This window comes from Hymenobacter sp. HD11105 (assembly GCF_054051685.1).
In genome coordinates this window covers 1-230686 of record NZ_JBSWBR010000003.1, presented here as the reverse complement: position 1 = coordinate 230686, position 230686 = coordinate 1, and the positions used below count along the sequence as shown (strand labels likewise).

Annotated in this window: 180 protein-coding genes, 3 tRNA genes, 2 other RNA genes and 1 riboswitch (1 of these 186 cut by a window edge); of the genes, 88 read left to right on the top strand and 97 right to left on the bottom strand. The window is 53.1% G+C overall.

Going from position 1 to position 230686, the window contains the following annotated elements; all coding sequences use genetic code 11:
* The 9 genes from araA to dinB form a co-directional block, all read right to left on the bottom strand.
* A protein-coding gene (gene araA, locus ACW9KT_RS11685; protein WP_457080536.1) for an L-arabinose isomerase crosses the window boundary here: on the bottom strand, positions 1-22 show its 5' portion. It extends 1469 nt beyond the left edge of the window; 22 of the gene's 1491 nt are visible here — the first part of the coding sequence; it begins with the start codon at positions 20-22; the stop codon falls past the left edge of the window.
* 208 nt (positions 23-230) lie between these two features.
* Complete coding sequence (locus ACW9KT_RS11680) at positions 231-932, bottom strand: L-ribulose-5-phosphate 4-epimerase (RefSeq protein ID WP_457080534.1); 702 nt, start codon at positions 930-932, stop codon at positions 231-233.
* A complete protein-coding gene (locus ACW9KT_RS11675; protein ID WP_457080532.1) occupies positions 929-2680 on the bottom strand; it encodes a ribulokinase in 1752 nt (583 codons plus the stop codon). Before ACW9KT_RS11675 ends, ACW9KT_RS11680 begins: the two co-directional genes overlap by 4 nt.
* Before the next feature lie 105 nt (positions 2681-2785).
* Positions 2786-3988, bottom strand: a complete 1203-nt coding sequence (locus tag ACW9KT_RS11670) for an aldose epimerase family protein (protein ID WP_457080530.1) — start codon at positions 3986-3988, stop codon at positions 2786-2788.
* A gap of 273 nt (positions 3989-4261) precedes the next feature.
* Positions 4262-5983 carry a family 43 glycosylhydrolase gene (locus ACW9KT_RS11665; RefSeq protein ID WP_457080528.1) on the bottom strand — a complete coding sequence of 574 codons (1722 nt, stop codon included), beginning with the start codon at positions 5981-5983 and terminating at the stop codon, positions 4262-4264.
* A 27-nt stretch (positions 5984-6010) separates the two neighbouring features.
* On the bottom strand, positions 6011-7114 hold the full coding sequence (locus ACW9KT_RS11660; protein ID WP_457080526.1) for a glycoside hydrolase family 43 protein: 1104 nt from the start codon (positions 7112-7114) through the stop codon (positions 6011-6013).
* An 87-nt stretch (positions 7115-7201) separates the two neighbouring features.
* A complete protein-coding gene (locus ACW9KT_RS11655; protein WP_457080524.1) occupies positions 7202-8740 on the bottom strand; it encodes a RagB/SusD family nutrient uptake outer membrane protein in 1539 nt (512 codons plus the stop codon).
* A 62-nt stretch (positions 8741-8802) separates the two neighbouring features.
* Positions 8803-11979 carry a SusC/RagA family TonB-linked outer membrane protein gene (locus ACW9KT_RS11650; protein ID WP_457080522.1) on the bottom strand — a complete coding sequence of 1059 codons (3177 nt, stop codon included), beginning with the start codon at positions 11977-11979 and terminating at the stop codon, positions 8803-8805.
* Between the two features lie 387 nt (positions 11980-12366).
* The gene (gene dinB, locus ACW9KT_RS11645; RefSeq protein WP_457080520.1) at positions 12367-13446 is read right to left on the bottom strand and encodes a DNA polymerase IV; all 1080 of its coding nucleotides are present in this window, start codon (positions 13444-13446) and stop codon (positions 12367-12369) included.
* Between the two features lie 154 nt (positions 13447-13600).
* Here dinB and ACW9KT_RS11640 point away from each other — a divergent pair, with 154 nt between their 5' ends.
* From ACW9KT_RS11640 to ACW9KT_RS11620, 5 genes are all read left to right on the top strand, one after another.
* On the top strand, positions 13601-13825 hold the full coding sequence (locus ACW9KT_RS11640; protein WP_457080518.1) for a Kazal-type serine protease inhibitor family protein: 225 nt from the start codon (positions 13601-13603) through the stop codon (positions 13823-13825).
* 479 nt (positions 13826-14304) lie between these two features.
* Positions 14305-15498, top strand: coding sequence for an XdhC family protein (locus tag ACW9KT_RS11635; RefSeq protein WP_457080516.1), 1194 nt, complete (start codon positions 14305-14307; stop codon positions 15496-15498).
* Positions 15483-16139, top strand: a complete 657-nt coding sequence (locus ACW9KT_RS11630) for a nucleotidyltransferase family protein (protein WP_457080514.1) — start codon at positions 15483-15485, stop codon at positions 16137-16139. The genes ACW9KT_RS11635 and ACW9KT_RS11630 overlap by 16 nt, the downstream gene beginning before the upstream one ends.
* Before the next feature lie 90 nt (positions 16140-16229).
* Positions 16230-17621: an MFS transporter gene (locus ACW9KT_RS11625; protein WP_457080512.1), complete on the top strand. Its 1392-nt coding sequence runs from the start codon at positions 16230-16232 to the stop codon at positions 17619-17621.
* 120 nt (positions 17622-17741) lie between these two features.
* Positions 17742-18260 carry a DinB family protein gene (locus ACW9KT_RS11620; RefSeq protein WP_457080511.1) on the top strand — a complete coding sequence of 173 codons (519 nt, stop codon included), beginning with the start codon at positions 17742-17744 and terminating at the stop codon, positions 18258-18260.
* A 108-nt stretch (positions 18261-18368) separates the two neighbouring features.
* Here the strand turns inward: ACW9KT_RS11620 and ACW9KT_RS11615 are convergent, their stop codons facing one another.
* Both ACW9KT_RS11615 and ACW9KT_RS11610 read right to left on the bottom strand, forming a co-directional pair.
* A complete protein-coding gene (locus ACW9KT_RS11615) occupies positions 18369-20033 on the bottom strand; it encodes an amidohydrolase (RefSeq protein ID WP_457080509.1) in 1665 nt (554 codons plus the stop codon).
* 226 nt (positions 20034-20259) lie between these two features.
* Positions 20260-21033, bottom strand: a complete 774-nt coding sequence (locus tag ACW9KT_RS11610; protein WP_457080507.1) for an AMP nucleosidase — start codon at positions 21031-21033, stop codon at positions 20260-20262.
* 191 nt (positions 21034-21224) lie between these two features.
* On the opposite strand from ACW9KT_RS11610, the gene ACW9KT_RS11605 reads away from it, so the two are divergent.
* On the top strand, positions 21225-21689 hold the full coding sequence (locus ACW9KT_RS11605) for a type I restriction enzyme HsdR N-terminal domain-containing protein (protein WP_457080506.1): 465 nt from the start codon (positions 21225-21227) through the stop codon (positions 21687-21689).
* Between the two features lie 202 nt (positions 21690-21891).
* On the opposite strand, the gene ACW9KT_RS11600 is transcribed toward ACW9KT_RS11605, so the two are convergent.
* The 4 genes from ACW9KT_RS11600 to ACW9KT_RS11585 form a co-directional block, all read right to left on the bottom strand.
* Positions 21892-23802, bottom strand: coding sequence for an LTA synthase family protein (locus ACW9KT_RS11600; protein WP_457080504.1), 1911 nt, complete (start codon positions 23800-23802; stop codon positions 21892-21894).
* A gap of 10 nt (positions 23803-23812) precedes the next feature.
* Entirely contained in the window at positions 23813-24415 is a 603-nt protein-coding gene (locus tag ACW9KT_RS11595) for an SMI1/KNR4 family protein (protein WP_457080502.1), read from the bottom strand.
* 113 nt (positions 24416-24528) lie between these two features.
* Positions 24529-25656: an alanine dehydrogenase gene (ald, locus tag ACW9KT_RS11590; RefSeq protein WP_457080500.1), complete on the bottom strand. Its 1128-nt coding sequence runs from the start codon at positions 25654-25656 to the stop codon at positions 24529-24531.
* 120 nt (positions 25657-25776) lie between these two features.
* Positions 25777-26559: a DUF1573 domain-containing protein gene (locus ACW9KT_RS11585; RefSeq protein ID WP_457080499.1), complete on the bottom strand. Its 783-nt coding sequence runs from the start codon at positions 26557-26559 to the stop codon at positions 25777-25779.
* Positions 26560-26795: 236 nt separating this feature from the next.
* Here ACW9KT_RS11585 and ACW9KT_RS11580 point away from each other — a divergent pair, with 236 nt between their 5' ends.
* The gene (locus ACW9KT_RS11580) at positions 26796-29216 is read left to right on the top strand and encodes an alpha-ketoacid dehydrogenase subunit alpha/beta (protein WP_457080497.1); all 2421 of its coding nucleotides are present in this window, start codon (positions 26796-26798) and stop codon (positions 29214-29216) included.
* A gap of 84 nt (positions 29217-29300) precedes the next feature.
* Here ACW9KT_RS11580 and ACW9KT_RS11575 read toward each other — a convergent pair whose 3' ends face one another.
* Positions 29301-29861 (bottom strand): hypothetical protein, encoded by a 561-nt coding sequence (locus ACW9KT_RS11575; RefSeq protein ID WP_457080495.1) that lies wholly within the window; start codon positions 29859-29861, stop codon positions 29301-29303.
* Between the two features lie 114 nt (positions 29862-29975).
* Between ACW9KT_RS11575 and ACW9KT_RS11570 the strand changes: the two genes are divergently transcribed.
* Positions 29976-30977, top strand: coding sequence for an acyl transferase (locus ACW9KT_RS11570; RefSeq protein WP_457080493.1), 1002 nt, complete (start codon positions 29976-29978; stop codon positions 30975-30977).
* A 72-nt stretch (positions 30978-31049) separates the two neighbouring features.
* Here the strand turns inward: ACW9KT_RS11570 and ACW9KT_RS11565 are convergent, their stop codons facing one another.
* Together ACW9KT_RS11565 and rnpB are read right to left on the bottom strand one after the other, a co-directional pair.
* Positions 31050-32207 carry a sigma-54-dependent transcriptional regulator gene (locus ACW9KT_RS11565; RefSeq protein ID WP_457080491.1) on the bottom strand — a complete coding sequence of 386 codons (1158 nt, stop codon included), beginning with the start codon at positions 32205-32207 and terminating at the stop codon, positions 31050-31052.
* 241 nt (positions 32208-32448) lie between these two features.
* Positions 32449-32846: RNase P RNA component class A (rnpB, locus tag ACW9KT_RS11560), an RNA gene on the bottom strand.
* A 587-nt stretch (positions 32847-33433) separates the two neighbouring features.
* Here rnpB and ACW9KT_RS11555 point away from each other — a divergent pair.
* Positions 33434-34627 carry a S8 family serine peptidase gene (locus ACW9KT_RS11555; protein WP_457080489.1) on the top strand — a complete coding sequence of 398 codons (1194 nt, stop codon included), beginning with the start codon at positions 33434-33436 and terminating at the stop codon, positions 34625-34627.
* A 76-nt stretch (positions 34628-34703) separates the two neighbouring features.
* Here ACW9KT_RS11555 and ACW9KT_RS11550 read toward each other — a convergent pair whose 3' ends face one another.
* From ACW9KT_RS11550 to ACW9KT_RS11515, 8 genes are all read right to left on the bottom strand, one after another.
* On the bottom strand, positions 34704-35633 hold the full coding sequence (locus ACW9KT_RS11550; RefSeq protein WP_457080487.1) for a metallophosphoesterase: 930 nt from the start codon (positions 35631-35633) through the stop codon (positions 34704-34706).
* Positions 35634-35847: 214 nt separating this feature from the next.
* On the bottom strand, positions 35848-36948 hold the full coding sequence (locus ACW9KT_RS11545; RefSeq protein ID WP_457080485.1) for a Smr/MutS family protein: 1101 nt from the start codon (positions 36946-36948) through the stop codon (positions 35848-35850).
* Between the two features lie 231 nt (positions 36949-37179).
* Positions 37180-38556, bottom strand: coding sequence for a SusD/RagB family nutrient-binding outer membrane lipoprotein (locus ACW9KT_RS11540; RefSeq protein WP_457080483.1), 1377 nt, complete (start codon positions 38554-38556; stop codon positions 37180-37182).
* A 129-nt stretch (positions 38557-38685) separates the two neighbouring features.
* A complete protein-coding gene (locus tag ACW9KT_RS11535; protein ID WP_457080481.1) occupies positions 38686-42057 on the bottom strand; it encodes a SusC/RagA family TonB-linked outer membrane protein in 3372 nt (1123 codons plus the stop codon).
* Positions 42058-42615: 558 nt separating this feature from the next.
* On the bottom strand, positions 42616-43869 hold the full coding sequence (locus ACW9KT_RS11530) for an efflux RND transporter periplasmic adaptor subunit (protein WP_457080479.1): 1254 nt from the start codon (positions 43867-43869) through the stop codon (positions 42616-42618).
* Between the two features lie 26 nt (positions 43870-43895).
* A complete protein-coding gene (locus tag ACW9KT_RS11525) occupies positions 43896-48308 on the bottom strand; it encodes a CusA/CzcA family heavy metal efflux RND transporter (RefSeq protein ID WP_457080477.1) in 4413 nt (1470 codons plus the stop codon).
* A 254-nt stretch (positions 48309-48562) separates the two neighbouring features.
* The gene (locus tag ACW9KT_RS11520; RefSeq protein WP_457080476.1) at positions 48563-48964 is read right to left on the bottom strand and encodes a hypothetical protein; all 402 of its coding nucleotides are present in this window, start codon (positions 48962-48964) and stop codon (positions 48563-48565) included.
* A gap of 242 nt (positions 48965-49206) precedes the next feature.
* Positions 49207-49818 (bottom strand): TetR/AcrR family transcriptional regulator, encoded by a 612-nt coding sequence (locus ACW9KT_RS11515; protein ID WP_457080474.1) that lies wholly within the window; start codon positions 49816-49818, stop codon positions 49207-49209.
* Positions 49819-49899: 81 nt separating this feature from the next.
* On the opposite strand from ACW9KT_RS11515, the gene ACW9KT_RS11510 reads away from it, so the two are divergent.
* The 3 genes from ACW9KT_RS11510 to ACW9KT_RS11500 all read left to right on the top strand — a co-directional run bounded on the left by ACW9KT_RS11510 (position 49900) and on the right by ACW9KT_RS11500 (position 53344).
* On the top strand, positions 49900-50331 hold the full coding sequence (locus ACW9KT_RS11510) for a cupin domain-containing protein (protein ID WP_457080472.1): 432 nt from the start codon (positions 49900-49902) through the stop codon (positions 50329-50331).
* 410 nt (positions 50332-50741) lie between these two features.
* Positions 50742-51146, top strand: coding sequence for an ester cyclase (locus ACW9KT_RS11505; RefSeq protein ID WP_457080471.1), 405 nt, complete (start codon positions 50742-50744; stop codon positions 51144-51146).
* A gap of 140 nt (positions 51147-51286) precedes the next feature.
* Positions 51287-53344: an ATP-binding protein gene (locus ACW9KT_RS11500; RefSeq protein WP_457080469.1), complete on the top strand. Its 2058-nt coding sequence runs from the start codon at positions 51287-51289 to the stop codon at positions 53342-53344.
* Positions 53345-53641: 297 nt separating this feature from the next.
* Here ACW9KT_RS11500 and ACW9KT_RS11495 read toward each other — a convergent pair whose 3' ends face one another.
* Positions 53642-54616, bottom strand: coding sequence for a DUF2279 domain-containing protein (locus tag ACW9KT_RS11495; protein ID WP_457080467.1), 975 nt, complete (start codon positions 54614-54616; stop codon positions 53642-53644).
* A gap of 183 nt (positions 54617-54799) precedes the next feature.
* Between ACW9KT_RS11495 and ACW9KT_RS11490 the strand changes: the two genes are divergently transcribed.
* A complete protein-coding gene (locus ACW9KT_RS11490) occupies positions 54800-57664 on the top strand; it encodes a DUF4961 domain-containing protein (RefSeq protein ID WP_457080465.1) in 2865 nt (954 codons plus the stop codon).
* A 72-nt stretch (positions 57665-57736) separates the two neighbouring features.
* Here the strand turns inward: ACW9KT_RS11490 and ACW9KT_RS11485 are convergent, their stop codons facing one another.
* The 6 genes from ACW9KT_RS11485 to ACW9KT_RS11460 form a co-directional block, all read right to left on the bottom strand.
* Positions 57737-58585, bottom strand: a complete 849-nt coding sequence (locus ACW9KT_RS11485) for an N-acetylglucosamine kinase (RefSeq protein WP_457080463.1) — start codon at positions 58583-58585, stop codon at positions 57737-57739.
* Positions 58586-58826: 241 nt separating this feature from the next.
* A complete protein-coding gene (locus ACW9KT_RS11480) occupies positions 58827-59942 on the bottom strand; it encodes a SusE domain-containing protein (RefSeq protein WP_457080461.1) in 1116 nt (371 codons plus the stop codon).
* Positions 59943-60063: 121 nt separating this feature from the next.
* Positions 60064-61668, bottom strand: a complete 1605-nt coding sequence (locus tag ACW9KT_RS11475) for a RagB/SusD family nutrient uptake outer membrane protein (RefSeq protein WP_457080459.1) — start codon at positions 61666-61668, stop codon at positions 60064-60066.
* Between the two features lie 21 nt (positions 61669-61689).
* Positions 61690-64710 (bottom strand): SusC/RagA family TonB-linked outer membrane protein, encoded by a 3021-nt coding sequence (locus ACW9KT_RS11470; RefSeq protein ID WP_457080457.1) that lies wholly within the window; start codon positions 64708-64710, stop codon positions 61690-61692.
* Between the two features lie 597 nt (positions 64711-65307).
* Positions 65308-67737 carry a glycoside hydrolase family 2 protein gene (locus tag ACW9KT_RS11465; protein ID WP_457080455.1) on the bottom strand — a complete coding sequence of 810 codons (2430 nt, stop codon included), beginning with the start codon at positions 67735-67737 and terminating at the stop codon, positions 65308-65310.
* 5 nt (positions 67738-67742) lie between these two features.
* On the bottom strand, positions 67743-70331 hold the full coding sequence (locus ACW9KT_RS11460; RefSeq protein ID WP_457080453.1) for a cellulase family glycosylhydrolase: 2589 nt from the start codon (positions 70329-70331) through the stop codon (positions 67743-67745).
* Positions 70332-70548: 217 nt separating this feature from the next.
* Here ACW9KT_RS11460 and ACW9KT_RS11455 point away from each other — a divergent pair, with 217 nt between their 5' ends.
* The 12 genes from ACW9KT_RS11455 (at position 70549) to ACW9KT_RS11400 (ending at position 83648) form a co-directional block, all read left to right on the top strand.
* Entirely contained in the window at positions 70549-71745 is a 1197-nt protein-coding gene (locus tag ACW9KT_RS11455; RefSeq protein WP_457080451.1) for an alpha/beta hydrolase, read from the top strand.
* A 281-nt stretch (positions 71746-72026) separates the two neighbouring features.
* Complete coding sequence (locus ACW9KT_RS11450) at positions 72027-73499, top strand: anthranilate synthase component I family protein (RefSeq protein ID WP_457080449.1); 1473 nt, start codon at positions 72027-72029, stop codon at positions 73497-73499.
* 28 nt (positions 73500-73527) lie between these two features.
* Positions 73528-74100 carry an anthranilate synthase component II gene (locus tag ACW9KT_RS11445; protein ID WP_457080447.1) on the top strand — a complete coding sequence of 191 codons (573 nt, stop codon included), beginning with the start codon at positions 73528-73530 and terminating at the stop codon, positions 74098-74100.
* 179 nt (positions 74101-74279) lie between these two features.
* A complete protein-coding gene (gene trpD, locus ACW9KT_RS11440) occupies positions 74280-75269 on the top strand; it encodes an anthranilate phosphoribosyltransferase (protein ID WP_457080445.1) in 990 nt (329 codons plus the stop codon).
* A 182-nt stretch (positions 75270-75451) separates the two neighbouring features.
* Positions 75452-76264, top strand: coding sequence for an indole-3-glycerol phosphate synthase TrpC (gene trpC, locus ACW9KT_RS11435; RefSeq protein ID WP_457080443.1), 813 nt, complete (start codon positions 75452-75454; stop codon positions 76262-76264).
* 22 nt (positions 76265-76286) lie between these two features.
* Positions 76287-76988: a phosphoribosylanthranilate isomerase gene (locus tag ACW9KT_RS11430; protein WP_457080442.1), complete on the top strand. Its 702-nt coding sequence runs from the start codon at positions 76287-76289 to the stop codon at positions 76986-76988.
* A gap of 96 nt (positions 76989-77084) precedes the next feature.
* Complete coding sequence (gene trpB, locus ACW9KT_RS11425) at positions 77085-78284, top strand: tryptophan synthase subunit beta (RefSeq protein WP_457080440.1); 1200 nt, start codon at positions 77085-77087, stop codon at positions 78282-78284.
* Between the two features lies 1 nt (position 78285).
* On the top strand, positions 78286-79110 hold the full coding sequence (gene trpA, locus ACW9KT_RS11420; RefSeq protein ID WP_457080438.1) for a tryptophan synthase subunit alpha: 825 nt from the start codon (positions 78286-78288) through the stop codon (positions 79108-79110).
* A gap of 158 nt (positions 79111-79268) precedes the next feature.
* Positions 79269-80282, top strand: a complete 1014-nt coding sequence (locus ACW9KT_RS11415; protein ID WP_457080436.1) for a bifunctional 3-deoxy-7-phosphoheptulonate synthase/chorismate mutase — start codon at positions 79269-79271, stop codon at positions 80280-80282.
* A gap of 33 nt (positions 80283-80315) precedes the next feature.
* Positions 80316-81629 (top strand): helix-turn-helix domain-containing protein, encoded by a 1314-nt coding sequence (locus tag ACW9KT_RS11410; protein WP_457080434.1) that lies wholly within the window; start codon positions 80316-80318, stop codon positions 81627-81629.
* Positions 81630-81715: 86 nt separating this feature from the next.
* On the top strand, positions 81716-82582 hold the full coding sequence (locus ACW9KT_RS11405) for a DoxX family protein (protein WP_457080433.1): 867 nt from the start codon (positions 81716-81718) through the stop codon (positions 82580-82582).
* A 334-nt stretch (positions 82583-82916) separates the two neighbouring features.
* The gene (locus ACW9KT_RS11400) at positions 82917-83648 is read left to right on the top strand and encodes a phenylalanine-4-hydroxylase (RefSeq protein ID WP_457080431.1); all 732 of its coding nucleotides are present in this window, start codon (positions 82917-82919) and stop codon (positions 83646-83648) included.
* A gap of 115 nt (positions 83649-83763) precedes the next feature.
* Here ACW9KT_RS11400 and ACW9KT_RS11395 read toward each other — a convergent pair whose 3' ends face one another.
* From ACW9KT_RS11395 to ACW9KT_RS11370, 6 genes are all read right to left on the bottom strand, one after another.
* The gene (locus tag ACW9KT_RS11395; RefSeq protein WP_457080429.1) at positions 83764-84624 is read right to left on the bottom strand and encodes a dienelactone hydrolase family protein; all 861 of its coding nucleotides are present in this window, start codon (positions 84622-84624) and stop codon (positions 83764-83766) included.
* 179 nt (positions 84625-84803) lie between these two features.
* The gene (locus ACW9KT_RS11390; RefSeq protein WP_457080426.1) at positions 84804-86165 is read right to left on the bottom strand and encodes an ABC1 kinase family protein; all 1362 of its coding nucleotides are present in this window, start codon (positions 86163-86165) and stop codon (positions 84804-84806) included.
* Complete coding sequence (locus ACW9KT_RS11385; protein ID WP_457080425.1) at positions 86165-86809, bottom strand: TetR family transcriptional regulator C-terminal domain-containing protein; 645 nt, start codon at positions 86807-86809, stop codon at positions 86165-86167. Before ACW9KT_RS11385 ends, ACW9KT_RS11390 begins: the two co-directional genes overlap by 1 nt.
* A gap of 67 nt (positions 86810-86876) precedes the next feature.
* Positions 86877-88196 (bottom strand): cryptochrome/photolyase family protein, encoded by a 1320-nt coding sequence (locus tag ACW9KT_RS11380; RefSeq protein WP_457080423.1) that lies wholly within the window; start codon positions 88194-88196, stop codon positions 86877-86879.
* Positions 88197-88332: 136 nt separating this feature from the next.
* Positions 88333-89049 (bottom strand): SDR family NAD(P)-dependent oxidoreductase, encoded by a 717-nt coding sequence (locus ACW9KT_RS11375; protein WP_457080421.1) that lies wholly within the window; start codon positions 89047-89049, stop codon positions 88333-88335.
* A 300-nt stretch (positions 89050-89349) separates the two neighbouring features.
* On the bottom strand, positions 89350-89796 hold the full coding sequence (locus ACW9KT_RS11370) for an META domain-containing protein (protein WP_457080419.1): 447 nt from the start codon (positions 89794-89796) through the stop codon (positions 89350-89352).
* 225 nt (positions 89797-90021) lie between these two features.
* Here ACW9KT_RS11370 and ACW9KT_RS11365 point away from each other — a divergent pair, with 225 nt between their 5' ends.
* The 3 genes from ACW9KT_RS11365 to ACW9KT_RS11355 all read left to right on the top strand — a co-directional run bounded on the left by ACW9KT_RS11365 (position 90022) and on the right by ACW9KT_RS11355 (position 95267).
* Entirely contained in the window at positions 90022-90744 is a 723-nt protein-coding gene (locus ACW9KT_RS11365) for a head GIN domain-containing protein (protein WP_457080417.1), read from the top strand.
* Positions 90745-91005: 261 nt separating this feature from the next.
* Entirely contained in the window at positions 91006-94452 is a 3447-nt protein-coding gene (locus tag ACW9KT_RS11360; protein WP_457080416.1) for a pyruvate carboxylase, read from the top strand.
* A gap of 65 nt (positions 94453-94517) precedes the next feature.
* Positions 94518-95267 (top strand): hypothetical protein, encoded by a 750-nt coding sequence (locus ACW9KT_RS11355; RefSeq protein WP_457080414.1) that lies wholly within the window; start codon positions 94518-94520, stop codon positions 95265-95267.
* A gap of 81 nt (positions 95268-95348) precedes the next feature.
* On the opposite strand, the gene ACW9KT_RS11350 is transcribed toward ACW9KT_RS11355, so the two are convergent.
* A complete protein-coding gene (locus ACW9KT_RS11350; protein ID WP_457080412.1) occupies positions 95349-95783 on the bottom strand; it encodes an META domain-containing protein in 435 nt (144 codons plus the stop codon).
* 70 nt (positions 95784-95853) lie between these two features.
* On the opposite strand from ACW9KT_RS11350, the gene ACW9KT_RS11345 reads away from it, so the two are divergent.
* Positions 95854-97188, top strand: coding sequence for a M20/M25/M40 family metallo-hydrolase (locus tag ACW9KT_RS11345; RefSeq protein ID WP_457080410.1), 1335 nt, complete (start codon positions 95854-95856; stop codon positions 97186-97188).
* Positions 97189-97306: 118 nt separating this feature from the next.
* Here the strand turns inward: ACW9KT_RS11345 and ACW9KT_RS11340 are convergent, their stop codons facing one another.
* Positions 97307-98185 carry a transporter gene (locus ACW9KT_RS11340; RefSeq protein ID WP_457080408.1) on the bottom strand — a complete coding sequence of 293 codons (879 nt, stop codon included), beginning with the start codon at positions 98183-98185 and terminating at the stop codon, positions 97307-97309.
* 580 nt (positions 98186-98765) lie between these two features.
* Between ACW9KT_RS11340 and ACW9KT_RS11335 the strand changes: the two genes are divergently transcribed.
* Positions 98766-99653 carry a cobalamin B12-binding domain-containing protein gene (locus ACW9KT_RS11335; protein ID WP_457080406.1) on the top strand — a complete coding sequence of 296 codons (888 nt, stop codon included), beginning with the start codon at positions 98766-98768 and terminating at the stop codon, positions 99651-99653.
* A 16-nt stretch (positions 99654-99669) separates the two neighbouring features.
* Here the strand turns inward: ACW9KT_RS11335 and ACW9KT_RS11330 are convergent, their stop codons facing one another.
* Positions 99670-100008 carry a tetratricopeptide repeat protein gene (locus ACW9KT_RS11330; protein WP_457080404.1) on the bottom strand — a complete coding sequence of 113 codons (339 nt, stop codon included), beginning with the start codon at positions 100006-100008 and terminating at the stop codon, positions 99670-99672.
* Between the two features lie 75 nt (positions 100009-100083).
* Here ACW9KT_RS11330 and ACW9KT_RS11325 point away from each other — a divergent pair, with 75 nt between their 5' ends.
* From ACW9KT_RS11325 to ACW9KT_RS11310, 4 genes are all read left to right on the top strand, one after another.
* Positions 100084-100821, top strand: coding sequence for an electron transfer flavoprotein subunit beta/FixA family protein (locus tag ACW9KT_RS11325; RefSeq protein WP_457080402.1), 738 nt, complete (start codon positions 100084-100086; stop codon positions 100819-100821).
* A 122-nt stretch (positions 100822-100943) separates the two neighbouring features.
* Positions 100944-101921: an electron transfer flavoprotein subunit alpha/FixB family protein gene (locus ACW9KT_RS11320; protein WP_457080400.1), complete on the top strand. Its 978-nt coding sequence runs from the start codon at positions 100944-100946 to the stop codon at positions 101919-101921.
* A 120-nt stretch (positions 101922-102041) separates the two neighbouring features.
* The gene (locus tag ACW9KT_RS11315) at positions 102042-102668 is read left to right on the top strand and encodes a bifunctional nuclease domain-containing protein (protein ID WP_457080398.1); all 627 of its coding nucleotides are present in this window, start codon (positions 102042-102044) and stop codon (positions 102666-102668) included.
* An 84-nt stretch (positions 102669-102752) separates the two neighbouring features.
* A complete protein-coding gene (locus ACW9KT_RS11310; RefSeq protein WP_457080396.1) occupies positions 102753-103289 on the top strand; it encodes a YfiT family bacillithiol transferase in 537 nt (178 codons plus the stop codon).
* A gap of 60 nt (positions 103290-103349) precedes the next feature.
* Here ACW9KT_RS11310 and ACW9KT_RS11305 read toward each other — a convergent pair whose 3' ends face one another.
* Positions 103350-104168, bottom strand: a complete 819-nt coding sequence (locus ACW9KT_RS11305) for an ABC transporter ATP-binding protein (RefSeq protein ID WP_457080394.1) — start codon at positions 104166-104168, stop codon at positions 103350-103352.
* 113 nt (positions 104169-104281) lie between these two features.
* The gene (locus tag ACW9KT_RS11300; protein ID WP_457080392.1) at positions 104282-105013 is read right to left on the bottom strand and encodes an MlaE family ABC transporter permease; all 732 of its coding nucleotides are present in this window, start codon (positions 105011-105013) and stop codon (positions 104282-104284) included.
* Positions 105014-105128: 115 nt separating this feature from the next.
* Here ACW9KT_RS11300 and ACW9KT_RS11295 point away from each other — a divergent pair, with 115 nt between their 5' ends.
* A complete protein-coding gene (locus ACW9KT_RS11295) occupies positions 105129-105842 on the top strand; it encodes an SDR family oxidoreductase (protein ID WP_457080390.1) in 714 nt (237 codons plus the stop codon).
* A gap of 21 nt (positions 105843-105863) precedes the next feature.
* Here ACW9KT_RS11295 and ACW9KT_RS11290 read toward each other — a convergent pair whose 3' ends face one another.
* Positions 105864-106604 carry a GIN domain-containing protein gene (locus ACW9KT_RS11290; RefSeq protein WP_457080388.1) on the bottom strand — a complete coding sequence of 247 codons (741 nt, stop codon included), beginning with the start codon at positions 106602-106604 and terminating at the stop codon, positions 105864-105866.
* Between the two features lie 57 nt (positions 106605-106661).
* On the opposite strand from ACW9KT_RS11290, the gene ACW9KT_RS11285 reads away from it, so the two are divergent.
* The 4 genes from ACW9KT_RS11285 to gldG all read left to right on the top strand — a co-directional run bounded on the left by ACW9KT_RS11285 (position 106662) and on the right by gldG (position 110959).
* Complete coding sequence (locus ACW9KT_RS11285) at positions 106662-107357, top strand: SDR family oxidoreductase (RefSeq protein WP_457080386.1); 696 nt, start codon at positions 106662-106664, stop codon at positions 107355-107357.
* 63 nt (positions 107358-107420) lie between these two features.
* Positions 107421-108329: a gliding motility-associated ABC transporter ATP-binding subunit GldA gene (gldA, locus tag ACW9KT_RS11280; RefSeq protein WP_457080385.1), complete on the top strand. Its 909-nt coding sequence runs from the start codon at positions 107421-107423 to the stop codon at positions 108327-108329.
* Between the two features lie 145 nt (positions 108330-108474).
* On the top strand, positions 108475-109200 hold the full coding sequence (gldF, locus tag ACW9KT_RS11275; protein WP_457080383.1) for a gliding motility-associated ABC transporter permease subunit GldF: 726 nt from the start codon (positions 108475-108477) through the stop codon (positions 109198-109200).
* A 52-nt stretch (positions 109201-109252) separates the two neighbouring features.
* Positions 109253-110959: a gliding motility-associated ABC transporter substrate-binding protein GldG gene (gene gldG, locus ACW9KT_RS11270; RefSeq protein ID WP_457080381.1), complete on the top strand. Its 1707-nt coding sequence runs from the start codon at positions 109253-109255 to the stop codon at positions 110957-110959.
* A gap of 121 nt (positions 110960-111080) precedes the next feature.
* Here the strand turns inward: gldG and ACW9KT_RS11265 are convergent, their stop codons facing one another.
* Positions 111081-111524, bottom strand: a complete 444-nt coding sequence (locus ACW9KT_RS11265; RefSeq protein WP_457080379.1) for a BLUF domain-containing protein — start codon at positions 111522-111524, stop codon at positions 111081-111083.
* A 297-nt stretch (positions 111525-111821) separates the two neighbouring features.
* Here ACW9KT_RS11265 and dnaN point away from each other — a divergent pair, with 297 nt between their 5' ends.
* Both dnaN and gldC read left to right on the top strand, forming a co-directional pair.
* Positions 111822-112946 (top strand): DNA polymerase III subunit beta, encoded by a 1125-nt coding sequence (dnaN, locus tag ACW9KT_RS11260; protein WP_457080377.1) that lies wholly within the window; start codon positions 111822-111824, stop codon positions 112944-112946.
* 109 nt (positions 112947-113055) lie between these two features.
* On the top strand, positions 113056-113394 hold the full coding sequence (gene gldC, locus ACW9KT_RS11255) for a gliding motility protein GldC (RefSeq protein WP_457080375.1): 339 nt from the start codon (positions 113056-113058) through the stop codon (positions 113392-113394).
* A gap of 88 nt (positions 113395-113482) precedes the next feature.
* On the opposite strand, the gene ACW9KT_RS11250 is transcribed toward gldC, so the two are convergent.
* The 6 genes from ACW9KT_RS11250 to ACW9KT_RS11225 all read right to left on the bottom strand — a co-directional run bounded on the left by ACW9KT_RS11250 (position 113483) and on the right by ACW9KT_RS11225 (position 120046).
* Positions 113483-114016 carry a hypothetical protein gene (locus tag ACW9KT_RS11250; protein ID WP_457080373.1) on the bottom strand — a complete coding sequence of 178 codons (534 nt, stop codon included), beginning with the start codon at positions 114014-114016 and terminating at the stop codon, positions 113483-113485.
* Positions 114017-114217: 201 nt separating this feature from the next.
* Positions 114218-114754, bottom strand: coding sequence for a dCTP deaminase (gene dcd, locus ACW9KT_RS11245; protein WP_457080371.1), 537 nt, complete (start codon positions 114752-114754; stop codon positions 114218-114220).
* 96 nt (positions 114755-114850) lie between these two features.
* On the bottom strand, positions 114851-115702 hold the full coding sequence (locus ACW9KT_RS11240) for a hypothetical protein (protein ID WP_457080369.1): 852 nt from the start codon (positions 115700-115702) through the stop codon (positions 114851-114853).
* 260 nt (positions 115703-115962) lie between these two features.
* Entirely contained in the window at positions 115963-116574 is a 612-nt protein-coding gene (locus ACW9KT_RS11235) for a hypothetical protein (RefSeq protein ID WP_457080367.1), read from the bottom strand.
* A gap of 311 nt (positions 116575-116885) precedes the next feature.
* Positions 116886-118214, bottom strand: coding sequence for a glutamate-1-semialdehyde 2,1-aminomutase (gene hemL / locus ACW9KT_RS11230; protein ID WP_457080365.1), 1329 nt, complete (start codon positions 118212-118214; stop codon positions 116886-116888).
* Between the two features lie 53 nt (positions 118215-118267).
* Complete coding sequence (locus tag ACW9KT_RS11225; RefSeq protein WP_457080363.1) at positions 118268-120046, bottom strand: ABC transporter substrate-binding protein; 1779 nt, start codon at positions 120044-120046, stop codon at positions 118268-118270.
* A 423-nt stretch (positions 120047-120469) separates the two neighbouring features.
* Here ACW9KT_RS11225 and ACW9KT_RS11220 point away from each other — a divergent pair, with 423 nt between their 5' ends.
* From ACW9KT_RS11220 to ACW9KT_RS11190, 7 genes are all read left to right on the top strand, one after another.
* Positions 120470-121174 (top strand): DUF1361 domain-containing protein, encoded by a 705-nt coding sequence (locus ACW9KT_RS11220; protein WP_457080361.1) that lies wholly within the window; start codon positions 120470-120472, stop codon positions 121172-121174.
* Positions 121175-121424: 250 nt separating this feature from the next.
* Complete coding sequence (locus tag ACW9KT_RS11215; protein WP_457080359.1) at positions 121425-123911, top strand: TonB-dependent siderophore receptor; 2487 nt, start codon at positions 121425-121427, stop codon at positions 123909-123911.
* A 67-nt stretch (positions 123912-123978) separates the two neighbouring features.
* Complete coding sequence (locus ACW9KT_RS11210; protein WP_457080357.1) at positions 123979-125172, top strand: PepSY-associated TM helix domain-containing protein; 1194 nt, start codon at positions 123979-123981, stop codon at positions 125170-125172.
* Positions 125153-125341, top strand: a complete 189-nt coding sequence (locus tag ACW9KT_RS11205) for a hypothetical protein (protein WP_457080355.1) — start codon at positions 125153-125155, stop codon at positions 125339-125341. The genes ACW9KT_RS11210 and ACW9KT_RS11205 overlap by 20 nt, the downstream gene beginning before the upstream one ends.
* 17 nt (positions 125342-125358) lie before the next feature.
* Positions 125359-125670, top strand: a complete 312-nt coding sequence (locus tag ACW9KT_RS11200) for a hypothetical protein (RefSeq protein ID WP_457080353.1) — start codon at positions 125359-125361, stop codon at positions 125668-125670.
* A 74-nt stretch (positions 125671-125744) separates the two neighbouring features.
* Positions 125745-126062, top strand: coding sequence for a DUF6686 family protein (locus ACW9KT_RS11195; RefSeq protein ID WP_457080351.1), 318 nt, complete (start codon positions 125745-125747; stop codon positions 126060-126062).
* A gap of 122 nt (positions 126063-126184) precedes the next feature.
* Entirely contained in the window at positions 126185-128062 is a 1878-nt protein-coding gene (locus tag ACW9KT_RS11190) for a DUF4153 domain-containing protein (protein ID WP_457080349.1), read from the top strand.
* A 69-nt stretch (positions 128063-128131) separates the two neighbouring features.
* Here ACW9KT_RS11190 and guaA read toward each other — a convergent pair whose 3' ends face one another.
* Entirely contained in the window at positions 128132-129664 is a 1533-nt protein-coding gene (gene guaA / locus ACW9KT_RS11185) for a glutamine-hydrolyzing GMP synthase (protein ID WP_457080347.1), read from the bottom strand.
* 324 nt (positions 129665-129988) lie between these two features.
* On the opposite strand from guaA, the gene ACW9KT_RS11180 reads away from it, so the two are divergent.
* The 6 genes from ACW9KT_RS11180 to ACW9KT_RS11155 all read left to right on the top strand — a co-directional run bounded on the left by ACW9KT_RS11180 (position 129989) and on the right by ACW9KT_RS11155 (position 133373).
* Positions 129989-130321: a carboxypeptidase-like regulatory domain-containing protein gene (locus tag ACW9KT_RS11180; protein ID WP_457080345.1), complete on the top strand. Its 333-nt coding sequence runs from the start codon at positions 129989-129991 to the stop codon at positions 130319-130321.
* Between the two features lie 145 nt (positions 130322-130466).
* Positions 130467-130563, top strand: an RNA gene (ffs, locus tag ACW9KT_RS11175) — signal recognition particle sRNA small type.
* An 84-nt stretch (positions 130564-130647) separates the two neighbouring features.
* Positions 130648-131304 carry a fructose-6-phosphate aldolase gene (fsa, locus tag ACW9KT_RS11170; RefSeq protein ID WP_457080343.1) on the top strand — a complete coding sequence of 219 codons (657 nt, stop codon included), beginning with the start codon at positions 130648-130650 and terminating at the stop codon, positions 131302-131304.
* A gap of 77 nt (positions 131305-131381) precedes the next feature.
* A complete protein-coding gene (locus tag ACW9KT_RS11165; protein ID WP_133273275.1) occupies positions 131382-131585 on the top strand; it encodes a fructose-6-phosphate aldolase in 204 nt (67 codons plus the stop codon).
* Between the two features lie 138 nt (positions 131586-131723).
* Positions 131724-132428, top strand: coding sequence for a cell division ATP-binding protein FtsE (locus ACW9KT_RS11160; protein WP_457080341.1), 705 nt, complete (start codon positions 131724-131726; stop codon positions 132426-132428).
* A gap of 45 nt (positions 132429-132473) precedes the next feature.
* Positions 132474-133373, top strand: a complete 900-nt coding sequence (locus ACW9KT_RS11155; RefSeq protein ID WP_457080339.1) for a glycosyltransferase family 2 protein — start codon at positions 132474-132476, stop codon at positions 133371-133373.
* A 73-nt stretch (positions 133374-133446) separates the two neighbouring features.
* Here the strand turns inward: ACW9KT_RS11155 and ACW9KT_RS11150 are convergent, their stop codons facing one another.
* On the bottom strand, positions 133447-134382 hold the full coding sequence (locus tag ACW9KT_RS11150; RefSeq protein ID WP_457080337.1) for a hypothetical protein: 936 nt from the start codon (positions 134380-134382) through the stop codon (positions 133447-133449).
* A 163-nt stretch (positions 134383-134545) separates the two neighbouring features.
* On the opposite strand from ACW9KT_RS11150, the gene ACW9KT_RS11145 reads away from it, so the two are divergent.
* From ACW9KT_RS11145 to ACW9KT_RS11130, 4 genes are all read left to right on the top strand, one after another.
* Complete coding sequence (locus tag ACW9KT_RS11145) at positions 134546-135697, top strand: DegT/DnrJ/EryC1/StrS family aminotransferase (protein WP_457080335.1); 1152 nt, start codon at positions 134546-134548, stop codon at positions 135695-135697.
* Complete coding sequence (locus ACW9KT_RS11140) at positions 135694-136737, top strand: Gfo/Idh/MocA family protein (RefSeq protein ID WP_457080333.1); 1044 nt, start codon at positions 135694-135696, stop codon at positions 136735-136737. Before ACW9KT_RS11145 ends, ACW9KT_RS11140 begins: the two co-directional genes overlap by 4 nt.
* Positions 136738-136788: 51 nt before the next feature.
* Positions 136789-137538, top strand: coding sequence for an EcsC family protein (locus ACW9KT_RS11135; RefSeq protein ID WP_457080331.1), 750 nt, complete (start codon positions 136789-136791; stop codon positions 137536-137538).
* Positions 137539-137632: 94 nt separating this feature from the next.
* A riboswitch (SAM riboswitch) is annotated at positions 137633-137743 on the top strand.
* A gap of 355 nt (positions 137744-138098) precedes the next feature.
* Positions 138099-139559 carry an amino acid permease gene (locus ACW9KT_RS11130; RefSeq protein WP_457080329.1) on the top strand — a complete coding sequence of 487 codons (1461 nt, stop codon included), beginning with the start codon at positions 138099-138101 and terminating at the stop codon, positions 139557-139559.
* A 56-nt stretch (positions 139560-139615) separates the two neighbouring features.
* Here ACW9KT_RS11130 and ACW9KT_RS11125 read toward each other — a convergent pair whose 3' ends face one another.
* The 9 genes from ACW9KT_RS11125 to pseB all read right to left on the bottom strand — a co-directional run bounded on the left by ACW9KT_RS11125 (position 139616) and on the right by pseB (position 151571).
* Entirely contained in the window at positions 139616-141097 is a 1482-nt protein-coding gene (locus ACW9KT_RS11125; protein WP_457080327.1) for a lipopolysaccharide biosynthesis protein, read from the bottom strand.
* A 117-nt stretch (positions 141098-141214) separates the two neighbouring features.
* Positions 141215-142591, bottom strand: coding sequence for a DUF7033 domain-containing protein (locus ACW9KT_RS11120; protein ID WP_457080325.1), 1377 nt, complete (start codon positions 142589-142591; stop codon positions 141215-141217).
* 51 nt (positions 142592-142642) lie between these two features.
* Positions 142643-144478 (bottom strand): LamG-like jellyroll fold domain-containing protein, encoded by a 1836-nt coding sequence (locus ACW9KT_RS11115; protein WP_457080323.1) that lies wholly within the window; start codon positions 144476-144478, stop codon positions 142643-142645.
* Between the two features lie 37 nt (positions 144479-144515).
* On the bottom strand, positions 144516-145799 hold the full coding sequence (locus ACW9KT_RS11110; protein WP_457080321.1) for a hypothetical protein: 1284 nt from the start codon (positions 145797-145799) through the stop codon (positions 144516-144518).
* Between the two features lie 7 nt (positions 145800-145806).
* Positions 145807-146841 (bottom strand): pseudaminic acid synthase, encoded by a 1035-nt coding sequence (gene pseI / locus ACW9KT_RS11105; protein WP_457080319.1) that lies wholly within the window; start codon positions 146839-146841, stop codon positions 145807-145809.
* 108 nt (positions 146842-146949) lie between these two features.
* Entirely contained in the window at positions 146950-148401 is a 1452-nt protein-coding gene (pseG, locus tag ACW9KT_RS11100) for a UDP-2,4-diacetamido-2,4,6-trideoxy-beta-L-altropyranose hydrolase (protein ID WP_457080317.1), read from the bottom strand.
* A 29-nt stretch (positions 148402-148430) separates the two neighbouring features.
* A complete protein-coding gene (locus ACW9KT_RS11095; RefSeq protein ID WP_457080315.1) occupies positions 148431-149168 on the bottom strand; it encodes a cytidylyltransferase domain-containing protein in 738 nt (245 codons plus the stop codon).
* Positions 149169-149236: 68 nt separating this feature from the next.
* Positions 149237-150418: a UDP-4-amino-4,6-dideoxy-N-acetyl-beta-L-altrosamine transaminase gene (gene pseC, locus ACW9KT_RS11090; protein ID WP_457080313.1), complete on the bottom strand. Its 1182-nt coding sequence runs from the start codon at positions 150416-150418 to the stop codon at positions 149237-149239.
* A gap of 133 nt (positions 150419-150551) precedes the next feature.
* The gene (gene pseB, locus ACW9KT_RS11085; protein WP_457080311.1) at positions 150552-151571 is read right to left on the bottom strand and encodes a UDP-N-acetylglucosamine 4,6-dehydratase (inverting); all 1020 of its coding nucleotides are present in this window, start codon (positions 151569-151571) and stop codon (positions 150552-150554) included.
* A 221-nt stretch (positions 151572-151792) separates the two neighbouring features.
* On the opposite strand from pseB, the gene ACW9KT_RS11080 reads away from it, so the two are divergent.
* Complete coding sequence (locus ACW9KT_RS11080) at positions 151793-153670, top strand: hypothetical protein (protein WP_457080309.1); 1878 nt, start codon at positions 151793-151795, stop codon at positions 153668-153670.
* A 2-nt stretch (positions 153671-153672) separates the two neighbouring features.
* On the opposite strand, the gene ACW9KT_RS11075 is transcribed toward ACW9KT_RS11080, so the two are convergent.
* A complete protein-coding gene (locus ACW9KT_RS11075; RefSeq protein WP_457080307.1) occupies positions 153673-154980 on the bottom strand; it encodes a glycosyltransferase family 4 protein in 1308 nt (435 codons plus the stop codon).
* Positions 154981-155145: 165 nt separating this feature from the next.
* Here ACW9KT_RS11075 and ffh point away from each other — a divergent pair, with 165 nt between their 5' ends.
* Positions 155146-156495, top strand: coding sequence for a signal recognition particle protein (gene ffh, locus ACW9KT_RS11070; protein WP_457080305.1), 1350 nt, complete (start codon positions 155146-155148; stop codon positions 156493-156495).
* Positions 156496-156555: 60 nt separating this feature from the next.
* Here ffh and ACW9KT_RS11065 read toward each other — a convergent pair whose 3' ends face one another.
* The 3 genes from ACW9KT_RS11065 to ACW9KT_RS11055 all read right to left on the bottom strand — a co-directional run bounded on the left by ACW9KT_RS11065 (position 156556) and on the right by ACW9KT_RS11055 (position 162353).
* The gene (locus ACW9KT_RS11065; RefSeq protein WP_457080303.1) at positions 156556-157032 is read right to left on the bottom strand and encodes a nucleoside deaminase; all 477 of its coding nucleotides are present in this window, start codon (positions 157030-157032) and stop codon (positions 156556-156558) included.
* Between the two features lie 242 nt (positions 157033-157274).
* Positions 157275-161429 carry an Ig-like domain-containing protein gene (locus tag ACW9KT_RS11060; protein ID WP_457080301.1) on the bottom strand — a complete coding sequence of 1385 codons (4155 nt, stop codon included), beginning with the start codon at positions 161427-161429 and terminating at the stop codon, positions 157275-157277.
* Between the two features lie 537 nt (positions 161430-161966).
* Positions 161967-162353: a hypothetical protein gene (locus tag ACW9KT_RS11055; RefSeq protein ID WP_457080299.1), complete on the bottom strand. Its 387-nt coding sequence runs from the start codon at positions 162351-162353 to the stop codon at positions 161967-161969.
* A gap of 233 nt (positions 162354-162586) precedes the next feature.
* Between ACW9KT_RS11055 and ACW9KT_RS11050 the strand changes: the two genes are divergently transcribed.
* Both ACW9KT_RS11050 and ACW9KT_RS11045 read left to right on the top strand, forming a co-directional pair.
* Positions 162587-162940 (top strand): hypothetical protein, encoded by a 354-nt coding sequence (locus ACW9KT_RS11050; protein WP_457080297.1) that lies wholly within the window; start codon positions 162587-162589, stop codon positions 162938-162940.
* A 327-nt stretch (positions 162941-163267) separates the two neighbouring features.
* Positions 163268-164017, top strand: a complete 750-nt coding sequence (locus ACW9KT_RS11045; RefSeq protein WP_457080295.1) for a class I SAM-dependent methyltransferase — start codon at positions 163268-163270, stop codon at positions 164015-164017.
* Between the two features lie 17 nt (positions 164018-164034).
* Here ACW9KT_RS11045 and ACW9KT_RS11040 read toward each other — a convergent pair whose 3' ends face one another.
* Positions 164035-165240, bottom strand: coding sequence for an anhydro-N-acetylmuramic acid kinase (locus ACW9KT_RS11040; RefSeq protein WP_457080293.1), 1206 nt, complete (start codon positions 165238-165240; stop codon positions 164035-164037).
* 189 nt (positions 165241-165429) lie between these two features.
* Between ACW9KT_RS11040 and ACW9KT_RS11035 the strand changes: the two genes are divergently transcribed.
* From ACW9KT_RS11035 to ACW9KT_RS11025, 3 genes are all read left to right on the top strand, one after another.
* The gene (locus ACW9KT_RS11035; protein ID WP_457080291.1) at positions 165430-168492 is read left to right on the top strand and encodes a SusC/RagA family TonB-linked outer membrane protein; all 3063 of its coding nucleotides are present in this window, start codon (positions 165430-165432) and stop codon (positions 168490-168492) included.
* Between the two features lie 41 nt (positions 168493-168533).
* Positions 168534-169877, top strand: a complete 1344-nt coding sequence (locus ACW9KT_RS11030; protein WP_457080289.1) for a RagB/SusD family nutrient uptake outer membrane protein — start codon at positions 168534-168536, stop codon at positions 169875-169877.
* A 195-nt stretch (positions 169878-170072) separates the two neighbouring features.
* Positions 170073-170525 (top strand): acyl-CoA thioesterase, encoded by a 453-nt coding sequence (locus ACW9KT_RS11025; protein WP_457080287.1) that lies wholly within the window; start codon positions 170073-170075, stop codon positions 170523-170525.
* A 1-nt stretch (position 170526) separates the two neighbouring features.
* On the opposite strand, the gene ACW9KT_RS11020 is transcribed toward ACW9KT_RS11025, so the two are convergent.
* Positions 170527-171108 carry a DinB family protein gene (locus tag ACW9KT_RS11020; protein ID WP_457080285.1) on the bottom strand — a complete coding sequence of 194 codons (582 nt, stop codon included), beginning with the start codon at positions 171106-171108 and terminating at the stop codon, positions 170527-170529.
* A 162-nt stretch (positions 171109-171270) separates the two neighbouring features.
* Here ACW9KT_RS11020 and ACW9KT_RS11015 point away from each other — a divergent pair, with 162 nt between their 5' ends.
* Positions 171271-172662, top strand: coding sequence for a hypothetical protein (locus ACW9KT_RS11015; RefSeq protein WP_457080283.1), 1392 nt, complete (start codon positions 171271-171273; stop codon positions 172660-172662).
* A gap of 91 nt (positions 172663-172753) precedes the next feature.
* On the opposite strand, the gene ACW9KT_RS11010 is transcribed toward ACW9KT_RS11015, so the two are convergent.
* Positions 172754-173737, bottom strand: coding sequence for a pyruvate dehydrogenase complex E1 component subunit beta (locus ACW9KT_RS11010; RefSeq protein WP_457080281.1), 984 nt, complete (start codon positions 173735-173737; stop codon positions 172754-172756).
* A gap of 157 nt (positions 173738-173894) precedes the next feature.
* Positions 173895-175622 carry a tetratricopeptide repeat protein gene (locus ACW9KT_RS11005; protein WP_457080279.1) on the bottom strand — a complete coding sequence of 576 codons (1728 nt, stop codon included), beginning with the start codon at positions 175620-175622 and terminating at the stop codon, positions 173895-173897.
* A gap of 251 nt (positions 175623-175873) precedes the next feature.
* On the opposite strand from ACW9KT_RS11005, the gene ACW9KT_RS11000 reads away from it, so the two are divergent.
* On the top strand, positions 175874-176092 hold the full coding sequence (locus ACW9KT_RS11000; protein WP_187311270.1) for a PspC domain-containing protein: 219 nt from the start codon (positions 175874-175876) through the stop codon (positions 176090-176092).
* On the opposite strand, the gene ACW9KT_RS10995 is transcribed toward ACW9KT_RS11000, so the two are convergent.
* Positions 176015-177097: a glycosyltransferase family 2 protein gene (locus ACW9KT_RS10995; protein WP_457080277.1), complete on the bottom strand. Its 1083-nt coding sequence runs from the start codon at positions 177095-177097 to the stop codon at positions 176015-176017. The two genes, ACW9KT_RS11000 and ACW9KT_RS10995, sit on opposite strands and share 78 nt — an antisense overlap.
* A gap of 22 nt (positions 177098-177119) precedes the next feature.
* On the bottom strand, positions 177120-177455 hold the full coding sequence (locus ACW9KT_RS10990) for a YbaB/EbfC family nucleoid-associated protein (RefSeq protein WP_457080275.1): 336 nt from the start codon (positions 177453-177455) through the stop codon (positions 177120-177122).
* Between the two features lie 338 nt (positions 177456-177793).
* Here ACW9KT_RS10990 and ACW9KT_RS10985 point away from each other — a divergent pair, with 338 nt between their 5' ends.
* Both ACW9KT_RS10985 and chrA read left to right on the top strand, forming a co-directional pair.
* Positions 177794-178783, top strand: coding sequence for a DUF1259 domain-containing protein (locus ACW9KT_RS10985; protein WP_457080273.1), 990 nt, complete (start codon positions 177794-177796; stop codon positions 178781-178783).
* 53 nt (positions 178784-178836) lie between these two features.
* Complete coding sequence (gene chrA / locus ACW9KT_RS10980; RefSeq protein WP_457080271.1) at positions 178837-180120, top strand: chromate efflux transporter; 1284 nt, start codon at positions 178837-178839, stop codon at positions 180118-180120.
* Positions 180121-180126: 6 nt separating this feature from the next.
* Here chrA and ACW9KT_RS10975 read toward each other — a convergent pair whose 3' ends face one another.
* The 12 genes from ACW9KT_RS10975 to ACW9KT_RS10920 all read right to left on the bottom strand — a co-directional run bounded on the left by ACW9KT_RS10975 (position 180127) and on the right by ACW9KT_RS10920 (position 198270).
* Entirely contained in the window at positions 180127-182103 is a 1977-nt protein-coding gene (locus tag ACW9KT_RS10975) for a T9SS type B sorting domain-containing protein (protein WP_457080269.1), read from the bottom strand.
* 93 nt (positions 182104-182196) lie between these two features.
* Positions 182197-183684 carry a histidine ammonia-lyase gene (hutH, locus tag ACW9KT_RS10970; RefSeq protein WP_457080267.1) on the bottom strand — a complete coding sequence of 496 codons (1488 nt, stop codon included), beginning with the start codon at positions 183682-183684 and terminating at the stop codon, positions 182197-182199.
* An 83-nt stretch (positions 183685-183767) separates the two neighbouring features.
* Positions 183768-185171 (bottom strand): histidine--tRNA ligase, encoded by a 1404-nt coding sequence (gene hisS, locus ACW9KT_RS10965; protein WP_457080265.1) that lies wholly within the window; start codon positions 185169-185171, stop codon positions 183768-183770.
* Positions 185172-185341: 170 nt separating this feature from the next.
* Positions 185342-185680, bottom strand: coding sequence for a hypothetical protein (locus ACW9KT_RS10960; protein ID WP_457080263.1), 339 nt, complete (start codon positions 185678-185680; stop codon positions 185342-185344).
* Between the two features lie 309 nt (positions 185681-185989).
* Positions 185990-188485 (bottom strand): TonB-dependent receptor domain-containing protein, encoded by a 2496-nt coding sequence (locus ACW9KT_RS10955; protein ID WP_457080261.1) that lies wholly within the window; start codon positions 188483-188485, stop codon positions 185990-185992.
* 138 nt (positions 188486-188623) lie between these two features.
* Positions 188624-189304 (bottom strand): TIGR02117 family protein, encoded by a 681-nt coding sequence (locus ACW9KT_RS10950; protein WP_457080259.1) that lies wholly within the window; start codon positions 189302-189304, stop codon positions 188624-188626.
* Between the two features lie 182 nt (positions 189305-189486).
* Positions 189487-189948 carry a carboxypeptidase regulatory-like domain-containing protein gene (locus ACW9KT_RS10945; RefSeq protein ID WP_457080257.1) on the bottom strand — a complete coding sequence of 154 codons (462 nt, stop codon included), beginning with the start codon at positions 189946-189948 and terminating at the stop codon, positions 189487-189489.
* Between the two features lie 577 nt (positions 189949-190525).
* Positions 190526-192943: a TonB-dependent receptor domain-containing protein gene (locus ACW9KT_RS10940; RefSeq protein ID WP_457080255.1), complete on the bottom strand. Its 2418-nt coding sequence runs from the start codon at positions 192941-192943 to the stop codon at positions 190526-190528.
* Positions 192944-193445: 502 nt separating this feature from the next.
* Positions 193446-194846 carry a toxin-antitoxin system YwqK family antitoxin gene (locus tag ACW9KT_RS10935; RefSeq protein WP_457080253.1) on the bottom strand — a complete coding sequence of 467 codons (1401 nt, stop codon included), beginning with the start codon at positions 194844-194846 and terminating at the stop codon, positions 193446-193448.
* A gap of 148 nt (positions 194847-194994) precedes the next feature.
* On the bottom strand, positions 194995-196176 hold the full coding sequence (locus ACW9KT_RS10930) for an acetyl-CoA C-acyltransferase (protein ID WP_457080251.1): 1182 nt from the start codon (positions 196174-196176) through the stop codon (positions 194995-194997).
* Between the two features lie 124 nt (positions 196177-196300).
* Complete coding sequence (locus tag ACW9KT_RS10925) at positions 196301-197287, bottom strand: hypothetical protein (protein ID WP_457080249.1); 987 nt, start codon at positions 197285-197287, stop codon at positions 196301-196303.
* Positions 197288-197292: 5 nt separating this feature from the next.
* The gene (locus ACW9KT_RS10920; protein ID WP_457080247.1) at positions 197293-198270 is read right to left on the bottom strand and encodes a VWA domain-containing protein; all 978 of its coding nucleotides are present in this window, start codon (positions 198268-198270) and stop codon (positions 197293-197295) included.
* A 218-nt stretch (positions 198271-198488) separates the two neighbouring features.
* On the opposite strand from ACW9KT_RS10920, the gene ACW9KT_RS10915 reads away from it, so the two are divergent.
* The 3 genes from ACW9KT_RS10915 (at position 198489) to ACW9KT_RS10905 (ending at position 198904) form a co-directional block, all read left to right on the top strand.
* Positions 198489-198576 (top strand) — tRNA-Ser (locus tag ACW9KT_RS10915).
* Positions 198577-198667: 91 nt separating this feature from the next.
* Positions 198668-198741: transfer RNA gene (locus ACW9KT_RS10910), tRNA-Pro, on the top strand.
* Positions 198742-198830: 89 nt separating this feature from the next.
* Positions 198831-198904 (top strand) — tRNA-Arg (locus ACW9KT_RS10905).
* A gap of 471 nt (positions 198905-199375) precedes the next feature.
* On the opposite strand, the gene ACW9KT_RS10900 is transcribed toward ACW9KT_RS10905, so the two are convergent.
* Positions 199376-200497, bottom strand: coding sequence for an acyltransferase family protein (locus tag ACW9KT_RS10900; RefSeq protein ID WP_457080245.1), 1122 nt, complete (start codon positions 200495-200497; stop codon positions 199376-199378).
* 522 nt (positions 200498-201019) lie between these two features.
* On the opposite strand from ACW9KT_RS10900, the gene ACW9KT_RS10895 reads away from it, so the two are divergent.
* The 7 genes from ACW9KT_RS10895 (at position 201020) to ACW9KT_RS10865 (ending at position 206964) form a co-directional block, all read left to right on the top strand.
* Positions 201020-201241, top strand: coding sequence for a hypothetical protein (locus ACW9KT_RS10895; RefSeq protein ID WP_457080243.1), 222 nt, complete (start codon positions 201020-201022; stop codon positions 201239-201241).
* Between the two features lie 449 nt (positions 201242-201690).
* Positions 201691-202764: a DegT/DnrJ/EryC1/StrS family aminotransferase gene (locus ACW9KT_RS10890; RefSeq protein WP_457080241.1), complete on the top strand. Its 1074-nt coding sequence runs from the start codon at positions 201691-201693 to the stop codon at positions 202762-202764.
* Position 202765: 1 nt separating this feature from the next.
* Positions 202766-203464 carry a WbqC family protein gene (locus ACW9KT_RS10885; protein WP_457080239.1) on the top strand — a complete coding sequence of 233 codons (699 nt, stop codon included), beginning with the start codon at positions 202766-202768 and terminating at the stop codon, positions 203462-203464.
* Positions 203465-203475: 11 nt separating this feature from the next.
* Positions 203476-204483 (top strand): hypothetical protein, encoded by a 1008-nt coding sequence (locus ACW9KT_RS10880; protein ID WP_457080237.1) that lies wholly within the window; start codon positions 203476-203478, stop codon positions 204481-204483.
* Positions 204484-204592: 109 nt separating this feature from the next.
* Positions 204593-205246: a class I SAM-dependent methyltransferase gene (locus ACW9KT_RS10875; RefSeq protein ID WP_457080235.1), complete on the top strand. Its 654-nt coding sequence runs from the start codon at positions 204593-204595 to the stop codon at positions 205244-205246.
* Positions 205247-205351: 105 nt separating this feature from the next.
* Positions 205352-206050: a class I SAM-dependent DNA methyltransferase gene (locus ACW9KT_RS10870; RefSeq protein WP_457080233.1), complete on the top strand. Its 699-nt coding sequence runs from the start codon at positions 205352-205354 to the stop codon at positions 206048-206050.
* A gap of 62 nt (positions 206051-206112) precedes the next feature.
* On the top strand, positions 206113-206964 hold the full coding sequence (locus ACW9KT_RS10865; RefSeq protein ID WP_457080231.1) for a glycosyltransferase family 2 protein: 852 nt from the start codon (positions 206113-206115) through the stop codon (positions 206962-206964).
* 28 nt (positions 206965-206992) lie between these two features.
* Here the strand turns inward: ACW9KT_RS10865 and ACW9KT_RS10860 are convergent, their stop codons facing one another.
* Positions 206993-208285 carry an ABC transporter ATP-binding protein gene (locus ACW9KT_RS10860; protein ID WP_457080229.1) on the bottom strand — a complete coding sequence of 431 codons (1293 nt, stop codon included), beginning with the start codon at positions 208283-208285 and terminating at the stop codon, positions 206993-206995.
* A gap of 1124 nt (positions 208286-209409) precedes the next feature.
* Here ACW9KT_RS10860 and ACW9KT_RS10855 point away from each other — a divergent pair.
* Complete coding sequence (locus tag ACW9KT_RS10855; RefSeq protein ID WP_457080227.1) at positions 209410-209823, top strand: acyltransferase family protein; 414 nt, start codon at positions 209410-209412, stop codon at positions 209821-209823.
* 924 nt (positions 209824-210747) lie between these two features.
* Here ACW9KT_RS10855 and ACW9KT_RS10850 read toward each other — a convergent pair.
* A complete protein-coding gene (locus tag ACW9KT_RS10850) occupies positions 210748-211200 on the bottom strand; it encodes a hypothetical protein (RefSeq protein WP_457080225.1) in 453 nt (150 codons plus the stop codon).
* Between the two features lie 480 nt (positions 211201-211680).
* On the opposite strand from ACW9KT_RS10850, the gene ACW9KT_RS10845 reads away from it, so the two are divergent.
* The 6 genes from ACW9KT_RS10845 to ACW9KT_RS10820 all read left to right on the top strand — a co-directional run bounded on the left by ACW9KT_RS10845 (position 211681) and on the right by ACW9KT_RS10820 (position 217992).
* A complete protein-coding gene (locus tag ACW9KT_RS10845) occupies positions 211681-213237 on the top strand; it encodes a hypothetical protein (protein ID WP_457080224.1) in 1557 nt (518 codons plus the stop codon).
* Between the two features lie 109 nt (positions 213238-213346).
* On the top strand, positions 213347-214402 hold the full coding sequence (locus ACW9KT_RS10840; protein WP_457080222.1) for a hypothetical protein: 1056 nt from the start codon (positions 213347-213349) through the stop codon (positions 214400-214402).
* A gap of 137 nt (positions 214403-214539) precedes the next feature.
* The gene (locus ACW9KT_RS10835; RefSeq protein ID WP_457080220.1) at positions 214540-215352 is read left to right on the top strand and encodes a hypothetical protein; all 813 of its coding nucleotides are present in this window, start codon (positions 214540-214542) and stop codon (positions 215350-215352) included.
* 2 nt (positions 215353-215354) lie between these two features.
* A complete protein-coding gene (locus tag ACW9KT_RS10830; protein WP_457080218.1) occupies positions 215355-215567 on the top strand; it encodes a hypothetical protein in 213 nt (70 codons plus the stop codon).
* A gap of 206 nt (positions 215568-215773) precedes the next feature.
* The gene (locus ACW9KT_RS10825; RefSeq protein WP_457080216.1) at positions 215774-217240 is read left to right on the top strand and encodes a T9SS type A sorting domain-containing protein; all 1467 of its coding nucleotides are present in this window, start codon (positions 215774-215776) and stop codon (positions 217238-217240) included.
* Between the two features lie 50 nt (positions 217241-217290).
* Positions 217291-217992 (top strand): hypothetical protein, encoded by a 702-nt coding sequence (locus tag ACW9KT_RS10820; protein WP_457080214.1) that lies wholly within the window; start codon positions 217291-217293, stop codon positions 217990-217992.
* Positions 217993-218056: 64 nt separating this feature from the next.
* On the opposite strand, the gene ACW9KT_RS10815 is transcribed toward ACW9KT_RS10820, so the two are convergent.
* The 8 genes from ACW9KT_RS10815 to ACW9KT_RS10780 form a co-directional block, all read right to left on the bottom strand.
* Entirely contained in the window at positions 218057-218518 is a 462-nt protein-coding gene (locus tag ACW9KT_RS10815) for a hypothetical protein (protein ID WP_457080212.1), read from the bottom strand.
* Positions 218499-218789, bottom strand: coding sequence for a hypothetical protein (locus tag ACW9KT_RS10810; RefSeq protein ID WP_457080211.1), 291 nt, complete (start codon positions 218787-218789; stop codon positions 218499-218501). Before ACW9KT_RS10810 ends, ACW9KT_RS10815 begins: the two co-directional genes overlap by 20 nt.
* A gap of 244 nt (positions 218790-219033) precedes the next feature.
* Positions 219034-219423, bottom strand: a complete 390-nt coding sequence (locus tag ACW9KT_RS10805) for a hypothetical protein (protein ID WP_457080209.1) — start codon at positions 219421-219423, stop codon at positions 219034-219036.
* 116 nt (positions 219424-219539) lie between these two features.
* The gene (locus tag ACW9KT_RS10800; RefSeq protein WP_457080207.1) at positions 219540-219980 is read right to left on the bottom strand and encodes an HNH endonuclease signature motif containing protein; all 441 of its coding nucleotides are present in this window, start codon (positions 219978-219980) and stop codon (positions 219540-219542) included.
* A gap of 485 nt (positions 219981-220465) precedes the next feature.
* Positions 220466-221593: an AAA family ATPase gene (locus tag ACW9KT_RS10795; RefSeq protein ID WP_457080205.1), complete on the bottom strand. Its 1128-nt coding sequence runs from the start codon at positions 221591-221593 to the stop codon at positions 220466-220468.
* On the bottom strand, positions 221583-221882 hold the full coding sequence (locus ACW9KT_RS10790) for a helix-turn-helix domain-containing protein (protein ID WP_457080203.1): 300 nt from the start codon (positions 221880-221882) through the stop codon (positions 221583-221585). Before ACW9KT_RS10790 ends, ACW9KT_RS10795 begins: the two co-directional genes overlap by 11 nt.
* Before the next feature lie 98 nt (positions 221883-221980).
* Positions 221981-223084: a hypothetical protein gene (locus ACW9KT_RS10785; RefSeq protein WP_457080201.1), complete on the bottom strand. Its 1104-nt coding sequence runs from the start codon at positions 223082-223084 to the stop codon at positions 221981-221983.
* A 39-nt stretch (positions 223085-223123) separates the two neighbouring features.
* Positions 223124-224437 (bottom strand): phage integrase SAM-like domain-containing protein, encoded by a 1314-nt coding sequence (locus ACW9KT_RS10780; protein ID WP_457080199.1) that lies wholly within the window; start codon positions 224435-224437, stop codon positions 223124-223126.
* Positions 224438-224747: 310 nt separating this feature from the next.
* On the opposite strand from ACW9KT_RS10780, the gene ACW9KT_RS10775 reads away from it, so the two are divergent.
* Together ACW9KT_RS10775 and ACW9KT_RS10770 are read left to right on the top strand one after the other, a co-directional pair.
* Positions 224748-226166, top strand: a complete 1419-nt coding sequence (locus tag ACW9KT_RS10775) for a hypothetical protein (RefSeq protein ID WP_457080197.1) — start codon at positions 224748-224750, stop codon at positions 226164-226166.
* Positions 226167-227037: 871 nt separating this feature from the next.
* Complete coding sequence (locus tag ACW9KT_RS10770) at positions 227038-228954, top strand: hypothetical protein (protein WP_457080195.1); 1917 nt, start codon at positions 227038-227040, stop codon at positions 228952-228954.
* On the opposite strand, the gene ACW9KT_RS10765 is transcribed toward ACW9KT_RS10770, so the two are convergent.
* On the bottom strand, positions 228944-230368 hold the full coding sequence (locus ACW9KT_RS10765; protein ID WP_457080193.1) for a glycoside hydrolase family 2 TIM barrel-domain containing protein: 1425 nt from the start codon (positions 230366-230368) through the stop codon (positions 228944-228946). The genes ACW9KT_RS10770 and ACW9KT_RS10765 overlap by 11 nt on opposite strands.
* Between the last annotated feature and the right edge of the window lie 318 nt (positions 230369-230686).

Here is a 230686-nt window from a genome sequence, read left to right as displayed (position 1 = left end):
CGTAGTGGGAAATGTCAATCATAATAAGGGAGAGAAATGGCAGAAGTTTCTTGTCAAGCAGAGGCGGAGCCGAAGCATTTTGCGTGGTGATGTTGTGGTGCTAATTATCAATTAGATAGGTGGACGCCAATTGAAGCCTGACCGCCTGTTTGAGTTGAATTACCCTGGCAACGACCGCACGCGAGATGCTTCGACAGGCTCAGCATGACGTTCTAATTTTTGTTGGGTGCTTAAGACTGTCCGTAGTATGAATTCACGCCGTGTTTGCGGTCGTAGTGTTTCTGAATCAAGGCGTCTTTCAGGCGCGGCACATCGGGGCGCAGGGTGCAGCTGAGGTAAGCCATGCGGGCTACCTCTTCCAGCACAGCGCTGTTGTAGACAGCTTTTTCCACGGTTTTGCCCCAAGTGAAGGGCGCGTGGTTGCTGAGCAGCACCATTTCCACTTCGGTAGGAGAGAGGCCGCGGCGCTGAAACTCGTTGAGAATCTGCCAGCCGGTTTGGTGTTCGTAGTCGCCGGCAATCATAGCGTCGTCCATAGGTGGCGCGCAGGGAATGTCGGCTGTGAGGTGGTCGGCGTGGGTGGTGCCCAGAATAGGAATATCGAGTTGGGCCTGCGCCCAAGAAGTAGCATAAGTAGAGTGTGTGTGCACAATGCCGCCGATGTGGTCCCAGTGGTTGAAAAGCACAGCATGTGTCTTAGTATCCGACGAGGGGCGCTTAGTGCCTTCTACTACTTTACCCGTCAGACTCATAATCACGATGTCTTCGGGGCGTAGCGTGTCGTAGGGCACGCCGCTGGGCTTGATGGCAAATACGCCCTGCTCCCGATCCACGACACTAGCGTTGCCGAAGGTGAAAAGCACCAGCCCGAGCTTAGGCAGCTGCATATTGGCCTCATAGCAGGCCTGTTTTAGATCCTGGTATTGGCTCATGCGTTGGCAGTGATAATATGTTCAGCGTCTCTGGATTCGGTGGGCTCGGGAGCGTCATCTTTGCCCCCCAGCGTCACGGACTCCACAAATTGACCGAAGGTTTTGTACTCGGCATAGCGGCGCTGATAATCAGCCACGCGCTCCGGATTGGGCTCGTAGGTTTCGGCAAAGCCACTGCCCATTACTCGCTGAGCAGTCAGTACATCGGGATGCACGCCGGCAGCTACGGCCGCATACATGGCCGAGCCCAGGGCTGGAGCCTGCTCGGAGGTAGCAATCTTAATGGGGCGGTCGAGCACGTCGGCTAGCGTTTGCATCACGAACTGCGACTTTTTGGCCACGCCTCCAATGCCAATTACCTGCTTAATCGGAATGCCTTCCTGCTCGAAGCGCTCCACGATTTGCTTGGAGCCGTAGCAAATAGCTTCTACCAGCGCCCGGAGTATCTGCGGCGCACTGGAGCCCATGGTCAGACCCATAATGGCGCCTTTCAGAGCCTGATTAGCATCGGGCGTGCGGCGGCCGTTTACCCAATCCAGAGCCAGCACTGCTGATTCGGTGGGGTCAACTTCGGCGGCGGCTTTCGTCAGCTCAACGAGTAGCTTGTCGCTCATTTCCTGACGCAGAGCTTCCTGCTGCTCGGTTGTCAGAACTGTAGAAGAGCTCAGCAGGGTTTGCATGGGCCACTCAATAATCTGCCGGAACCAAGCCAGCAAATCGCCAAAGGCCGATTGACCGGCTTCCAAGCCCAGCATACCCGGAATTACGGAGCCATCTACCTGTCCGCAAATACCTTGCACCAGCTTGTCGCCGACCTCGGCGGTTGGAGCTACCACAATGTCGCAGGTTGAAGTGCCCATGACTTTCACCATGGAATAGGCCTCAATTTCGCCGGCCACGGCGCCTGCGTGAGCATCAAATGAGCCCACCGCTACTACCGTATTCGTAGTCAAACCCAGGCGTTCGGCCCACTCAGCCGAGAGGTTGCCCGCTGCCTGATCGGCCGTGAACGTATCCTGATACAAGTGCCCACGCAGCAGGGTCAGCTTCGGCTCTAGGTGAATGATAAACTGTTCGAGCGGCAGCCCACCCCAGCTCTCGTGCCACAGGGCTTTATGGCCCGCGGCGCAGCGGCTGCGTTTAAAGTCCGACAAATTGCCCCCCGTGAGCAGGAGTGTCACCCAGTCGCAGTGCTCCATCCAGGAGTAAGCGGCTTTGGCTACGGCCTCGTCTTCACGCACCACATGCATGATCTTGGCCCAAAACCACTCCGAAGAATAAATGCCGCCTTCGTACTTGGTGTAGTCCTCGCCACCCCAGGTGCGGGCTTTGTGGTTAATTTCAGCGGCTTCGGCCAGGGCAGTGTGGTCTTTCCAGAGCACAAACATGGCATTCGGGTTTTCCTCGAAGCCAGGCGTCATAGCCAGGGCGGTGCCGTTCTCATCCACTGCGCAGGGCGTAGAGCCCGTGGTGTCCACGGCAATGCCCACGATCTGCTCGGCGGGCACTTTCTGGGCTACCTGCCGAATGGTAGCCTCCAGACCTTCAATATAATCCAGCGGGTGCTGGCGGAACTGGTTGCGGGCCGGCTTACAGTAGAGCAGCTTTTTCCAGCGGGCATAATAATGCACAGCCTGCGCCACTTCGGCGCCAGTGCGGGCATTTACCAGCAAGGCGCGCACAGAATCGGTGCCATAATCGACTCCGATAACGTAGGCCTCAGTCCCTGGTTCAACGGATATAGACATAATGGTAAATGAGGAATGAAGAATGAGGAGTGAAGAATTGGAGAGGAAGAAATTGGGTATTGTCCCCTAGTTCTTCCCCCCTTAATCTTCCTTGATAATTCAAGATTACTTGCGCACTCCAAACTGGTGCACCGTCGTGGAGCGCATGGTTTCGCCCGGCTTCAGGATAGTTGTCGGGAACTTAGGCTGGTTGGGCGAATCGGGGAAATGCTGAGTTTCCAGGCAGAAGCCGCCGTTTTTCACGTATTGCGTACCGCCCTTGCCCGTGAGCGTCCCATCGAGGAAGTTGCCGGTGTAAAACTGCACGCCGGGCTGGTCGGTGCTGATGGTCATGGTGCGGCCCGACGTCGGCTCGTACACTGTAGCGGCTTCGTGTAAGCCACCTGCATTTCCGGAAGTTTTGAGTACCCAGTTATGGTCGTAGCCACCTTCCACTTGCCCTATCCGCTCGCCAATAGTATGAGGCGTGGTGAAATCAAACGGGGTGCCTTTTACAGGACGCAGCTCACCGGTCGGAATCAGACCAGCGTCCACCACGGTGTAGCGGTCCGCATTCAGCGTTACCTGATGGTTCAGCACGTCCTTGGTGGTGCCGTGGTTGAGGTTGAAGTAGCTGTGGTTGGTCAGGTTGACGGGCGTCGCCTTGTCGGTGGTGGCAGTGTAGTCGATGCGGAGCGCGTCGTCGTTGGTGAGCGTGTACACTACCTGCACCTGCAGGTTGCCGGGGTAGCCTTCTTCACCGTCTTTGCTGGTGTAAGTCAGCGTCAGGTTTTGGCCGTCGGCCGAGGAGCCGGGCTGCGCCTGCCACACTACTTTATCGAAGCCTTTTACGCCCCCGTGCAGGTGGTTTGGGCCGTTGTTGGTGGCGAGCTTATACTCCTTGCCATCGAGGGTAAATTTGCCCCCCTTGATGCGGTTGCCGTAGCGTCCGATTAAAGCGCCGAAATAGGGGCCTGATTTCACATACTCAGGGCTTTGGTAGCCACTCACGTTGTCGAAACCCAGCACAATGTCGCCGAGCTTACCGCTCTTATCAGGCACTATGAGGCTGGTAACGGTACCGCCGTAGTTCGTGATTTTGGCTTGCAGGCCGTGGGAGTTGGTGAGCGTGTAAAGCAGCACCTCAGTGCCATCGGTAGTCTTACCGAAAGAAGTAGAAGCTGGAGTCATAGCGGCGGCTGTTTGGGTGGAATCGGTGGCAACCTCATTGCGGGTGGCCTCGCCAGTCGGCTGCTGGTTACAGGCAAATAGCAGGAGCAAACTGGCCAGGTTGCCGCTCAGGGCCAAGGCACGGGGAAAAGTTGTCATAACGAAGAATGGGCTGGTTGTGAAAACCGAAAAGATAAGGTGAAAGCAGGGAGTATCATGTAGGGAAGGGAAGCCAGAAAGGGCTAATGAAATAGTGCTTTTCGTTCTGCTTTCATTTATAATTTGTTAGAGACAAGACTCTTAGCTTCGTTATTGGGTCTGAAAAAGCTTCCTAGAAAGTAGGAGAATGGCCTGATTTGGTATGTAAAGTAGAAAGAGTTACTGAATTACACAATCGTTTGTGTCTTTTCTATAATATGCTTCAGCGCTACTTTACTCCATAGTTACTTTCTGGGTCAAGACTTTGCTGCCTTGCCGCACCTGCACTAGATAAACGCCCGCGGGCAGCGCAGTATGCAGTGCTAGTTTGCGCTGCTGGGGGGCAAATTCTTGCTGGTATACCAGCCGGCCTTGCAAGTTAAATACCTGCACCGTTCCGGCTCCCGCAGCATTCTGAGTTCCTAGTTCCACCGTAAAGCTGCCGCGCACGGCCGGGATAGGGTAGAGGCTCACCCCCGTCAGTAGATGGGAAGCAGTAGTTGGGGTAGGAGAACCCACCGCAGCCAGCGTCCAGCGCTGACAAGTGCAGCCGTTGTAATCCCACAGCCCCAACTGCGTGCCGGCCACCGTGGAGGCCACGGGCACCTCCACTACTCGATTGCCATTCACGGCGGCAAAAACGTAGGTGCCGTCGTTAGCTCTATCTAGCCGGAAGCGCTGGCAGGCTAAGCCATTGTCCGCAAATAGTTGAAGCTTGGCGCCGGCATCGGGAGAGCAGCCGGATACATCGGCCGCGAGGCCGCCCAGCGCATTCGTAATCTTGTACTCACCATTGCCTAGGGCCGTGAAGTTCCATTGCTGGCAAGCCAAGCCTGAGCGGGTGCCTTGGGCAATCATTTGGCCCGACACGCCAGTGCAGCCCCATGCATCCCACACGAGGCCGCTATTTTGGTTGATAATCTCGTAGCGGCCTGGCGTCACCCAGTCGCGACTGATGACGGGCCAGTCGGCGGCGTCCCAGGTTAGGTTGGCGAGGCTTAGCTTAGGGATGCCGTTATCGTCGCGGTCATAATAGTGGTGCGAAACGTAGCTCACGCCGCCCTCCTCAAACACGCTAATGTGCCCCGGCCCAATGTAGCGACCTGAGTTATTAAGCACGGTTGTACCACCACTATTATTTAAGTCTACTCCATTCTTATCAAGAAAAGGACCCGAGGGCGAGGCCGAACGACCCACCAGCGCAAAGTAGGTGCTATTAGCCCCCTGGCAGCAGGCACCGCGGTTGATGAACAGGTAATAGAAGTTGCCATGGCGCATAATGTGAGGTGCTTCCACGTCGCCGTTGGCAATGCTAAACTCGGGCGTGCCTAGCAACTTGCCCGTAGCTGGATTTAGCTGCGTCGTGCGCAGCCCCCCAAAAAAGGAGCCATAGCTAAGCCACACGTTATTATTAGCATCGCGAAAAACCGCCGGGTCGATGGCATTCACACTGCTATTAGCGTTGGTAGAAATCACCTCTCCCTGATCGGTCCAGCGGTAATTAGGGCTGGTGGGGTCCAGCGTGACGTTGGTGGCCAAACCAATTGCGGAAACCTTTGAGCCAAACGTAGAACAGGAGTAATAAAGGTGAAATTTGCCGTTCATGAAAAAGATCTCCGGAGCCCAGAAATGACCTTGGAAACCCGGTACTTTGGAGTTGATCCAACTTGGATAGGCATTGTTCACAAACACGGCCCGGGGGCCAGGTGTCCATGTAATTAAGTCCGTCGAGGACATGCTGTAAATGCCTTGCCCAGTAGCAAATATCCAGTACCGGTTGCCGTCTTTGATAATGGTAGATGGATCATGCACGCCGGTAAATCCCTGCAACGCATAGGACTTCGGACTGAACAATCCGGACAGTATTAATAGCACACAACAAAGCCATTGCCGAGAAATGAATAGCTGATTGACTGCTAAGCGAGGCTGGGGGGCAAATTGTAGAGATAAACGCATAATGGGCGGGATTAAAAAGGAAACGGCTTACTCACCACTCGGCTTCGTGATGGGGGTGTTGATAGGCACTGGAGTTCCGAAGTTGGGCGTGCCATCGGCGTTCCAAGTAAACTTCTGCATGCGAGGGTTTCGCTTCTCCACGCAGCCTTCGCCAGGGTTAGAGTTAGCGTGGTATATCAGCCAGTCTTCCTGCCCGTCCTTCGACTTGAAAAAGCCATTGTGGCCCGTGGCAAAAGCGCGGCTGGTGGGGCTTTGGGTGAAGACTGGTTTGCTGGACTTACTCCAGGATGCCGGCAGCATGGGGTCGGCGGTAGCGGCGGCCGTTAGCATGCCTAGCGCGTAGGAGTCGGTGCCGCAAAAGCTTGCCGAATACACCAAAAATGTCTTGTTGTTGTGCTTAAGAATTTCGGGCCCTTCATTCACGTAAGGCGGACCCACATTCTCCCACGCATACTCCGGGCTCGACAGCTCTACGCGGGGCCCCGTCAGCGTCCAGGGGTTGCTCATTTCAGAGATATAAATCCGCTGAATTCCATTCGAACCATCGTGCCCCGACCAGATAAAATAGCGCTTGTTGTTCTGCTCCAGTACAGTGCCGTCGATAGCCCAGAAGTCAGCAGATGCGTTAAAGATTCGGCCTTTATTAACCCAGGTACCGGTGGTCGGATCGGTAGCGCTATTCTCTAGTACCCACGTGCGCTGCAAGCTCAGGTTGCTACCCGCCGGACCCGCCGAGTAATATATATACCACTTCCCATCAAAGAAGTAAAGCTCTGGGGCCCACAAGTGACCACTGGCCGCGCCGCCAGCATCTGGCCGCCAAATAACGGTGCTGTTCGCTACCGATAGGTCCGACATCTTCGCTGTTTTCCAGATGCGCAGGTCACTGTAGGTAGTATTCAGATAATAGTAAAAACCATCCTTCTGCGCCACCCATGGATCGGCGCCTGAGGGCAATAGCGGGTTGGTAAAAGTGGTGTTATCGGCTGTGGGGGGCAAATTTGAAGTGGGCGGTTGCGGTGCGGCTTTTTCCTTGCCGCAGGCAACAGCGCCTACCAAGCCTAGTAGTGCCACCCAGCGGTATACCGAAAGCATGACTTGTAGTACAGGCTGGGGGGTAAAAATCGGCATAGCAGTTATCCTATTACATGCATTAAATAAAAACAGCCGCTCCAGCGGGGGCCGGAGCGGCTGTTTATTGTATGATTAATCAATCACTTAGTAGCCAGGATTCTGCTTGAGGTTGGGGTCAATGCCCAAGTCACGCCGTGGTATTGGCAGCAACTTCGATTTACCATTCGTTAAATCGAAGTTGCGGAAGTCAACATCGCGCGTTATCAACTCATTAATACCAGCCTGGTTGTCCATCAGGCCCCAGCGAAGAATATCGAACCAGCGGGTGCCTTCGCCGGCCAGTTCCTTTGCCCGTTCCATGTAGATGGCCTGTAGCATCGACTCACGTGTGAAGTTGCCTGTTAGCGGCCTCAGGTCTACACGGGCGCGCACTCTGTTAACCAAGGGCAGTGCCGCGCCTACTTGGTTGAGCTGGGCCAGTGCTTCCGCATGCATCAGGAGTACATCAGCGTAGCGAATAACGCGGTGGTTGATACCAGATGAAAAGTCTTCAGGAGTAGTTCTTGTGCGGTCGTTTAGGTACTTGCGCCAGTACTGCTGGTTGGGATTCCAGTTCCATTGTTGGAAGGTCCGGCCATAGAAAAGGTCTGGATTGCCCGCGTGGATGATGCTAATGTCGCGCCGAGGATCAATCATGCGCTTGGTTGTGCTACCTGGGGCAAACGATACCGTTGAGTCGGTGTAGGCGTCGAGCAGCCAGCGGCGAGGCTGTACGTCGGCAAACGTGGGGCCGGGAGGGCCGAAGAAGTTAGGACGGTCGTGGCTTTCTGAAGCCGAGCCGTTATCCTGACCTTGGCCTACTTCTAGCACGGCACTCGTAAACTGCACCTCAAACACTGACTCGCGGTTGTTCTCGTTCGTCGCGGTGAAGTTGTCAAGGTAGTTGGGTACCAGATCGTATTGGTTTGAGGCCGCGATCTGAGTGAATAAAGCCGAAGCCTCAGCCCACTTACGCTGCTGCATATACACTTTAGCGAGCAGTGCCTGCGCCGCACCTCTGGTAGCACGGCCCCTCTCAGAGTCGGGGTACGAAAGAGGTAGGTCTGGAATAGCAGATTGCAAGTCGGTAATCATCTGCGCCTCTGTTTCGGCCTGCGTAACCTGAGGTGCCCGATAATTTACATCATTGGGCTCTTCCAGAATCAGAGGCACATTACCGAAGAAATACGCCATATCGAAGTACGATAGGGCTCGTACAAACCTGGCTTCGGCAACCAATTGCTTCTTCAGCGTCTCGTTCATCGTAATGCCCGGCACCCGGCCAATTACCTGATTCGTACGATAAATCGTGCGATAGTAGTCGTTCCAAGCAAAGGACGAGATAAAGAAGTCCACATCGGGCTGAATGAAGCGCGTGAAGTTGGCTAACTCCACAAAGGGGCTGGCACTGAACGATTCGTCGGAGCGGTGCGCCATGAAATGCCAGCTGCGGTAGTACACAGCAAACTGCTGGAGACCTGAGTAAGCGGCATATACTCCTTTTACAGCATCACTCTCGTTTTGCCAGAAGTTATCCTTTGTGGGAGCATTCGGATTGCTCTGATCCAGCAAGTCCTTCTCGCAGGCTGTGGTCATCAAGAGACCACCCGCGAGCAGAAGAGTAAGTAGTTTATTGCTTTTCATCTAAGTAAAGAAAATGATTTGGGTGGGGCAGTGGGTACACGCATTCACTATCCCATCATGATTTAGAAGTTGACCTGTACTCCCCCGGTGAAGGTGCGCACGTTGGGGTAGGAGCTGATGTCGACGCCGCGGCTGTAGAAGCCCGTACCGGAAATCTCCGGATCAAAGCCTGTATAGTCGGTGATGGTGAATACATTGCGGCCAGTCACGTACACGCGCACGCTACCCAGGCTCGGTACTCTGCTCGTTAGTGAAGTAGGTAAGGTGTAGCCCAACTGAATGTTGCGCAACCGGATGTATGATCCATCTTCCAGCCAGCGCGTCGTGTTGAACAGGGAGTTTGAAGCAGCAGCCAAACCTAGGTTGCCACTGCCGCCGCCTTGCAGCAAGCGTGCTGTAGTAGTCGATGGGTTTTCGGGAGACCAGGGTTCTACGTCGGCGTTGTAGTTATTTGGACCAGCGTAGCTTTCCAAGTCTCTGCGGGCTTGGTTATAAATCTTGTTACCACTTACCGAGTTGAAGAACAACGACAGATCAAAGCCTTTGAAGCCAGCATTTAAGTTCAGGCCCATGAGCAAGTTAGGAAGCGACTTACCTGAATAAACCGCGTCGCCGTTGTTAATTACTCCGTCACCATTGGTGTCTCTGTAGCGTACGTCACCGGGCGAAGCATAAGGCTGGATAATGGTGCCAGCGGCATTTCTGTAGTTGGCCACTTCATCTGCCGACTGGAAGATGCCATCGAATGGAATCAGAAAAAACTCGCCAAGCGAACGACCTACCTGCGAACGGGTGAGGAGTTCAGTGCCTTCTAATACCTGGCCTACGACGGGCAGTGCTGTTACCTCGTTTTTAATGGTGGTCAGGGTGAAGTCAGCACCGTAGGTAAAGGCTCTTTTATTCTCGTGGTAGCCTAAAGCCAATTCAAAGCCACGGTTCTCAATATCGCCCGCATTTTGAAAGAGCGTAGCGCCGAAGTGACCCAGGTAGGTCAGTACCTGCACCGGCGCTAGTGCGTTGCGGGTTTTGGAGATATAATAATCGGTTGAGAGCGTGATACGGTCGTCAAATGCCCCCAGGTCTAAACCAATGTTTGACGTGTACCGCTCCTCCCAGCGAATGTCAGGGCTAGGCAGGGCTAACTGCGTCTGACCATTGACAATAGTTTGGCCGGTACCAATTACATAGTTAACATTTTGACCTACGATAGCCTGCGTAAGGTAGCTGCCACCAAAAGCGCCGGATACGGCGTCGTTGCCATTGGCACCATAGCTGGCGCGCAGCTTCAGGTTGCTTATTTGCGGCACGGCAGTCTTGAAGAATTCTTCTTCACTTAGGCGCCAGCCCACCGAGGCGGCACCAAAGTTACCCCAGCGGTTGGCTTCGGTAAAACGGGAAGAGCCATCGCGGCGGCCGCTGACAGACAACAAGTAACGGTTTTTGAAGTCGTAGGTAGCCTGGGCAAAGAAGGAGCGTTTCGTGTACTTATAGGATGAACCCTGCACAACGCCAACTCTGGGGGCGGCGCTCAGCTCAAAGAAATATTGCCCCCCAGCCTGAGTGTATCCTTGTCCGCCCGCCTGTACGTTGTGCGCCCGGAAGCTCTGCTCCGAAACCCCAACCAACGCGTTCACGGTGTGATCACCTAGGCGCTTGTTGAAGTTCAAGGTGTTCTCACCCAGCAGGAACAGATCGTAGCCCAAGAACTCGTTCAGCGACGAGGTGTTAATGCGGGTGTTCTGACGCAGAATGCCCGATTTTTGAGCATCGGCATTGCTGTACGTGTGCCCATCCGCCGCTACGTTCAGGCGGTACGTCAGGAAATCAAAGAAGGAGTACTCAGCGCTAATGTTACCGGCCAAGCGGTTGTCCGATTGCGTGCGCTGCAATAACTCTTGGGCGCCAATTGGGTTGGTGGCAAACGTATTGAGAATAGGAGAACCTGTGCCGTACCCGCCTTCATTGGCCGGGTCAAATACTGGAATGCTCGGCAGCATGGTCACCACGTCAATGAATGGGTTGCCGTTCAGCAGTGTCACATCGAGGTGGGTGAGCTGGAGATTCTCCTGTAAACGTAAGCGCCCCCGAGTGAAGCCCGAATTGAGGCGTAGGCTATAGCGCTGGAAGTCAGGGCCTTTTACGATGCCTTGCTGATGGAAATATTCACCCGAGATGAGGAAGTTGGTAGCGTTCTTTTCACTTGCCGAGCCGCCCGAAAAAGACAGGTTATAATCTTCGACCCGGCCGGTCTGGAAGAATTCTTTTTGCCAATCAGTATCAATATCTGGGTTGAATGCTCCACCTGGTCCTTTCACAGCACCGGCTAAGCTGTTTTGCCCGTTGTTCAACGGATCTATACCAGCATTCTGATAGGCAATAACAGCGCGGTCGGCCCACTCGCTGGCATTCGTTAGGTTGTACCGCTTGTACACGTTCTCGACGCCCGTGTAGCCATTAAAGCTAATAGACGGTGCGCCAGCCTTTCCTTTTTTGGTGGTAATCTGAACCACGCCGTTGGCACCCCGCGAGCCATATACTGCCGTTGACGAGGCGTCTTTCAGCACCGTCAGCGTCTCAATATCGTTTGGGTTCAGATCCCTAATATTGTCCGTCCATAATCCGTCGATTACGTACAGTGGGCCGCTACCGGCGTTACCAAGTGTACCGATACCGCGGATGTTCACAACAGGTGCGGCGCCCGGTCCGCCCGTGCCCGTTACCTGCACACCTGGCAGGCGACCTTGAAGCGCTTGCGTAGCGGTGGCTACAGGTGCTTTATTAGCTTCCCTTACATCCAGACTGCTCACGGAGCTACTCACGTTTTGGCGGTCTTCGGTCAGGTAGCCTACTACCACTACCTCACTCAATGCTTTCGCGTCGGGCTTCAACCCAACATTGATAGTAGTACGGCCTCCTATAGCTACTTCTTGCGACGTGTAGCCTACATAAGAAACGACAAGCGTCCCATTGTCGGGGGCCGTAAGGGTAAAGCTACCGTCAACACCCGTTTGGGCGCCGTTTGTAGTGCCTTTTACAACCACGTTTACACCAGGCAGTCCCTCGCCGTTTTCGTCAGTCACCCGACCAGTAATAGTGATGTCTGGGGTTTGAACAGCTAGTGGGCTACTAGCCAAAAAGTTAGCGTAAGATGCTGCCGCCGCTGTATACGGCTGGAAGGGCAAGCAGCAAAGCAAAGCCGGAATAGCTAACCGACTCATTTTGGGTACAGGCTTTTTCATGAAACAGTGATTGGTGGGGATGAGGAAAGAGGCACAATCGATTGTGTAGGGAATGATTCACAAACGATTGTGTAAAGTGATTAAAAAAAAAGGCTAGGGGACAAACAAGCATCAGCAACTAAACTGAACCTTACCAACTCGCGACATCTGAATGAGTGCTGCCATAAGTGATTAAGGAGAGATGAGGCTAGATGAAATTATTGTTAAGAGTACTATAAACTCCAACAATTTGCAAATAAAATTATGCAGTCAACGCAAACTTATGCAGTAAATATTGCCGATCTCAATCGGTTTAGATAGGTCGTTTATAGTCTAAACACCCCTGAAAAGCGTCATTTCAGTGAAATAAGCCTCCTATAGGTTCAGCTAAGAGTACTAGCTGAGGGTTTAAAAAATTAGGGTTAATTGTCGGCCAGCAACTTCCTCCGTCTCCAGATTCGATAAGGAAACCCCTAACAAACGGATACCCTGGGTAAGGGGTAGCAAGCCAGTCAGTAGTTCTAAGCAGATGGACTCCAGGGTTCTGGGATCTTCCACGGGGCTCAGAATGGTGCGGCTGCGCGTGATTTGCTGAAAGTCGGCAAACTTCACTTTCACTGTAATAGTGCGTCCTCGTGTTTCAGTGCGTTGGCAGTACGCCCACACCGACTCCAGACAAGGTGCTAAGCCGATTACGAGTTCTTCATACGTGGTAAGATCCTGCTCGAAGGTGGTTTCAGAGCCTACGGACTTGCGGATTCGGTCGGCTACCACGGGGCGGTGGTCTTCGGCTCGGGCAATGGCGTAGTAGTAGCTGCCCGCTTTGCCAAAGTTCTGACGCAGAAAAGCCTCGGATTGCTGACGCAAATCAAGGCCGGTAAAGATGCCTAGCTGATTCATACGGGCTGCTGTCACGGGCCCAATGCCGTGAAATTGACCTACGGCCAGCTCCCCCACCAAAGCTAAGCCCTGGTGGGGCCGGATAACAAACTGCCCGTTTGGCTTGCGGTAGTCGGAAGCCAGCTTAGCTAAAAACTTATTGTAGGAGATGCCCGCAGAAGCCGTGAGCTGGGTTTGGGCCAGGATATCGGCCCGGATTTGTTCGGCTACCTGGGTGGCAGAGGCCAACTGCTTCAAGTTTTGGGTTACATCCAGATAAGCCTCATCGAGCGAAACCGGCTCAATGAGGGGCGTGTACTCGGCGAAGATGACCCGAATCTGCCGCGATACAGCTTTGTACACCTCAAACCGGGGCTTCACGAATACCAGCTCCGGGCATTTACGCAACGCTACCGACGAGGCCATGGCCGAACGCACCCCAAATTGCCGCGCCTCATAGCTAGCTGCGGCCACTACGCCCCGTTGTCGCGAGCCACCCACCGCCACTGGGCGGCCGCGCAACGCAGGATTATCGCGCTGCTCCACAGATGCATAAAAGGCATCCATGTCGAGGTGAATGATTTTGCGATGTTCAGGCTGGGGCTCCACTGCTTCGTTTCTCTAGCTACTACGAAGATACAGCCTCCTCTCACGGTGCCCGCAAATACAGAGCAAACTTGCGACGGATTTTCCCAGCAGCTCATGCAACTTTTATAGTGCTTGAAGGCTCTAAGGAATGTCACCTCATTTAAAGGTAAGAATCATGAAAAAGATCCTCTCTTACACTCTGCTGGTCTTTTTGATGGCTTGCAACTCCGATTCTGACCCAGCGCCGAGTTGCATCGACAAAAGCAAAATCAGCTCCGGACCTTGCCCTGCAAACTTTGACCCCGTATGCGGGTGCGACGGCAAGACCTACGGCAACTCCTGCGAAGCAGGCAGAGCCGGTGTCACTTCTACTACTCCGGGGCCGTGTTCCGGAGGCTAGCGTAAGTCTTGATCCAGCCACAACAAAGCCTCATCAATCGGTGGGGCTTTGTTGTAGCTGGTCACTTGCGGGACACATCAAATAAGAAACTCAAAAAGCCCCCCAATAACTATAGAGTAGAAGCAAAACGCCGCCAAAAGCCTCATTTTCGTGACTATTGCAACTCCTGGCATTCTGAGGGCAGCAGACAATAGATTACCTAATCATTGATTAATTTATTTCTATGCCCAGGCATATCTCTAGTCGTCCCAAACCTCAGGCTGGTTTCTGCCGTTTTTAGCGCAGCAAAGCCGGCTTAGGGAGCAGCAAAGCAGGGGAGCAGCGTAGCATTTGGTAATAAGATAACCTCTATTTGCTGGTGTTTGCGTACAATGAAGTCCTACGGCCCAATGGGAAGGTGACGCAGGCCGCTGAGTGTCGAGCGGGACGTATTTGTAACAGGGACACAGACCCAGAAGTAGAAAGAATAATTATTGATTATGGGCGAAATTCGCCAATTGCTGGATGCCTATGATGCTCACCGGGCAGTGGGTAAGGCTTGCGCGCTGGCCACCGTTGTCCACGTCACGGGGTCCGCTTACCGGCGGCCGGGTGCTCGAATGCTGGTCACGGAAGATGGGCAGCTAACAGGCGCCATTAGCGGCGGCTGCCTGGAAGGTGACGCTCGGCGTCGGGCCCGCCAATCTATCATGCGTCATCAACCCGCCCTCGTCACCTACGACTCTATGGACGAGGATGAAGATGTGGAACACGGCTCGAGTTTGGGTTGCCAAGGCGTCATTCAAATCTTGCTCGAGCCCCTGGATTTCTTAGACCCAACCAATCCGGTGGAGCTGTTGCGCCTATGTATCCAGCAAGAGCAATTGGTAGTATTAGTAACAGCCTTCACCCTGACCACCGGCAATGACGTGCAGGTAGGGGAGCGGCTGCTTATGCTGCGCGATGGCAGTAGCCAAGGCATCCTAACGGTAGAAGCTGCCGTGGCAGCTCAATTGCACGAGCACGCTCAGCAAACCTTGCAAAGCGGTCATTCGGCCACCGCCGATTACGACACGCAGGCCGGTACCTTGCGCGTTTTCTTGGAAGTAATACCGCCACCCGTACACGTGACGGTGTTTGGGGGCGGCAACGACGTGCAGCCGCTGGTGCGCCTGGCCGCTAGCCTAGGCTGGCGGGTGCGCGTGGTAGATGGCCGGCCAGGGCAGGCAACTTCCACGCGCTTCCCCGATGCTGAAGAAGTGCGCGTCTTGAGCTTTAATCAACTGATGGATTTGGCCCCCAACCAGCAGTTTGCCTTGCTCATGACGCATAATTATCACTATGATCTGGCCGTGCTGCGCTACCTGCTGCCTACAGCTACGCCCTATATTGGCTTGCTAGGGCCGCGCAAAAAGGCTGATCGATTGCTGGCAGAGCTGAAAGCGGAAGGCTGGCAGCCCAACACCCAGCTTCTGCCGCGCTTGTACAGTCCGGTGGGCTTGAATATTGGGGCCGAGACGGCCGAGGAAATCGCGCTTTCTATCGTGGCCGAAATGCAGGCAGTATTACGGAGTCGGCCGGCTGGCTTTCTGCGCGATGTGAATGCGCCTATTCATGCTCAAACGCCCGTATTACATACCGCCCAGGGTCAGGGGGCAAATCCGACGGTGGCTGCATCATGTGCCCTGAGCTAAGCACTGCGACCGAACCACCCGCCGTCGGGGCGCTGGTGCTCCTTGCGGCTGGTGCCTCCTCACGCATGGGGCAGCCCAAGCAATTGCTTTACTACCAAGGCCAAACCCTATTGCGCCGCGCGGCCGAAACAGCTTTGGCCACTGGCTGCCACCCCGTAGTATTGGTAACGGGCGCCTTGCACGAGGCCTTAGCGCAGGAAGTAAAAGATTTGTCCTTGGTAGTCGTGCACAATCCCCATTGGGCTACCGGCATGGGCTCTTCTATTCGGGCGGGCCTCGCGGCAGCTCTGGAAAATGTCCCCCAGCCGCCACCCAGCGCCCTTATCATGCTCTGCGACCAGCCTTTAGTAACGCCGGCTTTATTGAGTCAACTACTAAAGCAGCAGCGCCTCACTCAAGCGCCCATTGTGGCAGCAGCTTATGGCGATACGCTGGGCGTGCCGGCCGTCTTTGCTTCCTCTACCTTTTCCGAACTGCTTCAACTGAGCGGCGCGGAGGGCGCCCGTAAGCTTATTAATTCTCATGGTAAGGCGGTGGGCAGTGTATCCTTCCCGGGGGGCATTTTTGATGTCGATACGACCGCCCAATACGCGGCTTTGCTGGCAGAATCCGAGAATACGGAGCAAAGAGAGGCTGAATAATTACGCTTGCGCGTTTTGCTTCACAGCTCCTTAACCTGGACTGCCCGAAAACCCATTATCTTGCTCCCTACACTTTCCCTTCGTGTTTGTATGCGCAATGCTACCGCCGCTGCCATGGCTGCTTCGGCCCCAGTTGAGAAGAATAATCCCCGCGTAACCACCGGCTGGGCCATGTACGACTGGGCCAACTCGGTGTATCCGCTGGTGATTACCAGTACCATCTTTCCCATCTATTATGGCTCGGTGGCCGTCAATGAGCGGGGGGAGGATATGATCAACTTCCTGGGCTTCAATCTGCCCGGCTCCTCGCTCTACACTTACGCCATTTCGGCGTCGTTTCTGATTATTGCGGCGCTCAGCCCCATTCTCACTGCCATTGCCGACTTCTCAGGCCGTAAGAAGCTGTTTCTACGTTTCTTCTGCTTCCTGGGGGCAGCCTCGTGCGCGGGCTTGTTCTTCTTCACTAAGGAAACCTTCGGGCTGTCGGTGCTACTGTTGATGTCGGCCACTATTGGCTGGGCGGGCAGTATTGTGTTTTACAACTCGTATCTGCCCCTTATTGCCACCGAGGACCAGTACGACCGACTCTCCGCCAAAGGATTCTCGCTCGGTTACGTTGGCAGCGTCATTCTCTTGGTGTTAAGCCTAGTCATTGTGCTCAAGCCCGACCTCGTCGGCATCGACCCCGCCAACAAAGCATTGCCGCCGCGTATCTCTTTCCTGTTTACGGGCCTGTGGTGGGCCATTTTCGGACAGTTCGCCCTCTCCCGCCTGCCCGCCGATACCGGCCGCCCCGACCATATGCCCGCCGCCCAAGGCAACTTTCTGCTCAATGGCTTTCACGAACTAAGTAATGTATGGCAGCAAATCAAGCAACTGCCTATGCTTAAGCGCTTTCTGCTGGCTTATTTCACCTACAACATGGGCGTCCAAACGGTAATGTACGTAGCCACAGTTTTCGGCGATAAAGTGCTCAAGCTAGAGTCGCAAGCGCTGATTATTACCATCTTGCTGTTGCAGGTAGTAGCTATTCTGGGGGCCTATTTGTTTGCCCGATTGTCGGAAGCAATTGGCAATACGCGCGCCTTGAGCTGGTCGGTGGTTATCTGGGCGCTCATCTGCGTAGCGGGCTACTTCGTGCAGGCCGGCTGGAGCTTTTATGCGCTGGCCTCCGTCATTGGCTTGACTATGGGCGGTATTCAGTCGCTGTCGCGCTCCACATACTCCAAAATCATTCCCGAGAACACACCCGATACGGCTTCCTACTTTAGCTTCTTCGACGTAACCGAGAAGCTCAGTATTGTGATTGGAACTGCCGTTTTTGGTATTATCTCCCAAATTACGGGCAACATGCGCAACAGCATTCTGGCCCTTATCGTGTTCTTTGTGCTGGGCTTGATTTTCCTGTTTAGAATGCGCGGCCAGAACCTGCGCCCCGATGCCGCTGCTGAGCCAACCGAGCTAAAACCAGCCGCGCTTTAAAGATACCTAGGTGTATCGGTTCTTAACGCTAGCAGCGCTGACCTCCAGTTCAACGGCACACGCGAGCAAGCGTCTCTGTCTGTTGTATTCAACTTTTATTTTTTGTCTTTAATCCGCCCAATGCACACTTCTTCTCTCCAGCAAAATATCCTCGCTGAGCTAGATCATGAACTGCTCACTACCCGCAAAATTCTTGAGCGCGTACCGTTCGACAAGGCTGATTACCAACCGCACCCGAAGAGTATGAAGCTGGTGCAGCTGGCATCGCACGTCGTGAACCTGCTAGCGTTCAAAACCCTTTTCGTAGAGCACGACTCGCGCGATTTCCTCAATAAAAATGCTCCCAAGCCGGGTCCAACGCCTACTTCCAAGGAGGAACTGCTCGCCCGCTTCGATGAGTACGCGGCCACCCTGCGCAAAGCCCTAAGTGAATCGGATGACGAAAAGCTCACGCATCCTTTCAAGCTGCACGCCGGCGAGCAGGTATTTATGGAGCGTCCCAAAGGTGCCGCGCTGCGCATCATGGGCCTGAACCACAGCATTCATCACCGCGGCCAGCTCAGCGTGTACCTGCGCCTGCTCGATATTCCAGTGCCCGCGATGTACGGCCCCAGCGCCGACGAGCAAGGCTGGGCATAAGTTGTAATCCATAAAAAAGCCCCCCAGAAGTAGTTCTGGGGGGCTTTTTTGCGCCAATATAATTCAGGCGGTGCGCGGCGATTCAAGCCGCTGACTGTGCTGTTCTGGTTATTTCTGGGCCGAGAACACCTGCTCGCCGGCTATCCAGGTTTGCTGCACCTGAGCGCCGCGCAGCTCGGGAGCCGGGGCAGTGAGCAGATCTTTGTTGAGCACCACAAAATCGGCGGCCATACCGGGCTGGATGCTGCCTTTTTGCTTTTCCTCGAAGGCAGCGTGAGCGGCCCAAGTAGTCATGCCACGCAGAGCGTCGGGGCGGGAGAGGGCGTTCTGCATCTGGAAACCGCCTTCAGGGAAGTTTTTGGCATCTTGGCGAGCCACGGCTGAGTGGAAACCAAACAGAGGATTGATGTCCTCCACGGGAAAGTCGCTGCCCAGCGCCACTTGCCCGTATTGCTTGCGCAATTCCTCAAAGGCGTAGGCAGTTTTGAGGCGCTCCGGACCCAGCCGCTCGCCAGCCCAATACATATCGGAGGTGGCGTGGGTGGGCTGCACCGAGGGCACAATGCCGAACTGTCCAAACTTGCCCATGTCGGCGGGCGTGACAACCTGGGCGTGCTCGATGCGCCAGCGCCGATCTTTCTGACCCTTCAGCGCTTCTCCGTAAATATTCAGGATGATGCGGTTGGCCGAGTCGCCGATGGCGTGGGTATTCATCTGGAACTTACTAGCCGCAATTTCTTTGGCCAGCGCCCGGTACTCTTTTTCAGTGGAAAGCAGGAAACCAGTTTCCTTGGGCCGGTCGTGGTAGGGCTCTACCAAGCAAGCGCCGCGTGAGCCCAGGGCACCGTCGGCGTACACTTTGAAGGAGCGCACCGTGAGGCGGTCGGTCTCTACGGGGCCATTTTTGAAGTAAAACGCTCGGTTGGCAGCTGTTGGGTTGAGCATCGCATAGAGGCGCAGCTTGAGCTTGCCCTGTTTCTGTAAGGCTGCTAGCTGATCAATGTTGGCCTTGTCCAGGCCCGCGTCGGCGAGGCTAGTGAGGCCCACTGCTACGCACAGTTGCTGAGCTTGCAGCAGCGCAGCGTTGGCTTCGGTGGCGGAGAGCTCGGGAATCTTTGCTGCAACCAGATCAACGGCATTATCTACCAGCAAACCAGTAAGCTGCCCCAATGCGTCACGGCCAATTACGCCGCCGCTAATGGGCGTGCTAGCCGTAACCCCGGCCAGGTCCAGCGCCTTTTGGTTAACCAAAGCTGCGTGCCCATCTACCCGCACAATGATTACGGGAACATTAGGAAAGAGCTTATCAAGAGTGTCTTTCGTCGGAAACTGCTTTACGGGCCAGTCGTTTTGGTCCCAGCCGCGCCCGGTAAGCCAAGCCGCCTGCGGATACTGTTGCCGTTGCTGTTGCAACGTGCTTACCACATCGGCCCACGAGTTGGTACCTACCAAGTCGGCATCGCGCAGGCCCAGGGCGTAGCGGTAGAAGTGACAGTGCGCATCGTAGAAGCCAGGGTAGATAAATTGCCCCCCAGCGTCTACTTCTTGCTTGCCCTTATACTTCTGCCGTATCTCATCCGCCGTCCCGACGGCCAGAAACTTACCATCCTGCACAGCAAACGCCTGTGCCTTGGAAAACGCCGAATCGACGGTGTACACGGTGGCATTGTACACTACTAGGTCGGCGGCTTGCTGCTGGGGGGCATTTTTGCAACTGCTAAAGCCAGCCAGCAGCGGCATTAGAAGAAAAAGAGAGCTGAAAAGTCGATTCATGCGAGCAAGTTAAGCCGCGCCGCAAAATGTAGCGCTACTTCTGATTGACCCTTGTGGATTATAAAGAAATAAGTAGCTGTAAAAAAGAACGTCATGCCGAGCAATGCGAAGCATCGCGCGCAGTCGTTGGATTTACCAATCTGACAACTGCGCGCGATGCTTCGCTTTGCTCGGCATGACGTTCTTATTGAAAGGCCAGCCGTTTAAAATGACAGCCTTTCAGCTTCTACTCAAAGCGCATGTGCTTCACCGATTCCCCGGAGTTCTTCAATTCAATCAGCGAGTCGATGCCAATCTGTAAGTGCGTATGCACGTAGCCTTGAGTCACTTTCGAGTCACTTTCGGCGGTTTTCACGCCTTCGGGCGTCATTGGGTTGTCGCTTACCAGCAGCAGAGCGCCGTGAGGAATTTCGTTGATAAACCCGACCACGAAAATGGTCGCTGTTTCCATATCCACGGCCATGGCCCGAATCTGACGCAGGTACTCCTTGAACGCGTCGTCGTGTTCCCACACGCGGCGGTTGGTAGTGTACACGGTGCCAGTCCAGTAGTCCTTTTCGTGCTTCTTAATCATAGACGACACGGCCCGCTGCAAACGGAAGGAGGGAAGCGCAGGGATTTCCGGAGGCAAATAGTCATCGGAAGTACCTTCACCGCGGATGGCGGCGATGGGCAGAATCAAGTCGCCGAGCTTGGTTTTGCTTTTCAAGCCGCCGCATTTGCCCAAGAATAGAGCAGCTTTTGGCTTGATGGCCGACAGCAGGTCCATGACCGTAGCAGCCATCGGCGAACCCATGCCGAAGTTGATAATCGTGATACCGTTGGCCGTGGCCGACTGCATGGGCTTGTCCATCCCGCGCACTTCCACGTCGAACTGTTCGGCAAACATATTCACGTAATTGATAAAGTTGGTCAGCAGAATATACTGCCCAAACTCCTTGAGCGGCACACCGGTGTAGCGCGGTAGCCAGTTCTCCACTATGGCGGATTTGTTCTTCATAGGGTGGGATTAAATGATTTAATGAGATGGTGATTTAGTAAGGTGCTGAGGTGACAAATGAAACCATGGTACTCATCATTTTGCTAAATCACTAAGTCACAAATTGATACAAAAAAACCGTCGCACTTTCGAACGACGGTACAGCGGATGAAAAGCGGAAGCAGTGATTCCGGGCCGTACCTTTGGAGGTGATGCAAGCCCTCGACCTGCCGCCTTTCGAATACAAAGTTACAAAATCGGGTGCAAACTATCTGATTTGGGACATATTGCGCCGCAAAAATATAGTGCTAACGCCCGAGGAGTGGGTACGCCAGCATGTAGTACACTACCTGATCAACGAGTTGAGCTATCCGCGCGGCTTACTCAACCTGGAGCGCGGCCACGCCTACAACCAGCGCCAGAAACGTACGGATATCTGCGCCTTCGACCCCAGCGGCGCCCCGCTTCTACTGGTTGAGTGTAAGGCAGCTACCGTGCCTATCACGGCTGCCGTAGCGCATCAGGTTACTACCTATAATCAGACAATTGGAGCACCGTTGTTATTGCTAACTAATGGGTTGCAACACTACTGCTGGCTCGTCGATTTCAAGCAAAAGAGTAATCAACGCTTAGCTGAAATTCCGGCTTACGAGCAGGCATTGGCTTTAATAGGTTGAGTCTAATCAAATACAAAAAAGGCGGTCATGCAGAGCACAGCAAAGCATCTCGCTCGCGGTAGTAAGATTAGTAACCTGACATCAGCACGCGAGATGCTTCGCTGTACTCTGCATGACCGCCTTTTTATGACATTACTACTTACACGTTAGCATACGAGCTGCTGCGCCGCGGCTAGACATTCTACTTGGCATAGTAGTAACCTTATTTGACAGAATCGGATTGCTTGTAAAGCGAGTTATCCAACAACCCATTGGTCAGAAACTGCACGCTAGCGCGTAGCTCCTGGCCGTACTGCTGGGCCTTTGCCGGGTTCTGGACTGGTGTAGGAGGTAAGTCGTGGCGGCGGTACGGGTAGAGGCGCACTTGGTCGTTGGCCGTTAGCTCCGTGACGTAATCCTTGTGGACGAGATAGTAGGAGCCGCCCGTAAGGAAAAGGGCGCGGCCGTTAGCCAGTGTATCGAACACGGAGTAGCCGAAAGGCAGCAGCTTGCCCTTAGGAGCCACGCCCAGATAGTCGAGCACGGTGGCGGGAATATCTGCTTGCTGGGTAATGCGGTCCGCATTGGTGGGGGGCAATTTTCGACCCGGATGGAAGAGCAGCAGGGGCGTTTTGTAGCTGCCTAGCGTATTCTGGTACTCGGGCGCAAGTGTTTGGGAAGTGTGGTCAGCCAGCAGGATAAACAGCGTATTCTGGTACCAAGGCTGCTGAGACGCGGCTTTGAAAAACTGCTGGAGCGCAAAATCGGTATAGCCGATGGAGGCGTGAATGGGCAGTTTGCCCGGTGTGAAACGCTGCTTATGCTGCTCTGGCACCGGAAATGGCTCATGGGATGTGAGCGTGAAAACGGTAGAGAAGAAGGGCTGTTTTTGCTGACTTAATTGCCTGGCAAAATACTGTAAATAAGGCTCGTCAAAAATGCCCCAGTGCCCATCAAAGTCCGGGCTTTTGGCGCCGCCGGGATATTCATTGAGCCCGAAATACTGCTGCACACCCACCATGCCGGCGAAGGTATTAAAGCCCATCGTTCCATTCTCCGCCCCATGAAACACGGACGTAGCGTAGCCCTGCCGCCCCAGTAACTCACCGAGGCCGTGCAATTCGTTGGTTTGAAAATTAGACGTGATAAATGGGCTTTCCATCAAAGCCGGCATACCAGCCAGCACGGCCGGCAGCGCCTCAATGGAGCGGCGCCCATTAGCGTAATGGTCGCGGAAAAAAAGTCCCCTAGTAGCCAAGGAATCAAAGAAAGGCGTGTAGCCGCGGCCGCCATTCTCAATGCCCGTGTACTCCGAAGCGAAGCTTTCCAGCAAGATAATAACTACGTTGTCACGCGGGGCGCTGGGGTTGGCCGCGGGCATACGCGGCACCAAAGCTTGTCGCAGTTGCGCCTCCGACTCAAAATACGTGCGCCGCTCCACCGCCTGATAACCCAGACTGCGCAGAAAAGTAAAGGTGCTGTTCAGCGCCAGATGCCCCAGCACAGGTGGCATCTGCACGAAAGCATGGCCTGTACGCAATGGCTTAAGCTGCAAGCCGCCCCGAATACCGATAACAGTAAGAGCCGCCACGAAAGCTACTTCCAGCAATGGCCGCACCAAGCGCCGTTGCAATGACGCTTTTACCGGACTGGGGGGCAAATTACTTGCCGTTGGCATGGGGTAGAAATACCACAGCAACCCGAACAAAAGCAGAAAAGGCGGCACCAGAAACCAGTAATGAAATGCTAGTTGTCCAGCCTGCCGCTCAATATCGCCGGTAATGGTAAATAACTCATCGGTCGTGCGGCGGCCGATAAATTTGAAATACTGGCTATCAATAATGTTGAGGGCCATGCCGGTGGCGTTGAGCGTGAGGTACACGCCCCGCACAAACCCCTGCCAGCCTTTAGTAAACCGTGGCACCAAAGACAGCAGCAGAAACGGAATGTTGAGCAGCAACAGGGCCGCTATATCAAACCGGAAGCCGTGCCAGAAAGCCCAGGCTATCTCAATGCTCGATGCCTCGTGAAATACTTCTTGATTAGCCCAATAAAAGCCTGCCCGCAGCAGCACATGGATACCAAGCAATAGAGCAAAACGACGGAGCAGTAAGCGCAACAGAGGAGACGGCATTCTTCGAAATCTATTCCTGAAGCGGCTTTATGGTCAGGGCTTGGCCATCAGGCAAGTGCTTGATTTGCCGGTATAAATCAGCGAGAAACGCTAGGCGCTTCGGCACCGCAACTGGAGCCACGGTGGCTTTGTCGGTGTTGGCGGCAATGCAAACTGGCGGGTACACATGCAGCAGCTGACCGGGTGCTAACGCGCCACCCTGTTGCTGCCAGCGCCGTAATGGTTCTAGCCCCAACGCATCCACCGGAAACTTGTCAGCACCAATCAAAAAGTGCTTGAAGTCAACCTCCAATGGTGCTATTTCGCCGGTTTCGGTGTCGAGAAAGACAACCTCGCCTTGGCGCAGCAAAAACTGGTTACCCACGCAGTCCTGGGCAAAGGGGATGTCATTCTTCAGGACCGTATCGTAGGTTTTCTGTAGAGCCTGTTCGCCTTGCCACGCTTCTCGCAGGGAATGCCACACTGGCTCGGAGCAGCAGCCCCGAACGTGCAAACCGCCGAAGTACGCTACCACTCCATTGTGCTGCCGCAGAAACGCCTGCAGTTCTTTGGGCAGCATGGCTAGTAACTTATGGTCGGTGATAGACTCACCGGTATAAATAATTCCTTTCATGTCGAAGAATAAGAGCGCACGGTAGCAATTTGTTGAGTTTTGCTACGCCACGCTATCAACTAAAAAGCCTTCCCGATAGTGTATCGGGAAGGCTTTTTAGCACAGATAAAACCTTAAGCGTGGGCGGGCTCTAATACGGAATCAACGCTCACTAGCGGTAGGTTCCAAGCTTCGGCTACGCCTTGGTACACTACTTCGCCATTCACCACGTTCAGGCCCAAGCGCAGGGCTGGGTCGCGGCGGCAAGCTTCCTGCCAGCCTAGGTTAGCCAAGCGCACAGCGTAGGGCAGCGTAGCGTTGGTCAAAGCTAAGGTAGAGGTATAAGGCACAGCGCCAGGCATGTTGGCCACGCAGTAATGCACGATATCGTCGATGATGAAGGTCGGGTCTTCGTGGGTGGTGGGCTTGCAAGTTTCGATGCAGCCGCCCTGGTCCACCGCCACGTCTACGAGCACAGTGCCGGGGCGCATGGTCTTGAGCATGTCCCGGGTGATGAGGTGAGGTGCTTTGGCACCCGGAATCAACACAGCACCTACTACGAGGTCAACAGTTTTGATGGCTTCGCGAATGTTGTACTCGTTGGAATACTGGGTTACCACGTTTTTCGGCATGAAGTCGTCGAGCTCACGCAGACGGTTCAGGCTAATATCCATGATCGTAACCTGAGCACCGAGGCCGGCAGCTACTTTCGCAGCCTGCGTACCTACAATGCCACCGCCAAGTACAAGCACGTTGGCAGGCTTTACACCGGGTACGCCACCTAGCAGAATACCACGACCTTTCAGTGGCTTCTCTAGGTACTTAGCGCCTTCCTGCGGTGCCATGCGGCCTGCTACTTCGCTCATCGGGATGAGCAGGGGCAGCGCACGATTGGGCAGTTCTACAGTCTCATAAGCCAAGCAAACGGCTTTGCGCTCAATCATGGCGTGAGTGAGCTCCTCGCCGCTGGCAAAGTGGAAGTAAGTGAACAGCAGTTGGCCTTCTTTGATCAGGCTATACTCCTCCTTAATAGGCTCCTTTACCTTCACAATCATCTCTGCCTGAGCATATACTTCCTCAATGGTGGCGAGGATTAGCGCTCCGGCTTCTTCGTATTCGGCATCCTGAAAACCGCTGCCCAAGCCGGCAGTAGCCTGCACGTACACGGTGTGGTTGTGCTTGCGCAACTCAGCAACGCCAGCGGGCGTCAGGCCCACACGGTTTTCGTTATTCTTGATTTCTTTTGGTACGCCGATGATCATGGCAGAGAAGTAAAGATTGGGTGGAAGACGATGGGTGAAAACGGCCGCAAAGATAGGTAATGCTATTGGCTCGTCTGGAGTGGTGCTACGACTTTTTCCATCAAAGCGCCACTCCGCACTTTATTTGAATGGTACGGCCGTAGCACTTTCTTTGACCATGCTGGCCGCATTTAAGTCGCGCACTACGTTGGCCTTTAGCGTCAGCTTAGTAGCACCTTCGATGTCATTCGAATTCAACGTAGCAACGTCCGCCATCTGGCCAAGCTGGCGCTGAGCGTACAGCAGTTCAATAACGGCGCTTTGGCCAGGCTTGATGGGCTGGGGGGCGTTTTTGTAGCCTACACAATTACAGGGCGAAGTAATCATACCCAGCACTAGATCTTGCTTACCCGTATTCTTTACCGTGAAGCGGGCTATGGGCTGTTGGCCGGCTTCCATTTTGCCAAAGTCGTGGGTGGTACGGTCAAGAACGAGGCGTGGGGCCTGGGCGCGTTGGGCGGGCGTGAGGCTAGCCTTCACTTCCTCCGGATTGAGCACTGTGCCCTTAATGGTAAGCGTGGTGTTGGGCGTGGCGGCGTTGCTGGTCACAGTCACGGTCTTGTTGAATACGCCGGGGCGGCCAGCGCTGCTGTATACGGCCTTCACTATACCCATTTTTCCGGGCAGCACGGGCGTCTTGGTCCAGTCGGGTGTGGTACAGCCGCAGGAGGCTTGCACATTGGCTATAATAATGGGCTGATTGCCAGTATTTTTGAACTTGAACTCGTGGGTAGCCATGGTACCCTCGGGCACGTTGCCAAAGTCATGCTGCTCTTTTTCGAAAGTCATAATGCCCTGTGCTTGGGCCGAAAAACAGAACAGCAGCAAGGCCAAAATAGACAGGAGAGAGGCGCGGTTTTTCATAAATTGATAGCGTTAAAAGAAGAAACTCAAGGCAGTACTTCCGGCTTTAACTAAGTGTATCAGAACGAAGCAGCACTGCATGCTACACCAAAGATAGACAAAAAGTGTCCGGCCTCGTAGGGGGCTCTAGGGGGCGTTTAATCAGCATCGCGCCCAAATCCGTACTTTTGCAGAACGGGCGGCCCCACCCCCAATTATGCCGACCCTTACCACCTGCCTTATTACCACTCTTCCTTATGTCCACTGCCGAATCCGCATTAGCCGTCACCCCGACCACTCTCAGCAAAGAAGACCTGCTCCATGACTACCGCTTGGGCTGGGAAAGTCGCCACGCCTCCTTAGCTGGTCGGAAGGAAGTGTTTATGGGCAAGGCCAAATTTGGCATCTTCGGCGACGGCAAAGAACTGCCCCAATTGGCCATGGCCCGCGTGTTTCAGCCCGGTGATTTTCGCTCGGGTTACTACCGCGACCAGACCTTTATGATGGCCGCCGGCGAACTGACCTTGCAGCAATATTTTGCTCAGCTTTATGCCCACCCCGATGTGGAAGCTGAGCCCGCCACAGGCGGACGAGCCATGAACGGCCACTTCGCCACCCGCCTGCTCGACGAGGATGGAAATTTCAAGAACCTTGCGCAGCTAAAAAACTCATCAGCCGACGTGTCGCCGACGGCCTCGCAGATGCCGCGCCTCGTAGGTTTAGCGTACGCCTCCAAGTTATATCGCCAGAACCCTGAACTGCATGAAATGACGCAGTTTAGTGTAAATGGCAATGAGGTAGCGTTTGGCACGATTGGCAATGCCAGCACTTCGGAAGGGATGTTTTTTGAAGCCCTGAATGCGGCCGGCGTATTGCAGATTCCGATGCTGATGTCGGTGTGGGATGACCATTACGGTATATCGGTACCGGCTGAATATCAGACTTGTAAGCAAAGCATCAGCGCCATTCTCAGCGGCTTGCAGCGCGAGGCTCCCGGCGAGCAAGGCTTCGAGATTTTTGTAGTGAAAGGCTGGGACTATCCGGCCTTGCTAGATACCTATCAGCGCGCCGCCGACGTTTGCCGCCGCGAGCATGTGCCGGTGCTCATTCACGTGACGGAAGTAACCCAGCCCCAAGGCCACAGCACCTCCGGCTCGCACGAGCGCTACAAAACCAAAGACCGTCTGACCTGGGAAGAAGCCCACGACTGTCTGCTCAAAATGCGCGAGTGGCTGCTCTCCGAAGAGTACGCAACCGCCGAGCAGTTGGATCAGATAGAGAATGAAGCTAAAAACACCGTGCGTGAAGCACGTACTGCCGCCTGGGGGGCGTTTTTCAACCCCATAAAGCAGGAGCGCGACGAAGTCGTGGCCTTATTGGAAAAGCTGGTTGAAGAAACTGGCCGCCAGAATGCTCTGCACGAAATGGTGGAGCATCTGCACCAAAACCCCGCGCCCATTCGCGCCGACCTAGTGCGTACCGTACGCAAAGCCCTGCGCTTCACCCGCGACCAGCAACATAGCGCCAGCCGCCGCGCTCTAAACCAATGGTTGGAGCAAGCCCTGGCCGAAAACGCTGATCGCTATAACTCTTACCTCTACAGCCAAAGCGAGCAGGCTGCCTTAAATATTGAAGTTGAGCCCGCTACGTTTGCCGAAAATGCCCCCCAGGTAGATGCACGCGAGGTATTGCAAGCCTGCTTCGATGCTAACTTCCGCCGCGACCCCACCATCTTCGCTATCGGTGAAGACGTAGGCCGCATCGGCGACGTAAACCAGGCGTTTGCCGGTTTGCAGGAGAAATTTGGTGAGTTACGAGTAACTGACACTGGTATCCGCGAGTGTACCATTGTGGGCCAAGGAATTGGCGCCGCTTTGCGAGGTTTGCGGCCAATTACCGAGATCCAATACCTAGATTATCTGCTCTATGCCATCCAAATTTTGTCGGATGACGTGGCTTGCTTACAGTACCGTACCAAGGGCGGCCAAAAAGCCCCCCTAATCGTGCGCACGCGTGGGCACCGGCTGGAGGGCATTTGGCACAGTGGTTCGCCTATCGGTATGATTCTGAGCAGCATTCGGGGTATGCACGTGTGTGTGCCGCGCAATATGACTCAAGCTGCCGGTTTCTATAACACCTTGTTACGCAGCGATGAGCCTGCTTTGGTAATTGAGCCTCTGAACGGCTACCGCTTGAAGGAGCGCATTCCGCAGAACGTGGGCGAGTTCACCTTGCCGCTGGGCGTGCCGGAGGTATTGCTGGCTGGCACCGATATAACGGTAGTGACTTATGGCTCGATGTGCCGGATCGTGCTAGATGCCGCCAAGCAATTGTCCGAAGTAGGCATTTCGGTGGAAGTAATCGACGTACAAACACTTCTGCCTTTCGACTTACAGCACGTTATTACGGATAGCATCCGCAAAACCAGCCGCGTGCTCTTCGCCGATGAAGACGTGCCCGGCGGCGGCACGGCTTATATGCTACAGCATGTGCTGGATGAACAGCAAGCTTACCGCTACCTCGATTCCCAGCCCCGCTGCCTTGCCGCCCAAGCGCACCGCCCGCCTTACGGCTCCGACGGCGACTACTTCAGCAAGCCCAATGCCGAAGATGTATTCGATACGGTGTACGAAATGCTGCAGGAGTTCGATCCAAAGCGCTTTCCAGCTATCTATTAGACGTCTGCAAGGAGCTTTTAAAACAAAAAACCAGCTGAATGTCATTCAGCTGGTTTTTATTGTCTGTAACACTTCCGAAACTATTCAGGGAATAGTTATCGGGTCGGTAGTAACCGTATTGCTTTGGTTCAAGGCGCGGTCGAGAATAGATACATCGAAGCGAACTACTTGGCCAGAGCGAAAGGGCGAGCCCACGTAGAAATTATAAGAGAAACTCAAATCGCCTCGCAAGGGAGCTTCCCGCCCGTCGGTAGCAAGCGGCGGATAAGTACTGTTGTAGTTGAAACTAGGGTCAGGCAATTCCAACTCGACGAACTCACCATTAGCAGTATTCCGAATGTAGGGCGTGAGATAATAGTTGTTGTAGTAAGGATTAAAGGAGCCATCAGGATTACGTTCGGCCCAGGGCGAACCCGGAACTTTGTCCTCATTGGTTAGGCCCAAGTCACCGTTGCCATCCCGAAAGCTGACGGTAATTGTCACCTGATCGTAAGTGCCGGTGTTATCGGTGATGCGCTTAGAGGTGATGCTCTGAAACCCGATGGTTGGCGTATCTGGGTAATCTGGCGGTTCGAGGCAGGAAGAAACTGTCAGGCCCGTGAGCAGGAGCAGGGCGCCCATCCGAAGAGTACGAAGTAGGTTCATAAGAAGAAAGAAGACAGGTCGAACACGGCTTTTTCAGCCAGAACGGAATATACAACTTCTCAACGAAGACGTGCTGCGTTTGTTATACCTAGCTGCTAACCCCACTGTTTTGTAATGAGTTTCCGCGCCGCGCACCTACATGCTTTGCCCACCGTATCGGCCGCCTCGTTCGAGGAAATGAGTCTGCAACTGTTTCGGTATCAGGCTGAAAATTGCCCCCCATACGCTGATTATCTAGCCGCCTTGGGGCGACATCCGAGCACAGTGCACACGCTGACTGATATTCCTTTTCTACCCATTGAGTTCTTTAAAACGCATGAGGTACGCACCGCGCCCGCTGACTGGACGCCCCAAGAAACTTTCCTGAGTAGCGGCACCACCCAGCAGCAACGCAGCCGCCACCTCCTGCGCGACCCTGCACTGTACCGCCAAAATGCCGCCCGAATTTTCGAACAAACCTACGGGCTGCTTTCCAACTGGATCTTTCTGGCCCTGTTGCCTTCATACTTGGAGCAAGGTCAATCTTCCTTAGTCGCTATGGTTGAGTACTTCGCTAAGGAATCCGGCCAAACTCAGGCCGCTTTCTTCCTCCACGACCACGCTGCCCTGCTGCAAGCCCTAGCCAGCGCCAAGCGCGATGGCACGCGGCGAGTCATGCTGCTAGGTGTTTCCTACGCATTGCTCGACTTAGCTAGTGCCTATGCGGGTACACCTGAATTGCAGGGACTTACGGTGCTCGAAACAGGTGGTATGAAAGGTCGGCGCCGCGAGATGATACGGGAGGAGCTGCACGCCGAGCTGCAAGTCGCTTTTGGCCCCCAGGGCATACACTCAGAATACGGAATGACGGAGCTGTTGTCGCAGGCATACAGCACCGGAGAGGGACGCTTTTTTTGCCCCCCAGGCTTACGTATTTTGCTCCGCGAGCCTTCCGACCCATTCTCCATTGATGCTGCGCGCCCGGCCGGGGCCATCAACGTCATCGACTTGGCTAACATTGATTCCTGCGCTTTTATCGAAACCAAAGACCTCGCCCGCCAACACGCTGATGGCTCATTTGAGGTGCTGGGCCGGCTAGATAACTCGGATGTGCGCGGCTGCAACCAGATGGTGTAGACATAGAAAGGCCTCCACATCGGGCACCATTCCTACTAATTAGGACGATGCCCGACGTGGAGGACTTCTAGTTTATTTGCCCGAATACATCTTCGCGTCGGCTTCCGAAATAATATCGTCGCTCATAATTACGAGGCGTTCCACTACGTTGCGCAGCTCGCGGATATTGCCGCGCCAGTCCAGGCTCTTTAGGTAAGCCAAAGCTTCGGGGCTTACGGTTTTGGGCTTGTTGCCGTAGTCGCGGGCAATGTCGTCGAGAAACTTCTGCACCAAGTCGCCAATGTCTTCGCGACGGTCATTTAGGGGCGGAACCTGGATGAGGATAACCGACAGCCGGTGGTACAAGTCTTCGCGGAAGTTGCGGTCGGCAATTTCCTGCTGGAGGTTTTTGTTGGTAGCCGCTAATACGCGCACGTCCACCGTGATTTCCTTTTCACCGCCTACGCGCGTGATTTTGTTTTCCTGCAAAGCACGCAGCACTTTGGCCTGAGCCGACAAACTCATGTCACCGATTTCATCGAGGAAAAGTGTGCCGCCGTGCGCCTGCTCAAACTTGCCGATGCGCTGCTTAACAGCGGAGGTAAATGAGCCTTTCTCGTGGCCAAACAGCTCGCTCTCAATCAACTCGGAAGGAATAGCGGCGCAGTTCACCTCGATCATCGGACCGTTGGCGCGGTTGCTTTGCTCGTGGAGCTGGCGAGCCACCATCTCCTTACCGGCGCCGTTCGGACCCGTTATAAGCACACGGGCGTCGGTGGGGGCTACTTTGGCAATGGCCTTACGCACCTGCTCCAGCGCGGGCGAATTGCCCACCATCTCGGAGCTCTTCGCGATTTTCTTCTTGAGCGTTTTTGTCTCGGTTACCAGCTTAGTGCGGTCCAACGCGTTGCGCACCGTTACCAGCAGGCGGTTGAGGTCTGGTGGCTTTTGCAGGAAGTCGTACGCGCCTTTCTTGGTGGCATCTACTGCCGTATCGATGCTACCGTGAGCCGAAATCATGATAAAGGCGGCATCGGGGGCTACATCCTGCGCTCGGCTCAGCACTTCCAGCCCATCCATCTTGGGCATTTTGATGTCGCAGAGCACGACGTCGTACTTGTTCTTGATGAGCATGTCCAAGCCGGAGGGGCCATCTTCGGCCTGGTCCACGGCGTAGTTTTCGTATTCCAGAATTTCCTTCAGCGTATTACGAATCGACTTTTCATCGTCGATGATGAGGATCTTGGGCATGGGTGGAAGGCAGGGTAAACTAGTATTAGAGAGCAACGGATGAAGGTGACGAAACCCTTACCCGCCGCGAAAGCAAAGCAACTTACGAAATGTAGCGCCACACAGGTTGGGCAAGTATAGCTTATTAAAGGCAGTCAGAGAGGGTCTAACGTAATGTCCCCTGATAATTTATAAAAAAGCCCCCCGCACTCCTATAAACAAAATCGGCCGCCGCAACCGAAGCTGCAGCGACCGACGATGATGTGGTGATGAGTCTATAAGCCGGGTTTTGTCCACCAAGCCCGAGGGCCCAGCGTCTCCACCATTTATCTAGGCCAGTCGTTGCCGAAAGGCTCCATCAACCTACCCGCGGACGCCGGACGAGCCGCCCGGAGCTGCCTGTTGCCAGGCAGCGTGCCCGCTTATTTGGTCTTTCAACCCCTGAGGTTTACCCAGCCGACACGGTCACCCGGCCGCTGGTGCGCTCTTACCGCACCTTTTCACCCTTACCGGCTGCCCGAAAGCAACGTAGGCGGTAATTTTCTGTGGCACTGGCTGTCTGAGCCTTACGGCCCATCCTTCCCGTTAGGAAGCAGGGTGCTCTGCGTTGCCCGGACTTTCCTCGCCGCCCGAAGGCGCCGCGGTGGAGCGACTCATCACAAAGGCAAAGGTAGCGCATTTTGGGCTGCTATGCTGGTCAGAAGGCTGAGGTGCGGTAGAGATACATACTTGTGTCTGGTCATTGAATAACCCAGGTGCAAATCATACTACCGCCTACCTCAATCAGAAACACTAGTATGTGTCCTTGCGTCGTGCTAAGTGCATGAGGTGGTGGCTAGACTTCACTTACTCAAAAACGCGAAGATGTCAACCGTTTTTAGCGGACTAAATAGAAAGCTATCTATATGAAATTAGATAGCGGTTTTTGTGCGAAAAAACACATAGATTTCTTTCTATGTCACAAATACAGCGTTTTTTTCCTAATTCAGCTTTAATGTATGGATCAGGCCTGATTTTAGGCCTTGATTTGGGGTGATATGGGCCTGATTTGCCCCCAGATGGGTTGGATGAAGTTGCATGCGGTTTTTGAATTCCTACATTACCCAGACAAACACCCCACCGAGAGCTGCTGAGACTCAGGTTTTCAGACCTCAACAGCAACCGGCGAATTACTCTTTTTTCACCCATCACTTTTTATCAAAAGCATGCAGAAAAACCAATTACATCCGCGTCTTTCTTTTTGGGTAATGAGCGCTTCGCTCGTGGCTGCTTCGGCCGTTTTCACCGCCTGTTCCGATAACTCTATTGATGCAGCCGATCCGTCGGTGGCTCAAATCAGTGCCGATGCCAAGGCGGCAGACGACCTGATAGAGGGACAATATATTGTAGTGCTTAAAGATGGTTCGGTGGAAACCGGAACCGAAGGCTCGTACGAGGGCAAAGTAAAAAAAGTAAAAGATGCCGGACAGAAGCTGCTCAAGGCGCGCGGTATGAAAGCCGAAAAGGTTGGTCATGCCTACGGTCATGCGCTGAAGGGCTTTGTGGCTGAGTTGACGGCTGAGGAAGCTGCTGAACTTCGTCAGGATGCTAATGTGGCGTATGTAGAGCAGGATCGGATTATCTCGCTTGGCAAGCCATCTGGTGGCGGCAGCGGAACGCAGTCTACCCAGGTGACGCCCTATGGTATCGCGCGGGTTGGTACAGCTAGTGGCGTAGGCAAAACTGCCTGGGTAATTGACACGGGCATCGACCTCGACCACCCCGATTTGAACGTAGACGCGGGTCGCAGCCGGTCTTTTCTGAGCAGCACCAGCGGCAGAGGCTATGCATCGCCCGACGATGGCAATGGTCATGGCACGCACTGCGCGGGCACAATCGCGGCCATTAATAACACAATAGGTGTGGTGGGAGTAGCGGCCGGCGCCACCGTAGTAGCGGTGCGCGTTCTCGACTCACGCGGTAGCGGTACCAACTCAGGTGTAATTGCTGGTGTTGACTATGTGAAAGCTGCTGGTAAAGCCGGCGACGTAGCCAATATGAGCCTAGGCGGCGGCGTATCTACCGCTCTCGATAATGCCGTGCTGAATGCTTCCTCGGGTGGGGTATTATTCGCACTAGCTGCTGGCAACGAAACGGATAACGCCAACAACCATTCGCCAGCTCGCGTGAATGGTGCTAATATTTACACTATCTCGGCCATGAACAGCTCCGATTCGTGGGCTTCGTTCTCTAACTTCGGCAACCCGCCCGTAGACTACTGCATGCCCGGTGTTAGCATCCAGTCTACTTGGTTGAATGGTGGCTACAACACGATCAGTGGCACATCAATGGCAACGCCGCACATGGCTGGCGTACTTTTGATAAAAGGTAAGAGCTTTACTACCCAGGGTACTGTGAAAAACGACCCTGATGGCAATCCCGATCCAATTGCTCACTTGTAGGCCCGTCGATTCCTAATAACAAAAAAGGCTGCTCAATTAGGGCAGCTTTTTTTGTTATAGGTTTATTGTTGCAAGGTCAGACTAGCTCTTTTTTAGCTACCCATACCAAACTAGCTGGCACCAGTTCTTGCTCACCATTCCAGCGGTAGGCCACCAATTGTCCGCCTTTGGCTACGCTATAATCAAGGCAGGCGGCGTGGGGCTTGAGCAGCTGCGGGTCGCCGTGGAGCCAGTAGTGGCCGAAGAATACGGGCGTGGTGTCTTGGTAGTAAAAAGCATCGGGCAGGGCAGAGTGGTCGACGGGGTGGGGGTCGAGGTCGGGCAGGCTTTCTAGATAATAGTCGCCGTAAGTGCATTCCACGGGGTTACACCACCAGCGCACCCGCATTTGCCGGCGCACGTTGCCGTCTTTGTCGGCAAAGGTGAAGCCTTCGGGTAGAGTGCTTTCCTTGCCTTTCAGCGTATCTTCTACGGCTTGGCGCTCGGGGCTGCCGCGGCGGGTAGCGCGCCACAGCAAGTCATCATTAGACAAGCAGCCGTTATCCAGAAAAGTGGTCAGAAAGTCGATGTGTCGCTGGTCCCAGCAAGCGTGTACCGCGCGCAAGGCGCCCAGATCCAGAAATAGCGGCAAGGTCCGAAACCAAGCCAAGTAGTCGCGCCATTCGTCAAAGTGGTTCTGAAACTGCCTAATGGTTTCGACGTGCTGCATGATGTTGCGCGGTGTGTGCGGCCGCAAATGCCCCCCAGATGGGTGCAAAGCCGCAAAACATAGCGCATTATACTCGTGGTTGCCCATCACTGCCAGAGCAGCGCCGCTCTCCACCATACTGCGCGCGATGCGCAGCGTCTCCCGGATTTTTGGCCCCCGATCCACAAAGTCACCCAGAAAAATAACCTGACGGCTAGGGTGCCGGAATACACCGCTTTGCTCCTGATAGCCCAAATGATGAAGCAAGGCCACCAACTCGTCGGCGTGGCCATGAATGTCGCCAATAATATCGTACATGAATTAATAAAAGCAATACCGAATAGAAGGTTTGAGAACTCGCTTGGTTTCAACCGTCACTAGTACAGCGGCCGCAAAAATGCCCCCAGATGGCCCTATTAGTTTTGAAGAAAAAACAGGGCCGACGCTGATGCATCGGCCCTGTTCTTACGGTCATACTCGTCGCGAAGTGAAAGGCGCAGCTTCGACGAGGTAAGAGGGTAAGTCCCGAACCCTACTTCAGGCGCACCAAGGTGGCACCGAAGCCAAACTTCTCTTTCTGCGCGTCTTCAAAGAACTTGATGTCGCGGTTACGGCTCAGGCTCTTGTGGATTTCTTTGCGCAGTGTACCATTTCCAGTGCCGTGAATGAACACGATTTCGTGCATGTTGGTGGCCAAGGCGCGGCTCAGTGCATCCTCAAAGGCATCGAGCTGTAGGCGCAGAATGGCGGTATTAGTCAGGGGCGGATCGAGGGTAGCGGCGTCGGGGTTTAGCACCTCCAAGTGCAGATCCACCTCGTGAGAGGGCGGTAGAATGGTTTTGGCCGGCTCGGGTACGGGCGCCACGGCGGCGGGCTTAGCGGGCGCATTGCCAGTTAGTTGAGCCTGTAGCGTTTCGGCCAGTTTCGTGGGCGCGATGGGTGCGGCAGGCTTTTCGTCGAGCTGAAAGAGGTAAGCTTCCTTCTGCAACACGGGCGCGGGCTGACGGCTAGTATAAAAGCTGTTGGCCCTAAATGCTAAGCGCTTAGTGAGCAGCTCGAAAGCGGTGTCGCCGTTGAGCCGGTGGGGCAGGAGCTGCACGACGGCCGCCGGCCACTGCTCAAAATCCTTGAGGTGCAGGTGGGCCAGGGGCTTGCTTACGGCTTTGGGGCCTAGCTTATCGGATAGTAAACCACGGTATTTATCGTCGCGCTCCTCGCCGTAGGTAAACAGCAAATCGGTGTCGGTGTTGTTGATAAGCTGCACGGCCAGCAGCTCCGGCGACTGGTGACTTAGCGCCAGATACAAGCCTTTTTGGGCCCGTGGCGCCTCAGGCTTGGGACCTTTGTCGCCTTTTTTGCCCCCCGCGGTAGGAGTGGCTGATTCGGATTTTGGCTGGGGGGCAAAACTGGGTCGGGGGGCACTGGCAGCTGCCTGCCGCTCGGCGGCTACGGAAGCGGCACTTTGCCCAAACGCTTTCTGCTCCTCGGCGGCAACTACCACTACTTCGCGCCGCAGCACGGGAATAGTGAAGTCGTTATCAATGGCAACCTCGACGAGGTCGTTGTCAAGCAGACGGGTAACAATGCCTTCTTCGCGGCCGGTGAGCAGGCGTACTCGGTCTCCTACATTCATATCGGTAAGGCGTGGGTTCGAATTGGGGTGAAAAGCAAAAGTAGCGCAGAGTTAGTTGCTTTGCTCGTGCTTGGAGGTTTTGTAGGCTGTGCTTACGCTTCTTCTTAACCCTACAGCTGATGGTATCGTGCCCGGGAGTGCCCAAACGGCTTAGCTGATGCTAATTATCTTTCTAGCATCAAAAAAGCCCCGGCCCAAAGGACCGAGGCTTGAATAAGAAGGGAAAGCATATTACTTATTGACTTCCGTAGGGTCGTATAAGCCCGGAATGGGCTGCGGCACGTTGGGGTTCGCGTTCACCTCGCTTTGCGCAATCAGATAGCGCTGCGGGATATTGGGTGCATCGGTGCGTTTCTTGGGTACGCCAATCAGATTGTTGGTGCGGCGTATGTCGTTGTAAGGCTCAATCTGGCCAATCAAACTCAGATATTTTTCCGTCAGAATCTCCCGAAGTAGAGCTTGCTGCTGGCTTTGGCCGGTGTTCATTAGCCCACCCGCCGCAAAATCACTGAGCGTGTAGGCCGCATAGGTGCCTCCGGTAAAGGTGGTGCGGTTGTACGTCCGGATGTTGTTGAGCGAAGCCAGGGCCCCAGTCAGGTCGTTGGCGCGGGCCAGGGCTTCAGCCAAAATAGCCTGGGTCTCAACATAAGTGATAAGCGGAAAGTCTGCATCGGCCGCGAAGGCACCACCTTCTAAGATATTAGGATCCATATCACTGTAGCCGGCCTCGGTGGTATAAAAATACTCGAAGCGAGCCGACTCATTGGTACGGGTATTGTCGCGCTGGCCCTGGAGCAGGTTCACGGCGTAAGCACCCTCGGCCCCCATGTAGCCAGTGCGGTTGATCTCGATGAAGTCGTAGTAGGGGTTGGCGCTGGTACTCACCGTTCCGCCGTACGGCATCAGCATATCACCAGCCGGGCTGGCAATGCCTAGCCGCGCTTCTGCCGCTGCCTGCGGATAGTTGCGTACATGCAAGTAAAAGCGGGCCTTGAGGGAGTGAGCCGCGGCCTGCCATTTGGCCAAGTCGCCCCCATAGTAGATGTCGCGCTCTCCGGGATTGATACCATTGCGCCCTAGGTTGGTGATGGCCGTGCTGAGCAAGGTTTGCACGCTGGCGTAAATGTCTGGCTGCCGGTCGAATGGCGCGGGCTGACCTGGCTGCAAGGCTTGCGAGTAAGGGATATCGCCCCAGAGAGAAGTAGCCATACCAATCATCTGGGCTTCGAGCACTTGGGCAATGCCTGCTAGCTGAAAGTTCTGCACAGCCTCCGCCTTCTGGGTCACGATACGGGCGTTTGCCAGCACCAGCGAGAAGCTATTGCTCCACATATTATCGTAGTCGCCCGATACGGTAGTGTAGTTCTGAAGGCCTTCATATTGGCGGTCGGTACCGGTAAAGTAGTCGCTAAATAAACCGGCCGTGCGGGCCATTTCGCCGCTCAGCACAAAGCCTTCCGCCACCTGCACCGCAGTCAGTTGTTGGTCGGCTGGGGCATCTTGGGGGGCATTTGGGTTGATATCGTAGCCTTCCGTAAGCTTTTCGCAACTGCCCAGGCCCACCAAGAGCATGGCTAGCAGTAGATAATAACGCAGGATTGTTTTCATATGGTTGAATGAACAAAAGCGTGGAGAAAGGTGCGGGGCTCAGTTCAGCATTCAGCGGGTAGTAAGCCGTGGGGGTGACACGCCTATCGTGGCCGCTGGTTTCGTGTGCTGAACGTCCCTTCGCACTGCTTAAAAATTGACGTTCAGTGACATGATATAAGAGCGAGTGCTGGGGTTGTTGAAGTAGTCCAGACCACGGCCGTTGGATACACCCGTCAAGTTTGTTTCGGGATCAACGCCGGTGTAGTCGGTCCACAAAGCCAGGTTGCGGCCCGTCAGCGACACGTCCACCGATTGCACCCGCGCGCGCTCTTTCAGCCAAGGAAGCTTCAGGCTATAAGCCAGCGTGATTTCGCGCAAGCGGGTGTAACTCACGTTTTCGATAAACTGCTCGGCTGGTCCGGTAAATCCGTTGCCCAAGCCATTCCGATACCACTGCTCATCGGTCACCACTGGTCCGGCCCCAAAATCGGTTACTGACCCTCGGAAGGTGTAGGTGCCATCGGCATTAGGCTGATAGCGCTGCGCTACCGTCTGGCTGTTCCACAGGCGCAGGGTAGCCGCATCGGCCGCCGATACTGTCGTTTCGGCTTCCGTATCTTTGGCGGTGCCATAGGAGTAGAGTGCGCCCTTGGTACCATTCCATACATCCAGGTTGTCGACGTGGTCAAACAGCACATTCAGCGACAAGCCTTTGTAGCTAAAAGTGTTGTTGAGTCCACCCCGCCACCGGGGATTAGGGTCGCCAATAATGCCCTCCGTAGCGGCCTGAGTCGGGAAGCCATTCGTGTCGAACACCAAGTTGCCCGTTTCGGGATTGCGCTCCCAGCGGCTGCCCCACAAAGCTCCCATTTGGTAGCCCCGCACGGCCCGCGACGAGGTTCCCGTGAAGCCATTCAGAAAGATTGATTCCGCTCCCGAAAGGTCAGTTACCTCGTTACGGTTGAGGGAGTAGTTGGGCGCAATATTCCACACAAAGCCATTGGGCTGATTGATAATATCACCACTGAGACTTATCTCCAGTCCCTTATTTTTAATTTCGGCCGCGTTTGCACTAGTTGATACAAAGCCCGTTGTAGCTGCCACCGGCACCGTCAGAATAGCGTCTTTGGTGCGGTTGGTGTAGCCCGTAATGCTGAAATTGATGCGGTCTTGCCAGAATCGGAGGTCCAAGCCACCCTCCAACTCTGTTTTGCGCTCGGGCTTGATTTCAGGGTTGCCCTGCACGTTGGAGCGCACGAAGCCTCCGCCGTAGTTGGCCGCATCCAGGGTGGTACCCCACCCATCGGTAATGATGTTAGCATCACCGGGGACGTAGTAGGTGCGGGTGAGATAGGGGGTAGGCTGCACACCCACCGAGCCGTAAGCCAACCGAGCCTTACCGAAGCTTAACAATTTGTTTTCAGCAAAAGGCGCAAGCTTGGTAAACTGCCAGGCTAACGTACTGGCCGGAAAGAAGAAGGTGCTGCTGGTTTCGGGTCCAAAAGTGGATGCAGTTTCGGCCCGGCCAGTACCGGTGAGGTAGAGCTGGTTGAAGAAAGCCAAGTCAACTTGCGCATAGGCGGCCGCAGTACGTTGCTCCACCACTAGGTTGAAGGGTTGACGGCTGTCGGCGAGGGTATTATCCAACTGAGGTGGTGAGAAGGGGTTGATGAAGTTGGTTGCATTAGCGCCGACCTGTTCACCCCGCCGGATATTAAAATTGGCCCCCACCAGTAAAGTGCCCCCCAAGTTTTCGGAGAAATCATGGGTAGCTCGCGCAATCAGGTCGTTGTTGATTTGGGTCTCCTGAATCGTCGATTGCCCAATTTGCCCCGTATTGGACTGTCCGGCCCCAATTGGATACACCGTGGAGCGCCGGTCCGTATAGGTGTCAACGCCCGTGCGATTAATAATGTTGAGCCAGTTCGTGGCATCGTACGTTAGCTCCAACGCCCCAATAAGCCGCTGCACCCGCGTTTGGTCGCGTACATTATCGATGGTCCAGAAGGGATTGTCAAACCCAGGGTTGAGACTGCTACCCAGTTGGTTACGATACGAGGATTGCCGCCTGAGGAAGATGTTGCCCTGCGGGTCGGTGTAGTCGCCGATATAGTAGGCGTTGTTGAAGTCGGCGGGACTACGAAGCCCCCCCAGAAAGATGCTGCTGCCACTGGAGCCCTGCTGCACCCTGTTTGAAAACGTGCGCGCATACGTGGCGTTTATGCCTGCCCGGAACTTGGTGGCCAGCTGCCGATCTACGTTGACCCGGAAAGTGGTGCGGTCGTTGTCGCTGTTGTTCCGTGCAATGCCTTGAGTGTGGGTATTGCCCAGGCTGATGTAAAAGTTGCTGCGTTGGTCGCCGCCGCTGAGTGTGGCAATGTTGTCCCAGGTATAGCCTCGCCCAAATACCTCATCGCTGTGGTCGTAGGTGTCGCGACTGTTCTTGCCGCCATGGGGATTAGCGGCTGTGCCCGCCGGAATAGCAAAGCGCTGAGTGCCATCGGCGAAAGTGATAAAACCTTGGTAGCCAGGCGCACCAGGCGTTGTAATGCCAGCATCCGGTCCACCAGAGCGGTCTGCAATACGGTCGCCCCAGCTGCGGGCGTTGCTTTGGGAAAATAAGCCATTGACACCCTGTCCGAAGCGTTGCTGAAGCTCCGGCACCTGGTTGATCTCGTCAATGCCGTAAGTAGTGCGGTAAGAGAAGTTGAGCTTATCTGCATTGCGGCCTTTTTTGGTGGTGATAACCAGCACGCCATTCGCTGCTCTTGTTCCCCAAAGCGCAGCGGCCGCAGCCCCGCGCAATACCTCCATAGAGGCAATGTCGTCGGGGTTAATGTCATTGAGGCGCGACTGCTGCACGACACCCGATATCTGGTTGGAAGCCGCCCCACCACCGCTGGCCACAATACCACCACTGCTACCCGGCGTGTTTTCGCCTACCGACGTGTTGGATATCGGAATCCCATCTACCACTATCAGAGGCTGTAAATTGCCCGTGATGGTGCTGGCTCCCCGAATCTGAATGTTAGCGCTGGCACCTGGATCACCGGTAGAGCGGGTGATCAGCACACCGGGCGCCTTGCCCGAAAGAGCCGTAATCGGGCTGGTTTCACCAGAACGTACCAGCGCTTGCCCCTGCACCGTGGATTGAGCCGTACCCAATCGGTCGCGACTGGTTTCCAGGCCCAGCGCTGTGACGACCACTTCACCCAACTCACGGGTAGAAGCCTCCAACGCCACGTTAACGGTGCTGGCATCGGTGATGGGCCGCTCGACAGAAGAGTAGCCGATGAAGCTGAAGGTGAGGGTGGTAGCGGAAGCCGGTACGGATAGGGTAAAGTCACCCTCCGTATCGGTTGATGCTCCAATGGTGGTGCCCTTCACGAGTACGGTTACGCCAGGCAGGCCTTTACCCGTAGCCCGGTCCGTTACTCGCCCTTGCAACGCTCGATCCTGCGCCGTCGCCACGCGAAAACCAGCCAGAATCAAAAAGAGTAATAATAAAATTTTTTTCATAGTTAAGTTTCGGGTTTGAGTAGAAGGTTTTGTTGCAGCATGAGGTGGTTGGTGAAGAATGAAAACGGTTGAGCTAACAATTGATAATCAGTTGTTTGTAAAATAAAAGTCCCCAATTAATTTATATATAAACCCAAGTAATGTCAAGAGATTTTATTTGAACTGAGTGTATGCAGCAAGTTTGATGATGAGCTCTATGTGTGGCAAAAATTGAATTTTATCTATAGTTAATTTAGTTTTAATGAATTAATAGGTGCTTAAATTGTAGGCGTACCAATCCAGACCTGCTGTTTCAGGCAGGGGGAAATAATGCAGACTGAAGGAGGGAGGTAAATGCCTTATTTCGAGCTGCTGCGCCATAGGTGCCTATCCCACGCAGCTTAGAAGTAAGCTAGGTTAGCTCGGAGAGCATAAATAAGGCTAGGTCAACAGGAAGCCGCCTACTTTGGAGTAGACTACTTCCTGTTGACCTAGCCTTATTTATGCTCTTCAAAAAATGAAGCCCCAAGACTCGTAACAGGCAAGGCCTGGGCGGGGTCTTTTTGAAAACGCTACATATTACTCCGCTTGACCTTGGGTGAATGCGGCCTGCAGGAAGTAGGCGCCCCGTCGCACCAGCTGCGTGGTATCGGGTAGAGGCTCCAAGGGGGTGACCGCCACGTCGCCGTGCTGAGGTTGGCTAGCTTTTACCTTATAGCGACGAAAGTGGTAACCCGTGCGGACCGTGCCCTCCCGAGCGAAGATGTAACTTAATTCGCCGGCTTGAATTACGGCTTCCTCGGGCAGGGTCCGCGCCCGGGCGCCTGCGGTCTGGATGCGGGCCGAAACGTACTGCCCGGGCAGCAGGGTAACCTCCGTTGGCTCCAGATGAGCGTGCACGCTTACCGTGCGCGCGTCGGTGTCGAAGGCCTGGCCGACTAGGAACACGCGCGCCTGTTGGGCTTGATCCAGGCGGCTGTTGGGAATGGTAAAAAGCACTCGCTGGCCTAGGCGAACCTGGGCGATATCTTTTTCAAACACCTTTAGCTCTAGGTGCAGGCCGGTGCGGTCCACGACCTCCACCAATACGTCCTGAGGGTTCACGAACTGTCCGGGGTTGATGCTAACTGTTTTCACGTACCCGCCGATAGGGGTCGTTAGGGCGACGCTGGGTGTGAACGCGGCCGCACGCAGCCGCTCCGGCACCAAACCGAGTAAGCGTAACTGTCCGGCCAAGGACCGCTCGGTGGCTAGCTCCGTCTGCTGCTCGGCCTGAGCCTGCTGCAGGCGCCGTTTGGAGCCTACGTCCTCAGCATCTAGCTCCTGCTGGCGCTCCAACTCCTGACCCAAAAACCGGAGACGGGCGCGGGCCTGCAAATACTCCTGCTGCAGCTTGAGGTAGTCGGGGTGGCGTAGTATGGCCACTACGGCCCCCTTGGCCACAAATTGCCCTGGCAGCACCTTGACCTGTTGCACGTAGCCGCCCATCACGGCGCTGATGGACACTTGGTGCTGAGGGGGCACGTCGAGCACGCCATTGGCTACAACTTCGGAGGTCATATTCTGGTGAGAAAAGCCCCCCAGCGTAATACCCGCCGCCGCTGCCTGGGCGGGACTTATGCTCAGCGTCTGTGGAGGCAAGGATGGGGCAGTAGCAGCGGGCTCCTCTGCCCGCTTCCCGGTAGGTTCGCCCTTAGATTGGCAAGCCCCCAGGCCTGTGCAAGCCAACAGTAGTGCAGCCGCGTAAGTGACACCCCGGAGTATTGGTGATTGGGCCGTCCGCGACGGCATCGTAGTGGGTACCGCCAATTTGGAAGAAAAGAAAATAGTCATGGGAAAACAGCAAAAAGGAGCCTGCACTAGCGCGTTTCGGTTCCGGCCAGCGCTTGCAGCGCCGTAACGAATTCATTGTATTGATCGGCCTGGTCCAAGTAGGCAACTTGGATTTGCCAGGCGGGCTCGGTATTTACCACGTAAGTTACGTAGTCGATGTCGCCGGCTCGAAAGCTTTTCTCGGCGGTGCTCAAAATCAGGCGAGCCTGGGGCAGTGCAGTCTGCTCGTAATAAGTAAGTGAGGCCCGCGCGCGAACCAATTGCTGGCGTAGACCGGCCAATTGCCCCGAGAGCTGAGCAGTGGCGTAAGTAAGCTGAGTGCTGGCCACCTGCTCGCCGATGCGCGCCGCCGCCACGCGGTGCTTCTGCACCCCGCCCAGTAGGGGCATAGAAATACCTGCCTGCCCCACCTGAAAGCCTCTTTCCTTGTTGATGCTTTGAGTGAAGTAGCCGGCTCGCAGGTCGGGCAGACGGCGCAACTGCTCTACCCGGGTTTGCCGCTGGCTGGTAGCTACTTCCTGTTGCAGCAGTCCCAGCAGAGGGCTGGTGTCGGAGGAAAGGCCGGCGGTATCGGCGGGCAGCAGGGGTGCTATCAGCTGAGTAGTGGTATCGATGCTTACCGGCACTCCCCCAGTGTTCAGCAGTACGCCCAACTGTCGGCGCTGCACCAACAACTGGGTGTGCAGGGTGGCCAGCCGATTTTGGAGTTCTTGGGCACGAGCCGCCGCTGATACCTGCTCTAGGCGGTTGGTTTCGCCCGTGCGGTAGCGAACCTCGGCCGCCCGCGCTGCCCGCCGATATAAACTGTCCTGCCGGCGGAGCAGCGCCGCTCGGTGGTAGTTGGTAAGCAGGCGGTAGTAGGCACCGCGGATGTCCTGGGTTAGCTGACGGCGTTGCAGGCGGCTACGCTGCTCCGCCGTCAGAGCCTGGCTTTGCAGCAGCTTACGCTGGGCCGCATAAAGCATTGGCAGGGAAGTTTGCTGAATGATATTGAGGCTCCGGTCGTTAAAGGGCCCCTGCAATTTCCCGTATTGCACATCGACCAGGGTGCGGGGTACGTCGTAGCCGGTGCGGGTCAGCGCCCGCTGCTGCTCTACCTCCAGCGTGGCGGATTGAACCAGCAGGCTTTGCTGCAGGCCGGCTTGCAGAGCCTGGGCTAGCGTAAGGGTGGGGCCCAGCGGCTGCTGAGCTAACCCCGCGGTCAGCCCCTGAGCACGAGCCGGTAAGGCGGGAACCGCAAGGGTAAGCCCTACGGCCAGCAGCACCCCACTCCAGCCGTAGGCACTAGTCGCCAGCTGGGGCGTAGCGGAGAGCACGACGGTCTCATCCGTAGGGCTCGGCTCGCCATCTTTGGTAACCAAAGTGTAAAGCACCGGCAGCAGAATCAGAGTCAGTAGCGTAGCCGAAATAAGCCCCCCAATGACCACCGTAGCTAGTGGCTTCTGCACCTCGGCGCCCGCCGAAGAGGAAAGGGCCATGGGCAAAAAGCCTAGTGAGGCTACGGCAGCGGTTAGCAGCACCGGGCGGAATCGCTCTGCAGTAGCTTTCAGCACCCGCTGACGCACGCTGCGCACCCCGGCCTGGGTAAACTCGTTGACGCTGGCCAGCAGCACGATGCCGTTGAGCACGGCCACACCAAAGAGGGCAATAAAGCCCACGCCCGCGGAGATGCTAAAGGGCATGCCGCGCATCCACAAAGCCAGAATGCCCCCAATGGCAGCCAAGGGAATACCCGTAAAAATGAGCGCAGCCTGCTTCACCGAGCGGAAGGAGAGATAAAGTAGCAGGAAAATCAAGCCCAAGGCTACGGGTACGGCAATCTGCAGACGGGATTTGGCCTGCTGCAGGTTTTCAAATTGCCCCCCATATGCTAAGCTGTAGCCCACGGGCAGGGACAACTGAGTTGTGAGCAGCTGTTGAATCTCGGTCACAAGACTTTCTACGTCGCGGTTGCGCACATTCACACCGATGTTGATACGCCGGCGAGCGTTGTCGCGCGATACCTGTGGGGGCGCGTTGCGGAAAGCCACGGTGGCCACTTCCCCCAGCGGTATTTTTTGCCCCCCAGGCAAGTCCACGTACAGATTGGTCAGGTCGCTCAGGCTGCGGCGGTGGGCCGAATCCAGGCGCACCACCAGGTCGTAGCGCCGCTCGCCCTCGTAAACCTGGCCGGCCACATCGCCCGCGAAGGAGGCGCGCAGCAGCGTATTTAGGTCTACCACGTTCAGGCCATATCGGGCTAGCTTCTGGCGGTCGTAGGTTACCCGCATTTGCGGGAGGGCGGCAATTTGTTCCACCTTCAAATCGCCCACGCCGGCCAAGGGGCGAATCAGGGCCGCAGCTTGGTTGGCTTTCTCGTAAAGCACGCCCAAATCGTCGCCGTAAATCTTGATGCTAATGTCGGACTTTACACCCGAAATCAGCTCATTGAAGCGCATCTGGATAGGTTGCTGAAACTCCAAGGTGATGCCGGGAATGCCGGCCAGGGCATCCTGCATTTTGCCCGCCAACTCTTCCCGCGACTGGGCCGAAGTCCACTCACTTTGATCTTTGAGAACCACAATCTGATCGGAGTCCTCCAGCGACATGGGGTCGGTAGGAATCTCGGATGTGCCCACCTTGCCTACTACCTGCTCCACTTCGGGAAACTGGCTGAGCAGTACTTTTTGCACTTTGGTGGTCGTGGCAATAGTCTGGGCCAGCGACGAGCCCGGGGGCAGGCCCACGTACACGGCAAAGTCGCCCTCGTCGAGCTGGGGGACAAATTCGCCCCCCATGCTTAGGAAAATAACCATGGCCCCGGCCAACAGCCCCAGCGCTGCCCCAACTACAGCCTTGCGGAAGCGCAGAGCCCCATGAATCAGGGGCCGGTAGCCACGGTAAAGCCCTTTCATGAGGCGGTCAGCTACGGTACCTTCCTCCTTGATGTCTTTGCGCAGGGCCCAGGAGGCCACTGCGGGCACATACGTCAGGCACAGTAGCATGGCTCCAATGATGGCGAAGCTCACCGTAAGCGCCATGGGCCGGAACATCTTGCCCTCAATGCCAGTCAGAGCCAGGATGGGGAAGTACACGATGAGAATGATGAGCTGCCCAAACAAGGCCGAGCGCATCATGCGGGTGGCGGCCGTTTCGGCTACCTCATCCATGGTTTCGCTTGCCGATTGAGCGCGGTGGTGCACGAGCTGAAAGATCATGGCCTCCACGATAATCACGGCCCCATCGACGATAAGACCAAAATCCAAGGCCCCCAAGCTCATCAGGTTGGCTGACACGCCGAAGGTGCGCATCATTCCCAGGGCGAAGAGCATGCACAGGGGAATCATGGATGCCACCACCAAGCCCGCGCGCAGGTTGCCTAGCAATAGCAACAGCACAAGGATGACAATGACACCTCCCTCAACCAAGTTGGTGCTCACCGTGCGAATGGCTTTGTCGATAAGCTTAGTGCGGTCTAGAAAGGGTACAATGCTCAGGCCCTTGGGCAGCGTCTGCTGAATGGCGGCCACCTGGGCCTTCACGCCCTGAATGGTTTCCTCGGAGGAGGCACCTTTAAGCATCAAAACGATGCCGCCGGCAGTTTCTCCCTTGCCGTTGCGGGTCATGGCGCCGTAGCGGATGGAGTGGCCAAAGCGGACATCGGCCACGTCGCGCACTAGTAAAGGCGTGGTGCCGGACTGCTTGATGACGATGTTGCCCACATCCTGCAGAGAGCTGACCCGGCCCTCGCCCCGGATAAAGTAGGCATTCGGGCCGCGCTCTAAGTAGGAGCCACCAGTATTGGCATTATTAGCCTGCAAAGCGGCAAACAGCTCGGCCAGGGAAACCCCGGCGGCGTTCAGCCGGTCGGGCACCACACTTACCTCGTACTGGCGCACATAGCCCCCAAAGGAACTCACCTCCACCACGCCAGGCACGCTGGAGAGCTGGCGCTTAATAATCCAATCTTGCACTTCCCGCAACTGAGCCAGAGAGAACTTGTCCTCGTAGCCCGGGGCCACGTGTAAGGCATATTGGTAGATTTCGCCTAAGCCCGTAGTGATGGGAGCCATTTCGGGCCGGCCCATGTCGGGGCTCAAACTGCTTTCGGCCGATTTTAGCTTCTCCGCCACCAGCTGGCGGGTGCGGTAGGTGTCGATATCATCGTCGAATACCACCGTTATCACCGATAAGCCAAAGCGGGAAGTTGACCGTATTTCCTGGACCCCAGGCACAGTGCGCAGCTGTAGTTCCAAGGGCACGGTCAGCAGTTGCTCCACCTCTTGAGCGGCCAAAGCAGGCGATTGGGTGATTACCTGAACCTGGTTGTTGGTGATATCCGGAATGGCGTCCAGCGGTAGGTGCACCGCCGAGTAGCCCCCCCAGGCCATAAGGGCCAACACAAAGAGGGCTACGAAGAGCTTGTTGCGGATGCTGGCCGCAATAATTTGAGAAAGCATACAGTAGGAGTTAGCGCCGTGAGGCCTATTGGCTTGTTGCTTGAAAGCATAAGCCAATGGCTTAGGCTGCCAGAGCGGCAGCCAGGCGCGCAAACGATAGGAGGGGAGCTTCAGCTCTGGGGCCAAGGCAGGACGGTAAATGCCGCCTACGAAGAGCACCTGTGACCCAAGCTGGAATGAAACAAAGATTTGACCGCAAAGGATTAGCGGTCAATCTTGTACCAGTAAAATCGGGAATCCAGGCGCTTATACTATTAAACGCGGGGTGGCTCTAGCAGAGCAGAGCGAAAGGCAAATGAGTAGCGCGGAGCCGCCGTGCGGCAATACACCAATGCGGGCCAAGTCTGAGCCGGCAAAGGGGCCAACAGGCGCGCGACCGGAACTACGTACTCCAAGTTGGGACACTGATGCGAGCCGCGCAATGGAAGCTGGTCGTGCTCGGTCGAGGGCGGGCAATAAAACCCGGCATTGGTAGCGCCCCCGTAGTGCACGCGCAGAAACTGGCGGAAAGATAGCCCTCCACCCTGGGGCGAGTGATGATACTGAAAGTGCTGTACCAACTGGGGAAGTTTGCCTAGCTCTTCCACATCGTTGAGCGGCATCAAGCCACCCACGAGCATCAGCAAACTCAGCAAAAAGGCAATGACTGGTCTCATCTTCGGAGGCAAAGATAAAAGCACCCACCCGAATATTGACGCCCACAGCTAGCCAATGCCGGGATAATTATGTTTTCCTGAACTCCCTCGCCCCAAGTTTAACCCTACTCCTCAGGCTAGACAATGTGCGTTCCTCATCTAGTACAAGCCATGTGGCTGAACGACTAGCCAGCGGCGACTATGTTGGCTGCGCGTATGCTCGATGGGTACCTGCGGATGCTGAAGTTTGTGGGATGAGCCAACTACCGACTCTCGACTTCCATGCCTTTGAAGATCATGCGCAGAGCCCACTCCAGCAGCTCGTTGGAGGCCTCATTGCTCAGGCCATTAACGTCTTTGTTGGCAATCATGGGCTCGATACCGGAAAGGACGGTGATGATCTGCCGCAGGCGCTCGCGCTGCTCGGGTGCTAGATGCGGGGCGTGCGCTCGCAGCACGGCCTCTAAAGCAGCTGGCCGGCGGGCGCCCCGGAGCTGTCCCATGCCTTTGCTTTTGACTGATTCGGCCAGCACCACGCTCAGATATTTGCGGAAAGCTGTTTCGTGCCGCAGCGCAAGCTGATTGAAATAGTCCTGCACATAGAGCAGCGCTTCCGGAAGGGGTAAGTGCTGCACTTCAGCTAGGAGATCGGCTGACTGCTTAACCTGAAACGAGAGAGCGGCTTCTGCGCAGAGTATATCCACCGTGGAAAAGTAACGATATATAGTCGCCCGAGATGTTGGCATGGCCCGAGCTACGTCTTCTAGAGAAAAGGCCGCTTGGGTCTGCAGCAGCTGCTGGGCCGTGGCCAGAATCTTGTCCCGCGTTCCTTGCTTCTGCTTAACCCGGCCCGTGGTGAGGAGCTTTGATTTCATGAGACAAATATCTCATGAAAGTTTGGATATGTCAATTATATTCTTAGGTTTGTGAGACACAAGTCTTATAAGTCTACCATTATGAAACAAGAACTCGTTTGCCTGGGCCACACCGTGACCCTGCATGAAGCTTCCGGTGACTATGACCTACTGGAAGGTGTATCGCTACCGCAGGTGCCCGGCCCACCACCCCATCATCATAAGGGCTACCACGAACTGTTCTTGGTGCAGCAGGGTGCACTCGAATTCTTGGTCGACGGCCAAGCCGTGACCGTGGCTGCAGGGGAATCCATCAATTTGCCCCCCAACACAGTGCACACCTTCTGCAACGTGGGTCAAGAGCCCTGCCGCTTCCTGAACGTGCACAGCCCCAAAGGCTTCCGTTCCTTCTTTGAAGAATTCGGGGTCGAGGCCAGCCAACCTAATGCCCTTGCCACTTCCGTTGATGAGCAAATAATTGGTCAGGTGCTGACCCGCGCGGCCAGCTTCGACATGCACCTAGCCCAAGCTTAAGGCTTCTATATCAGTTTATTAAGCTCTTGGTATCAGGCTGCCAACTGCAATTTGATAACCGAGAAGCTCAGTTATATGGGCAATAAGCCTACCTGTGATTTATTCTAAGTGTGAGAATTACATCGCCAGCGTGGGGGATCTTCTGTCAAAATGCCCCCCATGACACTCCGATTTCTAAATCGTGCTTCGGGTACCAGATTCAAGGTGCGCAGTATGCGTAGCTCGGCGACGCGGTTCGGATACCGGCCAGGCAATCAAGGCCTAGTATGGGCTGGTCGTTGCGTGGCCTCAGGTCTGCCGCGTCGGAGGGGGGGCTTTTTCTGGCTGCTAACGCTCAAATTTCAACGCCAAGCAATTACACTGACGCCTACAATCTCAGAGACATGACGGTCGAGGAAAACAAAAAATTCATGACTCATTTTATTGAGGAAGTCATCAACAAGAAGAACCTAAATGCCATCAACACGCTGGTAGCCGATGACTTTATTGAACACCTGCCGTTTCCCGGCCAGGGACCCGGCCGGGAGGGCTTAAAATTTGCGATTTCTTCTCTGTTTACTGGCTTTCCTGACATGAAATGGACTGTGCAAGAGCAGGTTGCGGAAGGAGAAAAGGTGGTTACCAGATTTACCTGGACAGGAACGCACGCTGGAGAATTTATGGGCCTACCTCCCACAAATAAGGAAGTGGAGGTTTGGGGAGTGGTGCTGGATGTGGTGCGTAATGGCCAGTTTGCGGAAAGCCGAATAATTATGGATACGGTGGGGTTGCTGCAACAGGTAGGGGTGATGCCCCGGCCAGTGGCGGCCGAGTAAGAGCCGCTAAAAGATAAACGCCACCACCGACCTGTGAGCAGTCGGCGCAGAGTAGCTCCCTGGGATGCAGGCCGCCAACCGGTCGCGCTACGTTGTGCCACTGAGCAACAATATGCTAACTCGACAATCAGCTTTTGACGATGCGAAAGTTTCTGCTGCTCACCTTGCTATTAATTGCTTTCTTGCTGAGCCTGCCCGGGGTGCAGCTGGTGCGGGCGCAGGGCAGCCCGGCTCTGCTCGATAGCCTGCGCCAACCCCTGCTGCGGCAGCCCGCTGATACCAACCGAGTGCACCTACTTAACGACTTATCATTTAACTGTCGCAGCACCCAGCCGGATACGGCCTACCGGCTCGCGCAGCAGGCATATGCGCTAGCCCGCCACTTAAACTATCCAATAGGTCAGGCAAAGGCACTCAGTGCCATGGGGGTTGTGATGGCGCAACTGGGCGACTACCCACGCTCCCTTCGACTGTTGCAACAGTCCTTGGCCTTAAGTCAGTCGCTGCACCAGCTGCGCCAACAGGGAGTCGCGCACAACAACATGGCAGTCGTGTACATCGACCAAAGGGACTACGCCCAGGGTCTGAGGCACCAGCGGGAGGCCTTGCGATTGTTTACATTGCATCAGCGGCAAGCCGGCCAGCGGCCCGATTCGCTCCTTTCCACCGTTAACTACACCAACCTTGGGGAGCTGTATGCTAATAGCGGGCAGCTGGATTCGGCCGAAGTGTATCTGCGCTTAGCCTTGCGATTTGCGCGCAATCCGGAAGCCCAGAGTGTACTGCCCAATGCCCTGTATATACTAGGTGATGTACGCAAGCATCAGCGCCAGGTGGACGAGGCGCTCCGCCTGTATCGGCGGGCCGGGCAATTGGCCCAAGACCTCACTGAGCAGAATATTATTTGCCTGCGACTGGCTATGCTCTATCAGGAAATGGGTGCACGCGATTCCAGCCTAGTACACGCTAGGCGGGCGCTGGAGGCCGGACAGCAGAGCTCATTTCTCACCGGCATCTTACCGGCCAGCCAATTGCTGGCCCAACTCTATGAAGGCCGCGACGACACCCGGGCTCTGCGCTACTACAAAATAGCTGTGGCCGCTAAAGACAGTTTATTCAGCCAGCAGCGGGTGAAGCAGCTACTCACCATCCGCTTCGAGGAGCAGCAGCGCCAGCAGGAGCTAGCCAGTACCAAAAAAGCTTATCAGGATCGACTGCGCGTCTATGGCCTGACGGGGTTGGCGGGCGCGGTAATGGTGGTGGCCCTGCTACTCTGGCGCACCACCCGGCGGCAGCGCCGTAGCAATGAGCTCCTCAGTCAGCAGAAGGCAGAGCTCGACCAGCAGCGGGCAAAAGCTGAGGAAGCCTACCAGGCCCTGCACCGAACGCAGGCCCAATTAATTCAGCGCGAGAAGATGGCCTCGCTGGGGGAGTTGACGGCCGGCATTGCCCACGAGATTCAGAACCCGCTCAACTTCGTCAACAACTTCGCTGAAGTCAGCGCCGAACTGCTGGAAGACCTGCAAACCGAACAGCGAAACCCGAACCGCGATGCGGCTGCTGAACTGGAGCTGCTGACCGATCTTAAATCCAACTTGCTCAAAATCAATCATCATGGAAGGCGCGCTGATGCTATTGTACGTGGTATGCTAGCCCACAGCAACCATGCCTCGGGCGTAAAGCAGCCTACCAAGCTTAACGCGCTAACCACCGAGTACCTGCGTCTTGCCTATCAGGATCAGCGGTCCAAGGATAAAGGGTTCGTCTGTGAGCTAGTCACGGACTTTGACGAAAATCTGGGCTCTTTCTCCGTAGTGCCCCAGGACATTGGGCGGGTACTGATCAACTTGTTCAACAACGCCTTCTACGCTACCCAGCAGCGGCGGCAACGGGCGGACAGCAGCTACCACCCCCAAGTGCGGGTACAAACTCGATTAGGTAAGCGAGAGGTGGAAATAAGGGTGTGGGACAACGGGATGGGAATGCCCGCGGCCGTGCAAGGAAAGGTGTTTCAACCATTTTTTACGACTAAGCCCGCAGGGCAGGGCACCGGACTAGGCCTCTCGCTGGCCTATGACATCATCACGCAGGGCCACGGCGGCACGTTCGAAGTCCGCTCGGAAGAAGGCCAATACACGGAGTTTACGCTGCAGCTGCCCCGGGAAACCAAGAGGCAGCTCATTCCATCTGAGGTCTGAGCGGCGGCTGATAGGAGAATAAAATCTCCTGGCTTCTTTGCTTTTCTCAGGTAGTGACCAGGACCGCAGACCCGTTCAACATACGGCAGCAGGCAAGATCAGCATAGGCTGCTCACTCTTGCGTTTGGTCTTATATAATTCTGTAGTATTCCTTTTTCGCTGCTCGCGTCAGCTACCCCTTCCTTGTGAGCCTGCTACAACTGATCATGGTCTGAGGAACAACTATCTAGGCGGCAGTCCGCAGTTTTCCTCGAACTGCTACTCCTCCCATCTGGCTAAGTTCTACGTCGAAATAGGTTAGTAGTACAAGCCATGAAGCACAAGGCCACGGCGACTATTATACTCAAGGGCCGGGGCAGGCAGGTGAAAGATGCTGGCCACATAAAACACCCGCTTTAGAAACTTACTGCGCGTCGGGATACGCATCAGGTTTACGTCGAAGCTTAGGTAGTATTGCCGGTAGGCGCGAAGGCCCAACGCAGCATTAGCGGCCGGGTCATTGTACACCATCTCCTGGGCTCCGTACCCAATGGCTGGCTGCAGCCACTTGGGCCACTTGCTTTCCTGGGGCAACCAGGCGGCTACATCAGCGCAAAGCCAGTAAGTGTGACCATTGTAATCTTTGAGGTGCTGTTCGGCCAAGCTTTTGCCCAGTACATTGGGTCGCATAGCCGCGTAGCGCGTAGTGCGGAAGGAGTATTTGGGCATAAGCCGCACTTCACCCCATGCCAACTGCTGAGCAATCAGGCCGGCCGAACCCAAGAAATTGGCCCCCAGATCGTAGGCAGAGGCGCCGTACGCCGGGTCGCGACCATCGAACAACTCAATAGGGCTCTGGAGCAGGAAGCCGACGAAGCCGCCATACCAAAGGGCTTTGCGGTCCGATAAGCCTGCCCAACGCAGCATGTCTACGGCCCCGCGGCTCTGATGAAAAGCCCCCCAGAAGTGCCCAGCTTTGTCCAGTTGCTTCCATTCGCGACTGTCGTCGAACCAATGAAACGAGGTTTTCTCGCCCGTGTACCAGCTCTCACTTAGGGTATACATCAGGCCCGTATAGGTCAGGGCTAAGCCACCGGCCAGTACGGGCAGCCGCCGGTTGAGACGGGCTGTATCAGCGGCAATAGGCTGGCGCTGGGGGGCAAATGTTGGCACTATGCTGATCGAATCGGCACTATGCTGGGCCTGGGCTGCGCTGGGTAGCAAGCCGCCTGTGGTCACGAGTGCCAGTACGGCCCATATGGTCCTGCGTATGAAACCAAGGAAAAGCGTCATGCTGGAATAAATGCTCAAAAGAGCCAGAGCAGGCAAAGCTACAAACAAATGGCCCGGCCCCTGACTTGAATAACTGGGCAGTGCGTACCTTTAGTCCTATAGCTAGGAAGTATTGAACAGAACGTAGTGCAATGCTTGGTTTACCTGCTTTTTATCCCACCCATCCACTTTTTCTTGTTTTCAATGAAAACACTTCGACTTCTCTTTAGTCTGGTCGTGTTGCTAACGGGACTACCCGTTGCGTATGCCCAGGTCACTACTCAACCGGCTACGTTTCTGGCCTCGGAGCCCGTTACCATTACCTTCAATGCCACGCAAGGCAACGGGGAACTGGCGGGCTTCACCGGCGACGTGTACATCTGGACAGGCGTCGTGATTGACAGCCCCACTGGCACCACTTGGACCAATGTTAAAAGTCCCGCCTTCAATCAGCCCGACCCCGCGGCTCGGATGACGCGCTCGGCTACTAACCCCAATATTTACACGATTACCTTCGTACCCAACACTTTCTATCCCATCCCGGCCGGTACCACTATTTACCGACTAGGAATGATCTTCAAGAACGCCGACGGCAGCCGGGTAGGTCGCGGACCCAGCGGCGACATTTACGTCAATGTTGCTCAAAACCGCTTCAACCTGCGCTTTACGGCGCCTACTGGGCCTGGCAGCAACTTCGTAGTCCTTAATACCCCCACTACTGTAACGGGCACTTCGGCTTTGCCGGCTACGCTGGCTTTGTTTCTTAATGGCACTCAACTCGGTGCGGCCGAGCCCAACGCCACCTCTATCACCCGCACTGTAACGCTAACCCAGGCGGGCACCAACTCCCTCCGGCTTGTTGCTACCGATGCCTCGGGCTCGGCCGAAACCCAATTAACCCTGCAAACGCGCGAGGCGGTAGTTACGGCGCCCTTGCCGGCCGGTGCCAAGCGAGACGGCGTAACTTACCTCAATGGGGGCGCTTCCGTGGTGCTGAGCTTGACTGCTCCTAATAAGCAATTTGTGTATGCCCTCGGCGACTTCAATGACTGGCAAATAACCCCGGCTGCCGCGCTGAAGCGTACGCCCGTTAGCGCCACCGATAATACCGCCGATAATACCAGCAATGGCCGCTGGTGGGTGCAGATTGATGGCCTAACGCCCGGCCGAGAATACACCTATCAGTACCTGGTTGATGGCGGCCTGCGCATTGCCGACCCGTACACGCAAAAAGTGCTGGACCCCAATAACGACCAGTTTATTCCAAGCGTAACCTATCCGGCTGCGCTGTTGCAGTACCCAACTGGTAAGACTACTGGCATCGTGTCCACGTTCCAGTCAGGCCAGACGGAGTATCAGTGGCAGACGAATAACTTCCAGAAGCCCAAGACTACTGACCTCGTTGTGTATGAGTTGCTGGTGCGTGATTTCATTGCCCGGCACGATTACAAAACCCTCACCGACACGCTTACTTACTTGCAGCGCCTGGGCGTGAATGCCATTGAACTGATGCCCATCAATGAATTTGAGGGCAATGAAAGCTGGGGATATAACCCGTCATTCTACTTCACGCCCGACAAATACTACGGCACCAAAGACGACCTGAAGCGCTTCATCGACGAGTGCCATAAGCGCGGCATGGCTGTTATTATCGACATGGTATTGAACCACTCCTTCGGCCAGTCGCCGATGGTGCAGATGTACTTTGCTGATGGTGCACCCACGACGGATAGCCCCTGGTTTAACCGGACTGCCACTCACCCCTTCAATGTAGGCTACGACTTCAATCACGAAAGCCCATTCACCAAGTATTTTGTGGAGCGGGTGAATGAGTTCTGGATACAGGAGTACCGCATCGACGGTTACCGCTACGACTTGTCGAAGGGCTTTACGCAGCGCAACAACCCGAATGATGTAGGCGCCTGGGGCCGCCGCGACGACTCACGCATTGCCATCTGGAAAAACATTTACGACCAGCTGCAGACCCTTGACCCAACCTTCTACTGCATTCTGGAGCACCTAAGCGACAACGACGAGGAGAAGATTTTGGCCGACTACGGCATGATGCTGTGGGGCAACCAAAATGGCAGCTACATAAACGCCGTACGCGGTCAGAGCAACAATTCTGATTTTAGTGGTGGCTACTATGTTAACCGGGGCTGGCTGCAGCCTCACCTTATCACCTACATGGAAAGCCACGATGAGGAGCGCCTGATGGTGCGGGCCTTGGCTGATGGTAACCAGACTGGTGCTACACCCGGCTATAACGTGCGCGACGTAAATACCGCACTTTCCCGCATGGGCCAGGCAGCCGCGTTCTTCTTCACGGTACCCGGCCCCAAGATGATATGGCAGTTTGGGGAGCTGGGCTACGATGTGAGCATCAATGAGAACGGGCGCACCGGTAATAAGCCTATTCGGTGGGATTACCTGGATAATCCCGCGCGCCGCAACCTCTACAACGTGTATCGGAGCCTGATCGAGCTGAAAACAACTCAGCCCGTATTTGAAAATCCAGCTACTTACACCCAGAGCTTAAGTGGTTTCGCCAAACGAATAAACATCTCCAGCGCCGATTTGAGCGTGACGGTCATCGGCAACTTTGGCATCACGCCGGCGGCCGTGGCGCCTAACTTCCAGAGTGCCGGTACTTGGTATAGCTACCTCTCCGACGCCACACTCAACGTAAATGCCACCGACGTAAATATGCCCATTACGCTTGGTCCTGGCGAATACCGCGTGTATACTTCCAGGAAAATCAACCGGCCGGCAGGTGTAGTTCTTTCGGCCAAGCGGGCTCAGGAGGCGGTGCTGAACTTCTCAGCTGCGCCCAACCCCGCGGCTACCACAGCTACCCTGCGCTACGAGTTGAAGAACGCTGCACCGGTGAGCGTCACGATAACCAATCTGCTCGGGGCCACGGTGCGCACTTTGCCAACCACGTCGCGGCAGGCAGTAGGTGCCCACGAGTTGCCCGTGTCGCTGAGTGGTTTAGCAAATGGTGTGTACTTAGTGCGCCTCAGTACCGGCGAACAAATACGAACTACCCGCTTGGTGGTGCAGCACTAAAAATGCCCCCCAAGCGCATAAAAAGAGCGGCTCCATTACTGGGGCCGCTCTTTTTGTTTAATGATATTACTCTTATTTGGTCAGGATGGTGTGGTAATCTACGAGGTCATCAATAGGGGAGCGGATGATTTTGCCAACTTCCATATTGTGACTTTTGGCAACCTGAATCAGGGCGTCGCGGAAGTTGTAGCCCACGGAACCGATGCAGTTGAAGGTGTAATCCTGGTAGTTGGGGTACTTGGTTACCAGATTATCGAAGAACGCTTTGAAGCCATCGAGCACGATTTCGCGGCAGTAGCTCACGTTGTTGTGATCATAGGCGTATTTGCCGAAGCTGGCTAGGAAGCGGTTGGGCAGAGGTTTGTTGTACAAGCGGTCCAGCACATCCTCACGGGTGAGGTTATAGGTTTCGCGGAAGTTCTCTTGCAACCCGTCGGGCAATAAGCCCCGCAAATAGTCACGCAGCAGGCGCTTTCCGATGTAAGAGCCGCTACCTTCGTCGCCCAGGAAGTAGCCTAGTGAATCGACGCTCATGGCCACTTCCTTACCGTCGTAAATGCAGGAGTTAGTGCCCGTGCCCAGAATGGCCGCAAAACCTGGCTTAATGCCCAGCAGCGCCCGCGCCGCCGCCAGCAAATCGTGGTCGACTACCACCTTAGCTTGGGTAAACACAGCGCGCATAGCCGCCGCTACAATCTCCGCTTTCTTAGCCGACGAAACTCCCGCTCCGTAGTAGTGCACTTCCGTCACCTTCTCGAACTCCAGCGTGTCGGGCAGGCTTTTCTCTAAGGAGGCTTGAATGCCCTCGGTGCCAATGAAGTCGGGGTTGTAGCCCTCTGTATTGAACTGAATGCGCGTACCCGCATGGTCAATGAGGCACCAGTTGGTTTTGGTCGAGCCGCCGTCGGCAATAATGATCATAGGAGAAATGGTAGAGGAACGAGTGGAAAAGAAGTGAAGGTAGCCAGCACCAACAGCAGCGAAGCACGGAAAAGATTTCGGTAGATGAAAGTGTTGACTCGGATTAGCACGCTCCGCTGGGGGGCAATTTTAGGCAAAAATGCCCCTCAGGAGTCAAGTGATTTAAAATAGAATATCAAAAAAGGCCTCCGCAACGCGGAGGCCTTTTGAGAATGAAAAGCTCAAATCGACTATCGAGCCTTTAGTTCTTCTTGAACGAGTAAGTATAGTTACCCGCTCCTTTACTCAGATCCAGCGTGATGGTGTAGTTGCCAGCACCGGGTACTTTGATATTGTCGGCGCCACGCTCGAGCAAGCCGTCACCGCCTCTATCACCATAGTCGAGGTCCCAAGCGTTGTTAGCCCGGAATTTAACCTCGCCATCAGCAGAAAGGGCAGTTGTAACCGTCCAAACTCCAGTGGCAGGATTAAAGGTCATGGGTGTTTCGTTGTCCCATCCCTTAGCGGTGGCCGAGCCAATTACAGCCCAGGTAGTCTTCATCAACTTGTAAGTATTTGAAGCCAGATTGGCTGTAACCTGGTAATAACCCGCCTCCGGTACGGTGATATTATCACCAGGAGAAACCAAGGTGCCGTTTATAACACCATTAGCATCAGTGGTGCTCGTTCCTTTTCCAAAGATGCCCTTATCCCAGCTAGGAGAGTCAGTTAGCTTAAATTCAGGTTGGCCGGTCCCAGTGAAATTGATATATCCTTCGAAGATAGTCGTAATATCTTTGGCGCCGGAGGCAATGGTCGGTGCCTTGTCGGGAGCCCACCCTTGGTAAGCACCTGGCACCCATAATGAAGGATAAACGATTGCAGCGTTTGCGTTATAAGGAGTGCCAGCTAAAACCGCAACAGGCGTGTATTTAGCCAGTGCAGTAGCTGTTGGGCTACCACTAAGCGCCGCCTTTGCGCGCACCTCTAGCTCTATAAAGCTGTACTCTTTAGTATCCTCATTCTGCACAGCGCCCAGATCAATCATCAAATTATTGATCTCTGATACCGTGAAGGATTTGCTAACTGCGGAGCCAGTGGAAAAAGGTTTAGCTGAGGCGAAATTGTTGCCTTTCTTGTCAATTTCCAGTGTGTAGTTCACTACTTCACCCGCAAATCCATAGGATACCGGAGTCCAGGAATAAACTACATATGTCTTATCCGCATCGTCTAATGTTAGCGGTACGTTGGTCACAACGGTCGAGAGAGACGTCTCTCTGCCGGGCATTGCTACTACCCGGTCCTCATCCTTTTCGCAGGAGGAAAGAAGTAGAACGGCTGTGCAAAGCCCCAGGATTTGGGTAAGCCAGTTTTTCATCTGTTGTAGAGTAAAAATTTGAAATGAGTTGAGTAGCTACTTCCGAATACTTGATGCTACCACTTGAGCTTTACTTAAGAGCAAGCACCAGATATTCGGTTTAGTAACTGCGTCTAAATGCTTAATAGCCGGGGTTCTGAACCAGCGTAGGGTTGGCAGTAAGGTCGGAGGAGGGGATAGGGTAAAGGTTCCGCGATTCAGCTACTGGCTGTCCTTGCAATACTCCACCTTTCCATGGCCATACATAGTTGGCATTAGGACCAGCAAACCGGCCAAAGCGAATGAGGTCGGTGCGGCGGTAGCACTCCATGTGTAATTCACGAGCCCGCTCATCCAGCAAGAAGTCCAGAGTAAGCTGACTGGCGTTGATGGGTGAGGCTTTTGACCGCTGGCGCACCCGATTCACGTAGGTGAGAGCCTCAGCTGAACTGCCAGCACCACCACGCACCACAGCCTCAGCATACATCAAGTACACATCAGCAAGACGGAACATGGGAAAGTCAGTATCGGGGTGGTCGCCGGACGTATCAGAGCCTTTCACGCCCGTTGAAGTTACGTTGCGGTATTTCTGCAATCCGAAACCATCAGTGAAGGTGAAAATATCGTTGTTCTCCCGGCGATGACCTTCCGTTACGAAGTTGCGAGCACGGTCGTCGCTGGCACCAGTCAGATCCGTGAACTTATCAGCTAAGGTAGATTTAGCCCGGAAGCCCGACCATCCGCCGTTAATACCGTAGGCGGCAGGATCCATGGTACCGTTGTTTACACCAGCATGAACCAAAAAGGTCATACCACCAAAAGTCTTGGTGCGTAGTCCATCAAAAGTGATGGGGAAGATGATTTCAGAGGCAGCTACGATGTTGTTATCCGCTACAAACAGGTTATTGTATACGGGGGTAAGAGCGTAGCCCGAATCAATTACTCTTTTAGCATAAGTAGCGGCTTCCGTAAACTTAGCCTGCCCCGTGTACACCTGAGCGTTTAGGTACAGCTTAGCCAACAGCGTTTGTACAGCACCGCGGTCGGCCCGGCCATACTGGTTCTGGCGAGCAGCAACCATTTCGGGCTCAATTGCCAGCAGTTCCGACTCAACGTAATTGAATAACTCAGCGCGGGTTGTCTGCTTTGGCAGGAAGGCACCTACCGGGTCATTCTCGGTTACGAAAGGCACATTGCCAAACATATCAAGAGCGTGGAAATAGCTCAAGGCCCGCAAGAAGCGTGCTTCCGCTCGATACTGTTTCACATTGGTTTCCGTCGTGCCTGTCACTCCGCGGCTGCTTAGCTTCGCGTCAGTGGTTTCACGGATGAACTCGTTACAAACAGTTACCTGATAAAACAGACGGTTGTACATAGTTCGTACGAACGTGTTGCTCGGCGTCCAAGTCAAGCGGTTGAGCTCAGGCAGGTCGCCGTCGTTCCAGGCAATGATAGCCTCGTCGGTGGGCAACTGCTGCGTAAACCAGTACATGCGCAGGTAAGGGGAGGTACCTTCGTCGAAGCCACGCAAGTCGGGTGCACCGCTGGGGCCCTGCTGACCACTCACTGCTAAGCCAGAATACAGCTTGGCAAGGATAGCTTCGTAGTTAGCCGGATCATTATAAACGATGGCTGAAGTAGGGTCGAACTCAGGCTCCCGATCGAGATCATTTACGCAGGACGAGATGCCGAGCGAGGAGGTAGTAACCGCTAAGGCTAGTAAGCTCCTAATTAGTATATTTTTCATTTTTTGGAAAGTACGAGCAAATTAGAAGCCCAGATTTAAGCCAAGCGTAAACGTCCGCGGACGCGGATAGAAGTTACGGTCGATTCCGTTGAAAATCTCTGGATCGAGCCCTCTGTAGTCGCTGATAACGAACAAGTTCTGAACAGCGAAGGTTAGGCCAAAGTTTAGCTTATCGTTTAAAAACTTTCCACCATTATAACCTATTGTTACGTTGTCCATCCGCACAAAGGAGGCGTTCTCTACGTAGTAATCTGAGAAGAATTGGTTGTTGGCAAAGTTTGTTTCCAACACGTTTTCTGAAACGTTGCCGAGGAAGTTATTTGGGTCGAACAATCCGCGATAAGTGCCCCGGTCTGAAAACACGTTATTGTACACGTAGTTATCAAGGTAGCTACGCATCGTGAACGACAGATTGAACTTGCGATACGACACGTTGGAGCTGAGACCCAGTGTTGCTCTAGGGTTAGATGACTTGTAGCGATACTTGTCTAGCTCTGTAATCTGACCGTCGTTATTCAAGTCGACATAGGCGCCTTCAATCGGTGCACCGTTGGTGTCATACACTTGCTTGTACACGTAGAAAGAGTTAGCAGGGAACCCTACAGAGTTGATTTGGACCCTGTTGCCAGTACCGCCCGCGATGTCACCTACCAAGTAGCCAGTGAAATTTGGATCTTCAACGTCGCTTAGGCTGGTGATTTCGTTTTTGTTGTAAGCCACATTGAAGTTGACGCTCCAGTTGAAGTTCTCGGAGCGAACAGGTACCACATTCAATGCGAACTCAACACCGCGGTTTTCGAGGGTACCAATGTTGCGGGCAAACTCATTGATTAGGTTTGAGCCCGCTGGAAGAGCAACAACAGCCAACAAGTCCTTGGTGTTGCGCTGATACACATCGATAGAGCCGGTAATGCGGTCATCTAAGATGCCGTAGTCAATACCCGCGTTATAGGTAGTAGTTTCCTCCCATTTCAGGTCTCTGTTGTAGCCTTCTGGGCGTAGGGTCGAAACGAAGCGGGGAGTACCATCAGCGTTGTAGCCGATTTGGATTTGGGTATTCAGGTCTCCTTGGGTATAGCGAGCTAAGAAAGGGTAGTTACCAACCCCGTTCTGACCAGCCAAATCTGTGCTGCCGGCTCTTTCTATATCCTGCTGACCAGTGATGCCGTAACCCGCGCGTACCTTCAGTTGAGTGATAGTGTTAAAGTCTTTAAGGAAAGTCTCATCCTTAACACTCCATGCAAGACCTACGGCTGGGAAGTAGCCAAATTGGTTCTCGCCTACAAACCGAGAAGTACCATCCGCACGGAGAGTTGCGGTGATAGTGTAGCGATCCTTCAAGTTGTAGATACCACGACCGAAGAATGATACCAGAGTATTTTGGGTCTTAAAAGGAAAAGGGAAGGGAGCAGGTGCAAATTCTGTCCGGTCTTCGCGCAAATCAGCAAAGCGTGGCTCTTCCCGAATGAAGTCCTGATAAGAATAGCCCCCCGTGAGATCGAGACGGCTGCCACCTAACTGCTTCACGTAGTTCAGGTAGAAGTCGAGCAGCTTGTTGTAGCGGTCTTGAGCGTACTGGTTGTTTTCGCCCCGGCGCGTGAAGGAGCGAGCAGCAATTGCGGGCACAAAACGAGTACCGGTGCTAGAGGAACGGTCAGTACCTAAGTTTAATACAGCACGCAGGTCGGTGAGGAAAGGCAAGCGGTAATCGAGTTGAATGTTGCCGATGAAGCGGTCAACACTTGCCTCGTCGAAGCGCTGCTCCAGCAATGCCAGCGGGTTGCGGGTAGCCGTGGGAATGGGGTCACCGTTGGGCTGTGTCCATTCGTAATAGCCACCGAATGCATCGCCAGTAACTGGCTTTGTAGGATCAAAATTAGTGGCGGCTCCAATAGCACCTTCGTCAGCAAAGCGGCTGTTAGCCCGGCTACCTTTTGCATTCAGCGTAACACGCAGGTTGTCATTGAGCAGTACAGGCGTCAGGCTAACTGAGCCCGTGATACGCTCCAAGTTGCTTGTTCTTAGGATACCATCCTGGTTCAAATAACCAGCCGAAACACGGAATGGCAACTGCTTGTAAGCACCAGTAAAGCTAATGTTGTTGTCGGTGGTGTAAGCTGTTTGAAAAATGACATCCTGCCAATTAGTGCTAGCCGAGCCTACTTGACCCTTTTGGGTTTCGTTGCCACGGGCATCTACTACGGCCCGGAATTGGTCGGCCGAGAGCACATCTATTTCGTTGAAGCGCTTGCCTATCGAAAACTGAGTGCCAAAGGCAACCGCCAGCTTCTCACCCTGCAGGCCCTTTTTGGTAGTAATGATAATAACCCCGTTGGAAGCCCGCGAGCCGTAGATGGCCGTGGCCGACGCGTCTTTCAGAACGGTATAAGTTTCAATGTCATTGGGGTTGATGGTGCTCAAGGGGCTAGCCGCGCCACTGATGCTATTGCCATCAATTGGAACACCGTCGATGATGATCAGGGGCTCATTGGTGGCGTTCAGCGAAGCACCACCGCGGATGCGGATATTGCTGTTAGAGCCTGGAGCACCACCACCAGTCGTGATTTGCACACCCGCTACCTTACCATTGATCAGCTGCTCGGGGTTGGTAATTTGGCCCTGCACAAAGTCCTTGGAATCAACGGTTGCTACGGAGCCAGTCACGTCTTGGCGGCGCTGAGTACCATAGCCTACAACTACCGCCTCGTTCAGAAGAGTAGTGTTTTCGCCTAGTGTTGCGTTTGCTACCGTGTTCTGGCCTTCCGTTACACTAACTGGGAGGCGCTGAGTGGTGTAGCCAATGAAGGATACAATTAAAGTTCGTTGGCCCGCCGGCACATTTTCGATGGAGAAAGCGCCATCGGCATTAGTAGAATTACCCAGCGAAGTGCCCTCAATCAGCACGGTTACGCCAGGTAAGCCCTGTTGCTGTTCGTCTAAGACGCGGCCACTCACCGAGCCGGTCTGAGCGAACGCGCCGGTGAAACCGGCACAGATGAACAATAGCAGAAACAGTAGTTTCGCCTGGTAAGGGTGTTTCATTGAAAAAGTGTTTGGGGTGGGAATAAATGAACCGGCTAGGCCGGGCAACCAAAAAGGAGCACGAAGAAGCCGAGAAGCATTATAGCCGGCGGACTACAGCGCTTCATCAGGACTTTTTCACTCCACAGCACAAAAATTGTTAATAAACTACACAAGATAAAATTTTGGCGTTAAAAAATGCAATTGTTTTGCCTTTGTTTTTTGTGCGGTGTGTTTATTTATTGCTGTTAGATAATTAAACAGATGCTGGATGTGATAAGTATATCCGTATTGATACGGAATCTGCATCTATTGCCACGGTTCGCTATTTTAATTATCATTTGTTAGGAAAAATGTTGCTAAAACCTCCAACCATTCTTGTTACAGTAAATAGCAATTAACTGGTTCGGTGAAAGTCTAATTGTGTGAATAAAACACAATCGATAATCTTAATTGTGAGGGAATAAAAAGGGCTTGTATGACTGAGAAATACAGCTGTTTTTAAATGCCAAAATCAAGGCTTAGTTAAATTTTAATGACAGAGTATTTAATCCCTAAATCGAAGGTTAATAAGCCATTTGTTGAGTCAGTAAGCGACACTTTACCTCTTTGACTTTCTTATTTACTCGTAATAGTGAGCGAGTTATTAGACAGGCCCACGGCTTCACTAGTAATCTTCACTGTACCTGCTTGGGGGGGCATTTTTAGCAAGATGGTAGCGATACCAGCTTCAGCCTTCACGGGATTATCACCAATAAGCTCGGCACCTTGGGCACTAAATTGAATAGCCGTGGCAGCGTCCGGAACTACAGTGCCGTTGGCATCAACTACGGAGGCATACACGAACACCATGTCATTTTGATTGGCAGTCAAATCTTTGCCATGGCGGGCGTAGGTTAGCTTTATGCCGTTGGGGGCACCTGGCGTGCGCCGTTCCGTTTGAGCAGCCTTTTTATTTTGGTAGTAGCCCACGGCGCTTAATGTACCGGGTGTGAAGGTGGGCAACGTAAAGGTAAAGGGGGGGTGCGGCAGCTGGTCGGAAAAAGCATTCTTATCGGGGCGCTGGCGAGCTATTACGGTGCCATTAAGGGACAGTTCTACCTCGTCGCAGTTGCTGTACACTGTTACTTGCTTGCTTGAAGTCGGCTGCCAGTAGTTGGCAATGAAAACCATGGGTTTACCGAAGCCGTGGGGGGCATTTATGGGGCCGTACTGGCTCTGATAGAAGTAGTAAGCAAACTTGGGCAGGCGGAAAATGTCGGCTACTCCGGATGATTCGATGTCCGGGGCATAGCCGCGCTTGTAGTCAAACATCAGCCAGTTAGCGTCGCCGACCGTGGGGCTGCGGTAGTTGTCGTTGTGTGCTTCCTGAAAGTTGAGCGCCTGCTGAGTCAGGGCCCGCTCGCCTTGGCCACGCAATTGGCGGGAAGTACGCTCCGATTCTTTCAGGCCCGCAAAGGCAGTTTGATTGAAGCCAGCATTGTGGGCGTAGTATTCCCAGTCGCCGTATTCGCAGAGAAACAGGGTTTTTTTGCCGTTGTACTTGTGCCAATAATCCGGAGCCTTACGGTGCTGACGAGCCGGGATGAATACATCGTAGGCATAGTCCATCCAGCCGCAGGTGTACACGCCGTCCGGCCAGGGCAATTCCTCATGCACCGCCGCATGGGTTTGCTCCATGTAGGGCTTGCTCATGTTGGTCTCGTTCAGCGACGATTCCCAGAGGATAATGCTGGGGTGGTTACGGTCGCGGCGCACCATGTCGCGCACGTCCTGCTGGCTGTTTTTCTGAAATTCCGCGTCGCCAAAAAACTGCCAGCCGGGAATGGAGTTCATCACCAAAATTCCTAACTCGTCGCAGGCGTCCAGAAAGGCCGGGGAAGGAGGATAGTGGGAGCAACGCACAAAGTTGAAACCAGCATCCCGAATCTGCCAAGCGTCGCGGTACTGAGCATTGTCTGATAATGCGTAGCCCAAATAAGGGTACTCTTGGTGACGGTTAGTACCGCGCAAACGCAGCTTTTCGCCATTGAGATAGAAGCCATCGGTAGCGAAGAGGATACTCCGCACACCGGTTTTAACTTTCTGACGGTCAATGATTTTTTCTTCTCGCAGCACTTCAACCACAAGCTGATATAAGTATGGCTGCTCCGGCGACCAAAGCTGCGGCGTAGCAATAGTAATCTGCTGCTTGACTTGACTGAAAGCACCGGTGGCGATGGTAGCTGCTTGACTTTCTGCGCGGCCCACTTCTTTCCCCTGCGCATCAAGTAAAGTTGTGCGCACTTGCGCCAACTGCGTCTGGGGGGCATTATTCTGCACATCCGTTTGCACGTGCAGCGTTGCTGATTGGGAGCTTACGTTTTCGTAGTGCACCAAAACTCCGCCACCCGCTGGGCGGCCAGCTTGTACCGGATCAGAAATGTGCAGCGGGTCGGTGAGGGTGAGGCGCACCGTTCGATAGAGGCCGCCGTAGAAGTTGAAATCGAGGCCCTTGAGCGGCTTGCCGGGCGGTACGGCGGGGTTGTCCTGGTTGTTGAGGCGCACCAGCAAGCAGTTCTCCTGACCATACTTCACTTGGCGCGAAATATCGACGGTAAAAGGCAGGTAGCCACCTATGTGGCGTTGCAGCCGCTGTCCATTCAGATACACATCGGCCGTGTGCATGGCCGCGCCAAACTCAAGAACCACCCGCGCCCCGGGCCCGTCCGATGGCATCTGAAAATACTTGCGGTAAAAGCAGTTGCCTTGCCACTGTAACTGATTGGGAGCTACGGGCTCCAGCTGCGGTGTATGGGGCAGTGAAACGGTAGCCCAGTTAACAGGTAAGCTTGATGTTTTGGTGAAAAGTGCCGCAGTTACCGTCGTGTCAATGTCCTTAACGAACTGCCAGTTTTGGTTGAAGTTGGTGATGACTTCCGGTTCGCCCTTCTGTTTTGCTGCATCCGTGGGCCGACCTCCGCATTGCCCTAAAGCTGCCAGCAGTGCCACGCCAAGGCTGGTGCGAAGAAATGTGGTGAACAAGGTCGAGGAAGATGAAATCAACATAGGGCTTATTGTAGAGAAACTGATTCGATATCCACGTGCAACTGCCCACTAGCGGGGGCGGCAGCGTCGAGTACTACTTGTAGGACTTCTGTGTCTGATAGCTTCAGAGGAAGCTGGCTGGCAGACTGATAAGTGAGGGGCAGAAAGCCTGGGTAAGGGCGGGGCAAAAGCAGCAGAGCATCGGGGCGGAAGGAGGTGAGCGGAATGCGCAACTCCTGCAAATCAGCGCCGAGCTGCACCGAGGCAGAAAAAGCCACCGCATCCTTTGTCATCAAGACCACTTTCACGCTTGTCGCGGCTTGGTTGGCACGGGCTTTCACTACTACTTCCTTGAAGGTAAGCAAATCTGTAGCGCGGCCAGCCAGCTTATGGCCAAAGAACATACGCAGAGCGGCCGTAGGACCCGGTGCAGTGGGCGTGCTTTTGCCGACCTGAGGCTGTCCTACCACGAAGCGCAGCACTAACTCACCAGCGGGCGTAGTGACGTAGTCAGTCCAGGCAGTGCTGCTGATGCCGCGGGCTTCCACTTGGTTATGGTCTTGGCGGGCATGGAACAGCGGCAGCGGCGCCCCCGTCGCCACGATAGGCACAGAGTAGTTTTCGGCGTGATAGTAGTCCCAGTCGCGGGGCTCACCGGCGAAGCCGCCAGGGAAGGTAATGGATTGCTGGGGGGCTTTTTTCAGCACAATCCAGTAGCGCAGCAAGCCTGAATAGGCCAGCTCGGCAGGCACGATAGCTTCCACGGTGGCGTAGCTGGTAGTCGTCATGGGTAGGGTGAGCGTGCGGCCGTAATAATGCTGAGCCACCAGAAAAATACTGTCTTGAGGTTGGGCGCCGGTGAGGCGGGCTGAGATGCGCACCGGCTTTCCGGCCGACACCTGCGTAGGCGGCGTGTGCAGCACCTGGGGGGCAATTTTAGTTGGCGCGGGGGCCGCAAATTCACCCAACTTGATTTGGTTGAACGCAGTTTGAGCAGTGTAACCGCTAGTCGATTTGCCTTTAGCCGCCAGTAAGTACACGCCCGGCCGCACGGTGGTACGCCCATTGGTAGCCAGCGCCTGCGTAGTGTTGCCTTCGTTGAGGCCGCGCAAGGTAAAATTGCCCCCCAGCTCGGCCAGTGCAATTTGTAGAGGCTGCTCGTTCCACAAAATCTGCGTGACGGTTTTGCTCAGCGAAGTTTTCTCAAACGGGTCCTGAATGGGCACCGCATCAGGCATGACTTCTAGGCGCCACACGCCCGCAGCCAGCCGGTCGAGGAAGTAGGCACCGGTGCCACCGTAGCGCACTATTGGTGAGGAGCCTACGCCTGCCAAATGCCGCAAGCTCGCGGCTTTTTTGGGTTGGGTAGTCGTGGAAGTGGTGTGGTAAAACTCCTCGGGCGTGTTCATCTCGCTGAGCTGCTCCCGATAGCTCACGCGAAAGGCATCAAACACCGAGTCGGCGGGGTAGCGCGGAAACGATTGTCCGCGATTTATGCGGTGAAACACCTTTGAGGCAATTAGCAGGCTCAGTGCTTTGGCCGGGGTGTAAGCTAGGTTGAGATAATGGGTTTGATATTCTGTGTTGGCGTAAGCAATAGCCATTGGGTCGTAGGCGAATTGCGTGGCCCACTGGAAACCGGCTTCCCGAAAGCTCTTGGCCATAAACGGGTACATAATCGGCTGGATAATATCAGCCGATTCAAACTCATATACCATCTTGGCCTCGGCAGTGAAGCGCTTATCTGTGCGAAACGGGATGGGGTACTGATCGACGTAGGGCAGGAAATTGCCCCGCAAAGCGTGCCCGCTCACCAGCCCCTGCGGATACCACTGAAAGGTGACCCCATCCACGTTGGCGTCCAAGATGGCATCGTAAACTGCGGGGCTTTCAGCGATGTTGTAAAAAACCGGTTTGCGGCAGCCGGTGGCCCGGATAGCCTGCGCCATGCGGTTAGCAAACGCGGTAACGGGTGCCTCGGGCTTGCTGTACTTAGGCTCATTGCAGACCTCGTAAGCAATGATGTCCGGATCTTCGCGGTTGAACTGCTGGGTATATGCATTGCGGTGGTTAAGAAACTGGGTTAAATACCGTTCCTGGGCCAATATTGCTCGCGGGTTGGTATAGGCCTGCTGTTTCGAGTAAATGCTAGAGAAGCCCGTGCCGGTGTCGGGTTCCGGATAGCCGTTATTCCAGTAGGCAATGGGCGTCAGAATAATCTTGATGCCGCGCTGCTTTAGCTCAGCTACCAAAAAATCGAGCAGCTTCAAATGCTCATTCTCCTGCAGATTACCCAACGTATCCGTGATTTCTACGTCCCACACGTGCACTCGAAATGCATCCAGACCTAGCCGCGATAGGTGGTACACGTCCTGCCGAATCGCTTGTTCGGGGTTGGCGCCTACGCGCTGATGGGCCCGATACGCGTGGGCAAAAGGCGTAGTGTAGTTTACCCCAAATAAGGCTACTTCCTTCTTCGTCTTCTGCCAACGCAACACGCCTTGCTTGTCTACCAAAACGTCGCCCGTCGGCTGACGCATCGCCATTTGGGCTACTACCGGGAGCGGCAACAGATTATTCCAGATGACAAGAAGTAGGAGGAGTAAAAAGCGCATAGGCAACGGTAAGGGCAATATGAATTAAGACCTTACGATAGAGGAAACGGATAGGTCAGCTGTAGTGATTTGCGCAATCGTTTGCGTTGCTAAGGTAATAGGATTATCCTTATTTATTCTAGCATTGTGAATACTTCCCAGTACAAGGTCTATCTTCACCTCCTGGCCTAGCTACTTTTATACAAGTTCTTGTCTTGATCTCAACAATTTGATTATCATGCGCATATGCGTCCTTTTGATGTGCTTAGTGATGGGAAGAGGTATTTGCCACGCCCAGATCATTTTGCGTATTAATCGCGTCCCCGCCAACACACCCGCCGATGCTGTGCTGTACGTCGCGGGCTCCTTCAATAATTGGAACCCTAAAAGCGCTTCGCACGCTTTCACCAAAAACGCTGACGGCACCTACCAGGTGACATTAACGCCCAGCGCTGAAGCTTTCGAATACAAGTTCACCCGCGGCACTTGGGAAACTGTGGAAACCGATGCCGCGAATAAAGGCATTGAAAACCGTCGCTACTCGGCCCTGGGGGGCAAAATGGTGAACCACGACATCAGTAATTGGCAGGATTTGGCCGGCGGCGCACCGGTCAATAAGCATACGCTCACTCCCAACGTGACGGTGCTATCCGATTCCTTCGCTATACCTCAGCTCAACCGGAAGCGGCGCGTGTGGGTGTATTTGCCCAACGATTACGCCAGCAGCCCCCAACGCTACCCCGTGCTTTACCTGCACGACGGCCAAAATGTGTTTGATGAGTTTACCAGTTTTAGTGGGGAGTGGGGAGTCGATGAAACGCTGCGGCAGCTCCAGCTTGCGGGTCAGGATGCGGGCTGCATCGTGGTAGCCATCGACCACGGTGGCGACGCGCGTCTCGATGAACTCTCGCCCTGGCGCAATACCAAGTACGGTGGCGGGCAAGGCGATGCCTACCTCAACTTCATAGTTCAAACGCTGAAACCTCAGATCGATGCCAAGTACCGCACTTTGCCTGACCGACAAAATACGGGCATTGCCGGCTCGTCTATGGGTGGGCTGATGTCGCTGTACGCGGGGCTAAAGTATCCGCAATTATTCAGCAAAATCGGAGTGTTTTCGCCGGCGCTGTGGTTCGCTCAGGACTCCGTATTTGCTTATGTGCGCCGGGCGCGCTTGCGGCAGCCGATGCAGTTTTACCTAGTAGCTGGCGAGCAGGAAGGTGAAACTATGATACCGCTAATGGCTGCCCTGCGGGATTCTTTGCGCAAAGCAGGAGTAAAGTCGACATCAATCAGCTACCGGGCCGTGGCCGATGGTAAGCACGCCGAATGGTTTTGGCGACGTGAGTTTCCGGCGGCTTACCAATGGTTGTATAAGCCAAAGCACTCGGGGAGCAAAAAAGCCAGTGCAAACCGACGAAGCGTATCTGGTTGAGGCTCTACTAATTCAAAAAATTCTTGCGCGTTATGAATGGGTCCTTATATTTGCGGCACAAACGCCTTCTAATACGGCAATGAATTTCTCAATGACTTCGCAAGCATGGTGGTGGCCTCTCCGAAACTCCGGACGGGAAAACCTGTGCGTGCGGTAAGGTCATTTGTATAACGAACCTCGCATCGAACATAAAGGAAAGCCCGGCCACCCGCCGGGCTTTTTCGTTTCCCGGTGGTTTGAATCAAGCCCTTGCCGCTTACTAAAAACGCCCCCCACGTTCCATGAATAACTCGCCGCAATCCACTTATTCGCTCAAAACACGCCACGTGCGCTTGCTAGCCGATACCGTGACGCCCGTGGGCCTTTACCTGCGGCTGCGCGACCAGTACGCCAACTGCCTGCTACTAGAAAGCTCCGATTATCACGGTCAGCAAAACGCGTTCAGCTATTTGGCTTGCGACCCACTAGCCCGCTTTGAGCTAAGCCGCAGCGAGCTGACTCAGATCTTCCCAGACGGCACTACAAGTACCGAAATGCTGGCGCAGCCTCGCCTCGCTCTCGATCGGCTACGAGAGTTTGCCAACCGTTTCCAGGCTGAGAAAAGCGAGTTTGATTTTATCACTGGGGGGCTTTTTGGCTACATGGGCTACGAGGCGGTGCAGTATTTTGAAGATCTCACCTTGAATCCCGCCAAAGAATCTGCCGGTCAGATTCCGGACATTATCTACGGCACCTACCGCTACGTTATTGCCATCAATCACTTCCGCAATGAGCTGTATGTGTTCGAACACTCGCCCGCCGATGAGCCCACCGACCACGACGGCCTGACGCGACTGGTGAATCTGGTACGCAATCCGAGCTTGCCAGAGTTTGGGTTTGCGCCAGTGGGCGAGGAGGATACCAACCTCACCGATGAGGAGTTCTTAGAAAAACTGGCTGCTGGTCAAAACCACTGCCGCAAAGGCGACGTGTTTCAAATCGTGTTGTCGCGTCGTTTTTCGCAGGGTTTTGTGGGTGATGAGTTCAACGTGTACCGGGCCCTGCGCTCCGTGAATCCGTCGCCGTACCTGTTTTACTTCGACTACGGCAACTTCAAAATCTTCGGCTCCTCGCCCGAAACGCAGTTGCTCATAAAAGGTCGCGCCGCCAGCCTGTTTCCCATTGCCGGTACCTTCCGCCGCACCGGCCACGATGCCGAAGACGCCGCCCTCGCCCAAAAGCTAGCCGACGACCCCAAGGAAAACGCCGAGCACGTAATGCTCGTCGACCTGGCCCGGAACGACCTCGCCCGCCACGGCGACGAAGTGAAAGTGAAAGTTTTCCGCGAAATCCAGTATTACTCCCACGTCATTCACCTCGTGAGCGAAGTAACCGCTACCCTGGCCCCGGATGCTTCTCCTCTGCAAGTGGTAGCCGACACCTTCCCTGCTGGCACGCTTTCCGGTGCCCCCAAACACAGCGCTATGCAGCTGATAGACAAGCTCGAACCCACAGGCCGCGGCTACTACGGCGGCGCCCTAGGCTACCTTGGTTTCAACGGCGACTTCAACCACGCCATCATGATTCGCTCCTTCCTTAGCACCGGTAATCAGCTTCACTACCAAGCCGGCGCCGGCGTAGTTGCTGCCTCCGACATCAACTCCGAACTAAACGAGGTGCATCACAAGTTGGCTGCACTACGCAAAGCCTTGAAAATGGCCGAAGCCATAGGGGAGAAGCTGACCGCTACGCAAACCACAAGCGTTTCTAATTGAGCAGGTACATCGCATTCAGTCCTTTATCATGAGTATCCTCGTTCTCGACAACTACGACTCCTTCACATACAACCTCGTGCAGCTCTTGCGCGAGCTAGGCTACGGCGCCCAAACCACCGTGGTGCGCAACGATAAAATTACGCTGGAGGAAGTAGACCAATACGACGCCATCATGCTTTCCCCTGGCCCAGGTGTACCCGCTGATGCCGGCTTGATGCCCGCTATTATTGAGCGCTACGCGCCTACCAAACGGATGCTGGGCGTGTGCCTCGGCCACCAAGGCATTGCCGAAGCCTTCGGGGGGCAATTATATAACCTGCCCGCCGTGCTCCACGGCATCGCCACCGACGCCGACATACTCACCGGCGAGGATCGATTATTCAAAAATTTGCCCCCCAAGTTCAAGGTCGGCCGCTATCATTCCTGGGTCGTAACGCCGGAGTCTATGCCGACTGAATTGGAAATAACCGCCACTGATACCAATGGCCAAGTCCTAGCCTTGCGCCACCGTCAGTATGACGTGCGCGGCGTGCAGTTTCACCCTGAGTCTATCCTGACTGAACATGGACATGAGATGTTGAAAAACTGGTTAGCCGAATAAGAATAAAGCTTTACTCCAGCCCGTCATGCAGAGCGCAGCGAAGCATCTCGCGTGCTGATGTTGCAAGAGTAACCCTGACGACTGAACGGGAGATGCTTCGCTGCGCTCTGCATGACGGGCTGGAGTAGGGTATAAGAATACACTCGACGAAATTCAACAAATCAGCATAATCTCCGATTTTGAAACACATCCTCACCACCCTTTTCGACCAGCAAACCCTCACCCGTGAGGAAGCCCGCGAGGCCATGTTTCGCTTGGGTCAGGGAGGCGTAAATGCATCCGAAACGGCGGCTTTCATGACCGTGTACCGGATGCGGCCCATCACGGTGCCGGAGCTAAGCGGCTTTCGCGATGCTCTGCTTGACCTTTGCCGCAACCCGGAGCTAGGCACCCACGAAGTGCTCGATATCGTCGGTACCGGCGGCGACGGCAAAGACACGCTGAACATCTCCACTCTAGCTTGTTTTGTAGCTGCCGGTGCCGGGTACAAAGTGGCGAAGCACGGTAACTTCGGCGTATCGTCTGTGTGCGGCTCTTCTAATATTCTGGCTCATTTTGGCTACGATTTTGAGGCACCGTCCGACACTTTGCGGCGGCAGTTGGATGAGGCGAATATCTGCTTTCTGCACGCCGCCGCCTTTCACCCCGCCATGCGCCACGCTGGGCCAGTGCGCCGGGAGCTAGGCGTACGCACCTTTTTCAATATTCTAGGTCCGCTGGTCAATCCGGCCCGGCCGGCCGCGCAGCTGGCGGGAGTGTTCAGCCTGGAATTGCTGCGTTTATATAACTACTTGTTTCAGCAAACCAGCACCCGCTACGCCGTAGTACACGCCCTCGATGGCTACGACGAACTCTCACTTACCAGCGCAGCCAAAGTGGTGTCGGCGCGGGGCGAGCAGGTAGTGACTGCTGCCACATTAGGAATGCCTACTTACACCGCCAGCGACTTAGCTGGGGGGCAAACTGTCGCCGAATCGGCGACCTTGTTCCTCCAGGTGCTTGACAACGAAGGTACTCCAGCCCAGCGCGATGTAGTAACCGCCAATGCTGCCCTAGCCATTCAATGCGCCGACCCAAGCTTGTCCCTGTCCGATGCGTTGGCAGTAGCCCGCGAGTCGCTCGCTAGTGGCGCGGCGCGTGGGGCTTTTCACAAACTGCTGAACGTGTAGAGACGCAATAGTTGGAGTCTCGTCGTTGAACGACGCGTTGCCAAACAATCTGAAGAGAGGCATTCAACTAAACAACTTCAGCAACGACAAGACTCCAACTATTGTGTCTCTACACCTTGCTCGAATCAATTATTCATTTCTCTCATAGCCGACCAAACTCTCCGGCTTCTTGTTCTTAGCTCATGGCTACTATTCTTGATCAGATTATCCAACATAAGCGCCGCGAGGTAGCCGAGCGACTAAGCTTGGTGCCCGTGAAGCTGTTGGAGCGCAGCTTGTACTTTAGCACCAAACCTTTGTCGTTGCGCCACTACCTGTTGCGCGAGGATTTGAGCGGTATCATTGCTGAGTTTAAGCGCAAATCGCCTTCGAAAGGCTGGATAAACCCGCACGCGCCCGTGGAGCGCACCACTATCGGCTATATGCAGGCTGGCGCGTCGGCCCTGTCGGTGCTCACGGATAAGGAGTTTTTTGGGGGGCAAAATGAAGATTTGATAACGGCTCGCCGCTTCAATTTCTGCCCCATTCTGCGCAAAGACTTTGTGATTGATGAGTACCAGATTCTGGAAGCCAAAAGCATTGGAGCTGATGCCGTGCTACTCATCGCAGCTGTACTCACACCCGCCGAAATAGCGCAACTCGGCCGATTCGCCCGTAGCTTAGGCATGGAAGTATTGTTGGAAGTACACAATGCCGAAGAGCTAGACCGCAGCCTCGATGCGGAAGCAGTGAACTTGGTAGGCGTCAACAACCGCAACCTCCACGACTTCAGCATGAGCCTGGAAACCTCCGCCGAACTGGCCGAGCGCATCCCCAACGACTTCGTGAAAGTATCTGAGAGCGGGCTGAGTACGGCCGCTGCCATTCAGCAAGTGCGCGGCTACGGTTATCGTGGATTCTTATTAGGCGAGGCTTTCATGCGCCACAGTCGCCCCGAAAAAGCCTGCGCCGCCCTAGTGCAAGAACTACAGGCTGCGGAGCCCATTACAGCGTAACTAAAACCTCAGCCAGTACCTGATGAACCCTACTCTCCATATTAAGGTGTGCGGAATGCGTGAGGCAGACAGCCTAACAGCTGTGGCCGCGCTGCAACCAGATTTTCTGGGGTTCATCTTCTACCCAAAATCCAGCCGCTACGTGGGAGAGGAGCTAAGGGCCGCCAGCCTAGAAAATTTGCCCCCCAGCATCAAAAAAGTAGGCGTTTTCGTCAATGAAACGACCGAAATTATCCGGCAGCGGGTGCAGGAGTTTAAGCTGTATATGGTGCAACTCCACGGCGACGAAACGGCTGCTCAATGTCAGGAGCTACGCGCACCGGACCTGCTGGTAATGAAGGCGTTTGCGCTGGGGGGTAATTTTGACCTCGACACGCTTTTGCCCTACGTGCCGCACTGCGACTACTTTCTGTTCGATACCAAAGGCGAGCAGCCCGGCGGCAACGGCGTCGTATTTGACTGGCAACTGCTGCGCGATTATAATCTGCCAGTTCCTTATTTCCTCGCCGGCGGCCTCGACCTATCACACGCCGAAACGCTCCGGAACCTCCAGCTCCCTGGCTTGTTTGCCGTAGATCTAAACAGTCGGTTCGAAGTTTCGCCTGGTAAAAAGGACCCAATCCGGCTGGGGCAGATATTCCGGCAGCTTCGGGATGAGCCAAGTTATACTAATATAAAAGGCGGTCATGCAGAGCAAAGCGAAGCATCTTGCTCACGCCATTAGAATACTAACCAGACGTCAGCACGCGAGATGCTTCGGCTCCGCCTCTGCATGACGTTCTAAAATTCTCACTCAGAATAAAAAACTTTCACCTACGCTATGGCTACTACTTCCGCTTTCCAACCCAATGCCCGTGGCTACTACGGTGAGTTCGGGGGGGCATTTATTCCCGAAATGCTCTACCCCAACGTGGAAGAATTGCGCGAGCAATACCTCACCATTCTCGCCGACCCCGATTTCCAGCGCGACTACCAGCAACTCCTGCGCGACTTCGTAGGCCGGCCCACGCCGCTGTTTGAAGCCAAGCGCTTGTCGGCCCGCTACGGCACCCGCATCTTTCTGAAGCGCGAAGACCTGTGCCACACCGGCGCCCACAAAGTCAATAACACTGTCGGTCAAATTTTGCTGGCTCAGCGTCTGGGCAAAACGCGCATTATCGCCGAAACCGGCGCCGGCCAACACGGAGTAGCCACGGCCACGGTTTGTGCCCTGATGGGAATGGAATGCATTGTGTACATGGGCAAAACCGACACCGAGCGCCAGCGCCCCAATGTGGAGCGCATGCGCCTGCTAGGCGCCGAAGTTCGCCCTGTTACCAGCGGCAGCCAAACCCTGAAAGATGCCACCAACGAAGCCATCCGCGACTGGATTTCTAACCCCGTCGACACTCATTATATTATCGGCTCGGTGGTAGGCCCGCACCCGTACCCCGATCTGGTAGCGCGTTTGCAAGCCATTATCAGCGAGGAGATTAGAAAGCAATTGCTGGAGAAAGTAGGTCGTGAACTGCCTGATTATGTGGTGGCTTGTGTGGGCGGCGGCTCTAATGCAGCGGGAGCTTTTTACCATTTTCTGGATGAGCCTTCAGTGAAGCTCATTGCAGTGGAAGCAGCTGGTAAAGGTATCAAGTCAGGCCACTCGGCGGCTACGTCGGTGCTGGGAAAACCAGGTATTATTCACGGCTCGCGTACTTTGCTTATGCAGGATGAAGACGGCCAGATTACGGAGCCTTATTCCTTGTCAGCGGGACTTGATTACCCAGGTATTGGGCCGCTGCACGCCTTTTTGGGTTCATCGGGTCGGGCACGGTTTATTTCCATCGAAGACGAGCCAGCGCTTCGGGCGGTGGCTGAGTTGAGCCGTTTGGAGGGCATCATTCCAGCTTTGGAAACTGCGCACGCGCTGGCTGCTTTAGCCGAGATAGGAGCGGGACCGGATGATATTGTGGTGTTAAACCTATCGGGCCGCGGCGACAAAGACTTGGATACTTACTTAAAATACGCTGAGCAAATGCACTAACATGGCTAACAACCAATTGCTGCATGAACTCAATAATCAAACGATGAATAACCGTATTCAACAAACCTTTGCCGCCAAGAAAGGCAAGCTGCTCAATATCTACTTCACGGCTGGCTACCCCACGCTCGACGCCACGGTGCCGCTGATTCAAACCCTAGCCGCTGCCGGCGCCGACCTCATCGAAATCGGTATGCCCTTCTCCGATCCGCTGGCCGATGGCCCGGTGATTCAGCAAAGCAGCACTGCCGCGCTGGCCAATGGCATGAATATGCGCGTGCTGTTCAAGCAGCTTCAGGATATCCGCCAAACCGTACCCGACACGCCCTTACTGCTCATGGGTTATTTGAATCCAGTAATGCAGTTTGGAGTGGAGAACTTTTGCCGCCAAGCCGCCGAAGCAGGTGTTGATGGCATCATTCTGCCCGATTTGCCGCTGGATGATTACGTGGCTGAATACCAAGAAATTTTTCGTCGCCACAACCTGCGGCCCGTGTTTCTCATCACGCCCCAAACCAGCGAATCCCGCATCCGCCGCATCGACGAGCTGACCGATTCGTTTCTCTACCTAGTATCGGGCCCCGGCACTACTGGGGGGCAAAACACGCAGAGTGAAGGCGTGCAGGAAGCGTATTTCGAGCGCATCGCCGCCATGAACTTGCGTAACCCGCGCCTTATTGGCTTTGGTATTGGTGACAAACCCAGCTTCGAGCGCGCGTGCTCTTACGCGGAAGGCGCCATCATCGGCTCCGCTTTCATCCGGGCCCTGGAAGGCGCCGACGATGCACCCGCCGCCGCCAAAGCTTTCGTTTCTTCAGTTTTGAGCTAAACAAAAATCGTCCGTCATCCTGAGCTTGCGAAGGACATTATGCTAGTTGAACGACTCGTTTTCAAGTGAGAAGGTCCTTAGCAAGCTCAGGATGACAGAAGTATATAAGGCCGAAAAGAAACCAGCGAAATCACATTAAATAGCTTAATAAGCACTTCATGCTCATCCAACTCGAAAAAGATATTGCCGCAAATACCAAAGCGGATATTATCGATCAGATAAAAGCTCTGAAATATAAAGTCACGGAGGTGACGACCCAGCGCGCCCATTACTTGGTAGGCATCGGCAAGGCGGAGGTCGACTTACGTGCTATCGGTCAGCTGCCCGGCATCCGGGATATTCATCAGGTATCGGACGATTACCAGCTCGTGTCGCGCAAGTGGCGCGTGCGGCCCACTGTGCTCGACCTTGGCGATGGTGTTTACATTGGCGAAGGCTCGTTGAGCTTAGTAGCCGGCCCGTGCAGCATTGAGAGCGAAGCGCAGATGGAAAAAATCATGCAGCACCTGCTCGATAACAACGTGCGGCTAATGCGGGGGGGCGTTTTCAAGCCGCGCTCTTCACCCTACTCATTTCGTGGCTTGGGCATGGAAGGACTAAAGCAGTTTCACCAAATGGCCCGTGAGCGGGGCATCAAGGTAGTAACGGAGGTAATGCAGGTGTCGCAAGTAGAGGAGATGCACGACTATGTGGATGTGTTTCAAGTCGGTGCCCGTAACACCCAGAATTTTAACTTGCTAGATGCCCTCGGCGGCGTAGACAAGCCTGTGCTCATCAAGCGCGGTATTTCGGGCAGTATTGAAGAGTTGCTCTCTTCGGCCGAATACGTATTTTCGGGCGGTAATGAAAAGTTGATCCTCTGCGAGCGAGGCATTCGGACCTTCGAAACGGCTTCGCGCAACACCCTGGATTTGAACGCTGTGCCCATCCTTAAGGAGAAAACCCACCTACCCGTAGTCGTTGATCCTTCACACGGCATCGGTATTCGTGATTACGTAGCGCCTATGGCTCTGGCTGCAGTAATGGCCGGCGCGGATGGCATCCTCTACGAAGCCCACGAGAAACCCGAAGAAGCTGCTTCCGATGGGCAGCAGACCTTGAATTTTGAAGAATCCGCTCGACTGATTCAGAACCTGCGGCGGGTGTACGCCCTGCGTAAGGAGCTGGTGTAGCGTCGTAACGTGCTGGTTGTGTAGCTTTAGCGCATGTTGTTCCAATTCAGCCCTTATAGCTCGCTGCTGCTGCCTTTTTTTGTGCAGGGAGTGGTATTTATAGTGCTGTTTTTGGTGCGTGGGTGGCAGCGCGGCATTGCCTCCGATACGTGGCTGGCGCTGCTGTTGCTGCTCAATACTCTGCCCCTCACGCAGTGGATGCTGGGTTTCGCCGGTTGGTACGACGCCCACGACGCCCACTCCACCTTCATGTTTTACTTCCCCTTCAGCTATTGGCTGGCGTTGGGGCCCGCATTCTATTTCTACTTTCGCAGTCTTACCAACCAGGATTTTCGCTTTGGTTGGCATGAAATGCGACACTTCATACCCGTTCTGCTCTACATAAGCTGGCGGCTTTTTGTGTTTGGGTACGATATAGTGTGGAAACACTGGGCTCTGGGGGCACCTCTTACGGAGCACTTTGGCACCAAAGGTCCGCTCGCCAACGTGAGCGAAGTAGCGGATGGAACCATAGAAATACTAGGTTACCTGTCGGTGTTTGCCTACGGCTGGCTCACCCTGCGAGACTACCAGCGCTACCGCCGTTACCTCGACGATAATTATTCTAACACGGGCCCCATCAGCTTTCAGTGGCTGCGCAATCTGATGGTGGCAGTGCTGATAGGCTTGCTGGTTTCTTTTTTCTTCGGCCTGACAAATAAAGTGCTGACACCGCTGTCCTACATTCAGGTGTGGTACTCGTTTTTGGCCACCGGCCTACTGATTTATTACCTGAGCATTGCTGGCCTGTTGGCTCCGTATCAACCCGCGCCGGCACTGCATTTTCAGCCAAGCGACGATGAAGAACCACAGCCCTTTGCGAGCGTAGCAGCGGCCCCAACTCAGGTTGCGAAAGTACTCGAGCCAAGCCTGGGGGGCAATTTTAGCGAAAATGTCCCCCAGCGCCTGGTCCCCGAATCCGCCGAACTTACCACCGAAATCCTAACGTCTGCTGCTGATCCTGACTTAACGCGGTGGGCCGATAAGCTCACGCACCACATGCAAACGGCGCGGCCTTATCTAAATCCCGAGTTGACGTTAGGTGAATTGGCCAATCAGCTCCGCACCAATACCTCGCTGCTGTCGCGTGTGATTAATACCTGCTTCGGTCAGAATTTCAACGACTATATCAACGGGCACCGTATCGCCGAGGCCGAGCGCAAATTACAAGACCCCCGCTACCAGCACTATACCTTGCTAGCGGTGGCCTTGGAGTCGGGGTTCAATTCCAAGTCTACCTTCAACCGGGTATTCAAAAAACTGAAGTCGGCCACGCCCAGCGAGGTGGCGGCTCGGCTCAATATATAAGTTGGGACGCCCTAAAGCGTAATCCGGGGCGTTTAGGAGTGGGCTGGGGGGCAATTTTGGGTCGTTCAATTAACCGATCAACGACCATGAAAAAGATTCTCTTTTCCGCTAGCCCTTTACAATCTCGCCTCGCCGATGTTGCTTGGCTGCTCCTGCGCCTGCACATAGGCTTGTCCATTGCCATCGGCGCTGGCTGGGGTAAGCTTGCTGCCCTAAGTGCCACCACAGCCAGTAACACCCTCGGCCCCCCGGATTGGTTTATCCAACAAGTATCAAATCTGGGCTTCACGTATCCATCACCCTACCTTTGGGCGTGGCTGGCCTGTTGGGGCGAGTTTGCGGGCGGCTTACTGGTTGCCTTCGGACTCTTCACACGTTGGGGGGCTTTTCAGCTAGCGTTCCAGTTTTTCATCATCGCCTTTATCTGGTTTGAAGGGCCAGAGCCCATAGTAGGTATGAATTACCAGCAGCTCTTATTCTGGTGTTTTGTGCTTATAACTGCCGTGGGCGGCGGACGCTACTCCTTAGATTATCTGCTCACGCACAATACCAACTGGGTGCGCCGCTTGGTCCCAAGTCGGCAAGTTGCCTCGGCTAGTGCCGCAGCTCTGGTGCTGTTCTTAGCCACGGCTTGCTGGGCCGGGAATGGTTTGAATTCTGACTTGACGATTGAGCCTGGCAAACAATTCGCCCTGGGCGGCGGGCAGCCAGGGGCCTTTCGGGTGGTAGCGCGCAATACGGGAAAGGTGCCGGTAGAAATAAAGGAGCGTCCGCGTGGGGGAGGCATTTTTGGCAAAGCTACCCTCGCACCCGGCCAGCGAGCTACGCTCCGCTTTCTGCCCGGCTCCACTGCACTGTTGCTAAATCCATCAAGCCAAAACGCCCGACTCGACTTGCGGGTAACCGGCGACACGAATCTGAGTATGGGCTACGAAGCCAACGGAAAAAAGTAAAAGGGTATCTACCTCTTGACGAAAGCTGGCCACACAGCCGCCAACTTTTTCACGATCAGAAATGCCCCCCAGTAATAATTTTAATGATTTTGGTATCTAATTGAAAATAAGTTGAATAGTTGAGATACAACTTATTATTTCGATTTTCTATATTTGCCTCCATGTTACTGCTATCCGCCAAATGCATTATGCTAACCGTCAATCGCCCCCATAAAGGCGGAGTCGAGCTGCATGGCCGGAAAGGAAGGTAAGTAACCACCTCCAACCCCGAAAACCTCAAGCCCGACTCCGTCAAGAGTCGGGCTTTTTTTGTGCCCTATACCAATCTACAGCTATGTTTGAGCAAGCCTACGACCAGTACACAACCCAGGACCAGCTCGTTTGGAAGGTATTATTCGACCGCCAGACGGCTCTGCTACACAAGCGGGCAGCCTCCGCTTTTGGAGCGGGCCTCACTCGCCTCGACTTTCAGCGTACCGCTATTCCACGTTTTGACGCGGTAAGTAAGCAGCTTCAATCCTATACTAACTGGGAATTGGTGTCTGTGCCTGAGGCGGTTGACGATGCTACGTTCTTTGCATTACTGGCCGAGCGTAAGTTTCCGGCTGTTACGCGGTTGCGGGCCATGGAGCAGTTCGACTTCGTGAAGACGCCCGACTTGTTTCATGACGTATTCGGCCACGCGCCTTTGCTCACCGACTCCGCCTTCGCCGACTTTCTACACTTTCTGGGCATCGTAGGTCGTCAGCACCGCCACGATGCCCCGGCTTTGGTGCGGCTGCGGCGGTTGTATGGCTTCACGGTCCAGTTTGGATTGGTGCAGGAAGACGGGCAGCCGCGCATCTACGGGGCCGGTTTGTTATCCTCGGCTGGCGAAATCCACCACTGCGTGCACGACGAAACCGCCCGCCACGCCTTCGAGCTTTCGAAGGTGCTCGACACGCCTTACTCCGAGGAGCGGTTTCAGGAACAATACTTCGTGCTCAACTCCTGGGAGCAGCTCACGGCTAGCGTGGCGGAAATGGCGGCCTTGCTCGCCGATAGTTGGCAACTGAAGCCGGCCTAACCCGACTCGCAACTTTCGCCGAAAAGTTGGCTGGTATCCTTTTGCCCCGTCCCACCAAAGCTTACACAAAAAAGCCCCCCGGAGATGCATCCAGGGGGCTTTTTTGCAAAATAAACTACGACTTCAACTTGAAGTTTTTGCGCAGATAAGCCACGGCGGCAGCGTGGGCATCGGCGGCAAATTGCTTGTTATACTTAGGGTTCGACGGGTTGGCAAACGCGTGGTCGGCGGTGTAGCTCTTGATGGTTACCTTCTTCTTGGCAGCGGCCATATCCTTCTGGAACTGGGCCACTACTTCGGGGTTAATCCACTTGTCTTCGCTGGCAAATATGCCTAGCACGTCCGTATTTAAGGTTTTGAGCTTGGCTACATCTTTCTCGGGCATGCCATAATACATCACACAGCCCACGGCCTTGGGGCCAGCCAGCAAAGCCGTCTGCAACGACCAGCCGCCACCGAAGCACCAGCCTACGGAAGCAAACTGCGCATCCTGACCCGCGTACTGCATGGCGCCGCGAATGATATTCTGCGCCCGCTCCGTCTTCACGGCTTGCATGTATTTGCCGGCTTCGTCGGGCGTGGTAGCTACTTGGCCGTCATACAAGTCCAGCGCAATGATGTTGACGCCCGGCAAGTCGCGGGCAAACGTGGCGGCTTCCTTCTTGATGTAGTCATTCAGGCCCCACCACTCGTGAATTACGAATAGGTACTTTTTGGAAGGCGTGGCGCTTTTGATTTCAAAGCCCTGACCTATTTGGCCATCTGCAGTTTTAAACTGTACCATCGCGCCTTCGCCCTGATACGAATATGGCAGCGGGGCATCGTGGCCACCCGAAAAATCGGTGTTGGAGGCGAGCAAAGCGAAAGTTTCGGTGGCTACGGCTGGCTTGGCGCAGCAGCTCATAGCCGTAGTTTGGGCCGAAGCCGCGGTAACCACGCTAAGCAGCGCGGCGCAGAGAGTCCAGAATTTTTTCATGGAAATAGGTGGAAGAAAGTGAATGCGTCCTGACCAAGCTCTAAATTCATGTTGCTACACGAATCAGTGCTTAGTCAGGACGCATTAACCAGAGGCGCCGAATATAGTTTTAGCGAGAGCCAAGCAGGTGGCGCACGGTAGCACCAAAACCCGTTTTGCCGTCGTGGCACCACTCGGATTTATTTAGTGCGAATGTGAGCTCCAAGCTCCGTTAGCAAGGCGTACAGGCCCACGTAGGTGCGGTTGAGGTAAATGAAATGCTCGGAGCCGCGCGGCTCGCGCTGTTGACGCAACTCGGGCTCCTGCATCAAATCGTCGCCCAGGGCATACAGCGAGGCCATGTAAGCCGGGTCGCCAAAATCGAAAGTGTCCTCCCGAAAGGGACGACCAACTAACTCCAGTGACGCGTGCAGGGTGCGCACATACAGAGCGCGGCGCTCGGCGGTATCGGTGGGGCGGAGGATGCCGGTTTCGTCGAGTAAGGCGGTGAGGCGGGCTTCGTCGGCTAAGGTTTCGGGCGCCAACAAGGCGTTGAAAAGCCGGTGCACATCGGCCGGAATTTCCTTTATACAGCCGAAGTCCAGCACGCCCACGGTCCCGCTATTCTCTTCGCGCAGCAAGAAGTTGCCGGGGTGCGGATCGGCGTGCACTCGCAGCAGCGTGTTCAGCTGATACATATAAAAATCCCACATCGCCTGCCCTAGCTGGTTGCGAACTTCCTGGCTGGGTTCGGTGAGCAAAAACTCCTTCAAGTGCTGGCCTTGCAGCCAATCCATCGTCAAGATGCGGGACGAAGATAGCTCGGGGTAGTAGCGGGCAAACTCCAGACGGGGCAGATGGGCACAGCTTGCCGCTATTTCGGTCCCGCGCCGTAGTTCCAGCTTGTAGTCGGTTTCTTCGAGCAGGCGCGTCTCTACTTCCTCCAAATAAGGTCGCACCTGCGCTTCATCGAGGCCCATCACACGCAAAGCAATGGGCTTCACCAGCCGAATGTCCGAGCGAATACTGTCGGCCACGCCGGGGTACTGCACCTTCACCGCTAGGGGGCGTTTTTCGTCGTGCGACAACGCATAATGTACCTGCCCGATGCTGGCGGCTTGCCGGGCGTTAACATCAAATTCGGCAAACAGCTCAAACGGCGACTTGCCAAACGCATCGCGGAACGTCTTGATAATCAGAGGTGCGGAAAGCGGGGGCGTCTGGTATTGGGCTTGAGCAAACTGATCGGCGTAGGCGGGGGGCAAAAACTTCTTTTCCAGCGCCAGCATTTGGGCCACTTTCAGCACCGAGCCTTTCATCTCGCTCAGCGTGCCGTACAGTTCGGCGGCGTTGGCGGCATGCAGGTCGGCCTCGCTGCTGGTTGCGCCCACCGAGCGACGGGCGTAATGCTTCACGTAGTTGGCGCCCACTTTCAGCCCCGATTTGGCAAAACGCGCTGCCCGAGCCACTTTGGTCGTCGGCAGCGAATCGAGTTGACGGCCAGGCGCGCTTTCTTCCGCCAGCGAAGGGCTGGGGGGCAAATTATCTACTGACTCTGCCATTAGCGCCGCTTATGCAATAGAAACCGCGTCAGATCGAGGGCCGAATCAAATGAATTGCGGCCGACTAAGTCGAAGCTGAGCGTGACGGCTTTTTCTACGGCCGCATCGGTGCGGTCGAAGTTCAAGCTTTCATCCTTAGCAAAAAAGGTCAGGACAAACAGCGCCTGCGTCCAGAAAAGGCGCGGGTAGCTATCCTGCACGAAGCGTCGGGGGGCAATTTCTTCAGTACGGCGACCATCGCGCAGTAAGCTTTCCACAAACATGATGAACTCGCTACGAAAATCGTCGAGCACCCGGGGCGTGATACCTGGCATATTCGGCATAGAACGGCGCAGCGCTATAAGGGCGTAGCTGCGGTTTTGCTTCAGGATTTCGAGCAAGGTGTAGTAAAATGCCAGCAGCTTTTCGCGAGCACCGTACTCCTGCCATACAGGTTCCAATGCTGCTTTTTCACGAGCTTGTCGGCCAAAATCAGCCCAAATCTCGCGGTCTACAGCGTCAAAATTGGGGTAATAGCGGTAGAAAGTTTCCTCAGGGATGTTCAGCCGTTTGGTAAGCTTAAACACCGAAGCTGGAGGCCTATTTTTATCTAGCACGTAAGTCAGGTAAGCCTGCTTGATGCGGTCCTTTTCCGTATTTTCCATAGTGCTAGTACAACAGTTGTAGACCAAGTAAAGTTGATGTGCAGGCGGCAAGTGGCGCGAGCCGAAATTACTCGGCCTGTCGGTAAGCCGCGCGCAACGTCTCAATAGCCCGCTCCCGCGCAAACTTGTGTTCTACAATCGGTTTGGGATAATCACAGGTGCCAAATTCGGGTACCCATTGCCACACGTACGCAAACGACGGATCGTACTGTTTTTGCTGACTTTCAGGACTGTACACCCGAAACCATGGCGCGGCCACGGCTCCGGTACCAGCCATCCACTGCCAGTTGCCCACGTTCTGAGCCATGTCGTAGTCGAGAAGCTTGTCGGAAAAATACTTGTCGCCCCAGCGCCAGTCGATAAGCAGGTGCTTAACCAGGAAGCCAGCGGTGGCAATACGGGCTCGATTGGGCATGTAGCCTGTTGCGTTCATTTCCCGCATTCCCGCATCGACGAGCGGGTAGCCCGTGCGGCCTTCACACCAGGCTTTGAACTCTTGTTCGTTGTTGCGATAAGGCACGCGGCGCAGCTTGGGATCGTAGCTTTCGGTGGCCGTGAAGGGGTAATGCCAGAGCAGCATCATAAAGAAGTCGCGCCAGATCAGCTCAGCTAAGAGCTTAGGGTTCAGCTCTTTGGCCTGTCGCATCAGCTCCCGGACGCTCAGTGTGCCGAAACGCAGGTGCACTGAGCGGCGGGTGCTGCTATTGATGAGGCCGGGCTGGTTGCGGGTTAAGTGATAGTCCCGTACTAAGGCTTCATCGGGCAGCTCGGCGGCGGGCACAAACTGCTCAAACATTTGAAACCCCATTTCTTCCAAGGTGGGGCGCTTGGGCACCTCGGGCCAGCGGTACAGGTTCTCGGCGCGCAACAGCTCGGCCGATGGATACGCCTGCAAATGGTCATCGCGCAAGGCCGCCAGCCACGCTTTCTGATACGAGCCAAACACTTTCGGTACCGTGCCCGACTTAGTAAGCAACTCGTTTTTGGCGAAAATTACCTGGTCTTTGAATGCCCGAAACTCCGTGCCGTGGCGCTGGCAAAGTTCTGCTACGGCCGAGTCGCGCTCCTTGGCGTAGGGTTCGTAGTCTTCGTTGGTGTACACAGCCGCCACCTCGTGTTGACTCAGTAATTGCTCAAACACCTCTAGCGGACGGCCATAAATAGCCAGAAAATTGCCCCCCGCTGTCTCCGTCTTAGCCGCGATGCGCTCCACTTGCTGATAAATAAACGTAACGCGCGCATCGCGGCGGCTGGGGAGCAAATCCAGGATTTCGCGGTCGTATATGAATAGCGGGACTACTGGATAGCCACTTTGGAGAGCAGCAGCCAACCCTGCATTATCATGCAAACGAATATCGCGACGATGCCAGAAAAGCGTGATTTTCATCGGGAAAGGTGAGGTTGTTAAATGGTGAGTTTGCGAAGCGGGGAGTGACGAAAGGGATGTGCTGGCTGAGTCTAAGCGCGTGACTTATGAGAATACGCAGTTGAATGTATGAACGGCATACTCACCATTAACTACACTATTTCAACCGCCCCATGCCGCCATCAACGGGCATTGTTTGACCTGTGATAAAGCTGCTGTGGTCGGAGAGCAGGAAGGACGCCATGTAAGCCAGATCCTCGGGCTGGCCGATGCGCTGCAAGGGGTGACGCTTGGCGCCGCCTTCGGCCTTCTCGGGTGTGTTTAATAAGGCCGCTGCCAGCGGCGTGTTGGTCAGGGAGGGCGCTACGGCGTTGACGCGGACGTTCTGGGGGGCAAATTCGGCAGCTAGGGCGCGGGTGAGACCTTCGAGGGCGGCTTTGGCGGTGGCAATGCTGGCGTGAAAGCTCATGCCGGTAGTGGCGGCCACGGTACTAAACAGCACCACCGACGCGCCCTCGGCTTTTTTCAGGCGCTTCATCAGGGGCTGGAGCAACTGCACAGCACCCATCACATTCAGCTCAAAATCACTGCGAAAGTCATCCAGCGGAATCCGCTCGAAGGGCCGCAGCTTGATGCTGCCGGGGCAATACACAAAGCCGTGCAGCGTATCGGGTAGGGCGTCAAAGGCGGTGGGAGCGAGGGGCTGGGTAGCGTCGAGCTCTAGGTGGGTGGTTTGCAACTCGGCCAGCTCGGGCGACAAATGACGCGAAGCCGTGAACAGCTGGGCTCCCAGGCCGTGCAGCAGTTTGGCCGTAGCCAGCCCGATGCCCGACGAGGCACCGACGATCAGAATGTTCTTTTGGGCGAAATTCATGAAGTTGGTTCAGGGTAGAAGGGTTCCTTCACAACTGAACCAAGCGGCCAAGGTTTGCGCTGCCCCAATAATGAAGGCTCAATGAGTGTAGATAGCCGATTCGCTAATACCGTTAAGGCGTCGAGCGTGACATCTCTAATCCATTCCTAATTGCTAGGTAAAAACTGTCACGGGCACCATCAGAAGTAACAAAAAATCAGGCCGGCGGAAGCGCACCTTCCACCGGCCTGATTAGCATAAGTAACGGTAATAATTGCCTGTCTATTAATAAAGTGGATAAAATAAAAATCTATACAGTAATTACTTAGATGCTCTGAATGTCAGCTTAGGATTTGCCCCCTGGGCATCGTACAAGCGTAGAATGGCACCTTCCAACTCATAGCGCGTGACTTGAGGAAGCTGCTGTATGTAACGAGCCGCCATGATAGGGCCACCGCAGTTTCCGGGCTTTACCGAAAGCTGGGAGAAAGTGAGCTGCCGAGTGCTATTCACCAGCGAATACTGCCCCTCAATTTCGTCGCAACCCGCCAAGCCACGGGTCTGGTTGCCGGTGGCGGAAAACTCGAGGTAAGACTTGTAGTCCTCGGAGTGACTGGATACCATAATGGGTATATTTTCTACTTGCTCCAGCATCCAGCGAGTGTTTATTAGTTCGCTTTGGGCGCTGGGGTCTGAATCTTTTGCGCAGCTACTGAGCACAAAAGCCACTCCTAGCCACAAAAAAGAACGAGCAAAATCTGGTTTCATAAAAAGCAACTATCAGTTGGCGCATAAGGAAGAGTCAGGGGCGCCACGCAAGGTTGCAAGCAGGGTCAGGCAAATAAAAAATATTTACTCTTTAACTAATTGCTCGCAAAATGCGTCGGCTTGGTATCCACTCTAAACCAAAATCACTATATTCTCTAACATTAAGCAACCCTTCTTATCCTCCATCCATCTACCAAATCAATTACTCACTAACCTTTCACCACAATGAAAATGTCGACTCAGCTGAAAGCCCTTTTCCTCATTTTGGTAGCGTCTATGCTCCATATATCGGTCTTTGCCCAAACCAAGCAAACCCGCAAACCGGGCAACTTCGACGGAGTAAGCGCAAGTGGTGCCGTAAACGTGTTTCTACGACAAGGCAACGAAACGTCGGTAGTAGTGGAGGCAAGGGAAGAATCTCTGAAATACTTGAAGACGGAGGTAGACAATGGCGTGCTCAAGATTTACCGCGACAAGGACTTTAGCTGGCGCGACCTAGTAGGGGATAATAAAGACGGAAAAGTCAACGTCTACATCACCTGTCCGCGATTAAAATCTGTGACGGTGAGTGGTGCTTCTAATGTGCGGGGTGAATCAGCCTTCACCACTGACAACTTCAAGCTCCAGTCCAGCGGTGCCAGCGATATCACAATGAGTGTGCGCGCTAAATCCTTGGACGTGAGCTGCTCTGGTGCCAGCGACATCAAGCTTTCCGGCCAAGCCGACCATCAAAAGGTAAGCGTGAGTGGGGGCAGTGAGTATCAAGCGTATTCTCTCCAAAGCAGAAGTGCCAATATTCAGGCCTCTGGGGCCAGCGAAGCTTACGTGTCGGTAGATGGTGAAGTAATGGCCAGCGCCTCCGGGGCTAGCGATATTCGCTACAAAGGCAACGCCCGTGTAGTAAGCAATAGCTCCAGCGGCGCCAGCTCGGTGCGGCAAGCCAAGTAAAAAGCTCCCCAATTACGAGAAAGCCCTGACTTACCTGCATCCCAGGAAAGTCAGGGCTTTCTTTTTTGGAAGTAATATAGGCTGCTTTATAATTGACAGATACTATCTTACCCAGACGCTGTAAGAATAAAATAACTTACTATGCTATTATTGCGAATAAGGGTCAATTAGCAAAAATTCGCTGGCGGCCTGTTTAGCTTGCCGTGCATTTACTTAGCTTCGTCCCAATTCCACTTCTCGCTCCCATTTACGTCCCAAACTATGAATATCAAAAAGCTACTCGTTGCCAACCGTGGTGAAATTGCTATCCGCGTGCTACGCGCTGCTACTGAGTTGGGAATCCCAACGGTGGCCGTGTACACTTACGAGGATCGGTACTCCCTGCACCGCTACAAAGCCGACGAGGCTTACCAGATTGGCCGCGACGATGACCCTCTGAAGCCATATCTGGATATTGAGGGTATTCTGCGCACTGCTAAGGAAAACGGAGCCGATGCTATTCACCCCGGTTACGGCTTTTTGGCGGAGAATGCGACGTTGGCACGGCGCTGCCAGCAAGAAGGGATAATATTCGTGGGGCCCCGGCCGGAAGTGATGGAAGCTCTCGGCGACAAAGTGGCCGCCAAGCGCGTGGCTCTGCAGTGCCAAGTGCCCATTATTGAAAGCAGCGAGGCCGATCTGACGGATCTAGAAGTGGCGCTAAGCGAGGCGCACCGCATTGGCTACCCAGTTATGCTGAAAGCGGCCTCCGGTGGCGGCGGACGCGGCATGCGGGTAATCAGGACGGATGATGAGCTGGAAAAAGGCTTCTTTGAGGCACGCAACGAGGCCCTAAAAGCCTTCGGCGACGACACCGTATTTCTGGAAAAGTTTGTGGAGCGGCCCAAGCACATTGAAGTGCAGTTGGTGGCCGATAACCACGGCAACATAGTCCACCTCTACGAGCGCGACTGTTCCGTGCAGCGCCGTTTCCAGAAGGTAGTTGAAGTAGCTCCCTCGCTGGATCTGGCAGATCATCAGCGACACTTATTATATGAGTACGCTCTGCGGCTGGGTCGGGCCGTGAATTACAATAACGTGGGCACGGTAGAGTTCTTGGTTAATCCTGAGCAGGACCGCATCTACTTTATTGAAGTCAATCCACGCATTCAGGTGGAGCACACCGTAACGGAGATGATTACGGGCATCGACCTGATCAAAACCCAGTTGTACATCGCCGATGGCTACAAGCTCTCATCCCCAGAGATAGGCTTGGAGCCGGGGGGCAAACCGCTCAAAACCGGCTTTGCTATTCAGTGCCGAATCACCACCGAAGACCCCGAGAACGACTTTAAGCCTGATTATGGTACTATCGTCGCCTACCGTTCGGCAGGCGGCTTCGGTATACGCCTCGACCAAGGCTCGGTGTATCAGGGCGTGAAGGTGTCGCCTTTCTTCGATTCACTGCTAGTTAAAGTGTCGGCCCACGCGCCTACGCTGGAAGGCGCGGCCCAAAAAATGGCGCGTACCCTAGATGAATTCCGCATCCGGGGAGTGCGGACCAACATTCAGTTTCTGCAAAATATCATTGCTAATCCCGAGTTTGTGAGCGGCAATGCCAACGTGGACTTCATTAAAGACCACCCCGAACTATTTCAATACAAGCCCCGCCAAGACCGCGGCACGAAAGTGCTAGCTTACATCGGCGATGTGGTGGTAAACGGCAACCCCGATGTTAAAAACCTAATTGACCCGAGCCGGGACCTGCGCAAGCCTAAAATTCCGTTTGCTAACATTACCGAGCCGCACCAACCCGGCACCAAAGACAAGCTCACGGAGCTAGGCCCCGAAGGTTTCGCCCAGTGGCTGCGGGCCGATAAGCCTATTCACTACTGCGACACCACGTTCCGCGACGCTCACCAAAGTTTGCTGGCCACGCGCATGCGCACTTTCGACCTACTGAAAGTGGCAGAGCGTTACGCTAAGATGCACCCACAAACCTTCTCTATGGAAGTATGGGGCGGCGCTACCTTCGACGTGACCCTGCGCTTCCTGCACGAAGACCCTTGGGAGAGATTGGCCAAAATTAGAGCCGCGGTGCCGAATATTTTGCTGCAAATGCTCATCCGGGGGGCAAATGGCGTGGGTTATAAGGCCTACCCAGATAACCTCACCGAGCGTTTTGTGCAGCAGGCCTGGGAAACGGGCGTGGACATCTTCCGCATCTTCGACTCCTTGAACTGGATGCCCGGCATGGAGTCGTGCATTGGGTTTGTGCGTAACAAAACCCAGGGTTTGGCCGAGGCTAGCATCTGCTACACCGGTGACATTCTCGACCCCAAGCGCACCAAGTACAACCTCGATTATTACCTGCGCCTAGCCAAGCAAATAGAAGACGCTGGTGCCCATATTCTATGCATCAAGGATATGGCTGGCCTGCTCAAGCCCTATGCCGCCACCGAGCTGATTCAGGGTTTGCGCGATACTATCAGCTTGCCTATTCACCTGCATACCCACGATACATCTTCTTTACAAGCAGCAACTTATCTAAAGGCTGTGGAAGCAGGCGTAGACGTAATTGACGTGGCGCTGGGCTCTTTATCGGGCCTCACGTCGCAGCCTAACTTCAATTCTATTGTGGAGATGCTGCGCGGTACGCCCCGCCATCGTGAGTTCGATCAGCGAAGTTTGAATGAGTTCTCCAACTATTGGGAAACGGTGCGCGAGTATTATTACCCGTTTGAGTCGGGCTTGAAGGCCGGCACGTCAGAAGTGTTTCAGCACGAGATTCCTGGGGGGCAATATTCCAACCTGCGGCCCCAGGCGGCGGCCCTGGGCCTAGGCGACAAGTTCGAGCAGGTTAAGCAAACCTTCGCTGATGTTAATCAGCTGTTTGGCGACATCGTAAAGGTGACGCCCTCATCGAAAGTGGTCGGTGACATGGCGTTGTATCTAGTTACCAATAACCTGACAACCCAGGATGTGCTGGAAAAAGGGGAAAGCCTGAATTTTCCGGAGTCGGTGCAGAGCTTGTTCCGCGGCGACATTGGGCAGCCGGAAGGCGGCTGGCCGGAGGATTTGCAAAAGCTGATTCTCAAGGACGAAAAGCCTTTCACCGACCGACCCAATGAGCATCTAGCGCCCATCGATTTCGACAAGGAATGGGAAGCGTTTCAAGCCAAATTTGGCCCCCAGACCAAGTTCACCGACCTGCTATCCTACCTGCTCTACCCCAAAGTATTCGAGCAGTATTGGACCTATGTGCAGCAATTCGGCGACGTGTCGCTGATTCCGACGCGCGTGTTTTTCTATGGCCTCAAGCCCGGCGAGGAAACCATTATCGACATTGCCCGCGGCAAATCGGTGATTGTAAAACTGCGCTCGGTCGGCAACGTGAACGACGACGGCAACCGCACCGTGTTCTTCTCCTTCAATGGCCAGACCCGCAACCTAGAAGTGCGCGACCGCTCGGTAGAAGTCAAGACCGTGCGCAATCAGAAAATCGATAAAGCCAACCCGCGCCAGGTAGGCGCTCCTTTGCAGGGTATGCTGTCAAAAGTATTGGTGAAAGACGGCGAAGCAGTAAAGCGCAACACCCCACTATTTATCATCGAAGCCATGAAGATGGAAACCACTATCACCGCTCCCGATGATGCTACCGTGCAAAGCCTGCACCTGGGCGAAGGAACATTGGTAAACGCGGATGACTTAGTGCTGACGCTAGGCTAGCTTTTGTACTTAAAATGCCTATATTTTGAGACAATAGTGCTTATAGTTTGGCCTTTTTCCCTTTTATGAACCCTACTCGAATTTTCATTATTACCCTTGGTGTTTTCGCGAGCCTGCAAGCACAGGCTCAGGGGCAAAGCACGGTTGTAGCTTCAGGCAATGCTGCCCAAGAAAACATACAAGCACTAGTAGACGGCTCAGCTTTTGTTCGCTTTGACAACCGCTACGAAGGCGTGCGCGGCACGCCCTATTTAGTGCGTGCATGGGTGCCGGGTAAGTTGCAGCTCGCTAATAAGGCGCAAGCGCCAGAGGTAAAGCTAAAATATGATGCTGCTCAGCGGCTACTTTTAATGTTGCGCCCTTCCAAGGATTCTATGTACTTGGATATGAACAAAATCGAAGGTTTCGCGCTGCTTGACCCAACTAAATCTGAACCCCGCAATTTCCAGCGCTTCTACGATGCTCCCGACCCAGGCCTGCGGCGTGAGTATTTTGAGGTGCTAGTGCCCGGCAATTATAGCCTGCTCAAGCTGCAACGCAAAACATTGCAGAAAGCCAATTATAGTAGCCCCTATAGCGCCGATCGACGCTACGACGAGCTAATAGACCAAACTGATTACTTTGTACGCACTGCTGATGGTAGGCTGCAGCCAATCAAGCTCAACCAAAAGTCGCTAATCGCGGCTTTGCCTGAGCACGCGGCCCAGCTGCAGACTGAGTTAAAGAAGCGTCCACCGCTGCGCTCCGAAGCCGACTTCATTGCGCTAATTCCCTGGCTAAATACTTTGCCAGCATTGCCCCGTAAAGAAGGGTAAGTTATTATCAAAAAAGCCCCCCAGAATATTCTGGGGGGCTTTTTTGATAATAACTCAACCTGATGATAAACCAATCTTGTGTCACAAATACACGGCCTCAAACACTGCTAAGGGTGCGGCCTCGGTCTCGGCTGCATATAAGCGAAGCGTGTTGCCCTCAATAGTAAAGCGTGTTGCTTCCTGAAGCGCTTTCAGATACTCTGTCTCGACTTGCTGCCGAGCCTCGCAATACATTTTGGTTGAGCCCACGCCGAGCAGGCGCAACGTGGTTGGCGTTGACTGCTCGAAGCGGCCAAAGAAGCGGTTGCAGCCTGCGAAGCCTGCTACTTGATCGGTGGTAGGGTCGAATTGCAGATAGATTTCCTGACTGTTTTCGGGTGTGGTAATGGGAGTGGTAGCCAAGGTCCGGAGGACCCAACGCGTGTTGCGTAGGCTAGCGGCAGGAGTGGTGTTCTTGCTGTTCTGGCACGCACCCAGAAGCAGAAAAGGCAGTAAAAGCAAGAAATGGCGAAGCATTATAAGTTGCTATGAATGACGTGGGGGCAAAATCTGCGTTTCTCATACGGCAAAATGCATACCTTGAGCCATGAAAAAACTTGTCCTGATTATTGGCTTGGCCTGCACAAGCCAACTGGTTGAAGCACAAAAAAAGCAGGGTCCTGCTATCAAGCAGGCTACTGTTGAACGCGTTATTCGCACCTTGGCGGCCGACGACATGATGGGCCGGGCATCTGGGCAGCCAGGCGGCTTACAAGCGGCGAAGTTTCTGGCCGCCGAGTTTGACCGGATTGGGTTGGAAAAAATGCCGGGTCTGACCACCTATGAGCAGGTATTTCCGGCCTATGAAGTGCGAACTGGCGCTACCAGCGTCACACTAAATGGTACTGCCATAGCGTCCGAAAACGTACTAGCCGTTTCGGGGGTGCCCACGCTGACTTGGACCAGTGAGGATGCTTCCCCACCGCAAGTCGTGGTTATTGGTCCTCAGGCCAACGTGCGGCAGGAAATGGGCGCTTTGCTGCAGCCTGCAGCCAATACCTTAGTTTTGGTTGATCCCGCTCACGCCCAGCGGTTCAAGCAGCTAGTGGGCTATATGAGCCACAGCAGCATGCGGGGTGAAGAGCCAAAGCCCTATACCAGCTTATTCGTATTAGCTGCCGCACCCGCTACGCCCGTGAAATTCACAGCTTCGGCCGCTACTTCTATCAAGAAGGTAGAACTGCGCAACGTGGTCGGCGTGCTGCCGGGTAAGGCCAAAGACAAAGCCCGCGCTGCCGAGATGGTGGTGTTCTCGGGGCACTACGACCATATCGGCATACTGCCTGCCGTGGCCGGCGACTCTATTGCCAACGGCGCCGATGATGATGCTAGCGGCACAACAGCGGTAGTAGCCTTGGCCGAGCATTTCAAGAAGAAAAAGAAGAATCAGCGGACGCTGGTGTTCGTGGCTTTCACGGCGGAAGAAATTGGCGGCTTTGGCTCAAAGTACTTTTCTGAGCAGATTGATCCGCAGAAAGTGGTAGCCATGTTCAACATCGAAATGATTGGCAAGGAAGCCAAATTTGGCCCCCAGACCGCCTTTATCACCGGCTACGAGCGCTCCGACTTCGGTAAGCTGCTCCAGCAAAACCTAGCCGGCACGCCCTTCCGCTTCGAGCCTGACCCGTACCCCGAGCAAAACCTGTTCTATCGCTCCGACAACGCCACCCTAGCTCGCCTGGGCGTACCGGCCCACACCATCAGCAGCGACCAGATTCCAGATGATAAGCTGTATCACTCCGTAGATGATGAGGTTGAAAGCCTGAACCTGACCAATATGACGGCTATCATTACCGCCATTGCACGCAGCGCCACGGGCATTGTGTCGGGCGAGCAAACGCCTACGCGCATTGAGCCCGCCAGTGTAGGGCAACGTCCGTAGTAGATAACCGCTACCACCATGAAACACCGGGGCCGACTAAACATAGTGTTTAGTCGGCCCCGGTGTTTTGCTTAATTCTGAGCTTGCTCCGCGCCGCTAAAGGGTTAGACTAGCGATATTATTTCGGCAGTCGCACGCTCAAACCAGCTCCCACCGACAAGCCATCGGCAGCTTTTGTGAAACCTTGCCCAGCGTTCAAGTCAAGGCGTAGGTTGGGCAAAGGACGCCAGTACAGGCCGGCCGTGCCGCCGGGTAGAAGCTTAGTGTCGCGTTGCCAAGTAGTGTAGGTTTCGGCGAAGAAGCCAAAATTGCCCCCCAGCGGCCCATTGAGCGCCAATGTACCCAGGTAAGTGCCTAGCTTGGTGTCTGCTGCTTTGAATCCGCGTTGGCGAAAACCCAAATTAGCTTCTAGGCCATAGCGCTTGCCTATTTGCTGCGAGACCAGCAGACGAGCACCGGGCTCTATCACCTTATTCAGGTAGGAAGCATCGCCATTGCGCAACGTTAGCTCACCCAATAGCACCACTTGAGAACGGGCGTTTGGCACAGTGGAAGCCAAAAACTTAGCGCCAATAGTCAGCGGGGCAAAACCGTTGGGCAAGGCCACCGATGGTGGGGTAGGCACTTCAAAATTGCCCCCTAGCTCACTCGGCGCAGGTGTAGCGCGGCTGCTAGTAGGGTGGAGGTAGCCCTGAGTCAGGGCCAGTTCGATGTGATTAGGCAAACCAATCCGAAGAGTAGCCGACGACAAGGTGCGGCGGGAGCCAAAGGTGCTTCCCGGAGCAGGCTCCCAACGATTAGTACCTGCGTCGAGCTGTATCTGCCCGAAGGATAGCATACTGGTGGTGATGGTGCGGCCAGGTCGGTCGGGGCGGATATTGCGCACAAAGGGTGCGTTGTCGTTTTCGGTGGGGTCGGTGGTTTGAGCTACCAAGCTGGCAGGAGCTACCAAGGCTAGTAAAAGCCCCCCAGTGCTGAATATGGCGGTTTTACGCATGTCCCAGGGGACACCGGGGCTGCCGAGAAAGTTCAGTGCTACTTCTACATCTGAGCACTGACTGTGCGTCTGGGCAACTAGAGTAAGTGTTGGGCAGCGAACGAGTAGAGCTCGCTTAATACCTATTGCGGGTACCTAATGCTGTTTTATATGTTTTATAATAATAAGGTAAGCTTCTAAATTTGCCGTTTCAAACGAACTCATAGCCTTAATTCTATACTAAATACAGCGGTTGATTTTTCTCCGAAGTGGCTAGATATTAAGGCAAAATAACGAAACAAGCCTACGCAGTTCAGAGTAAACGGGAGCAAAAGACCAAAGGCCGTTACGGAAGAATAACTAGTGTTTGGGCTAGGACGCTGAGCCGCCATTGAGCGCCAGCCAAGAGGTGAATAGAATGAATTTAAAGCAACAACGTACGGTCGAGGCTATCCATCAGCAAGCGGATAATATAACAGAAGAGGCGGCAGCGCTATATTGTCAGCTAGCACCTACGGCGACTTATTGCCAAACGGGGGAGAAAAAGACTTTGGAAGCGGAGCTGCAGAGCCATTTGAATGCTTTAGCTAATGCCGTTTTGATGAATAGCGCTGGTCTGTTTGAGGCGCACTTAGTGCACGCCCGTCGCCAGCCAACCGACCCCGCCCACGACGTAGAACTTGCTCAACAGCTGGCTGCCCTCAAGCAAGTTTTGGCGCAGCGCCTGCCCATTGGCGAATACATTGCCGCCGCCGGCTATTTGAATGCGGCTTTCAAAGATTTGGAACAGCCTTTAACTGTACCAGAGCCGGCTCGGCCAATTCCGGTTTCAGAGGATGCACCCTTTAAAGAATTAGCCGACGCATACCTAAAAAATCTGTTGGCCGGGAATCGTACGGAGGCCATTAGCTTGCTGCGGCAGGAAGCCAAGCGTGGCACCGATATTCGCTTGTTATACGAGCATGTTTTTATGCCCGTACAGTGGGAGGTAGGCTCACGCTGGCACCAAGGCCAGATCAGCGTGGCGCAAGAGCACTACTGTACCGCTGCTACTGAGCTAGCCATGGCTACGCTGCATTCTTACCTGAAAGCAAATGAGCCCAATGGGTTTCGGTTTGTAGCTACCACCGTGTCCGGCGACTTGCATAGCCTGCCCGTGCGCATGGTTTCCGACTTTCTAGAATTTGATGGCTGGACTCCCTATTTTTTAGGAGCCAATACGCCAACCGAAGGCATTTGGAAGGCAATAACCGGGTTCCAGGCCAATATGCTGGTGATAGGCGCCTCCATGACTCACCATGTGGGCATCTTGCGCCAGCTTATCAGTGCTAAGCACGAAACACCCGGCGCCGACCGCATCTTTGTAATGGTAGGGGGTGAGCCCTTTAACGCCGACCCCTCACTGTGGCGCGCCATTGGGGCCGATGCATACGCCCCCAATGCCCGTGCGGCCGTGGAAGCTGCCCGCAACCTAATGCGCAGTTTATAAAGTCGAGCAGCTTCGCTTATTCGTCCTCGTAATCTAGGCCGAGCAGCTGATTGAGAGCTTGTTGCAGCTCGCTGGCGGCATGCATCTGTCCAGCTTTACGGCTTACTTGCAACCCGCGGCGGTAAACCTTTTCCGCCTCTTCCGGCTTTTCTAGTTGCTCTAGCAGCTTGCCGGCGTGGTAATAAGTACCCACGTAGTCAGGGTGTTCATCCAGTAGCGTTTGGTAATATTTCAGTGCCAACAACGGTTCTGTCGCCCGGTATTCAGTGGCCAGCGCATAGATCGTAAAGGCATCGTTTGGGTCGTCGGCGTAGAAGGCGAGGAGTTGCTGTAAACGGCTGGGTGAGGTTTCCATAGGGCAGGAGTTTTCTGTATCTTCGCCCGAAATTAGGGGCTTTCCCGTAGTTATCTGTCCATATAAGCACCTTCGATGAAGTTTCTCGTTTGTATCAGCAACGTGCCCGACACGACCACCAAAATCACCTTTACTCCTGATAATAAGGAGTTGAACAAGGCTGGGGTGCAGTTTGTGATTAATCCTTGGGATGAATATGCCCTCACCCGCGCCATTGAGTTGAAAGAAAAACTCGGCGGTACCGTGACGGTGCTCAACGTAGGCGAAGCCGATACCGAGCCCAATATCCGCAAGGCCCTAGCCATCGGCGCCGACGACGCCATCCGCGTGAACGCGAAGCCCACCGATGCCTTCTTCGTAGCTCAGCAAATCGCTAGCATCGCCAAGGAAGGCAGTTACGATATTATCCTGATGGGCAAGGAAAGCATTGATTACAATGGTTTTCAGGTACATGGCATGGTAGGCGAGCTGCTCGGCATCCCGACTGTAGCGCCTGCTATGAAGCTTGACGTGGAAGGCACAACGGCCACCATTGAGCGGGAAATTGAAGGCGGCAAAGAAATCGTGGAAGTAACTGGCCCCTTTGTGGTTTCGTGTCAGGAGCCCATGTGCGAGCCTCGCATCCCCAACATGCGCGGCATCATGACGGCCCGCACCAAGCCTCTGAAAGTAGTAGAGCCCACCGGCGAAGCACCCCGTACCCAAGTAACTGAGTACGCTTTGCCCCCCAAGAAACAAGGAGTAAAGCTCATTCCCGCCGAATCGGCCGGCGACCTGATCAAGCTTCTGCGCAACGAAGCCAAGGTCATTTAGAGTCAATTAACAATGATCAATTAACAGTGCATAAATAGCCGCTTAAAGATTGTCGAGTGGCTGTGCATTGTTATTGGTCTGAAACTGTTAATTGTTCATTGTCAATTGTTAATTGAAAGAATATGTCTGTTCTAGTTGTAGTTGAATGTGATAATGGTGAGGTGAAAAAGTCCTCGCTTGAAGTGGCTTCTTACGGGAGCCAGGTAGCCCAGATGCTCGGCACCACAGCTACGGCTGTCGCCGTAGGAGAGGCTACCGAAGCAAACCTTGCTACGCTTGGCGAGCAGGGCATCAGCAAAGTGCTGTATGACAATGAGCCCCGCCTTAAGGATTTCGTAAATAGCGCTTATACTAAGTTGATCGCTACAGCGGCTCAGCAGGAAGGTGCTCAGATTATTGTACTGGCTAATTCTAACATTGGCGCTGCCGTCGGTTCACGCTTGTCGGTGCGCTTGCAAGCTAGCTTGGCTACTAACGTAGTTGAGCTTCCCAAAACCGATGGGGGGCAATTTGTAGTAAAACGCGGTGCTTTCTCCGGTAAAGCTTTCTCCGATGTTGTGTTAAGCGGCGAGCGGAAGATTATTGCTGTGAAGAAGAACTCGATGGAGCCCCTGCACAACGCTGGCCAAACCGCCACCGTGGAACAGTTCTCCGCTCAGCTCACCGACGCTGACTTCGCCGATGCGCCCAAGCAAGTAATTATGCAGGAGCAGGCTGGTGGCATCTTGCTGCCCGAAGCCGATAAAGTAGTATCTGGTGGCCGTGGCATGAAAGGTCCCGAAAACTGGAATCTGATCGAGGATTTGGCCAAAGCCCTTGGCGCCGCCACGGCTTGCTCGAAGCCAGTATCCGACGTCGATTGGCGCCCTCACCATGAGCACGTTGGTCAGACGGGTATCACGGTGTCGCCAAACTTGTACATTGCCTGTGGTATTTCGGGTGCTATCCAGCACTTGGCCGGTGTAAACTCGTCAAAAGTCATCGTTGTCATCAATAAAGATCCGGAAGCTCCGTTCTTTAAAGCTGCCGATTATGGCATCGTAGGTGACGTGTTTGACGTACTACCAAAACTAACTCAGGCCGTTAAAGAGTTGAATTAGTGCCTAAGGAATTGATTAGCAGTAAGCTAGATTGTAAATGCAGTTCAGCTTTTGTTTCATAATCAGTTCCTTTTTGGTACATCAGCACCTTAGCACACTTACAACATAGCTTAGTCGCTTGTGAAGAAAATTCAGCTCGAAATCCTCGGCCTGTCATCCAGCCAATCCCAATCGGGTTCGTTCGCTCTTATTCTGGGCGAAAAAACCGGCAACCGACGTTTGCCCATTATTATTGGCATGTTTGAGGCGCAGAGTATTGCGATTCAGATAGAAAAAATCAGCCCCAACCGCCCGCTCACGCACGATTTGTTTAAGTCGTTTGCCGAGCATGTGCACGTGGCCATTATCGAAGTATTGATTTCGGATTTGAAGGAAGGAGTATTCTACTCCAAAATTGTGTGCTCTGATGGTGCCACGACCTTTGAAATCGATGCCCGCCCCAGCGATGCCATTGCCATCGGCTTGCGTTTCGGGGTGCCAATTTTCACCGTTGAGAGTGTGCTGAGCGAAGCCGGCATTATCCTGAGCGACCTCGACGAAGGCGCTGAAGATGCTTCGGACGACGATGATGAGGACGATGATGACGACGACAGCGGCAACACGCCAGCGTCCACGCCCAGCCCTCGCGACCCAAGCGGTCAGGTTTCGCTGGACGAGCTGACAAAGATGCTGGCTCAGGCGCTGGAAAAAGAAGATTATGAGAAGGCTGCCAAAATCCGTGATGAGCTAAACAAACGCAACGGATAGCATTCTTGGTTGTTTTGAAAAGAAAGCCTTCCTTGCGGGGAAGGCTTTTTTTGTGGCTTATCCGCTGTCTTAAAGTCGACCAAAATGCTCCCCAGTTCCGACCTTCGCTATCCTATTGGACAAGCTACCTTGCCTACCGGTCCGCTTTCGGCTGCCGAGCGTGTTACCCTGATTCAACAAATTGCGGAGCTGCCTGCTCAGGTAACAGCCGTAGCGCGGAAAATAGGCGGCGAGTTACTACTCAAGCCCTATCGGCCCGGCGGCTGGACTGGCTGGCAGGTTATTCACCACCTCGCCGACTCTCACCTGAATAGCTATACACGTTTTCGTTTAGCACTAACAGAGGAAAATCCAACCGTACGCCCCTACGATGAGCAAGCCTGGGCTGAGCTACCTGACGTGGAGGCTACGCCTATCACCGTGTCGCTGACGCTGCTGGAAGCACTACACACTCGCTGGACCGTGCTCCTTCAGCACCTAACAGAAGCGCAATGGCAACGGACATTTTACCATCCTGGCACTCAGCGGGACTTTACGCTCGAGCAGGCACTAGCTATGTACGCTTGGCACGGTCGGCACCACTTGGCTCATCTGGTAAGCTTGCGTAATCAAGCATTATAACGAGCAAAAAGCCCCCCAGATTACATCTGGGGGGCTTTTTCTTTGTGAAGAATTTTCAAATTAGGGTGCGGAGGTTGCGCTTTCCGTGCTGTCGGTAATTGCAGCGAGGCCACCTTCCGACTCGTCGTCCACTTTCTTGGCGGCACGCACCAGGCTGCTGCTGAAGATGAATTCTTTAAGCTCCGGCACTTGGGCGTTCAGAATTTCCTCTTTTGTGCCATCCCACAGCTTCTGGCCTTTGTGCAGGAAGATGATGTGGTCACCAATTTCCACCACCGAATTCATATCGTGGGTAATGATGGCGGTAGTGATGTTATACTCGTGCGTGATTTCGTGAATCAGTTCGTCGATCTTGAGGCTGGTGAGCGGGTCGAGGCCGGAGTTAGGCTCGTCGCAGAAGAGGTAGGTACAGTTGGGAGCAATGGCGCGGGCAATACCTACGCGCTTCTTCATGCCGCCGCTGATTTCGGCGGGCATTTTATTGCCGGCATTTTCGAGACCTACACGCTTCAGGCAGAACTCTACCCGGTCACGGCGCTCTTCCTTCGTCATATCGGGCGTGAGCATTTTCAGCGGAAACTCGATGTTCTCATATACCGTCATCGAGTCGAACAAAGCCGAGCCTTGAAACAGCATCCCGATTTTGCGGCGAATTTCTTGCCTGATCTGCACCTTATTATTGGTGAACACGCTGCCATCGTAAGTAATACTGCCAATATCAGGCTGCATCAAACCCACAATACATTGCAGCAGTACGCTTTTACCGGTACCCGAGCCACCTAGCAACAGGTTACACTTGCCGGTCTCGAACGTGCAGGTGATACCCTTCAGCACCTGATTGCCATTAAAGGATTTCTGGACGTTATGAATTTCAATCATAAGAGTGAATGGCTGATTTTTAGTTGGCTAAATGGCTGATGGTTAAATGGTTGTTCGTTCAATAAAGTGCCGGAATAATCGCCATTTAAGCTTCTGCCATTCAGCCGTATAATTTACAGAAGCACCGCTGCTAACACAAAGTCAGCTATCAGAATAGCAATGATAGAGTTGTTCACGGCTCCTGTGCTGGCTGCACCTACTTCCAATGCTCCGCCCGTGGTGAAGTAGCCTTTATAGGATGAAATAGCGGACACTAGGAAGGCAAATACAACTGATTTAATCAAGGCGAAGGTGATGTTATATGGAATAAAATCCATGCGCAGACCTTCGATGTATTCTTGGGCTGAAATAGCGCCGGTGAGCGTACCTGCTAAATACCCGCCCAAAATAGAAAGCGCCATAGCCAAAATTACTAGCAGCGGAAACATTAGAATAGCAGCCACAATACGCGGTAGCACTAGGTAAGAGGCCGAGTTGATGCCCATTACTTCTAAAGCGGCCACCTGCTCGGTGATGCGCATTGTGCCCAGGCCACCCGCAATGCTGGAGCCTACTTTACCGGCCAGCACAATGCTGGTGATGGTCGGCGCTAGCTCTAGAATAGTCATCTCGCGTACCATAAAGCCAATAGTTGCTTTGGGGATGAGCGGGCTAACCAGGTTATAGGAAATCTGGACGCACGTAACAGCCCCAATAAATGCACTGACAATGGCGACGATGAAAACCGAGTCGTAGCCAATGATTACGGCCTCCTCTAGGGTGCGCTGCCAGAGCGTTTTGAGGCGCTCGGTCCGCGTGACCATACTTTGAATGAAAAGCAGAAACTCGCCGAAGTTTTTGACCATATAGCGGGAGAGGGAAGGGAGAAATAGAGGAACTTGCGGTTCAAACAGCTTGGCTAGCAAACGGCCGGCCCGTGTTTGATAACCCTACGTAAAAACGAACTCAACAAGTAAAGGAATGAAAAAATATATCATTGTGACTGGCGGAACAAAGGGAATCGGGCGGGCCGTGGTCATGCGTTTTGCGCAAGCAGGCTTTGCCGTGGTAACCTGCGCCCGCTCGGCCGACGATCTGACTACTCTTACAACCGATCTAGCGCGCGAAGTTCCTGGCAGCGAGCTGCACACTTTACCCGCCGATCTTAGTCAGCCAGCCAACACGCGCCGCTTCACCGATTTTGTGCTAGGTCTGGGGGGCAAAATCGAAGTGTTGGTTAATAATACTGGCGCCTTTACGCCTGGTCGGCTACAGGATGATACCGAGGATGGATCGGTGCTGCGCCATATGATTGATGTGAACCTCTACAGTACTTATGATGTGACTCGCGCTTTGATGCCAAGCATGCTGGCGGAGCCTGGGGGGCATATTTTCACGATGTGCTCAGTGGCCAGTCTGCGCGCTTACCCAAGCGGCGGGGCTTATAGTGTTGCCAAATTTGCCCTGCTGGGCCTAACTAAAGCCCTGCGTGAAGAGCTTAAAGAACAAGGTATTCGAGTAACTGCCGTGTTGCCCGGCGCCACGCTTACCGCTAGTTGGGAGGGCGCCAATTTACCCCCCGAGCGCTTTATCAAAGCGGAAGATGTAGCTGAAGCCATTTTTGGCGCCTATTCCTTGTCGCCACAAGCCGTGGTAGAGGAGTTGCTGATTCGGCCGCAGCTAGGTGATATTTAATGGTTTAGGAAGAGGACGCACTTAGTCAAGCTTGACGACCTTGCCCTTGCCAGTCAATTTAATATCCGTGTTGGAAGTACCGCTGTAATATAAAGTGCCTGTGCCTGCGTGCAAGCCGCCTACTACGTCGGTGGCCTGCACGTAAGCGCTACCATCGCTGTTGCGGGTAAGCTCAAAAAAGCAGCGCTGCGTTTGCAGCTCCGAGGCGCGCAACGTACCTAGCCCGCCTACGATCAGGCTTAGTTCCTCGGCCGCACCGCGCAAGCGCACATCGCCTAGCTCGTACATATCCAGATACATAGTTTCACTGGTCATGTCAAGGTCGTAGTCGCCAGCGCCTACCAAATGGAAGAATACGGTGCCGGTGCGGAAGTTGCCCGCTGTACGAATATTACCTGCTCCCAGCAGCGCTACATCGCGGATGGTAGGTATGTGCAGCGTTACCTCACGGGGCGTATTATAACGGCGCACCCAGTTGCAGCGGCTGGTATTGCGGACTGTCAGCCGACCGTTCTCTACTTTCAGCTCAATATCTTCCTGCAGATTCTTGCCGGCTCGCACCTCGGCGTATGGCTCCGTCAGACCTTCTTCCTGCACCAAAGTCACATCGACATTGGTGTAGGTAGCCAAGTCCTGAAACGGCGGCAGCACCCGGCGCTCCGTTACGATGCTGCCGGTACTCTTAAAACAGTCGCCTTCGTGGTCTTTGGCGCAGCCGGCTAGCCAGGGCGTCAACACCAGCATTACGAACCAACTGCGCAAAACCCGCTTAGGGCAGCTAACTTGCATCCAACTATTCACTCGCAACATCACCAAACTATGGATCTGACTGGCAAGGTAGCTATTCTGACGGGCGTCAGCAAAGGGATTGGCCGAGCTACGGCCGAGGCTCTGCTGGCTAAGGGCGCCATTGTAGCTGGCTGGGGCCGTACCAAGCCCACCGACCTCAACCACGAACACTTCCATTTTTTTGAGTGCGATGTGCGCAAGCAACTCTCGGTGCAGGCTGCTTTCGCCCAAACTATTCTAAAGCTTGGGCCCGATGTGCACGTGCTCGTCAACAACGCTGGCCTAGGCATTGCTGGCCCCGTCGATGGCTTTTCAGCCGACGACTGGCATACTATGTTTGATACGAATGTGCACGGCACGTTTTACTGCTGCCAAGCCGTGCTACCCGCCATGAAACGCCAGCAGTTGGGTCATATCGTTAATATTTCGTCCATCGCTGGCACTACGGGCATTGAGAAAATGGCCGGCTACTGCGCTTCCAAGTTTGCGGTGCGGGGCTTTTCACAATCTTTATTTAAAGAAGTGCGCAACGATGGCATCAAGGTAACCTGCCTATATCCGGGCTCCGTTCAAACGAACTTCTTCGACGATATTCCCGGCACCGATGCCAATGAGCATATGATGCAGCCCCAGGACATTGCCGACACCATCATCTATGCGCTGCAAACGCCTTTCAACTTCCACATCGTAGACGTAGAAATGCGGCCTTTGCAGCCAAAGAAGTAAGAGTTTTGCCTCTGACTACGCGCAGATCAGAAGCAGCCTTTTTGCGTGAAATGATAACCATACATGGTTGAAATACAGCATTTAACTAAAACATTCGGTACCCAGGCAGCCGTGAATGATATTTCATTTACGGTGGGCAAGGGTGAGATTTTGGGCTTTCTGGGACCAAATGGCGCTGGCAAGTCCACAACCATGAAGATTGCGACCGGATATTTGCCCCCCAGCGCCGGCACTGTGCGCATAGCCGGCCACGATGTGCTGACCGAACCGCTGGAGGTGCGCCGACAGGTAGGCTACTTGCCCGAGCATAACCCGCTGTACCTGGATATGTACGTGCACGAGTACCTCGAATTTATTGGCTCGGTGCACGGACTGAAGGGAAGCGACCGCCGCCGCCGGGTGGCCGCCATGGTGGATAGGGTAGGACTAGGCCGCGAACAGAATAAGCAAATCGGAGCGCTGTCGAAAGGCTACCGCCAGCGAGTAGGCCTGGCGCAGGCGCTCATTCACGACCCTGGCGTGCTTATCCTCGACGAGCCTACTACTGGCTTGGATCCCAACCAGATTGGCGAGATTCGAACGCTTATTCGTGAGCTGGGCGAAGACAAAACGGTGATATTCTCTACTCATATTTTGCCCGAGGTAACGGCGCTGTGCAGTCGCGTGGTTATTATCAATCGGGGGCAGCTTGTAGCCGACAGCTCTGTAAGCGACCTAGGCGCCCGCGCTGCTGGCGACACGCTCATTCGTGCTGAGTTCGAGCAGGCAATTGACCCAACACCGCTGCGCGCTTTATCTGGCGTGACCAGCGTCGAAATTGCTCCCCAGAACATGGTGCACATTCGAGCTACAGCCGGCGCCGATGTCCGGGGGGCAATTTCGCGCCTCGCGGCCCAAGAAGGGTGGGTGCTGCTGGGACTTCGGCAGGAAGAGCAGTCCCTAGAGCAAGTATTCCAGAATCTTACTAAATGAAAAGTATTCGACCGTCATGCAGAGCATTCCGCGCATTAAGCGGCGACTAAGGATCTAGCGCGCTGATGCTGGATTACTAACCCCGCTAAACGTGCGAGATGCTTCGCGCCGCTCTGCATGACGATCTTCTTTACTCATCAATCTAATGTTTGCCATTCTTCGCAAAGAATTCAACGCCTTCCTCAGCTCGCCAGTAGCCTATGTGGTGATGGGTGTATTTCTGGTGGCTACCGGGCTATTCGTTTGGGTATTTCCCGATAGCAGCGTGCTGGATTACGGTTATGCCGACCTGCAAACGTTGTTCAATATAGCTCCCTGGATCTTTCTGTTTCTGATTCCAGCCATCACCATGCGCACTTTCGCTGAGGAGAAAAAAGCGGGTACGATGGAGTTGCTGCTCACTCGCCCCCTCACCGATGGGCAGATCTTGGGGGGCAAATTTCTGGCTTGTCTGCTGCTCACGCTGCTGGCCTTGCTGCCCACGCTGCTCTACTATTATTCAGTGTATCAGCTCGGCAACCCCGTGGGCAATATCGACTCCGCGGCAACGGTCGGTTCTTACTTGGGGCTGGCGCTGCTGGCGGGTGTGTTCGTGGCGATGGGCGTATTTGCTTCCGCTATTACCCGCGACCAAATTATTGCCTTTTTGGTCGCGGTAGTCGGCTGCTTTCTAGTGTACTCGGGCTTTGATTCGCTGGCTTCGGTGTTCGACGGCAGCCCGGCTTATTACATTAGTCAGCTCGGCATTGCAGCCCATTACCGCGACATCAGCAAAGGCCTCATCGACTCCCGCGACCTTACGTACTTTTTCAGCTTGATGGCCGGACTGCTGCTGGCTACACGGCTAGTACTACAAAGCCGCAACTGGTAATCACGCTTTCCTCACCGGCCTCAACAGCTCACGGTGCGGCTCCCAACACAACATGTCAGAAGCACAACTTCCTTCTTCCCGCAAACGACGCGACCTAATCAGGTTTCTGCTCATCATCGGGCTGCTCTTGCTCTTCAACTTTATCGGGCAGCGCCTTTTTTTTCGCCTCGATCTGACCGAAGAGAAGCGCTATACCATGTCGCCGGCCACCAAGCAACTGCTGCAAAACCTGACGGAGCCGGTGACCGTCACAGTGTATCTGGATGGCGACTTTCCGCCCGCGTTTCGCCGCCTCCAACAGGCCGTGCGCGAGACGCTGAACGAGATGCAGGTGTACGGAGGGGCAAATTTGCGCTACGTCTTCGTCGATCCATCTGCGGCTGGCTCCGAGAAAGCGCGCAGTGAGTATTATGAAACGCTGATCAAAAAGGGCCTGCGTCCCACTAACCTCGCCGCCACCGAAAATGGCAAACGAGTGGAGAAAATTGTCTTTCCCTGGGCCACTGTGGCAGTTGGTCCGCGCGAGAAACAAGTATTGCTCTTACGCGGCAACCAAACCGCCTCTTCCGATGTGCGCCTGAATCAAAGTATCGAGGGTCTAGAGTATGAGTTGGCTAGCAACATCCGGAAACTGGCCCCCGGTCGCCGCAAGATTATCGGCGTAGTAGAAGGCCACGGCGAGCTAACCAACGCCGAGGCTGGCGACCTGATTGGCTCCTTGCAGGAATACTACGATGTGTACCGCGTCAACCTGGCCGTTGTTCCTAATCTGCGCACCCTCGACGCGGTGATTGTGGCCAAACCACAGCAAGCTTACACAGAAATCGAAAAGTTTAAGCTCGATCAATTTATCACTAGGGGAGGGAAAGCCCTGTTTTTTGTGGACGCCATGCGCGTCAATCTCGATAGCGCGGCCCGGGGCGGAATGCTCTCGTTTCCCTACCAGCTCAACTTAGAGGATCTGCTGTTCAAATACGGGGTGCGAATTAACCCTAACCTCGTGCTCGACCTAAACTCCGGTGTTATCCCACTCGTGACCGGTACCACCGGCGACCAACCCACGGTGGAGCCCATGCCCTGGCAGTTTTACCCGCTCATCAATCAGTTTAGCCCGCACCCCATCACCCGCAATCTAGACGCGGTGTACACCAAATTTGTGAGCACAATAGACACGGTGAAGGCGGTAGGTATTCGCAAAACGCCCCTTATGTTTACCTCCCGCTACACGCGCGTGCTGCCTTCCCCAGTGCCCATCAACCTGAATGACGCTCGCCTCGAACCGAACGCCAAGCTTTATCAGGAGAGCTTCCGGCCCGTTGGCTACCTGCTAGAAGGTCAGTTTAGGTCGTTGTTTGCTAATCGAGCCCAGCCGGGCACAACGCAGTTTCAACCAGCTACTTCACCAAATGCCAAGCCCGGCAAAGTACTCGTCATCGGGGATGGTGACTTTGTGCGGAGCGAGCTTGACCCCAAGACCGGCCAGCCTTTTCGCCTTGGCTTCGACCGCCTTGCCAACACCGAGTTTGCCAACCGGGAAGTAGCCCTGAACGCAGTCGACTACATGCTCGATGAAACAGGTCTTATTGCCGTACGCGGTAAGCAAATCACCCTGCGTCCGCTAGATAAGGTGAAGATAGCTGAGCAGCGCCGCCGCTGGCAGATGCTTAATATTGGCGCGCCGCTGGTGTTGCTGGGGGCATTCGGGTTATTCCGGGCGTGGCGGCGCAAGCGTAGGTATGCTTCCTTTCGATCTAATTAATATCTAGAAGGCTTGTATTTGATGAAGCATCAGGGCAGAGTAATTAGCCATCGTTTAATATCTCTCCTAACCAAAAAGCCCGGCTCTTGAGCTGGGCTTTTTGGTTGGAAACAACGAGTTGCTAAAAGCGAATAACATCATCAGCAACAAACGAAGCCAGCAGCGAATGCAAAGACGCGTCGTTAGTTGCGGGGCTGGGGGGCAAAAAGTCCGCTTGGTTGATGTTCAGGTAACCAGCCAGATGCTTGAATTCATCGGGGGCTACTGCTTTGAAGCCCATAGACCAGTGAGAAAAGTGACGATGTTGAATACTTCCATCAGCGAGTTTCGTCACGTTACGATGGCGCGCGTCGCGCACTATCCTCTCAAAAATGTAGAACACCTCATCTTTCGGTCCTTCCAATACCTGCATAATATTGTCCTCACTATAAAGCAGTACACCCGTCAGCTGATGCTGAGTGTTCCAGTCACGCGACTGAGTGAGCAGCGCTTCCAGTGCTTTGTCGCCCATGGGCCAAGTGGCAACACTCTGATAAACTAGATGGTGAAGAGGCTGGGGGAGCATGAAGAAAAAATATAAAATCAGGTTTTAGCGCAGCGGCCGTAGTAAAAGTCGTGTGACTTCGTCTGGCGCCCCGTACCTTTTTAAGTATTCGCTAATATATGGGTGAGTGCTTATACAAGGCAAGAGTAGCTCACGAACATGATGTAGTAGCCGAATAAGCCCAAAAGTAAATTAGCTTATTAAGCCTAATAATATCCGATATATTGCTCGTGTTATTCCCGCTAGAGGGCGCTGGCAAAGCCGGGTGCGTTTCCTATCTTTGTCGCCTTACCGTAACCCTGGCCGAACCCCCACTCTATGAAATTTATTGTCTCGTCTTCCGCCTTGCTCAAGCAACTCCAGAGCATCAATGGCGTGGTCACGAACAACCCCGTGGTGCCCATTCTGGAAAACTTTCTTTTCGAGATTGAGGACGGCAAGTTGACCATTACGGCCTCCGATCTGGAGACCAGCATGATAACTGAGCTGCCGGTAGAAGCCCGCGAAACCGGTCGCATAGCGGCCCCAGCCCGCATTCTACTTGATACGCTCAAAAATCTGCCTGACCAGCCTGTTACGTTTACCCTCGACGAGGAAACCTATACGATTGAGATCAGCTCGGCCAACGGGCGCTACAAGCTAGCTGGCGAAAACGCCACCGACTTCCCACGCGTGCCAGTTGTGAAGGGCTCTGCGCCGATTGAGATGCCGTCGTCGTCGTTGGCGCGGGCTATCAACAAGACCATCTTCGCCGTAAGCACCGATGAACTGCGGCCAGCTATGACGGGTATTTTGGTGCAGTTAGCTGACAACCAAGCCACGTTTGTGGCCACCGATGGTCACCGCCTATTGCGATACCGTCGCCTTGATGTAGGTGCAGGCCAGTCAGCTAACCTAATTATTCCCCGTAAGGCGTTTAACCTACTTAAAAGCGCGCTGCCTTCGGAGGCCACTACGGTGAAAGTGGAGTTCAATAGCTCCAATGCTTTCTTTAGCTTCAATCAGATGCGCTTGGTGTGCCGCCTGATTGATGAGCGCTACCCTGACTACGAGAACGTGATTCCGGTGAGCAACCCCAACCGCCTCATCATTAGCCGCGCCGACTTCTTGAACTCGGTAAAGCGTATCTCGATCTACTCTAACAAAACAACCCACCAGGTGCGCTTGCGCTTAGCGGGTTCTGAATTGACAGTATCGGCTGAGGACTTGGATTTCAGTAACGAAGCCAGTGAGCGACTCGCTTGTCAGTACGAAGGTGAGGACATGGAAATCGGCTTCAATGCCCGTTTCTTGGCTGAAATGCTGTCTAACATCGACTCCGAAGAAATTACGCTGGAACTGAGCACGCCTAACCGCGCCGGTTTGCTCATGCCTACCACCGCCGACGAAAACGAAAGCATTCTGATGCTCGTGATGCCGGTAATGCTTAACAACTACGTTTAAATTTAGCTAGTTAAATAACTGTGGGTTAAATGGTTAATTGTTCTGCTGGCGTATGCGCGTCACTGGAGCGATCAGCCATTTAACCCACAGCCATTTAGCAATTCAAACAATGAAGAAATCAGAAATTCGCTTTAGTATCGCCCTCGACGACCAGAAAGTGCCTGAGGCCATCAGCTGGCAGGCGACGGATGCTGGTCCAGACATTCACTTTGCTAAGGCCATCAATATTGCCCTCTGGGACCGCGACGAGCGTGGCACGATGAAGATCGACCTTTGGACCAAGGAAATGCCCGTAGATGAAATGAAGCGTTTCTACGTGGATACGATTGGGGCCATGGCCGAAAGCATTACTACCGCCACCAATGATAAGGTGATGGCAGCCAAGATGCAGGAGTTGTGCCGTACGCTCATGGATCATTTGGAAGAAGAGGAGCGCAAGAGCAAGTAACTTAACGAGCCGCGCCAACGCGCCGTTTTACGAAAAAAGCCCCCCAGAACTAGTTCTGGGGGGCTTTTTTGATACTGATAACAGCAATCTACTTGGTGCCGTTGTTAGAAGCGGCTGGCGTAGTAGCTGTCTTGGCAGGCCCGATGGTAGCACCCTTGCTGCTAACCGGCAACGGGTTTTGCACTGATTTTACGAACAATACATCCGAAGCCTTGGCTGCGTAATCCTTATCGTACTTATAGAAAGAGGCACGCGAATCGAAGTAGTCGCTGTACTGGTTGTTGCTCAATACCGAGAGCAATTCTTTATCGCGCTCCTTGCACACGCCCTTGCATTGCTCATCAATTAGCTGAGGATTGCCGGCGTGTTTCTGCTCAATGGCCGCCATTTTGGCTATCTTATCTTCGTTGATGGCACGTACTTTCGTAGCCTGATAGCCATTCAGGCGCAGCTCACGAGCCATTTGCTCGGAGAGTCGTTGAGCACGCTCCTGCACGCCATTCAGGCGCGGCGTGGAACGGGTTTGGTCCTGAGGCATAGCGGTGGTAGCAGGCTTCTGTTGAGCCTGCGCACCGAAAGTTGCGGTGAGGGCCAAGGCGGCGGTGGCAAGTTTCTTTCTCATCAGTATCGGTAGTTTGGCTGCTTGCGGTTCAGATGCTGCTCCCCAATAAGAAGACGCGAGGTGCAGCAGTTGTCAGGATAATAACGAAAAACTGTGCCAGTGGGTTCAGGAATACTGCAAAGCAAAGCGAGTTAAATGCCTAAAAGGTTGGCTGTTTCACGCTATTGCTTGGCTTGTCTGCCTGCGCAACTACCTCAACTATTACCACACATTCTTCCACATCATTGACTCAACGGGTTTGTCGGTGCGTTCATTGTACTTGGCGTTGGCTTTGCGGTTATAAAACGTCTGTACGTCGCCTTGCACCGCAAAGTAAATAAGCTGACCGATGGGCATTCCGGGGTAAACGCGTACCCGCTGCGTCACCGAAATTTCGAGGGTCCAAGTATTGCAGAAGCCTACGTCGCCTTTGCCGGCAGTAGCATGAATGTCGATGCCGAGGCGGCCGACGCTAGATTTGCCCTCTAAGAAGGGAACCTGGGCATGGCTCTCCGTATACTCTTCCGTGACGCCCAAATACAAGGTGCCTGGCTCCAAAACGAAGCCTTCGGTAGGCATTTCAAACACGTCTATCTCGTTGTGGGCGCGGGCATCCAGCACCGCATCGCGGTAGGTGGCCAAGTAGCGGCCCAGGTGCACGTCATAGGAGTTGGTACCTAAGCAAGCCCGGTCGTAAGGCTCAATGACGATGTTGCCTCGCTCTATTTCGGCCAGGATTTGCTGATCGGTCAGAATCATTGTATAAAGTAAAATGTATGGGTCAACGGGGCAAACAAGGAGCAATAGGAAATAGGGCTTCAGCTAAGCCGCTGGTGCACTTATCCTGCTGAGTACTTATTGATTGTCTTCCTCTTCGTACCGATCTTCGGGTAAGTCGTTGGCATCACGGCGCGGCGTGCGGCGCTCGGCCTGCGGATCTACCTGGTCGGCCAGCGCATCGAAGCGAGCGCGCAAATCGGGCAGCACGCTCACGATAAGATATAATAAGAGTAGGGAGGAAGTACCAGCCAGCAGCAGGGTGAAATAATCAACCCAATCGTGGCGAACTGGGGCGTCAGCAGAGCGTGCTACGGGCGGAGCCGAACTTGTAGTTCGCTGTTCGGGCTGGGGCGTGGGGTCTTCGAGCGGAGCGGGCGAGGTAATAGGCTCCGCATCGACATCAGCAGGCGGGACGGCGGCGCCATCGGCGGCTATATCTTCGGGTGCCGGATCTTCGGAGGCATTAAACTGTGCCGCCGCCTGCTTGATAACACGCTGCAACGATCGGATAAGCGCAACGCGCTCCTCACGGGGCAGCACCCGGATAAAAAACTCAAAGTTTTTGTCGATTAGCACTGAGTTTAGCTGCTTTTCAAACTCAGCTAAGTCGCGGCGACCTTTGCCGAAGCGGTTTTTAAAACGCTCTGACACATCGTTATAATTCATAAACAGCCGCTTCAGATCGGCGTTGTTATTGAAATCGTCGAACTCTTTACGGGCTTGGTAGGTGCGCAGCGTAACCGGGAATTTGCGCCGGGTAAACGACTTATCGTACACGGTTTCCATCGTGCGAAAGTTCAGCTCGTCGATACTACGGTCGAAAAGGAGCTTGTTGGCCGCTGCTGGAGTATTCTGCGCTTGAAGCAAAGATGGCAGCAAGAGGCACCACAGCAGCAGCGAAGAGGAAAAAAGACGAAAGCGGGGCATAGGAGCAAGCACAGTTTGGCCGCAAAGGTAACCGCTGGTTCACGCCTATAATAGTCGCAGGACTGATTTGAAATGATTGAACCAAATAAATGCCCCCAGGCCGTCTACTTCTACAGTTGACCTTGGGCACTAGCCTTGCCTAGCCCGCTTATGAGGTAGCAGTACGCGGGGTAGCTTTGCTCGGCTAGCTCAAGCGGGGTCAGGCAGAAATGACGAGCAAAAGGAATGAATAGCGTAAGTGAGTAGGCTGTAGTACTGATTTAAAACCTGGCTGTGAGCCCTGCTTTAAGATAGCTCACGTCGTAGCCTACTTCCATAAAAGCACCTACGGTATTGCTTACGAAGTAACGGCCACCTATAAATAGGCCAGGTTGGAAGGCAATACCACTACGGGAGTACGAAGAGTAATTCGTGATATCAAGGCTTTCGTAGTGGTACTTTTCCCGCCGGATTCCCACTGCTACGCCCACGTACGTGTCAAGCTTGGGGTGGCGCAACAGATTATAGTGGTAAGTGCCACGACCGGTTATCACTATGCCCTCCCACGCCCCGTCTTCGCCACTCGACTGCCAACTGTAATGCTTGTAGCCTAGCAGGCCGCCGATACCAATAACTCCAGGGCCGATGTTCTCTGTAATTCCTCGCTCAAAGCTCACACTAAGCGCTGGCCACGAGCTGACGTTGTTCAACTTGGAGTAGCTGTAGCCAGACCCACTGTAGTTCAGCCCAACGCCAGCCCCAACATTTATCATAGTAGTGCCTTTGCTAAATAAAGCAGAAGAAGTATGCAGGGGGGCTTTTTCGGCCGTTTGAGCCAGAGATGTAGTGTTTATTCCGCAGGCAAGGAATCCAGTGAATAAAAGTGATTTCATGAAAGAAGAGATAAAGGGCTGAGGCTCCACACAGCTACTTTTATCAGTTGAAAAACAATAATTGCGACGTGAAAACAGGCGAAAATGTAAAAGCAATAAGTTGATTGCCTTACTTGATTTTGACAAATCAAACGGGCAAGTGTTGGCTCTACGTAGCTGGGTCAAAAGCCTCATTACACCAAATGCGCGTAAGTCAAGATAGAGATAATAGCGGCGCGGCCGACATTCTCGCTGTAGCGCGTCAGGCTATTACCCGCGAAATAAAGCCCCCCAGAGTTGCTCTGGGGGGCTTTTTAACTTTTAAAAATACTCTATAATCCGTGTGCTTCACGCATGGACTCCTGGCAGGCAGTAAGGTACATGTCGACCAAGTCATCGGTTATGGCAGTGCTTACGAATAAGGCTTCGTATTGAGCTGGAGCCAGATAGATTCCACGACGTAGCATAGCTTGAAAGTAGCGGCCGAAAGCTTCCGTGTCCGAAGTTTTGGCGTCCTCAAGATTATGGACGGGCTTATCGGTGAAAAACACGCTGAACATAGAGCCAACGCGGTTCACGGTGTAGTTTAGGCCAAGGTCGGCGGCAATCTGGCGGGTGCCATCGGCGAGGCGGGCCGTAATGCGGTCGAGCTCTGTGTACAGCTCCGGGTGTTGCTGAAGGTAAGTAAGCTGCGCAATGCCAGCCGCCGTGGCAATCGGGTTTCCCGACAGCGTGCCGGCTTGGTATACTTTACCGGCAGGGGCCACATTATCCATAATATCTTGGCGGCCACCATAGGCACCCACCGGCATACCACCACCAATGATTTTACCCAAAGTAGTCATGTCAGGCATCACGCCATACAGTTCCTGGGCGCCACCACGAGCCAAGCGGAAGCCAGTCATCACCTCATCAAAAATCAGGACGATGCCGTGCTCGGTGCACAAGTCGCGCAGGGCCTGCAGGTAGCCCTCAGCGGGCGCTACCAAGCCCATATTGCCCACTACGGGTTCCAGAATCAAAGCGGCCACCTGACCAGCATTAACTTGGATGGCTTGGCGGGCGGCTTCAACGTCGTTGTAAGGCACCGTGATGGTGTCGCGGGCCACACCTTGCGTTACGCCCGGCGAATCGGGTGTGCCCAGGGTGAGTGCACCGCTGCCAGCCGCTATCAGGAAGGAGTCACCGTGGCCGTGGTAGCAGCCCTCGAACTTGATGATCTTGTCGCGCCCCGTATAGCCGCGCGCCACCCGGATGGCCGACATGGTAGCTTCGGTGCCCGAGTTTACTAAGCGTACTTTCTCGATACTGGGTACCATAGCTTTGATGAGCTCGGCCATCTCCACCTCGCGGCGGGTAGGAGCCCCAAACGAAAGTGAGCTTGGAATAGCCGCTTGCACAGCATCGAGCACCACTTGCGGTGCATGGCCCAAAATCATTGGGCCCCAAGAGTTTATAAGGTCAAGATATTTATTCCCATCGACATCGGTCAGCCAAGCACCTTGGGCCGAATGCATGAAGACGGGGTGGCCGCCTACGGCCCGGAAGGCCCGTACGGGGGAGTTGACGCCGCCGGGGATATGGTTTTTGGCGCGTTCAAATAAGGTAGCGCTGGAGGTCAGCGTAAGCTCAGGAGCGGGTGAAAGAGAGATTGAATTCATAGCTTATAAAACAGATGAAGCGAGTAAAAGTCTAACCAGATAAGGCGAAATTTTTAGCGTCCGCCCACCGGGTTTTGCACCTCCACCTCCAAGCGCTCAAGCTTGGTGAGGGGCACATATTGGTTGTCGTGGGTGCCGGCTGGGTAACCAATGCCTAAGAACAACGACCCTGAAATAGGCCCGGAGTTCGCTAAGCCCTGCTGAAACGCAGGCCCGTGCTGGTGCAACTGAGTGCCGAAGTAGTACAGCAGCTCAAAGCCTGAATGCGCATACACGCTGGGGGGCAAATTGTGCCGTTGCACATAGAGCTGCCGAAAGCGCCGCACACCCATATTGGTAGGATCTAGGTATTTGCGATGAATGAAATACACGTCGCGGGCGTCGAGGCGGCTGGGGCTTACCGACGGGTTTTCCAGCCACGAACTGTAGGTGATAAGGGGCAACAGCGCCGCCTGTTCTTGCAAATGCTTGATGGCAAAGGCACCGGCCTTGCGATTATCGGACGCTACTACAAGGTGACCCAGAGTATTTAAATCGATACCTGCGAAGGCCGCCGGCAACGACTCTTCCGCATTGGAATTAATGCGCCGCAGCAACTGCACTTTGCCCCCCAGCCCTTCGTAGGCGGTTTTGTAAGCTTGCGCGAAGGCCGTTTCATCACTGGTTTCCTCGTACAAAACGGCAGCGGTACGGCCCGCAAAGGTGGAGAAGGCATATTGTGCGGCTACTCGGGCCTGGGTGGCCATGCTTGGCTCAAACAAGTAATGCCAGTTGTTATCAATGACTAGGCTACCATCCTGAGAAAGAGGATTTACAGTAATAATCTGGCGCTGTTGGGCGTAGCGGGCTAGTAGCTTGCTGCCCGACTTATAAATAGGACCAATAATCATGTCCATGCCGGCTAGCTCGGGCAAGGCCAGAACTTGCTTGAGCTGTAAGGTGTCGGCACCGGTGTCGTAGGCATACAGCTGCACCGGACGACCCTCGCGTTGTAATGAGTCTTGGGCCAGCTGTAGACCAGCGTAAAGGTCGGTGACGAACTGCGTCCGCCGCACTTTCTCCCAGCTGGGATCATTAAACTCGAAAGGCAACAGCACGGCTACTTTATAGATGGCCTTTTTCTGGGCATTTGGAAAAGCCGAATACCGCGCCCGATCAAGCGAGAAATCCTTAATTAGCTGCTCGAGCACAGGCTTATCGGCTGGGGTGTACCAACCGCCCATAACCAGCTTGTCGGCGTAGGCGCGAGCCACCGCGGCATCTTTAGGGTAGCGCTGTAGTAGGCTTTGAAACAAGGTCTTATCTTGTAAGCGGCCCAAGTAAGTGGCCTTCATTGCCTCTTGTTCGGCCTCCAAAGATTTGTTTGGAATTTCTTGCAGCACTTTCAACGCGTTGTCGGGTTCACCCTGCTCAAAGGACACTTGAGCTTGTAGGAATAAGGCTTCGGGCAAGTTGTCCCACCTGGTATACTCCGACCGTATCAAGTTCAGCATCTGCTCGGCTTCAGCCCACTTTTTGGCGCGGGTGGCGGCTACAGCATATAGATAGGCGGCATCAGCGCCGCGCTCAAAGCGAGCAGACGGCGGGGTGAGGGGCGCCAGTTCCTGCATTGCCAGATCGTAGCGGCCTTGGTCGATCAGCACTTTGCCGTTCTGGTAACGCGTGTTCTGATCCGCTGAATTGAGGTTAGATGGAAGGGGAGGTTGCGTTTTAACCGCTGATTTTGCCGTCGTGGGGGGCGATTTTCGGGCAGCCGTGGTGGTTGCCGGCTTATTGGCGGTTGCGGCTGGCTTCGTTGCCGGTGCGGTAGAGGTTGCCGGCGAGGGTTTCACAGCAGCAGGTTTGGCTACTGATTTCGTGGCTGCAGGCTGCGCTACGGTTCGGACTGGGGCGGTTTGAGCCAGCGCAACCTGTGCCGTTAGCCACCATAAACTGCATAGCCAACCGGCCAAGCGAAGTGTAAACAAGTGCCTCATAGAGGAGGTCAAGGATGAAATAAATTGGAAAAAAGCACCGCGGCCTTTTAGCGGCCTCAGCGCTACACAAAGGTACGTAGGATTGGCTGGGATGGTAACCGGGCAGGATAAAGCCCCCCAGCCAGCCTACATAACCCCAACAGTGAGCGTTGAGGTTGACTAGGTTAAGCAGATGTCGTTTAAGGTTTGTGTTTTATATTTCGTTTGTAAGCGCGCTGCTTTATACCCAGAGCGCGCATGTGGTCGTTACGGTTCCTGACTTACTATTATTACCTGCTTATGCCTGTTTCACTGCCTCAGCTACCTTCTCCTGCTCATTTGCGCCAGCGTCTTGGTTTGTTGTTTGTGTTGGGAGCTTCTATCACCCTGAGCGTGGTCCTGATTACGTTTCGGGTGTTTCTGACCCAGGAGCTAACGTTTGTATTTCTGCTCTGGAATCTGTTTTTAGCCCTGATTCCCTTTGGAATAAGCACCATGCTGGGCTTGTCGGCGGGGCCCGTGCGGCGGCGCTTGCTGCTGCCGGCCGGCGCTATCTGGTTGCTGTTCTTCCCCAACGCGCCCTACATTCTCACCGACTTATTTCACCTCATGCCCCGCCCCGGCGTACCGTATTGGTATGATCTGGCCCTGATCCTGACCTGTGCCTGGAACGGACTAATGCTGGCTTACGCTTCCCTCATTGAAATGCAAGGCCTTGTGCGTCGCCGCATGGGCACCATAGCCGGTTGGGGCTTTGCTACGGTAGCCATTGTGCTCAGCAGCTTCGGTATTTATCTGGGCCGCTACTTGCGCTGGAATAGCTGGGACGTGTTTACCAATCCGCTCACCTTATTCTATGATATCCTTACCCGGATCGTGCACCCTTTCGCTCATCCTACAACATATGGCGTGACCATCCTCTTCTCAGCCTTCCTGCTGCTTGGCTATCTGACGGTGCGGCAATTGTCTAGCTCGAATAGAATTGATGAAGACTCTTATATGTAGGTTTTGTAAAGCTTAGATAACTTCGGTGATTTCAAAAAGCCCCCCAGCCAGCTGCTGGGGGGCTTTTTTGGTTCAGCTTATGCTTGGTAACTGTGCTGCTGAAGGTTTTAGTCAGGAGAATAAAGCTTGTCTGGACCCTTCATCATGTTCCAGACTCATCATTCTATTTAAACAAATTCTAAATAAATCTTGTGTTGCACCTACCGCTTCAATACTTTTGAGCCTTATTTAAACACTGTCTAAACAAGAAATGCTGCCCCGTTCCACCACCTACCGCCCTGTCGCCGTTGCACTTCGGCTTTTGTTACTGCTAAGCATATTGCCATTTTCGGCTTGGGCACAGGCATTAGTGGGCGGCGTACAGGGTAAGATAGTTGATGCGCAAAGCCGGCCAATCGAGGGAGTAAACGCAGCCTTGGTGGGCACTGCCTACGGTAATGCTACTACAAGTGAGGGCACCTACGAAATCAAAAATTTGCCCCCCGGCGACTACACGCTCGTTTTTTCGGCCGTGGGCTACGAGCGGCGGCAGCAGACGATAAGCGTGGCCGCTGGCCAAACCACCCGCGCCGACGCTACGCTGCTAGCTTCTACCACCGAGCTGCAAGGCGTAGAAGTAACCGGTCGCAAGCAAACCAGCTATAAAAACGACGACACCTTCATCGGGACCAAAACCGAAACTGCCCTGAAAGATGTGCCTCAGGCCATCAGCTACGTCACGAAGGAAGTTATTCAGGATCAGCAGGCATTCCGCACCGGCGATGTAGTTAAGAATATCAGTGGGGTCAATCAGTTTTCAGGCTACGATGACTTCACGTTGCGCGGCTTTCGCAGCAGCACCCAACTTTTCAACGGCCTCCGCTACCCCGGCAACTTCTGGACGATGCCCTTGCTGAGCAATATTGAGCGGGTAGAAGTCATCAAAGGCCCAGCATCAGCGCTGTTTGCCAACGCTGACCCCGGCGGCACCATCAACCGCGTCACCAAAAAGCCACTCGACGAAAGCCGCCAGTCCTTGTCCGTGTCTACGGGCACATTCGATACGTACCGCGCTCAGGCCGACTTTACCGGTCCCGTAAACGAGAACAAAAACCTGCTGTATCGTCTGAATCTGGGCTACCAAAATGCCGGTTCGTTTCGCACGTTGCAAGAGAATAACGCGCTGCTCATCGCTCCATCCATCTCCTTTCTGCCCACCGATAAGACGCGGGTAAACGTGGACTTGGTGTACGCTAACTCTCGCGGCAAGCTGGATAGGGGCCAACCCATTTTCGGTGCTACGGCCGGCACCGATCTGAACACGACACCCATTTCGTTTTCCCTAAACCAGACCGGCGACTATCTCAAAGAAGATTTCCTGACCCTGACGGGCTCTTTGCAGCATCGCTTCAGCGACAAAATCTCCTTCAACGCTTCTTATCTGAAGTTTGGCGCTAATGAAGATTTGTTCGAGCACCGCACCTCCAACCGCTACGCCGTAACCGGGGCGGGCCAGCAAATCCCGACGCAGATGGAAATGCAGACCGTCCGCCGTCTGCGTAAGGTGTACTCCGATAACCTGACCAGCTACTTCATCTTCGATGTAACAACGGGCCCGCTCCAGCACAAGCTGCTGACCGGCTACGATTATATCCAGAGCATTATTCCCCAAGGTGGCTCCCAGCAAACGGCCGGCGGCTACCGCAACGCTGCCAATACGGGCGCCATAACCGGGGCTTACAATCCAGCTAACCGCAGCCGCTATCTGTTGGATGGCCAAGGCAATCCGGTGCCGAACGTACCACACTTCAACTTGGCCAACCCCAACTATAGCATTGCCAATACCAATACTTATTTCCTCCAGAGCGCGCCCATCAATCCAGAGAAGTACTACGTGAACGGCATCTATCTGCAAGACCAGATTCAGTGGGGGCGTGCCCAATTGCTGCTCGGTTTGCGTCAGGAGTTCTACACTTCGTGGTTGAACTATAAGAAAGACACCGGCGACCGGCGCGTGAAGCAAGAAGCCCTTATTCCACGCGTGGGCTTGGTGTTTGCCCTCACCGATCAGCTGAACGCTTACGGTACCTACGTGCAAGGCTACCAGCCCCAAGTGGCCGCCACCATCGGCAGCCCCGACATCTTCGGCGGCCCCTTCGACCCGCTGACCAGCGTGATGTGGGAGGGAGGTCTGAAGGGCGAATTCTTGAATAAGCGCTTAGCCGCCACCGTGGCCGCCTACCAGATCGAGCAAAACAACGTGCTTGTCAACGCCCGCAATCCCGACAACCCCGAGCTGCTCGCTCAGCGCGGACAGGAGCGGGCCCGCGGCGTAGAGCTGGACGTGCTCGGCCGCATCACCCCCGATTGGAGCATCACAGCCAACTACGCCTTCAACCGCACCATCATCAGTAAAAGCACCAATGAAACCGAAATAGGCCGCACCAAGGAAAACGCTCCCCGGCACCAAGGCGGCCTTTGGACTAAGTACACGCTTAGCGAAGGCACTCTTTCGGGCCTCGGCGTCGGCTTGGGAGCCAATTTCGTGACCCGCCGCAATACATTTTCTCCCCTACTCACCTTGCCCGGCTACTCCATCTTCGACGCGGCCATCTACTATAAGATCGACAAGTTTCAGCTGGCTTTGAACGCCAATAACCTCCTCAACAAAACTCACTGGGTAGGTGGCTACGACTACAACCGCCTGTATCCGGGCGCCCCGCGCAACCTATTGGCCAGTGTCGGCTACACGTTCTAGCTACCCTAGCCGGACTTAGGCCTGACAACTCATTAAGCTGAAGCGCGACTCACTTTAATATCTCACCATGAAAACAGCTGGCAACAAAAAGCTCTGGGCCATTCATAGTTGGGTAGGGCTGTACTTCGGCATTATCATCGCCATTCTGAGCGTGTCGGGCGCGGCTGCGCTGTTCAAGGATGAACTGGACCATCTCCTCAATCCGCGCCTGCATTACGTGACTGAGCGCGGCCCCCAGGTGTCACTTACCGCAACGGCTCAGCGCCTGCAAGCTGCTAATCCGGAGTATAACTTTCAGGTAATTAACCTCCCCCAGCGGCTGGATGGTACCTGGGAGTTTATGTTCTATAAGAAGCAAAAAGGCCCGCTGGATACCGAGAACAAGCAGATTCATGTGAATCCGTATACAGGCGAAGTGCTTGGGGAACGTGACTACTACAAGAGCTTTGCTTTCTTTCTGCGCAACCTGCATGTGCGTTTGTACGAGAGCAACTGGGGCCGCCAAATAGTAGGGCTAGCTGGCATCGCCTTGTTTGTAATCAGCCTCACCGGCCTACTGATCTACGGCAGCTTCATGAAGAAGCAGGCCTTTGCCGCCATTCGCACCAAGAATATCCGCGTGTTTGCCGCCGACTGGCACAAACTCATTGGCATTGTGGCCTTGGCCTTCAACCTTATGATTGCCGGCACGGGCGCTTGGCTGGGCCTGCAACCTAAGCTTATGAAGTGGATGGGCATGAAAACGCCCAACGAGGTAGCCCTGCCCACGCCCCTCACCAAGGAAGCTGACCAGGCCCTTCCCGTCGACTACGATCAGGCCCTGCGTGTGGCCCGGGGGGCATTTCCCGAGCTGGTGCCGGCTACCATCTCCCCCTCAACCACGGGCGAGGGCATTGTGGAAATCTCCGGTGATATCCGGGGGCAAGTAGTGGAGAAGCACATCAATAAGCTCATGCTCGATAAGATGACTGGCCGCGAAGTAGCTCGCTACGATGTGCGCCAAGGTACGTTGGGGGGCAAATTTTACTTCCTGCAAGAAGCCCTACACTTCGGCGACTTTGGGGGCCTACTGCTCAAGTTAGTTTACTGCCTGTTCGCCCTGACTTCGGGTATCCTGTCTATCACGGGGTTTGTTATTTATCTGAAACGCAATGAGAAAAAGCTTCCTAGCCACGTCGGTGAGCCCGTCGCGGCCAGCGGTGCCGACTCCCGCCGGCCCGTCAGAGCCAGTCGGGCAGTCCGTGCGCGCCACGCTGCTTAAGATCTCGGGGATCATATTCGGCGTCATCGTACTTATTGCGGTGCTGAGTCTGAACTTCGGGATTGGCTTACCTAGCTTGCTGGTAGCCGTAGGCTTTTATGGCGGGCTGCTGCTGTGGCTGGGGGGCAAAATTGCCCGGTTCGGGGTGCGCCGCTGGCGAGGTGTTTAAGTTTAATAGGACCTGCTATGTCTAGCAAGCGTCGCTTCGCGGAGCACGTGTTGATACCACTGCTGCTAGCGGCAGGAACGGTTGTGCTACTGGCCTTGCTGTACTTCCTGCACGAGTATGGGCAAACTCGGGAGCCAACTACTGCCCAACAGTATCACTTGTCAGCCGCTCAACTTCGGGAGTACATCCACTTCACCGGTACCCAGGTGGCGCTGTTGATGGGCTTGCTGCTGAGCTTACTAACCGCCTTGTGGCTGAAAAAGCGGATGCTGTATACCCTAGCACTTTTGCTAAGCGCCGGTTACCTAGTTCAGCTGCTAATTCACTAAGGTTCGAAAGCGCCTTCGCGACCGTCGCAGTACGATGGATATTTCTGCCGCCTACCTCCTCAACAAAATACGTCATGGCGCAATTCTTTCATCATAACGACTTCGGGTATGCCGCCCGCTGCCCGCGCACCATGCACTTGCATGTGTGCTTCGGCAATGTGGCCCTAGCCGCTACTGCCGCCGAGTTTCAGGAGTTTCGGGCTAGCATTAGCGCAGTACATCACCACTATCTCCAGTACACTCCCGACTCCGATATCCGCAACATTGCCGTACGTACCCCGGCCCACAAGATGGCGCTCGTGTTCACGATGGCCGAGCTAACGCAACTGTGGGAAATTCTGGAAAACACTGCCTTATTGCTCGAAGTAGAAGAAATTCTAGCCTCAAGTTAAAGCTGAAAAAGGGACGGTAGGGGCTAGGCAATTTGAAGGATAAAGCCTCGCTCATCACTACGATAAATATATAGACTGCCGAATAGTTGTGCTTTCTTTGGTGGCGCTGTTTTCGCGCTTCCATGCAACTGCCTTCCCTCTACCACCTCAGCCGCGAGGCGGCCCGCGTGGTGCGCCGCTTCCCGCTCACACTGCTATGTGCATTGGTGCTGTGCGCCACATTCATCTACTTACAACATCTGCCTTTTGACAATAGAAGCAAGCACGATTGGCTTTTTCCCCTGATTTCAGCGGCGGTACTGGGCCTCACGCTCACCCTGAGTGTGGCTTTGGCCGCCGAGCGTTACCGCTGGCCCTTGTGGCTGCGCCTGCTTACGCAAGCTGGGGCCATGGCTCTGCTAGTACTATGGTACGTTAGCTGCCCACCTGAGCCTAACTTGCGTTGGGGAATGCGACTATTTCTCTTGCTTGTTGGGCAACATTTATTGGTGGCCTCGGTGCCTTATTTGCTGGAACTGCGCCACCGCGCTGATACGCCTGGCTTCTGGCGTTACAACGAGACGCTGTTTTTGCGCATTCTCACGGCTGGCCTGTACTCGGGAGTACTGTTCGTGGGTTGCTCGCTGGCTTTGCTGGCAGTTGATAATTTGTTTAACGTAAAGCTCGACGGAAAGCTTTATGGGTACTTATTCACCGTGTTGGCTACGGTGTTTAACACCTGGTTCTTTCTGGCTGGCGTGCCCAAAGACTTCGACGCCCTGGAACGCGAAACAGGCTATCCGAAGGGGCTAAAGCTATTCACGCAGTTTGTGCTGCTGCCACTGGTGGTGCTGTACCTCGCCATTCTGTACGCTTACTTGGCCCGCATTCTGGGGTTGTGGGAGTTGCCTAAGGGTTGGGTGTCAACGCTGGTGTTAGCCCTGGCCGTGGCGGGTATTTTTGCTTTGCTGCTCATTCACCCCATCCGCGACGCCGCCGAAAACACCTGGATTCGCACGTTTGCGCGGTGGTTTTATTGGTCATTGTTTCCGCTGCTGGGGCTGCTGGCCGTAGCCATTAGTACCCGCATTCGGGCGTACGGCATTACGGAAGAGCGGTACTTAGTGCTGGTGCTGGCCGCTTGGCTGATGCTAATCAGCATTTACTTTCTGCTGCGGCAGGGGCGCGGCATCGTTTGGATTCCAGCGTCGTTGGCAGTTGTTGCATTTATGTCGGCTGGCGGCCCTTGGGGGGCTTTTTCGGTAGCCGAGCGTAGTCAGTTGGCCCAGCTACGTGAGGTTAGCGAGGAGTATAAGTTGCTGCAAAATGGCAAACTCGACGGAGCTGGCAAGCGAGTGCCCAAGTTGCCAAAGGAAGCCGGCAAGCGCATCACGTCCATTTTCGATTTTTTTGCCGAGCGCGATAATCTGGAGGCTGTGCAACCCTTCTTTACTGCCTCGCTTACCCCACTAGATTCTTTGCGGAACACCAAAAGTTGGCAACGCCAGCGTTGGCAGAGTGAGCGGCTGTTCGCCGTTAGTGGGTTGGAAAGGGTGAACTACCAGTATAGTGAAACCGAGACTGAGGAAGATCAACACCAAAGTTTCAACTTCCATTCTAATCAAGCTGCCGTAACCCAACTGAGTTCTGGAAGCTACTTAGTGCGCAACCTCACTATTTATAGTAGCCGTGGTGCGGAAATAGAAACATTTACCGTAGCGGAAGGCACATTTCGGTTCCGTAACAAGGAAGACAATAGTCAAATCCATTTGGAGCAGCTTACCAAGCCTAATACTTGGGAGACTATGCTTTCCGTTTCGCCTGCAACCCTGGCCGATTCACTGATTCGGGTTAAACAACCCACGAATTACGTGAACGTGGAATTACCAAGCCTCAGCCTTGCGGCCTCCAACTCCACTATGCAATTACGCGTGCTGTTCACGCACATTCGCCGTGACTTGCAACCCAAGCAAAAACCCACGTATTATTTCGAGGGCGACGCTATCTTAACCTTTAAGTAGACTAGGTTTATAAATAAAAAAGCCCCCCACTTATAATTGGGGGAGCTTTTTGGGATAATGCTTCTTTCTCTATTCCCACTCAATCGTAGCGGGTGGCTTCGAGCTGATATCGTACACCACGCGGTTGATGCCGCGCACTTGATTGATGATTTTGTTGGACACGTGGGCCAAGAAGTCGTAGGGGAGGTGGGCCCAGTCGGCGGTCATGCCGTCTACGCTGGTCACGGCGCGCAGGGCTACTACTTGCTCGTAGGTACGCTCGTCGCCCATTACGCCCACGCTTTGGATAGGCAGCAGCATTACGCCCGCCTGCCAAATCTGGTCGTAAAGGCCGTACTCGCGCAGGGAGTCGATAAAGATGGCGTCGGCTTTCTGGAGCAGCTGCACCTTCAGGGGCGTGATGTCGCCAAGGATGCGGATGGCCAGGCCGGGGCCGGGGAAGGGGTGACGGTTGAGGATGTTGGGGGGCAAATTCAGCGCCGCGCCCACTTCCCGCACCTCATCCTTAAACAGCATGCGCAGTGGCTCTACCACTTTCAGGTTCATCAGCTCTGGCAGGCCGCCCACGTTGTGATGGCTCTTGATGGTCACGGCCGGCCCTTTTACCGACACCGACTCAATCACATCGGGGTAAATAGTGCCTTGAGCCAACCACGTAGCGCCCTCTACCTTTTTAGCTTCTCGCTCAAATACCTCAATAAAGGTGCGGCCGATGGCTTTGCGCTTTAGCTCGGGGTCAGAAAGCCCGGCTAAGGCGGTATAGAACTCCTGGGAAGCATCTACACCGCGCACGTTCAGGCCCAGCACTTCGTAGGCCTCCAATACGCCTTCGTATTCATCTTTGCGCAACAGCCCGTTATCTACGAAAATACCGTGCAAGCGCGGCCCAATGGCTTCGTGCAGCAGTAGCGCCGCTACGCTGGAATCAACGCCGCCAGAGAGCCCAAGAATTACCTGGTCGGTTTCACCGATGGTGTTTTGCAAAGCCGCCACCATGCTGCTCACAAAGTGCTCGGGCGTCCAGCTTTGGTCGCAGCCGCAAATGTCCACCACGAAGTTGCGCATTAGCGTTTTGCCTTCGGTAGAGTGCGTTACCTCGGGGTGAAACTGAATGCCGTATGTTTCTTGGCCGCTGATATGATATGCGGCTACATCTACCTCGCGGGTGCTGGCAATAATTTCGTAGCCAGCTGGTAACACCTTAATCGTGTCGCCGTGCGACATCCACACCTGCGAATCGAGGCTTAACTCGCGCATCAGCGGGCTGCTATTTTCGATATGATCGAGGCGGGCGCGGCCGTACTCTCGGATGGTAGCGGGCAGCACTTCGCCGCCGCCCTGCTGGGCCAGCAGCTGCGCGCCGTAGCACACCCCCAGCACCGGCACGTGGCCCAGGTACTGGCTCAAATCGGGGTTGGGCGCTTCGGGGTCGCGCACGGAACAGGGCGAGCCGGAAAGCACCACGCCCCGGATATCCTCAGTGAGGGCCGGGGCGTGCGTGAAGGGATGAATCTCGCAGTAGACGTTCAGCTCGCGTATGCGTCGGGCAATGAGCTGCGTGTACTGGGAGCCGAAATCAAGAATCAGAATCTGTTGGGGCATGGGCAAAGGTAAGGAGGCGACTGACAACTCAAAAATCACCACGTCACATAGACTGATAAGTAGGTGTCTGAGTAATATATAGTTCGTGCGTAAAGTATTTGGATAAACTATTGCTTGTCAAGGGTGCTGCGAGTTGTGCAACTGACTGTCGAAACCATTCACTGACTTCTTTGTCCATCAAACTTTCTAGCCTGCGTTTAATCTATAATACATCGTATGAGGCATTTTAACTACTTAGCCCTAGGCTTCTTATGTTCACTCTCGACTCTGACAGCAGCGGCTCAATCAGGAACTGTTGCCCCTCGCCAAAAGGTGCCCACGCACGTGACTGAAACAGATTCGGCCTCTGTACCGGCTGGCCCTACGATACTTACAGGTACCATCCTCGGCGTGCGCGACCAACCCTTGGCCGGTGCCACGGTAAGTATAGCAACCGAGCCAAATAAGGCTGGTATTACGAACTCGGCAGGTGGCTACATGCTGCGCACGATGGCGGAGTCGCCCGTTCTGCGCGTGAGCTACGCGGGCTATACCGCCCTAGAGCTTCCTATTACTAACTCCAAGCCCCTGGTTATTCGGCTGGAGCCGATAGAGAAATATGAGAAGGATCGTAAGAAACGCGCCAAAACAGCGGTCAAAGAATACCGCAAACCCTAGCAATGGAGGCAAATACGGCGATTTTTATCATAAGCAATAAATAAGCTAACGGCTGAACTGACTGATAATCTGCTACTAGGTGCTTGCAGTAGAAAATAATCGTGGCCATTAGCATAATCTGCAATATCTGTAGGCTATCTTTGCAACGGCGAGTCAGAACGACCAGCTCCTGCTGAACTCCCCCAGGACCGGAAGGTAGCAAGGGTAGGCGGTTGAGCGGTGCGATTTTGGCTCGCTTTTTTTTTGCCCATGCCCCAACGAAACCTCACGCCGCGTTTGCTGGCAAATGGGTAGCTTTGGGGCATTGTTCTGTAATATACTCTCGCATGAAATTTTTCATTGACACCGCCAACCTCCGCGAAATTCAGGAAGCTGTAGAGTTGGGCGTACTGGATGGCGTAACCACCAATCCTTCCCTGATGGCTAAGGAAGGCATTAAGGGTATGGATAATATCATGGCCCACTACAAGCAGATCTGCGAGCTAGTGGATGGCGACGTGTCGGCAGAGGTGATCGGTATCACTTTCGAAGACATGGTACGCGAGGGGGAGATGTTTGCCGACTTGCACCCCAATATTGTGGTGAAAGTGCCCATGACCCGCGATGGTGTGAAAGCCATCAAGCACTTCGCAGAGAAAGGTATCAAGACTAATTGTACGCTGATCTTCTCAGCAGGCCAAGCGTTGCTAGCGGCCAAAGCCGGCGCTACCTACGTATCTCCTTTCGTGGGCCGACTCGATGATATCGGCCATGATGGCTTGGTGCTGGTACAGCAGATTGTTGATATTTTCAGCAACTACGGTTATCCAACGCAGGTGCTGGCTGCCTCCGTGCGCCACGTGCCTCACCTGATTCAGTGCGCCGAAATAGGAGCTGATGTAGTGACCTGTCCGCTCAGCGTAATTACGGGTTTGCTTAATCACCCCCTCACGGACAAAGGGCTGGCGCAGTTTCTAGCCGATCATAAGAAAGTGAACGGGTAACTCTGGCAGAAATCAGCAGGTGAAGACACTGTATTCGCTTTTTTACCTCTTGATTCTCGGCTCCTAGCTCTTCTCATATGTACATCATCAAAGTAAAAGGCAAGGCTAAGATTCCGGATTACATTCAACTCCGCGACGAAGAATTCGTGTTAATTGCCTATTTCCGTGCCGACCGGCCTCTGAAGGATTTGCACCGCTACGGGCTGGAAGGCAAGGAAACGGCCTTGGCCGGCGTTATTGCAGGCCTGGAATTTGGCAAACTGCAGAAGCTGGAAGTCTAGCTTAGCGACCATGTCGCTACCCATTTATGTGGCGGTGGTGAGCCACGTGTAGGTTAATAAAATTGGCCCCCCAGCTTATAATTCAACGAGGAAAGCGCCGCTTGGCTTCGTCGTTTTTTAGTTCGCGTTACGTTACTTATGTCAGATTCCGCCGTGCCCGTTGTTGAGCTACACGACGCCTACATTATGCAGGACGTGAATACGGTGCTGCAAAAAATCACGTTTACTCTCGAGAAAGGCGAGTTTGCCTACTTAGTAGGCCGCACCGGTTCGGGGAAAAGCTCTTTGCTTAAAACCCTTTATGCTGATTTGCCGCTGGGTGGTGGCGTGGGCACCGTTGCTGGCTTTCCGCTGCAAAAGCTCGGCTGGGGCAAAGTACCTTATCTGCGCCGGAAGCTGGGCATTATCTTTCAGGACTTCCAGTTACTCTTCGACCGTACCGTGGCCGAAAACCTGATTTTTGTGCTGAAGGCCACCGGCTGGAGTGGGAAGGCTCGCATTCAAAATCGACTATCCGAGGTACTAATGCGCGTAGGCCTAGCCAACTCAGCCAGTAAAATGCCGCACCAACTTTCGGGGGGAGAGCAGCAGCGAGTGGTTATTGCGCGGGCTTTGCTCAATGAGCCACTGCTTCTACTAGCTGATGAACCTACCGGCAACCTCGACCCCGAAGTAGCCGCCGACATTATGCGCCTTTTCGTGGAAATCAACAATGCGGGTACGGCCGTGCTGATGGCCACCCACAACTATCAAATCATTCGGCAGTATCCAAAGCGGGTATTGAAATGCGAAAACGGTCAATTGATTGACTCTTCTCAGGTTTCCTTTAAGCTGACTGAATAAACGGTTCATAGGGCTACTCGCCCGTAAAAGGCCCCGCTCAAAGGTATGCTAGGTCTGTCCATCCTACTTCCTGTTTATAACCGCGACATCACGCGCCTTGTGCAGGCACTAGTGGCTCAGGCAGCGGACTGGGGTGGCCCCATCGAGCTTATCTGCCTGGATGACGGTTCCTCGGAGTATTATCGGCTGATTAATAGAAAATTAGCTAGTCTACCACTAGTGAGCTACGAGGAATTGCCTCAAAACCTTGGGCGCTCAGCCGTGCGCAACCGCTTGGTGGCAACAGCCCGTATGCCTTGGCTGCTATTGCTCGATAACAACGTGAGCTTGCCAGATACGCGGTTTTTGGCCCGCTACGCTGCTGCCACAACCCAGACAACAGTGCCCGTGCTGGTAGGGGGCACCACGTACGCCTCCTCAGCGCCCGCCGATGCGGCTACCCATCTGCGCTGGCACTATGGACGCCGCCGCGAAGCATACAGCGCTGAAGTACGTCAGCAAAAGCCACATGCCCAGTTTAAACTCAAGAATGTGATGCTGCGGGCCGAAGTATTTGAGCAAGTGAAGCTTGACTCCGCGCTCCGGCAGTATGGTCACGAGGATACCAAGTTTGGCTGGCACCTGCTTACCGCGGGCATCCGCGTACACCATCTGGATAATCCGGTGCTGCACGACGGCCTAGAGCCTGCCGAGGTCTTTTTGCTCAATAGTCAACATGCCGTGCACAATCTGGTTCAGCTGTACCGCACTGAAGGGCTGGGCGCCGATACTAAGCTATTGCTGGCTGCTTTACGACTGCGCCGTTATGGCGTAGCGGGGGTAGCCCAAGTCGCCTTAAGCCAAGCCGAGTCTGGGCTAAGGCAGCAGGTGTCAGCAGGAGCACCTCAATTGTGGGCCCTGGATATGCTTAAACTGCTATGGGCGCTTCGAGCCCTACGTGCTTAAAGCTACCGGCCATCAACAAAAAAGCCCTCCAACGGCTGTTGGGGGCTTTTTTAGCTAATCGTGAAGAAGCGACTTAATCGTTATCCGTGTTTTTTACCTCTGCTTTCACGTCTTTGTAGGTGTTTTTGGCGGCGTTACCTACTTTCTTGCCGACTTTAGCAGCGCCCTTACCAACGTCCTTACCAGCATCTTTTACATCGGAGGCCGTGTTACTGATGGCCTGGCCTACTTTGCTGCGTTCATCAGCGGTTTCCTCCTTTATCTCCTTGGCCTCGCCTTTTATAGCATCAGATCCTTGCGCGACGCGGGCTTCGGTTTTGTCATACGACTTAAAGGCGGCGTACTTGAGCTTTTCTTTCTGAATAGCAGCCAGATCATTGGCGCTGATGTTTCCTTTTACGGCATCGTAAGCTTCGTCCAGGGCCCGCCACTCGGCGTTAATGTAGCGCCAGTCGTCGATGTCGTAGCGGTCCTCATTCTCCTTGATCATTTTGGTAAAGTTCTCGTAGGTCTGGCGCGCGTTGGCGGCCGTTAGCTGAGCCGCTGGATTGGTGGGCTTGTAATATTTGCCCATTTTCATTGTGCCCGTGCTGCTAGCTACGCCCGTGGTAGCATTGCTGCCTCCAGTGGTAGTTCCGCTTGTGCGGGTGCGCCACGCTTGTTCGCGCGAATCGTAAGCCGTGGTGTAGCGAGTGCGAAGCTGTTCTATTTCCTGGCGCCGGGGCTCATCATACTGATCGGCATACTTATCAACAGCCGCCACTTTAGAATCAAAATCAGATTTCATTTGAGCCGTTTCGCGCTCATAGTCAGCCTCCACCTGGTTGCCAGCGGCTTGCGCCTTGGTTTCCGATTCAGCTACAAAATTCTTGAAGTCATTGTAAGCTTGGTCACTTTCTTGTGACACCTCAGCCCGATCCGAACGTGAACAGCTGGTGTGAGTAAACGTGACACCGCCGGCCAGCAGCATGATGGCCAGAGTGTGGGTGGTTAATCGGTTCTTGAACATGGCAGTAGGGAGTTGGTTCTAAAACAATAAGATCAGTGTGGAAGACTGACCTTCACCTTGACTAAACGCAAGCGCAAGGATAGGGGTTGCCCTGCCGTAGGCCGCGAGTTGGACCCCGCCGCCTATATTTGATGCTCAGCGCCCACTTTTATCTGCCTACCCGTTGCTCACCTCTTCTGTGCTTCCTGCCCCCATTCGCATGCTGGATTTGGCGGCGCAGCACGCTGCCCTTCAGCCCGCCCTCGATGATGCCCTGCGCATAGTGTTGCAGGAAGCCGAGTTTATTAACGGCCCAGCCGTGGCTGCGTTTGCCCAGGAGTTGAGCATAGCGCTCGGTGGCCCCCACGTGATACCTTGCGCCAACGGCACCGACGCCTTGCAGCTGGCTTTGATGAGCCTGAATTTGCCCCCCAGGGCCGAAGTAATTCTACCGGCTTTCACCTACGTAGCCACCGCCGAAGCCGCCGCAGTGCTCGGTCTGCGCCCTGTGTTTGTCGATGTGCTGCCCACCACGTTCTGCCTCGATCCGGCGGCCGTGGAAGCCACCATCACGTCGCGCACAGGCGCTATTCTAGCAGTGCATTTGTTTGGTCAATGCGCTGATTTGGCAGCGTTGAGACAGATTTCGACTCGACACAGCATTCCGCTGATTGAGGATAACGCTCAAGCGATTGGCGCTACATATCACTTCGCTGATGGCACCCAGGCAGCCGCTGGTACGGTAGGGGAGGTGGGCACTACGTCCTTTTTCCCGGCCAAAAACCTTGGCGCCCTCGGCGACGGGGGCGCCCTTTTCACTCGCGATGCTGCCCGCGCCACCTATCTGCGCCAGCTCGCCAACCACGGCCAGACCCGCAAGTACTACCACCAACACATCGGCCTGAACTCCCGCCTTGACACCCTGCAAGCGGCCTTGCTCCGCGTGAAGCTGCCCCACCTACCCACCTGGACCGCCGCCCGCCAGCGCCTCGCTGGCCAGTATGATGCGGCCCTGGGGGGCATTTCCGGCCTGCGACTTCCTTACCGCGACCCGCAAAGCACCCATGTGTTTCACCAGTACACTCTTACTCTGGAAAAGGCCCCCCAGCGCGACCAGCTTCAAGAGTACTTGCAGCAGCGCGGCGTGCCGAGCGTAGTGTATTACCCAGTGCCGGTTCACTTGCAGCCGGCCTATGCTTACCTTGGCTACCAAGCTGGGCAGTTTCCGGTGGCGGAAGAGTTGTGTCGTACGGTGCTTTCGTTACCCATTCATCCACTGCTGAGCGAGGCCCAGCTCCGTTATATTACTTCTACTATCCGGGCGTTTTTTGCATGAGTAATTTTTTACCCTTGGGGGCCAAACAGCCTGAGGTTCGCTTTGCTATTTCTGGCGTAGGGCACATCGGCCGACGCCACGCGGCGCTAGTGCAGCGCCAACCTGGGGCTGCACTTACTGCCCTAATTGATACGCGGGAGGAGCTAGAACCGGAGTTGGCCGCCGAATTTACCGGCGTGCCTTTTTTTGCGTCGCTGGAAGAATACTTGGCCCAAGGTCCCGCAGCGGATGTGCTCACGGTGGCTACGCCCAACTACCTGCACGCGCCCCAGGCCATAGGCGGCCTTCGCCACGGCCTGCATGTACTGGTCGAGAAGCCGCTGGCCCTTTGCGCCACCGATGCCAAGCAGATTCTGGCTACGGCCGCCCAAGCTGACCGACTCGTGTTTGGCGTAATGCAGAACCGCTACTCACCGCCGGCCGTCTGGCTGAAGCAGGTGATAGAAGAGAACCGACTGGGGGGCATTTTCATGGTGCAAATCAATTGTTTCTGGAACCGCGACGCCCGCTACTACCGCCCCGGCAGCTGGCACGGCACCCGCGCCCAGGACGGAGGCACGCTCTTCACCCAGTTCAGCCACTTTATCGACTTGCTCTACTGGGTTTTCGGCGACGTCACCAACCTGCAAGCCCGCTTCCACGACTTCAACCATCAGCACCTCACCGAGTTTGAAGACAGTGGCCTCGTTACCTTCGACTTAGTGCGCGGCGGCACCGGCACCTTGCACTATAGCACCGCTGTTTGGGACCGCAACCTGGAAAGCAGCCTCACAGTTATCGGCGAGCACGGTAGCTTGCGCATCGGCGGGCAGTACATGGACAAAGTGGAGCACTGCCACATCCGCGACTACGAGTGCCCGCCGCTACTGCCCACCAATCCCGCGAACCACTACGGCTTCTATCAAGGCAGCGCCGCCAATCATGTGCAAGTAATTGAGGAGGTGGTGGAAGCAGTTAGAAATGGTGGCTCAGCTGAAACGAACGCGCAGCAAGGAGTAAAAGTGGTGGAGATTATTGAGCACATTTATAGCTTGAAATGACGTGGGGAAGTGCAGATAAAAACTACTTATCTGTTTTACGTAACTATCCGCATGAACTCCCCCGACCAACAAGCCCTCACTGAACTCCGCGCCTGGCAACAGCGAATGCAGAAGTCGCCGTCGCTGATGAACCGCTTCACGCGGCGAGTACAGATTCGGCTTAATGCGCTGCTGCCCGAGCGCGTGCATGAGGCTATTACCACGGCCATTCGGCAAATGGTGCGCGGGGTGTTGTTTGGGTCGATGCACACCACGCGCCAGCCACTGCTGAAGGCGCCGTGGGCAGAGCGAGAAACGGCCGTGCGCACCCGCATTCGCTACTACCGCAACACAGCTTCGGCCGAAGGCGCTGTAACGGGCGCGGGGGGCTTTTTACTAGGGCTGGCCGATTTTCCGTTGCTGCTGGGCCTTAAGCTAAAGCTCCTTTTCGACGTTGCCGCCCTCTATGGCCACGACGTGCGCGACTACACCGAGCGTTTGTATTTGCTCCACATCTTCCAGCTGGCGTTTTCCAGTCAGCACACCCGCAATGATGTATACCGCCGAATTGCCGAGTGGGACACCTACCGCCACACTCTGCCCACCGATGTAAACGAGTTCGACTGGCGTACCTTCCAGCAGGAGTACCGCGACTACATTGACCTGGCGAAGCTGGCCCAGCTGGTACCCGTAATTGGGGCGGCGGTGGGCGCAGTAGCTAACTACCGCCTCATCGAGCAACTCGGTGAAACGGCCATGAATTGCTACCGCATGCGTCAGTTAGGGGCAGCAGGCACTATTTTGCCCCCCAGCGCTAGGTAGGCCACGCAACAGCAGAGAAAGATTAGTGGTATTTGCAAGTACGCTTAGTCGAGGCCTACCTTTGCGACCCCAATTCTTTCTGATCAAAGGATTGTTTTTATACAGAGGCGTGGAGAGAAAGGCTCGACGAAACGCCGGCAACCCCCAGCTTTGCTGGAACGGTGCCAACCGAGGTTAGCGCAAAGTATTGCTGGCCATATAAAAACAGATTGCCGTGAACGTTCACATCCGACCCGCCTCGTTTTCCTCCGCCACTCCGCCACGCCTAAGCGGCGCCGCGGCCGTTTGTTTGGACATGGGTTGTTGCTGTTGTTGAGCAGCCAATACTTTCCTCGTTTTTCTGGTGTTGCCAAGCTTTAGTAGCTAATACGAGCCGCTGGAGGGCTTTTTTGCCTGCCTTCGTTCCGCTTGTATTTGTTTCGAAGGCGGTCAGCTTGTCTGCTGGCTCAATGCTAACACGCTAGCTAGTTGCTGGCGGCCTGACCTTCCTCTGGCTTGGGCACAACTCACTATTTCCCCTTCATTTATTCGTCACGAGGCAGGGCTTCGTGCTACCCATTATGCTCAAAAAATCATTGGAGTTGCTGCGCGCAGAAGCGGCCGAAACTGGCTCCCACACGCTTAAACGCAGCCTGAGTGCCTTCAACCTGGTTGCTATCGGTGTTGGGGTAATTATCGGAGCGGGCCTGTTTTCCCTCACCGGTATTGCGGCCGCCAACCACACCGGGCCAGCCGTTACACTTTCTTTTCTGGTGGCAGCCGTCGGGTGCGCGTTCTCAGCCCTGTGCTACGCCGAGTTTGCCTCCATGGTGCCGGTAGCGGGCTCGGCGTACACGTATTCCTATGCCACGCTGGGCGAGCTATTTGCATGGATTATCGGCTGGGATTTGGTGCTCGAATACTCGGTGGGCGCCGCGGCGGTGGCTATAAGCTGGTCGCAGTACTTGACGCGGTTTCTATCAAAATACGACCTACATATTCCCGCGCAGCTGGTTATGTCGCCCTTTGAAACGGCGACCCAAGCCGATGGCTCGGTGGTGCACGGCATCGTGAATTTGCCTGCTATTCTGATTGTGGTGGCTATTACGGCCGTCGTGATTCGGGGTACGCAGGGCTCGGCCTGGGTCAATGCGACGATTGTGGCTCTTAAGGTGTCGGTGGTGCTGGTGTTCATTGCCCTGGGCTGGCAGTACATCGATCCGGCCAACTATCAACCTTATATTCCGGCCAATACGGGCACTTTTGGAGAATTTGGATTGAGCGGAATCTTGCGCGGAGCGGGAGTTATCTTCTTCGTGTTCATTGGCTTTGATATTGTGGCCACCATGGCCCAGGAAGCCAAAAAGCCCCAGCGCGACATGCCTATTGGCATTATCGGCTCGCTGGTGGTGTGCACCATCCTGTTCGTACTGTTTGGGCATGTCATGACGGGCTTAGCCAATTATACTGAGTTCAAGAACAGCGCCGCGCCCGTTGCCATTGCTATCGAGAAAACGCCGTATGCCTGGCTCAGCCAAGCCATTATCATTGCTATTCTGGTGGGCTACACGTCCGTTATTCTAGTGGATTTGCTGGGTCAGTCGCGGGTGTTCTTCTCCATGTCGCGTGATGGTTTGTTGCCCAAAATCTTCTCCGAAATCCATCCTCGTTTCCAAACACCTTATAAGTCGAACGTCTTGCTGGCAGCCTTAATTAGTGCCTTTGCTGGCTTGGTGCCTATTCAAGTAGTAGGCGAAATGACTAGCATTGGTACACTGCTGGCCTTCGTGATGGTCTGCCTCGGTGTACTCATCATGCGCAAGCAGCAACCCGACGCCCCGCGTGCGTTCCGCACGCCTTGGGTGCCACTCGTTCCTATCCTGGGCATCCTAACTTGCCTGCTGATGATGGTTTCGCTGCCCTGGGATACCTGGTTGCGCCTCATCATCTGGTTGGCAGCTGGACTCGTGATTTACTATGCCTATGGCAAGAAGCGCAGCAAATTGCGGTTAGCTCAAGAAGCCGCCAAGCAACCCGCTTAGGTGATATCGCTGTGCAAAAAGGCCCTGCCTGACCTTGGTCGGAAAGGGCCTTTTAATTAGGTGCGCCTCACCTTTTTCCAGGCTTTTTGAATAATATCCTGAAGCTCGGGCACGGCCCGTGTCAGCAATAAAAGCCCCCCATAGATACCTGTAAGCACTGCCGAGCGCAGCAGCATGGTAATGAATACGGAGTGTATCGAGGGTAGCAGCCAGGCAGCCACCCCCGCCACGCCTGCTATTCCCAACACCAGCGGAATACGCAAATCGAAGGGCTGCAACCCGTAGGCATGCCACACAAACCAGGTGCGTGCCACGTTGATGCTGGTCATGGCCAATAGCGTAGCCAGGGCCGCGCCCGTCAGGCCGTATAGCGGAATGAAAAACAAGTTAAGCAGCACGGTGGCCACGGCCAGCGTGATGTTGAAAAACAGATCGAAGCGGTAGCGGGGTGAGGTGACGAGAATCAAGCCATTGACGCCGGTAATGTTATCGAAAAGGCGACCAGCCAACAGCAGCAGTACAGCCGTAGCGCCAGCCGCAAATTCGGGCCGCATGAGGGAGTAAATAAAATCCAGATTTAAACCAATGCCCAGCGCCAGCCAGCATCCCACTACAGTATTGAGCCGGGTGGTGCTGCGGTAAAAATTAGCCATGCGCGGCATGTCCTGGGCTTTCCAGTATTCGGCCAAGAGCGGAAACGCAATCTTATTCAGGGAGCGGGCCGGAATGGTGAGGGCGGTGCTGATGAAAAAAGCCGTGGTGTACACGCCCGTCGCGGCCAGGTTAATGCTGGAGCCCACCATCAGCGCATCAATGGAGCCAATGATAGTGCCCGACAAGCTGGACAGAATAACGAATCCACTGAAACTGAGCACTTCCTTCACCGGCACTACCCCTAGCGCCGCCCGTGATGGGCGTAAGTGCCACTCGCCCAGGTACATCACATACAGCATTAGCAGCAGCGTAGCCAAGCCGTAGCTGCCAATGAAAGCCAGCACGAAAGCATGAAAGGACAAATACCCCAGCGAGAATAGTAGCGCCGCCACTACCGTGAGCACGCGCAGCAAAATATCCTGCACAAAGGACGAAAACGAGGTCTGGTACAGGGCCTTCAAATATGCGTCCTGCAAGGAGTAAAGCAGGATAAACAGCGCCAAAATTGCCCCCCAGAAATAGTAGGGATTCATTAAGGCCGCGTCGCTCTCGAAGTGTGCCAGCAGCAAAGGCCGACTTAGTACATAAGCCACTGTCACGACGGCAAATCCCAGGAGCGGCACGCCCAGCAGCATCGGCAGAAACCCTTGGTGACCACTGGCTTTGTCGCGGAAATAAGGGAAGAAACGGATGCCGGTGCTGGCAAACCCAAAGGCTGCGAGTTGAGCATAAATAGTAGCTACCGCCACTAGCACCCGCGTGAGCCCGATCTGGTCGGCGGCCAGCAGGTTGGGCAGCACCAGCACGGTATTTACGAAGCCCAGCCCCAGCCCGATATAGGCAATAATGGTATTACGCAGCCCCTGCCGTTGAACGATGCCCAAGAGTTCTTAAGTTGATTGGTAAAACCCTACTGTCATCCAGAGGCACGAAGGACCTTATTCGTTTAGAACGACGGACGTAACCACGGCCTGTTCTACCATGATAAGGTCCTTCGTGCCTCAGGATGACAGATGGTTCCAGACATCCGCGCCATTAACAAAAGCCGCATCCCGGCCGCGAAGGTAGTGCAGGAGTTCCTGGAATTGGCGGGGGCCGTTGGTTTGGTTCTGGGGGGCAAAATTCTCATTGTGCCAGAGCATCGTGCACACGCCGCCAAACCTTTCGATTTCTTGGAACATGGGCGTAAGGGCCGGCAAGATTTCGGCGGCCTCCAGTTGAAGATACTTCGGATGATGCAGGGTAACATCCATCACGTTCAGCGGAATTTCCAGGAAGTCGAATGCTTTACCTTTCCTAAAATCAAAAGGGTAAAACGGGAGGCAGTACGAATTGCGAAAGCCAAAGTGCTCGGCAAAGCCTAAGGTAGAATCGTATTCGAATGCTAAATTATCGACTAAGCCCGGCGTGATACGCGGCTCCCACTGTAAGTAGTGAAATCGTATGCCAGGTACAGTCGTGGGCGTACTTATACCATGAGCAGCCTCCTGCTGAAGTCGGTTGATATTGGTGGAAGTGCCAATGCTGGCGTGAAGTTGAATTTCAGATCCAGTTGCTTCCAAAGCCCGAATTCGAGGTATTATGGAAGTGACCCGGTAGTCAGCGTTAGGTGTGTTGTTAGCGGCTTTACGGTGTTCGGGAAGAAAGAAAAACGTTGATTTTGCCCCCCAGCGCTGCGTTTCGGCCTGCACTTCCTCCAGATTGTTCCAGGCGTCGCGGTCTTGCAGGCGCCGGACCAGCAAGTGTGCGAAGCGGATAAGGTTGCCCCCGCGCAGCGCAGCTTTGGCTGGGGCTTTCCATGCGCCATGCAGGTTATCAATATCATGCGTAATGAAGGCCGCGAATCGACCCCTATTTGCCCCCCAGCGGCGCGCGCCCAACTTGGCGCCGGTAATGTGCTCTACCGCGGCCCGCAGAATATCGAAGTAGTAATTCACGAGGGGCACCGTCACGAAGCCGTACTGGCGCTGCACGCTGGCCGCGTAGGGAAACCGCCCGTGCTGGTCGCGCTCTTCCGAAAAATACTCCTGCCAGCCACTGAGCAAATAGAAAGCCGCCGAAATTAAATCGGCGTGAATGAGTGCGCGACCGCTAGGCAGTAGCTCCAGCAGCGGCTTTTCGGGCTGGGTATCAAAGAAAACCGGAATGAGCTGCCCTTGCCACTCGCGCCAGGTGGGAGCAGGCGGGTAGGGGTGCTGACCTTGGAAGAAACCATCAGCGCTGTCAGCTATTTCCAGTTGGGAGTGAGTGTTGGGATAATCAATAATGACTGCCGGCACTGCCTCGTATGCTTGCCAGAAGTGCCGAAGCACGTAAGCCAAGCACATTTCCCGCGAAACAGACTGGTTTACAAGAGGGGGAGGGGTAACAGGAGGCATCAGGACGAAAATACATGGTTTAAGTATATGCCCCGATTCTTATAACCTGACTTAACGCACTACCTCCACCCAGCCTTTAAGCGTGCTGTTAGTGGCATTGCGTCGCAGCATATAATAATATACGCCCGGTGCCGCACTGTTGCCCCAGTCATTGAGGTAGCGCTCGGTTTTGTAAATCTCCTTGCCCCAACGATTATAGATAGCCACCGACCATTCCCCCACGTTGTAGGAGGAAACCACGAATGCGTCGTTGCGGCCATCTTTATTGGGCGTGATAATATTGGGCACGCAAAGGTTGGCGATGAGCGTGCGACTCGCCGTCTGAGCGTTGCATCCGCTGCGCACCGTCACGGTGTACGTTCCGCCCTGTCGGGCCAGCAGCGTGCTGCCCGTCGAGCCATCTGACCAGAGGTAGGTATACGCATTACCGACCGGAGCCCGCAACAGCAAAGGTGTGCCCTCGCACACGGTAGTATCAGGACCCAAAGCGAAAGCAGGAACCGGCGCAGAAGCCCGCACTATTACTTGGCGACTGCGCGTGCTGGTGCAACCCGCTGCAAAAGTTGCTGTAACCGTATACGTACCCGGTTGCGCTACGCTGATGGTAGGCGTGGTAGCTCCATTGCTCCACCGATAAGACTGGGCCCCAGACGCGGAAGCCGTGAGTTGGGTATTTCCATTTTGGCACAAAACAGAATCGCCGCTAATAGCAACCACGGGGGCAATGAGCGCTGTACCAGCCTGGATGTACTCGGCACGGTAGCGTTGCTGAGCGACTAGAAGTGAGGTTGAGGTGGAAGTTGTCGTCACAGGGCCCCAAGTGCCATCATTCGCAGGTCGCGTATATAGTCCAGAGCAGCTTAAGCCACTAGCGGAGCGAAGGCGAAAATCATAAGCTCCCGTGCTTCCGCGGCTGAATACGCCAAAGTACACGGCTGCACTTGTGCCTGCAGCAGGCTTTACCGATGGCGCCTGATGAACAGCATAGAGCTGGACGCCATCCGTTTGAGTGGTAATGTTGCTGACAATGGCTGAATCCCCAGTAGTTGCTGCTATCCGCAGCCGGGTAGTACGCAAATCAGCACTATAGGCGAAGGTGCTGGCATCGCCAATGGCGGCACCAGATAGATGCCAGGGACTGTTGCTGTTAAAATTACTGAGCGTACCATTTGTGGGTACACTGCCCTTATCAATGGCAACTAGGCCTGAGGTCTGATCGAAGTTGTAATAAGCCACCAAATCCGTTGGCACGGGCGCAATCTTACGGCACATGTTCGCGCGAATCTGCTCCTGGGTTTGCGCTGTGCGCCATACACGGATTTCGTCGATGTCACCATCGAAATACCAGTTATTTAATACAAAATAACTACCAAGGGAGAGTGCGTAGGTACTGGCAAGATTTCCATTGGTGTAAGAATAAGTTGTCGAACTCTCTAAAGTGCCATCTACATAAACCCTCCAGACATTATCATCACATACACCCGCGATATGGTGCCAGCGCCCATCTGCTACGTAGGTAGTAGAAGAGCCTGATTCACAATATATCCCTTTGCCAGCGCGGCCATTAAAAATTGCTCGACCATTTGAGGTTCCCAGCTGAAACCCACGATCCTCGAAGTTGGAATTAGAATACTTGGTGGCCGCAAACTGAATTGCTTCTGAGCGGGTCTTAATCCAAGCTTCAACGGTAATGCGGCTGCTAACCCCGCGATTGTTTACACCAGCATTGATGTAGGTTGATGTTCCATTGAACTGAAGCGCATTACCTGCCCCCGGCAAACTCTGAGCGGCAGCAGGACATTGAAAAACGGCTATTAATAGAAGCGCTAAATAAATCTTGAGATTGTTCTTACTAAGTAATTTAGAGGGACGTAAATATTTCTCCATTCAAAAGTTAATAAAATTAATTCGCCGCGAAATAACCTTAATTAATCCAGGATGCCAATGTTCGCAAAACTAAGTTCTGGCTATTCCCTTCATCAACAGTGCCTATCGTTGAGTTATAATAAGCAGCCCTTTGATACAAAGTAGAAGGTTTGTGCATCTCATAGCGCCGCAGCAGTAATGCTAACTCAGGCAACGTATCAGCGCGTTCTATTAAGCCGTGCGCAACGTAGCCATAGTAGTCATTGGTAATCAGGTTGGTACCGAAGCGGTAATAAATGCTCGCCAGATTGAGTAGTGTTGCCTCCAGGTGTGTCGAGGTGTCGGCCGCAATTAGGGCATCCTGTTTTTGCAAGAACTCGAATATGTTTTCCTGGCGTGCGTGCGAAACTTGGAGTTGCGGGTGCTGCCGCAGAAAACCGAAGTCGCGGGTGTCGCTGGGGTGGGCGCGGAAGGTGAAGACCAGAGTAGGAAATTCCTGAAGCAGATAAGCTAGCGTAATTCGGATGGTCTCACTATCATCAAGAAGATTTGTCGCAATGCCGACCCGCCGCACCCGGGGCTCGGTGTTGCGCTGGCTCAGAAAAGCATCAGCCTTAGGCATGCCTACCAACTCCACCCGACCTTGGATGGACCCGCACTGCCGATATTTATCTAGGGCGTCTTGGCCTTCGAGCAGGCTTAAATCAAAACTTAGGGGTGGGAAATAGGTGCTGACGCTGGCATGTTGTACGTAAGCTGTGGGCACGCCGCAAGTACGAGCCGCGAGTAGTAGAGCGCGCGCGTCGTCGTTGTGGTCGTTGGCAAATATGATGGCACGGGGCCGGTAGTGGCGCAGGGCGCGCATATAGACTTCGTAGTAGCCGATAGCCGCAAAAATCAAATCGAAAAACCGCAGGGCGCGATGGCCCTCCGTGCGATACAAGCCAGCCAGCACCACCGGAAACTGCCAATAGTAGAGCAGCTTGCACCGCAGCGAAAGCCGATTTACAACGTCGTTATACCGACCAATCTGCTTGCTCTGCCCTGCCACGAGTATACTGCCCGGCAGCCCTTCGCGGATGAAGTGCAAGGCGTCGTAGTTGTTCTGACTTACTACGTACAACCAAATTGCCCCCCGCAACTCTTCTTTATTGTGCACCGGTCGCAGCAAGTTGCCTACTAGCCGGACACCCGCGTAGCCCAGCACTTTCAACAAACGCTTCAGCGGGTTGGCGGGCGAAATGCCCCCCAGCATCTGTGCCGGTAGTTGGAGAAACAGGTCGGTGAAGCGCAGTTGCAAAATGTCGCGGGTGCGGGCGACGAGCTGGACCAAATAGGGCATGTCGCGGTTACAGAGCGTCCCAGGTAAGTGGCGTGCTGGCGCGCAAATTCTGCCGGGCAGGCTTCCCCAGCAACAGATCATAGTAGCGTGGGGGCAAACCGTCGCCGGGACGAACTACACGTAGGTTTTCTTTGGTAAAAACTTCTCCTGCCTGAATATCCCGCGCTACGTAGAGCGAGCGTTTGTAGAGGCGGCTCTTCTCCTCGGCACGCTGCACACCATATTGAATCTGTCCTAGGGCCTGCCAGGCGCGCTCCGTTTCGGTGACCAGGGTAGCAACCTCCTCAGGTTCCAAGGAAAAAGCAGAGTCAACGCCACCATCGGCGCGGCGTAGGGTTACGTGCTTTTCAATTACGCAGGCTCCCAGGGCTACGGCCGCCACAGCGGCGCCTACGCCCATTGTGTGGTCGGAAAGGCCAACAGGACAATCGGGGAAAAGCTGCGCTAGATGCGGAATGGTGCGCAGGTTGGTATTTTGGGGTGTAGCAGGGTAGGTGCTAGTACATTTTAGCAAAATCAGCTCCTGGCAACCGGCTGCCCGAAGTACTTCTACTGCCTCCGCCACTTCAGCCAGAGTGCTGGCACCGGTACTCATAATGACGGGCTTGCCCGTAGCTGCCACGCGCCTCAGTAGGGGCCAATCGGTGTTCTCGAACGAGGCAATCTTATAAGCTGGAACATCCAGCGTTTCCAGAAAATCCACGGCTGTTTCGTCGAAAGGCGAGCTGAAAGCCAGCATGCCGTGCGATTTGGCTCGCTCAAACAAAGGCTGGTGCCACTCCCAGGGCGTGTAGGCCTCCTGATACAGCTCGTGCAATTCCCGCCCGTACCATAAGGAATTAGGATCGTCGATGCGGTACGCCCCCGGCAGCGTCATGGTATCGGCGGTGTAGGTCTGAAGCTTGATGGCATGCGCACCCGCCGCCGCTACAGCATCAATAATATTGAACGCGCGCTCCAGAGATTGATTGTGATTGCCGCTCAGTTCGGCAATTATGAACGGTGGCTGGTCAGGATCGATAGGGCGAGAGCCGATATGCATTCTGGTAGAGAGGTTAGAAGCGAGGAGTTGGAACCCAAAACAAGCTGGTGTGCAGGCAAGTGCGGTAGTTCCGGCTTTTCGGTTCGTACGTCCGCGCTCCGCCCAGTGCTATAGTTGCCAGGCAAAAGTAACCGAATCGGGCTCGCCAGATAGCGGGGCGGGCAACAACGTGTAGCCCGCCCGCTCGAAGGCTCGCAGAGAAGCCTCATTACGGAGTTGAACATGCCCTATGATGCGGCGCAGTTGCGGAAAGGTTTGAGCCAGATGTGCGGTGCCCAGAGTTAGCAGCAGGGCCGCCCAGCCCCGCCCCCGATACACTGGATCAAGCAGGTAGCTCAGGGTGGCCTCATCGTGCGAAATGCTGAAGCGAATGAGTCCCACGGGTGCGCCGCCGTCGGCTTCTTCTGCCAGCAGCAGCAGGGCATAAGGATCCGCCAGACGGGCATTTAGCCATCGCTCGTGAAACTCGGCTGATACGGGCTGCGGATTAAATGAAGCCTGCCGAACGGTGGGCTCATTCGTCCAGGAGAAAAGCTGGGCAGAATCGGTGGCGGTAACTGGGCGCAGGTGAAAAGGCGCGGGTGGCAGGCATAAAGTCTTGAAAGCCTGGCGCAAGCGTGCCGGGGCCTGGCCGTCGAAATGACGATGCTGGGCCGTTTGTAGCTGCTCTGCAATGCGCAGCACCTCCGGGGAAGTTAGGACATTGGCGGCGCTGGTGTAAGGCAACGCCATGCCCACCGCCCGCAAAAATTCATGCAGGTCGTGCTGATTGGCGGCTGTGGGCAATAGGAAAAGCAAGCCGCCACCCACGGCGCAATACTCGTAGCTGATGGTGCTAGGTGAACAAACGGCCGTGCCGCAGTTGCGCATCAACTCAGCTAAGTCGTTGGGGGGTAAATTGCGATGCAGCGTTACGATATAATGCTGCTCAGCCCACTGACGGAGGTTGTCCCAGTCGGCGTAGGCACTACCGACTACTACGTGCACTCGCTGTACCGGCAGTGTAAGTAAGGCCGCGGCCACTTGTTGGGTTTGGTGCGTGGGATCGGCGCCACCTAAGCATACCAGTACCGAGAAAGGAGAGGCCGGGGTAGCGGCGGCTGATTGAAAAGCAGCCCGAAGGGGTGCATAAGCTGGTCCGCTCAGCAAGCGCGCGCCGGGTTGGCGCAGCTCATACTCAGCTGCTGAAATGCCCCCCGCAGGGTTCAATACTAAATCGGCGGCAAAGGGAAATGAGTGTAAGTCATCCAAACATACCAACCGAGCGACGGAATGCCGCACTGCTTCCTGGTAGCTTAGTTCGAAGCCGTAGCCATCCAGCACCAAAATATCGGTGGGGCGCAGGACGTGCTGGGCTAGCCAGGCTGGCTCACCAGCGGCGGGTTGGGGGGGCATTTCGACCACCTCTGTGCACTCTGCGGCAAGCTGGGTCCGCAGCGTTTCGGTCGGTTCCTGAATGACAAACACCGAATTAAATTGGTCGCGCAGAATATCTACCAGCGCCAGCAGACGCATCACATGACCCAGCCCAATGCGCGGGTTACCGTCGGCGCGGAGCACAAGGCGGGGTAATGTGGGTGAGGTCGGCATTAGATCTTCTTTTGTTCAATATGAGCGTTCAACGCTACTAGTTCTGGGTGCCGGTCGAGCAAGTCGATAAGCTCATCGGTGGAAAGCGCGGCCGCGTCATAGTCTTCAATCAACGTCTTCATCAGCTTAAAATCATCGGCAGTATCTACCGTCAGACGGTAGGAGCTGCGATCGGGTCGACGGGTAATGTGTTGAAAACGAACCCGACCCGAGCGATTTTGGTGAATGTAGGGCGTCACATGCTCCCGGTCGCTGGGCAGCGTGGCGCGCTCAAATGCTTCTTCTAATGACGCTCGCGAGAAAATCTCAAAGTCAAAACCGCGTGGGTAAGTGCGCTCCAACACGTTAGACAAATACACATGCGGATCAGCTTGCTGCACGTATTTGCGTACGCTATGCGCAATGAGCTGACCATCTAACAAAGGACAGTCGGAGGTGACACGCACAATTATATCCAACTGATTTTCAACGGCGCACTGGTAATAGCGCCCTAACACATCCTGTTCGTCGCCGCGGGTGCAAGGCAGCTGAGTCTGAGCTGCAAACTCCGCTATTGCATCATCGGTAGCATTAGTGGTAATGGCTAAGTAGAGCGGCAAGTCGCTCTGCCGCAGCCGATCCACATGAAACTGCAGTAGCGGCATTCCACCAACAGGCAGCAGAACTTTGCCTGGCAGGCGCGTGCTGGTCATGCGAGCCTGAGAGATGATACCGATCTTAGGAGAATGCAAGGACATTAAGTAGCAACTTATTACGCACGAGCTGGCAACGAATTGTTGCCTCTTATTATTTAAGGTTGAGTCGGCTAACTCCGCACAAACTCCCGCACGCAGTCAATCACGAACTGTTGCTCCTCACCCGACAAATCCGGGAACATTGGTAAGCTTAGGCAATCATTATAATAAGCCTCCGCCTGCGGAAAGTCGCCGTTTTGCCAACCAAGCTCCTGATAGTACGGCATGGTATGCACCGGAATGTAATGTACTTGGGCAAAAATCTGTCGCTCACGCAGGAAGTCGTACAAGCCTTTGCGGTTTTCTACCTGAATTACATACAGATGATAGGCGTGGCCCTCGGCTCCGGCCAGTGGTCGCACAGCAGCAGTTTCGGCAAAAGCCGCGTCGTAGCGAGCGGCAAGCTGGTGGCGGCGGGCAAGACCTTCATCAGCGCGACGCAGCTGACTGATACCCAACGCGGTGAGCATGTCGGGCATGCGATAGTTGTAGCCGAGTGTTTGCATCTCGTAGTACCAGCCCCCGGGGTTTTGCTGAAGCTGCGCCGGATTCTTGGTAATGCCGTGGGTGCGCAGCATTAGGAGCTTTTCGTAGAGGTCGGCACGGTTGGTGGTGACCATACCGCCCTCGCCGGTGGCAATGTGCTTAACTGGGTGAAAGCTAAAAATGGCCAGATCGGCATATTGTCCGTTGCCGCAACGCTGCTCCTGGCCCTGAGAATCAATAAAAAAGCCCCCCGGCGCGTGACAAGCGTCTTCAATCAGCCATAACCCAAACTCATCAGCCAACTGGCGGGCAGCCTCCATATCTACGGCCAGACCCGCAAAATCCACGGGAATCAGGCCGTGAAAATGCCCCCTAGGGTGACGCTCTAATAACCGTCGCACGTGCTGCAAATCGATGAGTGCAGTGGCCGGATCAATATCAGCGAAGTGCACCTCGCCACCAGCGTACAGCACGCAGTTAGCAGAAGCGGCAAAAGTAATAGGTGTAGTGATGACGCGCTGCCCAGGCTGCACGCCTAGCGCCAACGTGCACAGGTGCAGGGCCGCAGTGCCATTGCTCACCGCTACCGCGTATTTGGCCCCGATATAAGCGGCAAACTTCTCCTCAAACTCCGCCACCTTAGGCCCCTGGGTTAGAAAATCAGACTGGAGCGTATCGGTTACGGCGCGTAAATCTTCTTCGGTAATGTGCTGGCGACCGTAGGGAATAGGGCGGGTGGGCTGAAAGGTAGCGGGGGCGTTGGTCATGGTTCGGTAAAGATACGCAGGCAAGGGCTTGGTGTTCCTACTAACACGGGCGGCAACTTATCTGCTCATTTACACAACTAAAAAGGCCACCCTATAGAGAGAGCAGCCTTTTTAGTTGAGCATGGAGAGTAGGTTAAACTGAAAATTCTGGGTCTACGTGCAAGCGAATTTCCTCCCGAATCTGCTCGGCATTCAGCCAATGGTCGTTGTTAGCAGAGTCATAATAAAAGCCGTCCGGCACGCGGCGGCCGTTGAAACGACGGATAAACTCCTCGACATCCCACTGCGGCGTGTAAGGTAGAATGACGTAGTACCGATCCAGTTCCACCGTACTCAAGGCGTCGGTTTCGGTAATCATTGCCTCGTGCAGCTTCTCACCGGGACGAATGCCCACGATTTCGTGCTTGCAGTCGGGACCAATGGCTTCGGCAACCTCCGTTATTTTATAGCTCGGGATTTTAGGTACGAAAATCTCGCCGCCCCAAGAGTTTTCTAGTGCGTACAGCACCAAATCCACGCCTTCCTCCAAAGAGATGTTGAAGCGAGTCATATCGGGGTGGGTGATGGGCAATATCCCGGTTTGACGCTGCTGCAGAAAAAACGGCACCACGGAGCCCCTCGAGCCGATTACGTTGCCGTAGCGCACCACGGAGAAGCGCAGATCACGCTTGCCTTTCATGTTGTTGGCGGCCACAAATAGCTTATCCGAGCAAAGCTTGGTGGCGCCATACAAATTGATGGGCGCAGCGGCTTTATCAGTGCTCAGGGCAACCACTTCCTTTACGCCACAGTCGAGGGCAGCATTAATGACGTTCTCGGCCCCAAAGATGTTGGTTTTAATGCACTCCATCGGGTTGTACTCGGCGGCGGGCACCTGCTTGAGGGCGGCGGCGTGCACAATGACGTCGATGCCTTCGCAGGCCCGCTTGAGCCGCTCGCCATCGCGCACATCTCCAATGAAATAGCGAATAGCTGGATAATTGGCGTGCGAAAATGTCTGCGACATTTCGTACTGCTTCAGCTCGTCGCGGGAGTAAATCACCAGGCGCTTCACCTGCGGATATTTCTCGAATACCGTGCGCACGAATTGCTTGCCGAAGGAGCCGGTACCGCCGGTAACCAGAATGGATTTATTGTTTAAATCGAGTGCCATAGAAAGACAAAAGGAAACCAGCGACCCGGAAAAAGCGCTGGGGGGCAAAAGTAGGCATTCCGCGCCGGGGTTGCGTACTTTTGCTCTGTTGTTGGTGATTGGTTAGGCAGAGCACAAAGAAGCAACTCGTGTGGCAGTGTCTGATTACTAATTCCGCATCAGCAGGCGAGCTGCTTCGCTGTGCTCGGCTTAACCATATTTACATACTACAGCCTCTCTTTATGCCTGAACCCATCAAGCTTATTATCTGGGACCTAGATGATACTTTTTGGCGCGGCACGCTCTCCGAGGGCGCTATAGAAGCCGTGGCCGATAATTTAGAGCTCGTGCGGGCTACGGCGGCTCGCGGCATTGTGCACACCATTGTTTCCAAAAATGACTTCGCGGCGGCCGAGGCCAAACTCACTGAGCTAGGAATACGCGACCTATTTGTGTTTCCGCAGATAAGCTGGCAGCCTAAAGGACCAATTATTAAAGAGTTGCTGAGCCAAATGCAGCTCCGTGCGCCAAATGCTTTGTTTCTGGATGATAACCCCATCAATCGGGCCGAGGCGCAGTTCTATAATCCTCAACTGCAAGTAGCCGACCCTACTGAACTACCGAAATTTGCCCCCCAACTGCTCACCAGCGGCAAACCCGACCCCGGCCTGACCCGCTTGGAGCAGTACAAGCTGCTCGAACGCCAGCAACAGGCCCGTTCTGCCTACCAGGATAACCTGGCTTTTCTGCGGGATTCGCAGGTGCGCATTGAGTTCCGTGAGGGAGTTGAGCACGTGCTGCCCGACCTCACTCGCATCGAGGAGCTAATTAACCGCTCCAATCAGCTAAACTTCACCAAGCAGCGCGTGGCAAAAGAGGAGCTGGAAGCCAGTTTTGCCGATCCTGCCCTGCGCTGGGGTACCGTGCGGGTGCGCGACCGGTTTGGTGATTATGGCCTCGTGGGCGTGTACTGCCTGCATAGGCTAGAAAATCGGCTGGAGCAGCTCGTTTTCTCCTGCCGTATCCTGCATTTGGGCGTCGAGCAATTCACGTATGCCTGGCTAGGTTTTCCTGCTTTGGAAGTACAGGGCGAAGTAGCCACCGTGCTGAATGCTACGGAGAAACCCGATTGGATAACTATAGAAACGGAAGCAGCAGAAGCAGCAATTGTGGCTTCAGCACCCGGCGCTAATCACCAGTTTGAAAAAAATTGTCTTGGGGGGCAAATTCAAGCCAAAAATTCCTCCCAGTTGCGTGTATTGCTGAAAGGTGGCTGCGATTTAGGCCAACTGACGCCTTTCCTGCAGGCTTTTGCAATCGAGGTAAAAGAGGAATTTAACTACGTGAATGAGCAGCAGATTCCGGTTCATGTGGAGCACACGGCGCTGCTGCGTTTGGGTCGCGAATTGCCCCCCAGTGAGCATCAACGTCTAGCTCGTGCGCTGCCATTTCTGGGCGAAGAAGCCTTTGTCACTAGCCTGTGGGCGGCGAAGTTTGATGCCCTGGTTTACAGCCCGCTTATGGACTATACCCAGGAGCTTTACCGCGAGAAAGCCACGGGTATCGCTATTCCCTTCGGGGGCTACCAGAATATTGTGGCCGCAGACCCCGCAGCGCTGGCTAGCAAATATGCGCAGCGCCGCTTTCGCGGAATGGATGAAGCATTTCTGCGTCGATTCGGGACTGAATTTGAGTTTGGGGGGCAAATTCCGCCTGCTGATTTCCAAGCTAATTTGCGCTGGCTACGAAGTCAATTGCCGACTACTATTCCCATTTTCTTTCTTAACGGCGCCGAAATAGACGTGCCCGGCTCTGCTGAAATTGGCGCTGCCCAGCGCCACGCCCAGATGAATCAGGCCCTGGCCGAATTCGTGGCCACCGCCGAGAATTGTTATCTCATCGACGTGCGCGATTTTGTGTGCACGCCGGCCGACGTTACCAACAACCTTCGTCACTACCAGAGAGCCCACTATCGCACGCTCGCCCAGCGCCTAGCCGAGGCTATCGGCGCCTGGCACGGCCGCCAACTGCCACGCTCCACCTGGAGCGATTTGCGGGCTCAGGTAGCCAGCCGCTTGCCTAGTAAGCTGCGCAATGCCTGGGAGAAACTGCAGAAGTAGCCTTATTTAATCAGACCAGCCAGCCGCTGCGTAAGCGCCCGCCGGGAGTATTGCGCATGGTTGATGGCCGGCAAATCAAGATTAGAATTCACGCGCCAAGCCGCAAACAGGCTGTCCAGATGATCGAGCATGCCGCTGTACGTGTCGTAGGGGAGGGCCCGGCCGGCCCCGCACTCTTCCAGCAGGTTATCTGCATCGGAGCCGACGGGGCCAATACAGATAATGGGCTTATTAGCAGCCAAGTACTCAAAAACTTTGCCTGGCAGAATACCGAAATTGTGCGCCACATCTGGAATGGCCATGAGCAGGGCTGTAGAGCGCAACAAGTAGCTCACCGACTCGTCGTGCGGCACAAAGGGTACAAATTCCGTGTGCTTGCCCAATCCGACTTCCCGAATTTGCTCCTGCACACCCGCCGACACGGTGCCCACGAAGCGCAGCTTGAGCGGCACATCGGGGTGGCGCGTGGTGCAAGTAGCGCACGCCGCCAAAAACAGCTCGATGTGGTAGGTTTCGGAGATGGTACCCGTGTGTGTGATGAGCAGGCAGTCAGTGGGTGGAGCGGTGGGCTCCCGAAAATCGCTCTCGTCGTAGCCGTTAGGCAGCACGTGAAACTTGCTAGCTGCCAGGCGCGGCGATTTGCCCAAAAACAAGCGCTTAGTATCGGGGCTGGTCACTAGTACCTCGTCGGCTTGCTCCAGCACTTGGCGCTCGTACCAAGCGTCGAGCCAGCGGGCGGGCGGGGTGTGATTTAACTCCTTATAATAATAGATATCCGTCCAAGGATCGCGCATATCGGCTATCCAGCGCAGGCCGTAACGTTTTTTTAGCTCCAGACCAATAAGCTGCGTAGAGTGGGGCGGACTGCTGGTCAGCACCGCGTCGAAGGTTTGACCCTGGGCCATTAACTCGGCGCACTGACGCAGCACATGCTGATTCCAGCCCCGGCGCGGATCAGGAATAAATATATTGCCCCGCACAAATTTGAAAAGCCGTTGCTGAAAGCTGCTTTTGCTTTCGTTAGCAAAGCCGCCATGCGGAATCTGTTTGCGGCCGGTGAGCTTTTTATAAGAATCAAACGGCTCACTCGTGTTTGTCCGAAGCACGCGCACGCTAACGGGTACTTCCGCTGCCAACGACTCATCGAGCACCGGATATGCTGCCTGCGAGGCGTCCACGGTAATCACCGTCGGCTCAACCCCATACGCGGGCAGATGCTTCACAAATTTCAAGCTCCGCTGTACGCCTGCGCCGCCCGAAGGTGGCCAGTAATAGGTAATGACAAGCAGACGCAGAGGCTTGGGGAACATTTTTAAGGCAGGTTTGATACACGAAGGTACACAGCCGTGGGCTTTCAGGGTTTTTTGGGTTAATTTTGGGGAAGCGAACCTTCCACCATTACCTGTTGTGCTGCTTGCAGCCTCCTGGCAAGCAAGGCCAGCACAGTCGCACCTCCTTAATTACCACATCAACCGATGTTCGATAATCTCTCTACCAAGCTCGACCGGGCTTTCAAAACCCTGAAAGGTCAGGGTAGCATCACTGAAATCAACGTCGCGGCCACCATCAAGGAAATCCGCCGGGCGCTGGTCGATGCCGACGTGAACTATAAGGTGGCCAAAGAAGTCACCGATAAGATCAAGGACGAGGCAATGGGCCGCGACGTGCTCACGTCGGTTTCGCCGGGCCAGCTCATGACCAAAATCGTCTACGATGAGTTAACCTTGCTCATGGGCGGCGAAAAGGAAGACGTAGTGCTCAAAGGCGACCCCGCCGTGATTCTGCTCTCGGGCCTGCAAGGTTCGGGCAAAACAACCTTTGCTGGTAAGCTCGCCACGTTCATTAAAAAGCAAAACCGCACCGTCCTGCTCGTTGCCTGCGACGTGTACCGCCCCGCTGCTATCGACCAGCTGAAAGTGCTGGGCGAGCAAGTAGGTGTGGAAGTGTACTCGGAGCCGGATAACAAGAATCCGGTCGAGATTTCGCAGAATGGCATTGCTTACGCCAAGAAAAACAATAAGAAAGTAGTCATCATCGACACCGCCGGCCGCCTGGCTGTGGATGAGCAGATGATGCGCGAAATCGAGCAGGTCAAAAAGGCTATTAACCCGTCCGAAACCTTGTTTGTGGTTGACTCCATGACGGGCCAAGATGCTGTGAACACGGCCAAAACCTTCAACGACCGCCTAAACTTCGACGGCGTGGTACTCACCAAGCTCGACGGCGACTCGCGCGGTGGTGCCGCACTTTCTATCCGGGCCGTCGTCGAGAAACCCATCAAATTCATCTCGACAGGGGAGAAGATGGAGGCGCTGGACATGTTCTATCCCGACCGGATGGCCCAGCGTATCCTAGGCATGGGCGACGTGATTTCGCTGGTAGAGCGCGCCCAGCAGCAGTTCGACGAGGACGAAGCCAAGCGCATTAACCAGAAGATTCGCAAAAACCAGTTCAACTTCGATGACTTCCTCTCCCAGCTAGAGCAAATCAAGAAGATGGGTAACCTGAAGGACTTGGTGGGCATGATTCCGGGCATGAGCAAAGCCATCAAAGACGTAGACATCGACGATGACGCCTTTAAGCCCATCGAGTCTATTATCAAAAGCATGACGCCTAAGGAGCGGGCCCAACCTGAGTTGCTGAACGGCTCGCGCCGTCGCCGCCTCGCCAAAGGCAGCGGTACTGACATTCAGCAAGTAAACAACCTGATGAAGCAGTTCGAGGACATGCGCAAGGTGATGCGCTCCATGAACAAAATGAGCAGCACCAAAGGCGGCATGCAGCAAATGGCCAAAATGATGGGCATGCGCGGCGGCATGAAATAGACGACATTAGTATCGTAAAAAAAGCCCCCCAGAAAAGTTCTGCGGGGCTTTTTTTACGCCTTAATATTCAGTGCGTGCTTCGTGTGCTGTCCAGGCTTTAAATCCTTCTTTAGCTTCATCCCCCAGAAATTCCTGCATCGGAATTTGCCTCTCACTCAGCGGCTTTTCAATTTCGTTGTAAATGAACTGGTCATCAAAGCCCACACTGGCAGCGTCCTGCTTAGTGTTGCCGTAGAATACGCGCCGCGGCCGGGACCAATAAATTGCCCCCAGGCACATCGGGCACGGCTCGCAGCTGGTGTACAAGTCACAATCTTGGAGCTGAAAAGTACCAAGGGCCGCGCAAGCTTTGCGTATGGCGTCTACTTCTGCGTGGCAGGTGGGGTCGTTGGTGCTGGTAACTTGGTTGAAGCCACGCGCTATTATCTGGCCATCTTTCACAATGACGGCTCCGAAAGGACCGCCGTGACCAGCCTGCATTTTTTCAATTGACAAGCGAATGGCTTCGCGCATAAACTCTTCGCGTGGAGCTTCCATAGTAATAGGAGTGAAGGGTAATGGAGTGAGATAGGAGTAAAAAATGCCCCCAGCAATGAAGTTACACCGTCTTGAGGAAATAGAAATGGTAAATGCCGAATGGTATTTATTGGCTTCAGATAAGAAGCTGATTGCCAAGCTCGAAATGAAATGCCTGAGGTAGAAGGAAAACATTGCTGCACAAAAAAAGCCCCCCAAGGATTTGGGGAGCTTTTTAATAGCCTCAGTTATTTATGAGAAAACTAGTTGCGTACCAGCGGCAAGGCTACGCTCACAGCCGCACCACGCACTCGCACAATGTAAGACCCATGAGGCAGGGCCTGTACTGGCAGCGCGTGCTCCCGCTGACCGGCTAGGGTGAACTGCTGCAAGCTGCGGCCCGTCAGGTCGAGCAACTGTACCTGATAGTCGCCGGCGGGTAGGCCTGTCAGGTCGAGAGTAGCACCGTTCTGGCTAGGATTAGGGTATACCGACACATCCACTTTGATAACATCAACGAATTTTACTGTCCGCACTGGGCTGAATGTTACTGTTCCATCGAAGTCCAATTGCTTTAGGCGGTAGTAAATCAGAGCACCAAAACGAGCAGCGCCAGCATCGGTGAAGCTGTATTTTGACTGCTGTGTGCTGGTGCCTTTACCCTGTACCGTTCCGATAGCGCTGAAAGTTAAGCCATCGAGTGAGCGCTCAACTACGAAGCGGTCATTGTTGAGCTCCGAAGCCGTAACCCAGCTAAGCTGAGCATCTTGACGTACGGCGGTGGCTTTAAAATCTTTCAACTCTACTGGCAGCGGCCGCACAATAGTAACGTCTTCAGCCGTGCTGCTGGCAGCTGCATAGTTACTGCCAGGTACCGTGCCTCCGCCGGCGAAGGTGTTTGTGGGTGACACGTTGCCCGTCAGCGTAGTGCGGGTAGGATCCAGGAAGCGAACAGTTGTAGAAGCTTGATAAGCCGTGTTATTGAGCGCAGTGCTGGCAATGGTAGCCCTAAAAGAAATTCTAAGTGTAGAGCCAGCTGGAATTGTCATACCACTGAATGTTGGTGTGGTTGTGCTACTAGTTGGGCCAGTGTAATCTGTATAGGGCGAAGAGGTGCCATCAGCTAGCGTTAGGATCACCGTGGGAGCTACCGTATTATCATATTGAAAGAGGTTAGCGGTTAGCGCGGTCTCTATGCTTACACCTGTTGCTGCCCCACCCGTGTTTGATACAACAAGTACATATGTAGCAGGATTTACCGCATTACCATTGCGCGTGACATTGGGAGTTGAGGTAGACAAACTAGCCGCCAGTGTAGGCAAGCAGGAGCCAGCACCACCAATTGTATTTGTTGTGGAGGGAACTGTAGATGATAAAGCAGTACCAATATTTCCAGCAGCGGCGCCAAAATTGGTTCTACTATTACCGTTACCATTATTTGTTGTTCCACTTACCCCACCAACAACAGAAGAAGCACCTGCTAGTGTGTTGTTAGCATAAACTACGCCGCCGCCGCCGCCGCCGCCAGGACCGTACGCAGTACCACCATTGACTTTATTAATATCACCTCCTGCTCCACCTGTTGCTAAAGCTGTGATGCCAGTGAGGCTATTGCCAGGAGTCACAAATAAAATTATGGTGCCACCGGCCCCGCCACCGCCGCCGCCTTGGTTTTGGTTAGCAGTAGCTGTATTAGCTGTAGGAGCGTCACCACCATCGGCTTGTACTATAGCCGTTCCTGATACTGAGCCTGTACGTAGAATGATGATGCCACCGCCAATACCGCCGCTGCTATTTAGGGAGTTATTGCCATTGGTAGAACCGGCCCCGCCGCCGCCACCCATAATGATTTTAGTAGTTGAGCTAGCAAATTGATAGCCACCTACTGCTTGGTTTCCGCTACTGCTAGATCCCTCACCAAAGCCACCGCGGCCCCCAGTGCTAGTATTGGCACCGCCGCCGCCGCCAGCATTGCCGCTGTTTCCGGTTGTAGCTGGAGTAGGGGTAAAATCCTGAGCGCCACCGCCAGCGTTAGCCGCCGCGCCGCGATTATTACTGCCTGTTGCATAACCATCAGCCGCTGCCGTACGATCTTCCACAGCTGTGCCATTATAGATGTAACGTGGAGTGCCTGCTATTCCTTCACCTTTAGATCCGTGGGCACCAGCCCCGTTTTGGTTTGCAGCTTCGGTAGCATAAACACTCTGGTTGTTAGAAGCTAACCCAGTGTATCTTACACCGCCTCCACCACGAAAGCCTCTAGCAGTCATATTCAGGCCGCCGCCATTGAATGTGGTTCTACCAGCTACATCTAATGCAAGAACGCCACCTGTCGCGCCATTCCAAGCTGCTCCAGATACATTACTCGTAACGGTAACAGAAGAATATTGAGGTACCCGTACGACTTGAAACTTATTAGTCGCGTTATTTATGTAACCACTAGGGTTTGCTAAGAACTTATTAAGCGTAATAGTGGAGCCGTTTAGACTCGTTACTGTTGCATATTCATACTGCCCAGCTGTAGCGCTAGTAACAGTACCATAACTTGCATCAGCAGCAGTTGTATTAATCACTGCGCCTTGCATTTGAATTATCATTATAAGATCGCCTACAGCCAAGGGAGCAGCACCAGCATTAGCGCCTGTGCGAGCAGTCCCTATCAAGACAGTGGACACCCCATTTGCAGTACCCACAGACACACCTGGAAAATAAGTATTGGGGGCAGATGTACTGGTTGAAGTAATAGCAGTGGAGGAACTAGTAAGCGTAATCGGTCCGTCCTTGCCCGGAGTAGCGCAAGCAGTAGCAATATTAGCCTCTCCTCTAATTGTAGTAACAATGGTAGCGGTATTATTGGCCGATACTGGATCAGGTATATTTGTAGCTACTGATGGATACTGGTAACTAGCCAGCCCACTGATCGAAGAAATACCGCTGCTGGGTACTAGCACCTCAACTGTGTTAGCTACAGAACCATCCTTGGCGAGCGTACTTTGATTAAACGTAACGAGACCCGTACCGGCATCGTACGTGCCGTTGTTGTTAGGGAAAGTAACGTTGCCGGCAACAAGGTTAGGAGTTAGTTGCAGTGTAGGAGTTACATTAACAGCAGTCTCTGTACCTATATTGGTCGTATTTACGGTATAGGTTATTCGTGAGCCAGGGTTAGTTGAGGTAGGTCCACTTATGCTAGTGGCAATATCGGCGCCTGTTACCACTATCGTAATATTGGCTGGGTTCGAGGTGTTCCGCACACTGGGGTCAAGCGAAATGTTGTCGGCTACAGTGTAAGGAATTGTGACGACGCCGGCAAAAGTACCACTAGGGGTAAATGTTACATTGCCCGCATTATCGACCGAAAATTCCCCCTGGTTTGGAACAGAAAAAGTAGTTTGGCGACCAGCAGTATTAGGGTCTAGATCGACCGTGGATGGCTCGATATCACTACCTGAAGGCACGTCGTTAGCTAGAATATTAAGCGAAACCGGTTTGTTGTATGGCGTACCGGCTAGGTCATCCAAAGCAAAAGGAGCCTGCACAATCTCCAGATTACGAATCTCGTGTATGTTGCTAAAGCCCCCGGTCGCAGCGGCAAAGCCCAAGCGCAGCCGAGCGGGGGGGGTATTAACTGGGAAACGGTTAATGACCGTTGTAACGACAGCCCCATGCTGAATGCGCACGGTAATTAAATATATTGTCGTTCCGCTGAGTCCAGTAGTAGGCTGCACATCAATATAAGCGCGGCGATAATCCGGATTAACCGTGGTTGCATTAGCGGCGAAGCGTTGGGCGCGTACCGATTCAACATCAAGGGTAAAGGGTAGCGTATTGGTGCCAGTCAGATAGGCGTAGCCATTGGCACCGTCACCGGCTCCCCGAATAGATACCGCCTGGGGCCGGAACCCTGGACCTCCCTCACGGCCCTCACTGTTAGCACTTGTGCCGTCATTTGGGTTAGAATAGTTACCGTATGCGTCGATGCCAATGCCGATATATCCTTTAGATACTCCATTTGTTACGGTAGTAGTCCCGTTAGCAGTAATTTTCCGCTGCGCGTACCCTAAAGAACCACCAAATGCGCCTATACGAAATTGACCCGATATAGTAGGATCAGTACCGGCGGCATCTACTAAAAACACGCTGAATCCGTCGGCTCCGGGATTGGAGGCTCCATAGGAGAAAAACTCAAACGAGATACTAAAGCCCTGTGGTGCAGGAAAGGAAGTCTTGTCAACTGCGAAACCAGACTGAAATAGCTCATCAGTCGTCAGGCGTAAGTAGCCATTGGTTCCCGTAGTGCTAGTAAGGGTCGCCGCCTTAGGATTGCCACCTAAGGTGAAGCCAGTGGTTGTGCTTGACGAAAAGCTTTCGCGACGCGGAAAGTCTTGCGCTCGCGCTTTCTGGCCAAGCGACAACATAAATAGCGATGCACCCGCTATTCGCAAAAGCTTTCGAACAGTATCCGACCTTTTGATAAGGGGGGTAAGAATTGTTTTCATGAACAATAAAGAATAGTGGAATTGATTTTATATTAGAGCAAATAAAGTTCCTAAATACACCCTTAAATTGCATTCTACTAAAGAAATGATGGATGTTTTTCCATGTTAATAAGGTGGTCATAGGATGATATAAAGGATTCTAAAGAAGTTTATACCTATAATATTTACCCTGCAGATTATGATTGATTTAATAATTCAATTTAAAATCTCTTTCACAATATTTTCATGAAGTGACTGAAATAAGGGGAATAACATTCCTTTTCTGGCCCGATCCTTGCTTTAAACACACCCGAAAGAATAGTTTTTTTAGGTGTTTTGGTTGTGGAAAGGGGCCTCGCTAAGCGGGGCCTTTTTTTTGTGCTTACAGTAACTGGAATCAATGTGCCCTAAGACACGAAAAAGCCCCCCAGAGAGTATCTGGGGGGCTTTTTTGGGATGATATTCAGCTCAATATTATCAATGCACGATTCTCAACTTGTATACAGGCTCAGCGCCGTGCTGACCAGGTTCAGCGAACGCACCTACCCGACTAGGCCCATAGCCGAGGTTAACTTTTACAAATTCGTTGTGCACGGGTAGCATCTTAATTATTTCGCGGCGGAGCAGGTCGAGGTCAGCTTCCATATTGTCGAGGCGCTGCTGAACCTCATCCATATGCTGATCGAAGCTGCCGGTGGGAGGGCGTTGTTCGAAGGTGCCGTCGGTGGGGGGTAAATTTGTGGTTGCTAAGGAGCGAGCTTCAATCTGAGCCTTCTCCAGTTCCTCCTCAGCCTCCAGGTAAGCTTTTACTTTCTCTTCGAGCGGAATAAGTGCTGGATTCAGGTAATCAAGGTTGCTGGCCATAACAAGAAAAAGGTGTGGTACGCTTTGTCCAACGCAAATACCCTGCGGAAGGATGCAGTCAAATGACCAGAATAAAAGGACGATATTGTTTATATAATGGATGCATATAGTGTCTAAAAATTTAATCTGCTGTAAATATTTTATCACTACTAGGTAATGATCTTAGCTTAAAAGGAAGTAACTGCCTATTTCTAGACATTGTTTTCTCAAAAATAAGATATCCTAACTTTCTAATGACACGTAAGAAAATAAAAGCGGTTGTGCTTTTATTTTTTGATGGTGTGATAATTAATGTTTTCTTTGCTCCACAAATTAAAATTATTCTTTCTTTTCAAATCCTCCTTAAAATGGCCACAGCAGATTTAAACAAACTACAGCAACTTCTCCAGGGCGCCGAAGACAATGAAATGGTGTTAGCTCAGGTTCGTAAGAATATGGAGAAGCTGACTGCACTAATTAGCGAGACCAACGCATTATTAGATCCATCTTACACTCCTGAGCGCAAAGAGCGTAAGCCACGCGCAGCTAATGCTTCAAGCACTGGTGGTCGTCGGGGACGGCCTCGTAAAGAGGCTACTGCTGAGTAATTACCTTGCAGCACATGCAATTATAAGCCCCGGCCTTTATCTAAGAGTCGGGGCTTCTTGTGTTCTTACGTGTACTAAATACTACTGGTAATACCTTTTCTTAAAATAATTTTAGCGTGCATTTTTTGGACAATGTCAATGTTGTTGCGTTACTGAATTTTACAAAAATCATAGTCGAACAAATTAGCTTACTGACTTTTGTAAATAAATCGATTGAAAACTGAGGCTACTGCTTAGTTGCGGTTGTCAGTAGCTGAACTACTAATTTCGCTTTCAATACTCAGCTAATTTAAATCTTGGCGCAACGATTCCGCGTATCTTCCTCTTATGACTTCTACCTCGTCTGCTCCCGATTTACTTGGCCGCGCATTAACTGCTTATTTACGCGGTGACAAAAAAGCAACGCTTACAGTACACACCAACGTAAGCGACGATGAGCCGCTGCCAGCTAGTTATTTTTTTCGCACGCTTTGGGAAATGCCGGAATTAGAACGCACTGCCCTAGACGAATGCCAAGGGCGAGTGTTGGATTTGGGAGCGGGTGCTGGCGCGCATGCATTGGAATTACAAAGTCGCGGCTTTTCAGTTCGTGCACTCGATGTGTCGGCGGGGGCTGTGCAGGTAATGCAGGAGCGTGGGGTGCATGAAGTGGCCCAACACAACATGTTTGACGCTTTGGCTCCTGGCGAGCATTACGATACTATTCTGATGCTAATGAATGGCTTAGGGCTAGTAGGTACTCTCGAAGGCTTAGCGCGCTTTCTAACTCATGCACGCAGCTTTTTGGCTCCTGGGGGGCAAATTTTAGCTACCTCCTCCGACATCGCTTATCTCTATGAAGATGAAGAAGGCGCCCTACTCATCGACCTGAACGGGCCATATTATGGTGAGGTAGAATACACTATGCTGTATGAAGGCGAAGCCGGTGAGCCATTTCCCTGGCTGTTTGTGGAAGCCAGTATCCTGCAGGACTACGCTGAGGAAGCGGGCTATGAGTTGGAAATAATTGGGGAAGATGACCAGCAACAGTACCTTGCCCGGCTTAAGCTCCGCGCCGGTGCGGAAGCCAGCGAATAAGTATAAAAGCTTTATTACTACTGCGCAAACGAAATTTTCCCCATCGATACGGCTGGTATGCCCGGGCGGCTTGGCCCCAAGGGAGAACTGCTGCCTACCAGGCTTTCGTTTGCCAACACCGCAAACAAAACGGCTTCCTTTGCGTCTGGGTTGATGCCTAAATCTTGAGTTGTTAAAAACTGGCAGTTGGGAAGTTGCTGACGCAAGGCTTGCATCAGCACAGGATTATGCATGCCGCCTCCGCTAGCATACACCGTCAGTGGGGAATCGGCGGAGGGAAAGCAGCGCAGAATTGCCTCCACGATGCCGTTCGCGCTGAACTGTACCAGCGTGGCGAGCATATCGGCGGGCGAAAGGGTGGGAGTGGCGCTGCGCTGCTGGGCGTTGGCCACGTAAGCTGGATTAAATAGCTCGGGACCGGTTGTTTTAGGATAATCGGCGGCGTAAAACGGATGATCGAGCAGGGCGCGGAGTAAAGGCTCGTGTACGCGGCCCTGGGCGGCAATAGCTCCATCGGCATCGAAGCTTTGGCCGGGGAAATAAAGTTGCGTAAATGCATCCAGAAGCGTATTGCCGGGTCCAACATCCGTCGAAAACATGGCGCTTACGTCGAGAGAACCGGGTAAAAATGTGAAGTTGGCGATACCACCCATGTTGAGCAGAATGCGGTCTTCCCCAGCTTTAGAAAATAGAAGATAATCGCCGTACACAGCCAACGGCGCGCCTTCGCCTCCGCCGGCTATGTGCTTCTGCCGAAAATCGCTGAGGGTTAGGATGCCGGTGCGCACGGCCACATGGTCGCCATCGCCAATTTGAAGCGTAGCATTGGGAAAATTAGACTTGCCGTGCTGGCTGCGCGGGGCATGAAACACTGTTTGGCCGTGGCTGGCAATGCAATCAACCTCCTGGGGGGCAATATTCCAGGTTTGCAGGCACTCGAGCACCATGTCAGCATGTAGCAACCCGATCCAAGGGTTTAATAGGCACAACTGCTCAAAGGCAATAGTTTCCTTGGCAAAGATTTGCCGAATCTGCGCCTTCACGTCTTCTGAGTAGGGTACCGTAGCAAACTCCTCTACTTGTACTTGGGTAGCTGGTCCGCTTCCCTTAAACCGGCACAGCGCAACATCAAGCCCATCAAGCGAAGTGCCCGACATGAGCCCAATGATTCGGCGCTGGGGCTTCTGGGCAATAGTAAACAGGTGGTGCAGATTAGGATTCATAGATGGGTAAAAGTATTTATTGGACCCTTAACGAAGTGGTAAGAGGGCAACTGATGGAAGTAAGTTTCAGCTGATCAGTGAAGTAGAATGGCAGCGCGTCTAGATGTAGTAAGCAGCAACTTATTGTAAACCTATCCTACTTCTGATTAACTTCTCATCACTTTCTTCCTCCACTTCACCTTTTTCTCTATGTCCTATTTATACTCGCCTGGCTTAGCGGCAACGCGGCGGCTTGGCAACGCCCCTAGCTTGTGGTTGGGGCTTCTGCTGCTCCTTTTGATAAGTCCAGTGGCTTGGGCCCAAAATGTAGCCTACGTTATTCAAGGCCGTGTGACCGATGCCAACGGTGGTGCCGGTGTGCCTGGCGCTACTGTACGTATTGCTAACACAGTACTGGCAACGGCCACGGGCGCGGATGGCGCTTACGAGTTACGCGCTTCCCTTCGACCGGGGACTTTCCAATTGGTTATTAGCTCAGTTGGCTACGCCAACGTGACGCAACCGCTCGCGCTTGGTACGGAGGCGCAAATAACCGCAAATGCTACCCTACGGGAGGACTTGGTCGGCCTAAAAGAAGTGGTAGTAACCGGCAACTCGGTAGCCACCAGTAAGCAGCAACTCGGCAACGCTATCAGCACCGTGAATGCGCGCGAGCTGACCCAGGGTGCCGCCGTGCAGATCGACCAAGCCTTACAAGGTAAAGTTGCCGGCGCCCAGGTTTCCCAAAACTCAGGCAATCCGGCGGGGGGCATTTCTGTACGTTTGCGCGGCACCAGTACCGTGGTCGGCAGCTCCGATCCGCTCTACATTATTGATGGAGTTATTATTAATAACGACTCGCCCGAATTGCTCGACTTAGGAGGGTACGCCCAAAACCGCCTCGTTGACCTCAACCCCGCCGACATTGACCGCATCGAGATTATCAAAGGAGCGGCGGCAGCGGCCATTTATGGCTCACGAGCATCCAATGGTGTAGTTCAAATTTTTACTAAGCGCGGCAAGGAAGGTAAACCTTCCGTTACGGTGTCAAGCAATTTCATCGTGTCAAAAATTCGTAAGACACTGGATGTCAATAGGTATCCGTTTCGCTTTGCCAATACCACTGCTTCCGACCTCACCCAAGTTCCCGTTGAGCGCTATGACCTACAGGATCAAATTTTTCGGACCGCTGTCGGCACCGATAATTACGTTTCTGTATCGGGCGGCAGCCAGGCTTCGCGCTACTTTTTCTCGGGCTCTTATTTCAAGAATCAAGGCATTGTAGAATCCACTGACTTTGACCGGAAAACGGGCCGTTTGCGGTTGCAACAAACCCTTACCAACTGGGCCAGCGTGGCTGTGGGGGGCAATTATACGCTCAGCGACAGCCGCGAAATTCCGAATGGCGGCCTGGTTGCCCAATACGGTGCACTAACCGGCTTTATTTTCGGCAATAACTTCGTGAACCCAGCGCCCGATCCTGTCACGGGTGTGTATCCCAGCATTAGCCCCAGCACCCTGACGCGGACCAATCCGCTGGAAGCTATAAACCGCTTCGATTTTCGCCAGCGTACTTCTCGTTTTATTGGCGATATACAGTTAAACCTGACACCGTTTGAGGGTTTTACCGCTGATTTCGTGTTTGGGCTTGACTCATACACCCAAGTAGGTACAGCCTTTATTCCCCCGGGTAACACCACACCCGACCTCAGCGGTGGTCTAGCTCGGCGTGCCGATCGTACTGTGTTTCAGTACAACAACGATGTGACCTTAGGTTACCGTCGCAACTTCGCGGAGTGGCTGGAATCGACCACCAGCGTGGGAGCTACCTGGCAATACGATCAGGTTCAAAGCACTACCCTCGGTGCTACGCAACTTGGTATTGGGGGGCAAACTGTCAATAACGGCGTGACGGTGGCCACCGAAAATCGCACTGAGCGTCGTATCGAGGGTTATTTCGCTCAGCAAACATTTGGGCTGGGCCAACGCCTGTACCTGACGGGCGCCGTACGCGTTGACGCTGCCTCGCCTTTCTACGATAGACTCAATGATGACCCCAACTGGCAGACCTATTATAAAGCTAGCGCCTCCTACTTGCTTTCCGAAGAAGGCTTCTGGAAAAATGGCCCAATGGCCAATTATGTGCCTACGCTCAAGTTTCGTTCCTCCTATGGCCAATCGGGCAACTTAACTGCAATTGCCGCCTACGATAAGCAAACCAACTATGTGCCCGTGAGCATTGGGGGGCTTTTAGGTGTATATCGGCCGCCCCAGCTCGGCGACCCACGCCTGGGGCCAGAGCGGCAGGAAGAGGTTGAGTTGGGCTTCGACGCGGGTTTTCTGGGTGGTCGTTTAGGTGTAGAAGCTACTTACTACAATAAGAAAATTAATGACCTGCTGCTCAATCGCACTTTCGAGCCTAGTACGGGCTTTCTCACCGGCCTGCAAAACGTAGGCACCATGACCAACAAGGGTGTGGAGGTGCTGGTGCGTGCCGTGCCTTTACAAAAGGAGAAAGTAATCTGGAACGTAACAGCCACCTATACCCGCAACCGCAACGAAGTGAACGGCATTGAGGGCAACGGGATTCTGCCCTTCGCGGGTGGCTTCGGACAAGTTGCAGCCGTGAACGGAGCACCCGTAGGCGTATTTTATAGCACCTACTATGCCCGCAACCCCGATGGCTCTTTATTGCTGACCCCTGCTGGCTTACCTCAACGTGAGTTGGGCGTAAATGGAGTGCCAGAACGCACCCCTGAGGGCCAACCCCGCGGCTCTGCGCTGAGCAAAATTATCGGTGACCCGAACCCAGATTACCTCGCTTCTCTCATCAATGAGGTAACCGTGGCCGGCAACCTGAGCTTCCGCTTGCAGTTCGACGCGGTACAGGGCTTCGATGTGTTCAACTTCACGCGGCGTGTGGGCGAGCGCGACCTCTACGGAGGCTTGGCGGGTTATGAACGCGAGCTACGCGGCGATGTGCCGAAGGGAACCAGCGCTGTATTGTTTGGCATCTTTGAAGAATACATCGAGGATGGGTCTTACGTGAAGCTGCGAGAGGCTTCGGTTTCTTATACCCTCACTCCCAAGTTCCTGGGTTTGCAAAACATAAGAGCCAGCCTGACGGGCCGCAACCTCCTCGTGTTTACTAACTATAGCGGCTACGACCCTGAGGTGAATGCCGCCGGTCAGAGCACCGTGGTACGCAACTTCGATTTCGTGGAAGTTCCGATTCCGCGCACCGTTACGCTAGGCCTGAGTGCTACTTTCTAAGTCGGACGTAGCCCCTCATTCTTCAACTAGACATTACTCCCATGAAATCATATAAAAGTCGCTTCGCAACGCTGGCACTTGGCGGAATGCTCCTGCTGCTAGCTCCAGGCTGTGATCTGGATTTGCCTAACCCCAATAACCCCACCGAAGCCCAAGTTCTGACTACCCGCGATGGACTGCTGGCCTTGAGTGTGGGTATGCGTCAGTTTTATGCAACTAGCGCTCTTGAAGCGGTAATTCTGACATCAGGCGCAACCGCTCGTGAGGTTCGCGGTATCGCGACGTTTACCAACGTACTCGAGATTGAGGCAGGTGGCGCCGATTTACCGACCAACAACGCCAACGTAACCAACCTTTGGTCGCGGCTGCTGCGTGTTGCCGGAATGGCTGAAGATCTGACGGCTAGTGCGCCTACAGTGTTAAGTAATGACCCCGCGACCCGCGATGCCGTGTTGGCTCACGCTAACTTGTTTCGGGCCATTGCCTTGGGCTCCTTATCGCAGTACTTCGAGCAAGCGCCGCTAACCACCAGCCGCCAGGGTGGACCAGCGGCCACTTTTGTGCCCCGCGAGCAGGTATTAGCTGAAGCCATTCGCTTACTAGATGAAGCTCAGCAACTTATTACCGCCACGCCTCCCTCCGCCGATTTCAACACGAAAGTATTAGGTGCAACCTTCGATCTAGCCAATACTATCAAGGCGTACCAGGTGCGCTATAACTTACAAGCTGGTAACCACGCGGCAACCCTGGCGGCGGCTAACTCCATTGATTTGACCAAGCGTTCGGTTTTTCAGTTCAACAGCCAGAATCAGAATCCAATATTTTTGTCTTCCGTCCAGGCGCGTAATTTCCGACCACGCGAAATAAACGGGTTTGGTCTTCCAGCAGCGCTAGCTGAACCTAACGATGCGCGGGTACGATTTTATATTGGGCAAGAAACAGTGAATAATGCCCAACAACCCGTCCTGACAGGTTTTTTTGGTACGAATAGCACCAGCATCCCGGCTTATCTGCCCGATGAAATACGTCTGAGCCGCGCTGAGGCATTGGTGCGGAGTGGTGGCGGCCTGACTTCGGCCCTACAGGATATCAACGCCGTGCGTACTCAAGCTCCAGCCGCAGATTTATATGGAGTAGGAGCCAGTTTGCCAGCCTATAGCGGCCCAGTTACCGCCGATGCACTGCTGCTAGAAATTTATAAGCAGCGTAGTGCTGAGCTATATTTAACTGGCTTGCGCATGCCCGACAGCCGTCGCTTTGGCCGTCCGGCACCGCCTACCACTGGAACGCCGCCAGCCACCGCTGAGCGCACCCGTAATTTTTATCCATATCCGCAGCAGGAGCGTTTGACGAACCCTAATGTGCCCGCTGATCCGGCTATTTAATTCGCTGAAATAAATTTAAAAAAGCCCCCCAGAAAACTTCTGGGGGGCTTTTTTGCAAGTTTGCCCTAAAGTTTTCATACCCACTGGTACACCGGACTAACTGCTACTAATTTTACTTTGAATTAAGTCCAAGGATAATGGCCCTAATTTGCCCCCACAAACCTGACTATCACTACCTCTTTCAAGTTTACCAGGATGGACGTTTACGAAAAAACCTTCACGGTGCGCTGGGCCGATATGGACCCCAACGTGCACATGCGCCACTCAGCCTACACTGATTACGCAGCCCAAGTCCGCCTTGATTTGTTAGCTGATTCGGGCTTTACCATGCGGCGCTTTGCCGAACTAAGCCTGGGGCCTATTCTATTTCGGGAAGACACGCGCTTTATGAAGGAAATCGGAATGAGCGAAACCATTCGGGTAACGGCTGAGGTGGGGGGAGTTAGTGCCGATGGCAGCCGCTGGCGCATTATTCACTCTATATATAAGGCCGACGGCCGCCTAGCTGCTACTGTGTCGGTCGATGGGGCTTGGCTTGATTTGCGCCAGCGTAAACTCACGGTGCCGCCCCCCGAAATGGTAAAAGCCTTCGAGCGCGTTAGCCGCCATGAAACGTACGCTGATATAGTGCGCGAAAAAAAGGAGTAAGCTACGTTGGCTGATTTTCCTTCTGAGCCGCTATACGAGGCGGCATTTGTGCTACAGCTCGAGCGATACGCGTGAGCTGACCTTGGTGATGCAACACGTGGTCGACCATGAAATCTAGGGTTTGATAAATAGTAAGCATGCCCGAGCGCGGGTGTTTGAAAATAGCGCGGTTTAGCAGCCTCGGTGGATACTCGCTCAGGGTACGCTCGAGGCGACGGCGCACACATTCCCACTCGGCCCTCAACTCAGGTAGGGGAGGTACGTCGCTAGTAGTTAAAGCCTTAATCTTGGGCGGAGCCGCAAAGCGCAGAAATGGCAAGCGCAGCAAAACACGCAGTAGCCGCGAACGAAAAAAAGCCCCCCAACCGGCTTTCTCCAGTTCTTCCGTCTGCGCTAGCTTCTTGTCGAGGTACTGAACGATGCCGGTTTCGGCCACGAGCAGATGATGCACTACCTGTGCTGCCGACCACTGACCAGGGCCTGGCGCCGTACTCACGTGCTCTCCCAGTGCCTCGGCCTGTGCCAGTAGTTGATTAGTGGCCCGTTCGAGCTGCTCAAAGCGCAGGTGCAGACGATTATTCATAACAGAATACAGCAGGTGTGAAAAGCTGCACGGAGCGGCGTAGCTTTGGCAAAAGATACGCAAAAAATGCCCCCCAGACACAAGTAACTGCCTTTATGAGGCTTCTGGTTCGCAGATGATATATAGGAAAGTAAGGTAGAGCAGGTAAGCTGCCACGCAACTATGATTTGGAGTAAGGTGCAGGATTTTTTAAGGCGCCCGCTGGCCGTGGGCTGGCAAATTGCCTTTGTGTGGGTTTTGTACCTGATTTATCTGCCGCTGAATGATTATCAGGACGGCCGTCTGCAGCACGATGCGGTACACTACTGGGTGATAGCCGTAAAGTTTCAGCGCCATCATCAATCATTTTCCTTGCTTTACTACGATGATCCGTTGCGCGGGTATGTGGGGCCGCTGCTTATGTTTCCGGCTCTGGCTTATCGGTTCTTCACTGACTGCTCGATGCTCACGGCGGCCAAAATGCTGGGCTCTGTATGGGCGGCACTGCTGTTTGGTTGCCTGATTCCGGGCCTGTGGACCAGCCTGACGGGTCGGAGAATTGGGGCAGGACGCTGGGTGCTGTTCGTGCTGGCAGGATTTCTCTTCTGGCGCGACTTCTTCAGCTTCACACTTACCGATATGCCCGCGTTGGCAACGCTGGTGCTAAGCTTGTGGCTATTGAGCAAACGTAATATGCTGGCGTGGTTGGTGGCGGGGCTGAGTATCGCGGCTACTTTCAATTCGCGCCCGGTATACTTGGTTAGTCTGTTGCCTTTTCTGGGCCTAGCCGTGTGGTGGAGCCAGCGCCACCCCCAGCGTACGGGCTGGCGTTGGGCCGCCTTAGTTGTCGGTATAGCCCTTACGCTGGGTCCGCAGTGGGCTATCAATCGAATTCATTTCGAGGAAAATACTCCTCTTGTTCTCACGCGCCTTAATGGTCAGAAAGGACCGTTTTATCTGAAGCAATTGGCCTGGGGCACGCGCGTGCAGCTCTACGACGGCGCCCTGACCCATCCGGGGGCGCTGCCCTACGCGGACGAGTCGGGGGTGAAGCTATTTGAGCGATTAAACCAGCGCGAATACGCGTCCTATGGGCAATATGCGAGCATAGTGCTGCAACAGCCACTGGATTTCTTTCTGCGCTACTGTCGCCATCTGTTCAACGGCCTGGATATTCGTTATCCCACGCCCTACCGCTTGGATGCTGCCAGCCCGGAATCGTCGGCATTAAAGCTGCTTAACTACGTGCTGCTAGCCCTAGCCCTTACTACTATTCGGCCTAAGCAGTTGAACTGGCAACATAAGTGGGTGCTGCTGGCCCTGCTGCTGCCTTGCGCCGCTGCGCTGCCCATTGCCATCGAAAACCGATTTCTCTTGCCCTTACATCTGCTGCTCCTCACCCTAGCAACGCTTCTTTTTTCTCCCGCCGAGTGGTGGCAACGCTTTCGGGCACGCCCGCTGGTAGGCGTAGTAGCAGGGCTTGGTCTGATAGCGTGGGTAGCGGGCTGCTGGTGGCTATCCGAAGCTGTGGGTAAAACCCTGTGTCCGGGCTGCGTGCAAAAGCTGCTGTACTAGGTATAGTAAGGCCGAATTTCCAATACTAGGAATAAACAAGCAACGCCCGACATGGAGCCGGGCGTTGCTTGTTAAGTTATAAAAGAAGGTCCTAGGCCTTCTGGTACATCACTTCCTTTACTGCTTTCACTGTGCGCTCCACGTTTGGCAGCGACGCCTCAATGAGGGTAGGCGCGTAGGGGAGAGGTACATCCATGCAGGTAATACGAACCACGGGCGCGTCGAGGTAATCGAAGGCGCGGCGCTGAATGGTGTAAGTGAGTTCGGCGCTGATGCTGGCTAAAGGCCAAGCCTCCTCCACAATCACAATGCGGTTCGTCTTCTTCACCGATTCTATCAGAGTATCGTAGTCGATTGGGCGTACCGAGCGCAGGTCGATAACTTCGGCTTCTACTCCATCCTTGGCTAGCTCGTCAGCGGCGGCCAATGCGATTTTCATCATTTTGCCGAAGCTCACGATAGTCACGCTCGTGCCGGGGCGTACAATATTGGCCTTACCAATTTCCAGCAGATACTCTTCTTCAGGTACTTCGCCTTTGTCGCCGTACATCTGCTCCGACTCCATGAAAATCACAGGATCTGGGTCGCGGATGGCACTTTTGAGCAAGCCTTTCGCATCATAAGGATTGCTCGGGACAACTACTTTCAGGCCGGGCGTATTGGCAAACCAGTTCTCAAAATTCTGTGAGTGTTGGCTGGACAGCATACCGGCGCTACCAGTAGGCCCACGAAACACGATCGGAATCGAGTATTGCCCCCCAGACATCGAGTACATCTTCGCTGCCGAGTTGATAACCTGATCAATGGCTACCAGCGAGAAGTTGAAGGTCATAAACTCGATGATGGGCAGCAGGCCGTTCATGGCTGCGCCTACACCGATGCCGGCAAAGCCTAGCTCAGCGATGGGCGTATCAATTACACGCTCGGCCCCGAACTCGTCGAGCATGCCCTGGCTTACTTTGTAGGCGCCGTTGTACTCGGCTACTTCTTCGCCCATCAGGAACACGCGCGGGTCGCGACGCATTTCTTCAGACATGGCTTCGCGCAGGGCTTCCCGGAATTGGATGGTCCGCATAGGTTATTCTGGTTAACGAAATCGAGAGGTCAAAAACAGAAAAGCCGGCGCTACACCGGCCCGTAAAGCTACAACGCACAGCGCGCCGGGACAAATAGAGAATAAAGAACGCCTGTTCCATACTTGTAGGAGTAAGGGAGAGGCGTTCTTTATTCTCTTACCGTAGCGCTTCCAAAAACGATTTTGAGCTAGTGTAGCCACTAAACTCTAAATCCTCCACCGCACGCTGGGCGAAATCCCGATCCAAGGCCACGGCTTGGCGTAGATGAGTGCCTACAAGATTTTCGTCGCGAGCGCGGGCCGCTACTACTGCCATGCAATAATATGCCAGCGCGTCATTCGGTTTTTGGGCCAGCGCTTCCTGATATAGCTTCATAGCACCATCGTAGCTTTGCTTGATCAAGTAAATCAAGGCAAGATTCATGGTGTTCTGGTAGGACTTACTCCCGAAACTAAGGCTGCGCAACGCGTCGTCGAGCTGGCCAATTTCGATTTCTAGAGCTGCTTTATCAGAGAATACTTTTTCCAGTACCGGGCGTGGGCCGCCGAGCTTAATGGCGTAGTCATAATTCTGAAGCGCTTCGAGCTGGTCGCCGGCGCGGTGAAAAGCAGTGGCCACACGAAAGAATAGCTCGGCTGTGGGGTTGCGGTGAGCGGCCAGAGTAAAGTAGGTGGCAGCCCGTCGCTGGTAAGAGCGGATAGCCTTCTCGGTTATCTCTTTTTCGGAGCGTAGCAATAGCACTACCGCCAAATTGTGGTAGGCTTCCCAGCGGCCAGTGGTAGCAACTGCGGTTTCGTAAATACGCTGCTTCTCGGCGAGCAGAGGGGTGAGCGTAGCGGAGTAACGTAATTCCTCTGGCGTGAGGGCGTCGGTTTCGGCGGCTTTCTCCACTATTTTTTTCGACAGCAGATACACTTCTGAGTCGTAGCGTGGTGGGGCGGTGTACTGCACCGCCACGGTGCCAAAGCGCAACACCGGGTAGACGTATTCTTCCAGATAATCGAAAAAGGAAAGCTTGTGCAACTGCTTTTCCTTCTGAGCAAAGGTGCCGCGCGTGTCATTCATAATCATAACAACCGAATCTATCTGGTCGGGCTTGAGCGCTGACTCCTGCACCTTATTGAGAAATAAATCCCAGCGGCGGCGATAGGTATAGGTTTCAAAATCAATGCTTTTCACCGAGCTTATATAGGAAAAGCCATCGACACGCTGCTTGTAGTATTTAGCCAGTGCCTGCACGCGCTTATCAGCTAGGCGCGGGTCGTGGGCATCGAGGGAATCGGGGGAGTGGCCGGCGACAATCATGACTCGCTCGGTGCGCTGGTTGGAGTCGATAAAATCTTCCAGTGCAGCTACATTGGTACCCAGATAGTTGCGAATGGCCGATTGACCAGCGTCAAAGAAAAAGGGCAGCACGCGGGTACCACTGCGGTTGTTGCTGGCTTTTTCGGGCAGCAGGCTCACCGCTGAATCTTGGCGCACCACGAGGCGGGCAGTAGTCACGATGCCGCGGGCGAGGGGTAGCTCGGTGCCCTTCACGATTTTGCCCCCCGGCTTGAGTCGGCGCGCGTCGGGCCGGGCTACCAGGGTGCCAGGATTCTTGCGGGGTGAATAAGGAAACGAGAACTGCTTGGTAATGACGAGCTTATTCTTGTCCTGGTCATCGTACAGATACTCGCCTGATACGAAGGTGATGCGGCCCAGAGTGTCTTGGCGCAGGCCATTATCGTAGTGGTAGCTAAGGTCGAGGTTGTAAGCTTTGCCTTTACGCAGGTGGCGTGCCGGAACCTTGGCCGTCACCTCAAACAACACATTTTCGCCGTTACTTTCGAGCACTGCTGGTTGTACGCGCACTTCTTGGCCAGCCTGCGCAACCTTTAGCATTCGGGGTAGCGTACAACTTGGTAACGCCATTACCGTTAGGCAAAAGAAAGCGGATAAAAGCGGACGGAAAGCAACTTTCATAAAGGAAATTCAGGGCGGAGAATCGAGTTAAAACTTCGAGCCAAGAAACGTAAAACTTCTACACGGCGGCGAAAATTGCCTGATACTTACTTTTTCAAGCTTGGTATCCGACGTTTTTATCGTTATTTTGACCAATCATAAGCCACATAATAGGCTAATACTGAGGAGCAATGAGACAATTAACCGACTTCATCGAAAAGCAGAGCTTCGGGGTCTGCAACGCCTTGGGGAACCGGCTGGGCTTCTCCACTAGCAGCGTACGATTATCCTTCGTGTATGCTTCGTTCTTCACCTTTGGCTCGCCGGTAGTTTTATACTTTGCGCTGGCTTTCTGGATGAACGTGCGCCGGGCCCTGCGCCGGCAGCGAAGCACTGTTTGGGATCTGTAGATCGGTAAATTGGTGCTTCCCAAGTCCAAAATACGCCCATACCAAACTACCTTTATACACGCCAGGGCGCTCCAACACTCGCAAGTGGGGAGTAGCCTGACGTTGGCGCCGCCAATACACCCGGTTCTTGAAAAAATCTCGGTGGGCTCGCAACACTGCCCGGGCATCGGCGGTGGCTCCTTGTAATAGCATGCGGCCAGCAGCAATCCAGTCTAGAAAAATGCGCTGAACAAAAATGCCCCCCAGCTCCTGTTGGGGGGTATTTTTGTATAATAGTGCTAGACCATTGCGGAAGTTGAGGTAGGTTTTGCGCGGGTTGGATTTGTGCAGCGTGCCGCCACCTACGTGATAAACCGTGCTATTGCCTTGGTACCATACCTCATAGCCAGCATTCCAGAAGCGCCAGCATAGGTCAATTTCCTCCATATGGGCGAAAAAGGCAGTATCAAGACCTCCTAGCTTGTGCCAGGCGCTGGCGCGAACCAGCATACAGGCGCCGCTAGCCCAAGCTACCGGACAGGTGTCATTATACTGGCCGTGGTCGGTTTCGAGGGTTTCGAAGAGCCGGCCACGACAGAAAGGGTAGCCCAAACGGTCGAGGTAGCCGCCGCCGGCCCCGGCGTACTCAAACTGGGTTGGGTCTGCGTAGGCTAGGAGCTTGGGCTGGCAAGCCGCAATGGTTGGGCGCTGCTCTAGCAGCTCAACCATAGGCCGCAGCCAGCTGGGAGTCACGGCTACGTCAGAATTGAGCAACACGTAATAAGACGCCTCAATCTGGTTTAATGCTTGGTTGTAGCCGGCACAAAAACCCAGATTTTCGGGGTGCCGAATCACTTCGACCGTCGGAAAAATGCCCCCCAACACCTCTACAGAGTCATCAGTAGAGGCATTATCAACTACAATTATCCGCGCTCCTTCGGAATGGGCCAGCACGGAGGGCAAAAACTCGCGCAGCAGTTCGCGGCCATTCCAGTTCAGAATGACAACGGCTACGTGGCTAAGCAAAGGACTAGAAGAGGGCAGGAAATCAGAGGCCAAAATTGCCAAGATCGAGGCCCGGAAGATTGGGCATCAAACCGGCCGTTTTGTTTTTGAGTTCTTCTTTGGCTTTCTCGCCTACTTCATCGAGCGCCTTGTTGACGGCAGCCACCACGAGGTCGGCCAGCATTTCACGGTCTTGAGGCGTGAGTAGGGACTCGTCTATTTCGAGCTTCACAACGTGGCGCTTGCCATTAGCCGTTGCCTTCACCAAGCCACCACCCGACTCGGCAGATGCGGTCAGGAACTGTAATTCTTCTTGGGCCTGCTTCATTTTCTCCTGAAGCTCCTTCACTTTGCCCATCATGCCCATCATATCAAACATAAGCCAAAAAATGCTCTGAGAGCGTTTAAATGAGGTTTTAAAATTGATCGGCTACAGCCAGAAGCTGGTTGCCCAGCATGCTGCTATAGCATTTTGTATTGCCTGGAGCGTGTTTTGAAGTAGGCTACGACTGCCCAGGACACCTATACTCGCTGTACGGAGGCGCGGCACAAAGGTAGTCCGTTTGGCAAAGCTAGTGGCGCGACTAGATTGGTAAAATACACTACCATTGGCTAGTTAATCGATTTGGTAACTCGCGGGCAGCGTACGTAGTTAGAGACAATATCGCCTCCGAATTAATACGGCTCCTTTTAAAGCCCAGACTTCCACCCAACTCCATGACCAACTTTCACCTTTCCCGACGCGAGGCCCTGCGCGCTACGGCCTTGCTTAGCGCCGGCGCCGTTTGGGGCACTACTGCGCTGAAGGCCGAAAAAATGCCCCCCGCCGGCAAAACCCCGGCTTTGAGCGCTGCCGAAATAATCGCTATTGAATCAGCCTTAGGCAAAAAAGGCACGTACGTGGAAGCCCAAGCCACCCACACGACGCCGCTGCCGCGCAATGATTTGAAGGTGAGTGTGAAAGGTGAACCAGTGCCTATTCCTTTTGGCTTCGGCGGTTGGGTGTCGGTAAAAAAGACCCTAGATGGCAAATCGGCGGTACTGATGAGCGACACGGTGCTGCTGCAGGAAGAGGTAAACCCGTTGATTTCGGCTGCGCACGCCAACGGGCTGGAAATTGGGGCCATACACAACCACTTCTTTTACGAAGAGCCCCGAATATTCTATATGCACGTGCATGGCATGGGCAGCGTGGAAGAGCTAGCGCGCAACTACGCCGCTACCATCAAGGCCTCGAAGCTACTGCCGGCTAATCAGCCACCGGCAGGTCCGGCCCCAGCCCGTACGGGTAAGGAATTGTTTGATGTACCTGCCCTCGATGCCATTGTGAAATACGCGGGTACTGTGAATGGCCCCACTTATAAATACACCGTAGGGCGCGACGATTTGCAAGTGCTAGCCATGGGTGCCGAAATGACGGCCGCAATTGGCCTGAACTCCTGGGCTTCTTTCGCCGGCAGCAGCGATGCAGCCCACGTAGCCGGAGATATTGCCATGCTCGAAAACGAGGTAAATCAGGTAATTAGAGCGCTACGAGCAAACAATCTGGAAGTAGTGGCCGTGCACAATCATATGCTCGGCGACCAACCACGCATGATATTTCTGCATTACTATGGTCAAGGGCCTGCCGCTCAGTTGGCGCGTGGCTTTCGCGCGGCCCTCGATCAGCTTGGGCAGGGCAAAGCAATGAAAAGCATGAAGCACTAATGCAGATCAGAAGTAAACTAGCCAGCGGATCAGTTTCTATACTTTAGCGCGCTATGGAAACCGCTATTTCCGCCGTTGCTTTTCGTGATGCTTTGCGTTTCTGGCTAAAGCTCGGGTTTATCAGCTTTGGTGGGCCCGCCGGGCAAATTGCCATCATGCATGAGTACGTGGTAGAGCGGCGCCAGTGGCTGACGGAAGAACGGTTTCTGCACGCCCTCAACTACTGCATGCTGTTGCCTGGTCCTGAAGCTCAGCAGCTGGCTACTTACATTGGCTGGCTGCTGCATGGTGTGCGGGGCGGGCTTGCTGCCGGAGTTTTATTTGTGTTGCCCTCGGCGGTGCTGTTATTTGGCCTCAGTTGGGCGTACGTTGCCTGGGGAACCTTACCCGCAGTGGCTGGCATACTGTATGGCCTGAAGCCAGCGGTAGTGGCTATTGTACTGGGGGCGTTATTTAAAATAGGCCAAAAATCAGTGCGGACTCCACTGCATTTGGGTGTGGCGGCGTTGAGCTTTGTAGCCTTGGCTATTGCAAGGGTTCCGTTTACAGTGGTAGTGCTGGGGGCCATTTTTATCGGCATGACCGTGCAACGCTGGCAGCCAACTTGGCTCGGTGGTGCTGTATCCGCGGAGTCTGCTCTAGTTCGTAGTCAGCCTCACTATTCGTTCCGGCTCAGCGGCCGCATACTGCGCCTCCTAGCGGTGGCAGTGATACTATGGCTGCTGCCGTTGCTGCTGGCAGGAGCGCTAACGGGTGATTGGGCCTTTTGGCGCCAGCTAACGGTTTTCTTTACAACGGCCGCCTTTGTGACTTTTGGCGGAGCTTATGCGGTATTACCCTACGTGGCCCAAGTGGCAGTAGAGCAGTTTGACTGGCTTACGCGCTTGGAAATGATAGATGGCCTGGCCCTTGGCGAAACGACCCCCGGCCCACTTATTATTGTGTTGGTTTTCGTGGGGTTTATGGGGGCGTGGCGGCATGGGGGTCATTCTGTGGCCTGGGGGGCGGCGGGTCTTGCTCTTACCGCATTCTACACATTTCTACCCAGCTTTCTCTTCATATTCATAGGTGCACCGCTCATCGAGCGCACCCGTCAAGATGAGCGCATCAAAGCGACGCTAGGAGTAGTAACTGCCGCCGTAGTTGGTGTTATCTTGAATCTGGCTTTATACCTCGGTCGCGCTGTCGTGTGGCCGCAAGGAGCGGAATCCATCGATTGGTTTAGCGTAATCTGGGTTCTGCTATCAGTTGTTGCGCTGCATTGGCTAAAGGTGAATATGATTGTGTTGATTGCCTTAAGCGCCGTCGTAGGTTGGCTTTATAGCTCTATTCGCTGAGCGCCTCTACCGGACAATCGTAATGGCGCCGTGCTGTACAAAGGGCTTACCCTCATCAGTGATTGACTCGAAGCGCCAAGCGTATGCACCCGGTACGGGCTCCCGGCCGTTGATGCGGCCATCCCAGCTTTGACTGCGGTCAGTACTCCGGAATACCTCCTGACCATTGCGGTCGATGATGGTGAAAGTAAAGGTGCCAATAAACTTGCCCCTTACTTGTAGCACATCATTCAGCCCGTCGCCATTGGGCGAAAAGGCAGTTGGCATAGCCAAACGCGGAGTTTGCGTCACGTTTACTAGATTGGAATAGCTAGCCGTCACCAAACCACCCCCCGTAGCCTCGATGCGGTAACGCACAGTGCTTTGATTAGAAGGTGGCTCCGAATCGACAAAGCTTAAACCCGTAGTAGGTTGGGTGTCAATAGTGGCTCCATTAAGCGCGATACGTATAATCTGATAGCGCACGGGTATGGAAGGATCGGGGCCTACCAAGGCTGACCAAGTGAAGCGGGCACCGTCTGGTTGAGGATCAGCGGCCAGGACTACAGGGGCTGCTGGGTCGCTATCGGCCGAGAGGCTACCGCAGGCATCGCGGCGTCGTGCTACGTAAGTGGGTGGTGTGCTTACATTTAGATCAGTTGGTGCATCACGAATAATTGGTGCATTTACCACTCCTACGTCTGCTGGGTTAGGCGATGTGCGCAAAAAGGTAAGCTCATTCGGTAGGGGCTGACCTACTGCATTGGTCGCATATAGCTCCACCTCATTGCTTAGCGTAAAAGTGGCCACTAAGCGCGGAGGTAGTGGCGGCCGACCCGCCGCTGTCAGTACAGATGAGGTATTGGACTCAGAAGCAGTCCTATTTATCAAGGCAGTTACTTTGTAAGCGTAAGTAGTACCACAACTGGCAGTCGTGTCTATATACTCCCGGTCACTGCCAGGTAGGGTCGCTATAATACGCTCATCCCGGCGCACCACGAAAGTGCTAACAATAGGGTCAAATGTGGTCCAGATAAGGTGGTTTTGCCCATTACTAGATGTAGAAACTACGCTCACTGTTCCTAAATCTACAGTGCACACTTCCATAGAGGCTGGAAAATTAGCACCAGAGCTAGCCGGACAAGTCGAGGCAGGGCGTACCCGATAGCAACCTGGCAATGGTGAGTTAGTTACAGTGTGGAGGATGCTGCCGTTAATTGCATCGTTACCACCGAAAGTGTTTACCGTACGGTAACCACCAGGGGCGCCGATCTCCGCTACCTGAATCTCATACCGAAAATTGGCTTGCAAGTCCGTAACATCAAATTCAATATTGCTATTACGAACGGTCAGTTGCCGAATAGATGGTCGACGCGGTCGAGCAATTGGAGTGAATGACTTAGTATCACTGTTAGTACAAGAGTTATTGCCGGCATGACTCCCCGTAACCGTTACCGTAGTTGCACCAGTAGGAATGGCGTAGAACCGAGGCTGCCCTCGTTCCACATTTTTCGTTTCAGCGTCACCTACTTTTACGGTATACAGGTTGGCTGCATAAATTTGATCAGTGATATTGACTTCTACTAGCTCATCGGAGCAAACGGAAATGGTAAATGTCGGCGCATCAGTTCTCTTAACATCAAAGCGTTTCGAAACCAGAAAGCCTCTGCCTCCACCTGGCTGTACGCTATTCTGACTAACTATTACGAAACCTCGCCGCCCGTCTTCTTCCGTAGGGATATAAGAAGCGGTGGATTCAAAGTTTGCGTTAGTAGGAATAGGGCAATTTTCGCTTTTGGCATACAGCACCGGCGTGAATTTTTCTGCGCTCGTGTCGAAGAAGCGTACTTCACGGCCCACGCAAAAGGTTGTTACCTCACTACCAGAGGCATCACGGGCAACAAAATCGACGCCTGGCGGAGGTGGAGGACAGGTTTGAGCGGGTGCTAAAGTAGCCAGCAACAATGCTGGTAGCAGTACTAAGAGTCGGTAGATGTTTTTCACGAAGCTTATAACGAGCCCAACGGGTATTTGCGTTTGAGATATACTAAAATTAGCAAGTTATCCCCGAAAAGGAGCAAGCCTGCCGAATAAGCCTTACGGCCACTCGTAAGTACGCACAAAATCGGCAGCAGCTAGTAAGTCAGGATATAAGACCCGGTCGCGGCTTACGAAGGCCACTTTCTGCCGAAAATCCTCAATTACTTGCTCCAGCAAAGCCGAGGTGCGATAGGGACGCCGAAACGCCAGTGCTTGAGCAGCGGTAAGCAGCTCTATTCCTAGCAGTTGCTCGGTGTTCTCCACTACGTGGCGGGCTTTGGTGGCAGCATTAGCGCCCATGCTCACGTGATCTTCCTGTCCATTACTACTCACAATACTATCGACGGAGGCAGGGGTGCAGAGCTGTTTATTTTGGCTCACGATGCCGGCCGCGGTATACTGCGGAATCATCAGTCCTGAGTTCAGACCCGGCTCGGCTACTAAAAATGGCGGTAGGCCGCGCTGCCCACTAAGCAGTTGATAGGTGCGGCGCTCCGAAATGCCCCCCAACTCGGCCACAGCTATAGCTAGAAAATCGAGCGCTAAGGCCAGCGGCTGACCATGAAAATTGCCCCCCGAGAGAATAGCATCATCTTCTGGGAAAACATTGGGGTTGTCGGTGACAGCGTTGCATTCGGTTTCGAGCACCTGCGTTACATACGTGAGGGCATCGCGGGTGGCACCGTGTACCTGGGGCTGGCAGCGGAAAGAGTACGGATCCTGAACGGCTGCCTTAGGTTGCTCCTGTAGTTCGCTATCCGTGAGAAAGTGACGAATACGCTCAGCGGCAATTAGCTGCCCGGCGTGGGGGCGTAACTGGTGCAGACGCGCATCAAATGGCTCTTTTTGCCCCCCAAAGGCTTCTAACGACAAGGCACCCACCACATCGGCGGCGCGGGCCAAGCGCTGGGCACGCAACGTGCAATGCACTCCATAGGCCAACATAAACTGAGTGCCATTGAGCAAAGCCAGCCCTTCTTTGGCTTCTAGCTCAATAGGTGGCCAACTGAATAAGCTCAGCGCATCGGCCGCCGCCAAACGGTAGCCCTGGTAATTGACTTCGCCCAGGCCGAGCAAGGGCAAGCACAAGTGAGCCAAGGGCGCCAGGTCGCCACTAGCTCCGAGTGAGCCCTGCTGATACACCACCGGATACATTTCCCGGTTGAAAAAGTCGAGCAGACGTTGCACGGTAGTTACTTGTACGCCGCTATGTCCGTAGCTTAAGCTTTGGGCCTTAAGCAAAAGCATCAGCCGCACTACCTCTTCTGGTACTTCCTCCCCAGTGCCGCAGGCATGCGACATCAGCAGGTTTAGCTGCAACTGCTGCCGCTGCTGGGGGGCAATTCCGGTATTGCACAGTGCTCCAAAACCCGTGTTGATGCCATACACGGGCGCATCTGACCGCTCCAGCCGGTCGCGCAGGTAATTATAGCAAGTGGCAATGCGCTGCCGAGCTTCTTCACTTAAAACTACTTTAGGACGGTCGCGCAGCAGACGCTCTAAAGTGGCAAGGTTGAGATGGGTGGTGGGGTCGAGGGCGTACATCGAAGGGGATTTTGGGTGACGGAGTGGGCGTCGGGTTCCCGCAGAAGTTCGCAGAGTTTATTGTCCCTGCTAAGCAACGTAAGTTACTGTGCCAGGCTTTCGAGCACCGCGTCTAGCGCTAGCAACTTCTCTTCGCCGGTACTCATGTTCTTGAGTTTAAACAGACTTTGTGCCCGCTCTTCGGAGCCTTGTAAAAGCACATAGGGAATGCCTTTTTGGTCGGCGTACTTGAATTGCTTCACTAGCTTATCGGGGGTGTGGTATAACTCGCTGGGAATGCCAGCAGCCCGAAGCTGCCGCAACACCGGCAAAACTGCCCGCCCAGCTTCTTCATCGAAGTTGACGAGCAAACAGCGCGTGGTAGTAGCAGCATCAGCCGGAAATAAATTGAGCTCTTCCAAGCAATCATACAGTCTATCAACGCCAAAGCTGAAGCCCACACCCGACACGCCCGGCAGCCCGAAGGCGCCCGTGAGGTTGTCGTAGCGTCCGCCGCCGGATACGCTGCCGATTTTCACGTTGTTGATTTTGATTTCGAAAATGCAGCCAGTGTAATAGGAGAGGCCACGGGCTAGCGTCGGGTCGAATTCGAGGTGGTCGAACTGCGTGAAGCCGAAGCTGGTTAGATACTCCTGCACGCTGCGCAGATCGCCTAACCCTTTATATGGCGAGGTGCCAGCTGTAGGACAATCAGCTGCTAGGCCAGCTTGCTGGAAAGCATCTTCGAGCTTTTGCAGCTTCTCGCCAAAGCTTCCCGTGGTGGCTAACAGCTCAAACAGCCGTCCGCTGGCCTGGGGCGAAAAGCCGCGTTCGGCTAGCTCTTTCTCCACACCTTCTCGCCCGATTTTGTCCAGCTTGTCGATAGCCACAAACAGATCCGATTCCCGGCCTTCGCCGCCGAGGGCTTGGTAAATATTGCGCAGTACGCCCCGGTGGTTGATTTTAATAGTGAAATCCGTTAGCCCGATACCATTGAGCACCTCGCACATCATTAGCACAATTTCAGCCTCGCAGAGCAGCGAGTCGGTGCCTACTACGTCGGCGTCGCACTGGTAAAACTCGCGGTAGCGGCCGCGCTGAGGCCGGTCGGCGCGCCACACTGGCTGAATCTGGTAACGCTTGAAAGGAAAGGTGAGCGTACCACGGTTCATGACTACGTAGCGGGCAAAAGGCACGGTGAGGTCGTAGCGCAGGCCTTTTTCGGCAATTTTAGGGAGCACTTTACGGGTGCCGTCAGCTATATCTTCCGGTGCAACATCCTTGAGGAAATCGCCCGAGTTCAAAACCTTAAACAGCAGTTGGTCGCCTTCATCCCCGTATTTGCCGGTAAGCACCGAAAGGTTTTCGAGGGTTGGGGTTTCGAGCGGAGCGTAGCCAAACAACTCGAATGTGCGGCGGATAACGCCAAAAATGTAGTTGCGGCGCGCCACTACGGCGGGACCAAAATCGCGGGTGCCTTTCGGAATGCTGGGTTTCTGGATGCTCATCGGGTACGATTCAATTGGGCGCGAAGGTAACAACGATTGGCCTGACCTTACCCAGCCATTGTCATCAAGCTTATGCTTGGGTTGCAGGAAGCTTGAATTGAGCATTCACAAAAAAGCCCCCCAGAAACGTTTCTGGGGGGCTTTTTTGTGAAAAACACAACCAGCTGCTATTAGTGCTCATCATAAGCGGCATCGAGCAGAGAGGAAACCATAAGGGGTTGAGAGGCAGCATCTAGGTAGAGGAAATGGTGCTGCACTTCCTCCGGCACGTGGCAAAGCACCAACCGCCGCTCCTGGCAGCGCAAATGGTACGCATAAGCAAGCAGCAACTCAATAGCCTCGGCTGGCAGATGATGCAGTAAGCTACAGTCGACCCACACAGCGCGCTTCTCGCTGCGACTAGCCCGAAATAGCGCCCGACTCAACTTCTCCTCATCAGGAGTGTGCTGGTCGTGAGCCAGTATCAGTAGATAGCTATCCGGCAGTATTTCGCGATGAACATCAAGCATAAGAGAATACTACATGGTAAGGCGCTGCAATGCGTCTCCCTAATAGAAGTCAAAACAGAACGGGCACTACATTTTGGGCCGTACCCCCAAGTTGCTGCCCTGAAAAAAGCTGAGCAGTCTGCGGCTAATACGTATAAACTGAGCAGAAGCTGCCTTTTTGGATTATTTCGATCGAATTATTTTTTTCTAAGTAGATATTAAGCTTTATAGATTTATTGTTTAAAGCCTAATTTATTGATAATGAATAAATTGATAATAAACAAAAAACCGTGGCGCATATAATGGCACGGCTTTATTTCTGCTATAAACCTAGTCTACACCCTCACTTGGGTCCTCTGGGCCTTGCTGCTGGTCGCCCCGTCGACGGCGCTGCTCTGGCTGCTGCGCGCCACCAAATCGGTAGGTGAAGCCCAAAAAGCCCACTCGGGTTTCCCGTTTAAAACTATTTTCTGACTCGAAGCCTGGCCCGAACGAATCGAAGTTAAAGCGCAGGGTATTAAACACGTCCGACACGCGCAACGTGATGCTGCCCCGGTCTTTAAGCACGGTGTATTTGCTGGCAAACTCGGTAAAGAAGAATTCTCCCCGCCGTCCTTGGGCCGTAACGGCAGCCGAGCGGTAGTTGGCCGAGAACTGAACGTCGAGCTTTTTGGTAATCATGAAATTGTTGTTTAGCCGGCCCGTATAGGTGAAGTTGCGGTTGTCGATGTCGGTGCCGGGCGCGGTACCTTCGATGATGTTGCGAAAGCCCGACAGGTTGGCATTAAGCTTCCAAAACGAGGCAACTGAGGTGGAGCCCACCAGTTCCAACCCGTAAGCAGTGCCGCGGGCCAGGTTCAAAATTGTCTGGTTGGTGGTGGGTGCTTGCAGCTGCTCATTGAAGCCCAATTGGCGAAAACGCTGCACCGAGTTGTTGGTTTGGCGATAAAAGACAGTGGTGGTAAAGGAGTTGGACTGCCCAAAAAACTTCTGGAAACCAAGCTCATAGGAGTTGATATACTCAGGCAGCAAAGCCGGATTGCCGCTGCGCGTATTCAGCGGCTCAGAGCGGTCAACGAATGGATTGAGCTGGTTAACGCCGGGGCGGTTGAGGCGGCGCGAGTAACTGAGTTGCAAGCGTTGATTCTTGGTCAGGTCGTAAGCCAGCACGGCGCTTGGAAACAGGTTCAGGTAGTTTCGGGTGAAGGTGGTGTCCTGAGCAACGGCCAATTGGTTGCCTTCGGTGTTGGTTTGCTCCAGGCGCAGGCCGCCTTGGTAGCTCCATTTGCCGGTGGCGTTGGCGTATGTAGCATAGCCCGCCTGAATGTATTCCTCGTAACGGAAGCGGTTGGATAGTAAGTCGTTCTGGACCGTGCCATCAAAGAATTTATAGTCGGCGTCGAACTGCCGCAGTATGCTCTTAAAGCCAGCTTCCAAACGGCCTTTTTCCCCGAAGGGATGCACATAGTCGATCTGAGCGGAAGCCTGATCAATGGCGTTGTCGAAGCGCTGGCGCTGCTGCACAAAGGGCGAGTCGTCGTAAGGAATGCGGTTGGTAATGGTTTCGTTTTCGCTGCGAATGGGGGTGAACACAGCGTTGGCTACCAACTCGCGGCGGGCCTGCCCTTTCCAGGTGCGGCGGTAATCCAGCGCGTAGTCGGTCGAGCGGTTAGTGCCGCGCTCGTAGTTGGCTAGATCGAAGCTGCTGCCGGGGGGCAAATTTCCCCCATTTGGCGTCGACTGCCGGTTGGCTTGATTCTCAAACTCTTGCTGCCGATTGAAGCGGGGCTGCGCGCTTAGGGTAAGCGTTTGGTAGTCGGTCAGATTATAATCGAAGCCGAAACGGCCGGCGTGAGAGGTGCGGTAGTCGAGGCCCCGCTCGTTCTGATCGAGTATGCGGGTTTGCTGTACCTGTTCGGAATTCTGAAAAGTAGACGTCTGGAAGGAATTGCCAGAGCCCACGCGACGGTCGCGCCTGAAATCGTAGCTACCAAATACATTCAGCTTGCCCTTGCGCGCGTTCAAACTCAGAGAACTGTTGTACTTGTCCTTAGTGCCGGCCGTGACAGTCGCCAACCCATTGACACCATCTTTGCGCTCTTTTTTTAGGATGATATTAATCACGCCGGCTGTACCCTCCGCATCGTAGCGCGAGGAAGGGTTGGTAACAACTTCAATACTTTGGATACTGCTGGCCGGAATCTGGTCGAGCACAGCCGAGCGGCCACCGCCAGCGGCTCCGGTCGGCTTGCCATCCACGAAGATGGTCACGTTGCCGGAGCCGCGGAGGCTCACCGCGCCGCTTTGGTCTACCGTTACAGAAGGCACATTCTGGAGCACATCCACAGCCGAGCCGCCGGTAGTCGTCAGATCCTTCGATACGTCGATTACCTTTTTGTCAAGGTTATCAGTCAAAATGGCCCGTTCGCCTTGCACCACTACTTCCTTGAGGCGCGTTGTAGTAGAAGCAAGTCGCACTGGCCCAAGCGCCACGGCCGGATTGGTAGCACTCAGTGTAACAGCGCGGCGCACAGGCCGGTAACCTAAGATGGTAGCCCGCAGGGTGTAGGCGCCAAAAGCGACATTCTCCACAGTAAAGGTGCCGGCCTCGGTGGTTTGAGCGCCCGAAATGAAGGTAGAGTCTTGGGCCCGCAGCAATACAACATTCGCGAAGGGAATTGGCTGCCCGTTGCTTTGCTCCAACAGAGTGCCGGTTACGGTCCCGGTTTGGGCTTGTGCTTGCCCAGCAGTGGTTAGTGATAAAAATAGGAACGCAATAAATGAAAGCCAGACCTGAGGGCCCTGGCGCAGAGTAGAAAAACGCATGATAATCAATGAAATCCGAACAAAATCAACACCTGACGGCCGCTAGGTACTAACGTAAATCCCGCCGCCACGGACGAGCCGCGACGACGGGATTCGAGAAAAGAACCAGTTTTTGTTGGCTGGTTGCACTTGCAACTTCTACATGCCCGTCGGAGCAGGACTGGGGGGCATTTTGGCGGCTTGGCGAGCCTGATAAAGTACTGAGGCCGCGAAGGGAGCTTTCAGCGCGGCGCGCAGACCACTTACGCGCAAGCCGCGATTGGTCCAGTCGTTGCAGGTGCGCAGCAGGTGGTAGTGGCCCCGTGCCCGCAGGAAGAAGTCGTCGGGCGTGTAGCCGGCCGCGTTCAGGAGCAGCGGCCGACCCAAAGAATCAGGTTGCCACGAGGCTTCGATGTAGGCCGTGAGGCGGTCGTACTGATCGGGCGAAATAAGCAGGGAAACAACCTTTTCGCCCGGCTGGGGGGCATTTCTGTAGAAATCGACGTGTACAAGAGTGGACGAGGGCAGGGCAGCCCGCAAAGTGGTGCCCAGACCCGGAAATTGCCCCCCATACGAGTTCAGGTAAAAGCCTTCATTACCCCAGCCAAACCCGACGTATTGATAATTCTCATACGGCGCCAGTTTGGCCGTTGGCCCGCCTAGCTTTTGGAGCCAATCGGTGGCGGTGCGGGGCTCGCGTACGGGCAAAACGAGGTCGGAGTGAACGCCATTGGATACTATATAAATGGGAATGCCATTGGCTGTGGGCCGAAAGTCCTGATTGACGGGTACCAGCGTGCCGGTTATCAGCAACAAAATGAAAGCAACAAAAGCAGACATAAACCAGCGCCAGAACATAGGCGCTCAAGTACTGCCTTTTTAAGCCCGGATGCTAACACTTTGGCCCGGCCCGTCGGTAGTGTAGCTAAAGTTTATAAACGCAGCCGCCCGGCTGTACTGCTCTGGTTAGGGAGCAATAAGCCGGGCGGAATGGAGGGTACGCAGGACGTACACCGGACCTGCTAGCGCATGGCAAGCGTAGTAGCGGGCATGGTGCAGTTGGCAGTAGCCACGCTAGCTTGCCGCTTCACTGGAGTTACTTTCTGAGCAGGGCGAACGGCTAGGTTTCTAGCTAGGGGCTGCATTACCACTGGGCCTAGGGATACTTTGCCTTGCATCATGCTCAAGCCAACTACAGGCTTCACGGTGTGATAACCTAACACAGTAGTGCGCAGCGTGTAATCGCCAAGAGGCACATAATCAAACTTAAAGGAGCCATCAGCATTGGTGGGTACACTGCGAACAAAAGAGTGGTCGGAGGCCCGAAGCAGCACTACATTGGCGTGGGGAATGGGCTCATTGGTTTCGCCGTCGAGCAATTTGCCGGTGAGGCGGCCATTTTCGGGGCCTGATGCCACTAATTGGAGGCTAGCTAATACAAGGATAACACCAGCGAGCAGACGGTTGATGATGGAGGTTTTCATGGCGATTGTGGGGTGAAAAACAAAGGAGAGAAATGGTTAGCCTAGGCACGCACGGGACAGCCGCGGTTCTGTGAAGAGCGTGGGGAAGGCTAGAAAAAAGGCGAGGAGCAAGCCCAGATGGTCGGGCGCCAGGGGCGCGAACCTAGTGTGGGACGGGAGGCCCCAACCCGTCAGGCTGGGAGCGGTTTCGGTGGGTGGCTGGCCGGGGCACTGCCGGGTGGCAGCGCCACCACGAACCGAAAGAGAACGTAGTAAAGATAACTAACAGTACTATGCAAAGCAAGGTACTTGTTAAAATTTTTTTATTCGTGTGAAAGAGCGGGCTGGGTGAAAAGGAAGGTAGACAAGGGGAGTAAGGGAGCTTTCAAACGTATTGCTTTGTGCTTTCAGGGAGATAGATGCAGAGGGGGTTGCGAGGGCTGCCTGCTACCTGAAAAATATTTTAAAACGCCTTAAATCTGGGACGAATACGCCTAAAAACGATTTGAAACTGGCTATTGAAAAACTACTTACTATCTGAAAGCTGGCCTTACCAGAGCTTCGCTACCTACTGGTAAGAGTGGGGGAGGTTTGCAATTTAACCTCCGAAGCCACCACCGCCCTGAGGAGCAGACTCAATCTTCTTGGGGGGCTTATTTGAGCCGAAATACCAGGAGAAGCCGATGTAACCTACTTGCGTTTCCCACTTGTTATTGTAGGTAGCCTCGAAGTTGTCGGCATAAGCCGTGATGCGCTGACGCTGGGTATTAAATACGTCGCTCAGGCGCAAGGTAAGGGCTGCGCGGTCTTGAAATAGGCGCTGACGCAGGGCAATATCCACGGAGCCTACGGGCGCCAGGCGGCCCTGAGGCGTGAGCACGGCGGCCCGGTAGTTACCGGTCAGCTGTACATCAAGCTTAGGTGTAGGCATAAATGTATTGAGCACACGCACGGTGCCGGTGAGATTGCGGCGGCTGGCCTCAGTGCCGGTTGCCGCCGTGATGCTGTTGCGAAACAACGAGCCATTCGCGGTCAGCTTCCACCACTTAGCTAAGGGCTGGTTAATTGACATTTCCGCCCCTAGGCTCGTGCTCTGCCCAAAGTTCTGGAAATACTCCGCCGTGATTACGCCCGGCGTATTGAGCAGGCGCGTGGCCGTGGTATCTATCCGACGAAAGCGCTGAATGGCGTTATTGGTTTGACGATAAAAGAGGGTAGACGTAACCGTGGCCCCGCCCATCGTTATCTGGTGGCCCAGCTCGAAAGAGTTGATGAACTCGGGCCGCAGACTTGGGTCGCCGATACGGTAGTTGCGCTGATCCATGTAAATGGGCAGGGGCAGCTGCTGCATAAACCCAGGCCGATTGAGACGGCGCGAATAGCTCGCTTGCACGCGCTGATCGTGCTGAGCAATGGTACGCGCCACAGTAGCCGATGGGAACAGGTTCAGATAGCTAAGCTCAAAACCACCCAAGCCGCCGCGCACGTCGCCCTGGGTATTGGTGTATTCGGCCCGTAAACCGCCCTGGTAGCTCCAGTTGCCCACCGCGTGCTGACCAGTGATGTAGCCTGCTTGCACAAAGTCTTTAACATCATAGGCAAAAGAGCGGTCGGCGGCGCGGCTATAAATCGGCTGGTCGGCTACATCTTGCAGGAGGAAATCCGCAACTCCCTCATTCGTTTCCCACTCCGTTTTCACACCGGCATCAAGGCGGCTTTTTTCGCCCAGCGGGTGCGTGTAATCTACCTGGCCATTGAGGGCATGAATGCGGACGCGAAAGTCCTGCTTCCACCCCAGCTGCGCCACCTCATCGTTGGTGAATTGCTGGCCCATCACCACATCGGCCCAAAGGCGAGTGTAGCCCGTGCTGGCCTTTAGCTCTCGACCTTTGTGCTCAGCCCAGGTGCGCTTGTAGTCCGCCGATACGTCTGCGGTTTTAACGTCTTCATTCACTTCGGAGCGGGTTTGCTGGAGTACGGGCGCTTGGTCGCCGGTTTGGAGCAGGGCCGTTTGGTTCAGTACGTTTGGGTCAGCGCGGTTGAAATTAGGCTGCACCGTGAGCGAAACGCTATGCTCGGGCGAAATGGTGTAATCGAGGCCCACGCGCCCGCCGTGGTTGCGGCCGTGGCGCAAGCCCGTGGACTGCTGATCGGTGGTGCGCGCTACGCCTTCTATGGTAGCCAGCTGGCGCATAGAGGTGCGGCTGCGGTATTGGTCGTCGCGGGCGTCATAAGAGCCAAATACGTTCAGCTTGCCGGTCCGACGGTTCATGCTCAGGGAAGTGTTGTACTTATCGCGGGTGCCGATGTTGGCAATGGCCGAGCCGTTCCAGCCGTCTTTTTTCTGCTTTTTGAGAATGATGTTGATGACGCCACCGGAGCCTGCGGCGTCATAGCGGGCCGAAGGATTGGTCACTACTTCCACCTTCTCAATGCTGCTGGCTGGAATCTGCTCCAGGCGAATACCACTGCCCCCCGAAGCTGCTCCAGAGTTTTTGCCATCAATAAGCACCGTGATATTGCTGGTACCGCGCATGCTCACCGTCCCGTTCTGATCGACCGATACGGAGGGCACATTCTGGAGCACATTGACGGCGGTGCCACCTACGCTGCTTAAGTCCTTATCTACGTTGATAACCTTCTTATCCAAGTTATCAACTACTGCGGCCCGCTCTCCCTGCACCGTTACGCCAGCTAACTGAGTAGTTGTGGGAGGCAATTTTAGCGCGCCTAGCTTTACTTCCGGCGCAGAATCCGTTACCGCAACCGTCCGGCGTACCGCTTTGTAGCCGAGCACGGTGGCCCGAAAGCTGTACTGGCCCACCGCAACGGGCGCTACTATAAAGGAGCCGTCTTCGCCCGTTTGGGCACCAGCTACCATACTGGAGTCCTGAGCCCGCAGGAGGACTACGTTGGCAAATGGCAGCGCCTGACCATTGCTGGCGTCAAGCAAAATGCCCGATACTGCGCCCTGGGGGGCTTTTTGCTGGGCCCGCAATCCCAGAGGTAAGAGCATAAGGAGGAATCCCAGGCACCGCAGCGCCCGGCAAAAAGTAGCAGAGGAAGTCATAAGGAAAGGATGTGGAGTGGAAAAAATCGGGCAATAAGGTGCTGTTCCAGACGGCCGCGGTTCCGCTGGTTGCCCCATTGCAGGGATTCACTCAAGAAAAAAAGTTGTAGATGAGCAGTTGCAGGGCTGGAGAAGGAAGGCTAGGCCTCACGCTACCAGTAGCGCAACATGCTTCCTATTATTGCCAGCAGAGCAGAGTAAAGCTTTGCCCCGTCGGCCTCTGCCCGCCAAGTAGCCCCGATTGAGCTAGGTAAAGCGGCAAGGAGTAGCTCTAATTGATGGAACAAATATATCAGAAGGTACTATGCGAAGCAAGGTACCTTGATTAAAAATTTACGAAATAGTTCCAGGGCCTTTATGGCTCCGAGTAAATAGAGAGGGAGCCAAAGCCAAAAAAGCCCCCCAGAGTTATATCTGGGGGGCTTTTTGTGTGATCTAAGTGCCGCTCTTACTTGCCAGCTGTTACCTCCTGACCATTTCGAAACGTCTTTTTCTGGGTAATAGCTTTGCCATCAGGACCAAAGTAGGTCCAGACACCAGTCTCTTTATTATTGCGGAAGGCACCCGCTACTTCCTGTGTGCCATCTTCCCTCAGCTGACGATACGGGCCGGTTTTCAGCCCTTTCACGTACGTTGTCTCAGATTTTAGCTTACCTGAAGCATGAAATTCCTGGCCTAAGCCCGTGGGGCGGCCATTCTCATAGAGCAACTTAGTCTGCACCGTACCGGTAGGGAAGTAGGTCAGTTTTTCACCGCCCAAGCGACCATTCGCGTAGGTCTCCTGGGTCTGAACCTGCTTACCATCGGGGTAAAAAGTGCGCCAGGTGCCCGCGGGTACATTGTTTTTAAACAATTGCTCCTGCTTCACTCCGCCCGACTCGTAGTAGGCCGTCACTTTCCTGTCGCGGGCCTGGTTGCCGTACACCGTTTCCTTTTCCAGCTTCCCCGATTCGTAAAAATCTTGGCTGGTACCGGTCAGAACGCCGCTCTTGTAGGTCATCTTGCTCTTCACGGCGCCACTCTCATAGTAGGCTTTAGCAGGACCATCGAGGTTGGCGGTAGCCTTACTTAAGTTAGCAGCCCCCTTGGTTAGGTCGTCGCCGAGTGGGTTTTTTACAGCGCGATTTTGCACGGTGGAGGCTACATAGCTGCCTTCGGAGCGCAACTTACCGGAAGGATAATAGGTTTTCTGAGTGCCCTTGCCGGCATTGTCAATGACAACTTCGCTTTCCAGCTGGCCATTCTCAAAGTAGGTTTTGTAGGGGCCAGCCAACAAGCCACCCCGATACGTGGCCTCACTTTGCAGCTGACCATTCGGGTAATAGGTCTTCATGGGGCCGCTCGCGTGCCCATTCGCGTAGGTAGTCTCTACCTTCGGCTTGCCCGATGGATATAGCTCCCGCACGGCTCCTACGGGCTGCCCATTCTCGAGAACGGTTTCCATCTTGATTTCCCCGCCGGGATGATACGACTTGAGGGTTCCGCTGGGTTGGTCGTTGGCGTAGCTACCTTCCTGGGCCAGTTTGCCAGAGGCATAATACGTCTTGAAGGGTCCTTGGCGCACGCCCTGCTGAAACGTGACTTCTAGGCGGCGTTGGCCATTTTCGAAGAACTCAACGTAGGCACTATCACGCTTTCCTCCCGCGTAACGCGTCTGCGCTTCCAGCTTGCCAGAGCGGTAAAAGCGCTTGTAGGGGCCTTCCATAACGGTATCGGCCGGACTTACCAATGCGGAGTACACCTCGCGCACCACGGTGTTAGTCGAGTCGCGGTAGCTCACCAGCCGGCGCAGCTTTTGAGCCTGAGCCGTGGTGGAAAAAAGGAAAATCAGGAAAATAATTCGTTTCATAATCGAAAGAACGCAGGAATATGCGGCAAAGTGCGTCACGGTGCATCTCATCCGTGTGCAGATCTTTTATTGCAGGTCTCAACTAACCTGTTAAACAAAAAAAGCCCCCCAATACGTGCTGGGGGGCTTTTTAATTGAGTTAGCGCTTTTATACCTTCTCCAGCACAATGCTGCTAGCGCCACCGCCGCCGTTGCAAATGCCCGTCACGCCGATTTTGCCGCCTTCGTTCTGCATCACATTCAGCAAAGTGGTCACGATGCGCGCGCCCGAAGCCCCCAGCGGGTGACCCAAGGATACAGCCCCACCGTACACGTTTACCTTCGTGCCTTCTAAGTTCAGAAGCTTGTTATTAGCCAACGAAACCACCGAGAAGGCCTCATTTATTTCGTAAAAATCCACTTCGCTCGCGTTGATTCCAGCATGCTTCAAAGCTTTTGGAATAGCTAAAGAAGGCGAAGTGGTGAACCACTCCGGAGCCTGCTCGGCGTCCGCGAAGCCGCGAATGATGGCCAGGGGTGTAACACCAAGGGCTTCCGCTTTCTCACGACTCATCAGCAGCACGGCAGCAGCGCCATCATTCAGGGTAGAAGCGTTAGCCGCCGTTACGGTGCCTTCTTTCAGGAAGGCTGGTTTCAGGCCAGCTACTTTGGTGAAATCTACTTTCAGGTACTCCTCATCATCTTCAATAACGGTGGTTTTGCCACGGCTCTCAATCGTGATGGGAATGATTTCGTTCTTCTTTTTGCCTTCCTTAGCGGCCTTCGCGCTACGCGTATAGCTCTCAATGGCAAACTCGTCTTGCTGCTCGCGAGTGAAGCCCATCTCTTTGGCCGTATGCTCGGCCGCGTTGCCCATAGCGTAGTCGTTGTATGGGTCCCACAGGCCGTCTTTCATCAGGCCATCAATCATCTGGGAGTGACCATACTTCGCACCAAAGCGAGCTTTATCTAAGTAATAGGGAACGTTCGACATGCTCTCCATGCCGCCTGCCAGAACCACGTCGGACTGGCCCAGCATGATTGCCTGCGCCGCAAACATAATGGCCTTGGTACCCGAAGCACAGACCTTATTAACAGTAGTGCATTCCACGGTATCCGGCAAGCCAGCTTTCTTGGCGGCCTGCCGAGCAGGTGCTTGGCCGAGGTTGGCCGAAATCACGTTGCCCATAATTACTTGCTGTACTTCTTTAGGATCAACGCCAGCTTTTTCCAGCGCTCCTTTCAGCGCAATACCTCCCAAATCGGTGGCCGAGAGGGAAGCGAGGCTACCGCCAAAGCTGCCAATAGGCGTACGAACGGCAGCAACAATAACTACTTCTTTGATTTGCATAAAAATGGGTGGATGATATTGGGGTGGATCAGAAAACCGAAGCCGAGGCTTGGGGCCCTAAAAGTACGAAGAACGCGAGTAGCGTCCGCTTTCTTAGCTTTCACGTAGCCAAGGTAGTGCGCAACTACCAGGCGGGCTTGTCGCTAGCCGGCTTGCGAGCCGCCCGCCGCGGCAGCTGCTGAAGGTATTGCTGCTCGGCAGCGCCCAACGATTCCAGAATCTGGCGCGCCCGGCCCGGACTGAGCTGCATCTGCTGCAAGCGTGCGCGTTGGGTCTGAAGCTGGGCCTCGTTAAGAGTAGCTGCTTCAGTGCCTGGTCGTTGACTACGGCCCTCTGCCAATTCTGCCCCAGCCTCAGCCGTACTGCTGAGGCCCCGAACACCGCCAGGCTCTACACCACTGCTCATGCTGCGCTCCGCTCCATCTCCAGGCCGGAACCCGCCCCGCGCTGTATTGCCCTGCGCAGTACTTGGTTGGTTCGCGTTACGCTGCCCAGACTCATTTGGGCGCGGTTGGGGGGCATTTCTAGGGTCGGGGGGCAGATTAGGTTCATCCAATTGTCCAGTCCGGTCATTTCCGGCCCGCGTCTGTTCCTGCTCAGTCTTCTGTTGCGGCTTAGGAGCAGCGCGATCTGAATCAGCCTTGCCAGCTTGGGCCGGTGGAGGTATTTGGGGTGAGTCGGGTCGCCGCGCCAGATAGTCGCGGAGCACTTCATAGTTGTAGCGCGCTTCCGCATTAGTAGGATCGGCGAGTAGGGCTAGTCGCAAAAGGCCAATAGCTTGCGCAAATTCTCCTTTTTGAACCGCTAGTACTCCGAGTTGCTGCTGCGCTACACTGCGAAGTGCAGAAGTTCTGCTACTTAACAAGCGACCATAATAAGTCTTTGCAGCGTCATTCTGGCCAGCGCGAGCACACGCGTGGGCCAAGTTCAAAACGGTTTCTTCATCAGTTGCTCCTAGCTCTTCTACTGCCTTCTGATATGACTGTGCAGCAGCTGCAAAATCTTGGCGAGTATAGGCTGTGGCCGCTTGCTGCACGGCTTCGTTGCGGTCACGGATGCGGGTGATGCCGCCCCAGCCACCACCAAGCACCAGCAAAACAAGTAGCAGCACATTCTTCACGGACGGATAACGCGAACAGTAAGGATGATATCGAAGGCTAGCAGCACAAGCGCCAGAACGAGCGGATAGCGGTATCTATTATCTGCTACGGATACTGTGCGCACCTGTTCTGCCTGCCCTTCCAAGCGGTTAAGGGCATTCACGAGCAGCGGAAACTCGTTGCGCTGATCGGTTAGTTCAAAATATTGCCCCCCGGTTTGCTGTGCCAGGCGACGGAGCGTGGTTGGCACAAGGCGCGTAACAGCATCCCGGCCGCGCGCATCGCGCTGGTAGCCTCCACCGCTCCGCCGCGGAATACGCCCCCCATCCAACGTGCCTACGCCTACAGCAAACACACGCACCCCCGAGCGCGTGATCAATCGTAAGGTAGGCTCCAGGTTTTCACTAAAGTCCTCGCCATCGCTCACTACGACTACCGCCGTAGCGCGGGCCGCCGTACCCGCCGGACGGTTAGTGGCCTGCAAACGAGTAAGAACTAGCTCTAAGGGCGGCACCAGGTCGGTGCTGCCCGCCGGCACTAAGGTAGTTTGTAGAGTAGAAATGAAAAGCTGAAGCGCACTTTGGTCGTAGGTAAGGGGGCATTGCACAAAGGCATCGGCCGCAAAAACCAATAACCCAATGCGGTCGGCCTGAAAACGATTAATAAGCTGGGTAAGCTCAGCTTTCGCTTTTTGTAAACGGGAGGGTATCACATCCGTTGCATCCATTGAACGCGACAAGTCCACGAGTAGCCATACATCTTTGCCCGCGGTCCGCACGGGCTGTTGAGTAACTCCCTGGGCTGGCCCAAGCAATGCTATTAGTAGCAAGCCAAAGTAGGTAGTTCGCAATACTGCTTTCCACACAAGCTGCCAACCGCGTTGGTCCAATGGAGCTGCCAGTCGCCGAGTCCGGAGAACGTACCCCACATACAGCACCACGAAGATGCCTATGCAAGTCAATTCAAGCCAGGAGAGGGGAGAGGCCCAATTCATAAAAGAAGTAAAACAGCAAGTAAGGAAAAAATAACTACGTCCCGCGTTCGATCTGCAACCACTCACATACTCAAGCTGCTGCGACAAATATAGCGGCCTTCCAGCTGCCCGGGTGCCGTCGGGCAAGAAGAATAAGCGAAGATAATTTTTTTGAAAAGGCTGATTCTTCGGTTCTAGTTGTATATTTGCGCACTCTTCAACCGGAAGAGACCCGTTTTGGAGAGATGGGTGAGTGGCTGAAACCAGTAGTTTGCTAAACTGCCGTAGCTCTAAAGGCTACCGGGGGTTCGAATCCCCCTCTCTCCGCGTTCCTTATTACATGAGGAATAGAGAATCAAGATTGAGGACTTGTTGATTAAAATCCTCATTCCCAATTCTTCATTCCTCATTCTCTTTTCGGGGTGTAGCGTAGCCCGGTATCGCGCCTGCTTTGGGAGCAGGAGGCCGCAGGTTCGAATCCTGCCACCCCGACACTTTTCCCAAAAAGGCCTTTTGCTAACCGCAAGAGGCCTTTTTTATGACATCTGCCTTTCATCAAATGATAGCAGATTCCTAATGTTGCCTCGTTAGCTCAGTTGGATAGAGCGGCTGCCTTCTAAGCAGTAGGTCAGGAGTTCGAATCTCTTACGGGGTACATTGATAATCAGCCACTTAGCTTAAATGCTGGGTGGCTTTTTTATGCTTGGTTCATACAGCGGTTCATACAACTGGATTAATTAAAATTGAGCTAAGTAGGGGATAGGCTTAAAAGTATTTATCTATTATGCACTATTAACGCCTTGTAATTAGCGTCCCGCGATGAGGGTCGCGAGTTCTAGCCTCGGTTCTCGCTCATTCACCATCAGCCACTTATGCACTTGTATGAGTAGCTGTTTTGGTTTTGGTTTACACAACGGTTTACAACACGTTGTAGCTGCCTTCCGTTTTCATTGGCAGTTCCATTAGGGCGTCGGTTGGGTTTCATCCATTCCGCCCAGAGCCCCAAGGTCTTGTCTGCGCTTGACGTCCTGAGGGAAAACGCAGAATTAGGGAGGTATTTTTTCGGCTACTCTCGTCTTGGCACACAAAAAGGCCCACTCGGAGTGTGAGTTTTTAGATCTATGTATTAAGGCTGCCAGCGGTAGCGTTTAATCAAAGACCGGTGCATCGGTACTTCGATGGCTTTGAATAGCAGAACGGCAAGGATGTTCGTCAGAACAAATTTGACCAAGCTATTGGTAGAAACATGAAGATCCAAGAATCTGCTTAAGATGCCCATGTGGATTAAGTAAAAGGAATAGGACGCCCTGCCGAGTAGGATAAATAGTTTTGTTTCCAGCAAACGTCTCAGGCTACTTTGTTCCCGAATCAGCCCAACGTATAAAGCGCAGACTCCCGGAACGAGTAGACCGATGTTCAGAAAAATAAATAGGGGTAGATTTATTTTTTCTTCTGCCAGCGCCGGGTCATCGATCCAGGCCATGATGCCCATGACGCCGATAATCCACGCAAGCCCGGCCCACGTGTAAAACGCACCAGCCCGCATCGCCTGGAACCGGTTGAGAATGAGTAGGGCCACTCCCATCCCCGCTAGAAACTCGAAACACCGGCCGAAAAAGGTGAGGGTAAAAAGAAAAGTGAACGACTCAAAGAAGCCGAGGGGATGGGGTGCATAGTACACCAGGGCCGCGCCGAAAGTCGGCAGTAACAACCCATAGAGTAACAGGTTGATTGGTGACCTGCGCAGCCCCACTAGCAGAAAAGGAGCGGCAAAGTAAAAGCATTCTTCTACCGTCAGGGTCCAGCCCTGCACAATGCCCGTAAACGCGAAGCTGTCAAAAAAGCCTCGTAAAAACGTAATATTCAGGACAATAGCCAGTAGCTGGTCGGTCATGCTATAGTTTGCCCAGAGCCTCGTCACGTCATAAGCAGGTTGTAGATGCAAGACTACAAACGTAAAGCAGGTAAGCAGCAAGTACATCGGATAAATGCGGGCTACGCGGTTGAGCAGATATTGCTTCCACCAACGGTTGCTGAGTTCCACTTTGTCCCTGTAGCGGACGCAGATCAGTAGGCCGCTGAGCACAAAGAACAATGCCACGCCCGTGTGCCACTCACGCGCCAGTCGCCAGCCCATACTTGACTCAGGAAACGGGTTAAAATGGTGGAAAAAGACTAACCAGGCGGCCAAGGCACGTACACCGGTTAAGGCGGGAAAATAAGCGGGTTGAGCGGGTAGATGGGGCACAGCGACAACAAGCTTTTTGGCCGCTGTTAGCGCGGGTAGTTGTTAAGAGTTTGTAAGTATACCAAAAGGCGTTCAGGAACCTGTCCTTCTACCTACTTAACACTACTACAGGTAAAGTTCACCCTCCCGGAGAGGCTTTACCTGTAGTAGTGCATCAACGACGTATAAGCAACTGAATATACTCACCAATACTTGGAGCAATAGGATAGCGGCGTGGGCGAGCAACTAGCCATTTGTTTTGAAGGAGCAAGAATATGCCTTTTATTGCATGACATATGAGGAGGATTCTAAGAAAAATTCATTCTGATTCAACTTGCTAAATTGAGCGAAAAGAAGGAGCTATTTCCCTTGGGAGATATCTTGCTCTGCAAGAATGGCCTAAACTTAATTATCAGTTTTTATAGCATACTTGCCACTTATCTTGGCGTGCGACTACTCTATACTTTATAAAAGGCCTGGCCCTATTCGACTATCCGACCACTTGTCCCTACAACCCAGAACTTCAAGCCCACCACATACCAGGTGCTCGGCCTTGGTCAGCTCACGGCTGCCTCGGACCGGGACTTAGTAGAAGCCTTGCGTCGCGCTACGCAGGAGTGGTTACCCAGCAGCAGCCTCGAGGAGTTTATGGCGGGCATGGCCTTGCGTGCTTACGTGCTGAAGGGTGCCTTAGTGCGCACCGACCATGTTTTCTTCTTCCTGACCGACCTGATGGAATATGGGTTCGTGATCCCGTTGTTGTAGGAATGAAAATTCTTCGCGTCAGGGCTCTTCGGCAATTAATCCAAGGGAAGCTAACTGTTCTTCATGTCTCCCTTAGCTGACCTACGAACCTTTCGCGCCTTGTGCTCTCCGAGGTACGTGATCAGGAAAAACTTTACTCATAACGGTTACAGCCGCATGCAGCCTCACTGCCCGGGTTTTAGTTTTCCTGATTAGCCGTCGCCGTGCCCGCCTTTCCGCATACCACCCTCTACGCAACAAGTGAAGAGGTTGTCTCAGTTTGGCCGGGTGAGCTAGGACGAGTAAGTATTTGCTAAAGCAATAAGCTTGGAGTGTGATAGCTAACTTGGCTTTAGCATAGGGTCACACCATTTGTAAGCGGTCTGTCACATATCTTTTACCCATGTAAATAGCAGGATTACTAAACGCCCTTTCACCTACACCTAGCACATTTTTATGAAGTTCATTAGATGATAAATGTTACCAAAACCTACCTGCCGCCTCTGGCGGAATATACCGCCTATCTGGAAGGCATTTGGGAGCGGGATTGGGTAACTAACCATGGCCCGCTTGTACAGGAGCTAGAAGAAAAGCTAAAGGCTTATCTAGGTGTCAAACACCTGTTCTTTGTATCTAATGGTACCGTTGCTTTGCAGATTGCTATCAAGGCCTTAGAACTACATGGGGAAATTATCACTACACCTTTTTCCTACGTTGCCACCACTTCCAGTATTGCCTGGGAAGGGTGTCGTCCCGTCTTTGTTGATATTGATTCCGCAACGTTGTGCTTGGATCCAACCTTACTGGAGGGTGCGATAACCGCTGAAACCACCGCCATAATGGCCACGCACGTGTACGGCAATCCATGCGAGGTAGAAGCCATTCAGGGAATAGCTCAGAAGTACAATCTCAAAGTTATCTATGATGCTGCCCATGCTTTTGGCGTACAGTACAAGGAGCAGTCAATATTAAATTTTGGGCACGTATCCACGTTAAGCTTTCACGCCACGAAGCTATTTCATACGGGAGAAGGCGGTGCTATTGTGACGGACGACGACGAGTTAGCATTTAGAATTTCGTACATGGCTAATTTCGGACACGATGGGCCGGAACACTACTCGGGCCTCGGCATCAATGGCAAAAACTCCGAACTCCATGCTGCGATGGGCCTTTGCGTGCTCCCTAAAGTGACGAAGTTCATTCAATACCGACAGGAGCTCAGCCAACTATATGACCAGCTCCTGCTGGGAAATGGTCTGACTAGGCCAGAGATTAGTGCTCAAACAAGTTATAATTATGCGTATTACCCCGTGCTTTTCCCAGATGAGAAAAAACTGCTCGCCGTGAGGGCCGCTCTCAACGCGCAGCATATTTTTCCGCGCCGCTATTTTTATCCCGCGCTCACTGACCTCAACTATGTGCTTCCTCAAACGGCGCCGGTTGCTCAAAGTGTCTCTGCGCGAGTCCTTTGTTTACCGCTCTCACATGACTTGACTGTTACACAGGTTGAGCAAATAGCAGGTATTATTACTAAGTGTCTGTAAGATGCGAATTGCGATAATGCAGCCCTATATCTTCCCTTACTTAGGCTATTTTCAGCTTATTGCGGCCGTTGACAAATTTATTCTCCTAGATAACGTTCACTACATCAACAAAGGGTGGATAAACCGTAATCGCATACTGCTTAATAATAAAATTACCCCATTTGTCATCTCACTTAAGAAAGCTTCCCAAAACAAGCTTATCAGAGACTTGGAAATTTCCTATGAAACCAGCTGGCAGATCAAACTACTAAAAACCTTAGAGGCAGCTTATGCCAAAGCGCCATATTTCAATGTGGTTTTCCCCATGGTTCGCCAAGTGCTCACCGCCAACGAAACGCATATTGCAAGGCTCGTATACACCAGCTTATTGCAGGTCTTGGAATACCTGAGCATTCATACGGAAATAAAAGCCAATTCTCGTGGCTATGCCAATGAGCATCTGCGAGCTCAGGATAAAATCCTGGACATCTGTCATCAGGAGCAGGCCGACGAATACGTAAATCTCGTAGGCGGGGCAGCACTATATGAAAAAGCTTTATTCAATCAGCACGGGGTACGCTTGATTTTTCTGGAACCTGTTTTGTCTGCGTACCAGCAGTACTCAGCAGACCACGTGCCCGGGCTTTCTATTCTAGATGTGTTGATGCACAACTCTCCGGAGCAAATCAATCAGATGCTCCAGCAATACCGTTTACTATAAAGAATTTGTTTATGGATGGTGCCGCGTTACCAGTTGTGATAAGCCAGGAATTGATTCCTTTAGCTGAACCAGCAAGGTGGCAGGCGGCACTACAAGACGTACCTTATAGCTTTGGGCACACCTGGGAGAATTGCCAGGCCATGCAACTCACTACCGGCTACCCCACTTTTCTTTACGTATGGCAAAATGGCAAAGCAAAAGTAATTTGCCCCCTAGCCGAGCGAACTTATCAAGGGTACACGGATGTGGTGACGCCCTACGGCTTTTCTGGGTTTGTCGGAACCAACCCGTTTCTAGATTGCCTAGCTGATTGGCATCGTTTAGCTGTGGAGGCCGGATATGTATGCGGATATATTGGGTTAAACCCAGTGCTGACCTCCCAAGTCGCTTTGGGTTCAGCAGATGCATTTGTCACTAATAGGCTGTACGTAATGAATCTGCAGCTACCAGTTGACGAACTTTATCAGAAGCTTTCACAGAACAGAAAAAGGGTATTAAAGGCATTTGCCAAGCAAGAGCAGCGTTACTTCTTTGAGAAAGCAAAATTGAAGGCGTTCTTTATCGAACACTACCACGCGTTTTTCGCTCGAAAAAATGCAGCGGCTACCTACAACTTCTCCTTGTCCACTCTTGCTACTTTACTTGATCTTGATAGGGTCCTGCTGATTGGTTACCTCGAAGTAGGCGAAGTGAAAGCAGTGGCCGTTTTAGCTTACACCCAGCACATGGGTGAATACCTGTTTAGCCTAACCCTGCCCGGCTACGAAGACCATACCACACCTTTACTTTGGTATGGTGCCCTACGATTAAAAGAAAAGCAGGTGCCGTATTTAAACCTGGGTGGCGGCGCGACGCCCGGCGACTCCATTGCTAGCTTTAAACAACGGTTCGGTGCATTAGACCTACCGCTGACTTGCCTGAAGCAAGTGTATCAAGAAACACTTTATGCGACCCTGTGCGCGCAGGCTCGAGTGGACCCCACTGACAAACAAGGCTACTTCCCTGCGTACCGGCGCTGAAGCGCAGGACAGGGAGAAGAACTGAGGGGCGGTAGCCAAAGAGGCTAACGCTTTCTAAATACAAGCTGCTTATTATTACTTCTATGACATTCTCGGTAAGACGATGAGTATGCAAAAAAATTATTTGGAAATCGTGCGCCACTATGAAGCCTGTCTGCGCCGGCATGGCGATACTCATTTGGGAGTGGATTGGCCTAACGAGAAAGATAGCCATCTGCGTTACCAGGTGATGCTCGATGTAATACGTGAAAATAGTGACGTCCCCATTTCACTACTTGATTTCGGTTGCGGTACCAGTCACTTGTATGAGTATATGCTACGGGGTAGCTATCAACAGGTAGAATACATAGGGCTTGATATTTCGCCGGAATACGTGAAGGTAGCGCAGGCCAAGTACCCGCACATTACTTTTTACTGCCTTGATATATTAGCGGATGAGGCAGCATTGCCGGAGGTGGACTATATCCTAATGAATGGCGTGTTTACGGAAAAACTTGGGTTATCCTTCGAGGAGATGTGGGCCTTTCTGCAGCAAGTGCTAATTAAAACATTCTCTTTCACTAAACGGGGCATAGCCTTCAATGTGATGTCCAAGCAAGTCGACTGGGAGCGAGATGACTTATTTCACTTGCCCGTCGATACATTAGCTGCATTTTTAAAAGAGAAAATCAGCCGCCATTGGGTGCTTCGGCACGAGTATGGGCTTTACGAGTACACAGTTTATGTCTATAAGACTCCACGACCGGCCGTTGCTACTCTGTAGCACTACTTGACTAAGTAGTTTTATACCTTCCTTAGGCTGGGCCCGCTGCAGGCTACACGTGGGTGGGCAAGCATTACACTTTACTTTCTCATTTACACAAGCCACATGTTTACGAAGACAGCCGAATACTATGATGCCCTATATCACTTCAAAGATTACGAAGCCGCCTGCAATGCCCTTCATAGCCTCATCCAGCAGTGTTCTCCGCACGCGAAAAGCTTACTAGATGTGGCTTGTGGAACGGGTAAACATCTAGCATTTCTGCAGCAGCACTATGCCTGCGCGGGGCTAGATCTAAACCCGGAATTGCTCGCGGTGGCTCATAAGCGCTGCCCGATGCTCCCGTTGCACGAAGGCGATATGACCGACTTTCAACTGCCGCACACATTTGATGTGGTGGTTTGCTTGTTCAGTTCGATTGGCTACGTGCAAACCGTGGAAAACCTGCGCAAAGCCGTGGCGTGCTTTACGCGGCACTTAAACCCGGGCGGCTTGTTAGTGATAGAGCCATGGATAACCCCCGAGAAGTATTGGGTCGACCGAATAACGGCTAATTTTGTTGATGAGCCCAACTTGAAAATAGCCTGGATGTATACCAGCCAACTACGTGGCCTTACGTCGGTATTTGACATCAACTACCTAGTGGGTACGGAGGCGGGCGTGAGCAGTTTTACGGAGAGCCACGTAATGGGCTTATGGACCGACGCCGAATACCGGGATGCTATTGAAGCCGTCGGCGTGACAGTTGAGTTCGACTCGAAAGGCTTATTTGGCCGAGGCATGTATTATGGTGTCAAAAGCTGATACCAGGCATTTACTTAGTTAATGCAGCCATGTAAAGTGGTTTATTAGTTTAATAAATGAGTATGGTTGATATCAGCATATGGATTACTACCTATAACCACGAGGAATTTATTGCCGAAGCTATTGAAAGCGTGTTGATGCAGCAGACCACTTTCACTTATGATATAATCATTGGGGAAGACTGTTCGACCGATGGAACGCGGGAGATTGTACTACGCTACCAAAGCCAATACCCCGATAAAATAAAGGTGTTACTGCCTGAAACCAACTTGGGGATGATAACCATGACCAAGGCTTCCTATGCGTTGTGCACAGGGCGTTACATTGCCTGGCTCGATGGGGATGACTACTGGACCGATCCTAGCAAACTGCAGCAGCAAGTTAATTTTCTGGAGGCCAATCCAACGTTCTCGTTTTGCTTTCACAAAGTTTTGTACAAGAGTGATTTACATGGGTTAAAGGGAGAATCAAATGACCCGGTGTATAAAGGAAGTAATAACACGCTCTCCACTGGGGACTTTATTCAAATTGATAATCCGGTAAACGCTGTGTCAGTGGTGCATCGAAACGTGTTAGGAAATGCGTTGCCCGAATGGCTTTTTACGTTGCCTTACCCGGACTGGGGCTTTTACTTAGCTTTGTCGCGGCACGGTGATGCAAAATACCTGAGCCAGCCGATGGGCGTTTATCGCATCCACAAGGGTGGGGCCTATTCGGGGCAAACGGTCAACTTCAACGGCAGTCAAAAAATCAAGTTTTTCACCCTAATTAAAGGCCCCTTTAAGAAAGAGTTTGGTGCGTCAATCGACAGCGTGATTCGCTATCACCGTAACCAGTTGTTCCGGAGCAATCTAAAACAGCTTCGATTGCAGGAAGCGGTCAAACATGGAGTCCGGCTGCTATTTAACTCCTGAGGGGTCGTGCTGATGGATGAGGCAGCAATCAGAGCGATAACGTAGGTATTGTATCAGTTTGGGTCAGGCGGAAGGGCAGTAGGGGTCGGACAACGCCCCACCACTTGCCGTACCACTGTGTGCCGGTGCGGTAGTCTTCTAGGTCGAAGCTAAGACACTGTTCGTAGTCGTATAGATTCGTAGTGGTATCTTTTAGAACGTAGAGAGAAATATAAAATGATCCGTCGTTGAGAAAGTTGCCGGGGATGGTGCACTCACCGCTCACCACGCCTTGCTGGCACAGAATAGGAAGCGAGGCTACGTCAAAAACGCACTCGCCGTTATAGGAAAATAGAGTAAGGTGAGTATTAATATGGATACCTTCAGTGAAGTTCCAGAACTGAAATTTAATGGTGAGCGGAGTTCGAATGTCGAGCGGAGCATCGGGCTGAGCGAGTTGAGGGATTAGCTCTACTTCCTTGAACCTGATCTTGTCGTTGCCAGGCGCCTCGGCTGGGCTGGTCCAGCTGCGCTTGGGATTTAGTTGTTGATTGTCGGTTAAATAGGTATTTACTACGGCCGCGACTTCACCCATAGCTTTTACTTGGCCTTGATGCAGCCACAGGCCTTTGTCGCACAAGCTGTTGACAGCCTGCATATTGTGGCTAACAAACAGGATGGAACGGCCTTGCGTATGAGACACTTCTCCCATTTTACCCAGACATTTTTTTTGAAAATCTGCGTCGCCTACCGCCAATACTTCATCGATGATAAGAATGTCTGGCTCTAAATGAGCCGCCACGGCGAAAGCTAGGCGCACATACATGCCACTGCTGTAACGCTTCACGGGGGTATCGATATAGCGCTCTACACCCGAGAAATCGACAATCTCATCAAACTTGCTGCGGATTTCGGCTTTAGTCATCCCTAGGATGGCTCCATTAAGAAAGATATTTTCGCGGCCCGTCAGTTCCGGGTGAAAGCCGGTGCCCACTTCCAACAAAGAGGCAATACGGCCTTTTACCTTAACGCGGCCAATGGTAGGTGCCGTCACTTTGGAGAGAATCTTCAACAAGGTGGATTTGCCGGCTCCGTTGCGGCCGATAATGCCCAACACCTCCCCCTGGTTTACCTCGAAGTTTACATCTTTCAACGACCACACGTAATCACTATTGCCTTTAGTGGTACGGTCGTTAACTTCTCCGATTCTGGCAAATGGATCTTCTTTACCCCGTATGCGAGCCCACCAACGATTAAGATCATGACTAAGCGTTCCGGTGCCTATTTCGCCCAAGCGGTACAACTTACCTAAGTCCTCTACTTTTATGGCTAAATCACTCATTGACAGCAAAAAACCTTAGCTGGAAGCGAATTTGCTCACAGTCCTATTAATACAGTATCGGTAAAGATCTCCTATATTTTGTTGAAGATGATTGTTTCAATTAGCAGCACGGGTACTTACCCCAATAGCAGACCTTGCATGCTTCTATGTACCAGCTTCACACACAGGTGGTGAGTTCTGCAGCAGCCTCCCTTCCTTCATGGCCTGTGGCTGAACGCTGAACGCATAACAACTAAAAAGTCCAGCATGGCCGGGACTTTTTAAGCCTTACATTATCTCTCTTCGGTTTACATCCCAGTCTACGGGCGAGTCTGGCTATAAACTACTTCATCCGTTAGTTGTCTGTTGGCCGGCTGAACTGAGGGCCGGCGCATCCTTTCCCCAAGCAAGTAGATGCTGACCGGCAGCAAAGGGAGGCCCGCGAAGAAAACTTCTAAATTAGTTGTGCCCCTCATATCTGCAATCAGCAGAGCCATCACCCAAACTAAGCTTGTGAACCATAGTACGACTAGATTAAAGGGGGTACTAGCGTTGGGCATAAGGAGAACTATTAGCGGCCGAGCATTAATATAGTTTAAAATTCATATCCTTTCACATTTTGTTTTCCTGCGCTATGATGCGTTGATGAATTCGAGCCATAGAAGTTAAGGTGAGTGTGCCCGTAAGCTAAGCATAGCCGGCTGCTATCATTATATGGCTTAAACAGTCTGACCTACTGCTATATAGTTTACGCGCCATCTAAAACAAGAGCCCATCAGGTTTCTTCCTTATAGCAAGGTAGAGATATACTCTAATCGCGTAATTAGTACGCAGTGACATCAACTGGTAATGAGCTTCGCAAGGTGAGGGTAGCGCTTTAAATCCCGTTTCTCGCTCATATATATAGTTTCAATAGCATCAAAATCCCCGTCGGAAGAGGAGGCTTTATTTATATAGATCCATCGCTACAGACAGACTTACTTGTTCGGATAGTAGCTTTGCATCCTTTATATGCACCTATTAGCCTTTTAATGCCTTCTAATTCCGTAACAGATCCTCTTCCTAATGAGAGTAGGGCGCAAGCAGTTATACAGGCAGCAGCCCCAAAAAAAGAAATTCAGTACAATCTAGAAGCACTATGAGGGGTGGCGGCCCTAATTGTAGTGTGGAGCCACGCCTTTGGATTTCCAAAGTTTCTGGATCCTAATTATGCTGTAACAGGCGCCTTTTCGTTTGAGCCTCCTGCCCGTATTAGTGTCTTTTTGTTTTTTGTACTGTCGGGTTATGTAATCGGCATATCCAACAAGCAAGCACTTACGAAGGAAACAATTGGTAAATACATCAAGAAGCGATTCTTACGTATTTATCCGATCTATTTTCTGAGTATGCTATTCGCCATACTGATAGCCAAAGCTTATCCCATAAGCACGATGTGGGGCAACATGACCCTTACGCAGGTGCTCTTAACTCCGGTTATTTGGGAGAACAATCCCAGCTGGTCACTGCATTATGAAATTCTCTATTATCTGCTGTTTATTCCCTCTCATTTTTTAATATAAAACCTGTCTTAGCCGCTGTGTGCGCCCTAGCTGTGGGGGTCGTCAATAACCTGCTGTTCCCTGAGCATACACTCCTTAGCTCCTATAGCTTTGGCCTCACACTATGGCTGGCTGGCTTGGCCTTAGCACGACACACAACAAATTTGTCCCTGACAAAGACGAAGTATCATGTACTGATAGGCTTCATCTTTATTTTCATTGGTCTGAGAAATTTCAATATTCTAAACACGCTCTTATTGAAAACAACCCGGTTTATGGTGGGTACGCGATTGGAATATGGCGCGGTACGGGGCTATGATGCTATGGTCAACTTTTCCGACTTCTCCTACCTGCCTTACTTCATCCTCTTTCTCTTAGTATTTACGGATAAAGACTTTCCATACAAAAACAAAATAATGGCGCTGCTACTGCTGCTGTCAGCACTTACGTTTGTCTACCTTTTCAAGAATATCTATTCCATGAATCAGAACGAATATATTTTCTCGTCTCTTGCCTACCTCGTGGGAATGGCTCTTATTTATATAAGCCCTGGTATTGTGGAGAGAGCATCAGCACGCCTAATTAGACTGTTAATCAAGGTGGGGGCACTATCGTATGGGCTTTACATCATCCACCTGCCAATAAATTGTGGTGTTACACAAAGTCGAATACTTTTCAGGGAGTCTATGGACGTTTAGTGTACGGTTCGCCGCGTGCATTACGTTAGCCTTAGCCGCCGCCTTTGTTCTCGAGAAAGAAATACAGCCCAAGCTAGTGTCACTATTCAACAGAACAAGCAACTCCAATTAGGACGTGTGGCTCTTATATGACAGAAAAGCCGGCCCGACCTTGTGAACCATTATCTATAAGAAAGCCCCGCATCCTATCTCTGAATGTGGGGCTTTCAACTAAGTGACGGCAGGTTATTGCATTACTAAAGAGGAGCTATTTACGTCCCTGCTTTTTACCATAGCCTTCCTTCGTCTGTTCTTTCAAGGTTAATGTAATAGCGCCATTAGGTTCGGTTATAGCCACCGTATTATAGGTGCGTCCGAGTGATTCACCATGGGTATTTTCGGTAAAAGTAGAATTGAAGGTTACCCGTTGCGCCGGGCGAGAAGCAGCAGGAACGGTGCCCCGCCATACGATGGTTGCTTTGCCCGAAGGAGTAGCAACCAACTTCTCCCGAGTCATCGTGACACAATCAGTGCTAGCCAAGGCCGGCACACCAAGCAAAGTATTCGGGAGGCATTGGGTAGTTTCCCCTTTTAGCACAAAGGCACCATTACCCCGTTGTGGAGCACCACCATATGTATTTTGAGCCCAGGCGACACTGCCACTAAGGGAAAGACCGGAAACGAAAAGGAAGACGGACAGTCTTTGAACAAAGGTTTTCATAGCGATGATGGAAAAGTGAAATTGTTTACAGGATTAATAGTAGACAATTAGCATACCAGAACCCACTACGCTTATTGTTTCCTTATTCCTACCATGGATCTAACCTAAAAGGGAGGTTACAGCGCGGCCATTGCTTGACCCGGTTAAGGGTGTGCGCTTGCGGCGTAGTTTTTTTTATGGCCGAACGGGGACCTGCTCCTGCTGCTTTTGCTTTAAGCGATTCTGCAGCCGGATAAATGGCGCTTCAAGGTATCTAGTCTAATTGAGTGCCGGGGCCATTCACTCTATTGTACCTAGTTAGCTTCCCAAGCTGAGGGTCGCGAGTTCGAACCTCGTTTCTCGCTCATTCATTATCAGCCACTTAGCCGCAATGCTTAGTGGCTGATTTGTTTTTGGTTTACACGTTGGTTTACACTAGCTTACCCTGACACTACTTTACTAGTAATGTTCAGTCTTTGGATGTAGAACAATTAATTAATCTTGAAGAATTTCGTTGCAATGGACTTAGAACAAAAGCGTAACGAAAAATATAGACAGATTGCCGATTATGACCAAACTGTAGTACCTATCTATCTAGTTATAGAGGATACAAATTGGGAAAGGATTAAACTTCATACATGCGCCTACGAGTGTCAACAAACAGCGCGAACAATTAGGCAAGAATGGCAAGACAACGCCAAGCAAAGGGCAGGGCGGCTTATTGAGCGATACGGAGAGAATTTCCTATCGCGTCGCTTACGCGAAGGGTGCCACGCAGGTGCAGACATAGATGCTCTCACCTCCCGTTATGGAGGCGAGGAGTTGTTAAGGCGAGCAAGAATTTTCCAACGCACTAGACCAATTCATTTAGTATTTGGTATTAAGAGAGCCAAAGAATTACTTAATGAGAGTCAAGAGGAGGCAAAGGTTGCTTGGCTGACTAAGCACGAGAAAGGCAAATCTCAAACTAACAATCTGCGCCAATATTTAGCAGAGAGGCTTAAGTCTATAGCTAGTATCCTTGGCAGCGATACAAACTTTGTCACGGTAACTCAGAATAAAAATGTATTAAATCTGTATCCACGCCCATTAGGTAATCTGTTAGGTGGTATTGACTATTTCCAGCATTGTTGGAGTGAATTTCATAAAGCTGAAATCGGGGCAGGATTGGAGACGGTAGACCCTTTTTTCAAAAGCCCTGATTGGCAAAGCACTATTGGGTTCAATGCTTACAAGCGAACAAATGAATATTATCTAAGTATTTTACGTAAGTGTGCCGACGTAAATGAAGGTTTTCTTTATGAATTTCTTGATGAAGTCAAGCAACATTTTGTAGAGGGTGAAAAAGATTTATTACAACCATTAAAATTTATAGCAAGATTGGAAAAGGCTTTACAAGAAGTTGACTCCGTTACTAAATCACAGCTAAGTGCACGAGCTATTGAAACCATTAATAGTTGGCTTCATTCGCGAAAATCGAAAGAGAATAAAGTTTTAAGCTGGCATGAGTTCCCAGAGACACGCGAGGTATTAACTGAAGCTGACCGAGGAGCTTTAATGAAACGGTTAAAGGGAGCAGAGCTTTGGATAAATATAGCTAGCAGAGACAAAAATGCAGAAGCAGTAAAGAAGGGCGAAGAAGGTTTAGAACTAATCAAACGTAGATTGTCAGAGCTTGACAAAGCCCTTGAAGGCAGTTTAGCGAACTCATCTCATTCAGATACAATAACTACTGATTCAATAAATGAAATATTGGCGCCATACTTAATAAATTATACATACCTCGATTTATGTAAGTTATTAAAGCAACTAGGCCTTCTAGATGAAACATGTAGATCCACTGCTGTAGCTAGCCCAGGCACATGGGTAGGAGTAATATATGCTCTCTACGAAGCTAAGCAACCACGCCTGCGTGGCAGTAAAGCAGCTATTCACCGTGCCTTTCTGCAAACTTTTAATGCTCAAGTCAGTGAGCGAGCGATACAAAAGGGATTAGGAAAAATAGGAAGCGAGGCTGAACAGGTACGAGACCGTACGTTGAGAATACTAAATGAGTAGTTTTATATAATGCGTATTAGTGCAGACTGATGCGGCCGCAAGGACGCGCATCGTTTCTGTAGTCCCTTTGGATCAATGCTACCGCTAACATACCCGGAGCACTGATCATATGAATGGTTTGCAAATTGACCTTGTAAAGGATAACACACATTTATCAGCCGCTTTAGTAGGACTCATATTGATTATGTTCCACGGTTTGGTAAAGGGAGTCACGAGTGAAATAGGCAAACAGCTTGGTACACTAATCTGGAACTTTATAATCAACACTAATAGTAAGATAATTAATAGCTTTAAAGAGATGAACGAGAATACAGAAGTTTTGCTAACTCAGGAGGAGATTAAATCTATTTTAACGGCTGCTACTGATCCGCGCCTAAGCATACCCAACCTGTTTCTTTTTTCCTCCTCTCCACGTGCTCATACTGATATCTACAAAATTTCTCCTATAAAAGGATTAATCTTTATAAAAGGAAATCACCATACAGGCTACGAACATATTTATGCTCGACATGGCTATTGGTCAAATCAAGTTTATTGGAAAAACTTAGATAATCAGAGTGAAGAAAACACAATACGTCGAGGAAACCCAAGCAAGTTCTCACCTAAAACCGTTCCTATAATCGACTTTTGTGATATTGCTGATTCTATTTATTCTCCAGAAAATCTCGATTTAAAGACTAATACCAGACCAAACGAATTCGAAAAATATAACGGCGAACATATTAATGGGCATGGAGAAAGCGCCATATATAATATGCTTGTGTATAGAAATACACTTATCGTACATACTTTATTTCCTCAATCATCTAGAAACAATAAAAAAATAGATGACAAATTTTTATTTGTTCGAGGACATGCATGGTCTGAAACTCACTTACAATCAGATATTACTGAAGTAATTATACCTTATAAAAATATAAAAAAACTTATCCAATATTCTATAGTAATTCGTTTAAACCCGGTAAGTAAGGTTGTAGATACTTTAATCTGTATTCATGATGAGCACGAACAGCGAACAGAATCAATGCTGGTTGGTTCAAGACCTTACACCGAGAACGACAACGATATAACTGATGACCACTTGAGATGGCTGAATCAAGCAGACCTGAGGCATTTAGAGCAGTTTATAAAGAATACAGAAAGAGGTGTTTATAAACGAGCTTAGTAACTAGATGGAAATTAATTATTTCCTTCAATTGGTCTAGAGCTGGAAATTAGTATTATATATAATCTTTACCCAAAAAACTCGCCAGAAACACTTTCTATGAATGTCCTATAAAATAAGGCCAATCATTTTATAAAATGCATGCTAACGCTTTTTGCAAAAAAACTTATCCTTACAATTTGCTGGCTCATTCCATGTTATCAACCCATGTTTTAGAACATATAAAATCATATTCTGTAATTATAAATTGTTATTCTGAGGTGAGATTCATCGATACGATGAATGAATTCTTGGGAAATATGGAGTTTGATACACTTGCTCACGAATTGTCACTTGCGCCTGCACCCTATGATTTCAAATGGAAGGAAGTAGAGTGGCTGTCATACTACTCTGATGGGTTTGCAGTGCTCATACAATTAAGATATGAAGCAGATACAGCTTGGGGGCCTATTTGCCTTATGAGAGATATTGTGCTGATAGATGGGTCTCTCATTGCAAATCATATTTCTTTAACAATTCCTGATGATTTACAGGGAAAAGGCATCTCAAAAGCTATAAACCGTATATTGTACAAACAATATCGTCTAGGTGGGGTTAAAATAATCAGGCTTAATGCAACTCTTACCGCAGGAGGGTACGTTTGGGCACTAGCTGGCTTTTGTGCTACCGACAGAAAGGAAGTTCAAACAATACTAGATTGTGCTCGTAAAAAAGCCGAGCAAAATATAGCTAACGGCTCGGACTCTATTCTGATCCCGGCTTTGTGTGATTTGTTACAAAAACGTATTGATTTCCATTACGCCATTACTCCGGACAAGCATCTCCCAATGGGAATATTCTCAAGTCTAGATTGTGGTGAAGAGATTTTAAAGGGCACTGAATGGTCGGGAGAAATTGACCTTGCGGATTTGTCTCAATACAGTATATTTGAAGAACACTTAAATAAGTGATTATGAAAACCACTGAGCACATTCACCCAAACATGATTGCGGAGTTTGCTCACAGTCCCGAATTTGCGCTCAAAATGAAGGCTTTTAATTACTTGGATTGCCGTCATTTAGGTATGAGCGCTACTGAGTCGCAAGCACTCTATTCTGTCAGCGAAGGATTCGCCAATAGATATGAAGCTGAATGGACCCGCGTACGTGGCCATGTCTATCATTAGGCATAGCTTCATTAACCATCACTCATATAAAAGCCTAGTTTAACGACTAGGCTTTTTGCATTTATAAGCATTAGGCCCTTGAACTACGCAAGCATGGAGGAGACCTGTAGATGCAAATTACACTTGACTTGTTTAATTATATATAGTATAGGATACTTAATATTTTTACTCGTACTTGCTCACTAATTATTACTATAATTTCGAGCATGATACAAAACTACTTATGGTTATTACAGCTCACATTATCCATTCTGTTACTCACACTAGTGCCTGTGGCTCATGCCCAAACATTGACCAATCGGGGAGTGATCACAGTGGAGAATGGAGCCACATTATTTGTTGAGGGAATCTTTCTAAATACTGCTGAAGGCTCCCTCATAAATGATGGTACTGTGCAGCTCACCGGCGACTTTACTAATAACGACCTTAAAAACGTCAAAGGCGTCGGCTTATGGCGCTTCAGCGGCTCGCAGAAGCAGACATTAACGTCTCCTGCAGGAACCGTTTTGACAAACCTCATAGTGGACAATAGTGGGGCTACTGACAACAATCAGTTATCTGTGCCGGCGGACTTAACTATTGCTGAACTGTTGACTCTCAACAAAGGATTAGTACGTACCAATGCTACATCTAGTATTACTCTCCTGAATGCAGCTGCAGTCTCCGGTGAGGATGCGGGTCGGTATGTTCAGGGAAACTTACGCATCCTGCGTACCAATGTAGCTGGTGTGATGAATTTTGGAAACGGCTTAGTGCTGGACGGAACAGGGCAGAATCTTGGGAGTGTCAGCGTAACTCGTACTGCAGGGCTTAAAACACTAGATGTAAGCTATGGAGCAAACGTAGGTGCTTCTACGAAAGGCATTGACTGTATATGGACTGTAGTAACTACTAGCCAGCCAACCTCCCCTATACCCGTAACACTTACATGGCTGGCGGATAATAACAACGGACTACAGGACTTTACACAGGCTAGTATGTGGCAACGCGCTACTGTCAATGATTCTTGGATGAAAGTGGGGGAACCCGTCAATGCCGTTACTCGCAGCCTAACAAAGAGTATAGCTATTCTCAATTCCTTTACCGTCAGCAATGCCGGCAATCCATTGCCAGTCCAACTATCACACTTCTCAGCCGAGCATCTGAATGATGACGCGCTGCTTAAATGGGGCACCGCTTCGGAAGTGCGAAGCGCCTACTTTACAGTCGAAGCCAGCACCGACGGCATTATATTTCAGAAAATAGGTAAAGTCGCTAGTCAAGGTACTTCGTCTATTCCACATGAGTATCAATTACGTGACCCTGCTGTCTCCCGATATGGCGTGAGTCTCATCTATTACCGACTGCGCCAAGTTGATACTGATGGCATCGAGTCCTTCTCTCCCGTGCGGACAGTACGACTCGCCTCCTTAGCAAAGTTAGAAGCGAGTGCATGGCCTATACCCTTTACTACACGGGGCCTCACGCTTAAAGTGCAAGCCGTCCATGCAGGGCCAGCTAACGTTTTACTCCATGATGCGCTTGGTCGGACACTAGTTAATCATTCCCTTACTTTAGTGTCAGGCACGAACTCTCTAGTCTTACCTGAATTGGGAAAGCTAGCTGCCGGAGTTTATAACTTAAGTATTGTACAGGGTGGCTCACAGACCCGTTTAAAAGTAATACGTGAGTAAGGGTTTTATTTGAGCTTCAACGACACTATTGGCTATACACTTTCCCTCTCATGAAATCACTCTGTACTCTACTTGCGTGTGCTATTCTACCCTTCTATGCTTCTGCTCAATCTGTCGGAATAGGTACGACTACACCTGATCCATCGGCAGTGCTGGATGTTAGCAGCACTAATAAAGGTCTATTACTACCTCGAATGACTGATGTGCAGATGCGCAGCATTGCTAGTCCACAGGAAGGATTGTTAGTTTTCAATACAACTACCAAGCAGTTTTATGGGTACCTGGGGGCTCCTAGCACCGCGGTCATAGAGCAAAGATTTGCCAGCCAAAATGGTGCTTATACGTCTTTACCAGTTGGACAAAGCTTTACGGCTACCCAGTCCGGTCGGCTTGAGTCAATCACAATCTTTTCTAGGGCCGCAGACCAAAGAATGCAAAGCTCTGTAACAATGGAAGTGCGTGACGGAGATGGTTTGGGGGGTACTGTGCTCGCAACTACAACGCAAAATTTTATCTTTAATGAAGACGCTATCCCCGAAACATTCCAGCCTCAAACCTATACATTCTCTCAGACCGCCTCTTTAATCGCCGGCCAGATATATACGTTTAACGTGACAAATAGTACTATAGGAATATGGACTGCCTATGGGAGTGGCTATTCAGGGGGACAAGCATACGGGCCTCCCTCAGGCAGCGATTTAAAATTTAAAGTAGTTGCCAATGTACCGTTAGGCTGGGTGCCACTTAACTAGCTTTTATAAAAAAGATAAAGCTATAACCATCCAGTTAGGGCTTTTCCTGCTCACGTAAGTACAATCAATTAGCTTGGGTTGACGCAGTAGCTGTTCGTTGGCTAACTAGCCAAAGCTCAAGCAGGCGATCTACCGGAATCACTTCTTCCCCGTCCTCTGCGTCAATAGTCATGGTTTGGGCGTACCCATTAATTGCCACTACTCGCCCCAGATGGGTAGCTAACTCGCTATAGTGCTGCTGCCCTGCTGGCTCGTTTTCGTCCTGCCACTGATACAGCTCGGTATATAGTAATACACTACCGACCGTTAGCCATTGCCACACACTTACCGGCTCGCAGACGGTGTAGGTAGCGTGCCCTAGCTCGGTCAACTCAGCACGCAACCGGAAAACCCGGCAGCCTCGGCGCGCTTCGTCGTCTGTGAGAGGCAAGACAGGACACGCCGCCAACGGGGCCAAGTAGCGGCGGTCGTCGTGTTGCAGAGTAGGCGTGGACGCCAGCGCGGAATTAATTAGTGCGGTTTGCATGAGTCGGGATATAAGGGTGAAAGTTGGGATGCTGGGCTATGCTTTGAAGTAGGGCAGACTCGGCTAAGCGGTAGGCACAAGGAATCTTACGCCCGCTAGGAGAATGAAAGGACAGCGTTTGGCTAGTGAGTCGATAGGAGATGAAGAAGTAGCGCTGGCCGGTGTCGGAAACAAAGCACTCGGGCGTAATGCGCTCCACCAGTGGCAGCGACTTGGCCACAAGCTCCTGGATCAATGAGGCGAAAACCTCCGCAGCGGTTGGTATGTGCATGGCGATAGGATGAGGGTTGATGATTGAGTTGGGCTCTTAACATTCGTCTTGCTTTACAGCCTTATGTGCGCTGCCCGCTTGCGCTTCTGCCGGTGGATCAGCAGCCATTAATAGGTTTCAAAAATGAATATCAGCCGGCCGGGTGGGGGCTAATTTGGAGGCACCGGGGTTTTTAGAATCGCTTTTCCTTTTAGGTCAATGCGCTGAGAATAGGGTACTTGGTCATTCATTACACCTACAGACCCTAGTAACGTTGAGGCCATCTACCTCTCGGAATCAGTTTGCGGCAAGCCTCCCGCATGTCCCGTTGCAAGTGGTTGACCAGGCTTAAGCCATTCACCGTAAGGACAAGTTGCTTGGCTGCTCGTCGTCGTAGGGGCAACCGCTGCAGATAGCCAGCAGCTTCTAGCTTCCGCACATACTCTCGCAATAGGGAATTGCTCAACCAGCCCGTGGCTAAGTGTGCGGTCGTCGGGTTACCGCTGTCATGCCGGACGAGCTGTATAGTAAGCAAGAGAAGCAAAGCCGCTGGAGGCAGCTTGTATTCCCGCTGGAGCTTACGTAAAGCAGCCGGGGCAACGATGCTGTAGAGCATGGGGTGGGGATCGGAATAGTGGTTCTTGTCGTATGCCATAAAAATGAGGGTATGGCTGCGTAGTGCAGCATTTTGAGAGGAAGGAATGAGGCTTAAACAGGTAAAATCAGCTACTAGCTAGACAGCCCGGCAAGGGAGTGAGAGCTGGGTTTTGGCTAGTAGTCTCTCATATGCTGACAGAATTTTCGCAGCATTTCGTGAGGCGAGTCCCTCCAGAAAGGAAGCCAGTATTGCCCTTGGCGTGTGCGCTTCAGCGCATAGGCGTGGCGGACGTTTTCCCGGTTGGTACACCATTCTAGATTGCTCACCCGGTTATTGTGCTTGTTGCCATCCTTATGGTTGACGTGGTTTTTACCGGGTACCGGGTACAAGAATCGTTGGGCTACCAGCCGATGAACCCGCACTCGCCATTCTCGGCCTGTATCAGTGTATAGGTCTACCTGTTGGTAGCCTTTGGGATGTAGACTAAGCTGCATCAGGAAAGGCTTGCCCACAGTGGAAAGGACAGCTCCGGCCCGACTTATATAATAGCGCCGTGCGCCATCGATCTGGAAATAAAGATTGCCGTCGAAGTAAATAGTGGTTTTCTGCTGCATAGTTGAAAGCAAGGGAGGGCCGGGGCACCCATTTTGGAGGGTGCCCGGTGGGGTGATGTTGACTGTTCAGGGTGCCGTTTAGGGCTGTGAGGAAGGAGAAGCGCGGACGTACTGCCGCGCTCCGCTTGCCGCCTTCGCTCTGCTGCGGCTGAGGTGAGCTATGCGCTTATCAGGACTCTTCTCGGTGTGAAAGCACCACACATCAGCAACGACCGGCCAATGCTCCTTTCAGTCCGCTTAGCCGACGACTCACTTTTAAAAGCTGAGGGTGGGAGAGCAGAAGAAAAAAAGAGCAGTCACCCCGAAGCGGACCGAAGGGAGCACTCGGGAAGGCTCAGCGCCTAGCGTCAAGGTTTGCTGACTGCCGCGCCATGTGGGCAACGTGGCAACGACTAATAGAGTATTTGCCAGTTGCCTATAAGTACAAAGACGTGGGCACATTGTGGCAGCAGGTGGAGGGCCTATAAGGGATTGCCAGCTTGCCACTATCTAACCGGAACCAACTGGTACACAGTTTTCGTGCCTTGCTTCGCGGTTTCCAGGCGCAAAAACTGGCCTTTTCCATTAGGAAACGTGGTGCCTACGACGGCCTTTAGTCGGCCGCGTATCGTGCGCTCGCCAGCCTGCAACGTTTCGCAGAGTGCGGCCACTACCTGCTGTTGGGGGGCTGGCTGGGAAAGGGCCGCCAGTAGGGCAGCGGGTAGTTGGTCGGGGGTAGCAACCTTCTGGCGGGCGGCGCGGGCTTCACTTACCTGTGCAAGGGTGGCGGGGGTAAACTGCTGGGTGAGCTCATCGTAGCGGGCATGAAACGTCAGGCCGGGCTTACCGTGACGGCGCTTGACGTAGCGCAACTCCAGCACGTCTGTGGCCGTGTTGCCCGCCGCTTTGATGTAGCCGATCTGTAGGGCCGTGCCGCCTTTGTTGGTAATCTCAGTGCCCAGGTGGCCCCTTGCTTTGGCCGTGCCGGGGTTTTCGTGAATGACGCAGATAAATGTGACATCGTAGGTATTAATGCTCTCATTCAGCATATCCACGAATTGCAAGCTGTCCCGCGAGTCGTTGAAATCCTCAATGCAATCCGTGATAATGTCGATAATTACCACGAGGTGCATTCCCTGAGCTTCTGCCCGAACGTGCTCTAAATAGGCAGTCAGAGCCTCAAAGCGTTCTGCTCTATTAGTGATACCAATGAGCGACGTATGCCACAAATTAGCGGGGATTTGCTCACGCCGGTAGCCGGCCCACAGTTTGAGCCGTTGAATAGCGGCAGGGTATTCACTGCTTAGGTTGCGCTCGGTGTCTATGTACACAATGCCGTAGCGGCCGGGGGCGCGAGTGAATCCTAGGGCTTCGCATACGGCATCTGGACCGGCCAAAATTACAGCAGCCATTAGAGCCACAATCCGGCTTTTATGGGAGCCATTCTGCCCCTGTATGATGCTAACGGTTCGCGCAAATAGAATAGCTTGTCCGTATTGCAGGAGGAAGGGAGGCTCCTCAATATTTTCTTCCGTAGCGCGCTGTTTAATGCGCTCCTGCGCGGCCAGTAGTATTTTAAGTAGTACCGGCCGGGTATTGAGGACGGGCGTTTGCGGTAGGCGCTTACCGGCCATTGCGTACCTCCTTTCCCGTGGTAATCTTCCGACTGCCAGCATTCAGCCACTCAATCAGCTCGGCTCGGTCGAAGGTGAGCCGGTTGCCCCGCTTTTTGTGCGGAATAGAGCGCTCCGAAACGAGGGCGTAGATACGAGGCTTGCTGAGGCGCAAAACCTCTTGGGCCAGCTCTATTCCGCCAATTGTAGGCAAGTTCGCTTGCGGGCCGCTGAGCTGCTGTAGCAGTTCTGCTTGCTTCGCTTCAATTCGGCGAAGCCAATCTTCTAAACGTTCAAATGGGTTTTGCATTATACCGCGCTGTTTTACAGTAGGCGGTGTTACCTACTTATTTACTAGCGACGTGACAAAGCAAGCCTTACCTGTTACCTTATACCGGTTCGAACTAGTTAGTTAATTTCACTAGTGATACTCTTTACATCCGTGTCAGCCTCCGCTTTCTGGTTATCAGTTAGATATTGTGATATGTATTCTATATCCCTGATAAGAGAAGCTACCCCTCGCTTTGTTTTTAAAATTTCTTTCTTGCTCCCCCATCTTGGTAGTAAAGTTCTAGTTATGTATTTGCCTGCATTGCGGGTTGTTATGCCGAAAGATTCCGCTACAGTTTGGGCGTCTGCCTCATACTGTATATCTCTAATTCTGTCACGATACAAATAGAGAAGAACAATGCGCCGCCGATGCTTTGCATTACTCATTTCTGGGTCGCTTTCGGGGCTGTTATTGGATGTACCGCTATTGGACGCAGGTACTGCAAGCATACCGCTGGAAGAATCTAATCCTAGCGTCTGCATGGCCTGTTGAGTTGTTATTTCATAGTCTAGTTGCGGAATCTCAGCGGCTTGCGGTGCCTTACGGAAACTTTCCTTATTGCCTATAATACCCGCCAGAGATTCGGCCTCAGTCTCAAGCATGTGGTATTTACTTTCTACTTCCTGCCATACTTCATGTATAGTTTCCCAAGCAGATTCATGCCCAACTGAGATTTCAGGATCTAGCTCTGGGATGCTCTCTAAGCAATCGAAGTCTTCCAAAATTCTAACCAATAACTCCACTCTATCTTGGGGGAATAAAGTGGAATCGATCTCGTCGGCAAGATCATCCAAAAACTTGTGTTGCAAGGTTCTTAGTTTTCTATCGAGCGCCTGTCTTTGAGCGCGTGTTTTTGGATATGGCCTCACCTCCTTTACCAGTGGCACCGGAAAAGAAAGGGTATAATTCAGCCCGCTATGATTAAATGCTTGAACTCCATTCCAAAAGGCGACTGCTGGGAACTCGCTGCCTTCTGTTGTATAGCCTGTGCCTTTGATAGTCCATCTTAGTTCATATATATCCTCGTTGTGAGACAACGCTACTTCACTGACTTCAGGAATAGTAGCGCGTATCCGATTACATTCGTCCTCTATTTGCTCACTCGTCAAATCCACAACACTGCTTATTTCTTCTCGCTCGCCAATGGCTATTTCTATCTGTTCGATAAAGATTTTGAGCAAAGGATGGAGTGTAGTGAGCATAGGGCAGGAGCTATTTAGTTACAGTAAGTTTTCAAAAGCGGAATCTAACACGTCTGACGCGAAGCTATCCAAGTACACGGCGGTAACGGCTTCCGACTTGTGCCCCATTGCTTGGCTAATGAGGGCAGTATTAGTGCCTTTGAGCTTAAGCGTAGTGGCAAAGGAGTGCCGGGCAACGTACGTAGTGAGGGGAGTAGCGATACCAGCCTGTTCTCCCATAACTTTCAATGCCTTATTCACCCAGCCTAGTACGTTGTGCAGTCGTACTATTCGTTTAGCTGGTGTGGTATGCTTAGCAACATCAAGGAAGGGAAAGATATAACTATCGGGCGTGGTACGCGTGATAGGGGAGTAGCTGGCTACGATGGCGGCGGCAGGTGCTAGTAATTTCAAGGAAAACTTGCCGCCCGTTTTTTGCCGCTCATACTCTATCCGGTCTGGATTACCCGTCTTAGGGTCAGCTCCGCTCACGTCTCGCCACCGCAACTGAGCTAAGTCAACAAAGTTGATACCGCCGGCATAGAAAGAGAATAGAAACGCATCCTTAGCTAGCCGCTGCCGGTTGATAGTGGGCTGTAACTGCTCCAGCTTTCGCAGTTCTTCCCTTGGCAGTGCCCGCTTTTTCGTACTTAAATCAAACTTGCTGACACTGTATTTATGCTGCTCTGCCCGATTCCGCGCAAAGGGATAGAACTCAGCCTTAGCTAAGCCCGTGGCAATAGCTTTATTAAAGACAGCGCGTAGGGTGCGGAACCTCACAGAAAGAGAAGTGTCTTCAGTGCCCCTGGCTCGCATGAATTGTTCCCAGTCATAACAGAAGGCTACGGTGACTTGTGAGAAGGGAATATCGGAGGTATCTGGCTGCTCTTGCTCCAAGAAATGAGCGAGTTGACTACGGGCATCCCGGTATACCCGAGCGTTGCCCAACTGACTGGCCGCTGTCTGTTGGGCAATGAGCTCGTCACAGTAGGCCAATAGCTTTACTCGGCGGGTAGCCCGACGGGTCTGGCTGACTTTACTCAGAACTGTTTCGGCGTCGTGCTGCTCGTCGGCCGAGGCAAGGTCTTCGGCTGCCTGCTCATAGGTAGCCGCTTTGGCTTCCAGCTTTCGCCAGAGCGCTTTGGCGTCGCCGGGGTAATTGCGGCGAATTTCTTTTTTCTCGAAGTTATAATACCTTGGCTGCAAGCTTAGGCCCGTGGAGCGGTAAAGCTGCTTTCTGTTCTTTGTAATCCGAATCAAAAACGGGTGGGAGCCATCGGCGAGTACTTTGCCCGTGAAGTAGATAATCTTGACGGTGGCACTCCCTTCTTTGTGGTCGGTGGTTTTACTCATGATTCGTATGAACCAACTGCGGTTCATACAGCGGTTCATACAAGTATAGTAAAAAGCCGTGTATTGCTGATAACTAACAATAGCGTGAATCTTCAAAAAGCCCCTTTTTGCCCACTTCTGATAAGAAACGATAGTGGCTGTATGCAGTCCTATGCTTGCCTTCTAAGCAGTAGGTCAGGAGTTCGAATCTCTTACGGGGTACTTAAATAGAAAACCCGTCGAGGTAAGACACCTCGACGGGTTTTCTATTTAAAGCCTTTTACATTTTTCGGTCTTTGCTAACTAGTTTTAGGCACTGGCCTAATCAGCTATGGAATGGCATACAACAAGATTGATGAATAAACGACTATCACCATGGGCCTGGCGGGCCTGTATCCTTATAGGAGTACTACCTTTTTGGGCACTATGCTATTATACACAACCATTCCACGATGATTACGCGAATGGTGTACGGGTTCAGGAAATGGGTATATGGGGAGCACAAAACCATCTTTACGCTCACTGGACAGGTCGGTTTTTTACTTCACTTCTATTAACTGCTGGCAATCCGCTGAGCTATGGCTGGGTGGGCGGTGTTGCTTGGGTTATGTTGCTCCTTTTTGGTCTTAAGCTTCTCACTCTGACGCTCTTCTTTCGCACACTTACTGCTGATAAGTTAACATGGCGTTCAGCTTCATGGATGGCGGCGGGCATCTTACTAGTGTACGCTAGTATGGTGCCTAGCACTTATTCGTCTTTTTACTACTTCACGGATGGGGTTGTGTATCAAGTGCCAGCTCTGCTGTTAATACTATCCCCTGTTGCAACCGTACGTGCACAGTTTTCGGCTAATGCAACTAGTCGTTATATCTGGTGGGTAGTATCCATCGTAGCAACCATAGCCGCTGCTGGTTCTAATGAATTGACTATTGTGTTACTTAGTTGGATTCTGCTAGTAGCTAGCGGATTAAGTATCTATCATAAAAAGTGGTTGGCATTACGCTACTGGATAGTTGTAAGTGCCGTAATGCTTGTAGCCTCAACAATTGCTATTGCTGCACCGGGTAATTATTATCGCGTGAAAATAGATAGTGACCCATTCCCTGGAATAGTGCCGCTAATAATTCGTACTAGTAATGTATTACAAGATCTATTATTTGCCCCTAATGCTATACTCGTTTTGAGTGTACCCCTAGTTTTTGCTCCCTGGGCAACACGCTTTTTGCCTACACGCCCTACTGCGTTGAGTCTTCCCTTAGCTGGTGGTGCGGCAATAGTAATAGGTGGCTTGTGGCTTGGAACTATGCTATATCAATCTGTATGGAACGATCCTATGCCTATAAGAGCTAATAACGTGCTTTTTTGGTGGTGGCTAATAAGCTGGATAGTGGCCTGCTGGGCTGCTGGGCCTGTTAACCCAGTTGCAAGCCAATCACCATCTTTTGCTATCCGGATGGTAATTATCGTGGTATTAGCACTAATAGTTAGTCGGGTGAGTTTGCGGGCCTGGCGGGAACTACTTACCGCTGCCCCACAGTATGCTAGTCAGTGGGAGGAGCGATATCAAGATTATCGCGTGCTGAATCAGCAACCCGGCAGGCGTGCAATCGTTACTCCGTTGAAGGGTATTAACTCACGTGGAGTATTGCTGCACGGGATAGACTACAAAATAGATTCTAAACACCCATACAACGCTCAAGCAGCTAAGTGGTTTGGCTTAGCCGAGATTCGTCGCTCTGACGCGCAGTAGTTGATGTAATAGTTCATGAGCGTTGTGTTTTATAATTTATACACTTATCAAAAGCTACTTTATTGTTCTTAGTTTAGGTTTAGAAATAATATCTTATACGGTGTAATTGTATGAAAAATAGATATTTAGGTTTAAAATTTATGCTTACTTAAGCGGTGCTCGATAAAATACAACTGACTGAATAAGCTGAATAGCTGTGTGTTTGGAGCTAATTGATACGTGTACAATAACTATAGATAAACACTTGCAAAGCTAGATTCCCTTCTAATAAAAAATTTATATAAGTAGGGCCAAATATAGTTTCATTACATCTAAAGAACCGAAGGAGCAACTCTGAGTTTTCTAAGGTATAGCATGTGTAGGTTGATAGTAGCTCAGCACTAGGCGCGGCTGAGGGATGACAGTAGATTTTTCAGTTTAGATTCTATCTGTTTAATTATTTACATGAAAAGTAAACCTAAGCCAACCGGATAGAGTGGCGCAGTGCATAATAATTGGAACAATCAGATCTTCTCAATCCACTCTTAATTATGCTTATAAGCGGGCTAAGTGAATTGCCTCTGTTCTATGTTTCTTAAAATACAATCGGTTACGGTTATTTGAATGACTCTAGTAACGACCAGTACAAGGTTGCCTTAAGAGCAACTTTATACTGGTTTATTTATAATATTTGAGAAGCATTGGTAAGTTATAAATTATTGTGTTTAAACAGTAGTATCATATTATTCATGTTCCATTGTTGCTAAATCCAAAATGTAATTTTCACTTTGTAAAATTCTTTAATAATTATAAAAATAGTCGATAAATATTTACATTTTTATATAATAACAAGAATATACCTTTACGCATCCACTTAATCTAATAAAAAGAGATGCGTAGTAAGATTATACTATTTCAACTTTTATTATCCCTGATTGCTTCCTCTTCATGGGCACGCACGTATTTTGTTAATGCAAACGGAAACGATGCAGCAAGTGGATCATCCGTGTCAACAGCTTGGCGCACAATAGACCGGGTAAATGCTGAGCGGTACTATCCTGGTGACCGAATACTGTTTGCCGGAGGTCAAACATTTTCAGGGGGCATTTGGCTACGTGCCAATAGCCAAGGGACAGCTGCTAAGCCTATCGTTATTAGCTCCTTTGGTAAGGGAAGTGCTGTAATAGAGAGTGGCACGTCTCCTGGTTTTTACGGTCATAATATGGCTGGTATTGAATTGCGCCGCCTGACTTTCATTGGTTCTGGTCGACTCAGTAATAAAGATTCAGGTATTATCTTTTATATCGATTCTGTTGATACTCATTTAAATCATCTGCGCCTTGACAGCTTAGACGTAAGTGGTTATAAGGTATCTGGAATATCAATTGGTAGCTGGAAGGGTAAAAGCGGCTACACCGATGTACGCATTACTAACTGTGATGCGCACGCTAATGGTGAGGCTGGCATTACTTCTTACTCTGAAGCCCTACGTGCGCACAGTAACTGGTATATAGGAGATTGTCGTGCCTATGACAACTCGGGTCGTACTGACGTTACAACTACTCACACCGGTAATGGTATCATACTCGGCGGTATAGATGGAGCACTAGTGGAGCATTGTGAAGCATATAATAATGGGTGGCTAAATAGCAATCGGAGCGGAGGGCCTGTTGGCATATGGGGATATTGCTGCAATAACTTGGTAATTCAGGAATGCGAGTCCCACCATAATCGCACAGGTACATCACATGATGGGGGAGGCTTTGATTTGGATGGCGGCTGTACCAACTCCGTATTACAGTACAATTATTCACACGACAATGACGGTCCTGGTTATCTATTAGCCCAGTACCCTGGTGCGCCACCACTTACTGACGTAACTATTCGTTACAATATCAGTGAAAACGATGGCCGTCGTTATAACCAAGGTGCTATTCTTTTGTGGTCATCGGGAGCCAACGGGGGTATTCAACGCGCTGCCATATACAACAATACAGTTTATTTGACTCCTCCTGCTGACGGTTCACGTCCTAGTGCTGTACACGTTAGTAGTGGTGGAATTGGCGCTATTGCTTTTAATAACAATGTGTTGCATACTACAGGTGGCTTAGCGGTCTTAAAAGTGGAAGCCAGTGGAGCCAGTGGAGTACAGTTTAAGGGTAACTGTTACTGGAGTGGTCCTGAACAGCTCGGTCTAGACTGGGCTGGTGTCCGATATACAACCTTAGATGCTTGGCGCGTCGCAACCGGACAAGAACGGATAAATGGAAAAGCATACGGCATTAATGCTGATCCACAACTTGAAACAGCAAGCCTAAATCCTTCGTCAGCGCCACGAGCACTTAATAGTGTGATGGCTTTGGGTTACACCCTTAAATCTTCATCTAGCTTATTGGGAGCAGGCCTTGATCTGCTTGGTGAATTTGGTCAGGCACCTGGTCCAAGAGATTTCTATGGCAATCCTACACCACAACCTGGATTAAAAGGCAACATTGGAGCCTCAGAAAACAAGCACCTTGTCCTAGCCAGTCGCACCACCTTGGCTAGTGTTTCGCGACAATGGTGCACTGCCTACCCGACATTAAGTTCTGATAAAGTATACGTTCAATTTGATCGGCTAGTTGGTGCGAATACACTGATAAAATTAAAGTTGTACGATCTGCAGGGGCGTTTGCACCGCAGCCAAACTAGCTCTTATAAGGCGGCAGAACTTGCTTTTTCCGTAGCAGGTTTACCAGTAGGGCGCTATTTGCTTCGAGTGGAAAGTGGAGATCTCCGCTCAACTCAGCCCGTAATCATTACTGAGTAAGAAGCTTAATTCCTTTTTTTGGTTCAGCCCCAGCGTAGAAAGGAATATTGCCAGTAGCTACATTACCATGCCCGTCAAAGACGCGCACGTACAAACGGTAGGCTCCGGGCAATTGAGGTGTTCGTATAGAAACTTTAAGCCCTTTCTGTCTATGTACAGAAAGGGCTTCTTGGCTATTTCTAATTAATGAATCAACACCCACTATATCTTTTCCATCTTCTAACCTTATTTCCCAAGTAGTGGTGAGAGTGTCATTCTCGGGATCAAAGGCAGTAGCTACAGCAGGGTATTCAGTATTTAGCTGCAAACGCACGCTATCCGTATCATACTTTCCATTCAATTGTACAAAACTTAAATAAGGGACTCGATTTATAGGATATTCTCCCCTCCAAGCCTTATAAAGTTCATCTACGAAAGCAGTCTTCTCACCTGTAGCTTCAAACATACTGAACCAGGTGGGTGTAATTTCGAACTTATGTCCCCAATAAAAAGCGTAAGCCCCAAGACATCTTGATGTATCGGTCAGCACAGAACGTTTATACAATTCAGTGGCAAATTCAGCCTTAGCACTACTTGTCTGTTCTAATGGGGCATTCCAAGGGGTTTGCTGTGTTTCCCAATATCCTTTGCCTCCAAATTCAGTGACAATATAAGGCCCATTCCAACCTCTGGCCCGTACCCAACTAGGTAGGACACCTAAATCTTTATAAGCATTTACGCCCAATATATCGACGCTAGGTGCAAACTTAACTAAGGCTGATACCATGCCTAAATAGGGCAGCGTACTGGTAGCTACAGGATGATAAGGATCAAGCTCATGGATCATTTGTGCAATTTCCTCTACTGCCTTATAGATGCTTGGGTCTGCGTCCAACTGATCTAATTCGTTACCTATATTCCACATTAGCAAGGCAGGATGGTAGCGATATTGTAATACCTGCATACGTAAGCGTTGAAGCTGTTGGGCTCGCGCTTTCCGATTATGATAACTAAATCCTTGTCGCTCGGTAGGAAGCCATAATCCTAACATTACAGTGAGTCCCTGCTGATGAGCGGCATCCAGCAATGGGCCAGCATAATCGGTACTCCAGAGTCTAACCGAATTACCCCCTGCATCTTTAAGCCGGTCGTAGTATTGTAGACCTCCCGCTCCTCGTATATGAAATACTTTTCCTTCTCTCACGAGGCGAAAGCCGGAGGGAGTAGTTTCAACATGTACAGGTATTACCTGCGATGCTTGGTATGAAGAAGCTGTGATTGCAGGTTGCCTGTTGTCAGCAGTATCGCATCCACTTACAATTACTAGACATAATAAAATTATTAGATATAAAAAATATTTAATACTTGTATTTGGCATTGTTAAGTACTTGAAAGCTCTTTGAATGTCTTTATCTCTATAGAATTTAATGAACATTGTAAATAGCGTAAGGTAGATAGAACAAACACACAATGTGCTTTTCACGTGCAATATTGGCTAGTTAACTGCAACATATATTACTTAATAAAGAAATTAATTTGCTTTACCTATTTTTGCCGAACCTTTCGATGCTTTAAAACTGTATAAAAGCATCAGTTTTAAGGCCATGAGGTAAATCGAATGCATAATTCTTTAGTAGAAGAAACTATACTGATTGACGATAAAAGCACCCACTTACATTCTCAAGTTACTTACCGGTTAGCAAAAGGGGTAAAAACCATGCGTGTTCTGGTGGTATTTGGGATGCTATATATG

What these genes read in the sequence shown, in the direction of transcription:
- ACW9KT_RS11680 (WP_457080534.1), bottom strand. Translation starts at nt 932, where the DNA reads ATGAGCCAATACCAGGATCTAAAACAGGCCTGCTATGAGGCCAATATG.
- ACW9KT_RS11675 (WP_457080532.1), bottom strand. Translation starts at nt 2,680, where the DNA reads ATGTCTATATCCGTTGAACCAGGGACTGAGGCCTACGTTATCGGAGTC.
- ACW9KT_RS11670 (WP_457080530.1), bottom strand. Translation starts at nt 3,988, where the DNA reads ATGACAACTTTTCCCCGTGCCTTGGCCCTGAGCGGCAACCTGGCCAGT.
- ACW9KT_RS11665 (WP_457080528.1), bottom strand. Translation starts at nt 5,983, where the DNA reads ATGCGTTTATCTCTACAATTTGCCCCCCAGCCTCGCTTAGCAGTCAAT.
- ACW9KT_RS11660 (WP_457080526.1), bottom strand. Translation starts at nt 7,114, where the DNA reads ATGCCGATTTTTACCCCCCAGCCTGTACTACAAGTCATGCTTTCGGTA.
- ACW9KT_RS11655 (WP_457080524.1), bottom strand. Translation starts at nt 8,740, where the DNA reads ATGAAAAGCAATAAACTACTTACTCTTCTGCTCGCGGGTGGTCTCTTG.
- ACW9KT_RS11650 (WP_457080522.1), bottom strand. Translation starts at nt 11,979, where the DNA reads ATGAAAAAGCCTGTACCCAAAATGAGTCGGTTAGCTATTCCGGCTTTG.
- ACW9KT_RS11640 (WP_457080518.1), top strand. Translation starts at nt 13,601, where the DNA reads ATGAAAAAGATCCTCTCTTACACTCTGCTGGTCTTTTTGATGGCTTGC.
- ACW9KT_RS11635 (WP_457080516.1), top strand. Translation starts at nt 14,305, where the DNA reads ATGGGCGAAATTCGCCAATTGCTGGATGCCTATGATGCTCACCGGGCA.
- ACW9KT_RS11630 (WP_457080514.1), top strand. Translation starts at nt 15,483, where the DNA reads ATGTGCCCTGAGCTAAGCACTGCGACCGAACCACCCGCCGTCGGGGCG.
- ACW9KT_RS11625 (WP_457080512.1), top strand. Translation starts at nt 16,230, where the DNA reads ATGCGCAATGCTACCGCCGCTGCCATGGCTGCTTCGGCCCCAGTTGAG.
- ACW9KT_RS11620 (WP_457080511.1), top strand. Translation starts at nt 17,742, where the DNA reads ATGCACACTTCTTCTCTCCAGCAAAATATCCTCGCTGAGCTAGATCAT.
- ACW9KT_RS11615 (WP_457080509.1), bottom strand. Translation starts at nt 20,033, where the DNA reads ATGAATCGACTTTTCAGCTCTCTTTTTCTTCTAATGCCGCTGCTGGCT.
- ACW9KT_RS11610 (WP_457080507.1), bottom strand. Translation starts at nt 21,033, where the DNA reads ATGAAGAACAAATCCGCCATAGTGGAGAACTGGCTACCGCGCTACACC.
- ACW9KT_RS11605 (WP_457080506.1), top strand. Translation starts at nt 21,225, where the DNA reads ATGCAAGCCCTCGACCTGCCGCCTTTCGAATACAAAGTTACAAAATCG.
- ACW9KT_RS11600 (WP_457080504.1), bottom strand. Translation starts at nt 23,802, where the DNA reads ATGCCGTCTCCTCTGTTGCGCTTACTGCTCCGTCGTTTTGCTCTATTG.
- ACW9KT_RS11595 (WP_457080502.1), bottom strand. Translation starts at nt 24,415, where the DNA reads ATGAAAGGAATTATTTATACCGGTGAGTCTATCACCGACCATAAGTTA.
- ald (WP_457080500.1), bottom strand. Translation starts at nt 25,656, where the DNA reads ATGATCATCGGCGTACCAAAAGAAATCAAGAATAACGAAAACCGTGTG.
- ACW9KT_RS11585 (WP_457080499.1), bottom strand. Translation starts at nt 26,559, where the DNA reads ATGAAAAACCGCGCCTCTCTCCTGTCTATTTTGGCCTTGCTGCTGTTC.
- ACW9KT_RS11580 (WP_457080497.1), top strand. Translation starts at nt 26,796, where the DNA reads ATGTCCACTGCCGAATCCGCATTAGCCGTCACCCCGACCACTCTCAGC.
- ACW9KT_RS11575 (WP_457080495.1), bottom strand. Translation starts at nt 29,861, where the DNA reads ATGAACCTACTTCGTACTCTTCGGATGGGCGCCCTGCTCCTGCTCACG.
- ACW9KT_RS11570 (WP_457080493.1), top strand. Translation starts at nt 29,976, where the DNA reads ATGAGTTTCCGCGCCGCGCACCTACATGCTTTGCCCACCGTATCGGCC.
- ACW9KT_RS11565 (WP_457080491.1), bottom strand. Translation starts at nt 32,207, where the DNA reads ATGCCCAAGATCCTCATCATCGACGATGAAAAGTCGATTCGTAATACG.
- ACW9KT_RS11555 (WP_457080489.1), top strand. Translation starts at nt 33,434, where the DNA reads ATGAGCGCTTCGCTCGTGGCTGCTTCGGCCGTTTTCACCGCCTGTTCC.
- ACW9KT_RS11550 (WP_457080487.1), bottom strand. Translation starts at nt 35,633, where the DNA reads ATGTACGATATTATTGGCGACATTCATGGCCACGCCGACGAGTTGGTG.
- ACW9KT_RS11545 (WP_457080485.1), bottom strand. Translation starts at nt 36,948, where the DNA reads ATGAATGTAGGAGACCGAGTACGCCTGCTCACCGGCCGCGAAGAAGGC.
- ACW9KT_RS11540 (WP_457080483.1), bottom strand. Translation starts at nt 38,556, where the DNA reads ATGAAAACAATCCTGCGTTATTATCTACTGCTAGCCATGCTCTTGGTG.
- ACW9KT_RS11535 (WP_457080481.1), bottom strand. Translation starts at nt 42,057, where the DNA reads ATGAAAAAAATTTTATTATTACTCTTTTTGATTCTGGCTGGTTTTCGC.
- ACW9KT_RS11530 (WP_457080479.1), bottom strand. Translation starts at nt 43,869, where the DNA reads ATGACTATTTTCTTTTCTTCCAAATTGGCGGTACCCACTACGATGCCG.
- ACW9KT_RS11525 (WP_457080477.1), bottom strand. Translation starts at nt 48,308, where the DNA reads ATGCTTTCTCAAATTATTGCGGCCAGCATCCGCAACAAGCTCTTCGTA.
- ACW9KT_RS11520 (WP_457080476.1), bottom strand. Translation starts at nt 48,964, where the DNA reads ATGAGACCAGTCATTGCCTTTTTGCTGAGTTTGCTGATGCTCGTGGGT.
- ACW9KT_RS11515 (WP_457080474.1), bottom strand. Translation starts at nt 49,818, where the DNA reads ATGAAATCAAAGCTCCTCACCACGGGCCGGGTTAAGCAGAAGCAAGGA.
- ACW9KT_RS11510 (WP_457080472.1), top strand. Translation starts at nt 49,900, where the DNA reads ATGAAACAAGAACTCGTTTGCCTGGGCCACACCGTGACCCTGCATGAA.
- ACW9KT_RS11505 (WP_457080471.1), top strand. Translation starts at nt 50,742, where the DNA reads ATGACTCATTTTATTGAGGAAGTCATCAACAAGAAGAACCTAAATGCC.
- ACW9KT_RS11500 (WP_457080469.1), top strand. Translation starts at nt 51,287, where the DNA reads ATGCGAAAGTTTCTGCTGCTCACCTTGCTATTAATTGCTTTCTTGCTG.
- ACW9KT_RS11495 (WP_457080467.1), bottom strand. Translation starts at nt 54,616, where the DNA reads ATGACGCTTTTCCTTGGTTTCATACGCAGGACCATATGGGCCGTACTG.
- ACW9KT_RS11490 (WP_457080465.1), top strand. Translation starts at nt 54,800, where the DNA reads ATGAAAACACTTCGACTTCTCTTTAGTCTGGTCGTGTTGCTAACGGGA.
- ACW9KT_RS11485 (WP_457080463.1), bottom strand. Translation starts at nt 58,585, where the DNA reads ATGATCATTATTGCCGACGGCGGCTCGACCAAAACCAACTGGTGCCTC.
- ACW9KT_RS11480 (WP_457080461.1), bottom strand. Translation starts at nt 59,942, where the DNA reads ATGAAAAACTGGCTTACCCAAATCCTGGGGCTTTGCACAGCCGTTCTA.
- ACW9KT_RS11475 (WP_457080459.1), bottom strand. Translation starts at nt 61,668, where the DNA reads ATGAAAAATATACTAATTAGGAGCTTACTAGCCTTAGCGGTTACTACC.
- ACW9KT_RS11470 (WP_457080457.1), bottom strand. Translation starts at nt 64,710, where the DNA reads ATGAAACACCCTTACCAGGCGAAACTACTGTTTCTGCTATTGTTCATC.
- ACW9KT_RS11465 (WP_457080455.1), bottom strand. Translation starts at nt 67,737, where the DNA reads ATGTTGATTTCATCTTCCTCGACCTTGTTCACCACATTTCTTCGCACC.
- ACW9KT_RS11460 (WP_457080453.1), bottom strand. Translation starts at nt 70,331, where the DNA reads ATGCGCTTTTTACTCCTCCTACTTCTTGTCATCTGGAATAATCTGTTG.
- ACW9KT_RS11455 (WP_457080451.1), top strand. Translation starts at nt 70,549, where the DNA reads ATGCGCATATGCGTCCTTTTGATGTGCTTAGTGATGGGAAGAGGTATT.
- ACW9KT_RS11450 (WP_457080449.1), top strand. Translation starts at nt 72,027, where the DNA reads ATGAATAACTCGCCGCAATCCACTTATTCGCTCAAAACACGCCACGTG.
- ACW9KT_RS11445 (WP_457080447.1), top strand. Translation starts at nt 73,528, where the DNA reads ATGAGTATCCTCGTTCTCGACAACTACGACTCCTTCACATACAACCTC.
- trpC (WP_457080443.1), top strand. Translation starts at nt 75,452, where the DNA reads ATGGCTACTATTCTTGATCAGATTATCCAACATAAGCGCCGCGAGGTA.
- ACW9KT_RS11430 (WP_457080442.1), top strand. Translation starts at nt 76,287, where the DNA reads ATGAACCCTACTCTCCATATTAAGGTGTGCGGAATGCGTGAGGCAGAC.
- trpB (WP_457080440.1), top strand. Translation starts at nt 77,085, where the DNA reads ATGGCTACTACTTCCGCTTTCCAACCCAATGCCCGTGGCTACTACGGT.
- trpA (WP_457080438.1), top strand. Translation starts at nt 78,286, where the DNA reads ATGGCTAACAACCAATTGCTGCATGAACTCAATAATCAAACGATGAAT.
- ACW9KT_RS11415 (WP_457080436.1), top strand. Translation starts at nt 79,269, where the DNA reads ATGCTCATCCAACTCGAAAAAGATATTGCCGCAAATACCAAAGCGGAT.
- ACW9KT_RS11410 (WP_457080434.1), top strand. Translation starts at nt 80,316, where the DNA reads ATGTTGTTCCAATTCAGCCCTTATAGCTCGCTGCTGCTGCCTTTTTTT.
- ACW9KT_RS11405 (WP_457080433.1), top strand. Translation starts at nt 81,716, where the DNA reads ATGAAAAAGATTCTCTTTTCCGCTAGCCCTTTACAATCTCGCCTCGCC.
- ACW9KT_RS11400 (WP_457080431.1), top strand. Translation starts at nt 82,917, where the DNA reads ATGTTTGAGCAAGCCTACGACCAGTACACAACCCAGGACCAGCTCGTT.
- ACW9KT_RS11395 (WP_457080429.1), bottom strand. Translation starts at nt 84,624, where the DNA reads ATGAAAAAATTCTGGACTCTCTGCGCCGCGCTGCTTAGCGTGGTTACC.
- ACW9KT_RS11390 (WP_457080426.1), bottom strand. Translation starts at nt 86,165, where the DNA reads ATGGCAGAGTCAGTAGATAATTTGCCCCCCAGCCCTTCGCTGGCGGAA.
- ACW9KT_RS11385 (WP_457080425.1), bottom strand. Translation starts at nt 86,809, where the DNA reads ATGGAAAATACGGAAAAGGACCGCATCAAGCAGGCTTACCTGACTTAC.
- ACW9KT_RS11380 (WP_457080423.1), bottom strand. Translation starts at nt 88,196, where the DNA reads ATGAAAATCACGCTTTTCTGGCATCGTCGCGATATTCGTTTGCATGAT.
- ACW9KT_RS11375 (WP_457080421.1), bottom strand. Translation starts at nt 89,049, where the DNA reads ATGAATTTCGCCCAAAAGAACATTCTGATCGTCGGTGCCTCGTCGGGC.
- ACW9KT_RS11370 (WP_457080419.1), bottom strand. Translation starts at nt 89,796, where the DNA reads ATGAAACCAGATTTTGCTCGTTCTTTTTTGTGGCTAGGAGTGGCTTTT.
- ACW9KT_RS11365 (WP_457080417.1), top strand. Translation starts at nt 90,022, where the DNA reads ATGAAAATGTCGACTCAGCTGAAAGCCCTTTTCCTCATTTTGGTAGCG.
- ACW9KT_RS11360 (WP_457080416.1), top strand. Translation starts at nt 91,006, where the DNA reads ATGAATATCAAAAAGCTACTCGTTGCCAACCGTGGTGAAATTGCTATC.
- ACW9KT_RS11355 (WP_457080414.1), top strand. Translation starts at nt 94,518, where the DNA reads ATGAACCCTACTCGAATTTTCATTATTACCCTTGGTGTTTTCGCGAGC.
- ACW9KT_RS11350 (WP_457080412.1), bottom strand. Translation starts at nt 95,783, where the DNA reads ATGCTTCGCCATTTCTTGCTTTTACTGCCTTTTCTGCTTCTGGGTGCG.
- ACW9KT_RS11345 (WP_457080410.1), top strand. Translation starts at nt 95,854, where the DNA reads ATGAAAAAACTTGTCCTGATTATTGGCTTGGCCTGCACAAGCCAACTG.
- ACW9KT_RS11340 (WP_457080408.1), bottom strand. Translation starts at nt 98,185, where the DNA reads ATGCGTAAAACCGCCATATTCAGCACTGGGGGGCTTTTACTAGCCTTG.
- ACW9KT_RS11335 (WP_457080406.1), top strand. Translation starts at nt 98,766, where the DNA reads ATGAATAGCGCTGGTCTGTTTGAGGCGCACTTAGTGCACGCCCGTCGC.
- ACW9KT_RS11330 (WP_457080404.1), bottom strand. Translation starts at nt 100,008, where the DNA reads ATGGAAACCTCACCCAGCCGTTTACAGCAACTCCTCGCCTTCTACGCC.
- ACW9KT_RS11325 (WP_457080402.1), top strand. Translation starts at nt 100,084, where the DNA reads ATGAAGTTTCTCGTTTGTATCAGCAACGTGCCCGACACGACCACCAAA.
- ACW9KT_RS11320 (WP_457080400.1), top strand. Translation starts at nt 100,944, where the DNA reads ATGTCTGTTCTAGTTGTAGTTGAATGTGATAATGGTGAGGTGAAAAAG.
- ACW9KT_RS11310 (WP_457080396.1), top strand. Translation starts at nt 102,753, where the DNA reads ATGCTCCCCAGTTCCGACCTTCGCTATCCTATTGGACAAGCTACCTTG.
- ACW9KT_RS11305 (WP_457080394.1), bottom strand. Translation starts at nt 104,168, where the DNA reads ATGATTGAAATTCATAACGTCCAGAAATCCTTTAATGGCAATCAGGTG.
- ACW9KT_RS11300 (WP_457080392.1), bottom strand. Translation starts at nt 105,013, where the DNA reads ATGGTCAAAAACTTCGGCGAGTTTCTGCTTTTCATTCAAAGTATGGTC.
- ACW9KT_RS11295 (WP_457080390.1), top strand. Translation starts at nt 105,129, where the DNA reads ATGAAAAAATATATCATTGTGACTGGCGGAACAAAGGGAATCGGGCGG.
- ACW9KT_RS11285 (WP_457080386.1), top strand. Translation starts at nt 106,662, where the DNA reads ATGGATCTGACTGGCAAGGTAGCTATTCTGACGGGCGTCAGCAAAGGG.
- gldA (WP_457080385.1), top strand. Translation starts at nt 107,421, where the DNA reads ATGGTTGAAATACAGCATTTAACTAAAACATTCGGTACCCAGGCAGCC.
- gldF (WP_457080383.1), top strand. Translation starts at nt 108,475, where the DNA reads ATGTTTGCCATTCTTCGCAAAGAATTCAACGCCTTCCTCAGCTCGCCA.
- gldG (WP_457080381.1), top strand. Translation starts at nt 109,253, where the DNA reads ATGTCAGAAGCACAACTTCCTTCTTCCCGCAAACGACGCGACCTAATC.
- ACW9KT_RS11265 (WP_457080379.1), bottom strand. Translation starts at nt 111,524, where the DNA reads ATGCTCCCCCAGCCTCTTCACCATCTAGTTTATCAGAGTGTTGCCACT.
- dnaN (WP_457080377.1), top strand. Translation starts at nt 111,822, where the DNA reads ATGAAATTTATTGTCTCGTCTTCCGCCTTGCTCAAGCAACTCCAGAGC.
- gldC (WP_457080375.1), top strand. Translation starts at nt 113,056, where the DNA reads ATGAAGAAATCAGAAATTCGCTTTAGTATCGCCCTCGACGACCAGAAA.
- ACW9KT_RS11250 (WP_457080373.1), bottom strand. Translation starts at nt 114,016, where the DNA reads ATGAGAAAGAAACTTGCCACCGCCGCCTTGGCCCTCACCGCAACTTTC.
- dcd (WP_457080371.1), bottom strand. Translation starts at nt 114,754, where the DNA reads ATGATTCTGACCGATCAGCAAATCCTGGCCGAAATAGAGCGAGGCAAC.
- ACW9KT_RS11240 (WP_457080369.1), bottom strand. Translation starts at nt 115,702, where the DNA reads ATGCCCCGCTTTCGTCTTTTTTCCTCTTCGCTGCTGCTGTGGTGCCTC.
- ACW9KT_RS11235 (WP_457080367.1), bottom strand. Translation starts at nt 116,574, where the DNA reads ATGAAATCACTTTTATTCACTGGATTCCTTGCCTGCGGAATAAACACT.
- hemL (WP_457080365.1), bottom strand. Translation starts at nt 118,214, where the DNA reads ATGAATTCAATCTCTCTTTCACCCGCTCCTGAGCTTACGCTGACCTCC.
- ACW9KT_RS11220 (WP_457080361.1), top strand. Translation starts at nt 120,470, where the DNA reads ATGCCTGTTTCACTGCCTCAGCTACCTTCTCCTGCTCATTTGCGCCAG.
- ACW9KT_RS11215 (WP_457080359.1), top strand. Translation starts at nt 121,425, where the DNA reads ATGCTGCCCCGTTCCACCACCTACCGCCCTGTCGCCGTTGCACTTCGG.
- ACW9KT_RS11210 (WP_457080357.1), top strand. Translation starts at nt 123,979, where the DNA reads ATGAAAACAGCTGGCAACAAAAAGCTCTGGGCCATTCATAGTTGGGTA.
- ACW9KT_RS11200 (WP_457080353.1), top strand. Translation starts at nt 125,359, where the DNA reads ATGTCTAGCAAGCGTCGCTTCGCGGAGCACGTGTTGATACCACTGCTG.
- ACW9KT_RS11195 (WP_457080351.1), top strand. Translation starts at nt 125,745, where the DNA reads ATGGCGCAATTCTTTCATCATAACGACTTCGGGTATGCCGCCCGCTGC.
- ACW9KT_RS11190 (WP_457080349.1), top strand. Translation starts at nt 126,185, where the DNA reads ATGCAACTGCCTTCCCTCTACCACCTCAGCCGCGAGGCGGCCCGCGTG.
- guaA (WP_457080347.1), bottom strand. Translation starts at nt 129,664, where the DNA reads ATGCCCCAACAGATTCTGATTCTTGATTTCGGCTCCCAGTACACGCAG.
- fsa (WP_457080343.1), top strand. Translation starts at nt 130,648, where the DNA reads ATGAAATTTTTCATTGACACCGCCAACCTCCGCGAAATTCAGGAAGCT.
- ACW9KT_RS11165 (WP_133273275.1), top strand. Translation starts at nt 131,382, where the DNA reads ATGTACATCATCAAAGTAAAAGGCAAGGCTAAGATTCCGGATTACATT.
- ACW9KT_RS11160 (WP_457080341.1), top strand. Translation starts at nt 131,724, where the DNA reads ATGTCAGATTCCGCCGTGCCCGTTGTTGAGCTACACGACGCCTACATT.
- ACW9KT_RS11155 (WP_457080339.1), top strand. Translation starts at nt 132,474, where the DNA reads ATGCTAGGTCTGTCCATCCTACTTCCTGTTTATAACCGCGACATCACG.
- ACW9KT_RS11150 (WP_457080337.1), bottom strand. Translation starts at nt 134,382, where the DNA reads ATGTTCAAGAACCGATTAACCACCCACACTCTGGCCATCATGCTGCTG.
- ACW9KT_RS11140 (WP_457080333.1), top strand. Translation starts at nt 135,694, where the DNA reads ATGAGTAATTTTTTACCCTTGGGGGCCAAACAGCCTGAGGTTCGCTTT.
- ACW9KT_RS11135 (WP_457080331.1), top strand. Translation starts at nt 136,789, where the DNA reads ATGAACTCCCCCGACCAACAAGCCCTCACTGAACTCCGCGCCTGGCAA.
- ACW9KT_RS11130 (WP_457080329.1), top strand. Translation starts at nt 138,099, where the DNA reads ATGCTCAAAAAATCATTGGAGTTGCTGCGCGCAGAAGCGGCCGAAACT.
- ACW9KT_RS11120 (WP_457080325.1), bottom strand. Translation starts at nt 142,591, where the DNA reads ATGCCTCCTGTTACCCCTCCCCCTCTTGTAAACCAGTCTGTTTCGCGG.
- ACW9KT_RS11115 (WP_457080323.1), bottom strand. Translation starts at nt 144,478, where the DNA reads ATGGAGAAATATTTACGTCCCTCTAAATTACTTAGTAAGAACAATCTC.
- ACW9KT_RS11110 (WP_457080321.1), bottom strand. Translation starts at nt 145,799, where the DNA reads ATGCCCTATTTGGTCCAGCTCGTCGCCCGCACCCGCGACATTTTGCAA.
- pseI (WP_457080319.1), bottom strand. Translation starts at nt 146,841, where the DNA reads ATGCATATCGGCTCTCGCCCTATCGATCCTGACCAGCCACCGTTCATA.
- ACW9KT_RS11095 (WP_457080315.1), bottom strand. Translation starts at nt 149,168, where the DNA reads ATGTCCTTGCATTCTCCTAAGATCGGTATCATCTCTCAGGCTCGCATG.
- pseC (WP_457080313.1), bottom strand. Translation starts at nt 150,418, where the DNA reads ATGACCAACGCCCCCGCTACCTTTCAGCCCACCCGCCCTATTCCCTAC.
- pseB (WP_457080311.1), bottom strand. Translation starts at nt 151,571, where the DNA reads ATGGCACTCGATTTAAACAATAAATCCATTCTGGTTACCGGCGGTACC.
- ACW9KT_RS11080 (WP_457080309.1), top strand. Translation starts at nt 151,793, where the DNA reads ATGCCTGAACCCATCAAGCTTATTATCTGGGACCTAGATGATACTTTT.
- ACW9KT_RS11075 (WP_457080307.1), bottom strand. Translation starts at nt 154,980, where the DNA reads ATGTTCCCCAAGCCTCTGCGTCTGCTTGTCATTACCTATTACTGGCCA.
- ffh (WP_457080305.1), top strand. Translation starts at nt 155,146, where the DNA reads ATGTTCGATAATCTCTCTACCAAGCTCGACCGGGCTTTCAAAACCCTG.
- ACW9KT_RS11065 (WP_457080303.1), bottom strand. Translation starts at nt 157,032, where the DNA reads ATGGAAGCTCCACGCGAAGAGTTTATGCGCGAAGCCATTCGCTTGTCA.
- ACW9KT_RS11060 (WP_457080301.1), bottom strand. Translation starts at nt 161,429, where the DNA reads ATGTTGTCGCTTGGCCAGAAAGCGCGAGCGCAAGACTTTCCGCGTCGC.
- ACW9KT_RS11055 (WP_457080299.1), bottom strand. Translation starts at nt 162,353, where the DNA reads ATGGCCAGCAACCTTGATTACCTGAATCCAGCACTTATTCCGCTCGAA.
- ACW9KT_RS11050 (WP_457080297.1), top strand. Translation starts at nt 162,587, where the DNA reads ATGACACGTAAGAAAATAAAAGCGGTTGTGCTTTTATTTTTTGATGGT.
- ACW9KT_RS11045 (WP_457080295.1), top strand. Translation starts at nt 163,268, where the DNA reads ATGACTTCTACCTCGTCTGCTCCCGATTTACTTGGCCGCGCATTAACT.
- ACW9KT_RS11040 (WP_457080293.1), bottom strand. Translation starts at nt 165,240, where the DNA reads ATGAATCCTAATCTGCACCACCTGTTTACTATTGCCCAGAAGCCCCAG.
- ACW9KT_RS11035 (WP_457080291.1), top strand. Translation starts at nt 165,430, where the DNA reads ATGTCCTATTTATACTCGCCTGGCTTAGCGGCAACGCGGCGGCTTGGC.
- ACW9KT_RS11030 (WP_457080289.1), top strand. Translation starts at nt 168,534, where the DNA reads ATGAAATCATATAAAAGTCGCTTCGCAACGCTGGCACTTGGCGGAATG.
- ACW9KT_RS11025 (WP_457080287.1), top strand. Translation starts at nt 170,073, where the DNA reads ATGGACGTTTACGAAAAAACCTTCACGGTGCGCTGGGCCGATATGGAC.
- ACW9KT_RS11020 (WP_457080285.1), bottom strand. Translation starts at nt 171,108, where the DNA reads ATGAATAATCGTCTGCACCTGCGCTTTGAGCAGCTCGAACGGGCCACT.
- ACW9KT_RS11015 (WP_457080283.1), top strand. Translation starts at nt 171,271, where the DNA reads ATGATTTGGAGTAAGGTGCAGGATTTTTTAAGGCGCCCGCTGGCCGTG.
- ACW9KT_RS11010 (WP_457080281.1), bottom strand. Translation starts at nt 173,737, where the DNA reads ATGCGGACCATCCAATTCCGGGAAGCCCTGCGCGAAGCCATGTCTGAA.
- ACW9KT_RS11005 (WP_457080279.1), bottom strand. Translation starts at nt 175,622, where the DNA reads ATGCTAAAGGTTGCGCAGGCTGGCCAAGAAGTGCGCGTACAACCAGCA.
- ACW9KT_RS11000 (WP_187311270.1), top strand. Translation starts at nt 175,874, where the DNA reads ATGAGACAATTAACCGACTTCATCGAAAAGCAGAGCTTCGGGGTCTGC.
- ACW9KT_RS10990 (WP_457080275.1), bottom strand. Translation starts at nt 177,455, where the DNA reads ATGTTTGATATGATGGGCATGATGGGCAAAGTGAAGGAGCTTCAGGAG.
- ACW9KT_RS10985 (WP_457080273.1), top strand. Translation starts at nt 177,794, where the DNA reads ATGACCAACTTTCACCTTTCCCGACGCGAGGCCCTGCGCGCTACGGCC.
- chrA (WP_457080271.1), top strand. Translation starts at nt 178,837, where the DNA reads ATGGAAACCGCTATTTCCGCCGTTGCTTTTCGTGATGCTTTGCGTTTC.
- hutH (WP_457080267.1), bottom strand. Translation starts at nt 183,684, where the DNA reads ATGTACGCCCTCGACCCCACCACCCATCTCAACCTTGCCACTTTAGAG.
- hisS (WP_457080265.1), bottom strand. Translation starts at nt 185,171, where the DNA reads ATGAGCATCCAGAAACCCAGCATTCCGAAAGGCACCCGCGATTTTGGT.
- ACW9KT_RS10960 (WP_457080263.1), bottom strand. Translation starts at nt 185,680, where the DNA reads ATGCTTGATGTTCATCGCGAAATACTGCCGGATAGCTATCTACTGATA.
- ACW9KT_RS10955 (WP_457080261.1), bottom strand. Translation starts at nt 188,485, where the DNA reads ATGCGTTTTTCTACTCTGCGCCAGGGCCCTCAGGTCTGGCTTTCATTT.
- ACW9KT_RS10950 (WP_457080259.1), bottom strand. Translation starts at nt 189,304, where the DNA reads ATGTCTGCTTTTGTTGCTTTCATTTTGTTGCTGATAACCGGCACGCTG.
- ACW9KT_RS10945 (WP_457080257.1), bottom strand. Translation starts at nt 189,948, where the DNA reads ATGAAAACCTCCATCATCAACCGTCTGCTCGCTGGTGTTATCCTTGTA.
- ACW9KT_RS10940 (WP_457080255.1), bottom strand. Translation starts at nt 192,943, where the DNA reads ATGCTCTTACCTCTGGGATTGCGGGCCCAGCAAAAAGCCCCCCAGGGC.
- ACW9KT_RS10935 (WP_457080253.1), bottom strand. Translation starts at nt 194,846, where the DNA reads ATGAAACGAATTATTTTCCTGATTTTCCTTTTTTCCACCACGGCTCAG.
- ACW9KT_RS10930 (WP_457080251.1), bottom strand. Translation starts at nt 196,176, where the DNA reads ATGCAAATCAAAGAAGTAGTTATTGTTGCTGCCGTTCGTACGCCTATT.
- ACW9KT_RS10920 (WP_457080247.1), bottom strand. Translation starts at nt 198,270, where the DNA reads ATGAATTGGGCCTCTCCCCTCTCCTGGCTTGAATTGACTTGCATAGGC.
- ACW9KT_RS10890 (WP_457080241.1), top strand. Translation starts at nt 201,691, where the DNA reads ATGATAAATGTTACCAAAACCTACCTGCCGCCTCTGGCGGAATATACC.
- ACW9KT_RS10885 (WP_457080239.1), top strand. Translation starts at nt 202,766, where the DNA reads ATGCGAATTGCGATAATGCAGCCCTATATCTTCCCTTACTTAGGCTAT.
- ACW9KT_RS10880 (WP_457080237.1), top strand. Translation starts at nt 203,476, where the DNA reads ATGGATGGTGCCGCGTTACCAGTTGTGATAAGCCAGGAATTGATTCCT.
- ACW9KT_RS10875 (WP_457080235.1), top strand. Translation starts at nt 204,593, where the DNA reads ATGCAAAAAAATTATTTGGAAATCGTGCGCCACTATGAAGCCTGTCTG.
- ACW9KT_RS10870 (WP_457080233.1), top strand. Translation starts at nt 205,352, where the DNA reads ATGTTTACGAAGACAGCCGAATACTATGATGCCCTATATCACTTCAAA.
- ACW9KT_RS10865 (WP_457080231.1), top strand. Translation starts at nt 206,113, where the DNA reads ATGGTTGATATCAGCATATGGATTACTACCTATAACCACGAGGAATTT.
- ACW9KT_RS10860 (WP_457080229.1), bottom strand. Translation starts at nt 208,285, where the DNA reads ATGAGTGATTTAGCCATAAAAGTAGAGGACTTAGGTAAGTTGTACCGC.
- ACW9KT_RS10850 (WP_457080225.1), bottom strand. Translation starts at nt 211,200, where the DNA reads ATGAAAACCTTTGTTCAAAGACTGTCCGTCTTCCTTTTCGTTTCCGGT.
- ACW9KT_RS10840 (WP_457080222.1), top strand. Translation starts at nt 213,347, where the DNA reads ATGAATGGTTTGCAAATTGACCTTGTAAAGGATAACACACATTTATCA.
- ACW9KT_RS10835 (WP_457080220.1), top strand. Translation starts at nt 214,540, where the DNA reads ATGCATGCTAACGCTTTTTGCAAAAAAACTTATCCTTACAATTTGCTG.
- ACW9KT_RS10830 (WP_457080218.1), top strand. Translation starts at nt 215,355, where the DNA reads ATGAAAACCACTGAGCACATTCACCCAAACATGATTGCGGAGTTTGCT.
- ACW9KT_RS10825 (WP_457080216.1), top strand. Translation starts at nt 215,774, where the DNA reads ATGATACAAAACTACTTATGGTTATTACAGCTCACATTATCCATTCTG.
- ACW9KT_RS10820 (WP_457080214.1), top strand. Translation starts at nt 217,291, where the DNA reads ATGAAATCACTCTGTACTCTACTTGCGTGTGCTATTCTACCCTTCTAT.
- ACW9KT_RS10815 (WP_457080212.1), bottom strand. Translation starts at nt 218,518, where the DNA reads ATGCAAACCGCACTAATTAATTCCGCGCTGGCGTCCACGCCTACTCTG.
- ACW9KT_RS10810 (WP_457080211.1), bottom strand. Translation starts at nt 218,789, where the DNA reads ATGCACATACCAACCGCTGCGGAGGTTTTCGCCTCATTGATCCAGGAG.
- ACW9KT_RS10805 (WP_457080209.1), bottom strand. Translation starts at nt 219,423, where the DNA reads ATGGCATACGACAAGAACCACTATTCCGATCCCCACCCCATGCTCTAC.
- ACW9KT_RS10800 (WP_457080207.1), bottom strand. Translation starts at nt 219,980, where the DNA reads ATGCAGCAGAAAACCACTATTTACTTCGACGGCAATCTTTATTTCCAG.
- ACW9KT_RS10795 (WP_457080205.1), bottom strand. Translation starts at nt 221,593, where the DNA reads ATGGCCGGTAAGCGCCTACCGCAAACGCCCGTCCTCAATACCCGGCCG.
- ACW9KT_RS10790 (WP_457080203.1), bottom strand. Translation starts at nt 221,882, where the DNA reads ATGCAAAACCCATTTGAACGTTTAGAAGATTGGCTTCGCCGAATTGAA.
- ACW9KT_RS10780 (WP_457080199.1), bottom strand. Translation starts at nt 224,437, where the DNA reads ATGAGTAAAACCACCGACCACAAAGAAGGGAGTGCCACCGTCAAGATT.
- ACW9KT_RS10775 (WP_457080197.1), top strand. Translation starts at nt 224,748, where the DNA reads ATGGAATGGCATACAACAAGATTGATGAATAAACGACTATCACCATGG.
- ACW9KT_RS10770 (WP_457080195.1), top strand. Translation starts at nt 227,038, where the DNA reads ATGCGTAGTAAGATTATACTATTTCAACTTTTATTATCCCTGATTGCT.
- ACW9KT_RS10765 (WP_457080193.1), bottom strand. Translation starts at nt 230,368, where the DNA reads ATGTTCATTAAATTCTATAGAGATAAAGACATTCAAAGAGCTTTCAAG.